The 230,686-nt window shown below is 28.0% G+C and carries 237 protein-coding genes, 5 tRNA genes, 1 other RNA gene and 1 CRISPR repeat array (2 of these 244 running past the window's edge); of the genes, 80 read left to right on the top strand and 163 right to left on the bottom strand.

The annotated features are described in order from the left end of the window. The 5 genes from polA to AC2TY9_RS11785 all read left to right on the top strand — a co-directional run. Positions 1 to 533: the end of a DNA polymerase I gene (polA, locus tag AC2TY9_RS11805; protein ID WP_489777695.1), read on the top strand. Its footprint begins 2,170 nt before the window's first position; the window shows 533 of its 2,703 coding nt (coding positions 2,171-2,703); the start codon falls outside the window, past its left edge; the stop codon is at positions 531 to 533. 99 nt (positions 534 to 632) lie between these two features. Continuing rightward, positions 633 to 1,328 carry a response regulator transcription factor gene (locus AC2TY9_RS11800; RefSeq protein ID WP_489777694.1) on the top strand — a complete coding sequence of 232 codons (696 nt, stop codon included), beginning with the start codon at positions 633 to 635 and terminating at the stop codon, positions 1,326 to 1,328. A gap of 42 nt (positions 1,329 to 1,370) precedes the next feature. Beyond that, positions 1,371 to 1,565 (top strand): hypothetical protein, encoded by a 195-nt coding sequence (locus AC2TY9_RS11795; RefSeq protein WP_489777693.1) that lies wholly within the window; start codon positions 1,371 to 1,373, stop codon positions 1,563 to 1,565. 39 nt (positions 1,566 to 1,604) lie between these two features. Next, positions 1,605 to 1,829 (top strand): hypothetical protein, encoded by a 225-nt coding sequence (locus tag AC2TY9_RS11790; protein WP_489777692.1) that lies wholly within the window; start codon positions 1,605 to 1,607, stop codon positions 1,827 to 1,829. Continuing rightward, a complete protein-coding gene (locus AC2TY9_RS11785; RefSeq protein WP_489777691.1) occupies positions 1,807 to 3,105 on the top strand; it encodes a response regulator in 1,299 nt (432 codons plus the stop codon). Before AC2TY9_RS11790 ends, AC2TY9_RS11785 begins: the two co-directional genes overlap by 23 nt. On the opposite strand, the gene lgt is transcribed toward AC2TY9_RS11785, so the two are convergent. The 8 genes from lgt to AC2TY9_RS11745 all read right to left on the bottom strand — a co-directional run bounded on the left by lgt (position 3,098) and on the right by AC2TY9_RS11745 (position 10,573). Next, a complete protein-coding gene (gene lgt / locus AC2TY9_RS11780; RefSeq protein WP_489777690.1) occupies positions 3,098 to 3,916 on the bottom strand; it encodes a prolipoprotein diacylglyceryl transferase in 819 nt (272 codons plus the stop codon). The two genes, AC2TY9_RS11785 and lgt, sit on opposite strands and share 8 nt — an antisense overlap. Continuing rightward, positions 3,917 to 5,218, bottom strand: coding sequence for a (Fe-S)-binding protein (locus AC2TY9_RS11775; protein ID WP_489777689.1), 1,302 nt, complete (start codon positions 5,216 to 5,218; stop codon positions 3,917 to 3,919). Continuing rightward, positions 5,218 to 6,585 (bottom strand): oxygen-independent coproporphyrinogen III oxidase, encoded by a 1,368-nt coding sequence (gene hemN, locus AC2TY9_RS11770; protein ID WP_489777688.1) that lies wholly within the window; start codon positions 6,583 to 6,585, stop codon positions 5,218 to 5,220. The genes AC2TY9_RS11775 and hemN overlap by 1 nt, the downstream gene beginning before the upstream one ends. 15 nt (positions 6,586 to 6,600) lie before the next feature. Then, positions 6,601 to 7,527: an ornithine carbamoyltransferase gene (argF, locus tag AC2TY9_RS11765; RefSeq protein ID WP_489777687.1), complete on the bottom strand. Its 927-nt coding sequence runs from the start codon at positions 7,525 to 7,527 to the stop codon at positions 6,601 to 6,603. A 69-nt stretch (positions 7,528 to 7,596) separates the two neighbouring features. Continuing rightward, the gene (gene purE, locus AC2TY9_RS11760) at positions 7,597 to 8,127 is read right to left on the bottom strand and encodes a 5-(carboxyamino)imidazole ribonucleotide mutase (protein ID WP_489777686.1); all 531 of its coding nucleotides are present in this window, start codon (positions 8,125 to 8,127) and stop codon (positions 7,597 to 7,599) included. Further along, the gene (locus AC2TY9_RS11755) at positions 8,120 to 9,277 is read right to left on the bottom strand and encodes a 5-(carboxyamino)imidazole ribonucleotide synthase (protein ID WP_489777684.1); all 1,158 of its coding nucleotides are present in this window, start codon (positions 9,275 to 9,277) and stop codon (positions 8,120 to 8,122) included. Before AC2TY9_RS11755 ends, purE begins: the two co-directional genes overlap by 8 nt. Before the next feature lie 18 nt (positions 9,278 to 9,295). Then, positions 9,296 to 9,577 carry a P-II family nitrogen regulator gene (locus AC2TY9_RS11750; protein WP_489777683.1) on the bottom strand — a complete coding sequence of 94 codons (282 nt, stop codon included), beginning with the start codon at positions 9,575 to 9,577 and terminating at the stop codon, positions 9,296 to 9,298. A 15-nt stretch (positions 9,578 to 9,592) separates the two neighbouring features. Beyond that, the gene (locus AC2TY9_RS11745; RefSeq protein WP_489777682.1) at positions 9,593 to 10,573 is read right to left on the bottom strand and encodes a sodium-dependent bicarbonate transport family permease; all 981 of its coding nucleotides are present in this window, start codon (positions 10,571 to 10,573) and stop codon (positions 9,593 to 9,595) included. Between the two features lie 201 nt (positions 10,574 to 10,774). Between AC2TY9_RS11745 and AC2TY9_RS11740 the strand changes: the two genes are divergently transcribed. From AC2TY9_RS11740 to AC2TY9_RS11730, 3 genes are read left to right on the top strand one after another with little or no spacing between them, the layout of a single operon-like run. After that, positions 10,775 to 12,886 carry a ribonucleoside triphosphate reductase gene (locus AC2TY9_RS11740; RefSeq protein ID WP_489777681.1) on the top strand — a complete coding sequence of 704 codons (2,112 nt, stop codon included), beginning with the start codon at positions 10,775 to 10,777 and terminating at the stop codon, positions 12,884 to 12,886. Continuing rightward, on the top strand, positions 12,867 to 13,025 hold the full coding sequence (gene nrdD, locus AC2TY9_RS11735) for an anaerobic ribonucleoside-triphosphate reductase (protein WP_489777680.1): 159 nt from the start codon (positions 12,867 to 12,869) through the stop codon (positions 13,023 to 13,025). Before AC2TY9_RS11740 ends, nrdD begins: the two co-directional genes overlap by 20 nt. Continuing rightward, positions 13,006 to 13,677 carry an anaerobic ribonucleoside-triphosphate reductase activating protein gene (locus AC2TY9_RS11730; RefSeq protein WP_489777679.1) on the top strand — a complete coding sequence of 224 codons (672 nt, stop codon included), beginning with the start codon at positions 13,006 to 13,008 and terminating at the stop codon, positions 13,675 to 13,677. Before nrdD ends, AC2TY9_RS11730 begins: the two co-directional genes overlap by 20 nt. 1 nt (position 13,678) lies before the next feature. Here the strand turns inward: AC2TY9_RS11730 and AC2TY9_RS11725 are convergent, their stop codons facing one another. Genes AC2TY9_RS11725 through hemB form a run of 3 tightly spaced genes read right to left on the bottom strand, consistent with a single transcriptional unit; the run spans position 13,679 to position 16,556 of the window. After that, positions 13,679 to 14,359 (bottom strand): response regulator transcription factor, encoded by a 681-nt coding sequence (locus tag AC2TY9_RS11725; RefSeq protein WP_489777678.1) that lies wholly within the window; start codon positions 14,357 to 14,359, stop codon positions 13,679 to 13,681. Further along, the gene (locus AC2TY9_RS11720; RefSeq protein WP_489777677.1) at positions 14,352 to 15,563 is read right to left on the bottom strand and encodes a PAS domain-containing sensor histidine kinase; all 1,212 of its coding nucleotides are present in this window, start codon (positions 15,561 to 15,563) and stop codon (positions 14,352 to 14,354) included. The genes AC2TY9_RS11725 and AC2TY9_RS11720 overlap by 8 nt, the downstream gene beginning before the upstream one ends. A gap of 21 nt (positions 15,564 to 15,584) precedes the next feature. Further along, on the bottom strand, positions 15,585 to 16,556 hold the full coding sequence (gene hemB, locus AC2TY9_RS11715) for a porphobilinogen synthase (protein WP_489777676.1): 972 nt from the start codon (positions 16,554 to 16,556) through the stop codon (positions 15,585 to 15,587). Positions 16,557 to 16,616: 60 nt separating this feature from the next. Here hemB and ribA point away from each other — a divergent pair, with 60 nt between their 5' ends. The 10 genes from ribA (at position 16,617) to AC2TY9_RS11665 (ending at position 24,475) form a co-directional block, all read left to right on the top strand. Then, the gene (gene ribA, locus AC2TY9_RS11710) at positions 16,617 to 17,192 is read left to right on the top strand and encodes a GTP cyclohydrolase II (protein ID WP_489777675.1); all 576 of its coding nucleotides are present in this window, start codon (positions 16,617 to 16,619) and stop codon (positions 17,190 to 17,192) included. Beyond that, positions 17,192 to 17,767, top strand: a complete 576-nt coding sequence (rsmG, locus tag AC2TY9_RS11705; RefSeq protein WP_489777674.1) for a 16S rRNA (guanine(527)-N(7))-methyltransferase RsmG — start codon at positions 17,192 to 17,194, stop codon at positions 17,765 to 17,767. The genes ribA and rsmG overlap by 1 nt, the downstream gene beginning before the upstream one ends. 4 nt (positions 17,768 to 17,771) lie before the next feature. Continuing rightward, on the top strand, positions 17,772 to 17,990 hold the full coding sequence (locus AC2TY9_RS11700) for a PP0621 family protein (RefSeq protein WP_489777673.1): 219 nt from the start codon (positions 17,772 to 17,774) through the stop codon (positions 17,988 to 17,990). A gap of 8 nt (positions 17,991 to 17,998) precedes the next feature. Then, positions 17,999 to 18,373 (top strand): hypothetical protein, encoded by a 375-nt coding sequence (locus tag AC2TY9_RS11695; RefSeq protein WP_489777672.1) that lies wholly within the window; start codon positions 17,999 to 18,001, stop codon positions 18,371 to 18,373. Between the two features lie 135 nt (positions 18,374 to 18,508). Further along, a complete protein-coding gene (locus AC2TY9_RS11690) occupies positions 18,509 to 19,846 on the top strand; it encodes a c-type cytochrome (RefSeq protein ID WP_489777670.1) in 1,338 nt (445 codons plus the stop codon). A gap of 10 nt (positions 19,847 to 19,856) precedes the next feature. Beyond that, positions 19,857 to 21,053, top strand: a complete 1,197-nt coding sequence (locus AC2TY9_RS11685) for a hypothetical protein (RefSeq protein ID WP_489777669.1) — start codon at positions 19,857 to 19,859, stop codon at positions 21,051 to 21,053. Between the two features lie 68 nt (positions 21,054 to 21,121). Next, positions 21,122 to 21,787: a response regulator transcription factor gene (locus tag AC2TY9_RS11680; RefSeq protein ID WP_489777668.1), complete on the top strand. Its 666-nt coding sequence runs from the start codon at positions 21,122 to 21,124 to the stop codon at positions 21,785 to 21,787. Positions 21,788 to 21,985: 198 nt separating this feature from the next. After that, positions 21,986 to 22,144 carry a hypothetical protein gene (locus AC2TY9_RS11675; protein ID WP_489777667.1) on the top strand — a complete coding sequence of 53 codons (159 nt, stop codon included), beginning with the start codon at positions 21,986 to 21,988 and terminating at the stop codon, positions 22,142 to 22,144. Then, positions 22,137 to 24,152 carry a glycine--tRNA ligase subunit beta gene (glyS, locus tag AC2TY9_RS11670; RefSeq protein ID WP_489777666.1) on the top strand — a complete coding sequence of 672 codons (2,016 nt, stop codon included), beginning with the start codon at positions 22,137 to 22,139 and terminating at the stop codon, positions 24,150 to 24,152. The genes AC2TY9_RS11675 and glyS overlap by 8 nt, the downstream gene beginning before the upstream one ends. Positions 24,153 to 24,259: 107 nt before the next feature. After that, positions 24,260 to 24,475, top strand: a complete 216-nt coding sequence (locus AC2TY9_RS11665; RefSeq protein WP_489777665.1) for a hypothetical protein — start codon at positions 24,260 to 24,262, stop codon at positions 24,473 to 24,475. A 13-nt stretch (positions 24,476 to 24,488) separates the two neighbouring features. On the opposite strand, the gene AC2TY9_RS11660 is transcribed toward AC2TY9_RS11665, so the two are convergent. The 4 genes from AC2TY9_RS11660 to AC2TY9_RS11645 all read right to left on the bottom strand — a co-directional run bounded on the left by AC2TY9_RS11660 (position 24,489) and on the right by AC2TY9_RS11645 (position 25,010). Further along, positions 24,489 to 24,565: transfer RNA gene (locus AC2TY9_RS11660), tRNA-Thr, on the bottom strand. Between the two features lie 177 nt (positions 24,566 to 24,742). After that, positions 24,743 to 24,819 (bottom strand) — tRNA-Met (locus AC2TY9_RS11655). A 20-nt stretch (positions 24,820 to 24,839) separates the two neighbouring features. Continuing rightward, a tRNA-Met gene (locus tag AC2TY9_RS11650) sits at positions 24,840 to 24,916 on the bottom strand. Between the two features lie 19 nt (positions 24,917 to 24,935). Next, positions 24,936 to 25,010 (bottom strand) — tRNA-Gln (locus tag AC2TY9_RS11645). A 109-nt stretch (positions 25,011 to 25,119) separates the two neighbouring features. Here AC2TY9_RS11645 and AC2TY9_RS11640 point away from each other — a divergent pair. Next, on the top strand, positions 25,120 to 26,151 hold the full coding sequence (locus AC2TY9_RS11640) for a bifunctional 3,4-dihydroxy-2-butanone 4-phosphate synthase/GTP cyclohydrolase II (RefSeq protein ID WP_489777664.1): 1,032 nt from the start codon (positions 25,120 to 25,122) through the stop codon (positions 26,149 to 26,151). Positions 26,152 to 26,220: 69 nt separating this feature from the next. On the opposite strand, the gene pckA is transcribed toward AC2TY9_RS11640, so the two are convergent. From pckA to AC2TY9_RS11620, 4 genes are read right to left on the bottom strand one after another with little or no spacing between them, the layout of a single operon-like run. Next, positions 26,221 to 27,807, bottom strand: a complete 1,587-nt coding sequence (gene pckA / locus AC2TY9_RS11635) for a phosphoenolpyruvate carboxykinase (ATP) (RefSeq protein ID WP_489777663.1) — start codon at positions 27,805 to 27,807, stop codon at positions 26,221 to 26,223. A gap of 19 nt (positions 27,808 to 27,826) precedes the next feature. Continuing rightward, positions 27,827 to 29,164, bottom strand: coding sequence for a sodium ion-translocating decarboxylase subunit beta (locus AC2TY9_RS11630; protein WP_489777662.1), 1,338 nt, complete (start codon positions 29,162 to 29,164; stop codon positions 27,827 to 27,829). 26 nt (positions 29,165 to 29,190) lie between these two features. Next, entirely contained in the window at positions 29,191 to 30,987 is a 1,797-nt protein-coding gene (locus AC2TY9_RS11625; RefSeq protein WP_489777661.1) for a biotin/lipoyl-containing protein, read from the bottom strand. Between the two features lie 6 nt (positions 30,988 to 30,993). After that, positions 30,994 to 31,233 (bottom strand): OadG family protein, encoded by a 240-nt coding sequence (locus tag AC2TY9_RS11620; protein WP_489777660.1) that lies wholly within the window; start codon positions 31,231 to 31,233, stop codon positions 30,994 to 30,996. 318 nt (positions 31,234 to 31,551) lie between these two features. Between AC2TY9_RS11620 and AC2TY9_RS11615 the strand changes: the two genes are divergently transcribed. Continuing rightward, positions 31,552 to 32,208 carry a S24 family peptidase gene (locus AC2TY9_RS11615; protein WP_489777659.1) on the top strand — a complete coding sequence of 219 codons (657 nt, stop codon included), beginning with the start codon at positions 31,552 to 31,554 and terminating at the stop codon, positions 32,206 to 32,208. Here the strand turns inward: AC2TY9_RS11615 and AC2TY9_RS11610 are convergent. Genes AC2TY9_RS11610 through mobB form a run of 5 tightly spaced genes read right to left on the bottom strand, consistent with a single transcriptional unit; the run spans position 32,205 to position 36,743 of the window. Next, positions 32,205 to 33,200: a peptidoglycan synthetase gene (locus AC2TY9_RS11610; RefSeq protein WP_489777658.1), complete on the bottom strand. Its 996-nt coding sequence runs from the start codon at positions 33,198 to 33,200 to the stop codon at positions 32,205 to 32,207. The two genes, AC2TY9_RS11615 and AC2TY9_RS11610, sit on opposite strands and share 4 nt — an antisense overlap. Further along, positions 33,200 to 35,170 carry a methionine--tRNA ligase gene (metG, locus tag AC2TY9_RS11605; RefSeq protein ID WP_489777657.1) on the bottom strand — a complete coding sequence of 657 codons (1,971 nt, stop codon included), beginning with the start codon at positions 35,168 to 35,170 and terminating at the stop codon, positions 33,200 to 33,202. The genes AC2TY9_RS11610 and metG overlap by 1 nt, the downstream gene beginning before the upstream one ends. A 28-nt stretch (positions 35,171 to 35,198) precedes the next feature. Beyond that, positions 35,199 to 35,402 carry a hypothetical protein gene (locus AC2TY9_RS11600; protein ID WP_489777656.1) on the bottom strand — a complete coding sequence of 68 codons (204 nt, stop codon included), beginning with the start codon at positions 35,400 to 35,402 and terminating at the stop codon, positions 35,199 to 35,201. After that, the gene (locus tag AC2TY9_RS11595) at positions 35,392 to 36,240 is read right to left on the bottom strand and encodes a class 1 fructose-bisphosphatase (RefSeq protein ID WP_489777655.1); all 849 of its coding nucleotides are present in this window, start codon (positions 36,238 to 36,240) and stop codon (positions 35,392 to 35,394) included. Before AC2TY9_RS11595 ends, AC2TY9_RS11600 begins: the two co-directional genes overlap by 11 nt. Continuing rightward, positions 36,240 to 36,743: a molybdopterin-guanine dinucleotide biosynthesis protein B gene (gene mobB / locus AC2TY9_RS11590; RefSeq protein WP_489777654.1), complete on the bottom strand. Its 504-nt coding sequence runs from the start codon at positions 36,741 to 36,743 to the stop codon at positions 36,240 to 36,242. Before mobB ends, AC2TY9_RS11595 begins: the two co-directional genes overlap by 1 nt. A gap of 80 nt (positions 36,744 to 36,823) precedes the next feature. On the opposite strand from mobB, the gene AC2TY9_RS11585 reads away from it, so the two are divergent. Then, the gene (locus tag AC2TY9_RS11585; protein WP_489777653.1) at positions 36,824 to 37,312 is read left to right on the top strand and encodes a hypothetical protein; all 489 of its coding nucleotides are present in this window, start codon (positions 36,824 to 36,826) and stop codon (positions 37,310 to 37,312) included. Here AC2TY9_RS11585 and AC2TY9_RS11580 read toward each other — a convergent pair. From AC2TY9_RS11580 to bamA, 6 genes are all read right to left on the bottom strand, one after another. Further along, complete coding sequence (locus AC2TY9_RS11580) at positions 37,266 to 38,705, bottom strand: transglycosylase SLT domain-containing protein (RefSeq protein WP_489777652.1); 1,440 nt, start codon at positions 38,703 to 38,705, stop codon at positions 37,266 to 37,268. The two genes, AC2TY9_RS11585 and AC2TY9_RS11580, sit on opposite strands and share 47 nt — an antisense overlap. Beyond that, a complete protein-coding gene (locus tag AC2TY9_RS11575; protein ID WP_489777651.1) occupies positions 38,705 to 38,983 on the bottom strand; it encodes a YggT family protein in 279 nt (92 codons plus the stop codon). Before AC2TY9_RS11575 ends, AC2TY9_RS11580 begins: the two co-directional genes overlap by 1 nt. After that, on the bottom strand, positions 38,980 to 40,254 hold the full coding sequence (locus tag AC2TY9_RS11570; RefSeq protein ID WP_489777650.1) for a glutamate--tRNA ligase family protein: 1,275 nt from the start codon (positions 40,252 to 40,254) through the stop codon (positions 38,980 to 38,982). Before AC2TY9_RS11570 ends, AC2TY9_RS11575 begins: the two co-directional genes overlap by 4 nt. A gap of 1 nt (position 40,255) precedes the next feature. After that, on the bottom strand, positions 40,256 to 41,491 hold the full coding sequence (locus tag AC2TY9_RS11565) for a M16 family metallopeptidase (RefSeq protein ID WP_489777649.1): 1,236 nt from the start codon (positions 41,489 to 41,491) through the stop codon (positions 40,256 to 40,258). A gap of 63 nt (positions 41,492 to 41,554) precedes the next feature. After that, positions 41,555 to 42,625 carry a dehypoxanthine futalosine cyclase gene (locus tag AC2TY9_RS11560; protein WP_489777648.1) on the bottom strand — a complete coding sequence of 357 codons (1,071 nt, stop codon included), beginning with the start codon at positions 42,623 to 42,625 and terminating at the stop codon, positions 41,555 to 41,557. Further along, the gene (gene bamA, locus AC2TY9_RS11555) at positions 42,625 to 44,886 is read right to left on the bottom strand and encodes an outer membrane protein assembly factor BamA (RefSeq protein ID WP_489777647.1); all 2,262 of its coding nucleotides are present in this window, start codon (positions 44,884 to 44,886) and stop codon (positions 42,625 to 42,627) included. The genes AC2TY9_RS11560 and bamA overlap by 1 nt, the downstream gene beginning before the upstream one ends. A gap of 111 nt (positions 44,887 to 44,997) precedes the next feature. Between bamA and AC2TY9_RS11550 the strand changes: the two genes are divergently transcribed. After that, a complete protein-coding gene (locus tag AC2TY9_RS11550) occupies positions 44,998 to 45,828 on the top strand; it encodes a prephenate dehydrogenase (protein WP_489777646.1) in 831 nt (276 codons plus the stop codon). A gap of 1 nt (position 45,829) precedes the next feature. Here the strand turns inward: AC2TY9_RS11550 and folP are convergent, their stop codons facing one another. Genes folP through AC2TY9_RS11525 form a run of 5 tightly spaced genes read right to left on the bottom strand, consistent with a single transcriptional unit; the run spans position 45,830 to position 49,558 of the window. Then, entirely contained in the window at positions 45,830 to 46,639 is an 810-nt protein-coding gene (gene folP, locus AC2TY9_RS11545) for a dihydropteroate synthase (RefSeq protein ID WP_489777645.1), read from the bottom strand. Further along, on the bottom strand, positions 46,636 to 47,271 hold the full coding sequence (locus tag AC2TY9_RS11540) for a DNA polymerase III subunit delta' (protein ID WP_489777644.1): 636 nt from the start codon (positions 47,269 to 47,271) through the stop codon (positions 46,636 to 46,638). The genes folP and AC2TY9_RS11540 overlap by 4 nt, the downstream gene beginning before the upstream one ends. Then, a complete protein-coding gene (locus AC2TY9_RS11535) occupies positions 47,271 to 47,822 on the bottom strand; it encodes a HobA family DNA replication regulator (RefSeq protein ID WP_489777643.1) in 552 nt (183 codons plus the stop codon). Before AC2TY9_RS11535 ends, AC2TY9_RS11540 begins: the two co-directional genes overlap by 1 nt. A gap of 10 nt (positions 47,823 to 47,832) precedes the next feature. Continuing rightward, the gene (locus tag AC2TY9_RS11530) at positions 47,833 to 49,044 is read right to left on the bottom strand and encodes an aspartate kinase (protein ID WP_489777642.1); all 1,212 of its coding nucleotides are present in this window, start codon (positions 49,042 to 49,044) and stop codon (positions 47,833 to 47,835) included. A gap of 16 nt (positions 49,045 to 49,060) precedes the next feature. Further along, positions 49,061 to 49,558 (bottom strand): RNA pyrophosphohydrolase, encoded by a 498-nt coding sequence (locus AC2TY9_RS11525; protein WP_489777641.1) that lies wholly within the window; start codon positions 49,556 to 49,558, stop codon positions 49,061 to 49,063. Positions 49,559 to 49,613: 55 nt separating this feature from the next. Between AC2TY9_RS11525 and hemW the strand changes: the two genes are divergently transcribed. Genes hemW through AC2TY9_RS11500 form a run of 5 tightly spaced genes read left to right on the top strand, consistent with a single transcriptional unit; the run spans position 49,614 to position 54,384 of the window. After that, positions 49,614 to 50,678: a radical SAM family heme chaperone HemW gene (hemW, locus tag AC2TY9_RS11520; RefSeq protein ID WP_489777640.1), complete on the top strand. Its 1,065-nt coding sequence runs from the start codon at positions 49,614 to 49,616 to the stop codon at positions 50,676 to 50,678. A gap of 45 nt (positions 50,679 to 50,723) precedes the next feature. Next, the gene (gene prmC, locus AC2TY9_RS11515; RefSeq protein WP_489777639.1) at positions 50,724 to 51,578 is read left to right on the top strand and encodes a peptide chain release factor N(5)-glutamine methyltransferase; all 855 of its coding nucleotides are present in this window, start codon (positions 50,724 to 50,726) and stop codon (positions 51,576 to 51,578) included. Continuing rightward, positions 51,571 to 53,538 (top strand): M3 family metallopeptidase, encoded by a 1,968-nt coding sequence (locus AC2TY9_RS11510; protein WP_489777638.1) that lies wholly within the window; start codon positions 51,571 to 51,573, stop codon positions 53,536 to 53,538. The genes prmC and AC2TY9_RS11510 overlap by 8 nt, the downstream gene beginning before the upstream one ends. 54 nt (positions 53,539 to 53,592) lie before the next feature. Further along, positions 53,593 to 54,102: a hypothetical protein gene (locus AC2TY9_RS11505; protein WP_489777637.1), complete on the top strand. Its 510-nt coding sequence runs from the start codon at positions 53,593 to 53,595 to the stop codon at positions 54,100 to 54,102. Positions 54,103 to 54,132: 30 nt separating this feature from the next. After that, positions 54,133 to 54,384, top strand: a complete 252-nt coding sequence (locus AC2TY9_RS11500; protein ID WP_489777636.1) for a hypothetical protein — start codon at positions 54,133 to 54,135, stop codon at positions 54,382 to 54,384. 8 nt (positions 54,385 to 54,392) lie between these two features. Here the strand turns inward: AC2TY9_RS11500 and AC2TY9_RS11495 are convergent, their stop codons facing one another. The 19 genes from AC2TY9_RS11495 to AC2TY9_RS11405 all read right to left on the bottom strand — a co-directional run bounded on the left by AC2TY9_RS11495 (position 54,393) and on the right by AC2TY9_RS11405 (position 77,641). Then, on the bottom strand, positions 54,393 to 55,445 hold the full coding sequence (locus AC2TY9_RS11495) for a tyrosine-type recombinase/integrase (RefSeq protein WP_489777635.1): 1,053 nt from the start codon (positions 55,443 to 55,445) through the stop codon (positions 54,393 to 54,395). A 74-nt stretch (positions 55,446 to 55,519) separates the two neighbouring features. Further along, the gene (gene cheB, locus AC2TY9_RS11490) at positions 55,520 to 56,605 is read right to left on the bottom strand and encodes a chemotaxis-specific protein-glutamate methyltransferase CheB (RefSeq protein WP_489777633.1); all 1,086 of its coding nucleotides are present in this window, start codon (positions 56,603 to 56,605) and stop codon (positions 55,520 to 55,522) included. An 18-nt stretch (positions 56,606 to 56,623) separates the two neighbouring features. After that, on the bottom strand, positions 56,624 to 57,304 hold the full coding sequence (locus tag AC2TY9_RS11485) for a chemotaxis protein CheD (protein ID WP_489777631.1): 681 nt from the start codon (positions 57,302 to 57,304) through the stop codon (positions 56,624 to 56,626). Further along, positions 57,301 to 58,146: a CheR family methyltransferase gene (locus AC2TY9_RS11480; protein ID WP_489777629.1), complete on the bottom strand. Its 846-nt coding sequence runs from the start codon at positions 58,144 to 58,146 to the stop codon at positions 57,301 to 57,303. The genes AC2TY9_RS11485 and AC2TY9_RS11480 overlap by 4 nt, the downstream gene beginning before the upstream one ends. A gap of 5 nt (positions 58,147 to 58,151) precedes the next feature. Then, positions 58,152 to 60,239 (bottom strand): chemotaxis protein CheA, encoded by a 2,088-nt coding sequence (locus AC2TY9_RS11475; protein WP_489777628.1) that lies wholly within the window; start codon positions 60,237 to 60,239, stop codon positions 58,152 to 58,154. 14 nt (positions 60,240 to 60,253) lie between these two features. After that, positions 60,254 to 60,622, bottom strand: a complete 369-nt coding sequence (locus AC2TY9_RS11470; RefSeq protein ID WP_489777626.1) for a response regulator — start codon at positions 60,620 to 60,622, stop codon at positions 60,254 to 60,256. A gap of 238 nt (positions 60,623 to 60,860) precedes the next feature. Continuing rightward, the gene (locus tag AC2TY9_RS11465) at positions 60,861 to 63,044 is read right to left on the bottom strand and encodes a polyribonucleotide nucleotidyltransferase (RefSeq protein WP_489777624.1); all 2,184 of its coding nucleotides are present in this window, start codon (positions 63,042 to 63,044) and stop codon (positions 60,861 to 60,863) included. After that, positions 63,045 to 63,701 carry a phosphoribosyltransferase gene (locus tag AC2TY9_RS11460; RefSeq protein ID WP_489777622.1) on the bottom strand — a complete coding sequence of 219 codons (657 nt, stop codon included), beginning with the start codon at positions 63,699 to 63,701 and terminating at the stop codon, positions 63,045 to 63,047. Between the two features lie 3 nt (positions 63,702 to 63,704). Continuing rightward, complete coding sequence (locus AC2TY9_RS11455; protein ID WP_489777620.1) at positions 63,705 to 65,804, bottom strand: LPS-assembly protein LptD; 2,100 nt, start codon at positions 65,802 to 65,804, stop codon at positions 63,705 to 63,707. Beyond that, positions 65,797 to 66,228, bottom strand: coding sequence for an RDD family protein (locus tag AC2TY9_RS11450; RefSeq protein WP_489777618.1), 432 nt, complete (start codon positions 66,226 to 66,228; stop codon positions 65,797 to 65,799). Before AC2TY9_RS11450 ends, AC2TY9_RS11455 begins: the two co-directional genes overlap by 8 nt. A gap of 14 nt (positions 66,229 to 66,242) precedes the next feature. Next, positions 66,243 to 67,511, bottom strand: a complete 1,269-nt coding sequence (gene purD / locus AC2TY9_RS11445) for a phosphoribosylamine--glycine ligase (RefSeq protein ID WP_489777616.1) — start codon at positions 67,509 to 67,511, stop codon at positions 66,243 to 66,245. A gap of 241 nt (positions 67,512 to 67,752) precedes the next feature. Continuing rightward, positions 67,753 to 68,388, bottom strand: coding sequence for a uroporphyrinogen-III synthase (locus AC2TY9_RS11440; protein WP_489777614.1), 636 nt, complete (start codon positions 68,386 to 68,388; stop codon positions 67,753 to 67,755). Further along, positions 68,381 to 69,970: a SulP family inorganic anion transporter gene (locus tag AC2TY9_RS11435; RefSeq protein ID WP_489777612.1), complete on the bottom strand. Its 1,590-nt coding sequence runs from the start codon at positions 69,968 to 69,970 to the stop codon at positions 68,381 to 68,383. The genes AC2TY9_RS11440 and AC2TY9_RS11435 overlap by 8 nt, the downstream gene beginning before the upstream one ends. Before the next feature lie 26 nt (positions 69,971 to 69,996). Then, the gene (gene der, locus AC2TY9_RS11430; protein ID WP_489777610.1) at positions 69,997 to 71,430 is read right to left on the bottom strand and encodes a ribosome biogenesis GTPase Der; all 1,434 of its coding nucleotides are present in this window, start codon (positions 71,428 to 71,430) and stop codon (positions 69,997 to 69,999) included. A gap of 74 nt (positions 71,431 to 71,504) precedes the next feature. Beyond that, positions 71,505 to 72,047, bottom strand: a complete 543-nt coding sequence (gene hpf, locus AC2TY9_RS11425; RefSeq protein WP_489777608.1) for a ribosome hibernation-promoting factor, HPF/YfiA family — start codon at positions 72,045 to 72,047, stop codon at positions 71,505 to 71,507. A 173-nt stretch (positions 72,048 to 72,220) separates the two neighbouring features. Continuing rightward, positions 72,221 to 74,467, bottom strand: a complete 2,247-nt coding sequence (locus AC2TY9_RS11420; RefSeq protein WP_489780432.1) for a DNA translocase FtsK — start codon at positions 74,465 to 74,467, stop codon at positions 72,221 to 72,223. Between the two features lie 10 nt (positions 74,468 to 74,477). Beyond that, entirely contained in the window at positions 74,478 to 75,425 is a 948-nt protein-coding gene (lpxD, locus tag AC2TY9_RS11415) for a UDP-3-O-(3-hydroxymyristoyl)glucosamine N-acyltransferase (protein WP_489777606.1), read from the bottom strand. Positions 75,426 to 75,456: 31 nt separating this feature from the next. Continuing rightward, positions 75,457 to 75,954, bottom strand: a complete 498-nt coding sequence (gene ilvN / locus AC2TY9_RS11410) for an acetolactate synthase small subunit (RefSeq protein WP_489777604.1) — start codon at positions 75,952 to 75,954, stop codon at positions 75,457 to 75,459. Then, a complete protein-coding gene (locus AC2TY9_RS11405; RefSeq protein WP_489777603.1) occupies positions 75,947 to 77,641 on the bottom strand; it encodes an acetolactate synthase large subunit in 1,695 nt (564 codons plus the stop codon). The genes ilvN and AC2TY9_RS11405 overlap by 8 nt, the downstream gene beginning before the upstream one ends. Positions 77,642 to 77,788: 147 nt before the next feature. Here AC2TY9_RS11405 and AC2TY9_RS11400 point away from each other — a divergent pair, with 147 nt between their 5' ends. Beyond that, the gene (locus AC2TY9_RS11400; protein ID WP_489777601.1) at positions 77,789 to 78,601 is read left to right on the top strand and encodes a flagellin N-terminal helical domain-containing protein; all 813 of its coding nucleotides are present in this window, start codon (positions 77,789 to 77,791) and stop codon (positions 78,599 to 78,601) included. Here the strand turns inward: AC2TY9_RS11400 and AC2TY9_RS11395 are convergent. Genes AC2TY9_RS11395 through AC2TY9_RS11385 form a run of 3 tightly spaced genes read right to left on the bottom strand, consistent with a single transcriptional unit; the run spans position 78,594 to position 81,198 of the window. Beyond that, positions 78,594 to 79,508, bottom strand: a complete 915-nt coding sequence (locus tag AC2TY9_RS11395; protein ID WP_489777600.1) for a Ppx/GppA phosphatase family protein — start codon at positions 79,506 to 79,508, stop codon at positions 78,594 to 78,596. The genes AC2TY9_RS11400 and AC2TY9_RS11395 overlap by 8 nt on opposite strands. A gap of 11 nt (positions 79,509 to 79,519) precedes the next feature. Then, positions 79,520 to 80,077 (bottom strand): CDP-alcohol phosphatidyltransferase family protein, encoded by a 558-nt coding sequence (locus AC2TY9_RS11390; RefSeq protein ID WP_489777598.1) that lies wholly within the window; start codon positions 80,075 to 80,077, stop codon positions 79,520 to 79,522. Beyond that, a complete protein-coding gene (locus tag AC2TY9_RS11385) occupies positions 80,077 to 81,198 on the bottom strand; it encodes a GGDEF domain-containing protein (RefSeq protein WP_489777596.1) in 1,122 nt (373 codons plus the stop codon). Before AC2TY9_RS11385 ends, AC2TY9_RS11390 begins: the two co-directional genes overlap by 1 nt. A gap of 103 nt (positions 81,199 to 81,301) precedes the next feature. Between AC2TY9_RS11385 and AC2TY9_RS11380 the strand changes: the two genes are divergently transcribed. The 4 genes from AC2TY9_RS11380 (at position 81,302) to trxC (ending at position 83,898) form a co-directional block, all read left to right on the top strand. After that, positions 81,302 to 82,846 (top strand): SulP family inorganic anion transporter, encoded by a 1,545-nt coding sequence (locus tag AC2TY9_RS11380; protein ID WP_489777594.1) that lies wholly within the window; start codon positions 81,302 to 81,304, stop codon positions 82,844 to 82,846. A gap of 90 nt (positions 82,847 to 82,936) precedes the next feature. Beyond that, complete coding sequence (locus AC2TY9_RS11375; protein WP_489777592.1) at positions 82,937 to 83,224, top strand: hypothetical protein; 288 nt, start codon at positions 82,937 to 82,939, stop codon at positions 83,222 to 83,224. Then, entirely contained in the window at positions 83,214 to 83,465 is a 252-nt protein-coding gene (locus AC2TY9_RS11370) for a flagellar basal body rod C-terminal domain-containing protein (protein WP_489777590.1), read from the top strand. The genes AC2TY9_RS11375 and AC2TY9_RS11370 overlap by 11 nt, the downstream gene beginning before the upstream one ends. 1 nt (position 83,466) lies before the next feature. After that, positions 83,467 to 83,898 (top strand): thioredoxin TrxC, encoded by a 432-nt coding sequence (trxC, locus tag AC2TY9_RS11365; RefSeq protein ID WP_489777588.1) that lies wholly within the window; start codon positions 83,467 to 83,469, stop codon positions 83,896 to 83,898. Positions 83,899 to 83,901: 3 nt separating this feature from the next. Here trxC and AC2TY9_RS11360 read toward each other — a convergent pair whose 3' ends face one another. Genes AC2TY9_RS11360 through AC2TY9_RS11350 form a run of 3 tightly spaced genes read right to left on the bottom strand, consistent with a single transcriptional unit; the run spans position 83,902 to position 85,890 of the window. Beyond that, the gene (locus tag AC2TY9_RS11360) at positions 83,902 to 84,636 is read right to left on the bottom strand and encodes an N-acetylmuramoyl-L-alanine amidase-like domain-containing protein (RefSeq protein WP_489777586.1); all 735 of its coding nucleotides are present in this window, start codon (positions 84,634 to 84,636) and stop codon (positions 83,902 to 83,904) included. Position 84,637: 1 nt separating this feature from the next. Continuing rightward, positions 84,638 to 85,132: a 2-thiouracil desulfurase family protein gene (locus AC2TY9_RS11355; protein ID WP_489777584.1), complete on the bottom strand. Its 495-nt coding sequence runs from the start codon at positions 85,130 to 85,132 to the stop codon at positions 84,638 to 84,640. Then, entirely contained in the window at positions 85,132 to 85,890 is a 759-nt protein-coding gene (locus AC2TY9_RS11350; RefSeq protein WP_489777582.1) for a PP-loop family protein, read from the bottom strand. Before AC2TY9_RS11350 ends, AC2TY9_RS11355 begins: the two co-directional genes overlap by 1 nt. A gap of 144 nt (positions 85,891 to 86,034) precedes the next feature. On the opposite strand from AC2TY9_RS11350, the gene AC2TY9_RS11345 reads away from it, so the two are divergent. Next, a complete protein-coding gene (locus AC2TY9_RS11345) occupies positions 86,035 to 86,235 on the top strand; it encodes a hypothetical protein (protein ID WP_489777580.1) in 201 nt (66 codons plus the stop codon). A 183-nt stretch (positions 86,236 to 86,418) separates the two neighbouring features. On the opposite strand, the gene AC2TY9_RS11340 is transcribed toward AC2TY9_RS11345, so the two are convergent. From AC2TY9_RS11340 to AC2TY9_RS11295, 10 genes are all read right to left on the bottom strand, one after another. Continuing rightward, on the bottom strand, positions 86,419 to 89,988 hold the full coding sequence (locus tag AC2TY9_RS11340; protein ID WP_489777578.1) for a proline dehydrogenase family protein: 3,570 nt from the start codon (positions 89,986 to 89,988) through the stop codon (positions 86,419 to 86,421). A 184-nt stretch (positions 89,989 to 90,172) separates the two neighbouring features. Continuing rightward, the gene (locus AC2TY9_RS11335) at positions 90,173 to 90,895 is read right to left on the bottom strand and encodes an ABC transporter ATP-binding protein (protein WP_489777576.1); all 723 of its coding nucleotides are present in this window, start codon (positions 90,893 to 90,895) and stop codon (positions 90,173 to 90,175) included. Then, entirely contained in the window at positions 90,895 to 91,674 is a 780-nt protein-coding gene (locus AC2TY9_RS11330; RefSeq protein WP_489777575.1) for an ABC transporter ATP-binding protein, read from the bottom strand. Before AC2TY9_RS11330 ends, AC2TY9_RS11335 begins: the two co-directional genes overlap by 1 nt. Next, entirely contained in the window at positions 91,674 to 92,627 is a 954-nt protein-coding gene (locus AC2TY9_RS11325) for a branched-chain amino acid ABC transporter permease (protein WP_489777573.1), read from the bottom strand. The genes AC2TY9_RS11330 and AC2TY9_RS11325 overlap by 1 nt, the downstream gene beginning before the upstream one ends. Beyond that, positions 92,627 to 93,529, bottom strand: coding sequence for a branched-chain amino acid ABC transporter permease (locus tag AC2TY9_RS11320; protein WP_489777572.1), 903 nt, complete (start codon positions 93,527 to 93,529; stop codon positions 92,627 to 92,629). Before AC2TY9_RS11320 ends, AC2TY9_RS11325 begins: the two co-directional genes overlap by 1 nt. An 18-nt stretch (positions 93,530 to 93,547) precedes the next feature. Beyond that, positions 93,548 to 94,675 carry a branched-chain amino acid ABC transporter substrate-binding protein gene (locus AC2TY9_RS11315; protein WP_489777570.1) on the bottom strand — a complete coding sequence of 376 codons (1,128 nt, stop codon included), beginning with the start codon at positions 94,673 to 94,675 and terminating at the stop codon, positions 93,548 to 93,550. A 23-nt stretch (positions 94,676 to 94,698) separates the two neighbouring features. Next, positions 94,699 to 95,361, bottom strand: a complete 663-nt coding sequence (locus tag AC2TY9_RS11310) for a hypothetical protein (protein ID WP_489777569.1) — start codon at positions 95,359 to 95,361, stop codon at positions 94,699 to 94,701. Continuing rightward, positions 95,358 to 95,591, bottom strand: coding sequence for a hypothetical protein (locus tag AC2TY9_RS11305; protein WP_489777568.1), 234 nt, complete (start codon positions 95,589 to 95,591; stop codon positions 95,358 to 95,360). The genes AC2TY9_RS11310 and AC2TY9_RS11305 overlap by 4 nt, the downstream gene beginning before the upstream one ends. Positions 95,592 to 95,784: 193 nt before the next feature. Beyond that, complete coding sequence (locus AC2TY9_RS11300) at positions 95,785 to 96,666, bottom strand: DMT family transporter (RefSeq protein ID WP_489777567.1); 882 nt, start codon at positions 96,664 to 96,666, stop codon at positions 95,785 to 95,787. Between the two features lie 38 nt (positions 96,667 to 96,704). Beyond that, positions 96,705 to 97,649: a hypothetical protein gene (locus AC2TY9_RS11295; RefSeq protein WP_489777566.1), complete on the bottom strand. Its 945-nt coding sequence runs from the start codon at positions 97,647 to 97,649 to the stop codon at positions 96,705 to 96,707. 120 nt (positions 97,650 to 97,769) lie between these two features. Between AC2TY9_RS11295 and AC2TY9_RS11290 the strand changes: the two genes are divergently transcribed. Then, a complete protein-coding gene (locus tag AC2TY9_RS11290) occupies positions 97,770 to 98,435 on the top strand; it encodes a rhodanese-like domain-containing protein (protein ID WP_489777565.1) in 666 nt (221 codons plus the stop codon). 6 nt (positions 98,436 to 98,441) lie between these two features. Here the strand turns inward: AC2TY9_RS11290 and AC2TY9_RS11285 are convergent, their stop codons facing one another. From AC2TY9_RS11285 to soxC, 14 genes are all read right to left on the bottom strand, one after another. Beyond that, entirely contained in the window at positions 98,442 to 99,599 is a 1,158-nt protein-coding gene (locus AC2TY9_RS11285) for an HD domain-containing phosphohydrolase (protein WP_489777564.1), read from the bottom strand. 70 nt (positions 99,600 to 99,669) lie between these two features. Further along, positions 99,670 to 100,458: an alpha/beta fold hydrolase gene (locus tag AC2TY9_RS11280; protein WP_489777563.1), complete on the bottom strand. Its 789-nt coding sequence runs from the start codon at positions 100,456 to 100,458 to the stop codon at positions 99,670 to 99,672. A gap of 195 nt (positions 100,459 to 100,653) precedes the next feature. Further along, positions 100,654 to 101,091 carry a DsrE family protein gene (locus AC2TY9_RS11275; RefSeq protein WP_489777562.1) on the bottom strand — a complete coding sequence of 146 codons (438 nt, stop codon included), beginning with the start codon at positions 101,089 to 101,091 and terminating at the stop codon, positions 100,654 to 100,656. A 13-nt stretch (positions 101,092 to 101,104) separates the two neighbouring features. Next, the gene (locus AC2TY9_RS11270; RefSeq protein ID WP_489777561.1) at positions 101,105 to 101,566 is read right to left on the bottom strand and encodes an MOSC domain-containing protein; all 462 of its coding nucleotides are present in this window, start codon (positions 101,564 to 101,566) and stop codon (positions 101,105 to 101,107) included. Continuing rightward, positions 101,563 to 102,366 (bottom strand): thioredoxin fold domain-containing protein, encoded by an 804-nt coding sequence (locus tag AC2TY9_RS11265; protein ID WP_489777560.1) that lies wholly within the window; start codon positions 102,364 to 102,366, stop codon positions 101,563 to 101,565. The genes AC2TY9_RS11270 and AC2TY9_RS11265 overlap by 4 nt, the downstream gene beginning before the upstream one ends. 94 nt (positions 102,367 to 102,460) lie before the next feature. Beyond that, complete coding sequence (soxB, locus tag AC2TY9_RS11260; RefSeq protein ID WP_489777559.1) at positions 102,461 to 104,239, bottom strand: thiosulfohydrolase SoxB; 1,779 nt, start codon at positions 104,237 to 104,239, stop codon at positions 102,461 to 102,463. Positions 104,240 to 104,273: 34 nt separating this feature from the next. Further along, positions 104,274 to 104,924 carry a rhodanese-like domain-containing protein gene (locus AC2TY9_RS11255; RefSeq protein WP_489777558.1) on the bottom strand — a complete coding sequence of 217 codons (651 nt, stop codon included), beginning with the start codon at positions 104,922 to 104,924 and terminating at the stop codon, positions 104,274 to 104,276. An 83-nt stretch (positions 104,925 to 105,007) separates the two neighbouring features. Further along, complete coding sequence (locus AC2TY9_RS11250; protein ID WP_489777557.1) at positions 105,008 to 105,427, bottom strand: hypothetical protein; 420 nt, start codon at positions 105,425 to 105,427, stop codon at positions 105,008 to 105,010. Positions 105,428 to 105,439: 12 nt separating this feature from the next. After that, on the bottom strand, positions 105,440 to 106,378 hold the full coding sequence (gene soxA, locus AC2TY9_RS11245; protein WP_489777556.1) for a sulfur oxidation c-type cytochrome SoxA: 939 nt from the start codon (positions 106,376 to 106,378) through the stop codon (positions 105,440 to 105,442). Positions 106,379 to 106,420: 42 nt separating this feature from the next. Next, positions 106,421 to 106,738, bottom strand: coding sequence for a thiosulfate oxidation carrier complex protein SoxZ (gene soxZ / locus AC2TY9_RS11240; protein WP_489777555.1), 318 nt, complete (start codon positions 106,736 to 106,738; stop codon positions 106,421 to 106,423). A gap of 66 nt (positions 106,739 to 106,804) precedes the next feature. Continuing rightward, the gene (gene soxY, locus AC2TY9_RS11235; RefSeq protein ID WP_489777554.1) at positions 106,805 to 107,254 is read right to left on the bottom strand and encodes a thiosulfate oxidation carrier protein SoxY; all 450 of its coding nucleotides are present in this window, start codon (positions 107,252 to 107,254) and stop codon (positions 106,805 to 106,807) included. 18 nt (positions 107,255 to 107,272) lie between these two features. Continuing rightward, positions 107,273 to 107,623, bottom strand: coding sequence for a sulfur oxidation c-type cytochrome SoxX (gene soxX / locus AC2TY9_RS11230; protein ID WP_489777553.1), 351 nt, complete (start codon positions 107,621 to 107,623; stop codon positions 107,273 to 107,275). Between the two features lie 11 nt (positions 107,624 to 107,634). Then, the gene (locus AC2TY9_RS11225; protein WP_489777552.1) at positions 107,635 to 108,846 is read right to left on the bottom strand and encodes a c-type cytochrome; all 1,212 of its coding nucleotides are present in this window, start codon (positions 108,844 to 108,846) and stop codon (positions 107,635 to 107,637) included. Then, entirely contained in the window at positions 108,815 to 110,158 is a 1,344-nt protein-coding gene (gene soxC / locus AC2TY9_RS11220) for a sulfite dehydrogenase (RefSeq protein ID WP_489777551.1), read from the bottom strand. Before soxC ends, AC2TY9_RS11225 begins: the two co-directional genes overlap by 32 nt. A gap of 360 nt (positions 110,159 to 110,518) precedes the next feature. Between soxC and AC2TY9_RS11215 the strand changes: the two genes are divergently transcribed. The 3 genes from AC2TY9_RS11215 to AC2TY9_RS11205 are packed head-to-tail and all read left to right on the top strand — an operon-like array spanning position 110,519 to position 113,523. After that, on the top strand, positions 110,519 to 111,739 hold the full coding sequence (locus tag AC2TY9_RS11215; protein WP_489777550.1) for a molybdopterin molybdotransferase MoeA: 1,221 nt from the start codon (positions 110,519 to 110,521) through the stop codon (positions 111,737 to 111,739). Continuing rightward, positions 111,740 to 112,639, top strand: a complete 900-nt coding sequence (locus AC2TY9_RS11210; protein WP_489777549.1) for a DMT family transporter — start codon at positions 111,740 to 111,742, stop codon at positions 112,637 to 112,639. It abuts the gene before it with no gap. After that, a complete protein-coding gene (locus AC2TY9_RS11205) occupies positions 112,636 to 113,523 on the top strand; it encodes a DMT family transporter (protein WP_489777548.1) in 888 nt (295 codons plus the stop codon). The genes AC2TY9_RS11210 and AC2TY9_RS11205 overlap by 4 nt, the downstream gene beginning before the upstream one ends. On the opposite strand, the gene AC2TY9_RS11200 is transcribed toward AC2TY9_RS11205, so the two are convergent. The 7 genes from AC2TY9_RS11200 to AC2TY9_RS11170 all read right to left on the bottom strand — a co-directional run bounded on the left by AC2TY9_RS11200 (position 113,524) and on the right by AC2TY9_RS11170 (position 120,434). Then, positions 113,524 to 114,096, bottom strand: coding sequence for a DUF922 domain-containing protein (locus tag AC2TY9_RS11200; protein WP_489777547.1), 573 nt, complete (start codon positions 114,094 to 114,096; stop codon positions 113,524 to 113,526). It abuts the gene before it with no gap. Then, positions 114,089 to 115,414 carry a DNA recombination protein RmuC gene (locus AC2TY9_RS11195; protein ID WP_489777546.1) on the bottom strand — a complete coding sequence of 442 codons (1,326 nt, stop codon included), beginning with the start codon at positions 115,412 to 115,414 and terminating at the stop codon, positions 114,089 to 114,091. The genes AC2TY9_RS11200 and AC2TY9_RS11195 overlap by 8 nt, the downstream gene beginning before the upstream one ends. After that, complete coding sequence (locus AC2TY9_RS11190; protein WP_489777545.1) at positions 115,407 to 116,666, bottom strand: M48 family metallopeptidase; 1,260 nt, start codon at positions 116,664 to 116,666, stop codon at positions 115,407 to 115,409. Before AC2TY9_RS11190 ends, AC2TY9_RS11195 begins: the two co-directional genes overlap by 8 nt. A gap of 70 nt (positions 116,667 to 116,736) precedes the next feature. Further along, positions 116,737 to 117,747: a GGDEF domain-containing protein gene (locus AC2TY9_RS11185; RefSeq protein ID WP_489777544.1), complete on the bottom strand. Its 1,011-nt coding sequence runs from the start codon at positions 117,745 to 117,747 to the stop codon at positions 116,737 to 116,739. 163 nt (positions 117,748 to 117,910) lie between these two features. Continuing rightward, positions 117,911 to 118,279, bottom strand: a complete 369-nt coding sequence (locus AC2TY9_RS11180; protein WP_489777543.1) for a YbgC/FadM family acyl-CoA thioesterase — start codon at positions 118,277 to 118,279, stop codon at positions 117,911 to 117,913. Between the two features lie 82 nt (positions 118,280 to 118,361). Continuing rightward, positions 118,362 to 119,381 carry an aldo/keto reductase gene (locus tag AC2TY9_RS11175; protein ID WP_489777542.1) on the bottom strand — a complete coding sequence of 340 codons (1,020 nt, stop codon included), beginning with the start codon at positions 119,379 to 119,381 and terminating at the stop codon, positions 118,362 to 118,364. A 75-nt stretch (positions 119,382 to 119,456) separates the two neighbouring features. Continuing rightward, the gene (locus AC2TY9_RS11170; RefSeq protein ID WP_489777541.1) at positions 119,457 to 120,434 is read right to left on the bottom strand and encodes an SLAC1 anion channel family protein; all 978 of its coding nucleotides are present in this window, start codon (positions 120,432 to 120,434) and stop codon (positions 119,457 to 119,459) included. Between the two features lie 55 nt (positions 120,435 to 120,489). Between AC2TY9_RS11170 and AC2TY9_RS11165 the strand changes: the two genes are divergently transcribed. Further along, entirely contained in the window at positions 120,490 to 120,693 is a 204-nt protein-coding gene (locus AC2TY9_RS11165) for a malate dehydrogenase (protein WP_489777540.1), read from the top strand. Between the two features lie 69 nt (positions 120,694 to 120,762). On the opposite strand, the gene AC2TY9_RS11160 is transcribed toward AC2TY9_RS11165, so the two are convergent. Next, a complete protein-coding gene (locus tag AC2TY9_RS11160; RefSeq protein WP_489777539.1) occupies positions 120,763 to 122,151 on the bottom strand; it encodes a cobyric acid synthase in 1,389 nt (462 codons plus the stop codon). 146 nt (positions 122,152 to 122,297) lie between these two features. Between AC2TY9_RS11160 and AC2TY9_RS11155 the strand changes: the two genes are divergently transcribed. Then, on the top strand, positions 122,298 to 122,903 hold the full coding sequence (locus AC2TY9_RS11155; protein ID WP_489777538.1) for an ACP phosphodiesterase: 606 nt from the start codon (positions 122,298 to 122,300) through the stop codon (positions 122,901 to 122,903). A 1-nt stretch (position 122,904) separates the two neighbouring features. Here AC2TY9_RS11155 and AC2TY9_RS11150 read toward each other — a convergent pair whose 3' ends face one another. The 7 genes from AC2TY9_RS11150 to AC2TY9_RS11120 all read right to left on the bottom strand — a co-directional run bounded on the left by AC2TY9_RS11150 (position 122,905) and on the right by AC2TY9_RS11120 (position 128,670). Continuing rightward, positions 122,905 to 123,864, bottom strand: coding sequence for a FecCD family ABC transporter permease (locus tag AC2TY9_RS11150; RefSeq protein ID WP_489777537.1), 960 nt, complete (start codon positions 123,862 to 123,864; stop codon positions 122,905 to 122,907). Next, positions 123,861 to 124,559 carry an ATP-binding cassette domain-containing protein gene (locus AC2TY9_RS11145; protein ID WP_489777536.1) on the bottom strand — a complete coding sequence of 233 codons (699 nt, stop codon included), beginning with the start codon at positions 124,557 to 124,559 and terminating at the stop codon, positions 123,861 to 123,863. The genes AC2TY9_RS11150 and AC2TY9_RS11145 overlap by 4 nt, the downstream gene beginning before the upstream one ends. Continuing rightward, positions 124,543 to 125,370, bottom strand: coding sequence for an ABC transporter substrate-binding protein (locus AC2TY9_RS11140; RefSeq protein WP_489777535.1), 828 nt, complete (start codon positions 125,368 to 125,370; stop codon positions 124,543 to 124,545). The genes AC2TY9_RS11145 and AC2TY9_RS11140 overlap by 17 nt, the downstream gene beginning before the upstream one ends. After that, positions 125,370 to 127,169: a TonB-dependent receptor plug domain-containing protein gene (locus AC2TY9_RS11135; protein ID WP_489777534.1), complete on the bottom strand. Its 1,800-nt coding sequence runs from the start codon at positions 127,167 to 127,169 to the stop codon at positions 125,370 to 125,372. Before AC2TY9_RS11135 ends, AC2TY9_RS11140 begins: the two co-directional genes overlap by 1 nt. A gap of 23 nt (positions 127,170 to 127,192) precedes the next feature. Beyond that, on the bottom strand, positions 127,193 to 127,378 hold the full coding sequence (locus tag AC2TY9_RS11130) for a hypothetical protein (protein WP_489777533.1): 186 nt from the start codon (positions 127,376 to 127,378) through the stop codon (positions 127,193 to 127,195). Positions 127,379 to 127,456: 78 nt separating this feature from the next. Then, the gene (locus tag AC2TY9_RS11125) at positions 127,457 to 128,167 is read right to left on the bottom strand and encodes a sulfite exporter TauE/SafE family protein (protein ID WP_489777532.1); all 711 of its coding nucleotides are present in this window, start codon (positions 128,165 to 128,167) and stop codon (positions 127,457 to 127,459) included. Next, positions 128,167 to 128,670, bottom strand: coding sequence for a hypothetical protein (locus tag AC2TY9_RS11120; RefSeq protein WP_489777531.1), 504 nt, complete (start codon positions 128,668 to 128,670; stop codon positions 128,167 to 128,169). The genes AC2TY9_RS11125 and AC2TY9_RS11120 overlap by 1 nt, the downstream gene beginning before the upstream one ends. Before the next feature lie 247 nt (positions 128,671 to 128,917). Here AC2TY9_RS11120 and AC2TY9_RS11115 point away from each other — a divergent pair, with 247 nt between their 5' ends. Beyond that, positions 128,918 to 129,550 carry an HAD family hydrolase gene (locus AC2TY9_RS11115; RefSeq protein ID WP_489777530.1) on the top strand — a complete coding sequence of 211 codons (633 nt, stop codon included), beginning with the start codon at positions 128,918 to 128,920 and terminating at the stop codon, positions 129,548 to 129,550. A 20-nt stretch (positions 129,551 to 129,570) separates the two neighbouring features. Here AC2TY9_RS11115 and dgt read toward each other — a convergent pair whose 3' ends face one another. Continuing rightward, positions 129,571 to 131,007, bottom strand: a complete 1,437-nt coding sequence (dgt, locus tag AC2TY9_RS11110) for a dGTPase (protein ID WP_489777529.1) — start codon at positions 131,005 to 131,007, stop codon at positions 129,571 to 129,573. Positions 131,008 to 131,078: 71 nt separating this feature from the next. Here dgt and AC2TY9_RS11105 point away from each other — a divergent pair, with 71 nt between their 5' ends. Further along, positions 131,079 to 131,249, top strand: a complete 171-nt coding sequence (locus AC2TY9_RS11105; RefSeq protein WP_489777528.1) for a hypothetical protein — start codon at positions 131,079 to 131,081, stop codon at positions 131,247 to 131,249. A 12-nt stretch (positions 131,250 to 131,261) separates the two neighbouring features. Here the strand turns inward: AC2TY9_RS11105 and AC2TY9_RS11100 are convergent, their stop codons facing one another. The 12 genes from AC2TY9_RS11100 to AC2TY9_RS11045 all read right to left on the bottom strand — a co-directional run bounded on the left by AC2TY9_RS11100 (position 131,262) and on the right by AC2TY9_RS11045 (position 143,578). Next, positions 131,262 to 131,657, bottom strand: a complete 396-nt coding sequence (locus AC2TY9_RS11100) for an EF-hand domain-containing protein (RefSeq protein ID WP_489777527.1) — start codon at positions 131,655 to 131,657, stop codon at positions 131,262 to 131,264. A gap of 96 nt (positions 131,658 to 131,753) precedes the next feature. Beyond that, a complete protein-coding gene (locus AC2TY9_RS11095; protein ID WP_489777526.1) occupies positions 131,754 to 132,488 on the bottom strand; it encodes an energy transducer TonB in 735 nt (244 codons plus the stop codon). Next, positions 132,485 to 132,868: an ExbD/TolR family protein gene (locus AC2TY9_RS11090; RefSeq protein ID WP_489777525.1), complete on the bottom strand. Its 384-nt coding sequence runs from the start codon at positions 132,866 to 132,868 to the stop codon at positions 132,485 to 132,487. Before AC2TY9_RS11090 ends, AC2TY9_RS11095 begins: the two co-directional genes overlap by 4 nt. Beyond that, positions 132,849 to 133,274, bottom strand: a complete 426-nt coding sequence (exbB, locus tag AC2TY9_RS11085) for a TonB-system energizer ExbB (protein WP_489777524.1) — start codon at positions 133,272 to 133,274, stop codon at positions 132,849 to 132,851. The genes AC2TY9_RS11090 and exbB overlap by 20 nt, the downstream gene beginning before the upstream one ends. A 55-nt stretch (positions 133,275 to 133,329) precedes the next feature. After that, a complete protein-coding gene (locus tag AC2TY9_RS11080; protein WP_489777523.1) occupies positions 133,330 to 134,130 on the bottom strand; it encodes an acyl-CoA dehydratase activase in 801 nt (266 codons plus the stop codon). Further along, on the bottom strand, positions 134,127 to 135,404 hold the full coding sequence (locus AC2TY9_RS11075; protein ID WP_489777522.1) for a 2-hydroxyacyl-CoA dehydratase subunit D: 1,278 nt from the start codon (positions 135,402 to 135,404) through the stop codon (positions 134,127 to 134,129). The genes AC2TY9_RS11080 and AC2TY9_RS11075 overlap by 4 nt, the downstream gene beginning before the upstream one ends. After that, the gene (locus AC2TY9_RS11070; protein WP_489777521.1) at positions 135,394 to 136,380 is read right to left on the bottom strand and encodes a 4Fe-4S binding protein; all 987 of its coding nucleotides are present in this window, start codon (positions 136,378 to 136,380) and stop codon (positions 135,394 to 135,396) included. The genes AC2TY9_RS11075 and AC2TY9_RS11070 overlap by 11 nt, the downstream gene beginning before the upstream one ends. Continuing rightward, complete coding sequence (locus AC2TY9_RS11065) at positions 136,370 to 139,093, bottom strand: nitrous oxide reductase accessory protein NosL (protein ID WP_489777520.1); 2,724 nt, start codon at positions 139,091 to 139,093, stop codon at positions 136,370 to 136,372. The genes AC2TY9_RS11070 and AC2TY9_RS11065 overlap by 11 nt, the downstream gene beginning before the upstream one ends. Before the next feature lie 9 nt (positions 139,094 to 139,102). Next, positions 139,103 to 139,759, bottom strand: coding sequence for an urease accessory protein UreH domain-containing protein (locus tag AC2TY9_RS11060; protein WP_489777519.1), 657 nt, complete (start codon positions 139,757 to 139,759; stop codon positions 139,103 to 139,105). A gap of 15 nt (positions 139,760 to 139,774) precedes the next feature. Beyond that, positions 139,775 to 141,868 carry a TonB-dependent receptor gene (locus AC2TY9_RS11055; RefSeq protein WP_489777518.1) on the bottom strand — a complete coding sequence of 698 codons (2,094 nt, stop codon included), beginning with the start codon at positions 141,866 to 141,868 and terminating at the stop codon, positions 139,775 to 139,777. A 209-nt stretch (positions 141,869 to 142,077) separates the two neighbouring features. Continuing rightward, positions 142,078 to 142,929: a sensor histidine kinase gene (locus tag AC2TY9_RS11050; protein WP_489777517.1), complete on the bottom strand. Its 852-nt coding sequence runs from the start codon at positions 142,927 to 142,929 to the stop codon at positions 142,078 to 142,080. Next, complete coding sequence (locus tag AC2TY9_RS11045) at positions 142,919 to 143,578, bottom strand: response regulator transcription factor (protein WP_489777516.1); 660 nt, start codon at positions 143,576 to 143,578, stop codon at positions 142,919 to 142,921. Before AC2TY9_RS11045 ends, AC2TY9_RS11050 begins: the two co-directional genes overlap by 11 nt. 131 nt (positions 143,579 to 143,709) lie before the next feature. Between AC2TY9_RS11045 and AC2TY9_RS11040 the strand changes: the two genes are divergently transcribed. Next, complete coding sequence (locus AC2TY9_RS11040) at positions 143,710 to 145,479, top strand: Na/Pi cotransporter family protein (protein ID WP_489777515.1); 1,770 nt, start codon at positions 143,710 to 143,712, stop codon at positions 145,477 to 145,479. Beyond that, positions 145,469 to 145,702: a hypothetical protein gene (locus AC2TY9_RS11035; RefSeq protein ID WP_489777514.1), complete on the top strand. Its 234-nt coding sequence runs from the start codon at positions 145,469 to 145,471 to the stop codon at positions 145,700 to 145,702. The genes AC2TY9_RS11040 and AC2TY9_RS11035 overlap by 11 nt, the downstream gene beginning before the upstream one ends. Positions 145,703 to 145,705: 3 nt before the next feature. Here the strand turns inward: AC2TY9_RS11035 and AC2TY9_RS11030 are convergent, their stop codons facing one another. The 4 genes from AC2TY9_RS11030 to pgeF all read right to left on the bottom strand — a co-directional run bounded on the left by AC2TY9_RS11030 (position 145,706) and on the right by pgeF (position 149,138). Continuing rightward, on the bottom strand, positions 145,706 to 146,170 hold the full coding sequence (locus tag AC2TY9_RS11030) for a tRNA (cytidine(34)-2'-O)-methyltransferase (protein WP_489777513.1): 465 nt from the start codon (positions 146,168 to 146,170) through the stop codon (positions 145,706 to 145,708). Further along, positions 146,170 to 147,003, bottom strand: coding sequence for a formyltetrahydrofolate deformylase (gene purU / locus AC2TY9_RS11025; protein ID WP_489777512.1), 834 nt, complete (start codon positions 147,001 to 147,003; stop codon positions 146,170 to 146,172). The genes AC2TY9_RS11030 and purU overlap by 1 nt, the downstream gene beginning before the upstream one ends. 50 nt (positions 147,004 to 147,053) lie before the next feature. Next, positions 147,054 to 148,316, bottom strand: a complete 1,263-nt coding sequence (locus tag AC2TY9_RS11020; protein WP_489777510.1) for a malic enzyme-like NAD(P)-binding protein — start codon at positions 148,314 to 148,316, stop codon at positions 147,054 to 147,056. 153 nt (positions 148,317 to 148,469) lie between these two features. Next, positions 148,470 to 149,138 carry a peptidoglycan editing factor PgeF gene (gene pgeF / locus AC2TY9_RS11015; protein ID WP_489777509.1) on the bottom strand — a complete coding sequence of 223 codons (669 nt, stop codon included), beginning with the start codon at positions 149,136 to 149,138 and terminating at the stop codon, positions 148,470 to 148,472. A 96-nt stretch (positions 149,139 to 149,234) separates the two neighbouring features. Between pgeF and AC2TY9_RS11010 the strand changes: the two genes are divergently transcribed. The 3 genes from AC2TY9_RS11010 to AC2TY9_RS11000 are packed head-to-tail and all read left to right on the top strand — an operon-like array spanning position 149,235 to position 151,865. Further along, positions 149,235 to 150,026: a shikimate dehydrogenase gene (locus tag AC2TY9_RS11010; RefSeq protein WP_489777508.1), complete on the top strand. Its 792-nt coding sequence runs from the start codon at positions 149,235 to 149,237 to the stop codon at positions 150,024 to 150,026. A gap of 11 nt (positions 150,027 to 150,037) precedes the next feature. Beyond that, positions 150,038 to 150,682 carry a UPF0323 family lipoprotein gene (locus tag AC2TY9_RS11005; RefSeq protein WP_489777507.1) on the top strand — a complete coding sequence of 215 codons (645 nt, stop codon included), beginning with the start codon at positions 150,038 to 150,040 and terminating at the stop codon, positions 150,680 to 150,682. A gap of 4 nt (positions 150,683 to 150,686) precedes the next feature. Beyond that, positions 150,687 to 151,865: a glutathionylspermidine synthase family protein gene (locus AC2TY9_RS11000; RefSeq protein ID WP_489777506.1), complete on the top strand. Its 1,179-nt coding sequence runs from the start codon at positions 150,687 to 150,689 to the stop codon at positions 151,863 to 151,865. 14 nt (positions 151,866 to 151,879) lie between these two features. Here the strand turns inward: AC2TY9_RS11000 and AC2TY9_RS10995 are convergent, their stop codons facing one another. From AC2TY9_RS10995 to AC2TY9_RS10965, 7 genes are all read right to left on the bottom strand, one after another. After that, the gene (locus AC2TY9_RS10995) at positions 151,880 to 152,794 is read right to left on the bottom strand and encodes a GGDEF domain-containing protein (RefSeq protein ID WP_489777505.1); all 915 of its coding nucleotides are present in this window, start codon (positions 152,792 to 152,794) and stop codon (positions 151,880 to 151,882) included. Between the two features lie 64 nt (positions 152,795 to 152,858). Continuing rightward, a complete protein-coding gene (locus AC2TY9_RS10990) occupies positions 152,859 to 153,809 on the bottom strand; it encodes a tetraacyldisaccharide 4'-kinase (protein ID WP_489777504.1) in 951 nt (316 codons plus the stop codon). A 4-nt stretch (positions 153,810 to 153,813) separates the two neighbouring features. Continuing rightward, positions 153,814 to 154,950, bottom strand: a complete 1,137-nt coding sequence (locus AC2TY9_RS10985) for a DegT/DnrJ/EryC1/StrS family aminotransferase (RefSeq protein ID WP_489777503.1) — start codon at positions 154,948 to 154,950, stop codon at positions 153,814 to 153,816. Positions 154,951 to 155,086: 136 nt separating this feature from the next. Continuing rightward, complete coding sequence (locus AC2TY9_RS10980; protein WP_489777502.1) at positions 155,087 to 155,296, bottom strand: hypothetical protein; 210 nt, start codon at positions 155,294 to 155,296, stop codon at positions 155,087 to 155,089. 1 nt (position 155,297) lies between these two features. Further along, on the bottom strand, positions 155,298 to 155,525 hold the full coding sequence (locus AC2TY9_RS10975) for a (2Fe-2S)-binding protein (protein ID WP_489777501.1): 228 nt from the start codon (positions 155,523 to 155,525) through the stop codon (positions 155,298 to 155,300). Beyond that, positions 155,518 to 155,748 (bottom strand): (2Fe-2S)-binding protein, encoded by a 231-nt coding sequence (locus AC2TY9_RS10970; protein WP_489777500.1) that lies wholly within the window; start codon positions 155,746 to 155,748, stop codon positions 155,518 to 155,520. Before AC2TY9_RS10970 ends, AC2TY9_RS10975 begins: the two co-directional genes overlap by 8 nt. Beyond that, positions 155,749 to 156,504, bottom strand: coding sequence for a TerB family tellurite resistance protein (locus AC2TY9_RS10965; RefSeq protein ID WP_489777499.1), 756 nt, complete (start codon positions 156,502 to 156,504; stop codon positions 155,749 to 155,751). A gap of 159 nt (positions 156,505 to 156,663) precedes the next feature. On the opposite strand from AC2TY9_RS10965, the gene AC2TY9_RS10960 reads away from it, so the two are divergent. The 7 genes from AC2TY9_RS10960 (at position 156,664) to AC2TY9_RS10930 (ending at position 164,808) form a co-directional block, all read left to right on the top strand. After that, positions 156,664 to 158,916, top strand: a complete 2,253-nt coding sequence (locus AC2TY9_RS10960; RefSeq protein WP_489777498.1) for a PAS domain-containing sensor histidine kinase — start codon at positions 156,664 to 156,666, stop codon at positions 158,914 to 158,916. 134 nt (positions 158,917 to 159,050) lie between these two features. Further along, positions 159,051 to 159,533, top strand: a complete 483-nt coding sequence (gene tatB / locus AC2TY9_RS10955; protein WP_489777497.1) for a Sec-independent protein translocase protein TatB — start codon at positions 159,051 to 159,053, stop codon at positions 159,531 to 159,533. Continuing rightward, on the top strand, positions 159,533 to 160,267 hold the full coding sequence (gene tatC, locus AC2TY9_RS10950; RefSeq protein WP_489777496.1) for a twin-arginine translocase subunit TatC: 735 nt from the start codon (positions 159,533 to 159,535) through the stop codon (positions 160,265 to 160,267). Before tatB ends, tatC begins: the two co-directional genes overlap by 1 nt. Then, positions 160,254 to 161,294 (top strand): tRNA preQ1(34) S-adenosylmethionine ribosyltransferase-isomerase QueA, encoded by a 1,041-nt coding sequence (gene queA / locus AC2TY9_RS10945; RefSeq protein WP_489777495.1) that lies wholly within the window; start codon positions 160,254 to 160,256, stop codon positions 161,292 to 161,294. Before tatC ends, queA begins: the two co-directional genes overlap by 14 nt. An 18-nt stretch (positions 161,295 to 161,312) precedes the next feature. Further along, positions 161,313 to 162,053 carry an exonuclease domain-containing protein gene (locus AC2TY9_RS10940; protein ID WP_489777494.1) on the top strand — a complete coding sequence of 247 codons (741 nt, stop codon included), beginning with the start codon at positions 161,313 to 161,315 and terminating at the stop codon, positions 162,051 to 162,053. A 76-nt stretch (positions 162,054 to 162,129) separates the two neighbouring features. Next, positions 162,130 to 163,464, top strand: coding sequence for a sodium-dependent transporter (locus AC2TY9_RS10935; RefSeq protein ID WP_489777493.1), 1,335 nt, complete (start codon positions 162,130 to 162,132; stop codon positions 163,462 to 163,464). Next, positions 163,465 to 164,808 carry a sodium-dependent transporter gene (locus tag AC2TY9_RS10930; RefSeq protein ID WP_489777492.1) on the top strand — a complete coding sequence of 448 codons (1,344 nt, stop codon included), beginning with the start codon at positions 163,465 to 163,467 and terminating at the stop codon, positions 164,806 to 164,808. A 52-nt stretch (positions 164,809 to 164,860) separates the two neighbouring features. Here AC2TY9_RS10930 and AC2TY9_RS10925 read toward each other — a convergent pair whose 3' ends face one another. Then, entirely contained in the window at positions 164,861 to 165,058 is a 198-nt protein-coding gene (locus AC2TY9_RS10925) for a hypothetical protein (protein ID WP_489777491.1), read from the bottom strand. A gap of 155 nt (positions 165,059 to 165,213) precedes the next feature. Here AC2TY9_RS10925 and AC2TY9_RS10920 point away from each other — a divergent pair, with 155 nt between their 5' ends. Then, positions 165,214 to 165,336: a hypothetical protein gene (locus AC2TY9_RS10920; RefSeq protein WP_489777490.1), complete on the top strand. Its 123-nt coding sequence runs from the start codon at positions 165,214 to 165,216 to the stop codon at positions 165,334 to 165,336. 189 nt (positions 165,337 to 165,525) lie between these two features. Here AC2TY9_RS10920 and AC2TY9_RS10915 read toward each other — a convergent pair whose 3' ends face one another. Beyond that, positions 165,526 to 166,209, bottom strand: a complete 684-nt coding sequence (locus AC2TY9_RS10915; protein ID WP_489777489.1) for a fused DSP-PTPase phosphatase/NAD kinase-like protein — start codon at positions 166,207 to 166,209, stop codon at positions 165,526 to 165,528. A gap of 121 nt (positions 166,210 to 166,330) precedes the next feature. Here AC2TY9_RS10915 and AC2TY9_RS10910 point away from each other — a divergent pair, with 121 nt between their 5' ends. Next, positions 166,331 to 167,878, top strand: coding sequence for an ArnT family glycosyltransferase (locus AC2TY9_RS10910; protein WP_489777488.1), 1,548 nt, complete (start codon positions 166,331 to 166,333; stop codon positions 167,876 to 167,878). Between the two features lie 100 nt (positions 167,879 to 167,978). Beyond that, positions 167,979 to 168,179, top strand: a complete 201-nt coding sequence (locus AC2TY9_RS10905) for a hypothetical protein (RefSeq protein ID WP_489777487.1) — start codon at positions 167,979 to 167,981, stop codon at positions 168,177 to 168,179. On the opposite strand, the gene AC2TY9_RS10900 is transcribed toward AC2TY9_RS10905, so the two are convergent. After that, positions 168,176 to 168,454 carry a hypothetical protein gene (locus tag AC2TY9_RS10900; RefSeq protein ID WP_489777486.1) on the bottom strand — a complete coding sequence of 93 codons (279 nt, stop codon included), beginning with the start codon at positions 168,452 to 168,454 and terminating at the stop codon, positions 168,176 to 168,178. The genes AC2TY9_RS10905 and AC2TY9_RS10900 overlap by 4 nt on opposite strands. A 125-nt stretch (positions 168,455 to 168,579) precedes the next feature. On the opposite strand from AC2TY9_RS10900, the gene AC2TY9_RS10895 reads away from it, so the two are divergent. Beyond that, positions 168,580 to 168,768: a hypothetical protein gene (locus tag AC2TY9_RS10895; protein ID WP_489777485.1), complete on the top strand. Its 189-nt coding sequence runs from the start codon at positions 168,580 to 168,582 to the stop codon at positions 168,766 to 168,768. A 95-nt stretch (positions 168,769 to 168,863) separates the two neighbouring features. Then, entirely contained in the window at positions 168,864 to 169,790 is a 927-nt protein-coding gene (locus tag AC2TY9_RS10890) for a helix-turn-helix transcriptional regulator (protein ID WP_489777484.1), read from the top strand. A 1-nt stretch (position 169,791) separates the two neighbouring features. Here AC2TY9_RS10890 and AC2TY9_RS10885 read toward each other — a convergent pair whose 3' ends face one another. Together AC2TY9_RS10885 and AC2TY9_RS10880 are read right to left on the bottom strand one after the other, a co-directional pair. Continuing rightward, positions 169,792 to 170,952 carry a DEAD/DEAH box helicase gene (locus AC2TY9_RS10885; protein ID WP_489780431.1) on the bottom strand — a complete coding sequence of 387 codons (1,161 nt, stop codon included), beginning with the start codon at positions 170,950 to 170,952 and terminating at the stop codon, positions 169,792 to 169,794. 146 nt (positions 170,953 to 171,098) lie between these two features. Next, complete coding sequence (locus tag AC2TY9_RS10880; RefSeq protein ID WP_489777483.1) at positions 171,099 to 171,425, bottom strand: hypothetical protein; 327 nt, start codon at positions 171,423 to 171,425, stop codon at positions 171,099 to 171,101. A 175-nt stretch (positions 171,426 to 171,600) separates the two neighbouring features. Between AC2TY9_RS10880 and AC2TY9_RS10875 the strand changes: the two genes are divergently transcribed. Then, on the top strand, positions 171,601 to 171,936 hold the full coding sequence (locus AC2TY9_RS10875) for a hypothetical protein (RefSeq protein WP_489777482.1): 336 nt from the start codon (positions 171,601 to 171,603) through the stop codon (positions 171,934 to 171,936). Between the two features lie 6 nt (positions 171,937 to 171,942). On the opposite strand, the gene AC2TY9_RS10870 is transcribed toward AC2TY9_RS10875, so the two are convergent. Next, positions 171,943 to 173,085 (bottom strand): ComEC/Rec2 family competence protein, encoded by a 1,143-nt coding sequence (locus tag AC2TY9_RS10870; protein WP_489777481.1) that lies wholly within the window; start codon positions 173,083 to 173,085, stop codon positions 171,943 to 171,945. A gap of 199 nt (positions 173,086 to 173,284) precedes the next feature. Here AC2TY9_RS10870 and AC2TY9_RS10865 point away from each other — a divergent pair, with 199 nt between their 5' ends. Then, entirely contained in the window at positions 173,285 to 174,508 is a 1,224-nt protein-coding gene (locus tag AC2TY9_RS10865; RefSeq protein WP_489777480.1) for an APC family permease, read from the top strand. Here AC2TY9_RS10865 and ovoA read toward each other — a convergent pair. The 4 genes from ovoA to rraA all read right to left on the bottom strand — a co-directional run bounded on the left by ovoA (position 174,505) and on the right by rraA (position 179,940). Further along, positions 174,505 to 176,631 (bottom strand): 5-histidylcysteine sulfoxide synthase, encoded by a 2,127-nt coding sequence (gene ovoA, locus AC2TY9_RS10860; RefSeq protein ID WP_489777479.1) that lies wholly within the window; start codon positions 176,629 to 176,631, stop codon positions 174,505 to 174,507. The genes AC2TY9_RS10865 and ovoA overlap by 4 nt on opposite strands. 71 nt (positions 176,632 to 176,702) lie before the next feature. After that, positions 176,703 to 178,904 (bottom strand): hypothetical protein, encoded by a 2,202-nt coding sequence (locus AC2TY9_RS10855; RefSeq protein WP_489777478.1) that lies wholly within the window; start codon positions 178,902 to 178,904, stop codon positions 176,703 to 176,705. After that, a complete protein-coding gene (locus AC2TY9_RS10850; RefSeq protein ID WP_489777476.1) occupies positions 178,894 to 179,460 on the bottom strand; it encodes a hypothetical protein in 567 nt (188 codons plus the stop codon). Before AC2TY9_RS10850 ends, AC2TY9_RS10855 begins: the two co-directional genes overlap by 11 nt. After that, on the bottom strand, positions 179,461 to 179,940 hold the full coding sequence (gene rraA / locus AC2TY9_RS10845) for a ribonuclease E activity regulator RraA (RefSeq protein WP_489777475.1): 480 nt from the start codon (positions 179,938 to 179,940) through the stop codon (positions 179,461 to 179,463). Between the two features lie 110 nt (positions 179,941 to 180,050). Here rraA and AC2TY9_RS10840 point away from each other — a divergent pair, with 110 nt between their 5' ends. Then, a complete protein-coding gene (locus tag AC2TY9_RS10840; protein ID WP_489777474.1) occupies positions 180,051 to 181,040 on the top strand; it encodes a hypothetical protein in 990 nt (329 codons plus the stop codon). Between the two features lie 71 nt (positions 181,041 to 181,111). After that, the gene (locus tag AC2TY9_RS10835) at positions 181,112 to 182,536 is read left to right on the top strand and encodes an SDR family oxidoreductase (RefSeq protein ID WP_489777473.1); all 1,425 of its coding nucleotides are present in this window, start codon (positions 181,112 to 181,114) and stop codon (positions 182,534 to 182,536) included. Here the strand turns inward: AC2TY9_RS10835 and AC2TY9_RS10830 are convergent. Genes AC2TY9_RS10830 through rsmH form a run of 4 tightly spaced genes read right to left on the bottom strand, consistent with a single transcriptional unit; the run spans position 182,508 to position 187,515 of the window. Continuing rightward, complete coding sequence (locus AC2TY9_RS10830) at positions 182,508 to 183,257, bottom strand: hypothetical protein (RefSeq protein ID WP_489777472.1); 750 nt, start codon at positions 183,255 to 183,257, stop codon at positions 182,508 to 182,510. The genes AC2TY9_RS10835 and AC2TY9_RS10830 overlap by 29 nt on opposite strands. A 4-nt stretch (positions 183,258 to 183,261) precedes the next feature. Continuing rightward, on the bottom strand, positions 183,262 to 186,354 hold the full coding sequence (locus tag AC2TY9_RS10825) for an efflux RND transporter permease subunit (RefSeq protein ID WP_489777471.1): 3,093 nt from the start codon (positions 186,352 to 186,354) through the stop codon (positions 183,262 to 183,264). Then, entirely contained in the window at positions 186,351 to 186,620 is a 270-nt protein-coding gene (locus AC2TY9_RS10820) for a hypothetical protein (protein WP_489777470.1), read from the bottom strand. Before AC2TY9_RS10820 ends, AC2TY9_RS10825 begins: the two co-directional genes overlap by 4 nt. Then, positions 186,613 to 187,515 (bottom strand): 16S rRNA (cytosine(1402)-N(4))-methyltransferase RsmH, encoded by a 903-nt coding sequence (rsmH, locus tag AC2TY9_RS10815; RefSeq protein WP_489777469.1) that lies wholly within the window; start codon positions 187,513 to 187,515, stop codon positions 186,613 to 186,615. The genes AC2TY9_RS10820 and rsmH overlap by 8 nt, the downstream gene beginning before the upstream one ends. Positions 187,516 to 187,601: 86 nt before the next feature. On the opposite strand from rsmH, the gene AC2TY9_RS10810 reads away from it, so the two are divergent. The 4 genes from AC2TY9_RS10810 to AC2TY9_RS10795 all read left to right on the top strand — a co-directional run bounded on the left by AC2TY9_RS10810 (position 187,602) and on the right by AC2TY9_RS10795 (position 189,070). Continuing rightward, positions 187,602 to 188,177: a class II aldolase and adducin N-terminal domain-containing protein gene (locus AC2TY9_RS10810; protein WP_489777468.1), complete on the top strand. Its 576-nt coding sequence runs from the start codon at positions 187,602 to 187,604 to the stop codon at positions 188,175 to 188,177. A 118-nt stretch (positions 188,178 to 188,295) separates the two neighbouring features. Continuing rightward, positions 188,296 to 188,571, top strand: a complete 276-nt coding sequence (locus tag AC2TY9_RS10805; protein WP_489777467.1) for an HU family DNA-binding protein — start codon at positions 188,296 to 188,298, stop codon at positions 188,569 to 188,571. Positions 188,572 to 188,711: 140 nt separating this feature from the next. After that, positions 188,712 to 188,796, top strand: a tRNA-Leu gene (locus tag AC2TY9_RS10800). A gap of 76 nt (positions 188,797 to 188,872) precedes the next feature. Further along, positions 188,873 to 189,070, top strand: a complete 198-nt coding sequence (locus AC2TY9_RS10795) for a hypothetical protein (RefSeq protein ID WP_489777466.1) — start codon at positions 188,873 to 188,875, stop codon at positions 189,068 to 189,070. 90 nt (positions 189,071 to 189,160) lie between these two features. Here the strand turns inward: AC2TY9_RS10795 and AC2TY9_RS10790 are convergent, their stop codons facing one another. Next, complete coding sequence (locus AC2TY9_RS10790) at positions 189,161 to 191,362, bottom strand: EAL domain-containing protein (RefSeq protein ID WP_489777465.1); 2,202 nt, start codon at positions 191,360 to 191,362, stop codon at positions 189,161 to 189,163. A 214-nt stretch (positions 191,363 to 191,576) separates the two neighbouring features. Here AC2TY9_RS10790 and AC2TY9_RS10785 point away from each other — a divergent pair, with 214 nt between their 5' ends. After that, entirely contained in the window at positions 191,577 to 192,407 is an 831-nt protein-coding gene (locus tag AC2TY9_RS10785; protein ID WP_489777464.1) for a flagellin N-terminal helical domain-containing protein, read from the top strand. Between the two features lie 28 nt (positions 192,408 to 192,435). Here the strand turns inward: AC2TY9_RS10785 and AC2TY9_RS10780 are convergent, their stop codons facing one another. From AC2TY9_RS10780 to ectA, 11 genes are all read right to left on the bottom strand, one after another. Then, positions 192,436 to 192,969: a glycine zipper 2TM domain-containing protein gene (locus AC2TY9_RS10780; RefSeq protein WP_489777463.1), complete on the bottom strand. Its 534-nt coding sequence runs from the start codon at positions 192,967 to 192,969 to the stop codon at positions 192,436 to 192,438. Between the two features lie 40 nt (positions 192,970 to 193,009). Next, positions 193,010 to 193,309 (bottom strand): c-type cytochrome, encoded by a 300-nt coding sequence (locus AC2TY9_RS10775; protein WP_489777462.1) that lies wholly within the window; start codon positions 193,307 to 193,309, stop codon positions 193,010 to 193,012. An 83-nt stretch (positions 193,310 to 193,392) separates the two neighbouring features. Continuing rightward, positions 193,393 to 193,722, bottom strand: coding sequence for a hypothetical protein (locus AC2TY9_RS10770; protein WP_489777461.1), 330 nt, complete (start codon positions 193,720 to 193,722; stop codon positions 193,393 to 193,395). Next, positions 193,710 to 194,735, bottom strand: coding sequence for a sensor histidine kinase (locus AC2TY9_RS10765; RefSeq protein ID WP_489777460.1), 1,026 nt, complete (start codon positions 194,733 to 194,735; stop codon positions 193,710 to 193,712). Before AC2TY9_RS10765 ends, AC2TY9_RS10770 begins: the two co-directional genes overlap by 13 nt. A gap of 124 nt (positions 194,736 to 194,859) precedes the next feature. Then, complete coding sequence (locus tag AC2TY9_RS10760) at positions 194,860 to 195,531, bottom strand: response regulator transcription factor (RefSeq protein ID WP_489777459.1); 672 nt, start codon at positions 195,529 to 195,531, stop codon at positions 194,860 to 194,862. Then, positions 195,528 to 195,755: a DUF1104 domain-containing protein gene (locus tag AC2TY9_RS10755; RefSeq protein WP_489777458.1), complete on the bottom strand. Its 228-nt coding sequence runs from the start codon at positions 195,753 to 195,755 to the stop codon at positions 195,528 to 195,530. Before AC2TY9_RS10755 ends, AC2TY9_RS10760 begins: the two co-directional genes overlap by 4 nt. Before the next feature lie 70 nt (positions 195,756 to 195,825). Next, complete coding sequence (locus AC2TY9_RS10750) at positions 195,826 to 196,686, bottom strand: tetratricopeptide repeat protein (protein WP_489777457.1); 861 nt, start codon at positions 196,684 to 196,686, stop codon at positions 195,826 to 195,828. 69 nt (positions 196,687 to 196,755) lie between these two features. Further along, positions 196,756 to 198,132 carry an aspartate kinase gene (locus tag AC2TY9_RS10745; protein ID WP_489777456.1) on the bottom strand — a complete coding sequence of 459 codons (1,377 nt, stop codon included), beginning with the start codon at positions 198,130 to 198,132 and terminating at the stop codon, positions 196,756 to 196,758. A 42-nt stretch (positions 198,133 to 198,174) separates the two neighbouring features. Then, positions 198,175 to 198,570, bottom strand: a complete 396-nt coding sequence (locus AC2TY9_RS10740; RefSeq protein WP_489777455.1) for an ectoine synthase — start codon at positions 198,568 to 198,570, stop codon at positions 198,175 to 198,177. Continuing rightward, positions 198,570 to 199,850: a diaminobutyrate--2-oxoglutarate transaminase gene (gene ectB, locus AC2TY9_RS10735; RefSeq protein WP_489777454.1), complete on the bottom strand. Its 1,281-nt coding sequence runs from the start codon at positions 199,848 to 199,850 to the stop codon at positions 198,570 to 198,572. Before ectB ends, AC2TY9_RS10740 begins: the two co-directional genes overlap by 1 nt. Next, on the bottom strand, positions 199,837 to 200,349 hold the full coding sequence (gene ectA, locus AC2TY9_RS10730; RefSeq protein ID WP_489777452.1) for a diaminobutyrate acetyltransferase: 513 nt from the start codon (positions 200,347 to 200,349) through the stop codon (positions 199,837 to 199,839). Before ectA ends, ectB begins: the two co-directional genes overlap by 14 nt. Before the next feature lie 266 nt (positions 200,350 to 200,615). On the opposite strand from ectA, the gene AC2TY9_RS10725 reads away from it, so the two are divergent. The 4 genes from AC2TY9_RS10725 to AC2TY9_RS10710 all read left to right on the top strand — a co-directional run bounded on the left by AC2TY9_RS10725 (position 200,616) and on the right by AC2TY9_RS10710 (position 203,932). After that, complete coding sequence (locus AC2TY9_RS10725) at positions 200,616 to 200,903, top strand: hypothetical protein (RefSeq protein ID WP_489777451.1); 288 nt, start codon at positions 200,616 to 200,618, stop codon at positions 200,901 to 200,903. 14 nt (positions 200,904 to 200,917) lie between these two features. Beyond that, entirely contained in the window at positions 200,918 to 202,684 is a 1,767-nt protein-coding gene (locus tag AC2TY9_RS10720) for an ABC transporter ATP-binding protein (RefSeq protein ID WP_489777450.1), read from the top strand. 9 nt (positions 202,685 to 202,693) lie between these two features. After that, complete coding sequence (locus AC2TY9_RS10715; RefSeq protein WP_489777449.1) at positions 202,694 to 203,389, top strand: hypothetical protein; 696 nt, start codon at positions 202,694 to 202,696, stop codon at positions 203,387 to 203,389. A 132-nt stretch (positions 203,390 to 203,521) separates the two neighbouring features. Further along, entirely contained in the window at positions 203,522 to 203,932 is a 411-nt protein-coding gene (locus AC2TY9_RS10710; protein WP_489777448.1) for a helix-turn-helix domain-containing protein, read from the top strand. Between the two features lie 32 nt (positions 203,933 to 203,964). On the opposite strand, the gene AC2TY9_RS10705 is transcribed toward AC2TY9_RS10710, so the two are convergent. The 6 genes from AC2TY9_RS10705 to lolA all read right to left on the bottom strand — a co-directional run bounded on the left by AC2TY9_RS10705 (position 203,965) and on the right by lolA (position 211,576). Then, entirely contained in the window at positions 203,965 to 204,429 is a 465-nt protein-coding gene (locus tag AC2TY9_RS10705; RefSeq protein WP_489777447.1) for a hypothetical protein, read from the bottom strand. 273 nt (positions 204,430 to 204,702) lie between these two features. Continuing rightward, a CRISPR array of direct repeats spans positions 204,703 to 205,661; the repeat unit is 36 nt; unit sequence GTTTTAACCTACTCTCAAATCCCCATTTGATATAAT. A 48-nt stretch (positions 205,662 to 205,709) separates the two neighbouring features. Beyond that, positions 205,710 to 206,060: a CRISPR-associated endonuclease Cas2 gene (gene cas2, locus AC2TY9_RS10700; RefSeq protein WP_489777446.1), complete on the bottom strand. Its 351-nt coding sequence runs from the start codon at positions 206,058 to 206,060 to the stop codon at positions 205,710 to 205,712. Further along, a complete protein-coding gene (gene cas1 / locus AC2TY9_RS10695) occupies positions 206,057 to 206,929 on the bottom strand; it encodes a type II CRISPR-associated endonuclease Cas1 (RefSeq protein WP_489777445.1) in 873 nt (290 codons plus the stop codon). Before cas1 ends, cas2 begins: the two co-directional genes overlap by 4 nt. Positions 206,930 to 207,041: 112 nt before the next feature. Continuing rightward, positions 207,042 to 210,551 carry a type II CRISPR RNA-guided endonuclease Cas9 gene (gene cas9, locus AC2TY9_RS10690; protein ID WP_489777444.1) on the bottom strand — a complete coding sequence of 1,170 codons (3,510 nt, stop codon included), beginning with the start codon at positions 210,549 to 210,551 and terminating at the stop codon, positions 207,042 to 207,044. A gap of 132 nt (positions 210,552 to 210,683) precedes the next feature. After that, positions 210,684 to 211,017: RNase P RNA component class A (gene rnpB / locus AC2TY9_RS10685), an RNA gene on the bottom strand. 31 nt (positions 211,018 to 211,048) lie between these two features. Continuing rightward, a complete protein-coding gene (gene lolA, locus AC2TY9_RS10680; protein WP_489777443.1) occupies positions 211,049 to 211,576 on the bottom strand; it encodes a LolA-like outer membrane lipoprotein chaperone in 528 nt (175 codons plus the stop codon). Between the two features lie 96 nt (positions 211,577 to 211,672). Between lolA and secA the strand changes: the two genes are divergently transcribed. After that, positions 211,673 to 214,291 carry a preprotein translocase subunit SecA gene (gene secA, locus AC2TY9_RS10675; RefSeq protein ID WP_489777442.1) on the top strand — a complete coding sequence of 873 codons (2,619 nt, stop codon included), beginning with the start codon at positions 211,673 to 211,675 and terminating at the stop codon, positions 214,289 to 214,291. A gap of 1 nt (position 214,292) precedes the next feature. Beyond that, positions 214,293 to 215,498 carry an ABC transporter permease gene (locus AC2TY9_RS10670; protein ID WP_489777440.1) on the top strand — a complete coding sequence of 402 codons (1,206 nt, stop codon included), beginning with the start codon at positions 214,293 to 214,295 and terminating at the stop codon, positions 215,496 to 215,498. 16 nt (positions 215,499 to 215,514) lie between these two features. Here the strand turns inward: AC2TY9_RS10670 and AC2TY9_RS10665 are convergent, their stop codons facing one another. Next, positions 215,515 to 218,463, bottom strand: a complete 2,949-nt coding sequence (locus AC2TY9_RS10665; RefSeq protein ID WP_489777439.1) for a YhdP family protein — start codon at positions 218,461 to 218,463, stop codon at positions 215,515 to 215,517. On the opposite strand from AC2TY9_RS10665, the gene mltG reads away from it, so the two are divergent. The 4 genes from mltG (at position 218,384) to AC2TY9_RS10645 (ending at position 223,278) form a co-directional block, all read left to right on the top strand. Next, on the top strand, positions 218,384 to 219,505 hold the full coding sequence (mltG, locus tag AC2TY9_RS10660) for an endolytic transglycosylase MltG (RefSeq protein ID WP_489777438.1): 1,122 nt from the start codon (positions 218,384 to 218,386) through the stop codon (positions 219,503 to 219,505). The genes AC2TY9_RS10665 and mltG overlap by 80 nt on opposite strands. A gap of 119 nt (positions 219,506 to 219,624) precedes the next feature. Further along, positions 219,625 to 221,817, top strand: coding sequence for an NADP-dependent isocitrate dehydrogenase (locus tag AC2TY9_RS10655; protein WP_489777437.1), 2,193 nt, complete (start codon positions 219,625 to 219,627; stop codon positions 221,815 to 221,817). Positions 221,818 to 221,981: 164 nt separating this feature from the next. Continuing rightward, positions 221,982 to 222,926 (top strand): malate dehydrogenase, encoded by a 945-nt coding sequence (locus tag AC2TY9_RS10650; RefSeq protein WP_489777436.1) that lies wholly within the window; start codon positions 221,982 to 221,984, stop codon positions 222,924 to 222,926. 61 nt (positions 222,927 to 222,987) lie between these two features. Next, complete coding sequence (locus AC2TY9_RS10645) at positions 222,988 to 223,278, top strand: heavy-metal-associated domain-containing protein (RefSeq protein WP_489777435.1); 291 nt, start codon at positions 222,988 to 222,990, stop codon at positions 223,276 to 223,278. Between the two features lie 35 nt (positions 223,279 to 223,313). On the opposite strand, the gene AC2TY9_RS10640 is transcribed toward AC2TY9_RS10645, so the two are convergent. Further along, the gene (locus tag AC2TY9_RS10640; RefSeq protein WP_489777434.1) at positions 223,314 to 224,375 is read right to left on the bottom strand and encodes an ADP-ribosylglycohydrolase family protein; all 1,062 of its coding nucleotides are present in this window, start codon (positions 224,373 to 224,375) and stop codon (positions 223,314 to 223,316) included. A gap of 180 nt (positions 224,376 to 224,555) precedes the next feature. Between AC2TY9_RS10640 and AC2TY9_RS10635 the strand changes: the two genes are divergently transcribed. Continuing rightward, positions 224,556 to 224,921 (top strand): YfiM family lipoprotein, encoded by a 366-nt coding sequence (locus tag AC2TY9_RS10635; RefSeq protein ID WP_489777433.1) that lies wholly within the window; start codon positions 224,556 to 224,558, stop codon positions 224,919 to 224,921. Between the two features lie 30 nt (positions 224,922 to 224,951). Here AC2TY9_RS10635 and AC2TY9_RS10630 read toward each other — a convergent pair whose 3' ends face one another. The 5 genes from AC2TY9_RS10630 to AC2TY9_RS10610 all read right to left on the bottom strand — a co-directional run bounded on the left by AC2TY9_RS10630 (position 224,952) and on the right by AC2TY9_RS10610 (position 228,480). Beyond that, positions 224,952 to 225,527 (bottom strand): superoxide dismutase, encoded by a 576-nt coding sequence (locus tag AC2TY9_RS10630; protein WP_489777432.1) that lies wholly within the window; start codon positions 225,525 to 225,527, stop codon positions 224,952 to 224,954. A 117-nt stretch (positions 225,528 to 225,644) separates the two neighbouring features. After that, a complete protein-coding gene (locus AC2TY9_RS10625; RefSeq protein ID WP_489777431.1) occupies positions 225,645 to 226,226 on the bottom strand; it encodes an ankyrin repeat domain-containing protein in 582 nt (193 codons plus the stop codon). 113 nt (positions 226,227 to 226,339) lie between these two features. Further along, positions 226,340 to 226,930 carry a hypothetical protein gene (locus AC2TY9_RS10620; protein WP_489777430.1) on the bottom strand — a complete coding sequence of 197 codons (591 nt, stop codon included), beginning with the start codon at positions 226,928 to 226,930 and terminating at the stop codon, positions 226,340 to 226,342. Between the two features lie 61 nt (positions 226,931 to 226,991). Continuing rightward, the gene (locus tag AC2TY9_RS10615) at positions 226,992 to 228,158 is read right to left on the bottom strand and encodes an NAD(P)/FAD-dependent oxidoreductase (protein WP_489777429.1); all 1,167 of its coding nucleotides are present in this window, start codon (positions 228,156 to 228,158) and stop codon (positions 226,992 to 226,994) included. Then, the gene (locus tag AC2TY9_RS10610; RefSeq protein WP_489780430.1) at positions 228,151 to 228,480 is read right to left on the bottom strand and encodes a hypothetical protein; all 330 of its coding nucleotides are present in this window, start codon (positions 228,478 to 228,480) and stop codon (positions 228,151 to 228,153) included. The genes AC2TY9_RS10615 and AC2TY9_RS10610 overlap by 8 nt, the downstream gene beginning before the upstream one ends. 230 nt (positions 228,481 to 228,710) lie before the next feature. On the opposite strand from AC2TY9_RS10610, the gene AC2TY9_RS10605 reads away from it, so the two are divergent. Together AC2TY9_RS10605 and AC2TY9_RS10600 are read left to right on the top strand one after the other, a co-directional pair. Beyond that, entirely contained in the window at positions 228,711 to 229,598 is an 888-nt protein-coding gene (locus tag AC2TY9_RS10605; protein ID WP_489777428.1) for a DnaJ C-terminal domain-containing protein, read from the top strand. A gap of 12 nt (positions 229,599 to 229,610) precedes the next feature. Beyond that, positions 229,611 to 229,991 carry a heat shock protein transcriptional repressor HspR gene (locus AC2TY9_RS10600; protein ID WP_489777427.1) on the top strand — a complete coding sequence of 127 codons (381 nt, stop codon included), beginning with the start codon at positions 229,611 to 229,613 and terminating at the stop codon, positions 229,989 to 229,991. A 15-nt stretch (positions 229,992 to 230,006) separates the two neighbouring features. On the opposite strand, the gene ftsZ is transcribed toward AC2TY9_RS10600, so the two are convergent. After that, on the bottom strand, positions 230,007 to 230,686 hold the 3' portion of the coding sequence (gene ftsZ, locus AC2TY9_RS10595) for a cell division protein FtsZ (protein WP_489777426.1). 472 nt of this gene lie beyond the right edge of the window; the window shows 680 of its 1,152 coding nt (coding positions 473-1,152); its start codon lies beyond the right edge, outside the window; its stop codon occupies positions 230,007 to 230,009.

Genomic DNA, 230,686 nt, shown 5'->3' with positions numbered 1-230,686 from the left:
CTGATTCAAAAAGATCAATTGCTAAATCAATAAATTTTGGTTTATTATACGGAATGGGAAGTAGAAAACTTGGAGATACATTAGGAATTCCAGCAAAAGAAGCAAAGAAATATATAGATGCATATTTTGAAAATTTTACTAGCGTAAAAGATTATTTAAAATCAATTGAAGATAAAGCTTTAGAAGATGGTTATGTGGAAACTTTGATTGGTAGAAGAAGATTATTTGATTTCGATTCAGCAAATGCAATGATGAGAGCAGCATTTTTAAGAGAATCTGTAAATACATTATTTCAAGGAAGTGCAGCAGATTTGATAAAACTTTCTATGATAAAAATTCATAATGAATATAAAAGTAATAAAAATGTAAAAATGTTACTTCAAATCCACGATGAATTAATTTTTGAAGTAAAAAATGAAGAAATAGATAAAATAACAAAAAATTTGGTTGATATTATGGAGAATATATATAAATTAAGAGTTCCATTAAAGGTATCAGAAACTCTTGGATTAAGTTGGCAAGAGTTGAAATAACAATTAAGATATAATTTTTTTTTATTTTTTAATAATTTTTTTTTGACATTTATATTTATTTCTGATAGAATTTTAAAAATTATTATGAGAGAGGGCATTATGATAAAGACCTTAAAAAACATAAGAAAACTTTACAATGCAAAATTACTATTCCTTAGTAATGATGATAATGTAAAAACGACAATTGAAAATGAATTTGATGAGTATTTTAAAGAATTAACTTTAGTTAAAAGTTATGACGAAGCGATTTCATTAATTAATGAAAATAGTTATGATATGGTTATTATTGATACTGATACAGCAGGAAAAGATTTTGAAGGAGTATGTTCTAATATTAGTGCTGCAGCACCAAATTTACCTAAAATAGTTATTTCAGGTGATGATAACAATGAAGATATTGTTACAGCAATAAATAATAGTGCATATACGTTTTTAACTAAACCTTTAAGACCAAAAGGTGTAAAACTAGCTGTAATTATGTGTTTAAATCAAACTAAAAGAGGTGACAAAATTGAATTCCAGAATGGAATCTATTTTGACGAATATAGAGATCAATTTTATAAAGCTGGTGGAGCACTTATTGATTTCACTAGACTTGAAAAAGGTTTCCTAAAACTACTAATTGCTAAAAAAGGTGAAATTGTTGATTATGATACAATTAAGAATGTAGTTTGGAAAGGGAAAAACATGTCAATTTATACTATGAGAAATATTGTAAATAAAATTAGACAAAAAACCTATTATGAGATTGTTAGAAATCACTCTAATAAAGGTTATGTAATTGATGAAGTTTAATTTTCACTTCATCTTTTTTTACTATAATATGTAAAGATTAGCATGGAAGAGATAATAGTATCTAAAGAAGAATTGATTGATATGTTTGAAAATCAAGAGATTACTGATACAGGAAGAGGCTGGATGAAGGGTGATGAAGAGATTGAAATAATTGCTCTTCATGATGTTGATCCAAAGTTTCTCCAAGACATTACTAATGCTAAATTTTACAAATTAATACCAAAAAAGGGGAAATAACTAATGTCACATTGCCCATACTGTGGAAAGAAGATCGCTATGAGTAAAGCCTTCTGTTCTAGAGGTTGTAAAGAAAACTATTTTCAACTAATTGCAATTCAAGTTCCAAAACCATTTCTAAAAAGAATTTTTGTTTTTAGTACACAAGAAGAAAGAGAAGCGGAAATTGAGAATTTTGCAAATAGACATGGTTGGAGAATTGATTTACTGCAAAAGAAAATTGATGAATTAGCAGTAGAATATGGCTACGTCGAATCAAACTAATACTAATTTTTCTGCTGAAGATTCTATACTTAAACGATCTACACTTTTATATTTAGAAGATGATGAAACCATAGGCCAAGAAACTTTTTCGATTTTTGAAAAGATATTTGGCAAAGTTTATTTTGGAAAAGATGGACAAGAGGGACTCAATCTTTATAATAATCATAAAAATGAAATTGATATAATTTTAACAGATATAAACATGCCAAATGTTAATGGTTTGGAGTTTATGAGTGAAGTTAGAAAAACAGATTATGAAATACCAATTTTAATAATTACTGCTTTTAATGATGTGAATATATTAACAAAAGCAATAAAACTAAATGTAGCTGATTATATTGTAAAACCAATGCAGTTAAACTCAACTTTAAAAATTTTAAATAAGATTTTAACAAATAGATTTAATCAAAAACTTGTTTTAAAACAACAAAATGAATTACAGATTTATAAAGAAATTCTTGATAGAGAAAATTTAGTTAGTGAAACAGATTTAAAAGGTTATATTACATATGCAAATGATATTTTTTGTAAAGTTTCTGGTTATACTAAAGAGGAATTAATAGGTGCAAATCACAATATAGTTAGACATCCTGATGTTTCACCAAAAGTATATGAACAAATGTGGGAAACTATTCAAAATGGTGATATATGGAAAGGTAAAATCAAAAACCTAGCAAAAGACGGTTCACCTTATTATGTTAAAGCAACAGTATTTCCTGTTTTAGACGAAGATGGAAATATTGAAAAGTATATGGCAAGTAGATTTGTTGTTACTGAAGATGAGGAAGAAAAACATAAACTTAAAAAGTTTATAATGAAGCAAAAATCTAATCAGATTAAACATGAAAAACAATTAAAAGAAGAGTTTGATGATGCAGTACATTTTGCAAAAATGCAAAATGATGAAAAAATGGCTAAATTTGTTCATGAGTTAAATGAACAGATAAAGAATTTAAGAGTAAAGAATTCAGACAGTAAAGGTAGAATTATATCTTTAGAAAAAAAATTAAAAGATTCTCTTGACAAAAATGATGACTTACAAAAAGGTTATCAAGGAAGAATTGAAAAACTTCATAAAACATCTGTATTTGCAGTTGAAAATTATCAAAAAATCAAAAAAAGAAGTGACATAATTAATGATAAATACGAAAAAGCTCAAGAGGGAATAAAAACTTTTCAAGGCTATATTGATGAATATAGAGAAAAAATAAAAAATCTAGAAGATGTAATAAATGCCTATGAAGATAAATTTGGAAAACTAGGTCGTCTTAAATAGTTTTCTTCTTTTTGTTTATTATAAAAAGAACTATAACACTTAAAATAGCAAAAATCCCAGATATTAACATCCCCATTGTTAGCCAACCATCATATAAAAATCCAAGTTGAATATCAGGTTGTCTAAAAAATTCAGCAACTATTCTTGCTATTGAATATAAAATCCCATACATAATGGCTAGTTGTCCATCAAATTTTTTTCTTTTTCTATAAATATAAAGTATAATAAATACTACAATACCTTCAAGAAAACCTTCATACAGCTGAGAAGGGTGTCTTAAAACGCCATCAACATAAATTCCCCATGGAACATCAGTTACTCTACCTACAATCTCTTTATTGACAAAGTTTCCAATTCTTCCAAGAACATATCCTGCACTAATACCTATAACAGCAATATCAGCTAAAAACCAAAAAGAAACTTTATGTTTTCTACAAAATAATAATGAAGCTATTAAAAACCCAATAAAAGCCCCATGGTAACTCATCCCTGAGATTCCAACAAATTCACCATTTAAAAAAGGATTAAATATTTGCCAAGGGTGGCTTAAGTAGTACATAGCTTGGGGATCATAGAATATTATGTAACCAAGTCTAGCACCTAGAATAACACCAATTTCTGCCCACCAAATATATGAGTCAAAAAGTTCATTTGAGATTGGAAGTTTATCTTTTTTTATTAGCCATTTTCCAACAAATATGGCAGAAAGTAGGGCAAGGGCATACATAATCCCATACCAGTGTACTGCAATTGACCCTAGTTTAAAAGCTACTGGGTCAAAGTTAGAGTAAATATTCTGCCAATATTCCATTTAGTCTTCTAGTGCGTCTGCAATAAGTTCAATTGGATTTTTAAATGTAACATCTACATTAGATACATGAAGTGAGTTAGATACTTGAATTCTACAGGCACTACATTCAGCACTTACAATCTCTGCTTTTGTTTCTTTAATCATTGCAGCTTTTGGTAAACCTGCTGCTCGTGCCAAGTCATATTTTTCAGATTGCATAGTAACTCCACCAAAACCACAACATCTGTTAGGATCACTCATTTCAGTCATTACATAATTTTGGCTTAATAAATCTCTTGGTTCTTGCCAAACACCTTGTACTTTTCTAGCATGACATGCATCATGGTAAGTTACAGTTGTATCAAATTTTTTACTTGATTGAGCAAGTAATTGTTTTAAATTTGTATTATCTTCAAGCCATTTTGTTGCCATAAAAACTTTTTTAGAGATTTTAGCAGCTCTTTCTTTCCATTGGGGTTGATCATGTAAAAAGTGTTCCCAATCTTGATTAATCATGGCACTACAGGTAGCTTCAGGAATAACAATAGCATCAACTTCATCTAACCATTGCTCAAAATATTCAATATTATGTTTTATTAAATAATCTACAGTATCAAAATCACCAGTAAAATAAGCTGGCGCTCCACAACACAATTGTTTTTTAGGTATAAAAATATCGACCCCAACTTTTTTAAGAATTTTAACTAAACCATCACCTGTTTGTGTATAGGCATAGTTACTCATACAACCAATAAAAATAGCAACTCTTTGTTTCTTTTCTTCTTTGTTTGTATCTTTTGTAACCTTAATATTTTCAGGGTATTTATTTAAAAAGCTTTTTCTATCTGCGTAAGTTAAAGCTCTCTCTTTTTTTATTAATGGAACTGAAAATCTTAAAAATGAAGTTTTCTTTTCAGTGTCTTTTTTTATGGCACATGATTGAAACACCCAACCTAAAGTTGCAAGTAAATCCATAGTTTTTCTATGTCTTAATAACCAAAAGAACGCTCTTTTATACCAAGCTATTCCATATTTTTTACCAATATCATATCTTACTTGCTCAATTATCATATCAGTAGGTAAATCATTTGGACATACATCAACACAGTTAGTACATAAGAAACACGATTCAAAGATATCTTTAGCATTTCTATCAAGTTCTAATTCATCTCTTTTATATGCACCTAATAAATCAATAAAACCCCTCGGACTTGTTGTTTCATCTTGATTAATATTAAAAATTGTACATACAGGCTTACATTTTCCACATTTTATACAGTCATCACTTACTTGTGTATAATCAAATTTTTGTAAATCACTCATTATATTGTTTTACTAAACCTTCTTTTATTTTCAGGAACTCTTTTTAAGTATGCATCAAAAGGCATACAAATATTTCTAATTAACATTGTTCCTGTAGGAGAAACTGTTATTTTTTCATCATTGATTGATACTAATTCAGCTTCTACAAACTCATCAAGTAATGGTAAATCATTTTTAAAATATTCATTAAAATCTATATTAAATTTTTCTTCAACTCTTTTTATATTTAAAGAGAAATTACTCATTAACTCCATGATAACAAATTGTCTTAATATATCATCTTCACTTAATCTATAACCTTTAAAAATAGGAAGCTCATCATTATCAATGGCTGTTTCATATTGTTTTAAATCTTTATAGTTTTGTGCATAGTAGTCAACTCCATTTCCTATGGAGGTAACACCAATACCTATTAAATCAGCTCCACCTTTAGTTGTATAACCCTGGAAGTTTCTATGAAGCTGACCTTTTTCAATTGCTTTAAATAGTTCATCTTCAGGTTTTGCAAAATGGTCCATCCCAACCATTTTATATCCATTAGTTGTAAAAAAATCAATAGTATCTTTTAGTATTTCAAGTTTTTCTGATGGTGGAGCAAAAGTCGTTTCATCAAATTTTCTCATAGTTTTCATAAGCCATGGAACATGGGCATAATTAAATACAGCTAATCTATCTGGATTAAGTTTTATAATCTCTTTTACAGTTTCATTAAATGTTTTTCTATTTTGATGTGGAAGACCATAAATTAAATCAATATTTATTGACTTAATACCTGCTTCTCTAGCTATATTCATAACATTTTGAGTTGTTTCATATGGTTGGATTCTATGAATTGTTTTTTGTACTTGTTCATTTAAGTCTTGAACACCAAATGAAAGTCTATTAAATCCACCTTCTTTTAGTACGTCCATATGCTCTTTTGTAAAATATCTTGGGTCAACTTCACATGAGATTTCAGCATCATCACTAAAATTTGGAAAAGTTTCTTTAAGCATATTAATTACATCATTTAATTGCTCTGGAGAAAAATATGTTGGAGTACCACCACCAAAATGCATTTGAGTAACTTTTCTATTTGTATTTAAATGGTTTTTTAAAATATTCAGCTCTTTTTGTAAGTACTCTAAATATCTAACTTTTTTATCCTCTTTTGAGGTAAATATTACATTACACCCACAAAAATAACAGGCGCTTCTACAAAACGGTAGATGTATATATAAAGATAAATCTCTATCATCACTTTGTTTGCTGTAATATTCTATTAAATCTTTTTTTGAAAACTCTTCAGTGAATTCTGGTGCAGTTGGATAAGACGTATATCTTGGACCAGGTTTTGAATATTTTTCAAATTTTTTAAAATCTATCATATCTACTTCTTATATTTATTTGTTTATTTGTCTACTTAACCAAACCATAACACCTTTTTGTGCATGTAATCTATTTTCAGCCTCTTCAAAAACTAAGCTTTCGACACCTTCTATAACATCTTCAGATACTTCATATCCTCTATATGCAGGAAGACAATGTAAAAATATTGCATTTGATGCACCTAATTTCATCATCTCTTTATCTACAATATATCCTTCAAAATCTTTTATTCTTTTTTCTTTTTCATCTTCTTGACCCATTGATACCCAAGTGTCAGTTGTGATAACAGTAGCATCTTTACAAGCTTCTTTAGGATCATTACTAATAATGATTTTTGCACCAGATTCTTTTGCAAAGTTTAATGCATCATCTAAAATATTTTGATTTACTTCATAACCTTTTGGTGTAGCAATTCTTAATTCAAAACCTAATTTTGAAGCTAACATTAGCCAAGAATGAGCAAGATTATTTCCATCACCAACATAAGAGACAACTAAATCTTTGTCTAAACCGGCTTCTTGAATAGTTAAATAATCAGCCATTAATTGTACAGGGTGATATTCATCTGTAAGTCCATTGATTACAGGCACTTTAGAGAATTTTGCAAACTCTTCAATTTTTGATTGTGCAAAGGTTCTAATCATTACCATATCAACCATGCTTGATACAACTCTTGAAGTATCACTCATAGGTTCACCTCGACCTAGTTGAATATCATTTGAAGATAAAAATAGACCAACTCCACCTAATTGATAAATACCAACTTCAAAACTTACTCTAGTTCTAGTACTACTTTTTTCAAAAATCATCCCAAGAGTATTTCTTGGCATGTAGTCTTTAAAATCTTTATTTTTAGTTTCTTTTTTAATCTTTGCAGCTAGCTCTAAAATCTCTAATATTTCTTCTTTAGTATAATCTCTAAGTGTTAAAAAATGTCTCATTTAAGTATCCTTCTTTTGTAAAAACGACCATTATATATTAAATCTGTTTACTTATAACTTAACGGTTATTTACTTTTTTTTAGGCATTTGTGCTAAATACTCTTTGTATTTTAAAGAATCAAGTTTTTCAACTTTATTCATAACTTCTTTGTTCATTTCCTCTTTGTATTTAGAGATTTTTTCTCTAACATTTGAATCATTAGAACCTATAATTTGAGATGCTAGAATCCCAGCATTTTTTGCTCCATTAATTGCTACAGTTGCAACAGGAACTCCTCCTGGCATTTGAACAATTGATAATAATGAATCCATACCTTCTAGGTTTGAACCTCTTACAGGAACTCCTATAACAGGAAGTGGTGTTAAAGCTGCAACCATACCTGGTAGGTGAGCTGCACCTCCTGCTCCTGCGATAATAACTTTTAATCCTCTTTCTACAGCACTTGTAGAATACTCAACTAATCTATCAGGAGTTCTGTGAGCTGATACAATACTTACTTCATATTCAATATCAAACTCTTCACACATTTGTACTGCTGCACTCATGACTGGCAAGTCTGAGTCACTTCCCATAATAATTCCAACTAATGGTTTAGACATATTTCTTACTTCCTTTAATTTTTAAAATCTCTTTAGCTTTCATAGCTTTTTCTAATGCTTTGTTTATATCGTCATCTAAAACTGTAACGTGCCCCATTTTTCTAAATGGTTTTGTATAAGATTTTCCATAAAAGTGAAATGATAATTCTGGAATTTCTAAAGCATCATGAATTCCATGGATAAAAGGTTCACCTTCATAGTGTTCTTCCCCTAAAAGATTTATCATAACTGCTGGAGAAATTAGTTTTGTAGAACCTAAAGGTAAATTTGTAACTGCTCTAATAATTTGCTCAAACTGTGAAGTTGCACAAGCTTCAACAGTATAGTGTCCAGAGTTATGAGGTCTAGGTGCTATTTCATTAACTAAAATCTTTCCATCTTTTGTTAAAAATAGTTCAACCCCAAAAATCCCAATTCCATTTAATGCTTCAATAGATTTTCTTGATATCTCAATAGCTTTTTGTTCAATTTCAAATGGGATTCTAGCAGGAGCTAATACACTATCACAAATATTAACCCTTTCATCAAATAGCATTTCAACAACAGGATAACATTTAATCTCACCTTCAAAATTTCTAGCAACAATAATTGCTAGCTCTTTATCAATGTTAACTAACTCCTCAATAAACGATTCATCTTTGATTGCTACAGTGTTAACCTCTTCTTGAGATTTAAGCAATTGAACACCTTTTCCATCATATCCACCAAGTTTAGCTTTTTGAATAACAGGAAAACCAAACGAGGCTAAATCTTGATCATCTCTAACATCTTTATACATAGGAACAGGAATACCTTTTTCATCAAGAAGTTTCTTCTGTTCATATTTATTTTGTATTAATTCCATAACATACGGTGATGGATGAATTTTATGTCCATGATTATATAATTCTTTTAAAATACTCATATCAACGTGTTCTAGCTCAAAGGTTGTAACATCATTTTCTTGAACTAATTGTTCAAGTTTTTCTTTATCATAAAATCCACCAATAATATGTTTGTCTGAAACTTGAGCAGCAGGGCAGTTAAATGTTGGGTCTAAAATAGTTACATGAAAGCCCATTTTTTTAGCTTTTTGAGACATGATTTTACCCAACTGTCCACCACCAATAATACCAACTTTTAAATTTGAATAATTAAAATCTTTGTTCATATATCTCTTCTTTATTTTTTAAATTAGTAACATCACGTCACTTACAATGCATTTACCACCATATCTTTTTATAAATTTACTAATAGAATCTTCAATATTTAAATACTTTGATTCTTCACATACTGTAAAAACATAATTATTACTAAATACATCAGTTATATCATCAGCAGTTTTAAGTCCATGACCACCTGCACCTTGAATATCTTTGATTATTGTATAACCATTAATATCATTACTTTTAAATAAATCAATCAATCTATTTACATAAACTGATTCAATTATTATTTCAACCTTTTTCATCTCCCTCATAAATCCTTACCCCCAAATTAAGTTTATAAAATAGTAATACAACGGAATACCAAGTGATATATTAAATGGAAAAGTTATAGCTAAACTTAATGGTAAATATATACCTGGATTTGCTTGAGGTACTGATAGTCTCATAGCAGCTGGAACTGCAATATAAGAAGCACTACCACTTAATAATGCTAGTAAAAAAGCATCACCTTTTGATAAAGAGAAATAATATCCAAGTGCTATAGAAACACTTGCATTTATAATTGGCATTAATAAAGCAAATATGATTAAGAACATACCAACTTTTTTAAGTTCATAAATCTTTCTTGCTGCAACTAATCCCATATCTAGTAGGAAGAATGCCAGAAACCCTTTAAATAAAGTTCCAAATAAAGGCTCCATTGAATGCCAACCTTTTTCTCCTGTAGAAATACCGATAATTAAAGCACCAATAAGTAAAAAAACTGATGGGTTCAAAAAAGATTCTTTTAAAATCTCTTTCCAATTTGTTTTTTCATCTTTATCTTCATCAGAACCTTTTGCAAATAAGGCTGCAAATACAAGTCCAATAACAATAGCAGGTGACTCCATTAATGTCATAGCAGCAACCATATGCCCACCATAATCTACACCAATAGTTTGTAAATATGTAATACCTGTAATAAAAGTAACAGCACTAATTGAACCATAAGTTGCGGCAATAGCAACAGAATTATAAGTATCAAGTTTTGTTCTTAATATGAAATAACTATAAACTGGCACAATTGATGCCATAAGCACTGCAAGCATCAAAGACTTAAAAACATATACGTTTAAACCACTTTTTGATAATTCGTAACCACCATGCAAACCTATTGCAATTAGTAGATAAAGAGAAAATAGTTTTGGAAGGGGTTGAGGAATTGTTAATTCCGATTTTAAAAATACTGCAAGCATCCCTAAAAAAAAGAATAAAATTGGTGGATTTAGTATATTTTGTAATATTAAATCAATATTCATAAATTAAATTCCTAATAAATTTGTCTTTTGTAAAATTGATATTATATCTCATTAAAGCTTTTTCCTGATTTAATATAATTATAAAAATTTAAAAAAATTATTTTTATCCCTAGAGTTTCGAATCTGTGACATTTTTGTGACTTTTTATATTATTATTTTTTAAGTAGAAAGGGTCTAAAATTTTGATTGTAAAGGATAGGAATGATAGAAAATATTTTAAAAAGAGATGGAAATTATGAGCCATTTGAAGAGTATAAAATAAAAGATGCCGTTAAAAAAGCATTTAAAAGTGTTCATACAACATATGATTCTATAATTTATTTAAACGTAATAGAACAATTAAGCAAAAAAAGAGTGATTGCAGTTGAAGATATTCAAGATTTAATTGAATCAGAACTTTTTAAGGCTAGATATTTTGAAGTATTAAAATCATTTATGCTTTATAGACATATGCACAAATTACAAAGAGAACAAGTTTTAGGATTAAATGAAGATACTACATATATCAATTCAACACAAACAATTGAAGAATATATTAATGGAACAGATTGGAGAATTAAAGCAAATTCAAATACAGGATATTCTCATGCAGGGCTTATAAACAATAGTGCAGGGAAGGTTATTGCAAACTATTGGTTAGATAAAATCTACTCAAAAGAGGAAGGATATGCCCATAGAAATGCAGATTATCATATCCATGATTTAGATTGTTTAAGTGGGTATTGTGCTGGTTGGAGTTTAAGAGTTTTATTAGATGAAGGTTTTAATGGAGTTAGAGGTAGGGTTGAGTCAAGAGCACCAAACCATTTTAGAGAAGCCTTAGGTCAAATGGCAAATTTTTTAGGAATTTTACAAAGTGAATGGGCTGGAGCTCAAGCCTTTTCATCATTTGACACTTATTTAGCACCTTATATATTTAAAGATAAATTATCATATAGTGATGTAAAAAAGAATATTAGAAGTTTTGTATATAATTTAAATGTTCCTGCACGTTGGGGACAAAGTCCATTTACTAATATTACAATTGACTGGACAGTTCCAAGAGATTTAAAAGATCAAATTCCAACTAGAAACCAAGTACACCTATTTAAAGATTTAGATGATGAAGAGTTACTACAAAAAGCTAAAGATAAAGGACATGAGTCTTTAACTGAATTAACATACAAAGATTTCCAAAAACAAATGGATATGATAAATAAAGCATATTATGAAGTTATGACTGAAGGAGATAAAACAGGACAACCTTTTACTTTTCCAATTCCTACTGTGAATATTACAGAAGATTTCGATTGGTATGGAGAAAATACTGATTTATTATTTGAAAATAGTGCAAAAATAGGAAGTTCATATTTTCAAAACTTTATTGGAAGTCAATACACTAAAGATGAAAATGGAAAATTAATACCAAATGATAATGCCTATAAGCCAGGACATGTTAGATCTATGTGTTGTAGATTACAACTTGATTTAAGAGAACTTTTAAAAAGAGGTGGTGGCTTATTTGGTAGTGCTGAGATGACAGGAAGTATTGGCGTTGTAACAATTAATATGGCAAGACTTGGATATCTGTTTAAAGGTGACAAAGATTCATTATTTGCTAGACTTGAAGAGTTAATGGATTTAGCTAAATCAACTTTAGAGAAAAAAAGAGTTTTTGTAAATGACTTATATGAAAGAGGTTTATTCCCTTATACAAAAAGATATTTGCCTGGATTTAATAATCATTTTTCTACTATTGGAGTAAATGGTGTTAATGAAATGATTATTAATTTTACAGAAAAAGAGTTTGATATTTCAAAAGATAAAGGTATTGAATTTGCCAATGAAATTTTAGATTTTATGAGAAATAAAATGGCAGATTATCAAGAACAAACTGGAAATCTATATAACCTTGAAGCAACACCAGCTGAAGGTACTACATACAGATTTGCAAAAGAGGATAAAAAAAGATACCAAGATATATTACAAGCTGGATTTGGTGAAAACATTTTCTATACAAACTCATCACAACTTCCTGTTGATTATACAGAGGATGTTTTTCAAGCTTTAGATCTACAAGATGATTTACAAGGAAAATATACAGGTGGAACAGTTCTTCATCTTTATATGAGAGAGAGAATTAGTTCAACTGAAGCTTGTAGAAAATTAATAAAGAATGTAATTTCAAACTACACTTTACCATATATTACTATTACTCCAGTTTTCTCTATTTGTCCTAAGCATGGATATATTAATGGTGAATATGAGTATTGTCCGATTTGTGACCAAGAAATTTTAGATAAGGAGTTAAATAATGAAAAGCTTAGAGCCTGAGAAGTTAAAAGAAAAAAGAACAAGATGTATAGTTTACACTAGAGTTATGGGGTATCATAGACCAGTAGAGAGTTTTAATATTGGCAAAAAAGGTGAACATTCTCAAAGAGTAAAGTTTATTGAAAAAGATAGTTTATAATATAACACCGTTCACAACGGTTGATTATAAAGACCATTTATCTTGTATTGTATGGTTTAATTCATGCAATATGAGATGCAAATATTGTTATAATCCTGATATTGTTAATTCTAAATCAGGATTATACACAATTGAAGACCTATTTGTTTTTCTAAATAAAAGAATGGGTTTATTAGATGGTGTGGTATTAAGTGGTGGAGAAGCAACACTACATGATTTGAATGATGTATGTCAAAGAATTAAAAAACTTGCTTATAAAATAAAACTTGATACTAATGGTTCAAATCCTAATATGCTTAAAACACTTTTAGAACAAGAGCTATTAGATTTTGTAGCAATTGATTTTAAATCAACAAAAGATAAATTTTATAATATCACAAAGTCCAATTATTACAATAATTTTTTAGAATCATTGCAATTACTTGAAAAATCAGGTATTGAATATGAAGTAAGAACAACTTTACATGAAGATTTGTTAGATGAAGAGGATATAAATGAGATGCAAACAGTTTTGATTGAAAATGGATATCATCAAAACTATTACATTCAAAATTTTTTAGAGACTGAAAATTTAAGTAATTTAAAATCATCTAAAAAATTATTTGATAAAAGTAAACTTCTTACTGATTTAAACATCGTTTGGAGAAATTAGTTTATTTATTTATAATATAACCTTGTCCTGAGATATTTTTTATTAACTCTTTATTTGTTTTAGCTCTTAGTCTTTTTACAAATGTTCTTAATCTTTCATCTGTAACACCATCTTCATCCCAAAGTGTAGTTTTAATACTGTCTGAAGAAGTGATATTATTTCTATCACCAAGAAGTAAAGATATAAATTTCTTTTCCCTTTTTGTGATATTTACTAGTTTTTCATTCTCAAAAAGATTATTTGTATTCGTATCAAAAGAAAAATCTTCATTTATACATACTATTCTATTTTTATTTAACTTATTTGCTATATAAATCAAATACTCTAAAACCTCTTCAGGGTCAAATGGTTTTATAAAATATTTTGTAATACCAATATCAATGGCTTTTAATAATTTCTCTTTATCAGAAAAGGCACTAAGAACAATAATAGGAATCTCTTCATTTATAGTTCTAATCTCTTTTGTCATTTCTAAACCATCAAGGTTTGGCATCATTATATCAGTTATTACAATATCAGGATTGATATTTTTAAACTTTTCAAGACCTTCAAGACCATCGTTTGCAACAGAAAAAGAATAAAAGTAATCTGCTAAGGCATCCTTTAAAAGTTTTGAGATGTTTACCTCATCTTCCACAAATAATATTTTTAATTCTTTTAGTACTGATTCATCACTACTCATTATTATCTCCTAAAGGTATTTTAATTGTAAATGTCAAGCCATTATCTATATTTTCAACTCTTATTGTACCATCTAAACTCTTTTCAATAATCATTTTTGACATGAATAAACCAAGTCCCGTTCCATTACTTTGATGTTTGGTTGTAAAATAAGGTTCAAATATTTTATCAAGTGAATTATCTTTGGCTCCACCAGCATTATCTTTAAATTGTAAGACTGCACAGTTTTCCTCTTTTTTTATTAAGATGTTTACTTTTTTATCTTTTATTTCATTTACTTTAAAAGCTTCAATTGAGTTTTGTATTAAGTTAATTATCACCTGTGATAGTTCATTTAATACCCCAAAAACTTCTATATCCTCAAAATCTGTTTGAATGTTTAAATTCTCTTTTTGAACAAGTTTTTTTGTGATAAGCAATGAGTCATTTATTGCATTTGTTAAGAAGAACTTCTCTTTTGTTTTATTTGGATTAAAAAAGTTAGAAAAATCATCAATTGTTTGTGACATATTTTCAATAATTCCAAGTGAATCTTTATAATACAAATCAAGTTTTTCTAAATCACCTTTTTTTGCAGTTCTTTTAATATTAAACATAGTAAGACTAAGTTCTGTCAATGGTTGCCTCCATTGATGGGCTATATTTGCAAGCATTTGCCCTAGACTTGCCATTCTTGATTGCCAAAAAAGCATTTTTTGTTTCTCTTTGTTTTTGGCAATCTCTTCATTTACTCTATGTTCTAATGTTTGATTTAATTCAATCAATTGTGCTGTTTGCTCTTTAACCCTTTGCTCTAGAGTCTTATTTAAAGTTAATAATTCTTTATCTTTTTTCTCTAAAGCTTTTTTTAATTCTACTTCTTTTGTAACATCATATCTAATAGCAATAAACTCTTTTATCTCATCTTTTTCATCAAGAATAGGTGTGATTGTTGTATTTAGATAAACAGTTGAACCATCTTTACATTTATTTTTAACTGTTGTTTTATATGAATTTTTATCTAAAATAGTAGTCCATAGTTTTTTAAAATCTTCTTCTGGAACTTCTGGATGTCTAACAATATTATGATTAGCTCCAAGAAGTTCTTCTTTTGAAAAGCCAGAGATTCTACAAAACTCGTCATTTACAAAGGTTATTACACCATTAATATCTGTTTTTGAAACTACATTTGAGTTTTCAATGGCTTCTTGATATGTTTGACCCATTATTTATTTTATACCTTAATACTATTTACTTAATATTTCACAAGCTTCTTTTGCATGGTAAGTGATAATTAAATCAGCACCAGCTCTTTTAAATCCAACTAATGTTTCTAACATAACTCTTTCATAATCAATAAGTCCAGCAGCACCTGCATGTTTTAACATTGCATATTCACCACTTACATTATATGCACAAATTGGAAGATTTGAGTTATTTCTAATATCTCTAATAACATCCATAAAAGCTAATGCTGGTTTAACCATTAAGATATCTGCACCTTGTTTTTCATCTTCAAGTGATTCTTCTAAAGCTTCAAGTCTATTAGCTGGATTCATTTGATAAGTTCTTCTATCCCCAAAACTTGGAGTTGATTCAGCAACATCTCTAAATGGACCATAATATGCACTTGCAAATTTTGTTGAATAAGCCATAATAGGTAAATCTTTAAATCCATTTTCATCTAGTGCTGTTCTTAAGCACTCAATAATACCATCCATCATACCTGAAGGCGCAATCATATCAGCTCCTGCTTTGGCATGAACAATTGCTTGTTGTGCTGATATCTCTAATGTTTTATCATTATCAACTGTCCCTGTTATAGGATCTAAAATACCACAATGTCCATGGTCTGTATATTCACAAAAACATAAATCTGTTACAATAAACATATCTGGAAATTTTCCCTTGATTGCTTTAATTGTTCTACTAATGATACTCTCTTCACATAAACATTCACTTCCTACAGAGTCTTTTACATCAGGAATAGCAAAAAGAATGATTGAATTTAAACCAATTGTTCTAATATATTCACACTCTTTTAAAATCTCATCAATACTCATTTGAAAAACACCAGGCATAGATGATACTTCTATCTTAATATTTTCTCCTTCTTTAACAAATAATGGATATATGAAATCATTTTTTGTTAATGTAGTTTCTTGTACTAAATTTCTTAGAGTTTCATTAATTCTAAGTCTTCTATATCTTTTAAACATTTTATTTACCTTTGTTCGCTATAATCTCGGGTATTTTAACAATTTAAGGTTTAAAAAGATATGAATATAGAAAAGTCAAATATTGCTAATTTACCTACTAAATATGGAAAATTTAAAATAAGAGCTTATAAACAAAATAATCAAGAACACTTAGCAATAATGAGCGAAAACTTCAATGAAATAGAAATCCCTTATGTAAGAATCCATTCAGAATGTTTAACTGGGGATACTTTGGGAAGTTTAAAATGTGATTGTCAAAATCAGTTAGACTTATCTTTGAAGTTTATTGCCCAAGAGGGTGGTTTAGTAATTTATCACCGACAAGAAGGAAGAAATATAGGTTTATTAAATAAAGTAAATGCATATGCACTTCAAGATCAAGGAAGAAATACTATAGAAGCTAATTTAGAATTAGGTTTTGGAGAAGATGATAGAGATTATTCAGTTGTAGAAGAGATATTTAAAGATTTAGATTTAAAAAATATTAAATTAATTACTAATAATCCTAAAAAAATTGACTATGTTGAATCTATTGGTGTAAAGATAGTTGATAGAATCCCTGCAATTACAAAATTAAATAAATTTAATGAACATTATGTAAACACAAAAAAAGAAAAAATGGGACATCTTTTTTAATGTTTGAGAAGAATCAACTAGTTGAGTTTAATCTTGATGATGAGTTTATAAAAAGGTGTGAAACCTTTACCTCCCTTTTAAAACAGTGGGGAAAGGTTCACAATTTAAGTGGAAGCTTAGATGATGAAAGTATAAAAGAGAATATTATTGATTCTATTTATCCTCTTTCATTTATTGATAGCTTTGATAGTTTTGCAGATATTGGAACAGGAGCAGGTTATCCAGGTTTAATTTTAGCTATGGCTAATTCAAAAGCTAAATGTTGCTTAATAGAACCAAGATTAAAAAGAGTTGCTTTTTTAAATTTTGTGAAAAATACTTTAAAATTAAAAAATGTTGAAGTTATAGCAAAAAGAGTTGAAGAAGTAGAAGGTGTAAGTGTTGATTTAATAACATCAAGAGCTGTAACAAATACTAAACTTTTAATGAATATTACAAAAACAATAAAAAAAGAGAATAGTAGTTTTCTTTTTTATAAAGGTTCTTTGTTAAATGATGAGTTAGAAGAAGCAAAAATCAATAATCAAAAAATAGTAAAAAGAAAAGATAGAAACTATTTGTATATAAAGAGGTAATAATATGATATTAAAATTTTTGGCTGTGGCTATAGTTCTTTTTTTAGTTTACATTGTTTTATTTAAAAAAAATAGAGAAAAAAGTGTAAAAAAAGAGGATGAAAAAATAGAAGATATTATGGTTGAGTGCCCAACATGCTCAACTTTTGTATCTAAAAAAGAAGCAATTCTTAGTAATGGACATTTTTATTGTTCAAAAGAATGCTTAATAAATAAAAAATAGGTGGTTATATGATACTAATAGGAGACAGACTTATTCCATATGAAACAATTTCATTTATAGATTCAATAGCAGATATTGATCATACTTTACCAAACTCAACTTTGGTTTTTAATTATGATGAAAATTTAGTTTTATTTACAAGGAAAAATCATGTAAATTGTGCAGTTATTGTTAAAAGTATAAAAGAAGCAATATATTGTAATGCACTAAATTCAAAATATATAATTTGTGATAAAAAATTAGCTAAGAGTGTTCAAAAGATTGCAGAGAATTATATGTTTGATTCTAAAATTCTTGCAATAATTGAAGATGATGATGAAATTGAAAAAATTGCCTTATCTGAAATTGATGGTATTATCTACTCATACTTACTAAATAAATAACTTCTTCTTATATAAGAAGAAGTTACCCCTCCATAAAAACTTTTTTATAACTTTAATTTATATTAAATATTAAACTAACAAAAAATTAACATATTACACTTATAATTTAATCTATATTTTAAATAAGGAGTTTCTATGGATTTAATAGGACAATTTCCGTTGTTTTATTTTCCTGATTATGGAAGTGCTTGGATGATGGGTGTTACAGGAACAATCCATATCTTAGCGTCACATACATCAGTTGGTGCTGCAATGTTATTTGCATTCTTAGCTTATAAAGCTAACAAAGAAAATCGTACTGATCTATACCCATATATGAAAAAGTATGGTATGTTTTTACTGATTTTCTCTTATGTTATTGGTTCAATAACAGGTCCAGGTATTTGGTATACAGCGACAGCTGCAAGTCCCCGTGGAATTAGTGCCCTCATACATAACTTTGTTTGGGTTTGGGCTACTGAATGGGTCTTTTTCGTATACGAAGTAATTGGTGTTTTTGTATTAGTTTATTTTATAGATAAAATAGATAGAAAAACTCATCTTAAATTAACCTATACTTTCGCTATAGCTTCAGTTGGTACTTTAGCCTTAATTATTGGTATTATAAGTTTTATGATGTGGCCTGGAACTGCAGCTTATTATGCAACAGGAAGTGCAAGTGATGCATTCTTTGGATTAAATACTTTCCCTCATATGTTCTTAAGAATTGGATTTATGATTATGCTCTCAGGTGTTATTGGTTTAGTTATTTCAAGTGCTATAAAAAAAGAAAATGAAGAATTATCTGCTGAACTTAGTAAAAAAATGGGTTATGTAAGTTTATTAGGTGGATTTCTTGTAATGTTCTTCTTCATGTGGTATATGGGTACTTTACCTGATAATGCACATGCTGTGTTTAATATAACTAAAGATTCAGTTATTCAAAGTAGAATTATTTTGACAATTATTTTCTCTATTTATTTTTTAATTGCTATTGTTAAACCAAGATTTATAAATACTCCATTGGCAGGAATAATGATATTTGTAATCTTAATCGGAGGAATCTGGCCAGGGGAAAAACTTAGAGAGTCTATGAGAAAACCATATGTTGCAGGTCAATATATCTATTCAAATCAAATTATTAGTAGAGATGTCCCAGGAAAAGGTATAAAAAGTGAGCTTCCAATAATAGCCGAAAAGGGACTTCTAAAAGTTAACCCATTTATACCAGATAATTTAAGAACAATTACAGCTGAAAATAAACTTCAAGTTGGAAAGTTATTAACTAAAATGTCATGTTCAAACTGTCACTCTTTGGAAATTACAGGTGTTTATAGACCATTAAGAGATAGATTAAAAGGTATGGATAAAGAGGCTATAAAATCTATACTTTATGCTATAGGAAGTGGTGGAATGCCGTATATGCCAACACTAAAACTACCAGATGATGAATATGATGCAATTGCTGAATATATTGCATCATTAAAATATTAAAGGAGGATTTATGGATGCATCTGCTTTATTAGCCCTTAGGGACCCAGCTGGGGTACCTTTTTATCCTATTGTATTTCAAGGTCTTTATGTATTAACTTGGGCTTTACATGCCGCATTTGTTTTATTGGCTTTAGGATCAATGGGATTATCGTTATATGGAACACTAAAACAAAAAAGTGATTCAAGTTGGAAAATTTTAACTCCTCATTTAATACAAACAGGAAAAATAAGTGTTTCAGTATTGATTGTACTTGGGGTAGCGCCTTTATTGTTTACTCAAGTAATTTATGATCCAAACTGGTATGTGGCTAACACTTTATCAGGTATGTGGGTATTTATTTTTATCTACACTTTAGTGATTGGTTATATCCTTTATTATTGGTATTATTATGCAAATAAAGCAAAAGAGGGGGGAGGAAAACTTGTAGGTATTATCTCTTTCTTTATTTTAGTATTTGCTGGTTTGTTGATGCACAACTTTGCAGTTACTTCAATTATGCCTAATGACTGGATGAATATGTATGCACCAAATGGTATTGTAGATACTAGCGGTTGGACTTTAAATATTAAACTTGTTAGATTATTATTCTTTGTGAGTTTATCTATACCAGTGGTAGGTATTTTTTTACAAAACTACAGTAGATTCTTAAGTACAAGAAATGATTTTAAAGCTGACTTTATTGAGTATACAGCATCATTAGGTACAAAACTTACAGTTGTTGGTCTACTAATTAGTGCTGTAGTTTTTGTTCTTTGGATGATTTCTATTGGTTATTTAATGCACCCTTTAAGTATATCAATTATTGTAGGTGTAGTAGCTTTATTAATTATATCTTATTCTAATTCAAATAGTTATATTACTACTGGTGTTTTAGTTGTTGTTGCTTTATTAATTTCTGCTCTTAGGGAGCTAATAAGATTTGATATTATGAATAACTTAGGATATAATATTTATGATTATCCAGTAAATTTAGAGATACCATCAATTGTAATGTTCTTGTTAACATTTCTAATTATGGGTGGTATTGGTGTTGCTTATCTTTTAACAATGGCTTGGAAAGTTGGAAAATCTCAAGAACCTGTATTTGATGGTTCAAAAGACAAGGCAGTTACAAAACTAGGTAACTACACTCTTACAATAATGATTACTTGGATGGCTGTTTACTTTGCTTGGGGTATGTTTATTTTATTCAAAAATATACTATAAATTTATAAAAATATATAAAGCTAAAAGGGGTTATTTATCCCTTTGGCTTTATCTTTAAAGATAGGGAAATGGGAACAAAAATACTTTTTTTAGAGGATGATATCCTTTATCAAGATACAATAAAAGATTTTTTAGAAGAAGATGGTTTTATTGTTGATACTTGTTCAAATGGTGAACAATTTTTAAATAAAATTTTTGATGATATTTATGATTTATATATTATTGATTTAAATGTACCAAAAATAAATGGTTTAGAAATTATGAAAATGCTTGCTGAATATAATGACTCAACAATGAAAATGGTTTTAACTTCTATAAAAGATAGTGTAAAAAAATCTTTTGAAATCGGATGCGATGATTACTTGAACAAAAATACAGATGTAGATGAACTTCTTTTAAGGGTAAAAAGCTTAATTAAAAGAGCCTATAACTCTCATTGTGACTATATAGAAATCGCTCAAGATATCAAATATGATCTGTTTAATAAAGAGGTTTATAAGAATAATGAAAATATTGAATTGGACTTAAAATCACATTTTATATTAGATTATTTAGTTAAAAGAAGAGGTCAATTTGTTTCAAGTTTTGAATTAGAAACAAGTAGCTACCCTTGCAATAGTAAATCTAAATCAAATGTAATAAGATATCATATTTGGAATCTTAGAAATAGAATTGGTAAAGATATAATAGAATCAAAGAAAAGTATTGGATATAGATTAAAGCCACTTTTTTAAGTGACTTTAATTAGTTGGTTAGTAGGAGGTGTTCAAACAATTTGTTATTTGTTTGAATCAATTAAATTATATATTCATAGTGTTAATTTTTTATTAGTTTTTTTAAAACTATATTCTTTATTTTTAAATCTTTCTTACCGAAAAATAAGTAATTATTAGTTATCATATTTGCCTTTAATAAATACCATTAGGATTAACTTGAAAGAGATTTTAGACGTAATTATACTTATATTATTTGCCTTTATGATTTTTATGTTTATAAAAGGATTTAATAAACAACAAATAGATAAGCATACAAAAAAAATAAATAAAAATGAGAAAACTGATAGCAAGAAGAAGGAACCTGTAAATGAATAAACCATTATTAATAGAGATTGGTGTTGAAGAATTACCAGCAATCCCATTCTTAAAAGAACTACCAAATATTGAAAAGAAATGGGCAAATATACTAGAAAACAATAGATTATTATGTGATTTTGATTTCTTTTATACACCAAGAAGATTAGTGTTATGGCATAGAGAATTTCAATTAAAACAAGAAGACTCAGTTGAAGAAATGTTTGGAGCACCTGTTAAAATTGCTTTTAAAAATGGTGAACCAACAAAAGCAGCAATTGGTTTTGCAAATAAATGTGGTGTAGATGTTTCAAAGCTAGATAGAATTGACCAAGGAAGAGGGGAAGTATTATATTTCAAAAAAGAAGTAGCAGGTACAGATTCTAAAGATTTATTAAATGATATGATTAATGAATTTATCTCTTCTTTAAATTTTGGTAAATCAATGAGATGGGCAAGTAGAACAGATAGTTTTATTAGACCTATAAGATCTTTATCTATTATGTTAGGTGAAGAGATTGTTGATGCTGAACTTTATGGTGTTAAATCTTCAAATTATTCTTTTGCCCATAGAATGGTTTCATATGAACCATTTACTTTTGACTTTGCAGGTGATTATTTCTGTAAGTTGGATAAAAATGGTGTAGTTTTATACCCAGATGATAGAAGAAAAACTATACTTGAACAAATGAAAAAAATTGAAGTAGAAAATGATATTAAAATCGAAATAGATACAGAATTACTTGAAGAAGTTGTTGCAATTACAGAATATCCAACTGCGTTATTGGGAAAATTTGATGAAGAATTTTTAGAGTTACCTGAAGAGGTTATTGTAACTTCAATGAAAGAGCACCAAAGATATTTTGCAGTTTATAAAGATGGTAAATTAACAAACAATTTTATTGTTGTGTCTAATTCAAAAACTGAAGATTTTTCACAAATTATTGCTGGGAATGAAAAGGTTTTAAGACCAAGACTTGCAGATGGGATGTTTTTTTGGAAAAATGATATAAAAAATGGTTTATCAAATGAAGGACTAAAAAAACTTGTTTTTGTTGAAGGTCTAGGTTCAATGTATGAAAAGGTTCAAAGGGAAGCTAAAATAGCTTCTTTTTTAGCTGATACTTTTAATATAAAAGAAAAAGAACTATTAGAAAAAGCTGTATATCTTGCAAAAGCAGACCTAATGTCTGAAATGGTTTATGAGTTTACTGAACTTCAAGGACTTATGGGATACTACTATGCAAGAATTGCAGGTGAAGATGAAAAAGTTTATACGGCAATAAAAGAGCAATATTTACCAGATGGTGAAGATTCAGAATTACCATCTACAAAGTTTTCATCAATTGTAGCTTTATCTTATAAACTAGATAACCTTTTAGGATTATTTTCAGTTGGAAAAATACCTAGTGGTTCGAAAGATCCATTTGGTTTAAGAAGAGCTGCTGCTGGTATTGTAAAAACTGCAATTGAGCACAATCTTCCAATTGATTTAGGTCAAATAATTGATAAATTAAGTTCTAACTATAAAGGCTTAGACAAAGCTCAATTAGTTGAATTTTTCAATGAAAGATTATTTAAAATCTTTGATGTCAATCCTTCTGTTATTAAAGCAGTTCTTGGAAGTGGAGAAACAGATATTTATGAAATATCTCAAAAACTTTGTGCTTTAAATCCTATTGTTCTAAGTGATAACTTTAAAGAATATACAGCAACATTTAAAAGGGTGGCAAACATCATTAAAGACTTAAATGTATCAAAAGAATTAACTATTAATGAATCTTTACTTGAGGATGATGCAGAAAAAGAACTTGTATCAAAATTTAATGAAGTTATCTCAAATGAGTACTCAAGTTATGAAGAGGAATTAGATGCTTTATTTGCTCTAAAACCACAACTTGATAATTTCTTCGATAATGTATATGTTAATCATGAAAATGAAGAGATAAAAATAAATAGAAAAAATACTATTGGAAAAGTATATCAAGCATTCAAAAAAATAGCAGATATCAAAGAAATAACTATATAAATTAAATTTAGAGCCTTTTTGGCTCTAAAATACACTTTTTTAATCTAAATCAACAATTCTTTAAACTTTAATTTTGTAAAATTTAAAAAAAAATTAAAGGTATTATAATGATTAAATCAATTACAACAATTTTAATTACAATATTTGTTCTTACTGGATGTGCAACATGGAAGGGTGTAAAAAAAGATTCTTCTACAGCTTGGGATGCTACAAAGAAAACATCAAAAAAAGCATGGAGTGCAACAAAAGAGGGTGCTAATGAAGCTTATGATTCTACAAAAGAAGTTATACATGAAGCTACAGCTGACAAAGAGGGTGAATAACTAAAATTAAAAGTGGAGCTGGTGAAGGGAGTCGAACCCCCGACCTGCTGATTACAAATCAGCTGCTCTAGCCAACTGAGCTACACCAGCACCATATAGAATTGTTACAACCCATCTAATTTATTTAATAAGGAAATTAAATTAACTATCTATTCAATAATTTTTTTCAGCATATAATATAAAAAAATGATTTCGATAGGTTGAAACTGAATTTAGAAGAACAAAAAAGAAAAGTCTGTCCAAACTTGACGATTACAAGCTTTTACATGGTGTCAAGAGAGAGACTTGAACTCTCGACCTCCGGCTTATGAGACCAGCGCTCTAGCCAGCTGAGCTACCTTGACCTAAGACTTCTTTTTTGAATTGGTTGCGGAAAGTGGATTTGAACCACTGACCTTCGGGTTATGAGCCCGACGAGCTACCTAGCTGCTCTATTCCGCGACCTAAAAACACTTAAAAGTGGATGGGGTAACAGGACTCGAACCTGTGAATGACGATACCAAAAACCGTTGCCTTACCACTTGGCTATACCCCAACTTTTTAAGTGACGAAATTATAGTAAAATTGTATATATTTGTCAAGGGTTTTTAGTGGAAATTTTAAAATTTTTGATATAATTTAAAAAAACAAAAAAAAGAAGTAAAATGGATGCAATACAAAGAGTAAAAGAAGCAATTGAAGAGATTCAAAAAGGTAACATGGTTATCATGTTAGATGATGAAGATAGAGAAAATGAGGGTGACTTAGTTTATGCTGCACCTTTAAGTAGCCATGAAAAGGTTAATTTTATGGCTACTTATGCAAAGGGTCTTATTTGCGTATCTGTAACTAAAGATACTGCTATTAGATTAGAACTTAACCCAATGGTAAATTCTAATACTTCATCTTATGAAACAGCTTTTACAGTTTCAGTTGATGCAGCTGATGCTGCAACAGGAATTAGTGCAGGGGAGAGGGATGATACTATCAAGATTCTAGCAAATCCTATCTCAAAAGCAACAGAACTAGTAAGACCAGGACATATCTTTCCTTTAATTGCAAAAGATGGTGGAGTTTTAGTAAGAACAGGTCATACAGAAGGAAGTGTTGATTTATGTAAACTAGCAGGATTAAGTGGTGAAGCAGTTATTTGTGAAATCATGAAAGAAGATGGAACTATGGCTAGACGAGATGACTTAGATATCTTTGCTCAAAAACATAATTTAAAACAAATATATATATCTGATTTAGTTGAGTATCGACTATCTCATGAAACTTTAGTTGAAAATATTTCAAGTGAAGAGATTCAGTTTTTTAATACAGAAGTAAATAAAAAAGACTTTAAAGATCATTTAGGACAAATACATACAGTAATTCAATTTGGTGAATTAACTGATATTACACATGTAAAGTTTCATACAGTAATTCCAGATATAAAACTTTTTTTAAATGATGAAAAACTTCATTCAATGTTAAAAACAATAAACTTTTTACAAGCTAAAGGTGGTTTATTGATATTTTTAAATGACGATATTGCAAACAAAGAGTCACAAAAAGATTATGGAATTGGTGCACAGATTTTAAATAGTTTAAATGTGAAGAAAATTAAACTAATGACAAGTGGAGGGAAACATTCTTTTGTTGGATTAAATGGATTTGGTTTAGAAATCAAAGAAGAGATACAAATAGAGTGTTAATAAATTTTTATATGTAATAAAAAAAGGGGTAGGAATCAAATCCTACCCCTTTTTTTATAATGTTTTTATTTAAACGTTAAGATTAGGTCCAGCAGAAGTGAAATCATAATCATTTTCTAGAGTTAAATACTTTTTAGAATAGTTTTCAATATACATTCCTGCAAGTTTTAATGCAGTTTCATCATAAGATTCTTTATCTTCCCAAGTATTTCTAGGGTTTAATACTCTTGTTTCAACACCATCAAGTGTTTTTGGGATTTTAAGATTAAAAATAGGTAATGTTTCAAAGTCTGAATTTTCAATTGAACCATCTAATATTCCATCAATACAAGCTCTAGTATTTTTAATGCTCATTCTAGAACCAATACCATAAGGACCACCAGTCCATCCTGTATTAACTAAATATACATTTACTCCATACTCATCAATTTTATCACCTAATAATTCTGCATAAACTGTAGGGTTTAGTGGTAAGAACGCTTCACCAAAGCAAGACGAGAATGTTGCAACAGGCTCAGTAATACCTCTTTCTGTACCAGCAACTTTTGCAGTATATCCACTTAAAAAGTAATACATTGCTTGTCTTTTATCAAGTTTAGCAACTGGTGGTAAAACACCAAATGCATCAGCACATAAGAAAATGATATTTTTTGGATGATCACCTCTCATATCTTTCTTATGATTATCAATATGATTAATTGGATATGAAACTCTTGTATTTTCAGTCTTACTTCCATCTGTATAATCTACAACACCATCTTCATCAGCTACAACATTTTCTAAAATTGCACCTTTTTTGATTGCTCCAAAAATTTCAGGCTCTGATTTCGCGTCAAGATTGATAACTTTTGCATAACAACCACCTTCGAAGTTAAATACACCATTATCATCCCAACCATGCTCATCATCACCAATTAATGCTCTATTTGGATCTGTAGATAAAGTTGTTTTACCAGTTCCCGAAAGTCCAAAGAATAAGGCAGTATCACCATCTTTACCAACATTAGCTGAACAATGCATAGGAAGTTTACCCTCTAAAGGTAGCCAATAATTCATCATTGAGAATACACCTTTTTTCATCTCACCAGCATACCAAGTACCACCAATAAGTGCAGTGTTTTCTTCAACATTGAATACTACAAAAACTTCTGAATTTAAACAATGACTTGCATAAGCCATATCAACAGTTTTGCATGAGTTATAAACTGTAAATTCAGGTTCAAAGTTTTCTAAATCCTCTTTTGGAGGCACAATAAACATATTTTGAACAAAATGAGCCTGCCAAGCAACCTCAGTAATAAATCTTACAGATTTTCTACTATCTAAAGAAGAACCACAATAAACATCAGTTACATAAAGGTCTTTGTTGCTTAATTGTTTTTTAGAAACTACTTCTAAATCTTCATATACTGCTTTTGTTACTTTAAAGTTAATATCACCCCAAGCTATATATTTATTTGAAGGATCTTGATTTACAAAAAACTTATCTCTAGGACTTCTTCCTGTAAAGATTCCAGTATCAATCATTAAAGCACCAGTTGAAGAGATTTTAGCCCCTTCATTTTCTACAGCATGTTGAATTAATGTATCAACATCAAGATTTCTATACACTGTTTCAACGTTCTCTAGCCCAAGTGTATTTTTGATTTCAGACATTTTTTTCCCTATTCTTTTTTTATTTAAATATTGATAAAAGTACACCAGCTGCAACAGCAGAACCAATTACACCGGCAACATTTGGCCCCATAGCATGCATCAATAATACATTTGACTTATCATACTCTTGTCCAACCTTACTTACAACTCTTGCTGCCATTGGTACCGCAGAAACACCAGCTGCACCAATTAATGGATTTACTTTTGTATCTTCAGAACTAAATTTATTCATAATTTTTGCCATAATAACACCTGCTGCTGTACCCGCAGAAAATGCAATTAAACCAATAACCATAATCCCTAATGTCTCTAATACTAAAAATTTATCAGCAGCTAATTTAGAACCAACTCCTAAACCTAAGAATATTGTTACAATATTTATTAATGAATTTTGCATTGTATCACTTAATCTCTCAACAACTCCTGATTGTTTTAAGAAATTTCCAAATGCAAATGCTCCAATTAGAGGTGTTGACTCAGGTAAAAATAAAATTGCTAAGAATAAAATTAAAATTGGTAAAAATAAATTCTCTAATTTATTTACTTTTCTTAATTTCGGCATTTTAATTTTTCTTTCTGCCTCAGTTGTTAAAGCTTTCATAATTGGTGGTTGAATTACAGGTACAAGTGCCATATATGAATATGCAGCAACTGCAATAGCACCAAGCATTTCAGGAGCTAATCTATTCGCAATAAAAATTGATGTTGGGCCATCAGCCCCACCAATAATTGAGATTGCAGATGCAGATTGTAAGTCAAAACCTAGTGCAACGGCACCAACTAATGATCCAAAAATACCAAATTGAGCAGCACCACCAAGGATTGCAGATTTTGGATTTGCAAGTAATGGAGTAAAGTCCGTCATTGCACCAACACCCATAAATATTAGAAGAGGGAAAAATTCATTTGCAATCCCCATATTATAAATAATTCCTAACATTCCATGAACACCACCCATATCTGCAAGTGGAACATTTGCTAATAGTCCACCAAAGGCAATAGGTAAAAGTAATAAAGGTTCAAACCCTTTTGCTATTGCAAGATAAAATAGAACAATCACAATTGCAAACATAATAAGTCTACCCCATGTTTGTTCAAATGTAGTCATAACTCTTACATCAGCAGGGTTAGGTTCAGAAGTCATTACATCATCACTTGGATTTATAATTGCATTAATCCCTGTCGTCTCATAAAATGATTTTGCTAACTCTGAAATTGATTTTGGCTTATATTCATGTTTTACTTCTTCTGTTCCATTTTCAGTAACTACATCATGTGCAGGTGCACTAGCTAATAGTGTTGAACTAAAAATAGAGATGAAAAATAAAAACATTATTGCCATTATTTTTTTATTCATATAAAATACTCCGCTTCCTAACATTATTAGCTAATTGTTGCTATTGCTTCACCCTCTTCAACAGCATCACTTGGGTTTTTAAGAACAGCAGAAACAGTTCCACCACAAGGAGCTTCAACTGGAATTTCCATTTTCATTGCTTCTAAGATAGCAATCTCTTGTCCTTGTTCAACTTTGTCTCCAACTTTTACATGTAATTTCCAAACATTTCCAGCTACAGTTGCAGGAACTTCTGCTCCACCAGCTGGTGCACTTGAAGCCACAGATGCATCTGATTGTGCAACAGGTGTTACTTGAATATCAGCATTACCTTCTGCAATACTTACATTGAATTTTTGTCCATCTACTACTACTGTATAGTTTCCAGTTGCGTTACTCATACTGTTATTATCTCCCACTTTCTTATCGTTTGAATTTTTATTTTTTCTAACACTTAAAGGACCATCACCTTTTAAGAATGCAATCCCTTTTTCATCACAAGCTGCTGCAATAAATATATTTTCTTCGCTTGTTTCGATACCTTCTTCTTTTAATCTACCTTCCCAATAAGACATTGTTTTTTTCTCATCTCTATCAGCAATATCTAATGGATTTTCAGAAGTTGGTTCAAGTTTTAGTTTTTCCGCTGCTAATGCAACTACTTCAGGATCAGGTTGTACTGGTGTTTTCCCAAAATATCCAAGAACCATTTTCCCGTATCCTGGTGCAATTTGCTTCCAAGGACCAAACATTACATTTGCATATGCCTGTTGCCAATAAAATTGAGAAACAGGTGTTACTGAAGTACCATATCCACCTTTTTCAACAACTTCTCTCATAGCTTTAATAACTTTCGGAAATTTATCTAAAGTTCCGTTATCTCTCATCATTTGTGTATTTGCAGTTAATGCTCCACCAGGCATCGGTGAGAAAGGAATTAAAGGTGAAACCTGAGTTGCTTCAGGTGGTATAAAATAATCTTTTAATTGATCATTTAAAACCTCTTGATATTTTAAGATTTTTTCAATTTCTAATCCACCTAAATCATAATTCATACCCTTAACGGCATGCATCATAGTAAGAATGTCAGGTTGTGATGTTCCACCTGAAACAGGGTTAGCAGCTAAATCAATTCCATCAGCACCTGCATCTAATGCAGCAAGATAACAAGCAACAGAAACTCCCGCTGTTTCATGTGTATGTAATCTTATATGTGTATCTTCTCCAACTAAACCTCTTGCCATCTTAATTGTATCAAATACTTTTTGTGGTGATGATGTTCCTGAAGCATCTTTGAAACAAATTGAATCAAAGGGAACACCGCTATCTAAGATATTTCTTAATGTCTTTTCATAAAAAGGTACATCATGTGCACCTTCACAGCCTGGAGGTAAATCCATAAGTGTCACAACAACTTCATGATTTAAGCCATATTTTTTAATACATTCAGCAGAATATTCTAAGTTTTGGACATCATTTAATGCATCAAAATTTCGAATTGTAGTTACACCATGCTTAGCAAACATTTTTGCGTGCATTTCAACTAATTCTCTAGAACCAGTATCAAGCATAACTGTATTAATACCTCTAGCTAATGTTTGTAAATTAGCATCAGGACCTACAATCTCTCTAAATCTGTCCATCATCTCAAAAGCATTTTCTTGTAAGTAGAAAAATAAAGATTGAAATCTTGCTCCTCCACCAAACTCAAAGTGTGTAATTCCCGCATCTTTCGCAGCTTCTACAGCCGGAAAGAAGTCATCCATTAAAACTCTACCCCCAAAGACAGATTGAAATCCATCTCTAAAAGTAGTATCCATGACATCGATATATTTTTTAGCCATATTAAGTTAACCTTTTAGATTTTTGTGATGTTGTACAGCAGCTACAATAGCAGCCATTTTTGCAGTGTTATTTGAAGTATTTGCAGCTTGTGGTTTTTTTGGCGCCGCTTTTTTTTCAGGAAAATATTTAGCAATAATTTTTGCCTGAAATTTTAATGCATATACCATGACTATTAAGAATGAGAATACAATCCCCATACCTAAAACCATAAACTTCAATGCCTCAGCAATTAAGTTAGTTTCCATATTACTCCCCGTGGTTACCATCGTGTAATTTAGTATTACTATTTTATATTAAATATGCTTTAGTAAAATTTATTTTCACCCCTAAATTAGAGAAATTTTGGAATTTTAGTCAATGAAAAAAATTATAAAATTTTGTTACCACATTTAAGTAAAAAATTATCAAAAGTATGAAGTATTTTTATAACATTGCTTGTTGCTTTTTCTATTTTTTGTGACATTTTCTATCCTTAATTAAATAATATGTCAAATTCTATACTTTTTTTTCAAATTACTTGAAAAATATTGCATTTTGTAATATAATATGAAAAAGGAGCAGATATGTTACAAGTTTTTGAGATAATTGAAAAGTTAAAAGACATTTTAAGTAAAGATGGAAAATGTGGGAAAGTATTTGATAAAGATGTTGCAAGTGCTCTTGATTTGAGTCAGGTTAATTTTGCAACTATGAAAAATCGTGGGAAAATACCATTTTCAAATATTTTAGATTTTTGTGCACAAAAGAAAATTTCAATAAACTGGTTACTTTACAATCAAAATCCTGGTTCATTAGTTGATTCAACAGATAAGTATTGGATTAGATATTATCCTGAAGTAAATGTTAGTGCAGGTGGTGGTGCCTATGAAAGTGATGATGCATATGAGAGTTTAGAAGTTCCTCCATATTTTATAAATATGTTAGGTGGAAAAGAAAATTTAAAAAACATCGATGCAATTAATGTAGTAGGGGATTCAATGGAGCCAACATTAAATAGTGATAACATTATATTTATTGATAAAACAAGAAATGATGTTTCTAGGGATGGTATTTATGCCTTTACTACAAATCATGGACTTTTTGTAAAAAGAATCCAAAGAAGAGTTGACGGAAAATTAGATGTAATTTCAGACAACAAAGATTATCCAACACAAATATTAGATAAAAATGAAGTCTTTATTGTGGGTAAAGTGGTTAGTAGTTTTGGTATGATTTATTAAAGTAGTGATGGTTCGTTAGCTTCTTTTGAAACTTGTTCATAAAGTTCATCGTAGCTAACACCAATAAAATAAACTGCATTAAAAGTATTTTTCTTTAAAAATTCTTTTAAATCACATAATGAATTAATAAAAGTATAGTCAATATCTCTATTATCATCAATCTCGTTAGTTGTTAAGTAGATAATTTTTGCATAATTGTATTTTTTTTCTAAATATTTAACTTCTCTTAAAACTAATTCATCATCATTTTGGGCAATTAAAAATTTATCACTTCTTCCATAATCTATAGGGCTTATTAATTTGTCAACAAATATAGGTTTTAAATTATGGAATTTTTTTAGTTTATTTAAATCTGCATCAAAACCTAAGTAACTATAAACATCTAAAAACTCTGTAACATATAAACTTGAAATTTTAATTTTTGAAAAATATCTTTCTTGAAAAGAGAAACTTGTTTCAAAAATTGAATGTTCAATTAAGTTTTTAATTTCATATTCTTTTGTATTGAAATTAAAATTAACAGGATAGATGTTATCAAGTATATTTTTATCTAAAGATATTATTGTATCATTTTCTTCTATTTCATCAATTAGTTTGAAAAATTTTGTCAAATCTTTAGGAACTATTTTTATATTTGTATGAACTGTAGATTTTAAAAGAATTTTAAATAAGTCGTAACTAACATTATTACAATAAAAAGCGTTTAATCTTTTATTTGATAATAAGTATCTTACAAGTTTTACAATTGCATTATTCATAGACTCAACAAAAATCCATGCAATTTCATTGTCGCTAATAGAAACTTCTTTATTAACTATAACTGCAAAGGCACCATTTTCTATGGCTAGTGGAATATCTTCATCATTTTTTACAATGAATAAGTCACCTTCTTTTACTTTTTTAGGATTGGTTTTAATTGAATATATAAATGAGATTGATGGATGATTTAATAATCTTCCATCAACTATATCTAAAATAGAGGTAATTTGCACTAGCTTATTTTAGTCCCAGATTTTTTTGGTGTTTCAGGTCTAACTAGAGATAAACCATTTTCATCACGTGCAGCCATTAACATACCTTCACTTATCATACCCATAAGTTTTGCAGGTTTTAGGTTTGCAACAACACATGCTTGAGTTCCAACTAAATCTTTTGCATCATAAAATTCTTTTATTCCAGCTAAGATTTGTCTGTTTTTCCCTTCACCTAAATCAACTTGTAGTTTTAAAAGTTTTTTAGATTTTGGCACTTCTTCTGCCTCTACAATTGTTCCAATTTTTAAACTTGTTTCAAAAAACTGATCGATAGTAATTAAGTTATCACTCTCTTCATTTGTATCATCTTTTTTTTGTTCTTTTTTAGCTTTTGATTTTTCTTCTGGTTCAGATTTTGAAACATCAGGATTACTTGCTTGCTCTAAAAGTACTTCTTCAATTCTTGGAAAAAGTTGTTCAACTTTTGTAATTGTAGTTTCAGATAAAAGCCCTTTATCTTTTATAAGTTTATTATAAGTTTCTGTATTGATTTCAATTCCTAAAGATTTAGAAATCTTTGAAATTTTTTCTGGCATTACTGAATCTAAAAGTAGGGCAACTTTAGCCATAATATTTGTAATTAATGCAACTAAAGCCATAGCTTCTTCAGTTTTACCTTCTTTCATTTTAGCCCATGGCTCATAATCACCAATAGCTTTATTCGCAATTGTTAATACTTTCCAAATATCTTCAAGATATCTATTTAGTTGCATATTAAATATATAACTTTCAACATTTTCTAAAATTTCATTAACTTCATCAAGCTCTTTTTTATGGAATTTTTCAACATCTACTGAATCTATTTTAAAATCAAAGTATTTTCCACTCATACCAGAAATTCTATTTAATAAATTTCCTAAATCATTTCCTAAATCTGAGTTAATTCTATCCATAAGTGCTTTTTGAGAAAAATCTCCATCTTGACCAAAAGGAACTTCTCTTAACATAAAATATCTAAATGCGTCTAAACCATATGCATCTGCTACTTCTTTAGGGTTTACAACATTACCTTTTGATTTAGACATTTTTTCACCATCTCTTGTCCACCATCCATGGGCAGCAATGTGAGTTGGAAGAGGTAAGTCTAAAGACATTAAAAATGCTGGCCAATAAATAGCATGGAATCTAAGAATATCTTTACCAACAAGTTGAACCTTTGCAGGCCAATAGTTCATATTCTCTTCTTTATCACCATATCCTAAGGCTGTAATATAGTTTAATAGTGCATCAAGCCAAACATACATAACATGTTTTGGTTCATTTATAGATTCTGGTAATTTTACACCCCAATCAAAAGATGTTCTTGAAATAGAAAGGTCTTTTAATCCACCTTTTACAAAGTTTACAATTTCATTCTTTTTAGATCTTGGTAAGATGCAATCTTCATTTTCTTCATACCACTTAATTAATTTATCTTCATATTTAGACAATTTAAAAAAGAAGCTTTCTTCTTTTACTATATTTGTAGGTTTACCACAATCAGGGCAAAACTGTTCATCAACTAATTGTTTTTCTGTAAAAAAAGTTTCACAAGATACACAATAAAAGCCTTCATATTCACCTTTATAAATGTCACCTTTATTGTACATTGTTTCAAATGCTTTTTGAACACCAATTTTATGCTCTGTATCAGTAGTTCTAATAAACTTATCATATGAAATATCAAAATCATCCCAAAGTGTTCTAAACTTTCCTGAAATCTCATCTGCATACTCTTGAGGAGTTCTCCCTCTTTGTTTTGCACTTTGTTCAATTTTTTGACCATGTTCATCAGTACCTGTAAGAAAATAAGTATCTAATCCAGTTAATCTTGAATATCTTGCAAGCATATCTGCAATTATAGTAGTATAAGCATGTCCGATGTGTGCAACATCATTTACATAATATATTGGAGTAGTAATATAAACATTTTTACAGCATTTTTCCATTAATTTACCTCTTTGTTATAATTATTAATTAAAATTCAAATCCACCGCCAGAGCCTTTATTCATAGACTCATAAACAGCAATAACATATTTTTTTCTAAGCTCACATTCAAAAAACTTACTACAAGGTGTACATGAGCTTAGATTATTAGATTTTTGACATTGATTAACTTCTTCAAACTTTAAATCAAGCTTTAAATCCCATTCATCTTTGTGGTTCTTTTCAGCTTGCATATTGCTTGTAAACTTCTTTTACTTTTTCTACTTCTGATTTAGAACCAAAAAAACATGGTGTAGTATCGTGAATATGAGTTGTTTCAACTTCTAAAACTCTTTTAAAACCATCTGTTGCAGCTCCACCAGCTAATTCATAAACAAGCGCAAAAGGGAATACTTCAAATAGTTGTCTTAATTTACCTTTTGGTCTATCAGTGGTTGCAGGATATGAGAATAATCCTCCACCTTTTAATAGTATTTGATGTAAGTCAGGAACCATACCACCTGAATATCTTAAATAATATCCTTCATCAAACATATCTTTTAAAAGTTTTTTATGTTCTGTTGGCCAAAACATTTGAGTTGAACCAGTAGCATTTAAATTACCTTTAAAATCAAGTTTTATATCTTGAACATAATGAAAAATACCACCATTTAATCTATACATTTTTACAGAATCTTCTGCTGCAACTACCATTTCTATTCTTGGTCCAAAAACAACATATATAGCTGCAATAATATTTTTTGATGTGAAGTCATTTTTATAAATACCATAAATTGAACCAACTGAAAGATTAACATCAACTAATGATGAACCATCTAGTGGATCATAAGCAATTAAATATTCACCATCTTCATGTAAAGGAACAATTGCTTCTTGCTCTTCACTAACAATCTCTTTAATAGAAGGAATTTCTTTGAAAAATTTTTCTATAATAATATCACTTGCAATATCAAGTTTTAATTGTGTGTCACCAGTAGAGTTTTCATTTTCACTTTTACCAGTATCTCCCTTATCAATAACTTTTTTTATTTCAATACTGGCTTTTTTTATTGCTTCAATTATATCGTTCATTATACCCTCTTTGCATTTTTTTCAATCCATGAGATAACCTCTTCTGGATTGTTTAAGTCTAGTTTCTCAATATTGTTAGGAATATCATTAGCACTTATTGTTGAATCATGAGCAATAGCATCGGTAACTGGGAAATAAGTCTCGTCAAGTTTATTTCTAAAGACTGAAATTCTTGGAAGAGGTAGAGTTTTTAAACCCTCAACCAATAGATAATCAAAATCACCAAAAAGTTCAATCATCTCATCAATAGTTGATGTTGTTTGTTTAAATAAAGTTGTTCTTGTGGGACTTACAACTGCAACATTTGCACCTGTTTTTGTGAACTTATCACTATCTTTCCCTTCTTTATCAAATATAGCTTTATCTTTTGGATCATGCTTTACAATACATACTTTATAACCATTTTGATTTAGTATATTTGAGACATTAACTACTAATGTAGTTTTACCACTATTTGAAGGCCCGCTAAATGCAACAGCTAGTTTCTTATAATTCTTATCCATGAGGCTGATTTTACCCAAACCATGGTTAAAGTAACTTTAGTGTAAAATTTCAATTATTAAATATTTGGAGATATACTTTAATGAGAAAAAATATATTAATTTTTACGTTAATAATTTCATTTGTTTTTATTGGATGTTCAAAAAGAAATGATTCATTGAAAGGTTTTAAGAACAGTAATCAAAGTCCTATGGCAATACAATATACTAAAAAAAGAGATTTGTCTTATAATGATTCATTAAAAGCGATGGTTTTTGCTACATACTTAAATAAAGCTTCTAAAAAATATGAAACTAATAAATTAGATAGTTTTGTTGTTGGAATTCATATTACAAACCAACAAAACCATGATTTAATAAAAAATAGATTTGAAGTTACTTTAAATAATGATAAGCCAAAAACAATGGTTAAACTTCCTAACGATTCAGATATAATTGAAATCATTCCTCTAAAAAACCAATGGGCAGAATATTATTTAATACATTTTGATAATAAAAAAGATATTACAAAACTAAATTTAAAAATTACTCATCCTGTTTATGGAGTGGTTTCATTAAATTTTCAAAAATAGAGTTTAAAGATATTTTATCTTTACTCTTTTTTGTTAAAGAATTATAGTATAAAACATAATACATTAAAAAGTTTTTCTTTTCTTCTAGATTATCTTTTAGTAATAATTCTAAAGATATGAAAGGTTCTAAATCCTTTGATTCAATTTTTTCAAAATCTATCTTTATCCCATCAAAAACAATAGATATAAGTAAAGGATTTTTGTATCTATTTTCAATATTTGAAATATAAATATTTGCAAATTTCAAGTTTTCATCAAGATTAAAATAGTCTATTTTTTTATTTTCACCTTCTAGAGCTAAAAGATTAGAAATTGAATTAATTAAATCAACTTTTAATTGGAATATTCCAATTTCGAAGTTTTTAGAAATCATGTTTGTATCAAAATTTGATTTAGTTTTAGCCAGTGAATAAAGTAGGGCAATTCTTTTTGTATCATAATCTTTTTTTTGCAAATCTATATTTTCAATTTTAGTTAATAATGTATCGAAATCAACACTTTTTTTAGCAATTTCAATTGCATTATATGAATAAAAGTTTAACTCATTACTATTTAAAAGATTATTTAAATAAATTTCATCTTTTGTAATTTTATATAGCCAAAAATTGATTTTATCTATCTCATATTGAGAATTTGTTTTTAAAAGTGCATTATTAAAATAAATAAATGCTTGGTTGAAATTATTTATTTTTATATTACTTAATCCAAGAAAAAAAGATGATGTAAAATTCAAGTCTTTATCATCAATTTCTAAAAGAGAATTATTTAAATTGTTTAATTTAGAATCAGTTAGAGAAACTTTCAAAAATTGATTAAATTTTTCTTTATCATTAAAAATCTTTTCAAAACTTCTTTTTGGTAATTTATAATTAAAATATTTCTGTCTAAATTCTTTATTAACATTTAAGAATATATCATATAAATTGTCTTTTTTCTGAATAATTAGTTTTGTAAAAGGGATAGCAGCAGAGACAACTTTTAATTTGTTTAAAAAATTAGGGTATTTGTCCTTGACTTTTTGTTTGATTAGATCAAACTCAATTGCAGACAATTTTGACAGTTTTCTTGTATCTAAGCCTAAAACAATACAATCTGCATAGGTATTTAATAAATCTTTTGTACTCATGTTCATACATTGTGCAACTGCAAAAGTTTCATCATGATTATACTTTTTAGCAAAATTAAAAAACAATTCATTATTCATATTATCAAGTAAAGATAAACTTTCATAAGCTATTTCTGAAGTGATATCTTTTTTTAATAATTCATTTATATAAAAATCTCTTTTTATACCTTTTTGAATCGATTTAATCTCTTCAAACTCTTTTGAAAAGTCATTATTGTTTGCGTAAGAAAGTATTGAAAAGAAACATAAAAAAAGAATGTATCTCATTAGATTCCCATAAATAGTCTACCAAGGAATGTTTCTAGAAAAAGCAATACTAAAATTACAATTAATGGAGCTAAATCCATTCCACCAAATACTGTGGGAATAAATCTTCTAACCAATGCATATGCAGGTTCTGTTAGCCTGTAAAGCATTTGAACAATAGGGTTGTATGGATCAGGTCTTACCCAAGATATTAAAGCTGAAATAATAATAACCCATTTGTAAAGTGTAATAACAGATAGTATTACTGTAAAAACCGATCCTAAAAATGCATCCATCATTTTATAATTTCTCCAATATAGTTTTTAATTAATGGGTAAATATCATTTATATCTGGCCCATTTTCACTCCCTAAAATTAAATAAGAGATTGTTTTCTTAATCTCATTTTCTTTTAGACTAGTGTTGTTTTCAATATATTTTTTTAATTCATTAAAATCATTGAAAAAAGGTGCACTTTTCATGCAATTTTTTATCTCTAAAATTTCATTTTTTAGAGCATTATTCTCTTTTTTATTTTGAAAAATTAAAGTTACTTTATCTTTTAGGTCTTTTATTGTGCTAACTTCATTTAAGAATAGCTTTGCAAGACTTCCTATATCAGAATCAGCATAAGATAAGATTTTTGATAATCTTAAGTTATCCATTAGCTCAATATGTTTTTTGTTTATCTCTTTTAATTCATCAATATCAAAAACAATATTATCGTTAATGATATTTTTTACATCAAAAGATTTTATAATATCTTCTAAAGAAACTATTTGATTATTAATTTTTAAACTTATGATCATTAAATAGTTTGCAATAGCACTTGGTAAATATCCTTCATCAATAAACCACTTAAGATTATTTAAAGACTGATTGTTTGATATCATTGGTAAATGTAAATAATCTATTTTGGTATCATATGACAATAAAGCTCTTGTATAAGTTTCTCTTGCAGAGTTTATTGACTCTTCATCTCTTAAAACAACAGTTGAGATATTATATAACATATCATCAATTGCACTTGCATAAACTTTTTTAGGCATTTTATCATGCGCTAAAGCAATATATGAATCAATTTCATAAGGTTCAAAAACAAGTTCACCTTTTAATAGATCATTGATAGTTACTTTATTTTTTGGTTCTTTAATTCTAACTGTAAAAGGTGCATTACAATTTAAAACAGTCTCATCAGATAAAGTTGAACAAAAACCATCATATCTATCAGGTTTATTTTCTTTTTTTGCTTCCTCTTTTAGCTCATTTAGTTTTTCATCAGAACAAAAACATGCAAATGCTTCTTTTTTAGCCATTAACTGCATAATGATTTTTTGATGGTATTTCAAATTTTCACTTTGATAAACTACTCTTTCATGGTCAATTGAAAATAGATTTAAAAGTTCAAGTATCTCTTTTTCTATATTTTCAATATTGTTTTGTTTATCTGTATCATCAATGCTAATTAATAAAGGTTTGTCTAATTTTTTTGATAAAATATAATTAAATATCCCAATTCTCAAAGTTTCAATATCTAAATGTTTAGTTGCGCTAACTCTAAATCTTACCAAACTATTTCCTTATAATAGAAAAAGATAATTTGTTAATCTCTTTGTGAGATTTAATATATTGATTTAAATCTTCAAGTTTTAAAGATTCTATTTCTTCAAGTTCTTTTTGAGAATGATCTTGTTCTAATCCTCTATAATAGTTTGTAAAGGCTCTATTTAACCTACTTGATAAAGTTTCAGTTCGTAATGGCTCACTACCCAATAAAAACTTTTTTGCAGACTCTAGTTCATCTTTAGTAACACCATTTTTAACAAAATCTTTAACTAGCTCTTTTACTAGTTTAACAGCTTCATTTGCACTTTCATTTTTTGTTTGTAAGTATCCTGTAAAATAAGAGTGTGATTTATTTTGAGATACGTAACCATAGGCTGAATAAGCAAGTCCTCGTTTTACTCTAATTTCTTCCATAAGTCTAGAACCAAAACCACTTCCACCTAAAATAAAAGAAGCAACTTTTGCCATATATGAATTTTCATCTTTAACATCAACATTAAATGGACTACCAAAATAGATATATGCTTGTTGGGTCTCTTTTTTTACAGTTTTAGTTTCTGGTTCTTCATTTACTTTTATTTTAGTTAATTTATTTTTATTCTTATTCTTTAGTGTTTTAATAACTTTTTTGATTTTAACTTCAATCTCATCATAAGTAAAATCTCCACCAACAACAACAATAAGATTGTTTAAATCTAAGGCTTTATCTAAAAAGTTTTCTATATCATTTAATTTTATATTTGATATTGAATCAATCGTTCCTGATGAAGGATTAGCCAAAGGAGTATCTTTAAAGATGATTTTCTTTAAGTTTTTACTAGCTTGGTAATCGTAATCATTTTCTTTTCTTTTTAAAGAACCACTTGTAATTGTTTTGATTTTCTCCAAAACCTTTTCATCATAATTAGGATCTTCTAAGAGGTTTTTTAAAAGCTTTAAAGCTTTTTCATGAACATCTTTAATAGAAGATAATTCAATAACAAAAGTTTCAAAACCATTTGAAGCACTTAGTGATATTGCCGAGTTTTCTAACTTCTCTGCAAATTTCGTACTACCTAGTTTTTTCGTACCTTCATTTAAAAGTTTAGCTGAAGTTGAAGCCAGGCCACTTATATTATCTTGAATATATCCAGAGTTTTTAAATACTAATTGTAAGTTTAATATTGGAAGGTTTTTATTCTCTTCAAATACTACTGGAACACTTACTCCTTTTATATTTATATGCTTTATAGTAGCAGCCATTAAAAATCCTTGTAAAAATAAAAATGTTAATAAAATTTTTGAAAAATGTGTTTTCATAAAAGGTTAAAACCTCTCTAATATCTCATATGCAGTGTTTCTTTTTGCTGGATTTTCTCCAACATCTCTAATAAGTTGTATCATCTCATCTTGATTCATACAATTACTTGCACCTGCTGCTGCAACTACGTTTTCTTCCATCATAGTTGAACCTAAGTCATTTGCTCCAAATTTTAAAGCCATTTGACCTATATAACTTCCTTGTGTAACCCATGAACTTTGCATATTAGGGAAATTATCTAAATAAAGTCTTGCTACTGCAAGCAATCTTAAATATCTATTTGATGATTGAGGTTTCAAATCAGGAATCTCTTCTTTTAATTGTGTATTATCACTTTGAAAAGACCACATAATAAAAGCTCTAAATCCAGCACTTTCATCTTGAAGCTTTCTTATCATTTCCCAATGTTCAATAATCTCTTCATCAGTTTCAACTGTACCAAACATCATTGTTGCAGTTGTTTTCATACCAATAGAATGAGCAAGTCTATGAACTTCTAACCATTGTTCAGCATCGATTTTTTTAGGTGCAATAATATCTCTTACTCTATCACTTAAAATCTCAGCACCAGCTCCTGGAATTGAACTTAAGCCTTTTGCTTGTAATCTTTTTAATACTTCTAAAATACTAATTTTAGAAATTTTTGCAATAAATACAATTTCAATTGCAGAAAAAGAGTGAAGGGTGATTTGTGGAAATTTAGTATGAATATGTTCAACTAAATCTTCATAGTAATCAATTTTTAAATTTGGATGAACTCCACCTTGCATAAGAATTTGAGTACCACCAATTTCTAGTAGCTCTTCAATCTTCTTATCTATTTCATCATGTGATAAAACATATGAATCATCATCTTTTTTATGTCTATAAAAAGCACAAAATTTACAATCTACCCAGCAAACATTTGTGTAATTAATATTTCTATCAACTACAAATGTTGTTACTTTTTTTGGATGTAATTGTTCTTTTCTTTGTGTTGCTAATTTTCCCAACTCAACCAAAGAAGCATTTTTGATTAAATCTAATGCTTCTTCATTGCTTAATCTTTTGTTTGTATAATCTATTTTTTTAACCATTAGAATGTTGACCCCAGTGAAAATTCGAAGTTTGATATATCATCAGTATCTTCATTATCAATTGGTTGGGCGAATATTAAAGTAAGTGGTCCAAAAGGAGATACCCATTCAAATAATCCACCAACTGAAGATCGTTGAATTTCATCAAAACTGTCTTCTCCAATCATACCATAATCATAAAATAATCCCCATCTCATTTTCATATCATCAATTAAAGGAAAACTAACTTCAAATGAGTTTGCTGCCATCATTTTATATGGATCTTCTTTGTATCCATCTTCGTGAGAAGGGAATGAATAAGACTTATACCCCCTTAATGATTTAGTTCCACCTAAATACAGTGAATCCCCTTGATTTATTTGTCCATTATCAATTAAAAGCTTTGCTTGTATTTTGTACCTAAATATCCAATCTAAATCAAATCTATCCTCTAAAGAATAAAATGTTTTTAAATAAGATGAAGATTTAATATATTTTGAATCACCACCAAGTCCAGCATACTCTAAAGATGAACCAGCTTTAAATCCACTAGTTGGAAAATAGTAATCATTTGTATTATCAAAACTAATATATGGTGTTAGTGAACTTGTAGTATATTCTTCATCTGTAAATCTATTTGCAATAAAATCTGGACTTGTAGAGTCTGTATATTTAGACTCATAAGTATAATCTTCTGTAATTGAGTCAAATCTATATGTTAATCCAGCTCTTAGATTTCTAATAATCTCTCTACCAACTGTCACGCTAAATCCATTAGTTTGTTTATCTAAATCATAAACATCATTATCTATTTCTGTAGTTTGAGCATGAATATCAATCTTCCCACTATATTTACTATCTCTAATTGCTGGATTAGTAAGTGCCATTGAAAAGTCTTGTGTTTTTTCAGAGATATCTCCAGAAAATGAAAAACCAATACCTGAACCAAAAAGATTTTTCTCATTTAATGAACCACTAACCATTGCTCCATCATATGAACCATATCCACCACCAATAATGATATTACCTGTTGGAGCCTCTTTGACTTTTACTATAATATCCATTGTATCTGCTGAAACTCTTTTTTGTTCAATTGATACATCATCAAAGAATCCACTTCTTTTTAATTTATTAATTGAGTCATTATAATCAGTTTGATTGTATAAGTCTCCAGGAGCTAAATAAACATTTCTTCTAATAACTCTATCTAAAGTTCTACTGTTTCCAGAAATTTTTACATCTCTAATTGAAACAATTTCTCCTGGTACTACATTAAAAATAATATCTGCTGTACCATTTTTTTCATCTTTTTTTATGTCGTAGTTAACTTGTGTAAATGCATACCCTAAATCAGCAACCATATTTTTAATATAATTTGCATCACGTCTTAACATCTTTACATTGAAAACTTTGTCTTTTTTAAGTTTTAATTCCGGATAGATATCTTTTGGGTCTAAAATCTCTTGATTTAGATAAATTGTAATTGAATTAGTTTTATATTGAATACCTTCATCTATATAAAAGTCTAAATCAGCTTGGTTTGAAGCAAAATCAACTTCTAAAAATGGATTTTGAACTTTTGCATCAAGATAACCATTTTCAAAATATAGTTCTTGAATCCTTCTACTATCATATTTTAACTCTTCAGCTTTTAATTCACCATCATTAAATATTGGTAGCCAAGAAAGCATCTCTTGTTCTTTATTTGCAGTAACTTTTTCAAACTGACTTGATTCAAGGTTTTGAGAACCGAAATAATTAACTTTCTTAATAACTATTTCATCACCTTTATTTACATTAAAAGTAACAGAAACAGCATCTTCACTCAAGTTTTCTATATCAACTTCAACAACTGAGTTGATATATCCTTCTTTCTCTAATTCTTTTAAAAGGGCTTCTTTAGAGTCTTTTATTAGTTTTGTAGAATACATTCTACCTTTTTTAATACCAATTTGATTCTTTAGTACCTCAATATCATCTTCTCTTTGTTTATATCCTGTTATATCTACATTAGCAATGGAAGGTTTTTCTTTGAAAAGGATTTTAAGTTTTCCATTATCAATTGATGCAGTAATATCATCAAAGTAGTTGTATTTATAAAACTCTTTTATTGCCTTATTAACCTTGTTTGGGTCAAGTTCTTCACCAATTCTAATTCCTAAAGTGTCATTTGCAATACTAGTAGAGATTTTTGTTAAGTTTACATATTCGATTGAAGTAATTTGCTCAGCTTGAAGCAATGTAGCTAAAGCCATTGAAAATAAGATACTTTTTCTTTTCACAGTTATCCTTATTATGCTATATATTTTAAGCATAAATGTATCTAAATAAACTTTATAGGATGGTTAAGATATAATCACATCTTAAAAAAAATTATTTATAAGGTATGAAATTTGAATATTGGTATAATAGGTTTAGGTTTAATGGGAGGTTCATTAGCAAAAGCATTGAAAAAATATTCTATAAGTGATAAGGTATATGGATACGCAAGAACACCAAAAACAAAAGAAAAAATTTTAGAATTGGATTTAGTAGATAGATTATTACCCCTTGATGAATTAAAAAAAGAGTGTGATATTATTGTTTTAGCAATCCCTGTTGATTCAATAATTGATTTAATGGATGATTTAAAAGATATTGATAAGAATACTACAATTATAGATATGGGTTCAACAAAAGAGATTATTGTGAAAAATATACCTCAAGAAATAAGAAAAAACTTTGTTGCTGCTCATCCCATGACAGGAACAGAGAAATTTGGTCCTGAAGCTGCAATAGATTATTTATATGAAGGTAAAGCAGTCGTTTTATGTGATTTAGAGGAAAATAATGAATTACATAAACAAAGGGCAATAAATATATTTCAACAAATTGGAATGAGAATTATATACATGAATTCAAAAGATCATGATATTCATGCTTGTTATATGTCTCATCTTCCCCATGCAATTTCATATTCTCTTGCAAATACTGTTATGAATCATGAAGACCCAAGGTCAATTATTGCATTAGCTGCTGGTGGATTTAAGGATATGAGTAGAATTGCAAAATCAAGTCCAGATATGTGGACTGATATTTTTAGACAAAACAGAAATAATCTTTTGAAATCAATTGATTTATTTGAAGATAATATGAAAAATGTTAGGCAAATGATTGAAAAAGAGGATTATGATAATTTAAAAGAATGGATGATAAAAGCCAATACTTTGCACGAGATACTGTAATTTACAGTATCTTAGCACTATTTATAGCTTCAAAAACCTTTATTGCTTGGTAGTGTTCTTTTACATCATGGCATCTGATAATAGAAGCTTCATTTTTAATAGACTCTAGATGAATTGCCAAAGTACCAGGTAATCTTTCCTGTGTTTCAGAGGGACAAATCATATTAATCATAGATTTTCTACTTGCTCCAACTAATAATTCATAACCAAAATGTTTGAAATTCTTTAGATTTTTTATTAGCTGCAGATTATGATCAAGAGTTTTTCCAAAACCGATTCCAACATCAAGAATAATATCTTTTATCCCAAAATATTTTGCTTTTTCAATTCTTTGTTTAAAAAAATTATCAATATCTAAAACAACATTTTTATATTCAGGATTGTTTTGCATATTTAAAGGGTCTTTTTGCATATGCATTATCACTGCACTAGCATTGTATTTTGCAGTTATTTTACAAACTTCATCATTTTGAAGCCCAGTTATATCATTTACAATTTTAAAACCTCTATCTAAAGCATATTCTAGAACTTTTGGTTCATATGAATCTAGAGAAAATAAAGCTTTTTCATAAAGTTTTTGTTCATAGATTAAATCAATTATTGGCTTTACCCTTGATAGTTCTTCATCTACAGATACTGCGATTGAGCCAGGTTTACTAGAAACTCCACCTAAGTCTATTATTCTTGCCTTATCTTCGATCATCTGTTCCATTTTTACAATGGCATTTTTACCTTCAAATCTACTATTTTGAAAAAATGAGTCTTCGTTTGAATTAACCACACCCATTATTTTTGTTTTTGTAAAATTCATCTAAAATCTTTTTCTCTATTTAAAAGCATTAAAAGTAAAGTTGTTAAAACATTTATCGGTCTTGAATTTAAATCTAATAATTTAATTGATTTAGAAAATAATTCAAGCTCTTTTTGGCTTAATTTAATTTTTTGAGAATTAACTTTAAATAAGATTGTTTCAACTATCTTTTTTGCATCATTTTTATTTATTCTTTGATTCTCTTTTAAGAATACATATAATTCTTTTAAGTCTAATCTAGAAATATCCATATCAATTTCATTTCTTGAGATACTTCTTTTTAAAAACTTATGGGGGATCCTTGAAAAAATAGTTGGCAGAATAGAAGATTTTGAATTTGTAATGATTATAAATACAATATTCGCAGGTGGTTCTTCTAGCACTTTTAATAAAGAGTTTTGAGCTTCACTTCTAAAAGTTTTTCCACATAGAATTATATACTTCTTTTCATTTGATGAGATATAGGCTTCTTTAACAGCTAAGTTTGCTTGAGCCAATAGAAACTCATCTTTTTCTTCATTTCTAATAACTCTAATTTGATGTTTAGAATAATGACTAACTAAAGAGTTTAAAGTATAATCAATATCGTTAACAATTAAAATATGTGGAGTTTCAATTCTATTTTCTATCATTAATGCTCTACGTTAATTTCTGCAAAAAGTGCAGCATTTAAAGTTTTGTCATATAATCTGAACATCTGTAATAGTTTCATATCTAAAGCCTCATCACTTGTTTTTAAATTAAAAGCATCTTGTATCTCTTCATCAAAAATCCATAGAAATGAATTTTTTGAAAATTTTGGTAAATTGGCTCTAATATCATTACTTTTACCAATATACCAAAAACAATAGCCATTTGGGAAAGAGATATTTAACATATCTTTTATAAAACTAATATCATCTTCAGTTTTCAAATCATCTAAATCTTTATAAAAGGATTTAAAATTATAAAAGGGTAGAAAGGGTCTATTTTTTCTATTTGAATTTAGATTAGTTAAAATATATTTCAAAAACCAATCTCTCTCACTATCTGTGATAATAAGTACAGAAGATCCTTTTTCAAATATATTTACTATTGATTTAGAAACTAAAGGAACCCATTCATACTTTTTTTCCTCTAGCCAAGGGGAGATAAGTCTATCTTCCCTAATAGTATCTACTGTCCAATTTAAAAATTCTTGCACTATATTCTACCTATTTATCTAAATTATATGCATCGTGGAGAACTCTAACAGCTAACTCTGCATATTTTTCCTCAATAATTACAGAAATTTTAATTTCAGAAGTAGAGATTATTCTGATGTTAATATTTTCATTTGCAAGTGCAGTAAAAGCTTTTGATGCAACACCAGTGTGTGATTTCATCCCAACACCAACAATTGAAACTTTACAAATCTTGTCATTGTAGTCAATATTTCCAACTTCATCTTTAAAAGTTTCCATAACATCTTTACAAATTTCCCAATCAGTAGTAGGAATAGTGAAATCTAAATCAGTTTTACCGTCAACACCAACTGTTTGCACAATCATATCAACGTTGATTTTTGCATCCGCAAGAGCAGTAAAGATTGTTGAAGCGATACCTGGTCTATCTGTTACACCATACATTCCAACTCTTATTTGGTTTCTATCCAATGCAATACCACTTACTACTGGTTTTTCCATAATATTCTCTTCCTTCGTTATTAATGTTCCTTCAACCTCAGGCGTGAAGCTACTCCTTGAAACTAAATTTACATTTAGTTTTTTTGCCATTTCAACAGATCTATTTTGTAAAACTTTTGCACCAGCACTTGCTAACTCTAACATCTCATCATAAGAGATTTCTTCAAGCTTTTTTGCCTTTGGTTCTATTCTAGGATCTGTTGTATATATCCCATCAACATCAGTATAAATTTCACAAACATCTGCTTCTATTGCTCCAGCAATTGCAACAGCAGTTAAATCGCTTCCACCTCGACCTAGGGTTGATACTCTATTTGTATCCATTGCAATACCTTGAAAACCTGCAACAATAATGATTTTACCATCATTAATAGCTTTTTTCATATTTGAAGTATCAATTGATTCAATTCTAGCTTTCATGTGAGCATTATCTGTAACAATACCAGCTTCTCTTCCACTCATAGAAGTGGTCTTGTAACCTTGTTCATTTAATGCAATTGAAAGTAAAGCAGAAGTAACTCTTTCCCCTGAACTTAAAAGCATATCAACTTCGTCAGCCTTAGGAGTTTTTGAATAGTATTCTGCATATTCAATTAACTTATTTGTTTCACCACTCATTGCAGACACTACTGCAATAACATCATCACCTTCATCTCTGATTTTTTTGATTATCTCAGCAACATTTTGAATTCTTTCTAATGTTCCTACACTTGTTCCACCAAATTTTAAAACTTTTAACATCTAATTTTACTAACCTTTAAATATAACCTTCTTTTTTAAAGTACTTTAAAACTTGTTTGTATACAGTTCTTTTAAAAAAAGTTATGTAATTATATATATTTTTTGTAGGTACAAATTTATATTCACTAAACTCAGGGATATGGGTATTAATGTTTATTTTTGCGCCTTTTTTTAATTTTACTAAATAATACTTCTGAATTTGTCCATCAAATGGGTACATTTTCTTTGCAATTGAAGAAGGGAAGTCATAACTAACCCATTGGGGGTATTCTGCAATTATTTCAATCTCCCTTGTTCCAATTTCTTCTTCAAGCTCTCGAAATAAAGCCTGCTTTGGTGATTCTCCATCATCAATTCCACCTTGTGGGAATTGCCATGCATTATCTACATCAGTTCTTGAAGCGATAAAAACTTCACATTTTTCAGGGTATTTTGCTGATAGTACTATTGCCGCTACATTTGGTCTATATTTTTTCTTTTCTTTACTTAATTCGTCATTTTTTTTATCAGTCATAAATAATATTTCCCTTATAATTAGCCGCATATTATAATAAAACTAGGATTAAAAATTGCTTTTATACATACACATACCATTTTGCGATTCTAAATGCCACTATTGCGCATTTAACTCATATACAGATAGATTTCATCTAAAAAAAGAGTATATGAAGGCATTAGAAAAACAACTAAAATTTGAACTTGAAAAAAATATGAGTAAAAATCAATTTTTACAAACAGTTTTTATTGGAGGGGGTACTCCAAGTACTGTAAAAATAGAAGATTATGAAAATATTTTTAAATTGATAAATAAATACAAAACAGAAAATACAGAGATTACAACAGAGTGCAATCCAAACTCTGCTACAAAAAAATGGCTTCAAGGAATGAAGGATTATGGAGTCAATAGAATAAGTTTTGGAGTGCAAAGTTTTGATGATGAAAAGTTAAAAAAATTAAATCGTGCGCATAATGCAAAAGGAGCAATAACAGCTATACAAAATGCTTCTTGTATAGGTTTTAATAGAATTAACTGTGATATAATCTATGGAGTTCAAGGTGATAGTTTTGCTTCTTTAAAAAATGATTTTGATACAATTTTTTCATTACCTATTGATCATATAAGTGCTTATTCTTTAACTTTAGAAGAGGGTACAAAATTTTTTAATAAATCTGAAATAAAGATTGATGATGAAGAGTTATCATATAAAATATTTAAATATTTAGAGAACAATGGCTTTAATCAATATGAAATTTCTAATTTTTCTAAAACAAAGGATAATGAATCAAAACACAATTATGGTTATTGGCAACATAAAAATTATTTAGGAGTTGGTGCAGGAGCTGTAGGTTGTGTTGATAAGCTTAGGTATTATCCAAATAAGCTTATAGAAAAGTATATCTCAAATCCTTGTGAATATGAGATTGAACAATTAAGTGAAGAGGATGTTATTATTGAGAAAGTATTATTGGGTCTTAGATGCTCAAATGGATTTAATATTAATATATTAGATGATAATCAAAAAATAAAAACTAAAGAATTGATAGATAATCAAAAACTAACATTAATAGAAGATAACATTTACAACAAAAACTTTCTTTTGGCTGACGAATTAGCACTTTATATCCTAGAGTAATCTTTTTTTGACTATAATTGCATCTTTTATAAAAGGTAATTATATATGACAATAAAAGATTGTGTAAGAAAATATTCTAAAGAATTGAAACTTGTAACTCATATTCCAGCAAAGGAGGTTGAGATATTAATTGGATATCTACTTGAGAAAAATCCAATTTGGCTACATCTTAACTACAATAAAGAGTTTGAAAAAGAAAAAGAACTAAAAAAACTTGTATCAAAAAGAGCAACAAACTATCCTTTGGAGTATTTAATAAGAAAAGCTTCATTTTATGGAGAGAGTTTTGTTGTTAGAGAAAACGTTTTAATCCCTAGACCAGAAACTGAACTTTTAGTAGACAATGCTATTGAGATATTAAAAAATCAAAAATCAAAAATCAAAGTATTAGAAATAGGGACTGGTTCTGGAATTATTTCTGTAATGTTAGCAAAACTAATAGAAAATATTGAAATTATAGCAGTTGATATAAATGAAGATGCATTAACTCTAGCAAAAGAGAATGCAAAAAAACACAATGTTGAAGAAAAAATAGATTTTAGATTGAGCAATCTATATGAGAATGTAGCTGAAGATGATATTTTTATGACAATTTCAAACCCTCCTTATATATCAGATGATTATAAACTTCCTAAAAATGTAAAGTATGAACCCAAAAATGCACTTTTTGGTGGAAAAGTTGGAGATGAACTTTTAAAAAAGATTATAGATGAAACCTATAATAAAAATATTCTTTATCTTTTATGCGAAATGGGTTATGATCAAAAAGAGCCTTTAAGTAAATATCTGAAATCGTTAAAGCTAAATGACTTTAATTTCTACAAAGATTATGAAGAGTTTGATAGAGGTTTCACTTTAAAATTAAAACAAATTAAAAAAATAGGAGTAATAAATGTTTAATGAATTCAATATAAGTAATTTAGAAAATGCAAAAAGTAATTTAGAAGTATTGTTAACAACAAGTAAAAATGAAATTGATGAACTTTTAAAAATTGAAAATAAAACATATGAAAATTTTGTAAAACCATATGAAGAAATAGGGGAGAGGGTAAATGAATTTCTAACTCCAATTTTTCATATTGATTCAGTTAAAAATTCAGAAATAACGACAAAAGTGTATGAAGAGTGCCTTCCTTTAATCTCAGATTATGAGACTGTGATATCTCAAAATGATAATATTTATAGATCTTTAAAAGATATACAAGATAACAATAGAAGCACATTAAATGATATACAAAAAAAAGTACTAGAAAATGAAATTAGAGATTTTAAATTAAGTGGATGTCATTTAAATAATGAAAAGAAAGATAGACTTAAAGAGCTGAATTTAAAACTTAGTGAACTATCTCATAAGTTTTCACAAAACCTTTTAAATGCAACTAATAGTTATGAGATGATTATTGATAATTTTGAAGATGTAAAAGAGTTACCAAAATCAGATTTAGCTTTAGCTAAGTTTGAAGAAGATGGAAAAACTAAATATAAGTTTACACTTCAAATGCCATCTTATTTAGCATATATTACATATGGTTCAAATAGAGAAAAAAGAGAAGAGATTTATAAAGCTTATTGTACTAGAGCACCACAAAATGGAAAAATTATTGAAGAGATATTAAAATTAAAATATGAAAAAGTAAATATTTTAGGTTTTGATAATTATGCACAATATTCACTTTCTACAAAAATGGCTAAAACAGAAGATGAAGTTGTTGGATTTTTAGAAGAATTGGCTTTAAAAGGAAAAGACAAAGCAAAAGAAGAATTAAAAGAATTAGAAGAGTATGCAAAAGAAGATGATATTACAAATCTTAAAAGTTATGATTTAGCATACTATAGTGAAAAACTGAAAAAAGCTAAATATGATATTGACCAAGAGTATTATAGACCATTTTTTGAGCAAAACTCTGTATTGAATGGATTTTTTAATTTCTTAAATGAAGTATTTAATATAAAATTTACACTTACAGATGCAAATGCATGGGATAGTACAGTTAATGTATATGATATAAGTGAAGATGGTAAAGTTATTGCTAGAATCTATATTGACTTACAAGCTAGAAAAGACAAAAGAGGTGGTGCATGGATGAATAATTGGCACTCTTACTATATAAATTCAAATGGTAAAGAACAACTTCCAACAGCATACATTGTTGGTAATTTTCCACCTGCAAAAGATGATACTCCATCACTACTAAGACATGATGATGTTGTTACGCTATTTCATGAAATGGGACATGCCCTACACCATCTTTTAAGTAAAGTTCCTGAAGCACTTGTTAGTGGTATTTCTGGTGTAGCATGGGATGTTGTAGAGTTTCCTTCACAATTTTTAGAATATTTTGCTTATGATAAAGAGGTTTTAAAACTATTTGCAAAACATTTTGAAACAGGAGAAGTTTTAAGTGATGAAGCAATTGATAGAATTATAAATGCAAAGAATTTTCAATCATCATTAGGTATGCTAAGACAAGCTGAATTTGCTTTATTTGATTTTAAATTACATCAAAAATTATATGAAACAGAAGATGAAGTTCAACAAGTATTAGATAATGTAAGAAAGAAAGTATCAATAATAACTCCGCCAGAATATAATAAATTCCAAAATGGTTTTAGTCATATATTTGCAGGGGGCTATGCAGCAGGTTATTATTCTTATAAATGGGCTGAAGTATTAAGCGCTGACGCTTTTTTCATGTTTATTGATTCAGGAAAAGTATTAAATAAAGACTTGGCTGTTAAGTATAAAAATACAATTTTAAAAAATGGAGGTTCAAAAGATATGGACAAACTATTCTTTGAACTTACAAATAGAGAACCAAGTGTTGATTCTTTATTAAAAATTGATGGAATTATTAGTTAATTTTTGTAATAATAAGGCTTTTAAATCATATGAAAAATTATAAGGAATATGTAAATGACAAATGCTGAAACTATCGCTAAATTAAATGATGCTTTGGAGAAACTAATTAAAGGCTATGAAGAGTTACAAAACTCTTACGAACAATTACAAGATGAGAATAATAAATTAAATAGTGAAGTTAGCAATTTGAAAGATAAAATAGCAGATCTTGAAGAAAATAAAAGAACATTAGAAGATAATGTAAATGAACTTCAAGATAATACAGAAAAAGATTCATCAAATATCAGCTCTATGCTAGATAAAATTGAAGGTTTATTAAGTAAAAAAAATCATCCTGCTGCTCCAAATTATACCAATAAAGAAGAAGAGAGTAACAAATACCCTTCTTCTTTAGAAAAAGAACACTCTGATAGTATTTTAGATATTGATGCTTCTGAAGCTCCTAAAAAAGATATTAAAGATTCTTTTGGAGAAATAATAGAAGAAGATAAAAAACAAGAAGAGTCATCTGATAAGATAGACTTAAATAGAATGGCATCACTTCTTAATGGTTTTAATAAATAGTATATGATTTTACTTTTAAATAAAATTTCTTTGTTTTCAACCTTTGGTGTTGATTCTTTTGATTCATTAGATGCTAGTATTAATACAATGGCACCTTCAATGGTTGAATACTATTTATCTGATCTTTCTACCGAAAATGATGATACTTATTTGAATAAAAGAAATATACAAGATAGTATAAACATTGGTGAATATTCTATTTATTTAGATTATGATGACGAAATATATTTAGAAATAGAAGATAGTCAGGAAGATGACTATGAAACAGCTTCTCTCTGGTAGAGAACTGTTTAAAAAATATCTGTAGTTTTTTTCAACTTATCTTTATCAAAGTGTGTATAAATTCTGGATGTATTTATATCTGCATGACCTAATGATTCTTGAACGAGTATCAGGTCTTTACTCTTTTGATAAAGTAGGGTGGCAAAAGTATGCCTTAACATATGAGCACCATTTTTTTCTTTTCTAATACCAACACTTAAAAGTATTTTTTCGACTATACTACTAATATATGCTTGACTTAAAGGTTTACCTTTTTGATTGCAAAAAAGTAAGTTATTATCGCAACATTTAATATCTAACCAAGCCATCAAATCATTTTTTATTATAGATTCTTTTATCATGACAACTCTAGGTTTATTACCTTTACCACGAACTTGGATAATATAAGCATCTTCATCTTTATTAAAATCTTTTAAATCAATATTAATTGCCTCGCTAACCCTTATACCTGTATATAGTATTATTTTTATTATAAGTCTATTTCTATCAGCTATCTTAGTACTAAAAGGATATAAATCAATACCTTCAATAAATCTTTGAACTTCTTCTTTTTGCATAAAAGAGGGCAGTTTTGTACCACTTTTCCCAGATAGACCACCCCAGTTTTTTAATTCAATTCCATATCTATATACAAATCCATTAGATTCTTCATTTTGTTTATCTATGTAACCAAAAAAAGTTGTCAAAGCAATTCTATAGTTCTTTTTAGTAGCATCTGATAAAGTACTTGTTTCAGTTGCAAGAAAATCACTTAAAAGCTCTTCATCAATCTCTTTCATAGAAGAAGCTCCATAATTGTCTAAGAAATTAAAGAGTTTTGAAAGTGGGATAAAATAAACATGAATACTATTAATTCCAATATTTCTAACTTCTTTTACAATATCTTTTAATAGTTCAATTGAGTCAAAACCTTTAACTAACTGTTGTAGAATTTTTGCTAAACGCTCTTTATCTTTTACTTGTCGGTTTGACAATGAAGTGATTTTATTTCTAATAAATCTTGACAACCAGAATAAATAGGTTTTGTTAAAAGATGATTCAAAGTCTAGTGGATATTTCAATATAAGCCTTTATAATATATTTTACTTTTGGAAACTATAATTTCCAAATTATATTAAATATTACCTTAAGACTCCTATCTCTTTTTCCCAGAACTAAAATCTATTATATATTGTGCAATATCATCTAAATGTATAATATCTTTTACAGCACCTTTTTGTATAGCTTTTGCAGGCATACCGAAGACAACGCAACTCTCTTCATTTTGCGCAACTGTATATGCACCATTGTCGTATAAGTCTTTCATTGCAATTGATCCATCATCCCCCATACCTGTCATCATGATAGCCATAGTTGATCCACCACCTACAACATTATTGATTGATCTAAACATAACATCTACGCTAGGTCTATGATGACTTACTTTTACGGTATCAAGTAGTTTAGTCTTATAAACACTTCCAACTTTTTCAATTGTTAAGTGCATATTACCAGGAGACAAATAAGCATGACCCTCTTCTAATACCATTCCATCAGTTGCTTCGTGAACTACTAAATTGGAGTTGTCATTTAATCTATCGGCAAATGATTTTGAAAATCCATAAGGTATATGTTGTGTAATTAAAATTGGAGGAAGGTTATTTGTTAAATTCTTAAAGACCTTTAACAATGATTCAACTCCACCTGTTGATGAACCAATTCCAACAATTTTTTTAGCTCCAAAAGTGTTTTTTGCAGGTATTGATCTGATAACTTCATCGGGGTGTATTTTTCTTTCTATATCAATATGCTTTTTCGATATTACTTTCTTTTTAGGAGTTGGTTTTTTCAAGGTATATCGTTTAAGAAGAAAAGTTAAGTTTAATAAGCTCTCTTTTATTCTTTTGGCAAATGCTGCCATAGATTCTCCTGAATCAGGCTTTGGTATAAATCCAACTGCACCATCATCAAAAATATCATTTCCCCTAACACCCTCACCTGATATAACGACAGCTGGCATTGGGTGTAAACGCATAAGGTTCCTTAAGAATGTAACACCATTCATTTTGGGCATATTTATGTCAATTGTTACTAAATCTGGTTCATACTCTTTAATCTTTTCTCTTGCATCATATGCATCATATGCATCAGCAATTACTTCAAACTCATCAATACTATTAATCATATCTTTTATAATTCTTCTCATTGATGGAGAATCATCTATAACCAAAACTGTATACATACTTACCCTATCCTCTTATTAGAATAATTCTATTTCCATCTCAGGTTCAGCTTTTGTAGTTGTATCATTGCCAAACAAGTCAACCGCTCCAACATACTCTTTGATAACTGGTGCTTTTGTAATTTCTGTTTGAAGAGCTTTTTCTTCATTAAGAATTTTATTATCTGTTTCACTTTTTTGAGTAACTTTAATAAATGTTTGAAAGGTATCAGTTAAAAGAATTAATCTACCATGTTCACCTCTAGTATGCTGACTTATTAGTTTAAAACCTTCTGATTTACAAAAATCTTTTGCAAATTCAACATTTCTATGCCCTATTGATATATTACTAACATTTATTTGCATAATATCTGCTCCACCAGATATTTTTGCAGTCATATTTTGTTTATTACATCCAAGTTTATACATCTCATTAAGCATTGCTTCAACAGAATAAAGTCCATATTTCATATCATCATTGGTACTGTTTGTTGTTGGTAATAAAAAATGATTCATACCTTTTATTTTTTGTACAGTATCATAAAACATAATTGCAACACATGAACCAAGAAGTGTTTTAAATGCAATATTATCTGCATCCCTACCAACTGCAAACTCACCTCCAATAATTGTATGAGTTAAGAAACCTTTTGTTTGTTGAGTAAATCTTGCATTAGAAGCTTTTTCAATACTTCCATCTTTATGTCCGATTATAATCAAGTTAATTCCTTTGTCTTAATGAAAATATTTTGCCCTATTCTTTGAACAAAATTTATTAAATCATGGGGATTTTCAGAATGTCCTAAATATAAAGTCCCCCCTATTTTTAAATGACTAAACAATTTTCTCAATATTTTATTTTGATCAACTGTAGAAAAATAAATCAATACATTTCTACAGAATATTACATCAAATTGGTTTTTTTCATAAGGATAAGATGAATCACTTAAATTCATCACTTGAAAGGTGCACATATTTTGTAATTCAGGTTTTACTTTTATTAAAACCTCTTCTGATGCTAAATTCTTTTGAACTCTTTTTTTAAAATATTTTTGGGGTTTAATCCAAGAAGGGAACTCTTTAGAAGATTTTGAATATCTATAAACACCATTTGCTGCATATTGAAGCACATTTGTATCAATGTCTGTTGCTAAAATAGTTGCTTTTATATTTTTATTCAATTCCTCAGATGTTTCAAGAACTGTCATTGCCATAGAATAAGGCTCTTCACCAGTAGAAGAGGCAGAACAATACATCTTTACAGTCTCTCCACTTTTTACAAATTGTGGCAAAACCCTTTCTTTTAAATCTGTAAAATGGAAATCTTCTCTGAAAAAATGTGTTTTATTTGTAGTAAAAGAGTTAATAAATTCTTTTTGATAATTACCTTCAGTTTCAATAGTATTTAATAACTCTTCGATATCACCAGTATATTTTGTATCTCTTTTTAATTTATGAAGTCTATTTGCAATCATAATATCTTTATTCTCTGATAGGGTAATCCCTGTCAAAGAATAAAGTATCTTTTTTACTCTATCATGTAAAGCATTATTATCTAACATACTTGTTAAGATGCTCTTTGAGCGACATTCATGTCTTTTTCAACTTTTATTTGAGCATTAATTATTCCTAATACATCTAGAATTAATCCAATACTTCCATCACCTCTAACCGTTGCAGCTCCAATACCCTCAACACTTCTAAAGTTTTTATCAAGTGGTTTTACAACAACTTGGTGTTGATTTAGGAACTCATCAATTGAAATCGCAACTTTTTGATTTCCTGATTTAACAACAATTAACATCCCATCTTCTAAATTATCAAATGTTGGTTCTACTCCAAATAGATTATGTAATCTTACAACAGGGATAAACTCTTCTCTAAGCATTAATAAATCTTGTGAACCATCTCCGATTTTTTTGATCATATCTGGAGTTGGTTGTAATGATTCTACAATTGAACTTAAAGGTAAAATATATTTTTGATCTCCAACAGCAATATCCAATCCATCAAGAATTGCAAGGGTAAGTGGTAGCATAATTGTAATCACAGTACCTTTTCCAAGCTCTGTATCTAATTTAATTGCTCCACCAAGTTTTTGAATATTTGTTTTCACAACATCCATACCAACACCACGACCAGAAATATCAGTTACTTCATCTGCAGTTGAAACTCCAGCTCCAAATACTAACATTGCTTTTTCATTATCGTTCATAGATTTGTATTGGTTTTCATCAATCTGACCTTGATCTAAAGCTTTTTTTGCAACTCTTTCAATGTCAATACCTTTACCATTGTCTGCAATTGTAATAATCATCTGACCATTAGCTTGTTCTGCAGAAATAGTAATTGCACCAACTTCTTCTTTATCATTTGCAACTCTTACATCAGGAGTTTCTAAACCATGATCAAGTGAATTTCTAATAATATGCATTAATGGATCAGTCAATCCTTCAATCATAGCCTTATCAATTTCAACACCATCACCATAATGTTTAAATTCAACTTTTTTACCAAGTTTTTTAGAAATATCCCTAACAACTTTTGGGAATTTTGAATAGATTGATTCCATTGGAACCATTCTGATACTCATAATTGAATCTTGCATATCCCTAATATGTCTTTCAAGAAGTTCAAGTCTTTCTAGTACAGCATTTCTTGTTTTAGTTTCTTCAATCGATGTAGAAAATTGAGTTAACATTGCATTAGTAATAACTAAATCTCCAACATTATTCATAAGTAAATCAATCTTATCAAGATTTACTCTAATATTTGAAGATGAAGATTTTTTTGTTGATTCTCTTTCAACGTCTTTAGAAGGTCTTGCTTTTCTTTCTGCTTTTGCAGTAGGGGTAGCTGCTTTTGCAGGCATAGATTTTTTAATTTCTGGAGTTGCAACTTTAGATACCTCTTCACTATTGGTAATTTCAGCTGGTTTCCCTAACTCTTCTTTCTGATCTTCATTATTAGCTTCAATTTCAGAATCAGGAGAAATGTCCGGCATATCATCAAAGAATCCAAAGTCATCGTTATCATCATGAACAATTTCAGGTGCTACATAATTTTCAGATTTTTTATCTAATTCCTCATCAAAGAAACCATATTTTCCATCTTCTGTTTCAAAATCTTCTTCTTTGAAAAATCCATATGAAACATTAAACTTATCATCATTAACTTCTTGCTCATAAAAACCAAAGTTTTCATTTTTTTCAGTTTTCTCAACATCATTAGAAGAAACAGAACCTGGAATCTCTCCATTAATATATGCTCTAATATCTTCAAGTAATGAAACTGTCATATCTTCAAAAGTTGCTCTATCAAGTGTACCTGATACTTCTAAATCTAAAAGTTCTTTCATTACATCTAAACCATCAATTAAAGTTCCAGCCATTTCAGGTATAAACTCAATCTCATGGTTTCTTAATTTATCCATCATATTTTCAACATCATGGGTAAATTCAGCGAATAAAGTCAATTCAACAGACGCACCACTTCCTTTTAATGTGTGTACATCTCTAAAAAGTTGACTCATCTCTTCGTCAGTTAGAGTTCCGTTGTTTTCTGCTTCTAATAGTACATTATCAGCAGATTCAAAAAGCTCTTCAGCCTCTTCAACAAACATCTCTCTGTATTTAGAAATATCAAATCCAGACATAATATAACCTTTTTTTATCTACTTAGTACAATATTAACTGCTTTTAACAATTGTTCTGGAACGAAAGGTTTAACAATCCAACCAGTTGCTCCTGCAGCTTTACCTTTTGCTTTCATCTCATCACTTCTTTCAGTTGTTAAAACTAAAATTGGCTTACTTGAATAAGCAGAAAGCTTTCTTAATTCTCCTATAAGTGTTAACCCATCCATATTCGGCATATTTACATCTGTAATTATAAGGTCAAACGTTTGAGCCTTAGCCTTTTCTAATCCATCAACACCATCAACTGCCTCTACAACATCGGTGTAACCACCTTCATTTAATGCATAATTTAGCATATCTCTCAACATTGTAGAATCATCAACAATTAAAAGCTTAGCCATAAAAACCCCTTGTTTTTTAATGAAAAAATATTATTTTTAATATATTAACTAAAGAAATATTAATTTAAGTTTAGTAATTCAATCTATTTATAATGAATTGATAATTGTTGAGATAATAGGAGTTATGGGTATTTTTTAATTAATAATAATCAAAAAAAGAAATAAGTTTTAATAAATATATTAAAATTATTAGTGGGAGGGAATAAAAGCTGAATATGTAATTCAGCTTTTATTCTTGCTATAAAGAACTAGATGCTAATTCTATTCTATCTTTTTTTACTTTTAATACTTTTATTTCCACAGAGTCATCAACGTTTAAAACATCTTCAACTTTTTTAACTCTTTGTTTAGAAATTTTAGAAATATGTAGTAATCCTTCTCCACCTTTTGGTAGTTCAACAAAGGCACCAAAGTCTGCAAGTCTAACTACCTTACCAGTTAAAACTTCATCTACTTGATATAATTTTTCAAAATCTATATTTTTCTTTGGATTATCTCTTCTTGAACTTGCATTATTTGAAATAGTTTTAATATGTTCGCAAGCATCTAAAACATTTTGTTTATTATCACCACTTACTTTTACATTACCTGTATCTCTATCTAAATCGATTGATACAGAGAATTTTTCAATTATCTCTTTTATTGTTGCACCAGCTTTTCCAATAACTACCATAAATTTACTTGGGTCAATTGCAAATTGCTCAATTAATGGTAACGCTTGACTTGGTACAATTTCTAAAGAAGCTTCTTCCATTAATCCTAAGATATGTTTTCTTCCCTCTTTAGCTTGTAATAATGCCTCTTTTAAAACTGATAATTCAATTCCACCAAGTTTAATATCCATTTGTAAAGCAGTAATTCCATCTTTTGTTCCAGCAACTTTAAAGTCCATATCTCCATCATGGTCTTCTAATCCCATAATATCTGTTAAAACTGAGTAGTCATCACCTTCAACAACCATACCCATAGCTACACCAGCTACTAAATTAGAGATAGGAACACCCGCAGCTTTAAGTGCTAAAGAACCACCACAAACAGTTGCCATAGATGAAGAACCATTAGATTCTAAAATTTCAGAAACAAGTCTTACTGTTTCATCATAATCTTTATCAATAGTTGCTTCTAAAGCTTTTTTTGCTAAGTTCCCATGACCTAATTCACGTCTTCCTACACCAAACATAGGTTTCGCTTCACCAACTGAAAAACCTGGAAAGTTGTAATGAACCATGAATCTATCTACATTTGTAGATTTTTCCGTTAATACCTCATACATTTGGCCATCTTTTGGACCAGCTAAAGTACCAACTACTAAAGCTTGAGTTTCACCTCTTGTAAATAAACAAGATGAATGAGTTGATGGTAAGATATTTGTATCAATTGTAATAGGTCTTACATCTCTTAATCCTCTTCCATCTGCTCTAACTTTATCATTTACAATCATTGATCTAACTGCTTCTCTTTTTACAATAGAAACAGCCTCATAAACAGTTGCAAATTCAATTTCATTTGAAACACAATATTCATCTTTTGAAATTAATTTTGCAACATCTTTAAGTTCTGTAGCTCTTTCACTTTTTGCTAATCTTTTTAATGCTTCTTTAACATTAGAATTGTAGTTATCTTTTACATAATTAATTATTTTTTCATCAATTGTAAACTCAACTAATTCAACTTCACAAGGCTCTTTACATACTGATTCAAAAGCTTTTTCATAAGTTTCATTAGATTCTTTTAAAGCTTCTTGTGCTACTGAAATTGCTTCAACTAATTGATCTTCACTCATTTCATTTGTTTTGTGAAGTTTAGAAAATGCTTCAATATCAACTTCAACCATCTCTTCAGATGAGACAGCTTTCATCTCAATCATTAATAGCTCTTCTTTAGATCCAGCAACATAAAGGTCTAAAGTTGACTCCTCTAATTGAGAGCATGATGGATTAACAACATATTCACCCTCAATTTTAGCAACCCTAACACCTGAGATTGATTTTTTAATTGGAAGGTTAGATGTATAAAGTGCAGCACTTGCAGCATTTAAAGCTAAAGCTTGTAAATCAACATCTTTATCTGCACTTAATACAATTACAGTAATAGTTGTAGGGTATACATATCCTTTAGGGAAAAGTGGTCTTAAACTTCTATCTATAACCCTTGAAGTTAAAGTTTCAAACTCACTTGGTTTTGCTTCTCTTTTTATAAATCCACCTGGCAGTTTTGCAGCAGCATATGTTTTTTCTACATACTGAACAGTTAAAGGAGTAAAGTCTTCTTCAACTGGGTTATCAAATTCACTTACAACCGTAGCTAGAACAACAGCATTTCCTAATCTTGCTAATACAGACCCATTAGCTTGTTTGGCAACCTTCCCAAACTCAAATATTTCTTGTTTCCCATTCAACTCAAATTCACACACTGTTGACATCTAATTTCCTTTTTCTCTATATTTTTTTACATCATCGTAAGTTAACATTTCCAACTCATCATAATAAAAATCGATACTAATAAAATGATCAAGATTTTTTACATAATAAAGGTCATCTGCAATTGATTCTATTGTAGAAATACTTGCAGTTGGTAAAATTGGTATTGCCACTGAAACTGACTTTGCTCCAAGATGAATTGCTGTTTTAATACAAGCCATCATTGTTAAACTTGTATTTAAGCCTTCATCAATAAGTAAAACATTTTTGTTTTCCAAATCTTTTAATTTTGTACCTTTTCTAAACTTGTTTACACAAGAAGAGAGTTCATTATCAAAAATATATCTAGATTTTGAGAAAACAAAATCTAAACTAATTTCAAAAGCTTTAGCTAACTCTTCATGAATTACAACTTCTTCAGTTTCAGTCACAATAGCAATTTCACACTCATCGTTATTAGGTGAAAATATTTTCCTTGAAAACATTATATCAAGTTTTGCATTTAATTCATTGGCAATTATCTCTGCAATTGGGTATCCATTGTATGAACTTGCAATAACTGTCCAGTCTTCTAGTTTCATTTTATTAATAGGAAGAATATCAATAAGTCTATATGCGGCCACATCTCTATTTTTAAAATATATTTTGTCTGGCGTCATATTCTATTTATCCTTATTTATTTCATACTCTTGCATCACACCACCTAAAGGTTTTAAGAATAGTTCTATGTAGACAATATCCTGCTCAATTGGATCTGAGGTAGTAGTAGAAGCTGCAGTAATCTCATTTTCATATTTTACATTTAAATCCCAACAACTATCATTTATTGAAAATTTAAATGATTGCCTTGTTCTTAAATTTTCTTCTAAATTGTATTTTGTACTATATCCAATAGAATATCTATTTGATAGTTTATATTTAGAATCAAATGTATATGATTCTAAATCTTCATCGAATCCTGCATTAGCTGATTTTCTAGCTAAATAATGACCAAGTTTTAAATAAAGATTATTATAATCTAATGAAAAAGAAGTTGAACTTTCTACAAACTTTTTATCTTGTTGATTATATATAAACTTGTTTTTCATAGAACCAAGAATATAATTATATACAATCTCATTTTCAAGGTTTTGTAACTTTGGATTATCTTCTTCATATAAAATAGTTTGTTTGATTTTATGTTTTACAATCTCTTTTAAACTATCTTTATCATAAAAAGTATGATTTAAACCAAAAGCTATAGTATCTTCTGTTTTTGCAACAGGAAAAGAATTTAAATCAGAAAATGAAATATCACTGTTATAATATAAATCCCCGTTTTCTTTTATTGTATTAGCTTTATTGAAATCTGTAAATAGGTTTATAGAATGGATATATTCATCATATGGTTTTATCAAATCACTATTTAAAGATAATGTTGTATTACTCTCAGCAAAAGTTCCATCTTCATAATTAGTTGTCGAAAAATTACTGTAATTGAATCTATTTACAGAAAAAGAATGCTTAAATTCAAAATTTAAATAATCATCAAATAATGAAAGTGAATATGATAAAGGAACACTAAGTTCATATTGATTTGCACTTATACCATCACGTCTATGATGATTTGTAACTTTTAAATCTGCTGAATACAATAGTTTATCTAAAAATAAAGGTTTTGAATAACCATGTAACTGAACCTTTGGTAACTCTTGTAAAGTAGTTGCATTTGAATCTTTTGTAGTATCAATATAATATCTAAAATAAGAACCTAAGAAATAATTTGGTGTATTGTAAACATAATTGATTCTAGATTCAATTTTACTTTCAATATCATCTTTATACTTTTCATCCTCTAAGGTTTTATATTCAATATCATTTAAATAGTTTAAATCTACATAAATACCATCAGTTGTATCAAGTTTTTTACCATTGAATAGATTATATTTTTCATATTTTAAATCAAAACCATAGTGATTTGAATTTCTTAAATTATACTCTTCAACGTAGTCACTTTTCTCTTTAAAGTATCCACCACTTAACTCAAAAATTGAATCAGCAGAATCTGCATATCTAAAATATGTATATAAACCTAATCCTCTAGCAGATCTAATTTGAGGTATAAATTCAATATCATAATTTTTTTCTGGAGCAAAATATATTGGTTGAGAGAAAAAAGTTCCTTCTGAAGAAGATAACCCAAAACTAGGCATTAATAATCCTGTTCTTCTAGATTTATCAGTAGAAAAACCTAAATAAGGAGCATAAAATAAAGGGATGTTTTTCATATATATTCTTGGATTATAAATATTAATCCATTTATCTTCAGTATCATAATCTGCACTAGAAGATCTGATACTCCAATCAGGATCAACACAATCACAACTTGAAACAATAGAATCTTCTATATAAATTTTTTCTTGTCTTTTATCAGACTCATTTGAACTAATCCAAACAGAAGTAGTTTCATCATAATACATTGTTGGTTTCTGATAAATTCCATCGTTTTTCATATCTAAAAAAGCATAGTCACTCTTTGATTGAACGTTATTATTTCTTAAAATCATAACATCATCAAATAACTCAAAAGTTTCTTTTTCTTTGTCATAAATTATTTTTTGAGCAGTAATATAATAGGTTTTAGAATAAATTACTACATTACCAGCTGCAACAACTATATTGTTCTTTTTTGTTTTTACATCATTAGCAATAATTTCAAATTTTTCATTTTGTGCATGTAAAGAAACAACTAAAATAATTGTAGCAATAAAATTTCTAAGCATTAACGACTAAAGTCCTTCCAATTTTGTCATGAAGTGTTTGTCTTCCATCATTGAAAAAAGCAAAAATAAATCCAATATAAAAGAACATCTCACTAATAATTCTAAGAATAGATCTAGTCATTGCTGTAACTATTGAGACTCTTCCAAAATGATTATAATCAATAACTTTAATTTTAGTTACTATCTTACCTATAGTTGCCCCATAATACCACACAAAAAAAGTTTGATATATAAATTTTAAAAATAAAACTTGCCATACAAATTGATTCATTATGGCTAAAAGTGTCACTAAATCATCACCTGTACTTGATATACTTCCCCAATACATTGCAATAACGATAAATGTAATAAGAAAATCGTCAATAACAAAAGCTAAAGTTCTTGAACGTATTGTTGCTAATTCTAAATTATTAGTGTTATTCATTTATAACAAATCTCTTATTTAAGTGCTTGATATGCAATATCAGTTCTACATTTTTTACCAGCAAAATGAACTTGCCCACAAAGTTTATATGCCCTATCTCTTGCTAGTTTGATTGTTTCCCCAAAACCAACACAAAGAAGAACTCTTCCACCTGTTGCAAAAAGTTTATCATCCTCTTTGCTAACCCCTGCATATGAGATATGTGTATTATTTAAAATCTCTTCATCAACTATCTTATCAACTATAATTTCAGCAGCAGGGCTAGAACCATATGGATAGTTTGAACTTGCCATTACAACAGCAACTCCATATTCATTTTTTATTTTTATATCTAATTTATCAAGCTGTTTAGTTGCACCTTTATAGAATAAATCAGATACTGGTGTTTCTAATAAAGGCATTAAAATCTCACACTCTGGATCACCAAATCTTACATTATATTCTAAAATAATTGGCTCACCATTTACAACCATTACACCAATAAATAGAACACCTTCAAAAGGAGCCCCCTCTTTTTTCATACCCTCTAAAGTTGGCTTAATTACTCTCTCTTCAACTTTTTTATAAATATCATTATTTACTAAAGGAGTTGGGGCATACGCTCCCATCCCTCCAGTATTTGGTCCAGTATCACCATCCCCTACTCTTTTATGATCTTGAGCAGCTGGTAATACTTTGTAGTTTTCACCATCACAAATAGCAAAAATAGATAATTCATATCCATCTAAATACTCTTCAACAACAATTGAAGTTCCAGCATCTCCAAAAGATTCTCCACTTAACATATCAGATGCAGCTTGCTTCGCTTCTTCTTTGCTTTGAGCTATAATCACACCCTTCCCTGCACATAAACCATCAGCTTTTACAACAATTGGTTCATTCATAGTATCAATAAAATTATGAGCTTCTTTTACAGAGGTAGTTTCTATAAACGCTGCTGTTGGTATGTTATACTTTTTAAGAATATTTTTCATATATACCTTTGAACCTTCAAGCTGTGCTGCAGCTTTACTTGGACCAAATACTGTTAAACCATTTTCTTTAAATATATCAACAACACCATCTACTAATGGAGCTTCAGGACCTACTATTGTTAAATCAATATTGTTTTCTTTTGCCCATTGTGCTAATTCATTATAATCTTTAATATTTATATTAGTACCTAAATTGTCAGTTGCACCATTTCCTGGCATAAAAAATAAGTTATGATTTTCCTCTTCTTTAGAAATAGCTAGTCCAATAGAGTATTCTCTACCACCAGAACCAAGTATTAAAATGTTCACTAGATTGTCCTTAATAATGAGTAATAAAATTAATCCAAGCAGCCGTTAACCATCAAAATGGCCCACAAAAGCCAACGTTAGCAGATAAGAATTATACTTCAGGAACAGAATTACAAAAGTAAACGTTCAACACCATATAAATTACAATTATCCACAAAAATATAGTAACGGACCCTCAACGATGGAAATCCCGCACTACTTAGATTATAATAATTCTAGCCAATTTCGTTTAAATAAAAGATTAAAAAGTAACCATTTGCGATAGTTTTATACACTCTTCAACTGATGTAACAGGGCTTATTTTAAAATTGACATAATTAGGTAAATATTTTGAAGTGGTTTTACCTATTACAATTGCTTTAAAACTTTTATCCCAAGAATAGTTTTTAAAAAAACAATTAACGCATGATGGGGAAGTAAATATTATAGTCGAGTCTTTTTCTATGTCTACTTTTAATCTATCATTACAAATAGTTTTATAGCTTATTAGTTCATCTATATCTATATTTGATTCTTTTAATATATCTACTAAATTTGAAGCAACTTTTTTTGCTCTTATGTAAAGAGTTTTTTTATTTTTTAGTCTATCTTTTAATTCATTTGCAAAATCATTACCATGTCCACTTGAACCTGTATATTCTACCAATCCACCACTTTCAGATATTACATCAGCTGTTTTTTTAGCTATGGCATAACAAGGTATTTTTACCCAATCTTCATTGAAACTCTTTAAAGAATAAATTGCATTTTTTGAAGTAATAATTAAAGCATCATATTTTTTTAAATCTACATTAGATGGGATATACTCTATTTTAAAAACTTCTAAATTTATAACTCCATCAAATTTTTGATTATTTAAAAGGTATGTTTTAGCCATTTACAATCTGTCTGTGTTGTACATAATTTACAGCATCATCAATGTTAGTAAATATTTTTATTTTTTTAAATATATCTTCTCCATCTAATTCCATTATAGTTTTTCTATGTCTGTATTTTGAGATGAAAATTACATTTATCCCTCTTTTATTCAATTTGTCAATTATATTTTCTAAAATAAAAATTGCCGATAAATCCAATGAAAATGCATTTTTAAAATCAATTATAATTGTTTTGATATTATCGTCAATTTTATCAATTTTTTCATCTAATGTTGATGCTGTACCAAAAAACAGTTCACCATTTATCTTAATAATATGAATAGTGTTATTATTAATATCAATATCAAAAGATGATTGTTTTATATTTCTAACTGTTTTTATTTGAGTACCTTTTGATACTTTATAAATAGCCATTATTGAAGCAATTGTTATACCAACTCCAACTGCCATAATTAAATCTACAAAAATTGTTAGAAGTAATACTGTAACCATTACTAATAAATCTCTTTTATTTACTTTTTTTATAATCTTAATAAATTTATAGTCAAGTATATCAACCCCAACTTTTATTAAGATACCTGAAAGTACAGCCAATGGTATTTGAGATGCTAATGGAGCTAGAAATAAAACAATGAGTAGTAGTGTTAAAGCATGAACCATTCCTGAAATTTTTGTAGTTCCACCACTATTGATATTTATAACTGTTCTCATGGTAGCCCCAGCTCCAGGAATTGCTCCAAAGAGTGAGCATATAGAATTTCCAATACCTTGTCCAATTAATTCTTGATTTGGTCTATGTTTTGTTTTTGTCATATTATCAGCAACTAAAGAAGTTAACAATGAATCAATAGAACCTAATAAAGCTAAAGTAATAGATAGTGTAATTATCTCTTTTAAATTTACAAAACTAAAACTTACAGGTAATGCAAGTTCTGGTAATCCAGTGGGAATTTCACCAATTTTAGGTACATCTAAATTTAAATAAAAAGATAAATATGTTACAGCAATTAACGCAATTAATGCTGGTGGAACTATCTGTCTAACTTTCTTAGGGGTTAAAAACATTATCCCTAATGTAATAGAAGCAATTATTAGTGCATCTTTATTAGTTTGAGATATTGAATTCATTAAATTTAACACAGTTAATAGTATGGAAGGTTGTGAATCTACCCCTAAAAAAGGATTTAATTGTAAGATTATAATAATTATACCCACCCCACTCATAAAACCTGAGATAACGGGATAAGGAATAAACTGAATCCATTTACCAATTTTTATAACTGCAAATGAAATCTGAATTAAGCCAGAAAGAAATATTATTGTCATAACAGTATTAATATCACCAGGAAAAGCAGCTATAGCAGTAGCTGTTACAACTGTCATGGGTCCAGTTGGTCCTGATATTTGTGTTGAAGTACCACCAAAAAGCGCAGCAAAAAAACCTAAGATGATAGCACCATATATTCCTGCAATTGCTCCTGCACCACTTGCAACACCAAAGGCTAAAGCCAAAGGTAATGCAACAACGGCTGCTGTAACTCCACCAAGTACATCATTTTTAAAATTGTTAATACTAATCATCTAAAACTCTCCCACTTAATGAGTTTTTAAAAGTCTTCTATATCTTCCTCATTCTCTTCTCTTTGGCCTTTTCCTCTAGCTACAACATGTATAGGTGTACCTTCAAAGTTTATATTGTCCCTTAAGAAGTTTATTAAATATCTTTTATAAGAAAAGTGTAAAAGCTTTGGTTTATTCATGATAAGTGCAATTCTTGGAGGTTTTGTCTCAAATTGCGTAGAATAATAAATTCTAAGATAGTTACCTGCTGGACTTGGAAGTGAATGTCTAATTACAGCAGTCTCAATTGCTTTATTTAGTGTTGAGGTAGGAATTCTTTGGCTATAGTTTTCATAAATTTCAACTAATTTATCTTTCAATCTATCTATACTTCTACCTGTTTTTGCTGAGACTGCAATAATTGGTGCATAATATAAAAACTTAAATTTTCTTCGCACCTTTTCTTCAAACTCTTTAAAATCTTCTCTATTTTTATCCCATTTGTTTAAAACGATAATAGTCCCTAATCCGTATTCATCTACCAAACCAGCAATTTTCTCATCTAAATCATATAACTCTTCAGATGCATCTAAAACAACTAAAGCAAGATTTGCAACTTCAAGCATCTCTTTCGTTCTCATTAAAGCAAATTTTTCAATCCCTTCAATTTTACCTCTTCTTCTTAAACCTGCTGTATCAACAAAAGTAATATTTTTGTCTTTATACTCAAAAGATTCATCCACAGGATCAATAGTTGTACCTGCAATTGGAGAAACAACTGATCTTTCTGCTCCAACAAGTGCATTTAAAATTGAAGATTTTCCAACATTTGTTCTACCTATGATAGCAACTTTTATCTCACCATCATCTTGGAAATCAGCTGACTCATTTATATCTTCAACTGGGTCTAAAAACTCTTCTAAATAATCATCATCATCTACTTCGTAGTTAATAATTTCCTCTTCAACTCTTGGAGGTAATTTTTCCCAAATCCATTCAACTAAAGTTTTTGTACCTCTATTGTGTGAAACAGATATACCAAAAAGATTATCTTCATCAATTCCAAATTCAAAGAAAGCCCAAAGTCTTTCATCTTTTTCTTTGTCATTATCTATTTTATTTACTACTAAAGCTAATTTTTTACCTAGAGTTTGAAGCTCATAAAATAATTCTTTATCCTTTTCATCTGGTATCTTTTTACCATCGACCATAAAAAGTATTATATCAGCCTCTTTAGCACACTCTACTGCTTTTCTTTTTACATTTGAGAAGATTGCATCATTTGTCTCATCTATTCCCCCTGTATCAAGCATAAGGGCATCTCTATCAAGTATTTCAACTTCATGTTTTCTAATATCCCTTGTTGTTCCTGCCATATCAGAAACAATAGCAATTCTTTTCTTTGCAATTCTATTAAATAGTGATGATTTTCCAACATTAGGTTGTCCAATCAATGCAATTTTTTTTAGTTCGTTTGTCATGTAAACTTTTTTCCTTTAAAATAAAAAAGGTATTAGCATTAAGCTAATACCTTTGAGAAACATCAAATTATATCTTAATATAATCCAAATTTTCCTTCGTCTTTTGATTTATATAATACTCTCATATTATCATCTTTGTCAAAGAATACTTTAAATTGAGCATCAGAACCTTTTAAATCATCTAATGCCTCTTGAATATCCATTGGTTTATAAGAAGTAAGTCTTACCGGGAAGATTTCATCTTCAAATTTCTCTAGCTCGTTAGCTATTTGATCTTCAATCTCTGAAGCCGTAACTTCTGTTAATTTTGTAGCTTTATGACCCGTGATTTTATCATGGTGTCTTCTTAAAACTTTTGAAACTCTATCTACAGCGATATCAATTGCTGAATATAAATCTTTATCTTTTTGTTTTACAACAACAGTATCTAAATGTGCGATATTTAACGTAAATTCAAAAGTAAATGCTTTTCTTCCATTTTTTTCTTCTTGGTCAATAATTGCGTTTACAGATATAATATCTAAATTATATTTTTTGAAAATCTCAATTGAACTATTAACATAATCTTTAATAGGTTCAGTTAATTCTATGTGTCTTCCTACAATACTTGTATTCATAACATACTCCTTTTGCTTATATAGTAATATTATTTTAACATAGTAATTATTAATTATAACTACTATTTTGCGAAAAGCTTTAATAATACCTAGAAATTGGAGAAAGTTGTATGTTTAAATCAGTAATTTTTAATTTTAGTCGGGAAAATTAATTTTATAAAATAACAAAAGGCTTAAAGAAGTATTTCTCTGTTACCTTTTGTATTAGCTTCACTTAAAACTCCAGTTTGTTCTAATTGTTCAACAATTGTAGCAGCTCTATTATAGCCTATTCTAAGTTTTCTTTGAATATAAGAGATTGAGGTTTTTTTATCTGTTAATACAACCTCTTTTGCATCTTCATATAGCTCATCTAAGTCACCTAAATCTAAAGAATCACCTGAACCTGAAAGATTAGAATTTTCTTTATTTTTTACAAAATTCATATCATATTCAACTTCTCTTTGATCTTTTAAGAAATCAACAACACTTTCAATTTCAGTTTCAAGTGACCATGGAGCATGAAGTCTAACAAGTCCTGACATTCCAGGAGGTGTAAATAACATATCTCCTCTACCCAATAATGATTCTGCACCCATTGAATCTAAAATAATTTTAGAGTCAACTTTTTGCCCTACTTTATATGAAAGTCTACTTGGTAAATTTGCTTTAATAAGTCCTGTAACAACATCAACTGATGGTCTTTGAGTAGCAACTATTAAGTGTATACCTGAAGCCCTTGCCATTTGAGCAAGTCTTGCAATTGAATATTCTACATCTTTACCACTAGTCATCATTAAGTCAGCTAACTCATCAATTACTACAACTATATAAGGGATAGTTTCATATCCATCTCTTTTTGCTTTATCATTATAGCTTTCAATGTTTTTTGTTTTTGTTTGAGACATTAAAGTATATCTTCTCTCCATTTCAGAAACCATATTTGATAAGGCATTAATAGCATCAGTTGGTTTTGTTATAACTGGAGTTAATAAATGTGGTATTTCGTTATACATTGAAAACTCAAGCATCTTTGGATCTATCATCACAAGTCTTAAATTATCTGGTGAATTCTTGTATAATAAAGAAAGAATCATAGCATTTATACCAACAGATTTACCAGAACCTGTTGTTCCGGCAATTAGTAAATGTGGAAGCTTTTTAAGATCTGTAACAAAAGGTTTTCCAACAATATCTTTTCCTAAAATCATTGTTAGTGGAGACTTTGCATTCTGATAGATTTCACTTTCAAGTAATTCTCTAATATAAATAGTTTGCATATCATCATTTGGAACCTCTATACCAACAACATCTTTACCAGGAATTGGTGCTTGAATTCTAATGGTTTGAGCTTTTAAAGCCATTGCTAAATCATCTTGTAAATTTAGTATTTTAGAAACTTTTACATTTGGTGCAGGCTTAAATTCAAAGGTTGTAACAACAGGTCCTGTATATGTTCTAACAACGTCACCTTCAATTTTAAACATTAAAAGTTTTTCAAGTAAATCTTCAATTTTCTGATCAATTTGTGCTTCAGAAATTCTTGATTTTTTATCTTTTGGTGCTTCTTGAAAAAACTTAGTTGATGGTAATTCAAAATCTTTAGGTTTTTCAGTACCTCCTAGCTCAATTTCTTCTTGAAGTTTCTTATTTTCTTCTAATTCATCAACAATAACTGCATGTGGATGTTCATCTTCAGAAGTTATTTTTATTTCATCTATATTTATCTGATCTTCAAAAAGTGAAGTTTCTTTTGCTTTAAGATTCTCTTGATGTTCATCAAGTGGAATAATATTCAAATCATCTGTTTTAATTCCAGAAACACTTTCATCAAGCTCTTCTATTACTATTTGAGCGACATCACCCTCTTCTTTAATTGAAACATTTTCTTTTGTAACAGGAGTTGTTTTTACTCTTTTTTCCCTTTTTTTACTTTCTAATCTTTTAGGTTTAACAGTTGTGTTAACTCTATTAAAAGTTGGCATTTTTGGAATTATTTTTTTTGGATTTATATTTATTTCAGTATCATCTAGTAAAATCAAACAAGAGATAATAAACGAAATCAAGACAAAAAACCAAAGTCCTGCAAGACCTATAAATGGAAACATTGAATCAATTATATAATTACCAATATCTCCACTATAAATCCCTTTTTCCATCACTAAAGATTGAAATGTAAGTAAAGAGATTAGTAGCAAAACTACAGAAGAAACTTTGATGGAAAACTCTTGCCAATCAAAATTCTCTTTAAAATTTATTATATATAATGGATATAAAAATAGTAGTAAATAGATATATGATAAGAATCCAAAATATCTATGGGAAAAATCAGAAAATACAGTTCCAACAGTCCCTACACTAGTTTTATCTCCAATAAAAGTAGCATATTCAAAATAAACAATAATAAAAAGGAAAATTAGTGATAAAATTTTTTTAACTATTTTGAAGCCTTTATTTTAATAACTTTGCAATTTTTCCTTGAAGTCTAAGCCAAGATCTATGTTCCATAATTGGAAAGCCTGCCCATTGTTTCTTAGGTACAGTAATAGATTTTGTAACTCCACCACGGGCAGATATTGTTGTAAAAGGCGCGACTTCTAAATGCCCAGTTGTAGCACTTTGACCACCCATTACAACATATTCATTTAATATAGTTGAACCAGAGAGACCAACTTGAGTAACCAAAATTGAACCTTGACCAACTTTACAATTATGTGCAATATGAACCAAATTATCAATTCTTACACCATCTTCTACAATAGTTGATTGGAAAACGGCCCTATCAATTGTACAATTTGCACCTATTTCGACATCATTTCCAATAATAACATTTCCATTTTGGTAAATTTTAATATATTTTCCATCTTTTCTATTCGCAAAACCAAATCCATCGCTTCCTACAACAGTTCCAGCATGGATTATTGAATCACTGCCAACTTTACAGTCTCTGTAAATTGTTACATTTGGATAAATAATAGTATTGTCCCCAATAGTTACATTATCACCAATAAAAGCACCTGCCATAATAGTAGAATTTGATCCTATAATTGAACCTTTTCCTAAATACACATTTGGCATTATAGTTGTGTCTTCACCAATAATACAATCTTCACCATTTGTTTCAACAATCTTTGGAGCAAAAAGTTTTGAAATATAAGCTAAAGATAAATATGGCTCATCACAAACTAAGGCAATTGTATTTTCTGGAACTTTTGAAACAAATTCCTCTTTTACTAAAACCGCAGCTGCTTTTGTTTTTTCTAAATCGTTTATATATTTTTTATTTTCTAAGAAAGTTAATTGATTTTCATTTGAATCAAGAAGTGTGTTAAGACCTAAGATTTCAATATCATTATCACATTTTATATTTAAAGTTTTAGCTATTTTATTTAGTTTCATTTAAATCCTTAAAAAAGATAAGAGAAAACTCTTATCTTTCCATTGCTACTACACCACTTTTTACTACTTCAAGTGGTCTAAATTTATTCATTATATTTGTAAAGTTTGCAATTCTATGTGGTTCATCAGTTGCTGAAATCACAATAGCTTCATCGGTAACATTTTGAATATGACCGTTATAAGCCCTTGCAATAACTTCAATATCACTTAGTGGTTGATCAATTGGTATTTTAATCAATACAGTTTCTTTTTCTATAACATTTTGATGTTCGTTAACTTTTAATACTGGTATTAACTTATTCAATTGCTTAACAATTTGATCAATAACTCTTTTGTCTCCAGTTGTAACAATAGTCATTCTAGAGTATTCACTTCCTGTGATTGGTGCTACAGTTAAAGAATCAATATTATATCCCCTTGCAGAAAATAGTCCAACAATTCTAGATAAAACATTGTGTTCATTCATCACAATTACTGAAATAACTTGTCTTATTGTAGTTGAGTCATAATAGTGGTTGAAATTATTCATTGCTATCTCCTATAAGTGTCATTTCATTTAATGCATGTCCATTTGGTACCATGGGCAATACAATCTCATCTCTTGCTACTACTACATCAATCATTGCAGGTTTTTTCTTTTCAATTGCATCTTTTAATGCCTCATCAAACTCTTTTTTAGTCGTAACTCTATAACCAACTCCTCCAAATGATTCAACAAGCATTTTAAAATCTGGTTGTACAGAAAGATCTGTTTCAGATATTCTATTTTCATAAAATAATGTTTGCCATTGTCTAACCATACCAAGATAATTATTATTTAAAATAATATTTATAACTGGTAAATCATATTCAACACAAGTCATTAACTCTTGGATATTCATTAAAATTGAACCATCTCCCGTGAAGTTAATAGATACCTTGTCTTTATTTCCTCTAGCAACACCCATAGCTCCTGGAAGACCAAATCCCATTGTTCCTAAGCCACCAGAAGTATTCCATTGTCTTGGATAGTTAAATGGATAAAATTGTGCAGCCCACATTTGATGTTGTCCAACATCAGTAGAGATTATTGCCTTATCCCCTAAAACTTCTCCAACTCTTTGGATTACCCACTGAGGTTTAACTACAGAATCAGAATCATTAAATCTTAAAGGTTCTTTTTCTCTATACTCTTTTAAAAGTGCAACCCAATTATCATATTTATTAAATTCCATCTCTTTTACAGCATCTATCATACCTTGAACTGTAACTTTTAAATCACCAACAATTGGATAATTTGTATCTACAAGTTTTGCAATTGAAGCTGGGTCAATATCAACATGAATAACCTTTGCTTTTTTGGCAAATTCATCAAGTCTTCCTGTTACCCTATCATCAAATCTTGCCCCAAGAGATATAATACAGTCTGTATCATGAGCCGCCATATTTGCAGCAAACTCACCATGCATTCCAAGCATACCAATTAATAAATCGTGGTGATGCCCCATAACTCCTCTAGCCATCAAAGTTTCAACTACAGGGATATTAGCAAGTTCTGCAAACTCTCTAATCTCGTAAGAACAATTTGATAAAATTGCACCACCACCTACATAAAGTAATGGCTTTTTAGATTTTGCAATTGCGTCCATTGCTTTTTTTAACTGTCTTTTATTGTAATTAACAGTTGGTTTATATGTAGGTAAATTAACACTCTTTGGAAATTTAAACTCTGCAACTTCAGCTGTGATATCCTTTGGAATATCAACGTGTACAGGTCCTGGTCTTCCTGTATTTGCTATATGAAATGCCTCTTTAATAATTCTAGGTAAATCTTTAATATCATTAACTAAATAATTATGCTTAGTACAAGGTCTACTTATACCAACTGCATCAATCTCTTGAAATCCATCAGTACCTATAATTGTAGTAGGAACCTGCCCAGAAATAACAACTAATGGAATTGAATCCATGTAAGCATCAGCTAGACCTGTGACTGCATTGGTAAAACCTGGTCCAGAAGTAACGATTGCAACACCAACTTTCCCAGTTGATTTTGCATACCCTTCTGCAGCATGTATAGCAGCTTGTTCGTGTCTAGTTAAAATGTGTTGAAAAAAACTCTGTTTGTAAATTTCATCATAGACATTCATAATAGCGCCACCAGGGTAACCAAAAACTACATCTACCCCTTCTTCTTTTAATGATTCCGTAACCATTTTTGCGCCAGTTATTCTCATTGTCTCTCCTGTCATAAATTAGTCAGATATTCTACAAAAATAATTATTAATAAACTCTTTAATGCCCTTAATATAAACATTCAAGTTAATATTAAATTAATCTTAAGTTTAGTAAAATGAAGTAATAATATTAAAAAAGGAGACAGTATGGATATAAATAGTATTAATAATAATGTAGCAAACTCCTTAAACAATGTGCCAAATCAACAAATTGGTGCTTCAAACAAAACAGAAAACATTAGTAGAAATGAAGACTCTTTTTCCCTTTCAATCAATGAATATAACAAAAAAAGAGATGAATTATCTGCTTCTTTACAGACTTTCAATGAAGGTATTGGTGTTGCAGTTACTGCCCAAAGTGGTATCGAAAAACAAAAAGAAACCTTAGAAAAAATAAATGAAAAGCTAACTTTTAGAGAAGAAGATTTACAGAATAATATTGATAAAAATCAAGTTAAAAATGAAATAAATCAAGAGCTTCTAAATTTTAGAGAAATTGCATTTGAAACAACCTATAAAAGAGAAAACTTATTATATGTTGATCAATATGATGAAACAACTTCAATTGATATTTCTACAAAAGAAGCATATTTTTCAATGGATAAACCAAATACTCCTGAAGTAGCTATTGCAGTTGGAAATGCTGTAAATAAAAACGATTTAAATAATCAAGAGCAGTTAAATGAAACAATTGAGACTGTAAAAGAAGCTATTAAAGTACTTGATAATGTTCAATCACAGTTTCAAGATTTAAGAACTAATCTTGTAGAAAGTGCGAGAGAATCAATTCAAGAACAAAAAGATTTAACTAATCAAAATAGAATTACAAAACAATATGACTTCCCAAAAGAAGTTACAGATTTTACTAAATCAAATGTTATTGCAAATGCTGGATATTTAGCTGCGTCACAAGCAAATATTGTTCAAGAGCAAAGTGTAAAACTAGTTGGTGTTAGATAGATTTATTTAAACAATAATCTATTGCAACACCTTCTCTTAAACCATCATCTAAAACAATCGATTCTTTTTTTTCTAAAACTTCAAAAATTGCCTTGTAAATATAAATACCAACTTCAATAAATTCAACTCTGCCACGTCCAACTAATTTTGTTATTGTTTCATTACTTGAGTCTTTAAAGATCTCTAAGGATTCATCTAAATCTTTTATATTTACTATTGTTCCATTAACTTCATCTTTATCATAATGGAAAAAATCTTGCCCAAGTTTTATTGCAGCAATCGTTGTAGGTGTTCCAGCTGTTGCTACAAAAGTAAAATCTTTTAAATTAATATCCAATTCATTCAAAAAAAGATTAATCTCTTTTTTCCAATTTTCTAATTCATCAATTAACTTATCATTAGTTAGATATTTTTGTGTAAGTGTTACAATGCCAAAATTAAAACTTTTTGACTTAAAACTATCAATATCATTTAGAATAATCTCTGTTGAACCACCACCAATATCTAAAAGAACAAATTTAGAAGAGTTTATTTTTTCTCTTTTTAACGCATATTTAACAGCTAAAAGTGTTAATCTAGCTTCCTCTTTCCCATCTATTATCTTAAACCTTGCACCAGTAGTTTTTTCAAAATGTTTTAATACATCATCTCTATTTGAAGCTAATCTCATTGCTGCGGTTGTTACACATACTGCTATTTTTGGATCATACTCTAACTTTTTAGATGAACGTATAATTGCATCAATTACTCTTTCTTGGGCATCAATAGAGATATTACCAGTTTCATTTAAACCATCAGCCATACCAACAACTTCATTATATTCGTCAATAATTTTGTGATTTAAACAATCGTAAATCAAGACTCTAAAAGAATTAGAGCCTAAATCAATAGTCGTTACTTTATTCATATAACAATTTTCTATGGGTGTGGAATTTTCATTTTTGAATTAAGTGAATATCCAATTAATATCATTAAAATAAGTACTACATTTTCATTCATAATTCCAGTTAACCACACAAGATACACTACCCATAGTAAAATTGCACCTAACGGTGTTGGAACACCTGTGAAGTATTTTTCTACTGAGCCCTCTTCGGCATTTATATTAAACTGAATTAATCTTCTTAGCCCTGAAATCACATAATAAATAAAAGCAAATGCAACAAGTGGTGTAAATAGCATAAGTTCTTTTGTATCAATTATCGCAAAGTAGATAAACATAGTTGGAACTATAACAAAAGATAAAAAATCAGCAAAAGAGTCTAGTTGAATACCAAATTCTGTTGAAAGATTATATTTTCTTGCAATTTTTCCATCAACAATATCAAATCCTCCTGCTAACCATGCAAAAAGTGCTGCGGCAAAAAACTCATTATGGGTTAAAAAATATATAGCCATAATACCTGCAGAGATGTTAAAAAAAGTTACCAAATTAGCTAAGTTAAAATGGCTATTTTTATTAAAAAGAAATGTCATTAGTTCCCTTCGTTTTCATAAATTGTATACTGATTTCTACCGTTTTGTTTTGACAGATAAAGCGATTCATCAGCAATCTTGTATAATCTATTACAAGATACATAAGAATTTGCATTATAAATAATAGCTCCTATAGAAATTGTAACAATGTTTGATATTTTACTATTTTTATGCTCAATATTTAATGATTCGATATTTTTGTTAACATCTTTTAAGCATTCTTCTAAGGTTTCTTTATCAATATCAAATAAAATTACGCCAAACTCTTCACCACCTAATCTAAAAACATACTCATAGTCTTTATTGAAATATGTTTTTAAAGAATTAGCTACAGCTTTTAATGTTATATCACCCATATCATGCCCATAAGTGTCATTATACTGCTTGAAAAAATCAATATCTAACATTACAAATGCAGTATTCCATTTATTTGCATTAGAGATAAATGGCATATTGTCAAATATTTGATCAAAGTACTTTCTGTTATAAAGAGATGTCATGGCATCTGTAATTGATTCCATTTTATATTTTTTTGTAAGAATTTTTAATTGATTATCTTTTTTTACAATAGAATAAATAATTAATGCAATAAATAAAAATGATATAAATACTAAAATAACCATATTATAAAAAAGGTAATCTTTCATTGAAGAATACTCTTTTAAAAATGCTTTACGTTTTTTATAAGCTACATTCTTTTCATGTTTTTTTAAAAAATTTATTTTTTTTATAACATCTTTATATTGAAATATTTTTGTCTTATAGTTTAAAGAATTATTTACATCTATACTTATTTTATCAACTACTATTCTTTCTTCATCACCTTTAAAAGCATTGTCATAATAGTTCCACTCTTTTTTTATCTCTTTAAAAAATGGTTCTCTATCACATTTTTTATGTGTTCTCATACAAATAATTAGATTTTCAAAATTATCTTCTATCGTGTGAAGTTTTAATACTGGAATATAGTTACCAAAATAGATATAGTCTATTCTTTTTTTTAATTTATCAATCTGAGAATTGAACATAAAACTAGAAGTAAGTAATGAAATCAAGATTATAAAACTTAAAATAGCTAGTTTAAAAATAGTACTTTTATAAAATTCTTTATTAATTTTCATGGGTGAATTATATCAAATAATTTATTATAAGTGATTATTTTTAACTTAACTTGTGCTTAATAATCTATTGGATATAATCGCGACTTTTAAGAAAGGTATTAATTTGTTAAATATTAAAAATACATTTATAGGTCAATCTGTAAGAAGTGATGTTCTATCTGGAATTGTTGTTGCAATTGCTTTAGTCCCTGAAGCTATTGCATTTTCAATCATAGCTGGAGTTTCCCCATTAGTTGGTTTGTATACTGCTTTTATTTTAGGTTTAATTACAGCTTTAGTTGGTGGTAAAGCTGGGATGATCAGTGGAGCAACAGGAGCTATTGCAGTTGTTCTTGTAGGACTTGGGGTAAAAGTTAAAGAATCTTTGTCCCCTGAAATGTTACAACAACTAAGTGCAAATGGTGAATTATCAACTTATATCTTACAATATATTCTTGTGGCAACAATAATAGCTGGAATAATTCAAGTTTCAATTGGTGCTTTTAGGTTAGGTAAATTAATTAGACTAGTACCACAACCAGCTATGTATGGTTTTGTAAATGGTCTGGCAATTGTAATTGCAATGGCTCAATTTCCACTATTTGAAGGTGAAAATTGGATTATGTATGTACTTGTAGCCTCAACAATGATTATAGTTAAATTTTTTCCAAAAATTTCAACAGCTATTCCTTCAGGATTAGTTGCAATTGTTGTAATTTCTGCAGTAGTTATTGGTATGGATTTAGATACAAAAAGAGTTGGTGATTTAGCAAATATTTCAGGGAATCTTCCAAGTTTTGGAATACCAACTTTACACATAACGATGGAGTCTATAATTACTGTATTGCCATACTCAATTTTAGTCGCTTTAGTTGGATTAATTGAATCATTACTAACACTTTCTGTTTTAGATGAAATGGGTGGAAAAAGAGGAAGTGGAAATCAAGAATGTATTGCTCAAGGAAGTGGAAATATTGTTTGTGGTTTCTTTGGAGGAATGGCAGGTTGTGCCATGATTGGGCAATCTATTATTAACTTTTCAAATGGTGGATGGGGAAGATTATCAGGTCTAACTGCTGCAATCCTTTTAATCTCTTTTGTTGTTTCTTTTTCTTCTTATATTGCTATGATTCCAGTTGCAGTTTTAGTTGGAATTATGTTTATGGTTTCAATTGGTACTTTTGAATGGGAGAGTGGAAATAGAATTAGATTTATGCCAAACTCAGATAAATTTGTTTTAGTTGCAGTTACTGTAATTACAATCTTTGCAGATTTAGCAATTGCTGTAATTACTGGTATTATAATCTCGGCACTTGTATTTGCATGGAATCATTCTAAAGTTAGATCAAGAACATATAGAGAAAATGAGAATACAAAAGTTTATGAATTTGATGGACCTTTATTTTTTGGTTCAACAACTTCATTTTTTGAACTTTTTGATACAAAACATGATCCAGAGAACATTGTATTAGACTTTAAAAATGCAAGAGTTATGGATATTTCAGGTGTTGAAGCTATTGATAACATAACAAAAAAATATGCCGATATGGGCAAAAAACTTGTTGTTAGGCACCTAAGTAAAGATTGTAAACAAATTCTTAAAAATGCTGGTCCATTTTGTACTTACGAAGAGGATGATCCAAACTATAAAGTTGCTATTGACTACTAAAATTTAAGGGATAAAATTAGTTCTATCCCTTTCTTTACTTTTATTTTTTTCTTTGATATAATCCTATAAATATACAAAAATGAGTTCGTTATGGAAATAAATAATAATTTATCAAGTTCTTCTTCAATATACATGCAATTGGCTCAAAATAGAGCACAATTAGCTAGTATTGATAGGCAAGAGATAAGTAAATCAACCCAAGATTCCTATGATAAATTAAATGAATCTAACTCTAGCTATGATAAACAAGAGTATCAAGGAAGCCTAGATGTATCTACTTCTGAAAATGAATTAAGCTCTGTAGATGCGCAAATATCTAGAAGTGCAAATTTAAATAAAATGTTACTTCAAAGTATGGGAGGGAATTATGAGAATTGATAATAATTTAAATGGTATGTTAGCAGCTCAAATGCAAGTAAATCAAAATGCACAAACAATAGCAAGTACAACAAAAAGCTCAACAGATATTGAAAATCAAGAAACTTCAGTTTCAAGTAGTCAAGATTTTACAAACGCTATGGTTGATATGATTCCTCAAACAATAGCTTATGAAGCAAATGCAAACGGGATTAAAACAAAAGATGAGATGATGTCTACAATCCTAGATATAAAGGCTTAAAATGGATAAAATTAATATAGTTTGTCCCCACTGCAAAAAAATAAATTCTATACCAAAAAAAGATTCATATTTAAAAGCAAATTGTGGATCTTGTAAAAATTCACTTCTTGATACAACACCAATTGAATTAGATGATAGTAACTTTGACCATGTTATAGTTAACTCAGAAATTCCAGTTATAGTTGATTTTTGGGCACCTTGGTGTGGTCCTTGTAAAATGTTTGCTCCAATATATAATGAAACATCACAAAAATATCCTTTAAAAGCATTATTTACAAAAGTAAATACAGAAGAACAGCAAAATTTAGGTGCTAAATATGGTATTAGATCAATTCCTACATTAGTTGTTTATAAAAATGGTGTTGAAGTTAAAAGAGTAAGTGGAGCACTTGACCCACTAAGATTAGCTAATTTAGTTAATGAATTTATATAAAGTTTACTTTCTTAAAACTAAAATACCAGGAGTTTTTTTAATATAATCAACAAAAAGTTCATCAACAACTTTTCTGTTAGATTTTTTACTTGAAGCATGTCTAAAATAGATATTGTTATCTTTTTTTATTATCATTCCAGTATGAGTAACATCAAGACCATTTAAGCTACTATAAATACCTATATAATCACCACTTTTTAATTTTTGTAAAAAGTATTTATCTACAAACTGTGGTTCAAGATATTTTATTTCTCTTTTTTTTATATCAATACCTTTTAGATATAAATCTTTATCATTTTTTTTATTTAGATATTTTATTTGTTTTTTTGTATTTTTTGATAGTTTTGAAATGATATTTTTAAAACCATTTTGAGTTATCCAGTCTGTAAAAAAATGGTTTCTATTTTGAAAAGAAATTGTAGAGTTTTTATATCTGAGAGCAATTAGATTTTTTTTAAAGCTTTCAAAATCATTTGAATTTTTAATAGCCTCAATATAATCAACATAGGTAAAGCAGTCAAGATTAGCTAAGTTAATTACTAGCTGTTCTTTTTTTGATGATGAGCCAATTAAAACATTCGCCTTATAAGAAGTGCCAAGAAAAGAACTTGATACTTCATCTATTGATTTTTCTTTTTCTAAAAACTTATTGAAGCTATTTTTATCCCAAATGCCAAGATTTAGCTCTTGTGCAAATAAGGAAAAAACTAAAATAGAAAAAAGAAAAATAAATTTCATATCATCTATTTTCTTTTATAAATTTAAAAAAATCATTCATTTGAGTCTCATTAAAAATAGTTATGCCATTTTCACTAAGAAGTTTTGCTGTTAAGCCTTGTCCATCCATAAGGTTTCCATTAAAGCTTCCATCATATATTTGAGTATTTCCACAAGATGGAGAATTAGATTTTAAAAGTGCAAGTTTTATATCTTCACTTTGACACAACTCAAGGGTGTTTTTAGCACCTAATAAAAAGTTTATAGTTACATCTTTCCCTTCTTTATTTTTTACGATAAAAGGCTTTTGTCTTGAAACTATTTCTGATGGAACTCTAGGAATTGATAATCCCCCACTAACTTCAGGGCAAAATGAGTAAATCTCATTAGAACAAAGTATATCCATAAAACGCTCTTTTTGAGAAAACGTAAAAGAAGAGTTATATGCAATTGATGAATTATCACCATCATATCTAACATTTTCACCTAAAAGGCAAGAAGAAATTAAGATTTTCATTAATCTCTATCCAATAACTCTTTATCAAAAAAAGTTGATGTTTGAATATTGTTAAATGCTGATTTCATTGAGATAAACATTTGAGGATTGTCTTCTTCCATTTTTTCTAAAAGCTCTTTTGTTTTAGCTCTTGCATGTGGCATTTTAATATCAAATCTCATAGCAGGACATGCTTCATCTCCAATAACCATAATCTCATTTGTTTGGGCAAAAGCTCTCAATTGTCTTTCTCTGCAAAAGATAAGTGGTCTAATAACTTCTAAACCATTTTCAGCTTTATAAGCTGGAGGCATAGATCTTAAAGCACCATTATATAAGAAATTCATAAAAAATGATTCCATCGCATCATCAAGGTGATGTCCAAGAGCAAGTTTATTATATCCTTGTTCTAATGCAGTTGAATATAAATACCCTCTTCTCATTCTAGAAAAAAATGAACAAAATGAAGAATTTTTTCTAATTTTCTCTTTTGATAACTCAAAGATTTCAGTATCAATTATCTCATGTTCAATCCCATATTCTTTGCAATGATCAGCTAAAAATTGAACCTGTTCACCCATACCATAAGTAACCGTCACAGCTTTAAACTCAAAATTAAATGGAGTTACTCTTTTTAAATGATTTAAAGCATGAATAAGAGTTGTTGAATCTTTTCCACCTGAAAATCCAACTAATACTTTATCGCCCTCTTTTATAAGTCCATACTCTGCATTTGTCTTACCTACTACTTTTGAAATTTTTTTACTTAACTCTACCAAAATAAATATTTCCTATAATTTTTTCGCGATTATAACATAATTTACTCAAATTTCAATTATGTTAAAAACTAGCAGATGGATTAACTATTATTTTAGGTAATCTTATTATAATTTGAGTCCAAGTTTAAAAAAAAGAATTAATATATGACTCAAGAAGAGATACAAGAATTTAAAGAAACAATCGCTAAGAATATTATGCCACTAGTTCAGAATATGACTGAAGAACAAATCAAAAATACTATTGCAAATGTTGAAAAAAGTAATCCGGATTTACCTAAGGGATTTGGGAGTATGCTTTTCGAGCAGATAATGATTTTAAAATTTATTAGAAAAAGTCAACAATAGATAGAAAGATTAACATTAAAGAAGCAGACAAAAATAATCTATTAAGGAGTGGGAGTAGGAATATAAAGTTTATAGATGCCTGTTCTTTATTGTTAAAGAATGATAACAATAAAAAGTGTCTAAAAAGTAGTGAAATGAGATTTTTTTCAAAAAATGCTATGATTTTCATCATAGCATTTTAGTTTATTCAATTCCTCTTGCTCCAATATTTCCATATCTATGGTATGAATGTGATATTGATTGCTCTATGAAGTAGTTTAATAGTTCTAATCTCCCTTCCATCATAGGTTTAGCTCGTACTATAAATGTAGCAGTTTTTGAGGCTTCTTTAAATACAGATCCTGGTACTTTGTTTATATCAGAATATATAACTCTATCATATTGTGCTAAACCTTCAGCAAATGAGTTATCATCTTGTACAATCATTGAATCTCTAGCTGTTAATAATATATCTTTTGCTTGTTCTAAAAAGTTTTTTACTTCATCATTATTATTTATTGAAACTTTAAAATGAACTCCAGATACTCTAGCAGCTAAAATTCTTGAAACAGCTTCAAAAATAGTATCATCATTTGACACTCTGATTAATACATTTTTTAGTGGTATATATCTAAAATGGTTATCTTCACCTCTAACATTACAATAATCTTTCTCTTGAGAGAATTCATTTTCATAATTTTCATAATATGATTGTAAAGCAACAGATAACTTTTCAATATCCTCTTTATTTGCACTTTTACAAGAATCAATAAATCTTGTAAGATCAGTATTATATTTTTTTGAAACTTTTGGTTTTGAAGTTTCTGTAAAGTCTACGAACTGAGTAATATAATTGAAAATACCTACTTTTCTACCTGCACCAATAGCAGATTTACCCATTCCACCAAATGGTTGTCTAAGTACAATTGCTCCTGTTGTTCCTCTATTTACATAAAGATTTCCAGCTTTAAGATTTGATTTCCAGTATTTAATTTCTCTTTCATCAAGTGATTCAATTCCAGAAGTTAATCCATATCCAGTTGAGTTTACAATTTCAACAGCATGTTTTAAATCTCTTGCTTTTATAACAGCAAGTACAGGTCCAAATAACTCATTCATATGAATAAAGTTACCCTCATCAACTCCCCACTTAATAGAAGGTTTTAGCATATATTCATTATCATCTACATATGAAGGTTTTAATGCCCATTCTTCGTTACCTTCTAAAGATTCAAGTGCTTTTTTAAGATTTCCAGAAACTGGATTTGCTAATGTACCAATTCTATTTCCAAAATCCCAAACAGAGCCTACATTCATAGATTTTGCTGTATCAACTAATGCCTTTTTAAATGCCGGATCATTATAAACTTCCTCTTCAAGTACTAAAAGTGAAGTAGCTGAACATTTTTGACCTGAGTTATTAAATGCACTTAAACATACATTTTTAATAGCTTGTTCTCTATCAGCCATACTTGTTACGATAGTTGCATCTTTCCCACCTGTCTCAGCAGTTAATAATAAATCTGATCTTGTTTCCAACATTTTATATGCAGTATCTTCACCACCAGTTAAAATAACATAGTCAACATCTTTATTTGCTATTAAGTGCTCACCTGCAAGTGCTCCAGGACAAGGTACAAATTGAAGTACATTTTTTGAAATTCCAGCATCCCAGAAACATTTACACATTTCATAAGCAGTAAGTGCTGCTACAGATGCAGGTTTAATAATTACAGTGTTACCAGCAGCTAAAGTTGAAGCTACTCCACCTAAAGGGATGGCAACAGGAAAGTTCCAAGGTGGTACAACTACACCTACACCTTTTCCACTAAACTCTAAGTTTCCAAAATTCCCCCAGTAATCATCAGCTGAGTGTGCATAAAACTCGATAAAATCAACTGCTTCAGATACTTCAACATCCGTCTCAGTAAAGATTTTACCAACTTCAGCAGCTGCAACACCAATAAGGTCATCTCTTCTTTCTCGCACTTTTATAGCTGCTTGCTTTAATAGTGCATGTCTCTCTTTATGAGTTTTTGATCTCCAGCCATCAACATCAGCTTTTGCAACTTCCACAGCTTTTTTGATATCCTCAGCAGTTGCATTTGCAAATTTACCAGCAAGTACACCATCTTTAACTTGAGACTTGTCAATAGCTTCTATTACTTTTCTATCTCCAACTAAATCTTCTCCACCAATTACGACAGGTGTAACTTGATGCTCAGTATCTTTTGAGAATTTCCATTTTTCAATAATACCTCTTGCCCACTCTTGGTTTTGTGGAAGTATAAAATCTGTATCAGCTTCTGCGTGATACTCACCTAAATCATAAGATGAACCATTGAAATTATCCCATTTTTCAGTAAGTCTATTTTGTATTCTTTTTGCACCTACAAATGAAGTTTTTTCATTCTCAAAAGATTTTAAGAATAAATCTTTTTGCATATTCCAATCTTTAGACCCAACTGTAAGACCAAATGAATACCTAATAAAATTATTTACACCAGTATTTTCATCTAATCTTCTAACTAAGTATGCAATAGCATTTGTAAATTGCTCTTTTGAAGCTGTTGGAGCATAAAGAATAGGATTTTTAGTACTCTCTTTAATTGCAAGCCTTGCAGATTCACTCATACCTTCAAGCATCTCCATAGTATGGTAGTTACTTGTACCGTTCTGTTTAGCTAGTTCAATTGCAAATGCTTGTTCAAATAAGTTGTGTGAACCTGTTCCCACATGCATATATGGTGCATTTTCTGGCTCTAATGCATATCTTACCATTCTTTTGTAATTTGAGTCAGTATCACTCTTTTCAGTATAAGTTACCATCTCCCAGTGTTTTTGAGATGCTTCTGTCTCTTCCATCTCCATATTAGCACCTTTTACAAGTCTAAACTTGATAGGAGTTCCACCAGATTCAACTCTATTTTTTGCCCATTGACATAAATCTTTTTGAACTAGGAATGAATCAGGAATATAAGCTTGAAGTACAATTCCCGCATAGAAGTCTTTAAACTGTGGCAAGTCTAAAGTTCTTTTAAATACTTCAACTGTGATATCTAAATCTCTATACTCTTCCATATCAAGGTTGATAAATTTATTTGATTTAGTACCATCTGGTGCAATATATGGATATTTTTGCGCTTGCTCATAAATTCTAGTTAATTTTTTAACTAATGTTTGAATAGTTCCTTCAAAATTTAATGGATTAATTTGAGAATAGATAGTTGAAATCTTAATAGAAATATAATCAATATTTGGATTTTCTAAAGCTTTAAGATATTTTTCAATTCTCTCTTCTGCTTCTTCTTCTCCTAGAACTACTTCTCCAATTAGGTTAATATTAACTCTAGTTCCCTCATTTTTTCTCATCACCAGGTGTTCATTAAATGGCTTATCCTCACCTTTAAGAACTACTGTTCTTGAATCTTCTCTAATTTGGTTAACAAACATTGGAACAGATAATGCTGGGAAATATTTTCCGATATTTTGGAACATCCATAATAGCATTCTATCTTTTGTTGTAAAGAAATGAGCCATTCCATGTTTTTCTAATAAAAAGCAAATTTGATCTGCCACCCTAGCTAGATTTTCCACTCTAAATGATTGATCCATTAACTCAATTAAAAGAGCTTTATCTTTTGGGTGATCTAACATTTTATTCATTTTTACATAGAATTCTCTATCAAAATCACTTACTAGTTGTGTTGCTCTATTTTGCCATTTTTCTGCTAACTTTATTGATGAATCTATTATTATTTGTTCATTTTTCATTTATTGTCCTTAAAAATTTATTGTTTTTTTAAATTAGTTTTAAGCAGCTTTAGAACACACATTTAAAATGTGCTCAAAAGACTAGTGACTGCTAAACATAGTCACTTTCCTGCTTTAATTAAGGATTTTCTGGCCTTTATGTAAATCTTGCACTTTTGATTGTAATCTACGTTTATGTCTCATATTAATGTTTTTTACCCAAATATGCTTCTTGAATTGTCTCAGAGTTTAATAACTCTTCAGAAGTTCCTTCATGTGTGATTTTTCCTACTTCAAGAACATACGCTCTATCAGCAAGTTTAAGTGCTGCTTTTGCATTTTGCTCAACTAATAAAACAGTTACTCCACTTTGAGCAATCTCTTTTACAGCTTTGAAAATTGCTTTTATTAAAATAGGTGCAAGACCCAATGATGGCTCATCCAAAATCAAAAGTTTTGGTTTGGACATAATTGCTCTTCCAATTGCTAGCATCTGTTGCTCACCACCTGAAAGAGTTCCTGCTAATTGTTTTCTTCTCTCTTTTAATCTTGGTAGAATGTCATAAATCCATTGCAATGTCTCTTTATCGTGACCTTTTAATGTATATGCACCCATCATAAGATTTTCTTCTACTGTTAAAGTACCAAATACCCTTCTTCCTTCTGGAGAATGAGACATACCAAGGCTAACTATATCATGGGCTTCAGATTTTGTAATATCATTTTTATCAAAGATGATATGTCCTGATTTTGCCTTTAAAAGTCCTGATATAGTTCTTAGTGTTGTAGTTTTTCCTGCACCATTTGCACCTAAGATTGTTACAACTTCGCCTCTTCTTACATTTAAAGATATCCCTTTAATTGCTGAAATGGCACCATAACTTACCTCTAAGTCTTTAATATCTAATAATATTTCATGATCTACCATTACAACTCCTCATCTTCATCATCGCTACCAATGTAAGCTTCAATAACCCTTGGGTCATCTTGAACAAAACTAGGTTCACCTTGAGAAATCTCTTTACCAAAGTTAATTACTGTGATATAGTCAGTTAAGTTCATAACCATCTCCATATCATGCTCAATCATCATAATTCCAATGTCTAGTTTAGAAATACTTCTAATGATTTCAGTTAACTCTTTAGTTTCATTTTCATTAAGACCTGCAGCTGGTTCATCTAAAATAAGTAACTCAGGGTTTGCTGCTAAAGCTCTTGCCATCTCAACTTTTCTTTGGTTACCGTATGATAAATCACCTGTTGGAGTAGTTGAATATTTTGAAAGATTAAAAAATTCCATTAACTCACCAACTTTTTCCCAAGCTTGTTTTTCATCTTTTTTATAAAAAGGTGTGTGAATAATTGCGTGATACCATTTTTGTTTTGACTTTGTATGATATCCAGCCATAATATTTTCAGCTACACTCATCTCTTTAAAAAGTCTAATATTTTGAAATGTTCTTAAAACTCCCATTTGGGCTATTTTATGTGGTTGCATTCCCGTAATATTTTTACCTTTGTACTTAATAGTTCCCTCTTCAGGGGTATAAATACCAGTAACACAGTTAAATAAAGTTGTTTTACCTGCTCCATTGGGACCTATTATTCCATATATTTGTCCAGGTTTTACCTTGATAGTTAAATCATCAATTGCAACTAAACCATGGAAAAATTTAGATACATTTTCTATTTCTAAAACATAGTCCATTATTTAGCCTCCTTATTTGGTCTTAAGAATTTTGGGATATTCCCAAAAGTTGCTGGCCAAACTCCATTTGGTCTAAGTACCATAGTTAAAACCATCGCTGCACCAAAAATTAAATATCTTGATTCTTTAAACTCTGTAAATAACTCTGGTAATACAAACATTACAAATGTACCAATTATTACACCTGGAAGTGATGCTGAACCACCAACAAGTACAATAGCAAAGAACATTACTGATTGCATAAAACTGAATGATTCAGGTGATACTGCTGAATATTGAATTGCAAATACAGAACCTGCAACACCTGCAATAGCTGCACCTAAAGCAAAAGCAAATAATTTATAATATGGAACGTTTATTCCCATAGATTTTGCTGCAATTTCATCTTTATTTATGTAATATAAGGCTCTACCGTATCTTGATGTATCAAGATTTCTAATAATTAAAAGCGTTAAAATCAATAAACCAAATGCCATATAATATATTGCAGTATCAGAAAATAGTTCATATCCGAAGATTCTAACTACGTCAATCCCAAAAATACCATTTGGACCACCAGTTAATCCACCAGGATCATTTGATAATACTTGCTCAAAAATGATATTAAATCCAATTGTTGCAACTAAAAGATAATCTCCCCTTAAGTGAATAATAGGACCTGCTAATAAAATAGCAACAATAGCTGGTACTATAATAGCAAAGGGAATAGTTGCAATAATCTCAAATCCAAAATGAATGTTTAAAATGGCTGTCGTATAAGCTCCAATACCAAAGAAAATAGCATGACCCATATTAAATACACCAGCACGACCAAGAATAATATCTTGTGAAAATGCAACAATTGCAAATACTAGAAATGTAATACCAATTGATAACCATGCTGAATCAACTAAAAACGGAAAAATAGCCATTACTGCTATAAAAATACCAGCGATTAATGTTGTTTTATTCATTATACTTTCTCCGCCGTTTTTTCACCAAGAATACCTGTTGGTCTTACAATTAAAATTACAATAAGTAGAATAAAAGTAAAAGTCTCAGCCCATTCTGAAGAGATATACCCAGCAATAAGGGCATTAAACAATCCTAGTAAAAGGCCACCAATCATTGCTCCTGGAATATTTCCAATACCACCAATAATAGCTGCAATAAATGCATTTAAACCATAAAGCCATCCCATATCAAAGGTTAATGCTCTATAATAAAGTCCAATAAAAAGACCACCTATTGCTCCAAGCATAGAACCAATTATAAAAATAGTCATAACTACTCTATTTACATTGATACCCATTAATTTAGCTGCATCTTGATCAATTGAGGTTGCACGAATTGCAGTACCTATCTTTGTTTTATTGATAAAGAAATATAAAGCTACCATTAAAACTGCTGATAAAACTAAAATACAAACTTGAGTAAATGTAATAATAACACCACCGATATCCCAAGTTGTACTTGGTAATAAATCAGCTGGAAAAATCTGCATATTTGGTCCCCAAATTAGCATAATACCATTTTGAATAACCAATGCTGCACCTAAAGCTGAAACCACAGCACTTAATCTTGGTGCCGTTCTTAAAGGCCTGTAAGCTAGACGCTCAAGAAGAACACCTACAAAAGCCACTATAATTGCTGTTAGTAAAAAGATTATAATCACATTTATAAAAGAAGCAGCACTTGCTCCAAATAGTTGTGAAAAAATAGTAAGCCCAACATAAGCAGAAAAGGCAACAAGGTCACCGTGTGCGAAGTTAATTAACTTCATCACACCGTAAACCATTGTATAACCTAAAGCTACCAATGCATATAAACTTCCTATAGTTAACCCATTAATTAGCTGTTGAAGAAAAATATCCATCTAGTCTCTCTTTATTTATTATTTGTTATAAGATACTTTATAACTTCCGTCTTCTTGAATCTCATACACCATTAACGATGCTCCAACTCTTTCTCCATCTTCTCTAATATTAAATGGTCCAGTAATACCTGGGAAATCTTTCATAGATCTAACATAATCTGAGATTTTTTTAGTATCAAAAGAGTTTGTTTTTTCAACACCTTCAATAACTGCTCTTAATCCATCTGCATTAACAACTGCCCAAATTGAAGGTGGTTTCATGTTGAATCTATCTTCATAAGCTTTTAAATACTTTTTAGCAGTTTCATATGGTAATAACTCTGGAGTTGGTACATTTACTAAATATACACCCTCAGCTGATTTACCAGCAAGTTTTAAGAAGTCTGGGTTGTCATTTGAATCCCCACCAACAAAATCAGCTTTAATTCCTAATTGTTGTTGCTGAACTCTAATAAGTCCACCATCAGTATAATATCCTGAATAATAAATTACATCTGGCTTTAAAGCTTTGATTTTAGTCAAAATAGCTGTAAAGTTTTGAGAACCAGATTTAACTTTTCCTCTAAATGCAACTTTTGCACCAATTTTTTCAATTGAATCAACAACAGAGTTTGCTAAACCATCTGAATATGAAGAGTAATCAGAAAGAACTACAATATTTTTATACTTTTTAACATTTACAAAATAATCAGCAGTGAATTCACCTTGAGCTGAATTTGGAAATGAATTTCTAAAGAAAGTCCAATATTTTCTTTTAATTAAAGAATCACTTGTACCATCAGAAGTTTGTAGTACTTTATTTCTATAATAAGTCGTTTGTGCAGCTTCAGTAGCTCCTGAAGTATAAGAACCAATTACAGCAAATACACCTTCATTTACTAATTTTTTAGCACATACTGCTGCTTTTTGAGCTTTTGCTTCATCATCACAAGTAACAACTTCTATTTGTTTACCTAAAAGTCCACCCTCTTTGTTTTTTTCGTCAACAATAAGTCTAACAAAGTTATCAATTCCTTGACCTTCATTTGCATATTTACCTGTAATAGGTGCTTGTACACCTATTTTAACTGTATCTGCTGCTACCATTGATGTTGCAACTGCTGCGCTAAGTGCTAATGCACTAGCAAGTTTTTTTATCTCAATCATTTATACTCCTTAAAATAATAAATCTAATTAAAAGTAGGTTCTATAATATAACAACCCACACACCACTCACCGATGTTTTCTATTGTATTTATATTTCCTCCTTTAAAATTAGATTTTAAATTTTTATATTGTGATACTATTTCATCAAAAGATTCAATAATCTCATCTACTCTTTTAATTGCCTTTTTTCTAGCGCTACTTGATATATCTAAATAAAATGCAAATACGCCATAATCTAAAGTTGAGTCCTCTTTTTTAGTACGGTTTATCATTTTACATATTTTATCCACTTCATTTTTATACTCTTCCGAAGCATTTCTAACACCATTATTTAAACTCAAAATAACTCTTGAAATTGAATCATTGTCAGTTTTATGCTCAAACCTCTCATCTAAAGTTAAACTTATTACATCTTGAGTTAAACCTTTTTCATTCATAAAAGATTTAAAAGCTGTTCGATCTGGTAATGAACATCTTAAAATATCTGCAACTGAGGCATCAATAAAAATCTCAGGTGCATTGTCTAATTTCCCAATCTCTTGTGCAACATGAATTGTTAAAAACTTTGGTGGAGCATATGATAAAAACAATTCATCAGTTGTCCAAAAACCATAGTTTTTTCTTGCTTCTTTTATCCCTAAAAGTATACAATCAATTATATTTTCTTTTGATGGAAAGATATTCATTTTGATCCTATATAGTTTTCATCAACTTCTTCTAATATACCACTTTCAAAAAGTATATCTTCTATAAGTCTATTTTTTGAAATATTTATTTGCTCAGATAAAATAATTAATGCATCATCGAGTTTTTTATCGATTTTAATTGTCAATTGAGAAATTTCTTTTTTCTCTTTTTTTGCATGTCTAGATATAACATTTTTTATTACTGTTCTACTATTTTTTATTTTTGCCAAACTAAAATTCCTATAATAAATTTTTAGTATTACTAAAAGTAGTACTAAATTTTCATTATCTATTATTTCACAGTGAATTTTAAATGAAACTTAAAAAAAATGCTATTTTTGTGTAATTTTTAATCATTTTTATAAGAATTTTACTAAATGCTATGCTGTTGCTATTTTGAATAATTATTCATAAAAATAATGATTAATTAGGACTTTTCTTTTTAGTTTGAATTATTAGTCCAAAAATTATAAAGCAAAGTCCAAAAAGAGTAGAAATATAAATTTGCTCATCTAAAATAAAGTAAATAAAAATTAAAGATATAAATGGAGATATAAAAATCAAATTTGCTATTTTTGATGTATTATTTGTTGTTTGCATTGCTTTTAACCAAAACAAAAAGGTAATACCCATTTCAAATAAGCCTACATAAATAGCACCAAATAATCCATTTATATTTGTAATTTCAAAACTATCAGTTAAAAGTACATAAATAAATATCATTGGCAAGGCAAATAAAAAGTTACAAAATAAGCTTACTAGAGGATCTGCTTTAGATTTTGTATTAAAAATCCAATATAAAGACCAAAGAATTGTACTTAATAATGCTAAAAATACACCATCTAAATTTGAAAAATTTAAAGAAAAAGGTTCCCCTTTTGTGGAGATAATCAATACTCCAAAATAACAAATTATTCCTGCAATTATATCACTAAGTTTTAATTTTTGTTTTAAAAATGGTACAGAAAGAAAAGCTAACATTAAGGCCCAAGTGTAATTTATAGCTTGAGCTTCTTGAGCAGGTAATAAGTCATAGGCTTTAAATAAAACAAGATAATATAAAAATGGATTTATAGCACCTAATATCAAAACAAGTAAAGTATTGTTTTTAATATAATCAAAGATTAAATAAAGTTTTTTTTGTATTAATAAAACAAATAGCAAAATAAGTAGTGAGGACAATGATGCAAAAAAGACAAGTTGTTCAGGACTTAAATACTTTAATGAGTATTTAAATGCAGTTGCAACAGTTGACCATAGAAAAACAGAAATTAATGCATATTTATACGCAACATCTTTTATCATATATAATTTCCTCTAAAAAAGAGAAAATTGTATCATAATTAAATTATGTGAATTTGAATTCTACCTTTTTTATCTTCATCAAATATGATTCCCATTTCATTGTAAAAGTTATCAATTAAAAAAGCTAGATTCCTATATATGTTTAAATTGATGAATCCATGGGGATAAACTTGATGTATACTAGCTAATTCATGTTTTAATAATGACCAAAACTCTTTAAAGTGTGATGACTCTATTTTTAGATCAATCTCATCATCAAGTTCTGCTAATGTAATTTGCATTCCATTTAAATAACCAATTAAATATGAGGCTGTTTTTAAAAGTGTTTCAATTTGTGCAATAGAGTTTTCAACTAGGTCTTCTCTTTTGTTATTTATTTTATATGCCATTAAAGATGTTTTTATATCTTGCTGCGATAAATAAATTTTTTCAAGTAAAGTAATAGCAAGCAATTTTGGATATTGAGTAACTAAGGCACTTTGTGAAGAGATAAAATTTGCAATATATTCACTCCAACAAGTCTCTGCTATTGGAAATATGATTGAGTCTTTACCTTTGTAGGTTTTAGTTTTCATTAATTGTTTGAAAACATCAATTTTTTTATTGTTATCATGAATATGTGCAAACTCATGATTTAAGACATGCAAGGCATTTTTATACACTTGTTCATCTTTTTTATAGGTAATACTTTTTGCAAAATTAGATTTCATTACTAATACTAATTCAAAATCGTCATCTTTTGGAACTGTTAAAACAACCGCATAAGTGTCTTTATTTGCTCTATAGTTGTTTTCAAAACCCTTTTTACTTGATTGAGTAATGCTATCAACATCCCTTTGAAAATTAGAAGTTATAACAATTTTTGATAATCTTCTAAAATCTAGATAAGAAAATTGTTTAATTATATCTTTTAATGAATCTACAACTTTTAATGAAGTATTATCATTTAAACCGTTAATTTTTATATTTATATTATTGTACATAATGGTCACCTCTAATATAATTATAAAATAGTTTTTTATTTTCTTCTTAATGAAGTAGTTTTATATAAGAAGTTTAAGTTATTTTATATAAACTTAAAGTTTAGTTAAAAAGGAGTAATTATGAAAATTTTTTTATTTATAATTTTATTGTTTAGTTTTTCATTTTCTTATGCTTATGATTTAAAAAATGTAGGTGTTGAGATTGAGAGTAATGAAAAAACTATTACAATCAAAAGAATAGAGAATGAGGAGTGCCTTTTAGTAAATGGAGGCGACCCTGAAAACTTATTTTCTGGGAACTATGCAAAAGAGGGTTTACCTGAAGCTTGTGTTAAAAAGTTTCTTACAACAATGGGGAAAATAACTCCAATGAAAATCAATGACAAAATTGAAACTATTGGGGAACTTGAGGTTATAAAGTTTATCGAAAAGTCACAAACAAACAAACATATGCTTTTGATCGATTCAAGATTACCTGATTGGTTTTTACAATTTACAATTCCAACTGCTGAAAATATCCCATTTATATATTTTGATAAAAGTCAATATCCAGATGCCTTTTATGATGCATTAGAGATGATTGGAGTAAAAGAGATTTCAGAAAATAAATATGATTTTTCAAAGGCTAAGGAGTTAGTTCTATTTTGTAATGGTGCTTGGTGTCCACAATCAAGTTTTGCAATTGAAAACTTAATAAAACTTGGGTTTCCTCAAGAAAAGATTAAATGGTACAGAGGTGGAATATATTCTTGGAAACTTTTAAATTTAACAACAGTTGCGGAGTAATTTAATTTACCCCAGCTGTTTATTTACATCTTGAACAATAGTTTTATCTAAAGTGCCCTCTTCTGCTAAGTCTATCATGATAGTAATAGCTTCTTGGTGATTATGTTTATCACGATAAGACTTTTTTGTTGTAAGTGCTTGATAAACGTTTAAAACAGCCATAAGTCTGTCTTTTAAACTTAAATCTTTACCTGAAAGTTTGTATGGGTAACCTTGTCCATCAACTCTTTCTTGAGCTCTTGATGCCCAATTTGAAATATCATTAAAACCCATTAGATTTGCTAAAATCTTTTTTGTATAATAAGGGTAAGTTTTCATAATCTCAAACTCGTTTTCATTTAGATTCCCAGGTTTTGTCAAGATTCTACTTGGAATTGCTAATTTTCCAATATTATATAATGATGCTGCAATTAAAAATGTTTGTTTATCTTTATGTTCAAAATTATAAAAATCTGCCATTTTTGAACATTTATCTAGTATATTTTCATTCTCTTCATTTAAAATTGTAAAAATAGAAGTGATTTCTAAAACCTCTTCGAATGTTGGTTCTATTGTAAAATCATATAAAGTAGAAAAGATATGAAAAAGTATATCGTTTTCATTTTGAATATCAATCCAAAAATCAACTGTTGATGATACATCTAAAAACATATCAGAGATATCTTTTGAAAAAAGCTTATCTTCATTTTTTTCAATAAAACTTTTGATATTTTTCTTTAATTGAACATTTTCATCTAAAAAATCAAAATTAGTATCTACAATATGCGCAAATGAGATAATTTGTGATAAAAATGGGATTTCATTTTCTTCTAAACCAAAAAAAGAGGAACCATCGTAGTGTTCTTGATGATATTTTAATACATCATCGTACTTACATAAAAATGGTAATTTTTCAGCTAAGTTCTGTGCTAATTCAAAATACTCTTTATTATATTCATTAATCTTTTTTAATGCTACATTATGAAGTAAACAATAAGCACATAAATCTGCCATTTCTCGTGGGCTCAATTGAAATTTTTCACCTAATTTTAAAGAAATAAAAGCAATTCTTCTGGAGTGATTCTTTTTTGTATTTTTTAAATCTTTTTCAACTAAATCTAAGACCAAAGATATTGATAATAAAAAATTATTTAAATTAAACTGTAACTGTTTTTTCTTGTTCATAAATTATCCGTAATTATTTTATAGACACAATGCTACAATATAAACCATTAAAAGTTGAAGAGAAGTAGTTTTACTCTTCTTCAACCATTTCAACTATAGCTTCAATAGATCTATCTGTCATATCTAAATCCAAATGTGCTGCACCCTCAACCTTTACAAGTTTTGCATTTAAACCATTCTTTTTAGCAACTTCAAAAAAATCAGTAGTTACTTTTGGTTTTGAGATTTTATCTTCTGTTCCATAGATAAATAGATATTTTGTATTTTTATCTGCATTTTCAATTACATCATTGAAAGATACTAGATTTTTCCCTTTATTTTCAGTTTTTGTAACATAACCTCCACCTGCTAATGCTATATTTTGAATCAGTCCAGGTTTTAATCCAGTTAAAGTTGCTCCCATTCTTGCACCTGCACTATGACCAACATATGTTACAGTTATAGCTTCATACTTTTGTTTTAAGGCATCTACTAATTTACCTAAAAATAAAATATACTCTTTATTTGAAGAAAGATTCTTTACTCCCTCATGGGCTAAAGCTTGAAAATTGTTTGTTGATGAATTTGAATATCCAGGAAGAGCTACAGCTATTGTAGTTAAATCTGTAATCATATTCATATTTTCTGCAAAGGGTGCATATCTACCTAGTGTGTTTGTCCCCTCATCCCAAGTTCCATGAACAATAATCATAATATGATCATTTGAATCTCCTTCAAAGGTTCTTGTTTCAATACATTCCCCACCTGCAAAGATGAAATCTTCGCCTAATGAATCACAATTATCTTGAGAGATTTTTTTTGCGTTTAAACTTAATGAAACTAAAAAAATAGACATAAAAATTAACACTTTTTTTAACATAATATACTCCTTTTTGTAATTATAATAATTTATTAGATTTTACTTATTTATACAATAAAGAAATGATGCTAAAACATAAAAGTAAGTTATAGTGAAGTTATGTTCAAATGTAATATTTAATTGAATTTTTAAAAGTAGAAATAAATTGAGTTTTTAATCTTTTAAAGTAAAAAAAAAGAGGGTTATCCCTCTTTTTTAATAGGCGATTATTCCTACATAACCACCAATTTGTCTTTCAATAACTTCTACTATTCCTGCTTGAACATAAGAAACATCTTCAATAAAATCATCTTCAGTCCATTTCATAGTTTCCATAGTATTTCTACATACAATAAATTCTACGTCATATTCCATTAAAGACTTTATTCTTGTTAATGCTTTTTCATCATAATCTTTCATTAATGCTCTAACACCATTCCCATAAGCAATTACGACTACCTTTAGACTCTCTTCTGGGTATTCTTTTAAAATATTATAAATTGTACTTAAATTATGATCTACTTTTTTTAAATCTGAATCATACAATTGTATTGCTACTTTTCTCGGGCTGTCAAATGTTGGTTGTGGGTCGTTAAAAGTTGATTCGGCAAAACTAAATACAGTTAATAATATAACTATTAAAAAACTTTTCATCTATATCCTTTTTTTATGCAACATTATGTTGCTTTTCTATAATTTTTACTGTTGAACCTTTTTTTACTTCACCAGATTTTAAAATCTTACAATATATTCCCCTACAATCTTGAACGATAATTGGTAAATCATCATCAAAAACTGCTAAATGGTTACAAATAGTACAGTTTTCAGTAATTTGTATTTGTGCTTCACCAATTTCAAATATAGTTCCAACATGATAATTATGTGGATTAAAATCAAATAGTATATTTTCTCCTAAACTTCCATACTCAATACTAATATCATTTTCCTTAGCTAAATCATATGTAGTTTTACCAACTATCATAACAGCTTTATCTATATCTTTACCAGCAAATTTATCATCTTTTATTCCAAAATCAAATATTAATTCTAATCTATCAGCTTTTGGTCTAGGCAAACCACTTTGACCTTTTTTTGCACTAAAAGTGTCTAAAACCTTATGTTTTATCATAAATTTTCCTTCAATATTCCTAAAAAGTCTTTTCTATCCCATGCTCCAGGATAAGTATTAATTAATTGCCCAGCACTAGTTAAAATAAAAAATGTTGGTGTCATACCTTTAAATCTTTCGTTTAAACCAAAAGGTAAGGCAACATAATCAACATCAACCTCTACAAAAATATAATCTTCACCTATTGCTTCTTGAACTTCAGTTAAATCAAGAACATCATGTTTCATTTTTTTACAAAAGTAACAACTTTGAGCAGTAGCAAAAACTATAATTTGTTTATTTTTTTCTAAAGCTTCTTTAATGATTTTATCATCGTCATTGTTATCTTTTAAAACTTTAACTGGCTTAGGAAACCTTTTTAGTCTATCCTCTTTATAACCCATAAAAAATTCAGCTAACAATGTTGCTTCATCTTCAGTTATTTCCATTGGTTCTTTTTCTTTATAGTATTTAACAACATGACTATCACAAACAGTGTTATTAATATCTGGATTTGCTAAATATTCTTTTAAATACTCTTCTATCTCAACAATTCTCATTTCAGGATCATTTGGATCACCTATTTTTTTACTACTTTCCATAATAGCCCATGCTAACATGTTTTGTGTTGGAATAGTTAAATTCAATAAAGTATTGTTTCTTTCAAAAAAATTCTCTTTTAATTTTTTAAATGAGATATACTCTTCATGGCAAGATGCACATTTATCTTCAAATAAAACTTTACCCTCTTTAAAATCTGCCTTTAAATTCACAAAAAAAGCTAAGATTGTAAATAAAAAAATCGTCCTTCTAATAATCATTTTCTTCCTTCTTTCAACTTATTAAAAAACTAAAAAAGTATTTTAATAAACTGAAAAGGCATAGAGATAACACTCTATACCTTTATACAAGGAATTAAACGATTCCTGGGTTTCCTTTGATACCAACGATATCTGGAGTATCAACTTTTAAATCTGCAATATGTTTCACATTTTGTAAATAAGTTTCACATGTTTCCCATACTGGCTCTCCTGGAGATTTTGAACCAACAGTAGACCAACCAGCAACCTTGTAAGATTTATTAGCTTCAAGTCTTTTACCAGTTTTAGTAAGTGTAATTTCAGAAATTCTTTCTCCCATTTTTGCAGTAGGATTGATTTTATATGAAATTCCACCTGTTCTAACCATATCTCCACCTTGTTGGTAGAATGGATCTTCATTAAATAAGTTATCAGCAACATCTTCTAATATTAACTTGATATCTTTACCTGAAATATCTCTAGCATAAGTTTCTGGATATGTCATGGCTGTTTGTGTAGCTAAATCATCAAATGTAATATCTTGTCCAGGCATAACTGATGTTCCCCATCTAAATCCAGGAGAAAGTGAAATATCTGCACCTTTAACATCAATTAATGCATCACAAATGATTTGATCCCAAGAACCATTAAAGTTACCTCTTCTAAATAAAGTTTGCTCTGTTGTAGCAATAACTCTATCAAGGTCTTTTTTAAATGGAGCTCTAACATCTTCGATATATTTTTTCATTGTTGGATCTTCAGGAATTAAATCAGAGAAGATTGGAAGTAAAGTAAATTTGTGACCTACTATTTTTCCATCTTTTACATCTAAATCTAATACATTTAAGAATTTACCATTTGAACCTGCATTACATACATATGTAACACCATTTTCATTTTTAACAGGATAAGCTTCAGGAACACCATCATGTGTGTGTCCACCCATAATAAAGTCAATTCCAGTTACAACTTCTGCCATTTTTTTGTCAGTGTCATAACCATTATGAGAAAGAACAATAACAGCATCTGGTTTTTCTTCTTCTCGAACCATATCAACTACTTCTTGCATACCTTCATCATTAATAGAGAAAGACCAATCTTCAATAAATCTTTGAGGGTTTGCAATTGTTGTATAAGGGAAAGCTTGACCAATAATAGCAATTCTAGCTCCACCAATCTCTTTCATAGTATATGGTTTAAAAGCATAACCCTCATCCATATCATAAGCTTGTTGCGCTATCTCAGTTTCTTCAAATAATGCATCTTCTTTAACTTTTACATTTTGCGCTAAGAATTCAGCATCTAACAATTTAACATTATCTAATACTTCTTGTGCATTATAAGTAAATTCCCAGTGACCAACAGCAACATCAACACCAAGTAAATTCATAGCTCCAACCATATCTTTACCTCTAGTTTGTAATGCAGTCCATGACCCTTGCCATGTATCCCCACCATCTAAAAGTAAAGTTTTATCTTCACCAAATGAATTTTTTAAAAAATCTACAACAGTTTTGATTTGAGCAAAACCACCAGTTCTCCCCATTGCTTTTGCATGCTTTTCAAAATCAACACATGAATATGCATACTCAAGTCTTTTATTACCTTTAATTCCGTAATAGTCTAATAATTTGTCACCAACAATATGTGGTGGTTTACCATAATTTCCGTAGAAACCTAAATTAACACTAGGCTCTCTAAAATATACTGGTAATAATTGAGCGTGTGAATCTGTCATATGCATAAGTCTTACATTACCATAAGGTTTTAATTTATAGTAATCTTCTAAATTCTTTGTTGTTTCAACCATTCTTGTATGTGAATTAGCAAAAACAGGAGCAGAACCTAGTACTGCCATCATATAAACAAATTCTCTTCTACTTAATTTACTCATTTACTTTCCTCTAATTAAATTTAAAACTTTTAAATTATTTACCGCTACCAACTACTGTAAATCCAAGTGAAGTCCAAGCTTGCATACCACCTCTGTAGTATTTAATTTTAGAAGCTGGATATCCCATTTTTAAAAGTGCATATTCAGCTTTTTTAACCATTCCTGGTGTTTGACCACACCAATAACCGTTACAATATAAAGCTAAAGTTTTTGCATTTGAAAAATCTAAAGTACCATCATCATTTTGAACTACACCCATTTCATCTTCCATCATCTCAATAGCTGTATCTTTTTCATTAAAATTTGTATAAGGAACATTAACTGCTCCTGGAATTCTAAGTTTTGCATACCAACCTGGCTTTCTTGAATCAATAATTGCAATATTTTCATCAGTTTGAGCTTTTTTCATATATTCTATAAACTCTAACTCACCTAATGTTTCAACACCTTTAGCTAAAACTATAGGCTGAGGAGTTCCTCTATCTGTTGTATCATATAGAGATGATATTTTATTACCTCTTGTTTGATTTCTCATTAAAATGAACTTTTCATCGTTTAAATTCATTTCAATAGATTTAACACCTGAAGATATAGCAACAAACTTATCATTACCCTCTGCAAATGCAGAACTTGAACAAATTCCAATAATAGAACCCATAACAAGTAAATTTTTAAAAAACTTCATTTTATTTTCCTAATTTCATACATACTTTCTAAATAAAAAAAGCCAAGATTAAAAATCTTGACTTTTAACAACTAAATTTTGATTTAGTATTTATATCCATCACCTGGAACTGCAAGTCTCCAAGTTTTTTTACCTTCTTCACCTTGGTTTAAAGCGGTTATTGCAAATTTACAAGCTCTTACAGCTGCATAATTAGTTTCTAAAACTGTTTTAGATTTTTTACCTTTAAAAGTTTTAGGATTAACCTCTTTTGCACCTGTTTTAATAGCTTCCTCTACAGAAATGATTAAATCTGTATTGTTAACACCAAGTCTTCTAAACTCAAGACCTTTTTCTTTTGCAATTTCATTGTATTTTTTAGCTGTAGCAATTACTTTTTCAATACCATTTGCTTTAAGATCACACATTGCTTTTTCATCCATCATATGACCATCAGCATAAAGAGATGAAGATAAAGTGAATGCTGCCATAGCTGCAATTGTTAAATTTGTTAATTTTTTCATAATCTTCTCTCCTTATTTTCTGAAATCTGGACCATCGAATTTCATACCATTATTCATGTAAGCCATAAAGAATAGTAGTTCTTTCATCTCATTACTTGTATTACCTGGAGGAACTTGTCCTTGATCTTTAATACAACCTGACATTCTTCTTTCTAAAGTACCTAGACCATCATTGTTTGAAGTTGCTGCTGCCCATTTTAATCTATAAACTGGGAAGTGTGTTGTTTGCCCTAAAAATTGAGATAATGATTCATTTCTAACTCTTTGACCTGCACCTGTAACGTGACAATTAGCACAGTTAAGTTTTAAATATCCTCTTTGAGTATAATAATACTCTTTTCCTCTTTCGTAAGCTTCTGCTGCAGCTTTACTTTTAATTTCTACATTAATCTCTTTTTCTTCATCAGTAGCAGCTTGTGCAAAAAATGCTTCTAAATGAGCTAATTTACCTTTTGTTGTTTTCCATTTCTTCTCACCATTAGCTTCTAAACATTCATTGATGTGTTGAGTTAAAGTTTGTACTTCACCTCTTTTCTCGTCAAAGTATGGATACATTGATCCAGTTTCTACAGGATTTGGGAAACACGATGCAAAAGATTTACCATTTGCAAACTTTTTATTATAAAGTTCTTCACCAACTTCTACCCACTCTTCTGTTGGAGGGAATTCTTTAATTTCATAATATGAAGCTTGACCATTTTTAGAAAAGGCATAATTTCCTTTTGAAAAGTCATCTTTTTTTAATCCACCAAGAATATTGTTTTTTAACTCATCATCAGTTGAATATGGAAAAAAAGTATTCCTATTTTTTAATGGATCTTCAAATTTTGCTTCAAAATATTTTATTAAAGCAATTCTATCTTTTTCTGCTTGTGCATTGAAATCTGCAGCATGTAATGCAACAGTAGTTAGTGCAACTAAAGCAGTAGTTTTAGCAATTTTTAACAACATACATATCTCCTATAGTATAAGTTTTTTAATCAATGTGATTGATTATTTAATTTTTCTTGTATCAGACTGTGTGTTACCTTTTAAGTCAACCCATGAAAATGATAATTTGTCACCTTTTTTAATTCCAAGTTCATCTGCTTTAAATGCAAATTTAAAGTAAGGGTTCTTTGATAAAAATTGTGAAGTTGAAACTTCATATACTATAGTATCACCAACTTTTGCTACGATATATGTAATCCAGTTTGCTTCTTTTTTTGCTCTTTTTGCTTCTTGATTAGAAAGCATTTCATGTTTAGCTAAAACTTTTACAGTTGCCACACCTTTTTTAATTTTTGCTTTAATTCTTGATTTTCCAGCCATTATTAATTCCTTTTATTTTTATTCTATATTTTATTAATTTTTTGAGTCAATATGAGTTGAATTAAATCAACCACCACATCCACCAATAGTTACTTTAACTTGCTTAGATGCTTTTAAAAGCTTTCCACCATCTTCAATTACTGCAAAAACATTTCCAGTTTTAGCCATTTTAATTCTTACACTATACTCTGCAATTCCACCCTTTGGAACATCAAATACCGCAACTAAAGCTTCTGGGTTTGCATCTTGAAAAATTGCTACTCTTGTTGCAGATTTTGCTTCAACTGTTACAGGAATAACTGCACCATTTTCAGCAATATCTGGAGCTTTTAATTTAACTTTTGTACTCTCTTTTGCATCAGCACCAAAAATCTCTTTAATTGCTGCGTCTACTTTTGTAGCTTCCCAAGCTTTTGGCTTAGTTTCTCTGTAATTAGCTGCACTTAATGCAACTGGTGCAACTGAAGCTGCTAATGCTCCTAAACCTAAACCTAAAAAATTTCTTCTATTTATCATTTTTTTATCCTTTTTATATTATTGAATTGTTTTTAAATAAGCAACTACTGCTTTAATCTCACCATCACTTAACCAACCAGATTTTCCAAATGCAGGCATTTGTGAAATAGGATTACTTGTATAAGGGTCATAAACTTTTTTATAAAGTTCTTCCTCTGGCCAATATTGTAATGCAGTTAACTTTGGTCCCATACTTCCAGGTCCGTCAATATTTTTACCATTTGCATCATGGCATGCAATACAGTTACCTAAATTTTTAGTTGTAAAAATTTTCTCACCTTGCTTAACTAAATCGTCATTTGCGAAAGATCCAGTTATAGCCAAACTACTAACTGCAGCTGCTAAAAACAAATTTTTAATTAATTTCATACTTTAACTCCTTATTTACTTTGATCAATAATATAATCAACGATTTTTTTGAACTCATCATCAGATAAATTCATTGCCGTTCCCTTAGGAGGCATTGCATTAATACCATTAATTGCATTATCATATACTTCATCAATACCTTTTTCTAAAACCTCTGCCCATGCAGCTTTGTCACCTAATACTGGTGCACCAATTGCTTTATTAGCATGGCATGCAGAACAATAAGTTGCATAATTTTCTGCTACAACAGGATCAACTCCACTTGCAACTTCTTTTTTAGGTTCTTTCCAAGTTCTTTCAACAGAAATTGGTTGATTAACAGTTGGAGCTAAATCAACTTTTATTTTTAATAAAAGATCATCAACAGTTTTACCTTTACCATACTGTTTTTCAATACAATTACTCATACATCTTGTTCCCTTACCATAAATAGTTGGGTCAGATAAAAGTTTTTGTATATTTTTAGGCCCTTGATGAGGGTCTTTTGTATCTACTTTTGGGTAAAAACCATTTTCATTTGGCATTTTTATTTGATCAAAATTATCTTTGTTTAAAACAAATTCATAATCCATCTCTTCACCATTTACTTTAATTCCATTTGAATAAAGTAAAAAGGCTGTAATAGCATAAGTTTCACTATGACTTAATGTTTTTGGTGCTGTAAAAGGCATAGAGTCCTTAATATACCACCATAAAGTACTCGCATATGGCCAATATGAACCAATAGTTTTAAGTGCAACATCTGGATTAGGATTTTCATCAGCTGGATTAAGTCTTTGAATAACTAAATCTGCAGTTTTCCCACCCGCTAATGTTGGATAACCTTTACCACCTGCACCAAACTCACCGTGACACATAGCACATTGTGCATCGTATAATTCTTCACCCCACTCTACTGAACCTTCAGCAATAGCAGGTTTTCCATTTTCATTTAAAATTGGCTCACCAAGTTTCTCATCATATTTAGGTAGTCCTGTTCCATCTGGTCTTACATCAACATTCCATCTTTCGATTTCGTTATGTGTAGCTTTTCTACCATTGTTGTATTTAACTTTTTGATCATTAACATAATATGGTCCGTATTTACCATCTTTTGTAGGGTATTTTACAGCGCCATCAACAGACATGTCACTACTTGCAACTAAAGAAGTAGCTAAAAGTGCAGATAATCCAAATCCTAGAATAATAGAACTAAGCTTTTTTGTGTTTTCTAATTTGAACATTATTACACTCTCCTTTTTCAGTTATTTCCCAAGTTACAATTGCATTTCTATGGTATACAGATTCAACACCAACAGCAGAAGTTTCTTCATCAATTGTTGGTTGAATATTACCAAAGTCATCTCTTGCTCTAGAAGCCATCAATAATGGTTTTCCATCCCACTTCATAACATATGAGAATCTTGTCCATGATTTAGGTAAAACAAGACCTTTAAGTTTTGCTTCAACCCAATTATCACCACCATCTAAAGAGATATCAACTCCTGTAATAGTTCCGTGTCCTGTCCAAGCAATACCTTCAACTTCTATCATATCACCTTTTTTCATGTGAGTCCATGGTTTTTCTGGACATGGAGAAGTAATAACTGAGTTAACTTCATTTACCCAGAAGAATCTAATTGCTTTTCCACCTGGTTGAACCATAGTATATTTAGAAGTTTCTTCTTTAGAATGCCATGGTTTATCAGAAATCTCAAGTCTTCTTAACCATTTAGTATTTAAGTTCCCTTCCCATCCTGGAACGATAAGTCTTACAGGATAACCTTGTTCAGCTCTTAAAGCTTCTCCATTTTGTCCCCATACTACCATAACATCATCTAATGCCTTTTCAACTGGAATAGTTCTAGGGTTTGAAGCATTATCACTACCTTCAGCAAGCATCCATACAGCATCTTTTTTAAGACCAACATCTTCTAAAATTGTCTTAAGCATTACACCTGTCCACTCTGCAGCACTCATTAAACCTTTTTGAAATTGCAATGAGTTAAATTGAGGACCTCTCCATTCTGGTGCTCCATTTGCTGGACACTCAATAAAGTAAATTCTACTTTCACTTGGATATTTTTTTAGATCATCTAAAGTTAATACAATTTCTCTTTCAACTTGATCACCATGAATCATAAGTCTCCACTCTTTAGGATCCACGTGTGCAGTTCCTCCATGATCTCTTACAAAGAACAGACCATTAGGTGTTACAATACCTTCAGATTCATGAATTGGACACATCGCAACAGATGCATAATAATCTCCAGAAGAAAATAAAGAGTGTGTTCTTCTAATATTATTATGTTCATATGGTGATGGTAATCCATATAAATTATGGTCAACTGGATCACCTAGTTTTGTTCCCCATGGTGCTTCATTCATGATCAAAGGATCATCAGCAGCTTTTAACTCAACAGGTGATAACACATTTGCTGCTGCAATTGCACCAACAGAATATGCTGCAGTTTTTCTAAAAAAATCTCTTCTACTTAATTTATCATCAGAAATAGTAGATAACTCTTTTTCAGAAGTCTTTGTTACTTTCGTCATTATTCCTCCTTAGAAATTGGTTATGTAAGCTTAAGAAAAGTTAATTAAGTAAAAGTTATTTTAATTATAAGATTCGATATATACGATGTTCTTAAATAGTTGTTAACTTTTCCTTATGCAAAACATAACAGCCAATTATATAAGATTTTCTTATACATTGATGTTTTCATTATCGCCACTTTTTTGTCACTTGTCAATTATTTTAAATTAAAAAAGAATAAATCGTTTAGTTTTGTAACAATATAATCATAATTATAACGTTTATGTTATTTTTTTGTCAAAAAACTTAAAATAATCTTGCTAAAGTTACTTTTTTTATACCCTATGCTACTATAGCGCTACTATTACATGGAGATTTATATGAAAAGATTTATAAGTTATGATAACTCATTAACAATTTTAAATAATATAATTTTTAAAGCTAAAACAAAGGAAAAACTTTTTCTAACTAATTCTGTTGGTAGAGTGCTTGCTTGTGATATTTCAGCGAATGAAAATTCACCAGAATACCCTACTTCAGCAATGGATGGATATGCAATAAAATTTGAAGATCAAAAAAATGATTTTATTGAAATAATTGATAAAAACCCAGCTGGATGTGTTGTTGAATCTGAAGTATCAAATGGTGTTTGTATTAAAACTTTTACGGGTTCTTTAATTCCAAATGGTGCCGATACTTTAATACCAATAGAGAATGTTGAAGTAAAAGATAATAAAATAAAAATTATTAAAGAGGTACCTAAAGGTTTTTCAATCAGAGAGATTGGAGAAAACTATAAAAAGGATGAAGTTTTAATTAAAGAAGGAACAATTATTGGTTTCGCTGAGATTGGGGTGCTTGCTTCTTTAAATATTTCACAAGTTCCTGTTTATTGTATGCCTGCCGTTGCAATTGCTAGTACAGGTAGTGAAATACTTGATTTAGGTGAAGAGCAAATAAATGAATCTCAAATTAGAAGTTCTAACCATTTAACAATTGAGGCTTTAGCAAAGAAAGCTGGTGCAGAGACTATTCAAATGGGTGTAGTAAAAGATGATATTGATTCTATTACAAAACTTTTAGAAAGTGGACTTGAGAAAGCTGATATAGTTGTTACAACTGGGGGTGTTTCTGTTGGTGATTACGATTTTGTTCAAGATGTTATAAAAGAGAAATTAAATGCAGAAGTTCTTTTTCATGGTGTAACAGTAAAACCTGGTATGCATATACTTTTAGCTAAAAAAGATGACAAGATTATATTAGCTTTACCTGGTTTTGCATACTCATCTACTGTTTGTGCAATCTTATATTTATTACCACTTATTTATAAATATGAAGGAGCTAATAAAAAACTTCCAATAGTTAAAGCTAGAATAAATCAAGACTTCCCATTAAAGATGAAAAAAACAATCTTTACAGCTTGTAATGTAAAATATGAGAATAATGAATATTCAATAGATTTCGAAGGGAAAAAACAAGGTACCAGTGCAATATTAACTAATATGCTAGGGAATCCTGCATTATTAATCCAAAAAGAAGATAGTAAAGATATAAAAGCAGGAGAATTAGTTGATATTCTTTTGTTAAATGAACTAAAATAAATGACTACTCAAAGAGTTTATATTTTATTAGCACTTTGTGTTTTATTTTGGTCAGGAAATTTTATTTTAGGAAGATTTGTTAGTTCTAATATTCAACCATTAGAACTAGCTTTCTTTAGATGGCTTTTTGTTTTAGTATTAACAACTCCTTTGCTGATATTTCTTGATTTAAAAAAAATCATTAAAGTATACAAAGAAAACTTTTTCTTTCTAACTTTATGCTCATTTTTAGGGATTACTTTATTTAATACCTTTTTATATATTGCTTTAAATTACACTACAGCAACTAATGCCCTGTTGATTAATTCGATTATTCCAATTTTAATTTTGGTATTTTCTTTTCTAATTTTAAAAACTAGAATATCAAAAGTTCAATTATTTGGAATATTATTATCAACTTTTGGAGTAATATTTTTGGTATTAAAAGGAGATATCTCTTCAATCTTAAGTTTAAGCTTTTCTAAGGGAGATTTGTGGGTTATTGCTAGTTCTATTGTTTGGGCTACTTACTCTACAATAATAAAATTAAAACCAAAAGAGTTGAATCATCTTGAGCTATTCCTTACAATAATTTATGTTGGTTTTGCCCTTTTACTTCCTTGGTATTTATACCAAGGTTATACGATAGAAAGAGAGATAATAATATTAAAAGAAAATTGGTATTTCTTTTTATATGTCTCAGTTTTTGCTTCTTTATTATCTTTTTATTTTTGGCACACAGGAATTGATACTATTGGAGCTGAAAAAACAGGTCAATTTACACACCTAATGCCAATTTTTGGTGCAACTTTAGCATTTATTTTTTTAGGCGAAAGATTAGAGTCTTTTCATTTTGTTGGAGCTATATTTATAGCTATAGGTATTTATTTATCTTTATTTTTAAAAAAGAAGAAACTGTGAATAAAAGATTTTTTTATATTATGATGATTTTCTCAATGATATTTTGGGGCGCTTCTTGGGTAAATGTTAAGTTTTTAACAAATTATATTAATGCATATGAGGTAGTGTTTTTCAGAATGGGAATCTCAATTTTAGCAATGATTCCTGTAATGGTTTACTTGAAACAAGATTTTAGAGTAAATCTAAAATCTGTTGGATTGATTCTTTTAGCTTCATTTATACTGCTTTTATACTCAATTATGTTTTTTCTTGGTGTAAAAAATGGTACAGCTGGACTTGGAGGAGCATTAGTTACAACATTAATCCCAATCAATACCTTTGTTATATTAGCTCTTTGGCATAAAAAAACAATATCATTAAAGCATTCCTTTGCTCTTATTCTTGGTGGCTTTGGAGTAATAACTATGTTAAATATTTGGCAATTTAATATAAATGAAATTTTTTCAATACAAAATATATATTTTCTTTTAGCTTCTATACTTTGGCCTTTGCTAACAATTACAAGTTCAAAAGCAAGTAAAATTTCACCCTTTGTATTTACCTTCTATGTTTATACAATCACAACAATTGTGGTATGTGGTTTTTTTATTGATTTTAATGTATTTACTAAAATAGTAAGTTTTGATTATATATTTTGGATTAATATAATTAGTATTAGTTTACTTTCAACAACTTTTGCTACATCTTTTTATTTTGTTGGCACTGAAAAACTTGGAACAAAGAAAGTTAGTTCATTTATATTTTTAGTACCCTCTTCTGCACTAATTTTAAGTGCAATCTTTTTAAATGAAAAAATTAGCTTCAATACATTAATTGGAACAATTTGTGCTGTTGTAGCTATTTATATATTAAATGATTTAAAAATAAAAACCTTCTTTAAGTAATTAGAGAAGGTTTTCTTTTCTCACACCTTCAAGGAACCCTTCATAAGTTCTTATCTCAAAGTTTTTATTTTTCTTTTTGTACTTCTTTAAAATTGATTTTGCAAGATTTTTTGCATTTTGTTTTACTATATTGCAATCACTTCTAACTTTTTCTATTTTGGGTAATTGTTTTTCTATTTCTAACGCAGCATCAACTGCAAAAGAGGTATTCTTATCTAGATATTTTTTTAAGATTTTATAATACCTTTGAAAAACAGCCCTTGTTCCTTCAGGTGCTTTATAGTTACTTGCAAGTTTTGGGACATAATATGTTATATCAACTTTTGTTTTAGCTTGAGATATAGAACAAATACCATTTTTCCTAACTGTTTTATAAAAATATTTAATTTTCCAATTAACTGTACCATGTCTTACATTTCCATTATTATAAAGAGGAGAAGTTTCATCCATACTATCTTCAAGTTTATGTTTATTTAATGGATAAATATCATAATAACTAAAATGTTTTTTAACAATTGGTTTTGCATCTAAAATGGTGCAAAATAATAGGATTAAGAAAATAAACCTACTCATCTAACAACTTTGTTGTATCAATTTTCTTTTTTGCTTTTACTCCAAGTTCAATAAACTCTTCACTTCGTCTAAGAAGATTTCCTTTTCCTAAACTTAGTTTCTTCATAGCTTCATCGTAAGCTTTTTGCGTTCTATTTATATTTACTCCAATAGCTTCAATATCATTTACAAAACTTGCAAACTTGTCATATAAATCTGCAGCTTTTTTTGAAATTATTAATGCATTTTCATTTTGATGTTCATATCTCCAAATATTTTCAACTGTTCTAAGTGTTGCAAAAAGTGTTGAGGGAGAAACTAGCATAATATTGTTTTCAAAGGCTGTTTTAAAAAGATTATTATCTTTTGATGCAGCAAGCATAAAAGCACCTTCAATTGGAATAAACATAAGAACAAAATCTAATGTATTAACAGCATCGATATTTTCATAACTTTTTACACTAAGACCTTTAATATGTGTATAAATAGATTTTATTAACTCTTTTGTAGCAAGTTCTTTTTCAATCTCATCATTTGATTCTGTAAACTTCAAATAAGCATTTAAACTAACCTTTGAATCAATAACTATATCTTTATTTGCTGGCAAATGAACAATAACATCAGGTCTCAATCTTTTACCTTCATTATCTGTAAAAGAGCCTTGCGTAGTGTATTCAATACCTTCTCTAAGTCCTGTTTGTTCAAGTATCTTAGAAAGAATCAACTCCCCCCAATCACCTTGAGTTTTATTCTCACCTTTTAAAGCTTTTGTTAAGTTAATAGCATCTTGTGAGATTTGGTTGTTTAAATCTTTTAAGTTTTTGATTTCAGTTAAAAGTGAAGTTCGTTGTTTCGTTTCCTCACTATATATATCGTTTACTCTTTTCCCAAACATATTTAACTGCTCTTTAAAAGGTGTTAACATTTGATTTAAATTAGTATTTGATTTTTTTGTATTATCTTCAAATAGTTTGTTTGCTAAGTTTTCAAATTCTTGTTTTAAAATCTCTTTAGAATTTTCCAAAAGTTCAATTTTTTCTTTTAGATTTTCCTCTTTTATAGCAAATTCATTTTTCAGTTGTTCTTTTTGAAGATTTGCTTTACTTCTTTCAAATTCTAGATTATCTAAAAATTTAGATTCAAGTAGTTCTGCTTTTTCAATATTAGAATCTTTTTGAAATATTAAATCGTTTTCTAATTTTAAAATTGAGTTTTCACTAGAATTGAGTTTTTCTTCTAAAAAATTGATTTTTTGTCTTAGAATTAACCAAATAATAAATCCACCAAGAATCAGCCCTAAAAGAGCTGAAACTATAGCTAATATATCAAAGTTACCCATTAGTTTTTAAATTAAAAATACTATCTTTTAAAGCTTCGTCATCATTGTTTTGATGTACATCATATCCTAACTCTTTAAATCTTTCCACTAAAGGTGGATGTGAGTAATAAAAGAATATATAAAGAGGGTGAGAAAGTGGAAATGATTTATTTTCATTAGCAAGTTTTAAAAGTGCACTTATTAAATCTTCTCTTGATTGCATATTAGATCCGAATTCATCTGCTGCATATTCATTGTGTCTACTAATAAGTGAGATTAAAGGCATCAGGAAAAATGATAAAATTGGAGAAAAAATCAAAAATACTGTAATTATTGCATATGATTCATTTTGAAGATTTAATCCTAAGAATATCTCTTCACTTAAATTTCCAAAAATTGCAAAAAATACAAACATCACAAAGCCCATAATCCCTATATTTTTAAGAATATCACCATTTTTAAAGTGTCCTAATTCATGACCTAGAACAGCAAGTAATTCATTATGAGAAAGTTTTTCAATTAAAGTATCAAATAAAACTACTCTTTTTGTACTTCCTAGACCTCCAAAATAAGCATTTAATCTATTGTCTCTTTTACTTGCATCAACAGAAAATACTCCAGAACTTTTGAAACCAACACCATCTAAAAGATTTTCAATTTTTCCTTCTAATTCTTTATCTTTTAAAGGTTCAAACTTATCAAACATCTTATCTCTAATAACAGGATATAACATATTTATTGTAATAATAACTGCAAAAATAAAAATAAATCCCCAAATCCACCATGAATTTAAACTACTAATAATCCATGAGATAACAGCAATAACAGCAGAACCAAACACCAAAAATAAAACCCCTGTTTTTATCGTATCTTTAATAAATAAAGCTGGCGTCATATTAGAAAAACCATATTTCTTATCAAGTTTAAAAGTTGAATATAAATCAAAAGGTAGTCCTAGAATCCAATTGATTATAATAAATAAGTTTACAAATACTACTGCTTTTAAAATAGTTGACTCAAAATTAACTAAAGAATCTAATATATTTAGACCTGAACCAATCCAAAATATGAAAATCAAAAAACTATAAAAAGATGAAACTATTGCAATCTTTTCTTTTTCAATTGTGTAGTTTCCAGCAACTTCGTATTTTTCATTATCTAATATAATTGGTTGAAGTTTCTTTGCATTTTTAACAAATCCTATTTGCATAAATGATGTGTATATTGTTAGAAAAAAATATAGGCAATAGCCCAAAACAAATATTTCTAGCACAGAATAATCCTTTAACTATTATTTTTGGGTATTTTATCGTATTAAACTTGTTGTAAATTAAATTGTATAATTAGTTTTCTTGTTCAGAAGATTCTTTGAATAAAACAACTTTATTTCTTCCACTTCTTTTTGCTTCATAAAGTGCTAAATCTGCTCTGTGTAGTATTGATTCTAAATCTAAATCATCAGAATTTAGTATTGCAACTCCAATACTTACAGTAAATCTAATCTTTTCATTTTTTTGTGTAGTATATTCAGAATTTTCAATTTCAAATCTAATGTTTTCTGCTGCTTTTAAAGCACCTCTTTCTGAAGTATTAGGTAATACAGCAGCAAACTCTTCTCCACCTAATCTTCCAAAAATATCAGACTTTCTTAATGTATTTTCTGTTTTTGATGCCATAAGTTTGATAACTTCATCACCAATAGAGTGTCCATAAATATCGTTTATCATTTTAAACTTATCAATATCAATCATTAAAACTGCTAATTTTTTGCCTTCTCTTCTTGTGTATTTAATCATAGGAGCTGATGATTCATAAAAAGCTCTTCTGTTATTTACTCCACATAATGAGTCAGTTGTAGCTAAAATTTCAAGTTTTACATTTATATCATTAAGTTCTCTAGTTCTTTTTTCAACTGCACTTTCTAAAACTTTTTGATAATCTTTAAGTCTTCTATCTTGGGCATTTTGTTTAATTGCTTCTAAAATTATAAGTTCAAAGTCGATTCTTTCAAATCTTCTTGGGATCATTTGATAAATTGTAGCTTCATTGATGATTCTTTCCAAAGATGCGACATTACAAACATCTTTAAAAAGTATATTTTTTGTATTAGGAGAGTTTTTATGTAATTCAATAATAAAATCATCCAAAGTCATATCAGATCTATTATCGCCTACTATTGAAATTAATATTTCGTTACCTGCAATGATATAATTATAACAGCTTATTAATGCCTGCTCTGCATTTACGTAACTTTCAATTATATAATCACTATCGACAATTCTTGAAATTTTGTTATATAAAGAGTCTAAAATCTCAACATCACTTTCAATACATGCTATTACAAATTTACCCATTTTAAAATTTTTCCTAATAAAGTTTAAAGATTTTAGCTTTTTTTATATTAAAACTAAAGTAAACAATTATTAATAAATATACACAAAATTTATTTTTTTATTATAAAATATTCTTATTTTAAATAAATGTTGATAGGTTCGCGTATGATAATAAAATATTTTATTATATTGTATTAAAAATTTCTAAAATTTCTTTAGATATTTTTGTAGGTTTGTAATTTTTTAGAAATGCAAGTTTGATTTTTGCAGTAAAAAGCAATTCATCATCTCTAAATATTTCATGAAAAATTTCAATTGAAGCATTTTTTTTAGATACTAGTTTTGTAGTAACATTTAGAACATCTGCAAATGTTGCAGACTTTATGTAATCTGCTTCAACTTTTTTTACAACAAAAAATTCATCGTCATTATGAGGAGATAAACCTTTTTCAAAAAACACATTACTTCTAGCTCGTTCACAAAATTTTAGATAATTTGCATAATATACAACACCACCAATATCTGTGTCTTCATAATAAACTCTAATCTTCATATCAATACTTTAAATAATTTTTAAAATCTTACCTACTTAAACTTAAGAAACTTAGATAGTACAGGGAGATCCCTATACTAAATTATCCCATAGGATATAAAATCTCTTTTTGTACCTCTTCAATTTTTGCCATTAACTCATTATCAATTTCAAAATCTAAAGCAGCTAAAGATTCATCAAGTTGAGATAATTTTCTAGCACCTATTATTGTTGAAGCTACAAAATCAAAGTGTTTAGAGTATGCAACAGCCAAAGTTACAGGCGAAACTCCATATTCCTTTGCAAGTTCCATATATCTTTTGGTTGTTTCTAAAGATTTCTCATTTACAAATCTGTTTGCCATAGCTTGAACTCTTGGGTTTTTATTAGCCATATAAATACCAAATCTAGAATCAGGTGGATAAAGTCCTCCATTATATTTACCAGATAAGACCCCTCCTCCTATTGGAGAATAAGGAAGCAACGAAATATTTTCTCTTCTACAAACATTTGCTAATTCATCTAGAAATCTTGGATTATTTAATGAGAAGTTATTTTGAATAGACTCAAACCTAGCTAATTTTTCATATTTAGATATCTCATTTGCTTTTGTAAGTCCATAGGCAGTATCGTTTGAAGTTCCTAAATACCTAACTTTACCCTCTTTAACTAAGTCATCAAAAGCTCTCATACTCTCTTCAACTGGAACAACAGTATCAGGCCAATGCATTTGGTAAAGGTCAATATAATCTGTATCTAATCTTTTTAAACTCTCTTCAACAGCTTTTTTAATGTGGAAGGAATCAATTGCAGTAAGTCCATGTCTAATTGGTGGTACAAACCATCCTGATGCAGCTCCTGCTACTTTTGTTGCTAAGATTACAGAATCTCTAGGTTTTGTTTTAAGCCATTCACCAACTATTTTTTCAGTATTTCCAGCTAAGTCTGCTCTTGGAGGAACAGGATAAAGTTCCGCAGTATCATAAAAATTTATACCTCTATCATAAGCTTTATCCATAATTTCAAAAGCTTCTTTCTTATCTGTAGTTGATCCAAAAGTCATAGTTCCTAAACATATAGGAGTTACTCTAAGCCCACTTTTCCCAATATAATTATATTTCAATTTAACTCCTTTTAAATATAAATTAAAAGGAAAATTATATCTGTTTGTATTTTAATAAAAGATATGTATTTAGATTTATTCTAAAATACATATCTCTTTTTTAAACATATGAACTATTGTCTCTTTTGCTACTAAAAAAACAATAATTATAGTAACTGTTGCTAAGAAATAAGACATCATTGCATATATCCAATTATGAGTAAGTTCAAACATTAAAATTGTAGCCAATGAGATTGCTGCCATAGGAAAGGTAAAAGCCCACCAAGAGATAAAAAATTTGATTTTGATATAGTTTTTATACATAACAAAAACCAAGATAGTAAAGAACAATCCTAAGCTATAAAGTATATGTGCAAAAAAGTCTAAATTCCCTTCAAGTTTTATATATGAGATAAAACCAATAGCAGGTGGAGCAATCAAAATAAACAATGTTGGCATAAATTTTGGTGCGAATTGTTTATGAAAAATAATTCTGTTTAAAATAATTGCAAATAAAACAATCCAAAAGAAAATACCAATTGAAAAGAAAAAATATAAAATAGAATCACCTACAAAACCCTTTCCAACAATAGGAACAATAATATTACCAACAATAGGTATAAACCAAGCAGGATTAGAATGTTGCATCTCAAGGTTATTATTAATCCAATACTTAATTGTATAAAAGGTTAAAAATAGATGTAAAGCTGCACCTAAAATAAAAAATATGTGAGATAATTCAGTAATTGAATTTTTATAAATAAGTCCCAATAATAGCATTGATATTGATATAGCTGCAAAGAAATTAATTCTAATTGGGTGTGTAAACTCTTTTTGAACCTCTTCTTTAAACACAATAAGTTTTTTTAAATAAAAAAAAGTAATTACAAAAAATAAAGCTGTTGTAAAATATGTAAAAAATGAAACTACAAAACCTGGGAAGAAAAGTTCATGGTGTAACTTTCCAAGAACTAAGGTTAAACCTGAAAACCCCATAACTATTGCAAACATCATAACTGGGAAGTACTGTAATCTATCTGAGGGTATTGCTGTGATATGTTCTTTTTGACCCATCATAAAATCCTTTAAGAAATCTTTTTTTATAATGGTTTGATCAAGAAGGAGACTTATGGCTAAAAAACCTATTATTGACTTAAAATTTAAAAATTTCTCATTTGAACAAAACAATCAAACAATTAAGCTACTATCTTTTAATAAATCAAATATGACTTTGGACGTTAGTATATATGAAAATGGTGAACATTTAAAAAATAGTAAAATTGTATTTGCTCACTTGCCAAAAAGTTTAAAAGCAAAAATCAAACCATTATAATGTTGAATTATAATTCAATTAAGTTTAAATTATTATTAAGTCAACTTATTTTATATTCATAAGATTTACTTATGTTTTAAATAGCATATTAATATTGATTTTTTCTTTCATAATATTGATAAACTTATTTATATGATTTTCTTTGTACTTTTTAAAATTGAAATTTTTATAATTTTTATTAATTTTTTTAAAAATAAATTCTCTAAATATATCATCGTCAAAGACACCATGTACAAAGGTTCCTTTTATATTTTCACTATCATAAAATAAAGGATGTTTTTTACTTTGTCCATGGTGTATTTCAAATCCTTTGATATTTAAAGAAAATAGTTTGTATTCTGATTTAACAAGTGTTTTCTTTGAATCAAATACTATCACATCGTCAATAAAACCAAATCCATCTTCTTGTGTTATATTTTCATTTTCTATAAGTTTTTTATCGAGAAGTTTTTTAAACATCATCTCATACCCACCACATAAACCAAAAATAGTTTTATTAAACTTTTTTAAACTATTAAATAAGCCATTTGATTTCATCCATAATAGATCTTTAATTACAAGCTTTGAACCAGGTAATATAATGATATCAAAGTTATCTAATAAAACATTTGTTTCAATAAACTGTAAGTTTACTGACTCATCAACAATTAGAGGTTCAAAATCATTGTAATTGCTCAGATGAGGATATGAGATAACACCCACATTTATAATTGGATTTTTCTTTACTTGTGTATAATTTTTTAAACTTTGAGAATCTTCAAACCCTAAATTAAATGGTATATATGGTAAAACTCCCAAAACAGGAATTTTAAAATCATTTTCAATAATCTTAATGCCTTCATCAAAAAGTGTAATATCACCACGAAACTTATTTATTATAACACCTATTACATTTTCTCTAAGCTTCTTAGGAAGAAGATTATAAACGCCATAAACAGAGGCAAAAACTCCACCTTTTTCTATATCTGCTACTAAAATTATTTTCGTATTGTATTCATCTGCGATAAAAATATTCGATAAATCTTTATCCATTAGATTTAATTCAACTGGACTTCCCGCACCTTCACAAACTACAACATCATACTTTTTATCTAAATAGTCAAAACATCTCTTTACAGCAGGTTTAAGTAAATCCAAGTCTTTATAATATGCTCTTACGTCCTTTGAATCAATTACTTTCCCCTCAACTATAACACTAGCACTATTACCTCTTCCTGATTTCAGTAAAATTGGATTTAAATGGTATGAAGTGTCTATTCCTAATACATCTGCTTGGAAATATTGTGCAACTGCTATTTCACTACCATCATCACAAACGTGAGCATTATTTGAGACATTTTGAGCTTTAAAAGGAACTACTGAATATCCTAAATCTTGTAAAATCTTTGCGATTATGAAAGTTATGGTTGATTTTCCAGCATCAGAACTTGTACCAAAAATGGAGATATTATTTGTCATTAAGTTTCCTATACTTGTTATTTTTATTTTAAACTTTTACTAAAAAAAGGGTTTTTATAGTAATATTTATAAAATTTTGAGAAATTATATCTCAAAGATATACAAGGATTATTAAATTTTATGAAACTTACAATAGAAAGTTTAAAATGAATTGGCTAGCACATCTATTTTTATCTGAACAAAATATTGATTTTCAAGTTGGCAATATACTTGCTGATCCATTAAAAGCAAAACCATGGGAAAATTCTAGTGAAAATATTAAAAAAGGTATGAAAATCCATTTATTAATAGATTCTTTTTCTGATAAAGATGAGCATTTTAAAATAAGCAAAAATAGATTAAAAGAAAAAGGTTTATTAAGAGGTATTGTTATTGATTTTACCTATGATTATCTTTTAACAAAGAATTGGGATACCTTCTGCAAAATAGAACTTAAAGATTTTAAAAGTGAGTTTTATAAAACTAGTTTAAACCAAAACTATCCAAGTTGGCCAAAGCAGATTTTGAGCAATATCAAAAATAAAGAATTATTAAAATTTAATACCTATAATGATTTGGAAAATGCACTAAAAAGAGTTGATATGAGAGTGTCATCACGGATTTCTAAAAGAGATTCTGCTATAAGTTATTTAACACTCATTGAAAATAACATAGATGGATTGGAAAAAGATTTTTTAGTCTTTTTCCCAAAACTTTGTAAAATAGTAAAAAATAATACAAATAAATCAAAACTAAATCATTGGAAATTATAATCTATCTTTTTGTGTTTCTTTTTATAAGTAAATAAACAAAAAATGGTGCTCCAATAAATGAAGTTACAACACCAATTGGTAAAGATGATGCTGTATTTAAGTTTCTTGAAATAAAATCTGCTAGTACTAGGAAAAAACCACCATAAAAGAAGACTGGAATGATTAATTTATGGGCACTTTGTTTATAAAGTATTTTCACCATATGTGGTATTACAAGTCCTACAAATCCAATAGGTCCAACAAAACTAATACTAATACCAACAGCTAATGAAATTACAATTAGAAGTGTTAAATTGATTTTATTTACATTTAAACCCTTTAAAAATGCCATATCATTAGATATCAAAAGAAGTTTAATTTTCTCTTTAAAAAAAAGTACTGTTGATAATAAAATAACTGAAATTAAAAAAACTATAATAGAACTGCTAAAGCCAACAACATCCAAACTACCTAAAGTAAATCTAACGATTGAATAATTTTCTTGTAGATCACTCATATAAAAAACCATCATCAAACCAGATGAATAGAAAAATGATAAAGCGATACCTATTAGAAGTATTGAGTTTGTAGAGACTACAATTGAAGCTTTATTTATCCTTTGTGATATTAAATATAAGATTATAATAGTGATAAAAGAGCCTAGAATCCCAGATATAACTAGCATGACTGTAGGAAAAAATACAATTGAAATAGCTGTAAATAGTGTAGTACCACTTGCAATCCCTAGAGTATAAGGAGTTATAAGTGCATTTTTGAATATTGTTTGAAATATAAGTCCAGAGAGACTTAAAATAGCTCCAACAAAGAAAGCTAAGATTATTCGTGGAACCCTTAAATCCCAAAATATAGTATAACTTGTTGTATTAGAATTAAAAATATCGTTATAGTTTATAGAAGTATCACCTATAAAAGGTGCAAGTATAATTATAAAAAAACTCAATATATAGACAATTTTTTTCATAATTTTACCACTAAATGATTATTGATAATTTTTACACTATTGTTATAAAGTCTATCGAGATTTTCAAGTTTAAAGAACTCTTCACTTGAACCAAAAAACTTCACACTACCCTCTTCTAAAAAAAGAATCTTATATTTTAGATTAAAGGCTAAATCTAAATTATGAGTTATGATGATTTTTTGACTAAGCTTTGTTGATTTAAATATATCAAAAACCTCTTTTATTCTTGAGATATCTAGATTTGCAGTTAGTTCATCAAAAATTGTTATCTTTGCATTATGAATTAAACTTGAACCTAATAACAAAAGTTGTTGTTCCCCTGAGCTTAAGTTTATGCAATATCTATTTTTAACACTATCAAGTTTTAATAATAAGATAATATTTTCAATATCTTCTTTTTTGATCTCTTTAATCGCAGACATTTGAAGATATTCAAAAACTGTTATATATTCATCAAAGATTTCAAATTTTGGAGGAATGTAATTAATTAGTTGGGTTCTTTTTGATTCATCTAATATAGAAATAGTTTCATCAAAAAGCTTTACTTTATCATTTGTAATTAAATTGCATAAAACCTTTGCTAAAGTAGATTTTCCAGCTCCATTTTTGCCTAAAACTATTAAATTCTCATTTTCTTCTAAAGAAAAAGATATATTATTCAATATTAGATTTGAAAAATTATTTATCTCTAACATTTTCTAAAATACCTTTAAAATCATCTATAAAATAGACTACTCTATTACTTGGAATTCCTGCATACTCTTTATCAATAATATAAACATTTTTTGATTTTGCAGCGCTTATTGGTAATTCTAACCAAGACTTTTTAAGTTCATCTTTAGAAATATCTCTATCTTTTATATATGGAGCTAATAATACTATAATCTCTGGATTCATTTTTATAATTTTCTCAACATTTACAATTGGTTGAGATAAAGAAGATGATTGATAAGCATTTTTATTTCCACTTATTTCAATGATATCATTAAAATAAAGATAGTTTCCAGCAACATAAATGGTTTTATTTAAATCTTTTCTTGGACTAATGACTATTAAAACTTTTTTATTAGTTTTAATATTTTTTATATCTTCTAAATTATTGTTTATATCATTTACTAAAAATTTTGCACTTTTTTCTTTGTCTAGAAGCTTACCAATGGTCAAAATTGTACTTTTTATTGACTCTAAATTATTTGTCTTAAAAGTTTTTATATTTAGATTTAGCTTTTTTATATTTGCAATTAAATTTTTATCATACTCTTGAGAAAGTATTAATGATGGTTTTGCAACGAGCAATTTTTCTAAAGATACACTTGCATATCCTCCAACTTTTGGAATTTTTTTTGATTCTTCTGGGAAATTACAATATTGAGTATTTGCAACTATATCTTTCCCTTTGCCTAAGGCAAAGACAATTTCATTTATTGAAGGAGAGAGGGTTATTATTCTCTCTCCTGCAAATAAGTTTAGACTAATAAATAAAAGAATTAATAATTTTTTTTTCATTAGAAATTATACTTTAATCCTACATAAAAACTTCTAGGAGCACTTGAATAATCATTAACTGTTTGGTAATACTTATCAAAAATATTGTCAACCTTTAAATACACACTTGTATCTTTGTTAATTTCATAATTTGCAACTGAGTTCCAAACTGTATAATTACCTGTTTGAGTACTACTTAAATCTAATCTTTCTCCAACATAATTACCATTTAAATTAAGATGAAGATTTTTAAATCCATAATAATCAAGACTAACTTTTAAAGTTTCTCTTGGAACTCTTAATAATTTAACACCATCTTCATCCTTAGCAATTAAATTAGTATAAGTCAAAGATAATAAAGTGTGTTTTGCTATATCATTATTGTAGCTAATCTCGTAACCACTTAACTTTGAAGTCCCTTCAATATTTGAATAATAATCGTCTGAATAATCAGTAGGAGTCCCATTATAGTTGTAATCAATTAAATCTGTTATTCTATTCCTAAAATATTTTATTTCAATATCTTTATATTGTAAAGCAATGTCAAAAGATTTATTATATTCAGGTTTTAAGTCATTTCCACCATCATGACTTAATTCATATAATGTTGGAGCTTTATATCCTGTTCCAAAATTAGAAGAAAAAATAAAATCTTCAAATGAGTGTTTAAAACCTATTTTTCCCGTTATTTTATTTTTGAAACTTGTATATGTATCATATCTTAAAGATTGGGTAAAAACAGTTGTATTATTATTAAGGAAATTACTGTTTGTCAAATAAAATCCATTATTTTGATAATCAAAAGAATATGCTTTTTTCTGATTAAAATCTTTTCTATCAATTCCTAAAATTAAAAAATCTTTTTCTCTATATTTAATATTTGATTTAACTCCATACTCTTTTACATCAGACTCAAATTCTTTGGTAAAACCTGTTGGATCTTTTCTATCAAACTTGGATTTTGAAAAGTAAATATCAACTACACCAATTTTATTTACATTGTTAAAGTTTATTTTTGAAAAATTACTTTTTGATTTTGATTCGTCATCTGAATCATTAGGTCCACTTCCATCATATTCTGTTTTTGAATCTATATATGTGTGAGTAAAATCTAATTTATTACTATCATTAAGATTTACTCCAGTTTTCAAAGATAATGTAGTGTTTTCATAAGAATCATCTTCAAAACTATCTAAATCAATACCTCTTGTTGCTTGTGCTGAATATCCATCACTTGTAAGTCTTTGAGCATTTAACTTTACATAAGCTTTTTCATTTTTATATGAAAGATTAAGACCATATTTTTGTGTATTAAAACTTCCATACTCTAAATTTATACCACCATTTAATCCATTTTCTGGTTTTTTTGTTATTATATTAATAACTCCCCCACTAGCATCTGCACCCCAAACACCAGATTGAGCACCTTTTATTATTTCAATTCTTTCAACATCAGTTATTAAAATATTTCCTGGAAAGGCAGAGCCATTTGTAATATCGTTATATCTAATACCATCAATTAGTACTAATGTATTAGTATAATGCATTCCATTAATTCTCACAAAAGAAGTTTGACCTAATCCTCCATTTGAGGTAATATCAATACCTTGAACACTATTTAAAGCTTGTGTTAAATTCGTATAGTTTTTTTCTTCCAATTCTTCTTTTGTAATAACTTCCACGTTAGATGTAACATCTTTGATTGATTGCTCTGATTTAGTGGCTGAATAAACTGTGATTTCTGATAGTTTGTTTGAGTAAAGGTTTGTTGCTATAAGTAAGCTTGCAACTAAGCTTGTCGTTAATTTTTTGTTTTCCATGTGTTTTATTTGTCCTATGTTTTTTATAAATTGTTTGTTGAATACTGTTTAGCTGGTTTTAATTGCGATGATAATAACAGCTTAATGATTTTTGGTGTATTTTGATTAATAATAGTTTCTATTGAACTAAATTGAGAGTGCATTTTTCCATTTACAGTTGCACATAAAATACCAAAAAATGAGAAGTAGTTTTTCTTTTTAGTAGTCATATTTTTATCCTCCTTTACAAAATTTTTTGCGATTATACTAAAAAAGGGATAAAAATATGAAATTAAAAATTTTTTAAATTATATATGGCAGCTTAATATTGATTTATTAGGGTCAATAATATATTCATATCCTTGGTACATAATATAAAATCCAAATAAAATTACAAGAATTGAAGCTATATTTATAAATAGACTACGCAAGGCCATTTGTTTAAATACTCCAACAAAGAAACCTAAAGAAAACATAGCAGGTAATGTACTTAGACCAAAAATAAGCATTACAAAAGCTCCCCAAAGTGGACTTCCTGTACTAGCTGCTGTTATTGCAAACACATATACAAAGCCACAAGGAAGTAGACCATTAAGCATCCCTAGTAGATAAAAACTAGTCAAAGTATTTGAACCAATTAAAGACCTGAATGTTTGTTGATAAATAGTAGATTTAGATACAGAATGCTCTAAGGAAGTTAAAAACTTTAGTTTACCACTTAAAGATAAACCAACAAGTATCATTAAAACACCTGTTGTTAAAAGCAAGATACCACTTGTCATATTATCAAAAGTAACAACTCCACCTACAAAACCAAATATGAATCCAAGTATTACATAAGTAGTTATCCTACCAAAAGAGTATAAAATATGGGAGATTGACTGTTTGGTTTTACTCCACGATGAATCAATTTTTGTACTTGAATAAGCTACGACAATTCCTCCACACATACCGATACAGTGACCAAAAGAGCCTAAAAAAGCAATTGATATTATTGTTAGTATACTTACACTTTCCATTATTTACCTAATAGTTTATTTCTAATTAAAGGGTTTGTTAAATTTTCACCCCTATACATTTTGATTATCATTTCATCAAAGCTAATCATACCCTCTTTTTTATTTTTATAAGCACCAAATCCATATTCCATTGGAGTATTTGAAGTTTTATCATACCAAGCTTTTTTACCATCTATATATTCATTTGTATCATTTGAAAAAACCCAGATAATAGCATTTTCTTGAAACTCTATATTTTTATACCATAAAGCTAAACAACCTGGATCATCAAAAAACCATGTTCTTCCATCAGGAGCAATTGCTTGTGCTGAATGTTTGTTTGAAGTAATTGTCATACCACATTGAGTATCTTGGAAATGATTTAGTGTTATGTCTACTGGTTTGTGTTCATGATTTCCCTCATGTATAACAACCATTTGTTTTTGATTTGACATTGATAAAAAAATACCAACAATAATAAATATTAATACAAAAATAGTAATAATAGGTAAAAACTTCTTCATTAAAATTCCTAAAAAATAATTGAAATGATATATAAAGCCTCTTGATAACTAGCTAAAATTAAAAAAGCCCCATAAAAAATGGGGCTTCGAACACAAAGACTTTGAGAAAATTAAGTTTAGAGTAGGAGATTAATTTTCTAATATCTAATAATAACTCCAAAATGTTAATTATTTGTTAATTCATATACATCTAAACACTGCTTTTTAATGATAAAAAAAATATAATGTCATCTTTAAAAGGATTTTAATGGCATTACTTATTTTTGATATGGATGGTACGATTTTAGATAGTGGAACTACAATTGTAAACACTATAAATCATGTTAGAGAAGAATTAGGTTTTGAAAAATTAGAAAAGAACTATGCCCTTGAAAAAGTAAATGATCCAAATATAAATGCTTCAAAATTTTTCTATGGTACAGATGATTTCACACTACAACAAAAAGAATTATTTGAAGAACACTACAATGCAAATTGTTTAAATGGTTTAGAGTTATATGATGGAATGGCAAAACTAATTGATGATTTAAATCAAGAGTTTACTTTAACTGTTGCAACAAATGCAAATTCTACTTTTGCAAGAAAAATGCTTGATCATCTTGAAGTTGGTAAGTATTTTGAAACTATCTTAGGTTTTGATTCTGTAAAGCAAGCGAAACCTCACCCTGAAATGGTTTATAAAATCCTTGATACTCACAATATACAAAAAGATAGGACTCAATTAATTGGAGATTCACACAAAGATATTATGGCTGCTAATAATGCAGGAATTGATTCAGTTCTAGTAAACTGGGGATTTTCAAATCATGATAAAGATGCAATTTCAAGTATTGAAGAATTAGAAATAAAGATTTTTGAAAAATTTAATAAACTTAACTAGTTCAAAAATCTTTAAATCTTTTAAATCAATGCTTGTAAAGTTTTATACTCATTTAAAGCAAAATCATCAGTCATACCTGAAATATAATCAAATATCAATCTAGCTCTATAATACCACTCTTCAAGTTTGTATTTAACCATATCATCTTTTGAAAGTTTTTCAATACTATCTTTATAGGCAACTATATGTTTTGAAGATAATCTCCTAATCAATCTTTGAGAGATAAAACAAGAGATTCTTTCCCCATGAACAAGCTTTTCAAACTCTTCACTCTCAAGTTCTAAAAGTGGTTTATAATTTTCACATAAAGTGCTTAATATTTTTTGTCCCTTTAATTCCAGCGTTTGAATATCTTTATTATTATAAATATGTTCTATTGAAATATTTTGTAAGACTTTTACAGCTTTAGTATATTTACTATTTTCATCATATTCTAAAAGTGCGGCATCAAATCTTCCATTGAAAATATCTTCATGATTATCAATAAAAACTTGCGAGACATGCTCAACTAAAGCATGAGTTAGTTTAGCCCTTGTAAGAGTTAAAAATAAATTAAACTGATATGGTTCACTCTCATTTTTTTTTGCTTTTTGATAATAGTCCTCCACAAGTTCCAAAAGATAAGTTTCATTCATCTTTTCGCACTCTTGTTTTATAAGTGAATACACCTTTTCAAAACTTAAAATCTTTTTATCAACTGCATCTTCCATATCAGCATTTAAGTAACTAATATCATCTGCAGCTTCCATTATATAAGTGATTGGAAATCTACATCCATCTTCAATATGTAAAGACTCTTTGATTTTTGAGACAATATCCCTTTCAGAATAATAATAACCTGGTTTTTTTCTCATATAAGAGTATTTTTCACTTTTTGAGGGTTTAGGCTCAAAGGCTCCTCTTGTATATTTAAGCATTGAAACAATTTGTGAATAAGAAAGGTTAAGTCTTTGAAGTTTTGTAATAATTCTAATCCCTTGAGCATTCCCATCAAAATTACAAAGGTCATTAATCAAAAGATTTTTTAACTCTAAGTTTTTTTCATCAACACAAATTAGATTGTTGAATATTTTTATACCCTTATTTTTCATCCAAGAATTTAATGCAACTTCTGCAAAATGGCCAAATGGTGGGTTCCCAATATCGTGTATTAAACTTGTCATTTCAGATGTTGAGATAAAAGCATCCTTTACATCATCTAAATAAAATTTACCTTCACATTTTTTTAAAATGGTTTTAGCAATAAACCTTGCTGTTTGGGATACTTCTAAAGAGTGAGTTAATCTACTTCTAACAGCTGCATTTAATTCTAAAGGGAATACTTGAGTTTTCTTTTGTAAACGTCTTAAAGATGGAGCAGAAAGAATTCTTCCTCTATCACTTTCAACTGAGATATCTAAATCACTTATTGGATAAAATTCTCTATTTGTAGTTATTTTTTTTCTATAGTCACACATTTTTATTCTTTTATAAATTTTTTTTGTTATTGTATTGAAAGTAATATAAAATACGAAATTAAAGGCTTGAAATGTTTGATAAAATCAAAAATATTTTCAAAAAAGAAAAAACCTATGAATGTATAGTATTTGACGGTAAAAAAATGAGTTATCCTAGTCTAACAAAAAAACAAATTGAAGAGATTGAAAATGACCCTAAATATAAAGCTTGGAGTGTAACACTAAAAAGAGAAGAGAGTTAACTCTTCTCTTTTTTACCAGTTTCGACCTTTTCCAGGAGACATTCCTTGTCCCATACCTTTTCCCATTCCTTGTCCATTCATCATATTATTTCTTTGATTTACTCTATTTTTAAATCTAGCTTGTTGATGAATTTGAAGTTCATTTTGTGAAATGATGCCATCACCATTTTTATCAACATCAGAAAATAAAGGTGAATTTTTTGCATTCATCATAAGTCTACCTTGTCCAGCTTTTTGAGTCATTCTTCTTTCTTTTACTGAATTGAATTCAGCAGGACTAATTTGACCATCTTTATTTGTATCATAAACTGAAAAAGCAACAGGACCAAAACTTGGTAAAGTTTCAGCAAACATAAATGTTGCACCAAATACCAATAAACCACTTAGAATAATTCTTGAAGTTTTCATAACATCCTCCTTCTAATAGATATTTTACAAGCCATCCTTTAATGTAATTATATAACTGATCTTTTAACCTAGTATTAATATAAACTTTTTAAAAACTTAAATTAATCTATATTCAATAGGAACTCTTATTGTGATTGTTCTTTGAACTTTTGGAAAATTTACTGAGGCACTATAGATTGCTTCTATTGTGGACTTTTGCAGTAGTTTATGTCCTTTTAGTGTTTTCACTCTTTTTATTTCACCAGATTTAGTTAAACAAAATTCCACAAGAACTTTACCTTGTATTTTAAGTTTTCTAGCTCTTTTTGAGTACATTATATTTTTTTGTATTTCTTTTTTTATCATATGTAAATGATTTGCTAAAAAATCTTCTTTATAATTAACTACTTTTTTTACAGGAGTAGGATTAATTGGTTCTTTTATTTCTTTAGTTACCACTTTCTCAATAGGCTTACTTTTAGGCTTAATTAGTTTTTTAGGTGTATTTTTTACAATCTCTTTTTTTGGTTTTTTAACAATTTTTTTCTTTTCTACTTTTTTTACTATTTTCTTTTTTACTTTTGCCTTTACGATTTTTTTGGGTTCAATTTTCTTAGGCTTTGTTATAACTTTTTTAACTTTTTTTTCAACTACTAGTTCTTTTGCTTTTGTCTGATTTTTTTGAACATTTTTTTCAGGTTTTGGTTTAACTATTTGAACATAGTTTAATTTAATTTTCTTTTCCTGTTTTTTTTCAGAGTGTAATTTCTCAAAAGGATTTGCAAATAAAAAAAGTGTAGCTATACTTATATAAATCAAAACTGTAAGAAAAAAAGAGTTTAAATATCTCATTGTTGTTTTACCGTCACTATTGATATATTTTCAAAATCATTTGATTTTAAAGCATCTAAAATAGATACAAAAACTTCAAACTTAGCGTCTTTATCACTATTTATTAAAATTGGTCTATCTTTTTCTTCTTGTGAAATTTTACTTAATAGCTCTTCAACTATTAACTCTTCTTTATCAAGATAAATTTGTCCAGAATCTTTTATATAAATGCTCAACTCTTTTTTTATTTTTTTATTATCAGATGAAGTTGATTTTGGAAGAGATACAGGTATAACACCTTTAGCAATAAAAGTAGATGTCATCAAAACTATTGCTAAAAGTACTAAAAGAACATCAATAAAAGGTATTACATTTATTGAATCATATTTCTTGATTTTCATATCTGCTTTCCAAAACTTCTGCGTATCGACTTAAGATATTATAAAAAACCATTGATACAATTGCCACAACTAAACCAACTGCCGTGGCCTTAAGTGCAAGGGCTAATGAACTCATAATTTTAGTTGCAACTATATCACCCTCACTCATTGTCATAAAAGTTAGCATTATGGCTAATACAGTACCAAGAAGTCCTATATAAGGTGAGTTAGAGGCAATAGTTCCAATAAAAGTTAAGTTTTTTGTAAGTGCCACATCAAGTTGTTTTTTGTTTTTATACTTATTTACATCTAGTTTTCTATAAAAAAAGAGTCTTTCTATAAAAAACATTACAGCTATAAAACTCATAAATATAAGTAATGCAATCACACCATAATCAACTAGGTGTTTTAGTAATTCAATATTCATCTTCTTCTCCTGTACAGCATTTTATTTTATGATAGAAGTGTTAATTTTGAGTTAATTACTCTGAATAAAAGTAAGAATCTACTCCCATTATTGCAGCCCCATATGAAGTTGTAATTTGTGGATGTTTTGGAATAAAAATTCTTTTTCCTAATTCATTTTCTATTGCGTTTACTAAACCTTCATTTAAAGCAGGACCTCCATCAAAATAAACACCCTCTTTTACACCAACTCTTTTTACTAATTTAACAATCCTTTTGGCAATAGAGTAATGAACCCCACATACAATATCTTCAACACTATGATTATTTCCAAGTAGTCCAATAATTTCACTTTCTGCAAAAACCGCACATGTACTACTTACACTTAAGGGTGTACCTTTTGCTTTGAAGTGCATTTGACCAAGTTTATCAACATCAATTTCAAGCTTTAAGGCTACTACATCTAAAAACTTTCCTGTTCCAGCAGCACATCTATCATTCATAGCAAAATTTGTAACATTTCCATCATTATCCAAAGAGATTGCTTTACTATCTTGTCCACCAATATTTATAATAGTTTTTATCTCTCCATACTCTTTCCCTGCAGCTCTAGCTCCTATTGCATTTGCTGTTATCTCACTAATATTTTCATCTGCTTCTTTATAAAGTTTTCTTCCATAACCAGTAGAAACAGTATAAACAACATCTTCATATGATATTTCAAGTTCTTTTATTAAAAGCTCTAAAGTTTCTTGAGCATATTTATAAAACATACTTCCACTAGCACTAGTTTTTGAACCTATTAAATTTTTATTTTCATCAATTATAGAAATTTTTATTGATGTTGAACCTATGTCAATCCCTACAAAATATTTCACTTTTTTACCCTTTTTCTTGTTTTTAAAGACTCTATAAAGGCTTCAATTCTTGTTGTTAATTGACCACCTTGACTTGGACTGTAATCACTTTCGATATATAAAATAGGAATACCCTCTTTTTCCATAGCTTCTAAAACACTTCTTTGCTCAGCTTCATAAACAGTACAACCAGCAAATGCTTGATATACAACACCATCTGCACTATATGTTTTAACTAAGTCTATAATACGTCTTATTCTGTCATCATTTTTTGTAAATATTGGACATGTACAAGCTTTTAAATACTTATCAGCCATAGAATCAAGCATATCATTAACAAACCACTCATCAACGGCAACTCTATCATTAAACATTCTATTTGAACTACAAGTCTCATCTGCAACAATTATCCCATCTGACTCTTCAATTACTATTGGAACTTTATAATTTGGAAAAATAGGAGGTGAGCCTGTATAAACTATTCTTGGACTAATTTTTCCATTAACAAAAAGATTTTCGTCTTCTCTTTGTTTACACTCTTTCAAAAGATTTTCAACGGTATTAATCCATGAATCAATTTTGTCAAAAAAGAAAGCATTTGTAACAAAAAACATATCATTTCCACTTATTACAATATTTTTCTTTTTTCTATATTCACAAAGTTTATGATAAAGAGATTGTGAATAACCAATCTTTGCAATACTTTGTTTTAAACTCTTTTTATTTAGCTTTTTACCAGTTCGTTTTGATAAATCAATTGCAAATTCTCTAATACTTCTTCTAAAATATTCTCTACTGATTTCACTCTCTTTAACTCTAGGGAAATCAACATCTACAACATCATAACCAAAGCTTTCTATTGTAACTCCCGCTTTTGTTTTTTGGTCACAAGTTGTTGGAGAATATATTAAATGAGGTTTATCAGAAAAATTCCCAGAAGCAAAATGTCCTACTGTTGCACGTACCAAAGGGCAAGATTTTTGTGGCATGTAATCACTTCCTATCTCATCATCGGTGTAGAAACCATTGCATAATCTAATAGGAACAGCATCTAAAGCATATATAATCTCACTTGGAATTTGAATACACATGGTGCCTACTTTTAATTTTCCTTCATGAATTGACTTTTGTTTACAAAATACATCTTCGAATAACTTATAAAAATAATCCATAGCTTTAATAGGGTTTTTAAAATCATCTTTTAGAGTATTTATAATTTTTATTGCTTCCATTGCCTTGTGTCTATTTTGTTTTTCAAGTGGAGATTCAATTTCATGTTTTAATTTACTTGTCATTACTTTCCTTTATATTGGCAATACCCATTCTTTTTTCAAAACCTTCTTTTGTAGACGTAAAAGCTTTTATATTTAAAATATCAAAGTGTAAAACATCATCTTCAGGACATGCAGCAACACATTTTAGGCATAAAATACAATCATCCCTTAATATATTTGTATCTGTTACATTATCTGCAATATCTTTTATTTGCATATCACAAACAGTATAACAATCACCACATCTAGTACATTTACTACCATCTTTTCTAAACTGTACAATTGAGATTTTTGAAAAGATATAATGTAAAGCACTCATAGGACAGAAGAAGCAAAAAAATCTTTTTTTAATAAAACTTCCAACAAAAAATAATCCAGCAAAAAAAACCCCTAATGATGTTAAAAGTATTGCTGTTTTACTTGAAAAGTCAATTACCCATTGGGAAAAATCGCCACTAAACATAGGTGTAATTATTCTTGCTGGACATATTTTACAAAAAGCTGCTGACCATTGTGAACCCATTAAGCCCACACCCATAAGTAAAGGAAAAACTAAAACTATAAACAAAAATATATATTTTATTTTTGATAATTTTTCAAATTGATTTTGTGAATAGCTTGAATACCTAATACCAATTGATTTTCTAAGTTTTGTCATCCAATCTTGTAGTGTTCCAAAAGGACAAACATATCCACACCAAGCCTTATTTAAAAAAATAAACCAAAATAAAAAAACAAGAATTCCACTAATTACTCCAATTGAAGCACCACCAAGCAATACTTGAGTTGGCATTGATAATTGATGCTGCAAAGGGATTAAATAACAAGCTCCAGCAGTTGTATCATTATAAGGACATGCAAAAATAGGTAATTTTGAACCAAAATCTATTGCAAAATAACCACCATAAATAAATAAAACAAAAGTAAATATTTGAATAATATTTCTAAATCTTATTAGATTTACATTGTAAACTGTTTTTTTTAACCTACTCAACATATCTTGGCTCTTTAAAAGGAAGTGTACGATTTTTTCTAAATCTATATATTATAAATCCTGCTAATATCATTGTTAAAATTAAAATTGTCAAAGCAAATGAGTAAGATTCATAATCATTTTTATTTGGATAATAGTATGCTGGATAAGTTAAAATATATTTTTCATTTTCAACTTCATGCTCTAAAGTTAGCATTAACTCCTGCTTAAATCTTTTATTATACTCCTCCCAATTTGGAAAATAATCTCTTACAAGAGTTATTTTTGTTATTCCACTTTCATCGGTTTTAAAACTTTTTATCCAACCACTTTGTAGTTTTATTTTTAATGTAGCATCTTTTAATGGCTCACCATTAAATAAAGCTTTGAAAGTTAAAGTATCTCCCATACTAAGCCTATGGAAAAAACTATCTTCATCTTCACTTTTTATTCTAATTAAATCTATTTTTGATACATTTTGATTTAACTCTTTTTTTATTTCTTTAGTGTAAATATCATCACTTCCATGCTTACCTTGTAGATGCTCTAACTTTGCAACCTTATAATATGATTTATCATTAACTTTTGTTTTTTCAATTGCAAAGATATTATAATATCCATTGTCAGGAACTTCAAACCTATAAACTTTTTTACCCCTTGATTTTTCTTCAATAATTGATTTTAGAGTTTGATTTTTATCAAATACAAAAAAATTAATATTTTTTGTAGGATAAAGAGATTTTTTACCTCTGTTTTCATAGGCTAAATATAATTTTTTTGTTGGGATAACTTTTTTTGCTGATGGCTTACCTCCACCACCATGCATATGTCCACCATATGATTTCTTTTTTGCAGTTGGATCTGTTAGAGACAAGTAAAACTCTTGCTTTGGATTTATAGAAGCTTTTTTACCCCAAGATTTTTTTGGTTTAAAATCTTCCATAGCTTTTTCCATAGCTTTTTGGAAATCAACAACTTCACCACCATATTTTTTACTAAAAACGAAGGCATCTTTTTTGTTTGCAAAGGCATATTTACTAACCCTTGACATAGTACCTTTTTGTCTACTTCCAACTACATAAAGAGCACTTTTTGCATCAATAAACTTTAAAGTAGTTACATCGACTACTTTTATATCTTTTAAAGCTAGTTTTTTAATCTTTAAATCTTCAGTTAAACAGTGAATAGAACAATATTGTCTTGGTTTTCCATCAAGTGTAGCACTATGATTTGTTTTATAAAACATAGGTAAATTCATACCACAAACAACACCGCTAGTTTTATCTTTCCCTTCTTGAACCAAAGTTGCCTTTTTAAAAGGAACACTTTGAAACATTTTCCCCGATGAAGAAGAACCATGTGAGTGCCCTCCTCTTTGTTTTGCTCCATATTTTGAAAATACGTATCCAGTATAAATATTAAGTCCAATATAAAATAAAATTGCTGATGAAGCAAAGAAAAATCCAAATAGCTTTCTTAACTTTGTGCTATCAATAAGTTTTATTCTTTTGTAAAGAATAATAAATGCCCAAATAATACCAATCCATTTAAACAACTTAAAGTAATGAAGCCATGCATCACCCCTTTTAGCTAATGATTCAACATTAATACTCATTCCAAAACCTTGAGCAAAACCTTCAACAATTTTTTCATAATCTTTAATAAAAAACATCTCTAAAGTATGTCCTAAAGATGCAAAAATAAAAAGTGGTATTAGTGCAACACCAAGACTTGTAAAAATTGAATTAAATTCTTTTTTCAAAACCTTTGAAGCTAAAAAAAGTCCTAAAAATGAAAAGAAGACTGTAAATATAACAGCATAAATAAAAGCAAAACCACCTGCATATTCTGAAAGATTAAAAAACTCTGCTGTTCTATTCCAAATAAATTCATCAGCAATATTGCTTCTATTTAAACCATGGGCAAATCCCATAGATACAGGAATAGACGCAAGAATTAAAATATATGTCCAAATTTCTGCATTTAAAAGCTTTAGCTTAGAGCCTAACTGTTCGGCAGATTTAGTAAACTTAAATTTTACAGCTTCACAAGAAGTCGCACAATCCATACATAAAGTACAATCATCTGTTTGATTTTTTTTAGCAAAAGTAAAAGGTTTTAGATTATACTCACATGCACTTGCACACTCAAAAGTTTTACAATCTTTACAATGGTCTGTATATGTTTCTAATTTTGTAAAAGATAATTTATCATATGCCCTTGTAAGTGTTCCAATAGGACAAATGTATTTACAATAACTCATTTCTTTATAAATATAATACACTATAAAAGAAAGTAGTGTTAGCACTGAAAACATCAAAGCTGTATTAAAAGGAGACTTCCAAAAACCATCAAAAGTGTAATAAACTCCCCACCAACCAATTACTAAAATAAAAATGCCGATATATCTATTTTGCATCCATTTTGGCATCTTCTTTTTTAAACCTAATTTTGTAATATATTTTCCCATAAAACCATGGGGACAAACGCCACAAAAAATTCTTCCAAAAGAAGGTAAAGTAACAACCATAAATAAAGCCCAAAAAAGACCCCAAAAAAAAGCACCAGTAAATATATTATCTCTACTAGGATGAACAAATCCAAAATAAATAGCATAAAAAAATAGTGCTGTAACAGTTAATCTAAGAATTAATAAAAAACTCTTATTTTTAAATAAAAAACCTAATATTGGTTTACCATAAATATCATTTTTATCACGTTTGATAAAATCTATCATCTATATACCTTATAATGAAATTTTTCCAGCAACAACCATTGAACCAACAAAAATCAGTAATAGCGAAGCAAAAATCTGAATATACTTTGTGTATACCTTAAATTGTTCTATTAATCCTTGAAATATTCTTCCAACAATTAATGTATAAAAAATAAAAGGAACTAACACGGCACCTAAGCCAAATAAAAGACCATTTAAAAATGAAAATAAATATGTTGTAGTGTTTGCACTTATTGTAATCAAAGTTAAGACTGGAACACATGGATTTAAAGAAACTAATGCCCCTATCCCAAAAATTCCTAGAGTTCCCTTTGGCTTTTTAGAAGTTGATACTTTTGATTTGCATCTTGCATCTACAATTAATGTTGTATAAAGCAATCCTAGTCCAATAAGAATAGTAAAACTTCCTAAAATCAATTGAAAAATAGTGTTATCATTAAGAATTGATTTTATAAATAATGAACTAGAAGAAGCAATTAAAGATATAAAAATATAAGTAACTACTCTTCCTACACTAAATGGCAATACTACTTTTAAAGATGAAACACTTTTTGTAGAATTGGATATTAAAAGTGGAGCTAAAAAAGGCATACATGAAAACATGCATGCAGTAGCTCCATATGATAATCCTATTAAAAAAAGTGAGAAAAAAGTTAAACTTTCCACTATCTTTTTTCTTTATTAAAATTTATATCTAAGGCCTGCATAAAATGCTCTTGGAGGAGCAACTCTTATTGTTGCATCGTTCATATCTTTTCCATAAGATACATTTACAAATTGATAATAGTTTTTATTAAATAAATTTGTAATTTTTCCAAATAATTCTAAATTATTAGAGATTTTATATTTACTTCTTAAATTAACCACTGCATAACCTGATTGTTTGTATAAGTTAGCTTCATCAGCATAATAACTACTTTTAGCAGTTATTTCTGGAGATAATACGAACTTTTGATTAACATTCCAATCTAATCCAATATTTATTGTGTGTTTTGAAGTTCTAGGTACAATATTACCATCTAACTCAATTTCAGGTGCGCCACCATCATTTGGATTAATTGAATAATCTATTAATTTAGCCATTAAATACGTATATGCAATATTGTATGAAAAGGCATCATTTACTTTAGTATTAACTGCTAATTCAATACCCCTACTTCTCATATCTCCAACATTATCTATTGCTAAATATTCATCATCATCTGTTGACCATAAATAACTTCCAGCTTTTTTACCTATATAATCAACTCTATCTAATTGATAAATTGATAAATCATAGTTTGTATTGTTAAATCTACCTTTTATTCCAATCTCATAATTGTACGTTTTTTCACTATCTAATTCTGTTGGAATATCAAGACTTGGATCATCTTGTAAGATACTTAGATTTCCACTAATTTGACCAGCAGTAGGTGCTCTAAAACCACTTGAGTAACTAGTATATAAATAATGCTCATCAGCAAAGTTATAATTTAGACCTAGATTAAATGAACTTTCATTATAGCTTGGATCTACATTTAAAGAACTATCCATATGATTCTTATAATCATATGTCAAGTGATCGTATCTATAATTCCCTACAATATTAAGTTTTTCTGTTAATTTTGACTGTAGTTCTAAATAAACAGCTGCAATATTTTCATCTGTATTACTATCTGATAAAAGAGTCCCTGCAGTAGTAATTCCTGTCCATGGCGATCCATAGGTAACCCTTTGTACAGATTCATTATCCTGTGAGTTTTTTTCTAAATTTATACCCACCATTGCAGCTATACTTCCAAAAGATTTTCTATATTCTGATTTAAATGTATTTTGAATCCATTTTTCATCATTATTTTTTAAATGAAAAGTATCAGTACTATCTCTAGATGATCTATTTTTTGTATCATCTTGATATCTAGAAACAGTTGCCATAAAATTTGAAGTATCATCAATATCATTTGAATAAGTTAAAAATGTTTTAATTAATGTTGTATCATAATATCCAGAATAAGATACCTCATTAAAACTTTTAGGATCATTTATAGCTGCATCAATCCCATGAACACTAGTTCCATCTCCAGATTTTCTTTTTGTATAATCAAGTCCAAATGTTAAGTCGCTATTATCATTTAAATAATATTGATATTTTCCATTAACTGACTTGTGATTTAAGTATGCTTCATCCCAATAACCATCTGTATCTCTATATGTAGCTTGTAGTTGAAGTGAACTATCATCAAAACTTTGATTCGTTCCAATTAAAAATCTGTTAAATCCAAAACTACCTAATTCAGTTTCAAGTTTTGATTCACTAAGACCTTTTGGTCTTTTTGTTGTAATTACTATAGCACCAGAAATTGCATCATTCCCATAAAGATAACTAGCACTACCTTTAATAACTTTTATTGATTCAATATTGTCTAAATCAAGATTTGCCTTTCCAGTAGTTTCTTGAACAGGTACACCATCAATAACAATTGCAACACCAGGTCTTTCACCCATATACATTTGATTATCAATACCTCTGATATGTATTTTCACTTTATCATTACCCACATTTGAGGCAGTAATTCCAGGAATCGTATTCAAAATATCTTCAACATTAGTTGGATCAATTTTTTCTATTTGTTTATTATCAATAATAAAAGTGTTAGATGAACTATTCAGCTTTTCTTCATATTTATCGTCAATTGTTGAGGATACAACACTTATAGACTCTAGTTCAACAGCATTCAAACTATTAATCAATACTAATGAAGCTACTAGACTCATAGATATTCTTACTTTAGGCATTTTTTCTCCATATTTTAATTACCACTTTAAAATATGAAAGAATATTTCAGTATAATAGAAGTGGTGTTAATTCACTATCTTCCATCTATCTAGGTCGCCAAACTTTATTTAGATGGGAGATTTATTGTTGTAATATTAATTAGAGTCTGTTAATTAAGTGTTAATCTTTTGCTAAGTCTTATATTTTTTTTAAGTATTTAAGTTAATTATTAGTTTATGATGTTTTTAAAGTTTAGAATAAATTTATTTCCATTGCTTAATGGCTCAATTTTTATGGCAATTTTATTTTTGTCACAAAACTCTTTTACCATAGAAAGTCCTAATCCAAATCCATGTTTAGAAGAATCTTCTTGAAAAAATTTATCAAAAATGATAAATAAATTCTTTGTATCAATCTCTTTTCCTGTGTTATAAATAGATAAAAGATTATTACTATATGTAATTTGTATTAAACCATTTTCTTCAAGATTATATTTTAAAGCATTTGAGATAAGATTATCAAGCATTTTAGAAAAACCATTTAAATCAGTTTTTAATTGACAATCTTCAATTTCAACTTCGATTTTTATATCTTTTTTTAAATCTTCAAACTTATCTAAACTTTTAAAAGTAATCTCTTTTAAATTAAAAGTAGAAACATCAACCTTATCAATCTCTTTTTTTATTTGATATTCCATATCCTCATAAAGTCTTAATAATTCATTTGAGGCTTTTTTTATTCTACTTAATCTTTTTAAGGCTTTTTCATCTGTAATTTTTTTCTCTAACATTTGAGTATTCAAATTAATTGTTGAAACAGGGATGTTTAGTTCATGTAATGTCTGTTTTACTGTCTTTTGTAGGTTTTCATCACTTTTAAAAAGTGGTTCAAAAATTGATTTACTTAATAAAAGATATAAACCTAAACCAAAAAATAATACCGTTAAGGTAATAAGCATAAATGTGTCTTGATTAAAACCAATATATGAGTTTAAATAAAAGTTTAAAAGCAATGATAAAAGTAAGACAAATACAACTATTATTGAATTAGTGATTAAAAAGTTTCTTTTTTTATAATTCAATTTTATATCCAATACCTTTTATATTTTTAATTGAATCTTTTCCAAGAAGTTTTTTTATGTTGTTAATATAAACTCTAATTGAACCTTCACTATAACCTTCTGAACAACCCCAAAGTCTATCAATAATCATATCTTTAGTAATAATTTTTTCTTTTTGTTCTAAAAATAGTTCCAGCAAATCAATTACCTTGCCTGCAATATTAATATCAGTACCATTGGATAAAACTCTTCTATTCATTGGATCAAAAATTAAATCTTCAGTTAATTTTATATCTTCAAATGCTTTACCGCTTCTTTTTAATAAAGATTGAATCCTAAGAAGAAGTTCATCAAGATCAATTGGTTTTTTTAAATAATCATCACAACCAGTTAAAAAGCCTTGAGTTAACTTCTCTTTATCTTTATATGAAGTCAGGTAAATTGCAGGTGTATTATCGCCAGAGTTTCTTAACTCTTTTAATAAACTAATTCCATCTATTATCGGAACATTGATATCAAAAAGGTATAAATCAAAATTATTTTCATATGTAATACTTAAAACTTCTTCGCCATTTGATGCAGTTTTTATTTCAAAACCTTCATCTTCTAAGAAATCTTCAAGTGTTTCGAGAAATAATTCATCATCTTCTAAAACAAGTATTTTATACAAGGATTCTCCCAAAAGTATTTATTTTATTATATTGTTACTAAGTTAAAATATTATTAATTTGTGGTTTAAGTTGATTTTTTACTTTATTTATTTATCATTAGTATAAAAAGTAATAAAATATAGGGAAAGAGATGATAAAAAGAATTTTAATATTTTTTGTACTAATAATCACAGCATTTTATGTTATATCCGAAGATAATATAAAAATAATTTTAGCTGGGATTGCAGTTTTTCTAATTGGAATGCACTTTATGGAGGATGGCTTTAAACTTTTTTCAGGGGGAACATTAGAAAAAGTCTTAAAAAAATTCACATCCACTTCATATACATCTATTCTCACAGGTTTTATAACAACATCAATTGTACAAAGCTCTTCTTTAATATCTGTAATAGTAATCTCATTTTTGTCTGTTGAATTAATTTCTCTGGCTAAAGCAATGGCAATAGTTTTTGGTGCAAATTTAGGAAGTACTACAACAGCGTGGATTGTTTCGGCCTTTGGATTAAAGTTAAAAATAGCAATATACGCAATGCCAATGATTATCTTTGGTGTAATTTTTAGATTTTCTAAATCCAATACTTATGTTGGATTAGGAAATATTTTATTAGGTTTAGGTTTTATCTTTTTAGGAATCTCTTATATGAAAGAGGGATTTGATACTCTAAGCGCTTCAATTGACTTGGCAAAATACTCTGTAGATGGATACTTAGGAGTTTTTATTTATATTGCTATTGGAGCTATTTCAACTGTAATTATTCAATCTAGTAGTGCAACAATGGCAATTATAATTACAGCACTTGCAGGGGGTAATATTTTATATATAGATGCCCTAGCCCTTGCAATAGGAGCAAATATAGGTACAACTGTTACAGCTATTCTTGGTTCACTAACTTCCAATCAAAATGGTAAACGTCTTGCATTTGGACACTTTGTATTTAATATTTCAACAGGATTAATTGCAGTTCTATTGATATATAAATTAAAAGATTTAGTAGATTTTTTATCTATTTATATAGGGATAGGAGGAGAAGATTATACTATGAAACTTGCATTATTTCATACTATATTTAACCTTTTAGGGATAATAATTCTTTTTCCATTTATACAAATAATTGTAAATCTTTCAAAAAAATTCATAAGTGACGAAAAATATAAAAAACCTTCAAAACCAATCTATCTTGATAAAGCAAATATCAAAATACCATACAATGCAATGGTTTCAATTCAAAAAGAGCTTATTCATTTATATGAAAATGCCCAAAAAGCAATACTTCATGCTATTTCTATTCATTCAAGTGAACTAAAAACAGAAAATGATATTAATAGAATTATAAATTCTGAAGTTAAGAAAATAGATACTGATTTAGATTCATTTTATCAAAACAATTTAAAGCTTCTTTATAGTGAAATTATTGAATTTACATTACTTTCTCAACAAAACATGAATAAGGAACAAAATGAATATGTAGCCCAATTGAAACTTGCTTCAAATATAATTGTGAAAATATTAAAAGATACAAGAGATATACAGAAGAATATGAACTTTTATTTAAATAGTAAAAATGAGTATATAAAAAAAGAATACCTTGAGATAAAAAAACAATTGGCTTTAACTATTCTTTTAGTAAATAACATAAAAGATTCCAATAGTGATGAATTAGAAACTTCTATATTAATTCAAGAACAAAAAGACAAAAATGAAACATATAATACTTCAATAAACAATCAACTTGATGAACTTATTAGAAGTGAAAAAATTACTTCAAAAATGGCAACTTCATTGATAAATGATTCAACTACAACTTATAATATTTGTACAAACTTGCTAAGAATTGCTAATATTATATTAATAAAAGATGAAAGTTTAAGAAAGCTAGGAGAGATGGAAAATGAAGATTAATGAACTATTTGAAAACTTTGATAATATCTTTACATGGAATAAAAATGAGATAAAAGAAAATAAAAGTGAAATCGATGATTTGATGAAAAAACTTTTAGAAAAAAGAAAGAAATTAGAAAAGAAAATAAAAAAAGAGGAAAGACTAGAAGAAAAAGCAATCTTAAATAAAAAATTAAAAGCTATAAAAAAGCTAATGAAAAAAGCTAAAAAGAGTTTATACTAATAGTTAGTTAAACTCTTTAAAATTTTGCCTTAAAGCTTCATATGCAACAATTGATACAGAGTTTGCAATATTTAAACTTCTTGCATCATTTGTCATTGGAATTGTAATATGTCCTTCTTTATTTTTATCCATTATTGACTCAGGAAGTCCTGCATCTTCTCTTCCAAAATAGAAAAAATCTCCAGCTTTATATTCCATATCAAAATAAACTTTTTTTGTTTTTGTAGTTGCAAAGAAATGTCTATTGGTCAATGGATTCTTTTCCCAAAAATCTTCAATATTTTCATATTCTCTAACATCTAAATCAAACCAATAATCAAGTCCAGCTCGTCTAACCTCTTTTTCTGTAATCTCACCAAATCCATAGGGTTTGATTAAATGAAGTGTACAGTCAAGTGCAAAAGCTAATCTTCCTATAGTCCCAACGTTTCCAGGGATTCTTGGTTCATGAAGTACTAAATTAAACATTATAAGACTACCGTTTTATTTCCATATACAAATACTTTATCTTCTAAAAGAAGTTGTAAAGCATTTGATAAAACAACTTTTTCAACATTTCTACCTGCTCTTCTCATATCTTGCCAAGAGTAAGTATGGTCAACTCTAACTACATCTTGAAAAATAATTGGACCTTCATCTAAGTCATCAGTTACATAGTGAGCTGTTGCACCAATAATCTTTACACCTCTATGGTGTGCTTGCTTATATGGATTGGCTCCAATAAAAGCTGGCAAGAAAGAGTGGTGAATATTTAAAACTTTTTTAGGGTAAGTTTCAATAAATTTTGGAGTTAAAATTCTCATATATTTAGCTAAAACTATTAATTCTGGGTTATATTCATTAATTTTTTCAATAACCATATCTTCATGGTCTTCTCTTGTTATATCTTCAGCACTTATACAATGAAAAGGTATATTGAATTTTTCAACTAAATCTTGAAGATAATCATGGTTTGCAATAACTGCTTGAATATTAGCATCAAGTTCACCATCAATATATCTAATTAATAAGTCACCTAAAACATGAGATTCTTTTGTAGCTAAAATTACAATGTTTTTCTTTGATTTTTTGTTTAGTTTTACTGTAGATTCTTTTGGTAAAACCTCTGTTAGTTCTTTGAGTAAAATATTTTCATTTAATTCACCAGAGATAACTGTTCTCATAAAAAATTTGTTAGTTTCTTTATCAACATATTCAGCATTTTGTTCTATATTTAAATTGTTTGCAAAAAGAATTTTTGAGACATTGTAAACAAGCCCTTTTGCATCAAAAGTATCAATTAAAAGTATATATTCTTTCATAGTGTTATTCCATCCTAAAATTAAGAATGGAATAATACCAAAATAAAGATTTAAATCATTTTAGATAGCTGTTCTCTATATGCTTCATGATCATAATTTTTCTCTCTAGCAACTCCAGAGTCTACTGCTGCTTTTGCAACTGCACTTGAAATTTCAACAATAAGTCTTTTATCAAATGGTTTTGGGATGATATATTCTTTTGAATAAGCAATATGATCTCCAAAAATAGCTTTAATCTCATCAGTAACTGGTTTTTTTGCTAAATCTGCAATTGCATATGCTGCAGCTTTTTTCATAGCCATGTTTATTTTTTTTGCTTGTACATCTAATGCACCTCTAAAAATAAAAGGAAATCCAATTACATTATTAACTTGGTTATTAAAATCACTTCTTCCTGTACCAATTAAAGCTTTATCTCTAATTGCCAAAATCTCATCTGGGAATAATTCAGGAGTTGGATTAGCCAATGTAAATATGATTGGTTCATCTGCCATAACAGCAATATGTTCTTGTGTAAAAGTTCCAGGTCTAGATAATCCAAGAACCATATCTGCTTCCCTAAAGGCATCAATTTTTGTCATTGGTTCTTTTGCTGAAAACTCTTTTTTAAATTCATTTAAATCATCTCTACCATCATGACAAACACCTTTTGAGTCAATCATAATAATATTTTTAATTCCGATAGCTTTATACATTCTTGAACAAGAAATCGCTGCTGCACCTGCCCCAACAACAACTACCTTCAATGTTTCAAGATTTTTTCCTAAAATATCACATGCATTAATTACACCAGCAGATGTAATAATTGCTGTTCCATGTTGGTCATCATGCATAACTGGTATGTCAAGCTCTTCAATTAATCTTTTTTCAATTTCAAAACACTCAGGTGATTTAATATCTTCAAGGTTGATACCACCAAATGTTGGAGCAATAGCCTTACATACATCAATAAATTTTTCTGGATTCTCTTCATCTACTTCAATATCAAAAGAATCAATAGCTGAAAACTTTTTAAATAATACTGATTTCCCTTCCATTACTGGTTTAGCAGCTAATGCTCCAATATTACCAAGTCCTAATACAGCTGTACCATTTGTAATTACTGCAACAAGGTTTCTTTTTGCAGTGTATTTAAATGCATTTTCTGGGTTTTCTTCAATTTCTAAGCATGGAAATGCAACACCTGGAGTGTATGCTTTTGATAAATCATCTTGAGTTTCTAATTTAGTTGTAGTTTCAATAGCTAATTTTCCAGCTTTTGGATATTGGTGATAATCCAATGCTTCTTCTCTAGTAACAGGTTGTTTACTCATTTTCTATCCTCTCTCTTTGTTTAGGGGTTACCGAATTGTAACTCATTAAAACTTACAAAAAAGAAGAAAATCATAATTTAAGCTTATGAACTTTAATATTTCTTTAAGAGACATAATATTTACATGAAATATACATAATTTTTACATAAGTGCCTATATTGTGACAATTCCAGCAAATCTACCACACTTATTATCTATCCTATACGAGAAATATGGCTCATTTGAGCACTTAGTACAAGTATTAGATATAGTTATATTACTGATATTTAAGCTCTTGAGTAAACTCTCATTTATACCTTGAAGGTCAATAAATTTTCCATTTATAAACTCTTTTCCAAAACTTTTTTCAACTATGGTAACCAGTTCATCATTTACTTCATAACAACATTTTTGAATTGACGGCCCCATATGTACTTCTATATCAGAATAGTTACAATTAAATTCATTAACCATTTTTTTTACTGTAAGTTCTGAAATCTTTAAAAAAGTAGAATTTCTACCTGCATGAACAGCAGCTACTACACCTTTTTTTCTATCAATAAAAATTATTGGTATACAATCTGCTACCATAACCATTAAAACAACATTATCATCGTTTGTAATTACACCATCACAATCATCTATTATATTTTGGGAGTGTTTATCTACAACTTTAACATTATTACCATGAACCTGATTCATCGAAATAAGTTTTTTATCTTCTAAATTATATTTTTTTAGAAGTTTTTTTCTGTTTTTATCAACATTTTCTTTAATATCAGGAACATGGAAAGCAAAATTTCCATCATCAATATTTGTAAAAGTAAAGAATATTTTATTCATTTGAAATCCAATTAATTTTTATACCTATTGTACTTATTATAATTTAATATACTCTTATTGTTTTTTTGATAAAATCGCCACAATTAAAGGATTATAATGACAAACAAATTTGCAATTTTTGGAAACCCAGTAGCACATTCAAAATCACCACAAATGCATAATGCAGGATTTAAACAACTAAATTTCGACGGTGAATATGTAAAGCATTTAATAGAAGATCCAAGTACTCTTAAAAATACTTTTTCACAAGAAAAATACTTAGGTGCAAATATTACAGTTCCCCATAAAGAAGTAGCTTTTAAAGATGCTGATGAAGTTAGAGGTATTGCAAATAAGATTAAAGCAGTAAATACTTATATAAATGAAAATGGTAAAATTGTTGCATACAATACTGATGCACCAGGATTTTTAAAAGCAATTGAGACCTTTGGAGAAATAAAAAAAGTACTTCTTCTTGGTGCAGGAGGAACAGCAAAGGCTATTAGTCTTGCTTTAAAAGAAAAGAACATTGATGTAACTGTATTAAATAGAAGTGAAGGAAAACTTGACTTTTTCAAACAATACAACATAAAATGCACTACTTGGGAGAACTTTGAAGGAAATGATTTTGACCTAATTGTAAACTCTACAAGTGCTGGGTTAAAAGATGATTATCTACCTTGTCCAAAAGAGATTTTAGAAGAGGTTTTAAAAAATGCTTCATTTGCTTTTGATTGTGTTTATGGGAAAGAAACACCTTTCTTAGCACTAGCAAAAGAAAAAGGTTTAGAGATAAAAGATGGAGAAGATATGCTTTTATATCAAGGGGTGTTAGCATTTGAGCTATTTACTAATACAAAAGCCGATGGAAAACTTATTGAAACTATGAGAAACGCATTAAAAAAATAAAAGGAAGAATATTGAAGAAAAAAAATCATATTAAAAAGATATCAAATTATACTATGGTGGGTGGTCTTGGAGCAATTTTAATTGCAGGACTAGCAGGATGTGAAGATAAATCTGCGAATAACCAAAATCAAAATCAAAACAATGCTTTTTCAAATGCTTCTCAAAAACAAGAAGCCTTTGTAGTTATTGAAAAACTTCAAGGTGGAGGATACACTATTGCTGATGAGTTTCCTGCTTCTAAAACTACAATTGTTTTAAGGGAATTAGATGGAAGTGAAAGAATTCTTTCACAAGCAGAAATTGATGCTTTAATCAAAGAAGAAGCTGTTAAAATTGATAATGGTACCTCAGGGCTTACAAACCCAGAGATGTCAAATGGAATGGGCCTTGGTGGGATTTTATTATCTTCTATAGCAGGTGCTATGCTTGGATCTTGGATTGGTAATAAACTATTTAACAATCAAAACTATCAAAATCAAAGAAAAGCTCAATATAAATCTCCTCAAACATATAGTAGATCAAAAAGTTCATTTACAAAAGCTGCAAAGTCTAGTACTTCAAGTAGTAGTTCTAAAAAGAGTGGATTTTTTGGGAGTAGATCAGGTAGTTCAAAATCTGGTTCATTCTTTGGTAAAAGTTCAGGGTTTGGTGGATAATAAAATGAATTTAGAAAAACTTCAACCTTTAACAGACGAATATCTAGAATCAATAGGCTTTGTTTGGCATACTGATGAAGATGATTCTTCATATGTAGCAGACGAGATTGTACAAATTACAGAAGATGAGGCAAATGCTTTTTATGAGGCTACAAATGAGCTTTATGATATGTTTTGTGAGGCAGGTGAATATGTAATAGAGAATAACCTATTTCATGAAATCAATATCCCTTTCAACCTTGTAGAATTAATAAAAGAATCATGGGAAAATGATGTTCACTGGCATCTTTATTCAAGATTTGATTTAGCAGGTGGAATTGATGAAAAACCTATAAAATTAATTGAATTTAATGCAGATACACCAACTTCATTATTTGAAACAGCAATAATTCAATGGGCACTTTTAAAGAAAAATGGACTTGATGATGCTAGTCAGTTTAATAATCTTACCGAAGCAATAAAAGATAATTTTAAAAGAATTATTACTTTAGATTCAGATATTGAAAAGTTTGATGAATATTACTCAAAACTTGGTTGGAAGATACTATTTTCTTCAATTTCTAGTTCTAGTGAAGATATAAATACAACTAAACTTCTTCAACATTTAGCAAGTGAAGCTGGTTTTAATACTGATTTTGAATATATTGAAAATATTCAATTCAATGATGAAGGTATCTACAAAGAAGATGAGCTTTTCGAATTTTGGTTTAAACTTATTCCATGGGAAGATATTGCAATTGAAGAGAGTGAACTTGCACTAATGTTAACACAAATAGTAAAAGAAAAAAAAGCTATTATTTTTAATCCTGCTTATACTTTGATGTTTCAATCAAAAGGTTTTATGAAAATTCTTTGGGATTTATATCCAAATCACCCTCTTCTTTTAGAGACTTCTTTTGAGCCACTAGTTGGTAAAAAGCAAGTTGAAAAAAGATGTTTTGGAAGAGAAGGCGCAAATACAAAAATCATAAATGAAGATGGTTCAATTGATTGTGAGATTCATGGTGAATATGAAGGTCACAAAGCAATATTTCAAGAGTATGTAGAACTTCCTACAGATAAGAACGGAAACTCTTACCAAGCTGGAGTATTTTATGCTTATGAAGCATCAGCTTTAGGCTTTAGAAGAGGTGAAAAAATTTTAGATAATATGTCAAAATTTGTAGGTCATATAATAAGATAAGCTTTTAATTAAGCTTATCTTCTTGAGTGGTGATTTTTTTTCTCTTCATACATTCTAAAATCTGCAGCTGATATTAATTTTTCAATATCCTTTCCATCTTCAGGAAAAATAGAGATACCAATACTACATTTTACAAAAAAGCTATCATACTTAAATTCGATTCTTTTTGAAATTATTTGTATTATTTCATTTTTTATAGTTTCATGAATTTGTTCTTTATTTTGGGAGATAGTAAAGATTAAAAACTCATCTCCTCCAAATCGACTAATTACATCCGATGATCTAAAATTTTCTTTCAATCTATTTGCAATAGTTTTTAAAACTTCATCACCTGCATCATGTCCATAATTGTCATTTATGCCTTTAAAATTATCTAAATCAATAAAATATAAAACTGCTTCTTTACACTCTCTTTTACAAAGTTCAAGCATTTTTTTTGATTGTTCAAAGAACATTCTTCTATTGTAAAGTTTCGTTAGGGTATCAAAGTCAGCATGTTTTTGTAACTCTTCTTCTATTTTTTTTCTTTTTGATATATCTCTACATATTGCAAAAACACCCACAATATTACCATTTTCATCTAAAATTGGTCTTTTTGTTGTACTTATATAACATACTTTTCCGTCTTTCATATAGGGTTCTTCTTTTGAAGTTATGTTTTTTCCTTTTTCTAAAACTTTTTTTTCTTCTTCATAATAGATTTTTGCAAACTTTTCTGGAAATAATTCAAAATCTGTTTTACCTGATAGTTCAGAACCCTCTTCAAAACCACAATTTTTTGCAATTGTATCACTGGCATATAAAAATTTATGTTCTTTATCTTTTATAAAAATATAATCGGGAGTAGTTTTAAGTAAATAGAAAAAAAGAGACTCAATTTCTTTTAATTTTTCTATCTTATTTAATGATAGTTCTTCAAAAAACTTCATTGTATGTTCCTTTTATACTAGAACTAGTACATATATAAAATTATAACACAATATTATTAATGTTTTAAATTTTATTTAATTCTATATACTTGTCTAATGAAGAAAGTTTGTCTTTATTTATAAACTCTAAATCAAGCTTCGCAAGGTAGATATCATCAAAGTTAAAGTTTTGTAATTTTACAAAATCTTTTTCAGTTGAGATAAAGCTGTAGTCTTTATAATTTAATTTTATATCATTAATTTCATTATCAGTAAAATTATGATGATCTTCAAAGGCTATCATTTTTGTATTTTCAGGTAGAAATTCTAAAACTCTTTTTGGCTTAGAAATTGCAGTTAAAAGTATCGGTTTACTTGGTAATTTATTTATAATTTTATTATCTTTATAAATAGTTACAACTCTTTTAAAATCAATGCCTTCTTGAAGTTCTAAATTTGCTAAAGAGTATGCCATCTTAGGTTCTCTATAACCACCACTAGGAAGACACAAAAGGTTTGTTGGTTCGTCTTTAGGTCTTATTAAAATATCAAATTTGTTAATATCATATTTAGAGAAACCATCATCTAAAAATATTAACTTGCAATTTAGTTCTTTTGCTTTTAAAATAGCTTTTTTTCTATCCTCACTAACAATTATTGTAGCATTTGGTAATGATTTAGCTAAAAGCATTGCTTCATCTCCACTTGTGTTAGTATCAGTTATTATTTTTCCTTTTTTTGAAACTACAAATAAACCTTTTGATTTTCTTCCATAGCCTCTTAAAATAACTGCTACATCTTTATAATTTTTTGCAAGTTTTATAGTTAGTGGTGTTTTCCCACTTCCACCAACAATAATATTTCCAATAGAAATAATTGGAATCTTAAAATCAATAGGAGTTGACTTTGCTCTTTTAAAAGCAATAATTAACATATAAACTAAAGTAAAAGGGAGTAAAAGTATTGAGATAAATCTTTGAAAAAGGTTTGGGAAGAAGAGATAGTCTTCCACCCATAAGAAAAGCTTTTGCTTCAAATATTTATACCCATTCAGAAGCTATTTCTATAATCTGATCACAAATATAATTTGCATCTTCATCCGTCATACCTGGATACATTGGAATTGATAAAATTTGTTGATATGAAGTTAAAGCTGAACTAAATGTTGTAATTTTAATAGAATATTTATTTTTATAATATGTTAACAGATGTAAAGGAATATAGTTAAGTCCTGTTGATACACCTCTTTCTTTTAAAGCTCTGGCAAAAGCATCTCTATTTCTTGAAATCTTAATAATAAATTGTGTAAAGATATGCTCTTCTTTATGATTAGGTATTGTAACATGTCTAATACCACTTAATCTATCTTTATATATCTTTGCAATCTCTTTTCTTCTTTTAATAAATTTATTAGTTTTTTTCAATTGTGCTAAAGAAAAGGCGGCATCTAACTCAGACATATCATATTTGTGTCCAATATCAACAACATCATAAATATAATCTAAGTTTCCAAAATCATCATATGTAGTCGTAATTGCGTGAGTTCTTAATAGTTTTGCACGTTCTGCTATCTCTTCGTTATTTGTAACAATAACACCTGCTCTACTCACTGAGTATTTACCATTTGATGGATTTGTTGAAAAAATTGTCATATCAGCTCTTAAGCTTCCAACAGTTTCATCATTGTATGTTACACCTAAAGCTGATGTTGCATCTTCAATTAAAATAATTCCATATTTCTCCGCAATATCATAAAGTCTGTCTAAATCAGGAGTTTGTCCAGCAACAAAAGTTATAATTGCCCCTCTTAATTTTTTTGATTTATTCTCTTCTAATGCTTTTTCAAATTTATTTAAATCAATATTCATATCCTCAGAATTAATATCAATAAAAATTGGCTCAGCATCAAAGTGCCTTACAACTTCAGGAACATTAACAAAAGAGTTAACTGACATTAAAATTTTGTCACCTCTTTTTAATTTTATTGCACTTAATGCAAGGTGAATTGCCCCTGTTGCATTACAAGTTGCGATTGCATGTTTTGCTCCAACAAAATTTGCTATATTTTCTTCAAATTCTAAAACTTTGTTTTCATCTCTATTCATTTCAAGAACATCTTTTAATTGTCCTAATTCTTCATCTCCCAATGATGTTTGATAAAAAGGTATTTCTTTCATTCTTTGCTCCATTTAGTTTTTGCTAGGCTAAGTATTTTCCTTTGCCTCTTTTAAAAATAATTTATTGTAAAGTACACGATTATGTAACAATGTATTTATTTCTTCTTCCTAGTTGCCCTAATAATTTTATTATAAATTAATTTTCCTTTGTTTTTTCATAAATCTCATCTAAATAATCAAAAGTAGTTTCTCTTATTTGGCTTTTTTTAAAAATCAAGTCATTTTTTATAGCTTCTAATTCATATTCTTGAAAATATGCTAAAAAATTTGGATTAATATCAATTGTGTCATTTTTATTTGTTGCAATTAGCTTTTTTATATCTTCTATTAATTCTTCTTTTTTCATTTTAACCTACAAATTTATTTAATATTTGAGTTAAGTATAGTTCCATTTTTTCTGAGCCTATATCTTTCTCTTCACTTTGACAACATTGGCAACAAGTACCTGCATCAGTAAATTCACCAAGTTTATCTAAAGTTAAAGCATCTCTTTCTTTAATTGCATGCATAATTTCACCCAAAGTAACATGTTTACATTTACACACTTCATATGAATGATGAAATTTTCTAGCCATTTAAAACCTCTTTTAAAATATCTTTACAATAAATCTTTTTCTTTATTTTCCCAAAATCACCTTCAGGGAAAATACAATGTCTACAATCCGTACCAGCTGTTGTAATATCTTGAATATCACCTAATGTCCTAGCATCTTTTTTTAAGATTGCATCTTTTATTGTTTCTAAAGAAACCTTTCTACAATTACAAACTTCATATCTTTCATCAAACTCTTCAAGCAATTATATCTTTCTCTCTTTCTTTATTAATTCATAAGCTTCATTAATCTCTTGAAGTTTTTTTGTAGCTTGGTCTATAATATCTTGCCCTGCACCACTTCCTGAAACAATATCTGGGTGATGTTTTTTCACAAGAGTTCTATAGTTTTTCTTCAATGTTGCATTATCATCATTTGAATTTGATTCTAAAACTTCATATGCTTTTTCTAAAGATAAAGCTTGATTTGCCTTTTGATTTGCATAAAAGTTTTCAAATTTTTTAACAAGGTTTTCAAAATCTTGTTTTTTAATCTTTAAAGCATTTGAAATATCTTCACAAATCATCAATTCTGTTTTAGAAAATTCTTTATCAATAAATGCAATATTTAATAAGTATTCTATAATTCCTAATCTTTTTTCGTAGTGGTTTTTTGTTATTTTGTAAAGTTTTTCAGAGATTTCTATTGTATTTTCAAAACTTTCTTTCTCTTTTTTGTAAATATCTTTTAATTTTTCTCTAATCTCATTTTGATTTTCAAAATGTCTTGAAATATCAGAAAAAGTGTGTTTGAGCATCTCTGCTTCTAGCTCACAAACTTGTCCATCTGCCTTTGCAACTTTTGCCATTAAAGCAACAAGAAGACCTGCCTCATGATTTAATAAATCACCATTAAATCTCTCTTTTATATCAAGTTTAATGCTTTCAAACTTTTCAGTTTTATAACCTCTTGCAATAAAATATAAAATAATTCCAACAACAAGTAAAACTATAATCTTCATTTTTATCCTTTGTTTATATTACATATAAATTCTGGCAAATTTTAACAAAAAACAATTGAATTTTTGGATTAGATTATTTTTTGTATTATTTAAGTAGATTTTGTCTAAAATATAATCAAAAATAATATACCATACTTAACTTTACAATAGGTTTCATTGATGATTCAATCCAAAAAAATAAAAAAACTTAGATTTTTATTTGCATTTCTACTTTTAATTTTTCTAGTTTTATCTTATGTTGTTACAAACTATTCAATTAATAAATTTATAAATAATGAGTTAAATAATAAAAGCAATTCATATTTAAAAGTTTATAAAACTGTTTATAATCAATATAAAGAGATGTCAGAAATTTTTTTTAGTGGCTTAGTTACAACTAATCAATTAGATGAAAAACTATTAATCTATCAACAAAGTACGAAAGATGCTCAAAAAATTATTAGAGATACTCTATATAAAAATATACAAAAAAGATACAAGACTTTAAAAGAAAAACACATTACAAGCATTAATATAATTTTGCCAGATAACACCTTCTTACTAGTAATGAAAAATCCAAAAAGATACAATTTTCAAGCAAGCCAATTAAGAACAGACATTAGATATGTAAATGAGACCCATAAACCTTTAGATAGCTTTAATATTGGGGAAGGTGGCAGTGGATTTAGATTTTTATATCCGATTTTTCACAAAGAAAAATATATTGGATTAATCTCTTTTACCTTTGATGCTTCAGCAATAACTTCTAGTATAATGAAACAGTATTATGTTTTAAGTAATTTTTTTACTAATGAAAATGATTTTAAAAATGGTTTTTTAGATAAATCAAAGCTATATAAATCATCGCATTTTAAAGGCTATTTATATAATACAAAAGTTTTAAAAGAACTAGAAAAGAGTACAAGAAAAGACATAAATAATTTAATCTCAACTAAGTCTAGTCAAGAAAAAATTTATAAAAATTTTTCATCTTTTAAAGTAGAAACAATTTTTGATAAAGAAGCAAATCTTACTATTACTACTATTCCTGTAATAAACAAAATCGATAAAACTATTCAAGGTATTCTTACTATTAGAGCAAAAGCAGATAATATAAGCTCATATCTTGGGATAATGTATTTAATAAATATTTTAATAATCTTAATAATATCTTTACTTTTATACTTGTTTTATAAAATTATTAGTGAAAAAGAAGCATTAAAATTTGAAGTTAAGAAAAAAACTAATCAATTACAAGAGATAAATGATAATTTAGAGCATAAGATAGAAAAAAACACGCAAGAATTAAAAGAAAGAAATAATGAACTTCTTCAACAAAAAAACTTTTTAAATGCTTTAATTGAAACATCACCCGTACCATTTTTTATTAAAAACATTGAAGGAAATTATATAAATGTAAATAAAGTTTGGTGCGAATTTACAGGTTTTACAAAAGAAGAGATTTTAAATAAAAATGTTTATGATGTTGCGCCAAAAGAGATTGCTGACATTTATTACAATCAAGATTTAAAAGTATTTAATTTAGAAGAAAACCCTCAGGTTTATGAATCGAAGGTTGTAAATAAGCTAACTAAGAATGTATATGATGTAGTTTTTTATAAATCAGCATTTTTCAATGAAGAAGGTGAAGTTGCTGGATTAATTGGAACACTACTTGATTTAACAAAAATTAAATCCTTAGAAGAAGAAAAAAGAAAAAAAGAAAAATTAATTTTAGAGCAAAGTAAATTTGTACAAATGGGGGAGATGCTAGGAAATATTGCCCATCAATGGAGACAACCATTAAGTTTAATTTCTACTGTTACTTCAGGTTTGAAACTTGATTTTGAACTTAATAAAATAGAAGAAGAAAACTCAATAAAAAACTTGCAAACAGTATTAGATACAGTCGTTTATTTATCAGATACTATAAATCAATTTAGTAATTTTATAAAAGAGGATAGAATATTAACAAAAGTGAATGTACAAGATAGAATTCTAGAGGTTCTTAAAATACTTGAAGCTGCACTAAAAAACAATCATATTAACATAGATTTACAATTAAATGAAGAAACACCTTTATATGTTGAATTAGTAATAGGAGAATTATCTCAAGTTTTAATTAATATAATTACAAATAGTAAAGATGCTTATATAATCAATAAAATCAATACAAATAAAAAGATTAATATTAAAAGTTTCAAAAAAGATAGTTTTGTTTATATTACAATTGAAGATTATGCTGGTGGTATAAATGAAGACATTTTATCACAAATATTTGATCCATATTTTACAACCAAACATCAATACCATGGAACGGGTTTAGGACTTTATATCTGTAAGGATATTATAGAAAAACATTTAAATGGTGAAATTTACGCCAAAAATACAAAAAAAGGTGTTGAATTTACAATTAAATTGCACTTAGCTTAATAATAACTTAAAATTTATTAATAATTTTGATTAATTGCTTTATAGGTCAAAATCTCAATCATCTTTTAACAAAGTTTTGGTAAAATCTTTCCTTATTAATATAATGGAGAAGTATAATGTTCGGAATGGGCTTTATGGAAATATTTTTAATTGCCATTGTTGCAATTATAGCACTAGGACCAGAGAAATTACCAACAGCTATGGTAGATATAGCTAAATTTTTAAAAAAATTTAAATCAGGATTAGATGATGCAAAATCAACTTTAGACAATGAACTTAATATTTCTGAAATGAAAGAGGAAGCTGCAAAATATAAAGCACAAATTGAAGAAGCAAAAAATACTCTAAATGTAAAAGAAAATCTTAGTCTAGGTCTAAATGATATTATCAATGAAGATGAAATGCCTTCAAAAGATAATGATTCAAAAAAAGATAAAAGTAAGAAAGAGGAAAAAGTTTCTTTAAAAGAACCAAAAAATAAAACGCAATCATCAAAAAAAGAAGAACCAAAAAAGAAGAAAAAAGAAGAAGTTGAAAAAACTGCTTCAAATGATGAGTCAACAGATAAATTCAAAGTAGAACTTGAAGATTTTGATGGAACTGAGGAATTTAAATAATGTTAGAAGACTTAAAACCACATATAGCTGACCTTAGAAAAAGGTTAGTATACTCAGCGATATCATTAGGTATTGCCTTTTTTGCATGTTTTTTCTTTTATGAGCCAATTTTAGAATGGATGATGGTTCCTGTAGAAGCAGCCCTTCCATCAAACTCTCAAATGGTTGCAGTAGAGATTCAAGAGACTTTCTTTACGGCTTTAAAAGTAGCCTTCTTTTCTGGATTTATTCTTTCATTGCCAGTTATATTTTGGCAAATGTGGCTATTTTTAGCCCCAGGATTATATGACCATGAGAAGAAATTAGTATTTCCATTTGTTTTCTTTGCAACATTGATGTTTTTAACGGGTGCGGCCTTTGCATACTATGTTGTTGTTCCATATGGATTTGAGTTTTTAATTAACTTTGGTTCTGCAGTTGTTACAATACTTCCAAGTATTGGTAAATATGTAGGATTTTTTACTAAATTACTATTTGGATTTGGGGTAGCCTTTGAGTTACCAGTTATCACTTTCTTTTTAGCAAAGATTGGTATAGTTGATGACCAAATGTTAAAAGACTATTTTAAATATGCTGTTGTAATTATATTTATTATGGCATCTTTACTAACTCCACCAGATGTTATTACTCAATTTTTAATGGCTGGACCATTAATTTTCCTTTATATTGTATCTATTTATATTGCAAAAGTTTTCAACCCAGCAGTAAAAGTTGATGAAGATGAAGAGGAATAACAGTATTTTAGACCCATTAAAAACTTCAAGCTATGATTACTCTTTACCAAAAGAGCTCATAGCTACACACCCTGTCCATCCTGCTGATAATGCTAGACTTTTGGTCTACAACAGAAAAACAGATTCTATAACCCATACAACTTTTAAAAACCTTATGGAATATTTACCTGAAGATATTTCTATTTTCTTAAATGATACAAAAGTTATAAAAGCAAGAATTTATGGTTCAAAAGAATCAGGTGGGAAAGTCGAACTACTATTTAATAAACCTTTGTTTATGGATAGATATTTAGTTATGATTAGGGGAAAAGTAAAAGTTGGAAATAAACTATTTTTTGATAAAAATCTATATGCTAAAGTTTTAGAAATAAATGATGATGGAAGTAGAGTTGTAAACTTTTTTCAAGGCGAAGATAAATTAGATTTTCTTTCTTTAGTAGCAATTTTAAATGAGATTGGTCACTTGCCCCTTCCTCCTTATATGAATAGAGAAGAGGAAGAGGAAGATAACCAAGATTACCAAACACTATTTGCCAAAAACTATGGAGCAGTTGCAGCTCCTACTGCATCTTTACATTTTACCCAGGAATTATTAGAAAAAATCAATAATAAATATCCAGTTAACTATTTAACACTTCATGTTGGAGCTGGCACTTTTAAACCTGTTGATGCAGAAGATATCTTATCCCATCCAATGCATAGTGAATATTTTGAGATAGGTATTGAAGCAAAAAAAGCTTTAGATGAAGCAAAAAAAACTTTAGCAGTGGGAACAACGGTTACAAGAACTGTTGAATACTATGCTCGAACAAATAAAATTCAAGGTGAATGTGATTTATTTTTGAATCCATTAAATACACCTATTAAAGTTGATCATTTACTTACAAATTTTCACTTACCAAAATCAACTTTAATTATGTTAATTGCATCATTTATAGGTTTAGAAAAAACCCTTGAAGTTTATAAAGAAGCCATTAAAGAGAAATATAGATTTTATTCATATGGCGATGGAATGTTAATAATTTAATTTTGGAGATATAATAAAATGCCATTTTATGTACTATTTGATACGGAAACAACAGGAAATAAAGAAGAAGATAGAGTTATTCAATTTGGAGCTATGATTTTCAATCACAAAGGTGAGATTGAATGTTATGATGAACTATGCTCAAGTGAGGTAGAGATTAAAATTGAAGCTATGGAGGTTCACAATATTACTCCAGATTTAATTGAAAATAAGCCAAAAGCTACAGAAACTTCTTTTTATAAAAGATTAGAAGAGTTAAATTCTTCAGAAAATTATATAATTGCACACAATATAAATTTTGATATGGGAATGATTGAAAAAGAGGGTTTTTTAAACTCTTATCAAACCATTGATACCCTAAGATGTGCAAAACATCTTTTCCATGAAATGCCTTACCATAGATTACAATATCTTAGATATGCCCTAGAATTATATAAACAAGAGCAAGAAGAAGCTTTAAAACACAATATTACTATAAAAGCACATGATGCCATAGGTGATGTTTTGGTTATGAAACTATTTTTATCAAAATTAGTTGCAAAATGTAGAGAGATTTACCCTGATTATAATCCAATGGAAAAACTTGTTGATCTTACAAAAACGCCAGTTATGGTAAAAACTTTTAGATTTGGTAAATATAGAGGTAAAGATATTGCTGAAGTAGCTCTAGAAGATCCTAGTTATTTAAATTGGATGAGAAGCTCAATGGAAAACCTTGATGAAGATTTAAAATATACACTTGATAAAGTTTTAGGTTAATAACAGGTTTTATTCATATAAATTTCATTTTTATTTCACTATAATTACATATAAATTTTTTAGATGAGGATTAGTAGTGAATAAATTTTCACGTATAGGTTTTATTCTCACAGCTGCTGGTTCAGCTGTTGGGTTGGGTAATATATGGAGATTTCCCTATATTACAGGAGAATATGGTGGTGGGGCTTTTATCTTAGTCTATTTACTTGCCATATTATTTATTGGTTTAACTGTTTTTCTTGCAGAAGCAGTTATTGGACAAAATGGACAATCAGATGTTTCTACATCTTTTGTTGCACTTTCAAAAACAAAAAATAAGAACTGGAAATTTGCCGGTTTTATGGTTGCTACGGGATTAATAATTTTATCTTTTTATTCTGTTGTTTTAGGTTGGATTTTAGATTATGTGATTAAATCTTTTACTTCACTTCCAACTGAAGCTAAAATTGCAGGGGCAAACTTTGAAAATCTAATTTCAAACGATATTGGCTCTTTACTTTTTTACCATACACTTATAGCATCAATTGTTGTCTTTATAGTTTTAAAAGGTATAAAAGATGGAATTGAAAAAATAAATCTTATTTTAATGCCATTACTAGGTCTAATTTTATTTGGTTTATTGATTTATGCATTTACACTAGATTCTTTTTCTCAAGCAGTATCTTTTATGTTTAGTCCAGATTTTTCAAAAATTGATAGTAATGCCCTACTTGCAGCTTTAGGACAAGCATTTTTTACATTATCACTTGGAGTTGGAACAATTTTAACTTATTCTGCTTCTTTACCTAAAGATGCAAATATTGTTAAATCATCATTTATTGTAGCTTCAGTTGATACAATAATTGCTTTAATCGCAGGGCTAATAATCTTCACATTTCTTTTTACAGCAGGAGCAAAAAGTGCAGCAGGACCTGGACTTGTATTTATTTCCCTTCCTGTGATTTTTTCATCTTGGGGAATATTGGGAAATATTATTGCAGTATCATTTTTTGTTGCTTTAGTATTTGCAGGTATTACTTCTGCTGTTTCAATGATAGAGCCATCTTTAAGATTCTTTATTGAAAGATTTAATATATCAAGAAAAAAAGCAACTTTGATTTGTGGATCAATTTTTTATCTTTTAGGTATTGTTGCCTTACTTTCAATGTCAAAATCATTTGGACAAGAGCTTACTTTCTTTGGAAAAAATGCCTTTGATATTATGGACTTTGCAAGTTCTTCAATTATGATGCCTATTGCTGCAATAATGATTTGTATCTTCTTAGGTTATTTTGTTAAAAAAGAGATTTTAGAAGAAAAATTCACAAAGCATGCAAACCACACGATATTTAGTATCTGGTACTTTCTTATAAGATATATAGTTCCCGTTGCAATTATCATTTTATTCTTAAACAAATTAGGAGCTATTTAAATGAAAACAAACAGTTTTTCTAGAATTGGATTTATCTTAGCAGCAGCTGGTTCTGCTGTAGGACTTGGTAACATATGGAAATTTCCATATGTTACAGGAGAAAACGGTGGAGGTGCCTTTGTAATTTTATATATAATTGCAATTACATTTATTGGACTTTCAATTTTTATTGCAGAATCATATATTGGAAAAGAAGCAAAAGCAAATGCTGCATCTTCATATGAAGCTATCTCTAAAACAAAGAATAAAAATTGGGGATGGGCAGGTTTCCAAATCTTTGCAGGTATTATAATCTTATCTTTTTATGCATTTATTATTGGATGGATTATTGATTATCTAATAATAAGTGTTAGTGGGCTTCCAACTACGATAAAAGAAGCAGAAGATACTTTTACAAATCTTATTACACAAAAAATTGGAACTCAAATACTATTTCATACCTTAGTTGTTGCAACTATGGTTTTTATAGCTTTAAAAGGTATTAAAGCTGGTATTGAAAAACTTAACCTAATACTTATGCCTTTACTTGCATTAATTTTATTTGGATTATTAATCTATGCTATGAGTCTTGATTCATTTGGTAAAGCAATAAACTTTATGTTTATGCCTGATTGGTCAAAAGTTACAGTTGATTCTATTTTAGCAGCTATTGGACAAGCATTTTTCACCCTATCTCTTGGTATGGGTATTATAATAACTTATTCTGCATCAATGGGGAAAGATACAAATTTTATTAAGTCATCTGTTTTTGTAGCTATGGTTGATACTGCTGTTGCTTTAATTGCAGGGATTATAATATTCTCATTTTTATTTGCTGCTGGAGCAAAAAGTACAGCTGGTCCAGGACTTGTATTTATCTCTTTACCTTTAATTTTTTCTGAATGGGGAGTATTTGGACAAGTTATTGCAGTAGCTTTCTTCTGTGCCTTGTTATTTGCAGGGATTACATCTGCTGTTTCTTTACTTGAACCATCAGTAAGATATCTAATAGAAAAATTTCAAATGAGTAGAATCAAAGCTATTTACTTGACAGCTACTTTTCTTTGGATTCTAGGAATTTTTGCATTATTATCTATGAGTGCTGATTATGGTGAGATGTTAAGCTTCTTTGGTAAAAGTTTATTTGATCATATGGATTATTTAACCTCTTCTGTTGCACTACCTATTTCTGGTTTTATAACTTGTATCTTCTTAGGATACTTTGTTGATAAAAATATTTTAAAAACTAAATTTACTTCAGTTACTAGTATAGCAGTATTTAATATCTGGTATGCATTAATCAGATATATAGTACCAATTGCAATTGCTTTACTATTCTTTAATAAACTAGGATTAATTGGCTAATATAAAACCATTATCAACTGTAAACGTTAAAGTTTACAGTTGATAGAAATATTTAAAATAGAGCTTTATCTAATCTATAAACAAACTTATTCGACTTCTTTTTAATATTTTCTTCTGTATCTTTTATATCAATAAACATCAAAGCTATAAATAAAACTGCTAATGCACTACCAAGAGACCAAAAAACTAAACTACCATATAAAAAGTAAAGAATAGTACCTAAAGTTATTGTAAATATAAAGTTTCCCATGATGTTTCCTTTTTTTAATTTTAAACATTATGAAGTATAAAATAGACAAGGTAATGTCCGGAAATTTATAAATTTTATTTTTTTTCTTTACATTTGATTAATTTTATGTTACTATAAATTAATAAAAGTAATAAAATATAGTGAAAGGATAGAAAATGAACTATTATTCAATACAACTAAATGGCAATTATATTACTAGTAAAAAAGACTCTAGTAAAATTCTTATTAGTTCAATAGCAATAATAAGTGCTATTGTTTTAGTAGTGTCAATATTCTAAGAAATATAAGAGGAGCCGAAGGGAAAGATGAAGCTCCTCCTATAAGTAAAGTAAGTATTGTCTGACGCGAATCACACTGAGTATTGCTTAGTTCAATAGGAAATATTGGGATAAGAAATAAACAAATACTTCAGCATCAAAATAGTATTTAATCTTGGTGACTACTTAGTTACAAAAAGACAATACAAATTACTCTCTTCTTAAAATTTTTTCATTTAGAAAACTAGCTAAGAAATTAACCTTGAACTCCTCTTTCATTTTTGTTAAATTTGCTACTTCCTTTGACCAGGTAATTAAATCTATGTTAGGGTTTTCTTCTTGATATAAGGCAAATTGTTTAAAAAAATAATCGCTTCTACCTGCTTTTGAGTACTTAACATGTCCAAATGGTAAAAGTTTTAATTGATTAGTATCTTTAATATCTCTTTTTTCAATAAAATATTGATACAAAGTACAAAAAATCCCTGTTCTATCTGCACCTGCTTTACAATGAATCAAAGTAGGATTATTCATCTCTTCTTCCATAATTCTTTTATATTCTAAAAGTTCTTTAGTTGAAGGCATTTCCCTTGAACGTATATTTACATTTATAAGTTTTAAGCCAAGTTCTCTACACTTTTCCTCTTCAAATAAAAAATATGCACTTTTTCTATTTTCTGATTTTAGATTAATAATAGTTTTTATTCCATAATTATTTTTTAACTCTTCAAGTTTCTTCATAGTTGGTTGACTTGAACGATATACTCCATTAGAAACTTCATGAAAATTAAACCTAAAGTAGTTTGTAAAGTTATGGTCTTCAAAAAACATTGAATAAAACCATGCTACTTTTCTATCAAACCTATCTTCTAAATCAAATCTAAGAGTTTGCATATACTTCCTTATTTATTAAATCTTTATATTCTAAATTTATATGATTTCATTTTAGTGACATTAATTAGGAATCTCTAAAAGTCTATATTAGTTAAACTTTTAAAAAATAAATAGGTTTAACTTGGATCAGAATTTAAAATATAAATATTATGACGTTATAGTTCTTTTGATTTTTTCTTTTTTTGCCCTTCTTTTACCAATTGCAAATATTCCTTTATTTGATTTAGATGAGGGAGCTTTTAGTGAAGCTACTAGAGAGATGCTATTAAATAAAAACTTCCTGACAACATATTTAAATGGTGAATTAAGATTTGATAAACCAATACTTATATATTGGTTTCAAGCAGCAAGTGTTTCAATTTTTGGTTTAAATGAATTTGCATTAAGAGTTCCAAGCATAACATCCTCATTTATATGGTTAAGTGCCATATATTTATTTACTAATAAGTATTTTAATGAAAAAATTGCATTATTTACTAGCATAATTTTCTTATCTTCTCTACAAATAAATATTATTGCAAAAGCAGCAACTGCTGATGCTTTATTAAATATGTTTATAGTTTTAAGTATGTTTAGTTTTTATACCTATTTTAAAACAAAAAAAATCTACTATTTATACTTTAGTTTCATCTTTATAGGATTTGGGGTTTTAACAAAAGGTCCAGTTGCAATACTAATTCCACTTGCAGCAACTCTTATTTTCTCTTTAATTAAAAAAGAACTTTTATTTTGGATAAAATCTGTATTTAATTTAAAAGGAATATTAATCTTCTTAATTATTGCTATACCTTGGTATATCCTAGAGTACCTTGAACAAGGGCAACTTTTTATTGATGGATTTTTTCTGAAACATAATATTTCTAGATTTAACTCTACTTTTGAAGGCCATTCAGGCTCATATTTTTATTTTATTCCTATATTGATTTTTGGATTATTACCATTTTCCAGTTTAGTTATAAAAACACTTACAAAAATTAAAACTTTTTTCAGTAATGATTTAAATCTTTTTCTTTTTCTTTGGTTTATTTTTGTTTTTATATTCTTTTCATTTTCAAACACTAAACTTCCACACTATATAGTTTATGGTTATACGCCACTTTTTATTTTAATGGGAATGATATTTAATAAATATTTAGAACAACAAGACAAAAAAGTTTTTCTAGTACTATTTTTACCACTTTTATTTTTCTTAATGCTTTTTCTGTTTTTACCTAACTTATTACAAATAATTCCAATAAAAGATAAATTTGTAAATTCAATTAAAGATGAAATTATTGAAGTTTTAGATATGTACTTTCAAATAAAACTATTCTTACTAATTATTCTAACTTTACTTATTTACAAAATAAAACTTTTTAAACTTGAACATAAATTTTTATTAATAAGTTTTATTTTTGTGATTTCAGTAAATTATATAGTTATACCAGTCGTTGCAAAAGTTCAGCAAGAACCTATTAAGAATATAGCTTTATATGCAAAAGAAAATAAACTAAAAATCAATATGTATAAAATGAATAATCCAAGTTTTAATGTTTATTCCCAAAGTTTAGTAAGAAAAGGTGCCCCTAAAAAAGGTGAATATATTTTAACCAAAGGAATTTTTTTAAAAGATTTTAATAATTATACAGTTATAAAAGAAGAAATGGGGATCGTACTGATTAAATATTAGTACAACTTTTGTACATAATTGTATATATTATGATTTTATAAATATTTCTAAAGTAAAATTATATGAATGTATGTTCAATACAAATATTTGGAGATTTAAAATGCCATATGTAACGTTACTAAAAGAACTTAATGTCAGATGTTTTTCATACGATGAAAAAGAAAAAACTATTAAAAGAATATCAACTGAAAGAAGATCTTACACATCTACCGCAGAAAATATAAAACTAATTAGAAGATTAAATGAAAATAATCTGAATTTTAGAGAGACAAAAGAAGGTAATATAAAAATAGAAGATTAAACCTCTTCTATTTTTTCAAACTCTTTTCTCTTAGCAAAACCAACTCCAGGCTTAGATTTTATAGCTAAACCAAGTTGATCTATAAATAACTTATAATCCATACCTACCACATTCATTTTTGCAAAGCAAGTAGCAACTACTGCTATTGCATTGGGAATTTGATCTTTTTTCTTATAAGTTTGAACATTTTTTTCACTAACTTTAATTAACTTACAAAACATGGGAATAGAAATCTCTGCATCAAGCAAACTCTTTTTAAATTCTATAAATGTCATAAAAATCCTTCATTTATTACAAAATAATTATAATTTTAACATTATTTTATTTATAATTAAGTTAAAAAATATATAATAGTCATATTATATTACTTTATGTAATAAAAATAAAAAAAGGAAGCTAAATGGCAAAAGAATTAAAGAAAAAAGTGATTGCAAAAGTTGCAAAGAAAGCAGTTAAAAAAGCTGATATCAAAAAGAAAAATGCACCTGCAGCAGTTAAAGCAGTTAAGAAAGCAGTAGCTAAAAAAGCACCAACTAAAGTAAAAGATGCAAAGAAATTAGCAAAAAAAGCAGTTAAAAAAGCTGCATAATCAAAATATAGGAAGTTAAAACTTCCTATATTTATCCTTACTTTCAAATTTCTCGAACTAACCATCATTTCAATTTAAATACAATAAACTTTCATATGAAAAAACATGACTACGATAAAATACTTTTTAGGCTAAATAGTATTTGGCAAAGACTAAGAGAAGGTGAAGTTCTCTCTGTAAAAGATTTAGCCCATGAGTTTAATGTATCCACAAAAACAATTCAAAGAGATTTTAACGAGCGACTTATTCAAAAACTTCCAATAGAGAAAATTGGCCATAAATGGAAAGTAAAAGATGGTCATAGTATAGATAAAAACCTTTCTTTTGAAGAAGACTTGGTTTTAGATGTATTAAAAGAATTTGCAAGTTCTATGGGAAGTGGATTTGGAAGTAAAGCTAACTCACTATTTTCAAAGTTGCAAAATACCCATGAAAACCCAATCTATAGTAAAATAGAGATAGAGGATATCTCTGAAAAAACTCAACTTATAAAACAGCTTCAAGAAGCAATAATCTTTTTGAAACAAATAAATTTTAAATTTAAAAATAAATATAGAACTTTAGAACCATATAAAATCACAACCTTTGATGGATACTGGTATCTTTTTGGAAAAGATTTAAAAGACAATAAACTTAAAACTTTTTATATAAAAGATATAAATAATTTAGTTGTAGAAGATATTAGTTTCAAAAAAAATCTTCATGCACTTAAAAAACTTGATTCGGCAATTAATATTTGGTTTGAACCTAATAATGACATTTTTGAAGTAAGATTGCTTGCAAAAGTAGATATTGCAAAATACTTTAAGAGAAGACCCCTTTCAAAATCTCAATTGATTTTAAAAGAGAATAAAGATAAATCAATAGAGATTTTACTAACTGCTACATCGAAAAAAGAGTTGATTTATGAAGTAAAAAAGTGGCAACCAAATTTGTTAGTTATTGAACCAACAAATTTAGCTAAAGAGATGTTAGAGATTTCAAAAAGCTATTATGATGAACAATTAGCTTTAATAGATTAGATTAACCTCTTCTAAAACTTCTATTAGAATCTCTTTTTGTGGTTTTTTTAGACTTAGTATTAGTTCTAGTTGGTTCTTTATTTGAAGGTGTTCTTTTACCTTTTTTCTCACTAAGTTTTTTCTTGGTTTGAACTTTTTGTCTTGGTTGTCTATCTTTTAATGGGAAGTTTTCATGAACTTCTCTTTTAACACTTAATTTTAAATCCCTTTCAATTTTTGTAAAGGCATTATAATCGTCAACTGTAAGAATAGTAATAACTTCTCCAGTATTTCCAGCACGAGCAGTTCTTCCAACTCTGTGAGTAAAATCATCTGTTGTTTCAGGTAAAGTATAATTTATAACTAAAGGAAGTTTTTCAATATCAAGTCCACGTCCAGCGATATCAGTAGCAACTAAAACTTTTACCTTTTTATTTCTAAAATCCTTGATTGCTTGAACTCTATCTTTATATTCAATTCCACCATGAACTGTTGCTACTTTTACACCTTGTTCTTTGAAGTATTCTAAAGCAGCGTCAACACCATCTTTTTTATTTACAAAAAGAAGAATTTGTTCATATTTAGATTCTTTTATAAGTGCTGTAACTAACTCTTTTTTCTTTTTCTTATCTATCTTATAAGCTTTATGAGAGATTAAACTTACAGTATCTCTTCTATCATGAACTTGAACTGTTACAGGATCTTTTAAAAACTCTTTTGCAAGTTTTCTAATATTTTGAGAAATAGTCGCTGAACACATAATAATTTGTCTGTGTGGTGAGCATGAAGAAAAAATAGTTTCAATCTCATCTAAAAAGCCCATCTCAAGCATAGTATCTGCTTCATCTAAAACTATAAAGTTTACAGAGCTTAAATCTATTATCCCCTCTTTTGACAAATCAAGTAATCTTCCAGATGTCGCTACAACAATATCAATTCCACCTTCTAAAATCTCTGTTTGTTTAACTCTACTTGTACCACCCATGATTTTAGTGTGTTTTACTTTTAGAAACTGTCCATAATCACTTAAAGCCTTTGAAACTTGTTCAACTAACTCTCTAGTTGGAACCACTATTAAACCTCTTAATACCCTATTTTGTAAGCTTAAATTATTGTTTATTCTTTCAAGCATAGGAAGTACATAAGCAGCAGTTTTTCCTGTTCCTGATTTAGAAGCTGCTATTACATCAATCTTTTTATTTACGATTGGTATTATTTTCTTTTGAACTTTTGTAGGATTTTTGTATCCTTTTTTTTCTATTGCTTTTAAAATAGAATCATTTAGTTTTAACTCTTTAAACCCTTGTATAACAAATCCTTTTTATTTTGTTAGTAAACACTTGACATAATTTCATCGTCAAGATATTCATCTATTTTTTTGATTAAATCATCATAAGAGATATGACCATCTTTATTGAAAACAACAATCTCTTCTCCAAAATCATCTTTAATAAAATGCTCACCTTTTTTAACTTTTTTGTATAAAGATTTTATCTCACTTGGTGACTCTGCATCATTGTATAAAAACCAGTTAGCACTTGTTTTTTCAAGTCGGATCAAACCATAAGTTTGTTCATCGTCTATATAATCTTGAATTGTTCCATTCTCAAATTTTGCACCAACAACCATATCAAATTCGTTTAAAATCATCTCCATAAAAAAAACCTTCAAATATTTTATAATTTCGCAATAATACCTAGATTTTCATTAAAATTGTTGTAGGTTAAGTATCAAGCTTAATCTTAACTGAAATAATTAGATTCATATTATAAATATTACTTTATCACTATTCGTTAGAATAATAATTATAACTTATAAAAAGGAGTCAGTTATGAAACTTTTTGGAGTAAAAATGGACTTTGATAACATTAAATCGTGTGGTATTCTTCCAGATATGTGTGTAGATTTTGATCATAGATTTGATGAGCTATCTGAAAATGAAAAACTACTTTCATATTGGAATAATCACATAAATGATTTACTTAATGAAACAAAAAATTTAGTTGTTATTAATGACGAAAGTATGTCAATGGTATATTCAGCCGATAACAATGCAATAGAGCTAATAAAAAAACATTTTAAAGAGATGCAGTTAGAGACAATAGAGTATGAAAATATTAATAAATGTGACTATTGTGTACAACATGATTATTTACAAAACTCATAAAGGTGTTTATAAATATAAATAGATATTAAATAATACCATTAAAATATTCAACACAATAAAGGCTCTATTATTAAAAATAGAGCCAATTGATAAAAAGATATAAAATAAGAAAAACCATAATGGTGTTACAACATCAAATACAAAAACCTTATACTCCAAGAAATATAAAATAAAACTATCTAAAAAACTTCCGTAACCCAATATATGAGATATTAATTCTAAAGGATAAAAAATAGTGAACCCTAAGGTTATTAGAGGTGATAAAAGTTGTTCATAAGATGTATTAAAAAAGAAGAAATGAATAATAGGATTAAAAACAAGAAAAATCCAAATATTAAAGAACAAAAAACTAAAGATTTTTGGTAACTCTTTAAAATATTCAAGATACAAAAAGATATAAAATACACCAATTATTGAGAACCAAAATGATATAGAAAATAAAAACTGGGGGAATAAAGAGATAATTATAAGAAAAGTCAATACTAAAGTTTGAAAAGAAAGAATTTTCAAATTTGCACGAAGAAATAAAAAAGCTAAAACAAACATAACAAAACTTCTTAATAAAGAAGGTACCATATTTGATAAAAGCAAATATAAAAAAAGAATACAAATTGTTAGTTTAATTACATCAGCTGTTTTATTCCTAAAAATAAAATATTTTTTATGCAAAAAACCATAAGGAAAATAGATTAACCAATAAACTAAAAAAGAAAGTATAGCTAAATGAAATCCTGATATTGCGATTAAATGACTAATGCTAAAGTTTGTATAAACTTCTCTATTTTCTTTTGAAATTGGAATTGCTAAAAATAATGCAGAAAATAGTTCTTGCAATTTTGTATTATTATGTTGTTTTTTTATTTCAAAAAAGAATTTTTCCCTTAAGGTGTTATTTGAATAAATTTCATCATAATAAAGTGATTTTGTGTAAAATCCTTTTAAAAACTCATAAAAACTTATATTAGTGCTTAATATAGCGATATTTATATTACTAAGCTTTTTTATTGAAGTATTTTTTTCAATGGAAGTATATAAAACTAGGTTCTTTTCTTGAAGCTTCAATACATAGAAGTCTTCTTTATCATAAATATTTTGTATCTTAAAGTTTGAGTAATAAACTTCTTGGGAAGTAAAATCTTTGTATTTCATATACTCGTGGATCATATTAAACAAAAATACAAGTAAGAAAAATAAAATTAGCGAAAAAAAATCTTTTCTCGAAGAGATTACCTGTAAGCTATCCATATGAAAAGTCTACAATAATATAACTATAATAATTATTAATTTGTATAAAAGATATAAAATCAGCTATATTATTATGTTATAATCTTGTTACAAAGGATACGAAATGACAAGATTAAGAAAAACTCTTCTAAAAAGAGATATTTCTTTAATTATGTTAGTATTTTATGGATTAGGAAATATTTTAGGTGCAGGAATATACGTACTCATTGGCAAAATTTCTGGTATTGCAGATATTTATACTCCATTTTCTTTTATAGTTGCTGCAATTGTTGTTCTTTTTACAGCATTAACTTATGCTGAACTATCTTCAAGATTTCCATATAGTGCAGGAGAAGCTCTCTATGCAAAAAAAGCTTTTAACTCGAGATATTTATCAATTATAATAGGCTTTATGATAGCTTTAAGTGGTATATTATCAAGTGCAACAATACTACATGGTTTTTATGGATATCTTTCAACATTTATAAATATTTCAAAAACATTATCATCAATTATATTAATTATCCTACTTTGTTTTATAGCTATTTTAGGTATAGCAAAATCAGTTAAATTTGCAGCAATATTAACTTGTATTGAGATCTTTGGTTTATTGTTTATTTTATTTATTGGTTTTGAAAATATCAATTTCAATGAAGTATCAATGGTAAAATTCATTCCTGATTTTAAGATTTCTATTTGGTATACAATTTCAATAGGTGCTTTTTTAGCATTCTATGCTTTTATTGGATTTGAAGATATGGTGAATATTGCAGAAGAGGTAAAAGAGCCTACAAAAACTATGCCAAAGGCTATAATTATTGCATTAATTGTTTCGACTCTACTTTATATACTAGTTGCTATAGTTTCTATACTAGCAATAAATCCAAGTGACCTTTCTAAAAGTACAGCTCCACTTGCAGACGTTTATACAAAATTGACAAATAAAGAACCTATTTTATTGAGTTTTATTGGGATGTTTGCAGTTATAAATGGAGCATTAATTCAAATTATTATGGTATCAAGACTATTTTATGGAATGGGAGAAAATAATTGGCTTCCTAAAATTTTTTCTAAAGTAAATGAAAAAACAAGAACTCCAATATTCTCAACTATTGTTGCATCTTTTTTGGTTTTAATATTTACATTGTGGCTTCCAATAATAACATTAGCTTCTCTTACTAGTTTTTTTATATTTATTATATTCACCTTAATGAACTTGGCCTTAATAAAAATTAAAAGAGAAGTGCCTAATCCAGAAGGGGTATTAGTTTACCCTCTCTGGATACCAATGGTAGGAGTTATTGTAAATGTATGTTTATTAGTTATTCAACTATTTTCTATAATCTAAATCTTTTTCCAAATACTCATTTGAGAAAGTGTATGTTGGTGTTTTCTAGCTGTTTCTCTAATAACAAAAGGTACATCGTTAGTTTCAAGTAATTCAAATCTATCTTTTAAATTCTCTTTTAAAGTATCTAAAGTTTGTACTTCTTTGTTGTCTTTTATATATCCTCCAAGCCAATTTTCTTTTGGTGTATAATCTTCTAACCAAGTGTAAGGACTTAGAAGTACTAATAAACCATCTTTATTTACCCTATTTGGAACATCATCTAAGAATTTTTGAGGATAATATAATCTATCAATTAGATTTGAACAAAAAATCAAATCATATCCAGTATATAAATCTTTTAAATTACAAGCATCACCTTGCATAAAACTTACTTTGTTTTTAATCTCATCAAGGGAAAAGTCTTTTAAAGATACAGTCCTTTCTTCAAAAAGTTCTCCTTGTGTAGCCATTTTAAAAGTCAAGGAATCATATTTTTTTAGCTTTACACCTACATTGATAAAGTTTGCAGAAAAATCAATTCCTAAAACTTCATCAAAATATTTTGCTAGTTCAAAAGTACTTCTTCCAACAGAGCATCCTAAATCCATAGCCTTTTTGGTTTGTATATCTTTTAAATATGGTTTTAATATCTCCACACTAGTTTTTGGAAAGTTTTTTACCCCAAAATACTCATTACCATAGTGAAATTCACAATACTGAGAAATTTGCTCATCTGTTTCATAAACGTTATTATTTAGTTTTGTTCTATAATCATTTGAAGACTGCACGTATCTAAAACCAGCGTGTTGGAAAAAGTGTTTTCTAAAGGCATATCTTGCACTTCTTAAAATTTCATTACCTAAAGATATAAATGAACCACCTTTTATTAAAGCATGTCTATCATCAAAAGTTGGAGTAGTAAAGTCATCATATATAGGATGTGTTTTAAAGCCATCAAAAGGATATGTAGGAGTTATACTCCATTGCCATACATTTCCAACTACATCAAAGAACTCATCAAAATTGTATTTATCAACAGGTGTTTGATTAAAGAAATTTAATCCTAAGTTTGCTTCACCATTTTTAACCTTATCTTGAGCATTTACATAATCGTTTAATCTATAAAACTCATCTTCACTTGGAAGTCTAACTTCAAAACCTAACTTTTCACTCTTATATTTACAAAATGCTTCAGCTTCATAAATATTGATATCTACTGGATAGTTTAAAGGAAGAGGAACAATTCTATTTATCTCTCTTAAAAAATATTCTCCATCTTGTTTTAACCAAAATGTTGGCATTTTAGCTTGCTTAAAATCTAACCATTTTATACCATCTTCACTAAAGTAATGAAGTTTTGAATATCCTCCATCTTTAACAAACTCTAAAAATTCTCCATTTGAAACAAGATATTTACTTGCTTTAAAATCTTTTATATAAGATTGATGAAAGGCAAACTCATTATCCCATCCATAAAAAACTGGATTTTCATAATCTTTTTCTAATAAAACTTCACCACCTTTTACATCAATAAGTTCATTTTGTGGGTATTTTTCTGAAAACTCATTACAATATTGAAAAGTTTCATCTTTAATTAAATATTTAATATCTAATTCTCTTAAAAGTACTGATGATGTTTCAATATGGATATTTTCATGTTCAATTCCCATAAGAATAATCCACATTGGTGATTCCCAGTCGATTGGAATAGTAAACTCTATATTATCAATTATCTCTAAAACCAATGCTTTTACTTCATCTCTGTATTGTTTTACCTCTTGAAAACTAGGCCAATCATAGTTTTCATTATTTAAATCATCCCAACTCATTTCATCAACGCCAATAGCAAAAATAGATTCAAATTTTTTATTGATTCTTTTTTTTGTGATATTTGAAATATTTAACTTATTCATAAAAAAAGTAGCAGTATGACCATAATAAAAAATAAGTGGTTGTCTTAATTTATTTGGTTGTTGATAAAAATATTTTTTATCTTCAAGTAAATCGTATAATTTTTCATCTAATTCATATGTTTGAAGAAAGTATTTTCTAATCTCAGCTCTTTTTTCTTCTACCGTGCCCTCGTCTAACCTAATTGTATCTTTTCTATAACTTTCCATAACTTCTTTTCTATAATTCATTATTAGCCCCTTTATATATGAGGGGTATTTTAGTAACTTTAAATTACAACTTGTATTCATTAAATGTTAATTTATAAATTTATATTTTGAATTTTACCTTTTTTAACAAACTTTTCAATTAAACAATCTATTTGATTTTTTTCGTAAGTATCTACTAAATTTATATGTTTTTTCAATCTAATCATTAAATTTTCAGTTGGTTTTTCTAATAATATATTAGCAATAATATTTTCACAAAGTAAAATACCTAATCTTTTTATTGAATTTGTAGTATCTAAAATTTCAATTGCTTCCAAAGTTAGTTTATCAACTGTTTCCAAACACTTTTTCTCATCAACAACTAAAGATTTATATAAGATATTCAATGCTTGGTTATGAAGAACAACTGGCATTTCATCTCTATCTCCAACTGAAGTTTTTAATAATAGCCCAATATTTCCCATATGTATAGATTTATCTATTGTTTGAATATTTATTAAATTTTCAAAAATAAATTTTAACCTATAAGAAATAGACATATTAATAAAAGTTCCACCATACTCAAAATCTCCAAGATTTGGTATTGCTAAGCACTTTTTATAGTTTTCTATTGCATTTTCATAATCTTCATTCCATTCACAATAGTTGGCTTTAATATTATAATAATGCCATAACCAAATAGGTTCATTATCATAATTATGAGAATACAATAAACTTTCTAACTCTTTTAATAGTTTTAATCCCTCTTGTTTTTTCTCTTCATCTCTTTTTGAAACAATAATCCAAGATTTTCTTTGTAGAAATTTTACTTCTATCTCTTCTATTTTATTATCTCTTTTTGAAACAATATTTTCTGGTAAAGTTTCATATGCTTTATTAAAATCTCCCATTCTTTCATATAAAGAACTAATATCAACAGCGTATTTATTTGGGTTTATTTCAAAAAGGTATTGAGAGATCAATAATGCTTGTTGGAAGTAACCATTTCTTTCAAATAAAAATTTTAAATCAGCTAAAGATTTAATTGATAATTTTCTATATATGGAATTGTTTGTTAATTCAAAGTTTTCAATCTGCTGTGGATCAAACATTTCACCAGCTATATCAAACCAATAATTATCAATCAATGAGTATTGTTGTTTATTCTTTATTGCAAGAATAAGTTTTTGTAAAATTGCTATGGTTCTTTTATCATCTAAAACTACATCTTTTACATAATAATATAAAATAAGTAAAGAGATAGGATTATCAAAATACTCTAAGCACTCTTCTATATGGTTTCTTAGATAGTAAGATAGTCTTCTTTTTTCATCCTCTAAATCTTTAGTTTTTACAATATTTAAAAAATATATTTGTGCAGATTTTTCCTGCTTTACAAATTTAAAATCATCAAAACTTCTATTTATAAAATTTTGAAAACCTGAAATTAAAATATTTGAATCATTTTTATTATCAAAAAAGTTTCTACCACAATATTCAAATAACTCCAAAGAGATAAAAGTTTTTTGACATTTACTATTTGTAATAAACTTAGTTGAGCTTAAATGCATCAAAGAATAAAGGTTTTTTTCCTTTGAAGATAACAAGAGTTCAATATCACAATCAAATTTTCCATTTTTTATATTTTCAAATTTTATCTCATCTACACCAAGTTTTTTTAGTCTACTTGCAAGAACTTTTTTTAAATCATTTCTAACATAGAAATTGACTTCATCAAAGTTTTTTAGTAAAGTTGGAATAATTAAACGGTTCATCCAATGGTTTTTTTCAAGAATATCAATATTATAAATATTTACTGAAGTTTTTCTATTTAGTTCTAGTAAAGCAACTTGAAGCCGTTTTAATCTTCTTGTATCTTTATTAAACCATGATTGTAAACCATCTTTTAATTGACTGCTTTCACCTTCTAATATTGAAGGCATCATTAAAAGACCAAAAAAGAAAATTAAAACAAAAAAAAGTGAGATATAATCATCAAAACCCATATTAAATGGTGTTTCAAATAAGATTTTTTTGAACATGTCTTCATATAAAGAAGAAGAGATTAAAGCAAAAAGGATAATAATAACAGAAATAACACTTAAAAAAAGTGTTGATATTTTTTTTCTAAACCTATAAAAAGATGATGAATTTCCACACACACTATTTAAAGAGGATTCAAAATCATCTAAACTATCTGTATCAAAATATGTAATTTCAATGCCATTTTCATTTTTTTTGATTACTGAATTATCTTTAGTTTTTCTACTAAACTTATTTAAATCTCCACTTATAATAGTCGATTTACTTTTCATCTTTTAAACCATCTTTTGCAAATTTATTTTGAATAGGATCACTAAAAATATAGTTTCCATCTTTTATTGAAAAAGGGAAATTTGAATATGATTTTATAAATTCTTCTTTAAACTCTTTCGAGTATGGTTCTAAACCATCTTCCAAAAGTTTAATATACTTTTTAGGGATAAAAGCTTTTTGATTTGAACTATGCGCTACTTTTTCAGGGTTTGTAGTCATAAAAGTAAAAATCTTTTCATCTGTTTTAAAACCTTTAATAGAATCAATTTGTATACATGAATAATTCTTTTCCCTAAGCTTTAAAAACTCAAACTCTTCACCTGTAATTTTAAGTAAAACACCATTAGTTGACTCATTTGTATCTTTTTCTAAGTTTAAAAAAACTGCATCAGTAATCTTTTCTTCACCTTCAAAAATCACATGTTCAATAGAGTTCCAAACCTTTTTAAAACCCTTTACTTCAACTGGAATAAAATCACTATTTTTCAGTTTTCTTTTAAAAGATTTTTGAGCACTATTTATGTTTACTAAAGAACCAAAGCCAAAGATATACATTTAAACAATTTTTTCTTTTGAAAGGATAATTCCATCTGTGTCAGCATAGATATAATCACCATCATTAAACTGTACACCACAAAAAGATAATTCAATATTTCTTTGACCTTCAGTTACAGGTATATATTTTCTTGGACAAGTTCCTCTAGCAAATAGTGCAACAGGAATATCTTTTATTTGAAAGGTATCTCTTATATAACCATTTACAATTATCCCTTCAAAGTTATTATTGTGAGCAAACTTCATCAAGTTATCACCTACAACAGCATAATACTCCTCTTCAACATCAACAACAACAATTTTTCCTGTTCCATCTTCATCTCTTAAAAGTTTAATCAACTCACTATTATTTTTATCAAGCTTTAGAGTTACTACTGTTCCACAAATTTTATCTTTAGCACCATAATTTTTAAATTCATTGTCTAAGACATGAACTTTATCTGCATGTTCATCACAAATATCAGCTGTAAAAAATTCCATATAATATATCCTTATTTATTTTTTAAGCTTCAATTATCTCTAAAATGTTATTAAAATCACTTTTTCTATACAATAAACTTTTAAAATATAAAAAAACAAAAGAGAGAAAGATGAAAATATATTTTATTTTATTTCTAACACTATTTTTATTAGGCTGTTCTAATAAAACAGTTACTATAAAGTCTTTACAGCCATCGCAAATCTCTAACATCAGAGTCCATGATGTGATTCTAGAAGATTTTACAAACGATAATATTAATCAAACAAATTATTTGGAAGAGCAACTTGTCAATAAAATAGTTGAAAATAAAAGAGTTTTTACTCTTAGCCCGACATATGAAAATATTGACGCAATAATTACAGGAGAGGTTTTAAATTCATCTATACATTTTAGTTATTATTATGAAGATGATGTAGATTACTCTAGATGTGTTAGATTTGAATACAAAGATGGGAAAAGAACAAATAAATGTTTAGCATATAAAAGAATTAAAATCCCATGTGAAAGAAAAGACTATTATGTGCAAACTAAAATTGATGTTTTAGATTATAATGAGACTACTCTTTTTTCTAAAATATATAAAGGACATAGACAAAATATAGATTGTAACTATAAAAGAAGATTTTTTACTCAATATTTTTTAAATGTAGATAGAGTGAAAAATAACTCAACTAACCCTATGAACCTTGAAATAGCAAAACAGATAGCATCAAGGGCTATTAATGATATATCACCCCATTATTCATATACAAAGATTGAATTCTTTTCAAAACTTAATAATGACAACTATCCAGAGAGAATTCATAAAAGTTTTGAAAATATTGTAGAATCATTAGAAAAAAACCTTACCAATATTGCGCAAGAAAAGCTTATTATTTTAAATGAACAATTAAATTCAAACTCTTATGAGGTTTTATATAATTTGGCTTTAACTTACGAAAATCAAAGTTTATTTATAAAAGCTAGAAAATATTATTTAGAAGCAAAAGATATTTGTTCTAATAGTGAGGATTTAATCTTGATTAATAAAGCTATTGAAAGAGTATCTGTAAATTCATATAATAACTCAAAAGCAAAATCTCAATTGATTAAAAACTAGTATTAAAGTACAAAAAGTAGATACCAAGATATTACTACTAATGGTAAACTTAAAAAAAATAAGGATTTATCATGAAAGTTTTGTTAACAGGTTCAACAGGATATATTGGAAGAAGATTAAAACAAAGACTATCAAATAGAGATGATATAGACTTAAAAATTTTTGTACGAAATAAAAAATCACACTCAAACTTAACTTTAAATAGTTTTGAAATTTTTGAGGGGGATACCTTTGATAAAGAAAAACTTGAAACTGCTTTGCAAGGGGTAGATACGGCCTTTTATCTAATTCATTCACTAAATAATAAAAACTATAAAGATTTAGACAAAATCTCTGCTAAAAACTTTATTGAAGCAGCAGAAAAATGCGGGGTAAAAAGAGTAATATACCTTGGAGGATTAGGTGTAAAAAATGAAAATACCAGTGAGCATCTTTTAAGTAGAATTGAAACAGGTGAAGTTCTTAGCTTATCTAAAAAAGTGCAAACTATTTGGATAAGAGCTGGTGTTATAATTGGTTCTGGAAGTACTAGCTTTGAGATTATTAGGAATTTAACAGAAAAACTTCCTATTATGACTACACCAAAATGGGTTTATACAAAAACACAAGCAATAGGTGTGGATGATGTATTAAACTATTTAGAACAATCAATAGATTTAGAATCAAAAGAAAATTTAATCGTAGATATTGGAAGTGAACAATTAACCTATAAAGATATGATGATTCAAACTGCCCAAGCACTTGACTTGAAAAGAATTATAATCCCCTTACCTTTTTTATCAATTACACTTTCATCTTACTGGTTAAACCTTTTTACTCCTGTTCAATTTACCGTTGCGAAAGCTTTAATTGAGGGCTTAAAATCTGAAGTTGTAATTCAAAATGACAATGCCAAAAAATATTTTCCAAATATAAAGCCAATAAGTTATAAAGAAGCTGTAAAAAAAGCGATTAAAGAGATAAAATCAAATCAAGTTATTAGTAGATGGAGTGATACAGGTGGAAGAATCTGGGAGAAAAATCATACTCAAGAGATAGCTGATGCAATTTTTGTAGATAGAAAAGAAAGAATAATAAATAATATCAACAAAGAAGCTATATACAAAAGTTTTATTTCAGTAGGTGGTAAAAATGGTTGGTTTGCCTATGATTTTCTTTGGGAGATTAGAGGTGTTCTAGATAAGTTAATTGGTGGAGTTGGATTAAAAAGGGGAAGACGAAGCCAAAATGATCTAAGAATTGGTGAATCATTAGACTTTTGGAAAGTTGTTGATATTAAAGAGAATGAAAGACTTTTACTTTTTGCTCAAATGAAACTTCCAGGTCTTGCTTGGTTAGAGTTTAAAATTGAAGATAATAAATTAATTCAATCAGCTTATTATTATCCAAAAGGTGTTTTTGGTAGATTGTATTGGTATAGTTTAATTCCAATTCATTATTTAGTTTTTAATAATATGATAGATTCCATTATAAAAAAATCTGCCAATGATGACTAAAGTTTTTATGAAATTCCCAAAGGGCATTTTTAGAAAAATAGTGAATATACTTATCTTTTAAAATAAAAAAATAAACCCTTGGAGAATATGGTTTATGTTTTATGGCAATAACTTTAAAAAACTTATTTTCAAGCTTTTCTTTTATAATTTTAATTTGATTATCGTGGGACATTGAACGGTTTAAATGATGATAAACAACAACTGATCTTCCAACACTATATAACTGTTCTATCTCATCAAGAAAAATATACTTTCCTGCTTTTGCCTTTTTTGAAAAATTATCAAAACCTAATAGGTCTATATCCTTTTCTTCTTTTTTTACCTTTGTTGCAATACCATTATCTGGGTCAACAAAGATGAAATCAGCATTTTTCGAGAACCTTAGTACCTCTAAAAACCACTCTTTTCTAAAATCTAATCTATCTTTTCCATTCTCATTTACATACTTTGAAAAATATTCGCAGTTAGGTAAAAGGTTTAAGTTCTCCAAGGCTTTTACACTTCTTTTACCACTAACAAGCTCTTTAAAAGAGCCCTCTAAATTTAAATCACTGCCTTTTACTTTATCAAAATAATTGATATACATACCATCACTATTGTGTGATTCATCTGGATACATATACCAAATTTGTTTTAGTTTATAACTATTATGATTAAATAATGTTCTTAATAAATGAAACTTACCAAAATCTCCTATATCAGCGGCATATCTATCTTGCATAAGATCAACTTTTTCTTAAATAAATAAGTCTATATACCATTGGTACATAATAAAGATTTAAAATTGTTGCCCATAATATTCCATATCCCAATGATAAAGCCATAGGTTGTAAAATCAAAGCTTGACCTGAAGCAAAAAATATCAAAGTACTTAAACCTAAAACCGTAGTAATAGAAGTTAATAAAATAGGTCTAAGTCTTAATACAGCATAATCTTTTAACTCTTCTAGGTTTTTGGCTCTTTTAATGAAGTCCATCATAATAATACCATCATTAACAATTACACCTGCAAGTCCAACCATACCAATTAAACTTGGCATTGTAATATTTACACCCATAATAAAATGTCCAAAATAAACACCTAGAATAGATAAAGGGATAGTACTAATTATAATAAGTGGTTTAATCATAGAATCAAACATCCATACTAAAGCAATAAAGATTAAAATGATAGCCATTAAAGCAGCTTGAAGCATCTCTTTTTTTACTTTTTCATTCTCTTCTTGCTCACCTTTTATATCAATATTTACACTTGTTTTAGTTTTTAATTCTTCTAATACAGGATTTAATTTTTCAAAAACATCACTAGAAGTTGTATCCGTAAAAGATGCTGTTACACTTGTAATTCTTTTATTGTTTTCTTTAAAAATTTGTGAGTAAGCAGGTACTTTAATAAAATCAGCAACTTGAGATAATAATACTTTTTGATTAGTGCCAGGAACTGTAACCTCAAAAGAATTTAAAGATTTTAATTCATCTTTATTTTTACTTTTAAATACAATATCAATAATACCTTTATCATCAAACATTTTTGAATAAGTACCTTTAAAATATAAAGGTCTAAGTTCATTTAATATTGATTCTTCTGAGAAACCTAGTTCATAACCATATGCATTTACTTTAAATTTCAGTTCATAATTTCCAGTTAACGAATCATCAGCAATATTGGAAATACCTTTTATCTTAGATAATTCATTTTCAAGTATTTGTGCGATTTTTTTAACCTCTTTATCATCACCTGAAACTGCTAACTCTAAGTCATTTTTTACAATTCCTGCCTTTGGTACAAACACTTTTAACTCATCAAAATCATCTGAATTTATATATTTTTGTAATTTCTCTTTAACCATTTTTTCAATATCTTGAGCACTATTACTTCTAATCATATCTTTATCATCATATTTAGGTGAAAGATATGGATTAATATATTTTTCAAAACTATTTTGTGGTGCTCTTTCATACAAATTAACAAATATCTGAAAATAAAATTCTTCATACTGTGGCTGATTTTGTCCATCAAGCTTCATACCTGTAACAGAACTAATTGATTGAATCTCTGTTTTAAAATCAAGTGTATTTAAAAGTTGTTTTTCCAATTTGAAAACTGTTTGCTCAGTTTGTTCAATCTTTTTACCAACGCCAACAGAACCAGTTATATAAATCTGTGTAGAATCAAAATCTGGTAAAAATTGAAATTTTGAAGATTTAATAAGTATAAAAGTTGATGCGAATATTAAAAATACAAAAATTATCAATGCAAAGAATCTACCTTTTAATAAATAAGATAAAATATTTCTATATAGGTTTTTATTAAAATCCCAAACCTTATGGGATTTTCTATCTTCATGACTAACAGTTAAAAGCTGATTTGCATGTAAAGGTAAAAAGAAAAATGCTTCAATAAGAGAACTTAGTAATAATATTGATATCATTATTGGCAAGATTTGCATAAATTTACCAGTTTGACCTGTCATAAGTAAGATTGGTAAAAATGCAAATATTGTTGTAGCAGTTGCTGTTAAAACAGCTGGATACATCTCCATTGCACCATCACGTGCAGCCTCATATTTATCTTTACCCATCTCCATATGTCTATAAATATTTTCTCCAACAACAATCGCTTCATCAACTAACATCCCTAACGCAATTAGTGCTCCAAGGAGGGATAACATATTTAAACTATATCCTAGTGCATCTGCAGAAATAAGTCCTATCATAAAGGAGGTTGGAATACCTATTGCAATTACTAAGGCAATCCTTATATTAATAAATAACAATAATGCAATAAATAAAAGCATAAGACCAAATAAGATATTTGAAACTACTGTATTAAGCCTATTTTTAACCCAAATAGAAGTATCAATATATGTATCAAATTGTACATTTGTATATTGCTTTTCAAACTCTTTAGTAATCTCTTTGATTTGTTTTACTAAATCAATTGCATCACCCTCTTCACTTTTACTAATACTAACAGCGACATTTCTTTCACCATTAAAGTGAGACTTATCTTGAACATCCCCATATGTATAAGTAATATCTGCAATATCTTTTATCCTAAGTTTTGTATCTCCTACTTTTATTATTGTATTTTTAATATTTTTAACATCTTTTTCACCATTAAAAGTACTTAAATAATAGTGTTTTGAAGTATCTTTAATAATTCCAACAGGAAATATTGTACTTAATGATTGAACTGCACTTATAACAGCTGTATTAGATAGATTAAAAGCTTCAATTTTAGCTTCATTAAATATAATATGTAGTTCTTTGTCACTTTTCCCTAATACACTTACATTTTCTAAATCTTTTAATTGTTGTATTTTTGATTTCACATCATCAGCAATATCTAATAATTCTTCTTTTGATGCATTATTCTTTGAATAAACAGCCACAGTAATCAAAGGAAAATTATGAACCAACGTTTTAACTGTTGGCTCATCCATATCTGAGGGCAAGTTAGTTTTAACTTTAGTAACAATATCTTTTATATCATCTACAACTAAATTTGAATCTTCCCCCTGCTTTAATTCAGCAGTTATAGTAAAATATCCATTTTTAATAACAGATGTGATTTTATCTACTTCACTTACACTTAAAAGTTCATCTTCAATATCCTCAACTGCAATTTTGTCAAGTAAATCAGAACTTGCTCCTGAGTAAGTTCCAGTTATTGTAACCGCATCCATATTTGATGGTGGGAATATCTCCTTTGGGATTTGAAAATATGCGAATACCGATAATATAAAAATAAAAAAAAGTAAAAAATGGTTTAGTATTGGCTTTCTTAGTCCAAACTCTATTATTGTCTTTATCATTTGATTTTTGTTCCGTTTGCTTCTTCAATAGAATAAATTAAAAGTGAATCTTCAACTTGGTTTTTAAATTTCATATCCTCTAATTGCTGAGCAAGGAATTTGTTTTCCTCTTTTAATGAAATATAATGGGCATATAATTTGTTTATATCCTTACTTTTATAATATATATTATTCATAATATATAATTTAGGTATAAATAGAATCAAAGCAATTAATAAAATACCTAAAACAATAAGTATTGAATTTTTTGCATTTAATCTAGTCAAATTTAAAAACCCTTAATTTTGAGCTTCTACTTCTTGGGTTTTGCTTTATCTCTTCTTTTGTAGGAACTATTGGTTTTTTTGTTATGATTTTTCCCAAAGAGTGATTATTTCCACAAGTACATTTAAAAGCATCTTTTGGGCAGATACAAGATTTGCTCCATTTTTTAAAATAGTTTTTTACAATCCTATCTTCTAAAGAGTGGAAAGAAATAATTGCAATAATACAATCTTTTGGTTTATTCGTCTCGATAGAATCGAAAAGTCTTTCTAATACTCCAAGTTCATCATTAACTTCAATTCTTATACCTTGAAAAGGCAATGTAGCTGGATGAATTTTACCCTTAGACATTTTTTTTGCTAAAAAATCTGCAAGCTCTCTAGCTGAAGAAAATGGTCTATTATTAACAATTAAAGAAGCAACTTTTTTATATTCTCTTACTTCTCCTAAATCATGAAAAACCCTTTCTAATTCATGTTGAGAGTAAGTATTTACCACAACTGAAGCATCCAAGGGTTTTGTTTGATCCATTCTCATATCAAGGGTATCACTATCAAAGCCAAAACCCCTTTCATTTTTATCAAGTTGTAAAGATGATACACCAATATCTGCTAAAATTCCTTTTATATTAAAGCCTCTAAAGGTTTCAATTACGTGTTCAAAGTTTCCTTGATTGAATAAAACTCTTTTTTTATAAGGTTCTAATCTATTTTTAGAAAATAATAATGCCTCTTCATCTTGATCATTACAAATTAGTTGAATATTTTCATTTTGCTCTATCAAACCGATACTATGCCCCGCATAACCAGTTGTACAGTCTATAATATATCCTTCATTAGTTTCACTAAAAGTTTCCAGAACTTCATTAAAGAGTACTGGAATATGTGGTATTTCCATTCATTAAGCCTTTTAAAGCAATTTAGTATTTTAATTGCTATTTGATATAATATTCTACCCAAAATTTTATTTAAGGTTTTTTAATAATGATTGATCCAAATACTGTAAAACTTCTTTCCAATTTATCTCTAACTATGTTTAGAAAAAATTTCTTTGGAATATATCATGGTGCAATATCTGCAAAAGTTGACCATAACTCATTTGTAATAAATACATCAGATGCAATTTTTGATGAAATGGATGAAAGATCATTTTGTAAACTAACCATGAATAAAAAAGATTATAGATGGAATATTGCAAGTATTGAATCAGATATACATTCAACTATTTATACTAATATTCACGAAGCAAAATATATTGCCTTTGGAGTTCCTATTTATACAACAGCTTATACCTTTGATCACGATGAAATTATATTTGAAGATTATTTTGGAAAAACTACCTTTGGGAAAATCAATATTTATAATCCTGGTAACTTTGATAATTGGTATGATAGAAATGCTTTAGAGATTACTAAATACCTTAAAGAAACAAACAATCATGTTATGATAATCAGAGGAATTGGAACATATGTATATGATAGAGACATTAACAATTTAGTTAAAAGAGTAGCAATTTTAGAGAACTCTTGCAGACTTTTAAGTATAAAATCTTCTTATTAATAACAAATTTCTCTATATTTACAGAAAATAAGTTATGCAAGCCCCTAGTTTTAGCTATTTCAAAGGAAATATACTATAAAGTTTACTGATATTTTAATCTTACACAAGGAGTTCTTCTATGAACAAAGCTGAATTTATTGATGCAGTTGCAGCAAAGGCTGGTTTATCTAAAAAAGATGCTAAAGGTGCAGTTGACGCTGTATTAGATACTATTACTGAGACTTTAGTAAAAAGAGAAACTGTTAGTTTCATCGGGTTTGGTACTTTTAGTACTGCTGATAGAGCTGAGAGAACTGCAAAAGTTCCGGGAACTGACAAAACTGTTAGTGTACCAGCAACAACTGTAGCAAAATTCAAAGTTGGTAAAGCTTTAAAAGAAGCAGTAGCTAAGTAATTACTTACTTCTTCATATAAACATAAAAAAGGGTCTATCTTTTGATAGGCCCTTTTTTAATCTCTAATTTGTTTAATTTTTAGAAATTAAACATAAATTAATTAAATAACGGATAAAATTTCATCCTTAATTTATTAGGTGCCGCTATGGTGAAATTGGTAAACACGCCGGATTCAAAATCCGGTGACTTAGGTCTTGTCGGTTCAAGTCCGACTAGCGGTACCACAACTAATAAACACAATTCTTATAATTAAAAGTAAATATTTGTTATAATCAATTACTTTTTTTGAGGTTAATTAACATGAAAATCATTAATTTATTTTTTATTATTTTACTTAGTTTTATTCTTTCTGGATGTGTTACAGCACTATTAGTAACGGGGACTGTTGTTGGTGGAGTATATGTAGCTGATGAGATTGAAAATGATTACAATGGTGATGCTGGAGAGTTTATTGAAGATAAAACTAATAAAGCTTATCGAGCAATAACTACAGATTAATTAAAACTTGATATTGAAACAGCAATTGCTTGAATTGCTAGTAGAATCCATATAATTCTACTCATATTTGCATCAAACCATTTATTAAAATCATCCATTATTTACCTCTTTTAATTTATCTTGAGGTTCACCAACATAATAGCCTTGGGAGTATGTAATGCCCATGCTATCTATGTATTCAAAGGTTTCTTTATCTTCTATAAATTCAGCAATTACCTTAATTGATAAAGTATCGCATAAAAACTTTATTGTTCCAACAAGTAATTGGGTTTTTGCATTCTTACTTATACCTTTTATCAATGAACCATCAATTTTAATATAATCAATATAATCACTCATTTTAATAATATAATCAAAATTTGAATACCCACTACCAAAATCATCAATAGCTATTTTACAACCATATTCTCTAACTTTTTCCAAGAAACTAATAAACTCCGCGTAGTTTGCAATGCCCTCTTGCTCAACTATTTCGATAACTAATCTATCTTTTATATCAAATTCTTCAATTTTTTCAAACAAATATTTCTGTAAATCCATATTTGTAATATCCAATATACTTAGATTTATAGAAAACTCAATATTTTTATCTTTAAAATAATCAAAAGCCTTGTCAATTATTAAAAAAGATAAATTATTGTATTTATTTATTTGTTTAGATATTGGTAAAAATGTATCTGGATAAATTAATTCATCTTTATCTTTAATTCTTGCTAAGCACTCATATTTATCTATTTTTTTACTTAGATTATTAAAAATTGGTTGATAATGAAGAACTAAGCCATCATCTTCTATTGCATTTTTAATTTTTCTTGCTAATTGAATATTATCTTTATTTGTTTTTATACTTTCATTATGTTCTGCGTTAAAAATACTATATGGTTTATTTTTACTTAATGCTATTTCTAAAGCATTTTCTGCTTCATTTAATTCCTCAATGTCATAATTTAATTTATGAGGATTACTAATACCTAAGGTGATATCTAAAAGGAAATCAAATTCTTCATTATTTAAGCTAAAAGAACAACTTTCAAGATTATCTGTTAAAAAATTAATAAAATCTTTAAAAGAACCATAATCTGTATATTGCAAATTTATTGTAAATGTATTGTAATTATTAGAGTATATCTTTAAAATATTTTCTTCATTTAATGACTTTAACATTTTATGAAAATTTTTCACCACTTCATCTGAAATTTTGTATCCATAAGTACTTTGTATCTTAAGTAAATTATTGATTGATATTAATATTACAATTGTGGAACTAGGAAATTTTTTATTTATTAGATCATTTACTAAGGCAACTCTATTTGGTAAACCTGTTAATTTGTCATGTTCTTGATCCTTATTTGCTTTATCTCTCAAAAAATCAGGTAATTTTGCAAAATAAATTATTATAGGTAAAAGTAAAATACTAAATAATATACTTAACCATAAAAAATAGTTTTGTGTTTTTTTTGTATTTTTTACCTCTTTTAAAAACTTTGGTTCTAAAACCAACTTAATATTTTGTCCATTGTTAAAATTACGTATTTTAAAAGAATAAAAATTTTTTAAATAATAATTATCACTTGATAAAGCTTTATTAGCATTTTTTGGAAATTCATTATGCAATGTATAATTCATATTTTTACCAATAAGTCCATAACCTGGCATATGATGACTTAAAAAAGAACCATTTTTATCAACTAAATGTGTATGATATAAAACTGTTTCATCTAAATTTTTAAATAATCCTCTTAAACAAATAGTATAAATAAGAATACCTTTTTTATTATTATCCTTATCAGTTAAAATCATAGCAAATCTAATTACTGGTTGCTTTGGCAAGGTTATTTTGCCAAACTCTTTGTTTAATTCAATTTTTGAAATACCAACATCATCTTTATTTAGCTTTACAAACTTTTTAAAGTATTGAGTTTTATTGTTATTTTGCAACTTATTTTGAGGAACTTTATCAATTATCTTATTTAAGCTATCATTAGAATTTAAAACAGAAGAGTCTACTCGAATAATCTCATTTCCATCAAAATCTAAGTACTTAACTTGTCTAAGTGCACTTAGTGATTCTTGAATACTAATAAAATAATTTTGAATATAAGTATAGTCTAAATCATGACTAAGAGAATTTTTTAAATTTTGATTTCTAGTAACTGCTCTTATTGAACTAAAATATGGTTTAAAAAAACTATGAAAATACTTTTCTCTTTCTAATGCTTTATTATGCATATTTTTCTGTGATATATTTCCAACATCAGATGAGTCTGTTACGATAAACAAATTAATTAGCAAAAAAAGAACTATTAAAATTATAAAAAAATAACTAATTAAAATTTTTATTTTATATGAAAAATTATACATAACTTTATTTTATATTAAAATGAGTTTAAAGTCAAATCTATAAGAGATAATCTAGCTATAGATTAAAACAATGTAGTTTTTATAATTAATAATTTTTTAATTAAATAAGTATTAAGATTAATTAAAGATTGTAAAGGAGGATATTTTGGAAATAAACAACAATATTCAGAATAATCAAACCCCTTATTTAAATGCAAATCAAGCTTTAAATAGAATTACAACTGGTATAGAATTAAATAGTGCTTCTGATGATGCTTCAGCCTTATCAATTGTACAAAACCTACAAGTGCAATCAAGTGGAATTTCGCAATCAATAGATAATGTTAATAGTGGTTTAGCAGCACTACAAATTTCTGATGGAGCATTAACAAATCAATCTGAAATCTTGGATGAAGTAAAACAAAAGCTTCTACAAGCATCTACAGATACTACTTCTCAAGAAGGTAGAGAATCATTACTAAATGACATACAAGGACTTTTGGAAAACTTCAATAACATTGCTAGTAGTACAAACTATAATGGTGAAACACTTTTACAGAATAGTTCAAGTGATACAAGTGCATCATCAAGTTTACAAATTCAAGCAGGTGAGGATTCTGATAGTTTAATTGATACACAATCAATTCAGTCTAATACTACTGGTGTAGGACTAGATGAATTGTTAAATCAAGACCCAACTACATTTACATCTCAAACAGCAAGGGATTTTTTAGAAAACTTAGATAATGCAATTGATAATGTAGGTTCATTTAGAAATGATATAGGTTCAGTACAAAATCAGCTTCAAAGTACATCAAGAAATTTAATTTCTGAGTTTACACAAACAAGTGCTGCTTCATCAATAATTCAAGATATTGATTACGCGCAAGAGGTTTCTAACTTTAGTAAACAAAATATTTTAGCTCAAATTGGAGCTTATGGGATGGCGCAATCAAACAATATCAATCAAGCTATGGTAACAAGATTATTATCATAAAATTAAACCTAAGTTTACAAACTTAGGTTTAAAAATTGATTGTGTGGGTAACTTTAACTTTTCTCATTGGTCTATTTGAAATTTTATAATGTTCTACTCCATTATAAACAAAATAGTTTTTATATCCTGTGATAGTTTTTCTTTTAGCCCTTGATGGTTTATCATAACACTCAGTTCTTGTTTCATATCTGTAATTATCATCATATCTATCATTTGGTCTATAATTATTTCTAATTTCATGGGCAACTTTTGCACCTAATAATCCACCAACAATTTGTGCAGCAACTCTACCATTACCTTTCCCAATTTGGCTTCCTATTACTGCACCTGCAGCTGTTCCTATAAGTGTATCTACACCTAAATTATCATCATAATCTGAATAATATCTATCATCTCTAACTTTATAACTTACTTCTTTACATTCTCTGTGAGATTTTCTATCATAAACATAATCATAAATTGGTTCAGAGTATGAAACCTTTGCAAAATCATGAAATCTATCACTTCCTGCATATAAAGATGATATGAAAAGTAATCCAGTTAAAACTATTTTTTTCAACATAATAAATCCTTTGAGAGGTTCCTATTTAAAGGAACCTTTTTTACATTTTTGATATATAAGCAGCTAATGCTTTAATGTCATCATCTGAAAGTCTTGCAACTTGACCTTTCATAACACCTTTCATTGCTCCACCATAAGATCCATCTTTGTATCCTTTTAATGCTGTTTCAATTTTTGATGCATCCCAACCTTTTATAACTTGAGATTTACCTAAAGCTGCTTTTTCAGCATTTAATCCATGACATGCTGCACATGATTGATATAATCCTGCTCCATCATTTGCAAAAAGTGAAGTTAAACCTAAAAGTGCAATTCCTGCTAAAATTCTTGTTGTTTTCATTTTGTACTCCTATATTTTATTTATAGGAGAAGTATAAAAATTAATTGTGAATCGATTGTGAATGATTTAAAAGTTTAATCTATTTATTGTAGTTTTCCAAATACTTTGTATTTTTCCCAATAGATATCTAAAGCCTCTTTTAGCTCTTTTTCTGTTAATTTTGTTTTCTTCTTTATTCCAAATCTTTCTATAAAGGCCTCTGGCATAATAGTCGTGTTTTTATTAGGATTCTTTAAAAAACTAGTCATCGCTTCTTTTACACTTCTTTGACTGCTATATTTTAAAAGATATCTATAAAAGTATTTATCAATTGAAACAGGTTGTTTTTTATGACAAGATACACAATTATTTTCATAAACATCAGAAAAACCTATTCCTAAAAAAAGAAAAAATACTAAAATTAATTTTCCCATATTAGCTCCATTTTGGTACCAATTTTAATCTTTGATTCTACATTGATTTTAAAGTTATACTCTTTTGCAATCATAGAAACAATATTTAAACCTATTCCAAAGCCACCTACACTTTTATCAAATCTCATATATCTTTCAAAAAGTTGTTCAACTTGGCTCTCAGTCATACCCTTTCCACTATCTTCTACAATCAAAGATTTTTTTGTAAGTGTTACTTTTATGAAGCCTTTTACCTTATTGTATTTAATAGCGTTTGACAAAAGATTATCGATAAGTTTAGAGATTTTTTTGATATCACAAAAAATGATTACATCATCTTCAATATTTTCAATAAGTTCTATTTTTTTAACATCTGCAAGAGTTTTAAAGTATTCTAACCTTTGATGAACTATTTTGCTTAAATCTAAATTTTCATTTTGTGAAATAATCTTATTATCCAAAGTTAAATATGTCAAATCTTCATATATATTTGATATTGTTTTTGCTCCAATATCAATTCGTTTTATTTTTTTTGATAGTTTTTCATCTAAATTATTAGTATTAATCATCTCTACATTTGTAATAATTGCAGAAATAGGAGTATTTAGCTCATGGGTTGTGTCTTTGATAAATCTATCTAAAAGGTGTAAAGCATCCCTCATTGGCTTTAGAAAAACCCTAAGTAAAAAATATCCAAGTACAGTCATAAAGAAAAATGCAACGACCACAAAAATAAATATCTCTTTTTTTAATACTTCAAGCCAAAGTCCATCATCAGGAATTTCCAAAACAACATATTTTGCTCCTAAATAGTAAGATTCAGGTTCTTCTATAAAATGTATTTTTTTATTGCTAATATAGCTTATCTCATCAAGATGAACATCTTTTGACTTTAAGGTTGAAAATATCAAGGTTCTATCACTATCATAAATAGCAGAATTGTATCTTTCATCTCTAGGATAAAATTTATATTTATCAAAATTAATATGTAAATCTTTTAATCTAAAGATAAAATCGTTTGAATACTCCTGCATCAAAACTCTTTTTTCCTGAAGCATTAAATTTTTTTGAAATGAAAAATATAAGAATGATATAAAGAATAAAATTACAATTGTGAAAAATGAATATAAAGATAAAAAGCTAAGAAGAGTTTTCTTCTCACTTTGAGTTAAATCTATATCCAAGCTTTTTAAGACTAACAATTTTATCTTTTCCTAACACTTTTCTCAAGTTTTTAATATAGGTTCTTAGGGAGTTATCACTTGGCTCTTCATCATAATCCCAAACAAAATCATATATTCTATCGTGAACCAATAACTCATCTTGGTTTTGAAGAAAAAACTTCAAAAGCTTTAATTCTTTAAAGTTTAAAGCTACAACTTCCCCATCTTTTTTCACTTCATTAGTATTTGTATCAAAAGTAACTGATTCACTAAGATTTATAATTGTTTCTTTATTTTTAGAAAACTCTCTTTTTATAATAGTTTGTACCCTAAGTAAAAGTTCTTTTAACTCAAAGGGCTTTCTAATATAATCATCACAACCACTTTTAAAGCCCTCTTCTAAAGAGTTCATTGAGTTTAATGAGGTTATAAATATAGCTGGAGTTGTATTACCCTGTTCTCGAACTGATTTTAGTAGTTCAAAACCATTTAAAGATGGAACATTAACATCAAGTAAAAATATATCAAATTTCTCTTCATAGATAACATCGTTTGCTTCATCGCCATCATATACAGCAGTTACGTCAAAGCCTTGTTCTTCGAAATAATCAACTACAGTTTCACTTAATGTTAAATCATCTTCAAGGAGTAATAATCTAGTTTTCATTTTTTACTTTTCAATTTTTTTAGATTTTCTTGATATTTTGCCTTTTCTTTGGCATTCATAGTGGGAACTCTTTCTTTAAGTTCTTTTTTAAATTTATCTTCATTTTGTTTTTTTACATATCCCATAATTACTATTAACTCTTGAGTACTCATTTCTGAATAATCAACTGCATAAAGGGGAGATAAAAAAACTGATATTAAAATTGTTACTAAAATTTTTTTCATAGTCTACTCTAAAATATTATTTTTGTAATGATACCATATTAATTGTAGAAGAATCGTAAATTCTAAAGATTTATACAATCATTTCTTTTACTCTTTCATTATTTAAAAGACCTATAAACTCCTCTTCAGTTTCTATTTTAGTTGCATACTCTTCATTTAATTCAATCGCTTTTTGCAAGTCATCAATTGCATTATCTTCATACTCTAAAACTGAATATGCTTTTGCCCTTTGGAAATATGCACTTGGATAGTTTTTATCTATAAGTAAGGCTTGATTTGCAAGATTTAAAGACCAGTTTGCTTCGCCTATATCTAATACAGCATCAGCTTTATAAATTAAAGCTTCAACCTCATTTGGTCTAATATCTAAAATCTCATCGTAGGCTTCAATCTTACCAGTAGGCGTAGTTTCTTGTGAAGCTCTAAGCCATAAAGAGTGAATAGAATTCATAATCTTGATTTCATTTTCATTGTGTTTAACTTGTCTTGCTCTTTTTGCTAGGTCTTGCTCAAAACCTGCCATTTTTTCTTCATATTTTTGGATTGTTTTTGAAGTTTTTTCATCAACCATATTTCTAATTTTTTCATTAATATCTTTAATTGAACTCCATCCAATAATCACTAAAATAGAACTGGCAGCTGCAATAATATAAAACATATTATTTATAGTAGATGTTGCATAGTTAATTACATTTGTAGACATCTCAATCTCTTTTTTAGCCAAGGTTTTATGCATATCAACTTTTAAGTTTCTATTCTCTTCCCGTAATTGTTTAATCTCATTTAAAATATAATTTTCTACAAAAGGCGTATATAGAGGTTTTTCGATGGTATTTATTTTTTCTTTTAGATTTTCTTCATTTTCAACATTTTTTATATTAGCGAACAAATAAAGTGAACTAACAAGAACTAAAAGTAGTAATTTTTTCATTTCTTTCCTTATTTTTTAAAACAATTGAAATGGAATAATACTAATATTCTCATTAGTTCAAAGTAATATCTAGCCTATTTTAAGAAGTTTTTTGTGTAAACATTCCAAAGCTGCATCAGCAACATTTTGTGCAACACCAATATGAAATGAGATTTTAGACGGACTCATATCAAACATATCAAAATATATGTTGTTTTCTTTAAGTGCAGTTATAGCATCAACAATAGAAAAAGCATTTTCTTTTAATCTAATACCTACTAATGTAATTATAGAGATATTATATTTTACATAAATACAACTTGTCTTTAATCTTTTTTCTATTTGTCTTCTTAAATTATTTATATTTCCCTCTAAATCTTTTTGTTCAACTAATATAGATATATCATCTTTGTCAGTTGGGTAGTGATGGGTGTTTATATTAAACTCACCAAAGATTTTTAAAAGTTCAGCTGTAAAGCCAATCTCATCACCCAACATATCTTTTTGAATGTGGATTGCTGCCATATTATCAAGTTTTGCAATACCAACTAAATCCTCCATAGGAACTCTTTCACTTAAAATCAAAGTACCTTCATTTTCAGGATTGTTTGTATTCCTAATATTAATTGGAATCTTACTTTTTTTACAATTTAACATTGCATTAAAATGAAAAACATTAAAACCCTTTGAACTTAAAAGTCTTAATTCTTTAAATGTAAGTCTAGGTATTACATTTGCCCCTTTAATTATTCTAGGGTCAACTTCATAAACACCATCTGTATCTGTCCAATTTTCATAAATATCAGCATCTAATGCGTAAGCTAGTTCTCCACCTGTTAAATCAGAACCTCCCCTACTCATAACTGCTATTTCATTTTCATTAGTTATTCCATAAAAACCTGGGACAATAAAAATCTCACCATTATCAAGGATAAATTTCTCTTCTATATTTTGGTACGTTTGAGGTAAAACTTTTCCATCACAATAATTATCATCTAAAATAAAACCAAAATCTTCAGGTAACATTAGTTTAATATTTAGTCCACTATTTTTCATAAAAGTAGAGATTATCTTTGCATTATAGTGTTCTCCACGTGATAAGAAAAAAGCCTCTTTTTTTAAACCTTCAAAAGTTTTGTTTTCTAAATCCTTTTTTAAATCATCAATTATTAGTTTTTTATCAATATTTAAATCAATACATAATTTTTCAAATTTTTCAATAATAACTTGATGACTTTGTTTTACTGTAATAGCAATTTTACTTGAAAAAAAATGTTCACCATCAGTTGCAATATTTAGTAAATGATCAGTGATTTTTTCATCATATTTTTCATCTCTACCTGGGGCGGAGACAACTATTACTTTTCTTCTTTCATCAGAGTTTATAATATCTAGCACTTTTTTAATCTGTATAGCATTTTTTACAGAACTTCCGCCAAATTTACAAACTTTTATATCAATATTCATTTGAATCCTATTATTTATTTTTATAACTTAATTTTTTCTCAATTAGTTTTCTAAAGGATAAACTCCATTTTCATCATGGTGCTCAGTTCCCTTAATTGGAGGGTTAAAGACACAAATAAGTCTCATATCTTCACTTCCACCATAAAGGTTATGATCATCATGATTATTAAGTGCATACATAACACCATCATAAATTTCGTGAGTCTTTCCTGTTCCTAAATCTTCAATTTTTCCGTTCCCAGAAACACAATAAACTGCTTCTAAGTGATTTTGGTAGTGGATATGAGTTTTTGTATTTGCTTTTATAATAGTCTCATGAAATGAAAATCCCATACCCTCATCTTTTAAAAGCATTCTTCTACTAATCCATTGTCCACCCTCGGCAAATACTTCTTTATCTGTTCCTATTACATCTTTGTTAATATCTTTTACAATCATTAAAACTCTCCAGTTAATTTTTCTTTTTTATCTGCTACTAATTTTGCAATTGCAGTATCTAATCTTTTTAAACCTTCTAATAAAGTCTCTTCATCAATAATTAATGGAGGTAAAAATTTAACAATTTGATCTTCACTACCACAAGTTTCAACAATTAATTTTTCTTCAAAGGCATAACTTGATATCTCACCAGCAACAGAATTGTCACCTTTGATTTCAAATCCATATGCCATTCCTCTACCTCTTACTTCAACTTCGAAAGTGTCTTTATATTTATCTGCAATTTTTTGTAAATTATCTTTTAAAAGTTTCTCTTTATATTTAACTGCATTTGATAAATCATCATTTTGCCAATATTGTTCAATTGCAACTCTTGCTGCAACGAAAGCTAAGTTATTTCCTCTAAATGTACCTGTATGTTCACCTGGTTTCCACTGGTCTAAATCTGGCTTTAATAATACAAGCGCCATTGGCAAACCACCACCAATAGATTTTGAGATAGTTACAATGTCAGGATTTATTCCAGCAAATTCAAATGAGAAAAACTCTCCAGTTCTTCCATTACCTACTTGAATATCATCAATAATTAATAAAATATCATACTCTCTACAAATAGATTCAAGTTCTTGTAACCAATCTTTTGAAGCAACATTAATACCACCTTCACCTTGAATTGTTTCAACTATAACAGCTGCTGGGATATCTAAACCACTACTACTATCTTCTAAAAATTTTCTAAAAATAGCCATAGTATTCATATCACCAAAATAACCATCAAAAGGCATAAAAGATACATTTGATCTACTAATATAACTCTCATCTCTATAATCATTGTTTCCAGTCACAGAAGATGAACCTTGAGTTAAACCATGGAAACCATTTGTAAATGAAACTACATTTGATCTTCCTTTTACTAATCTAGCTAGTTTAAGTGCCGTTTCAACTGCATTTGTTCCTGTTGGTCCAGTAAATTGAAGTTTATAATCAAGATTTCTAGGTATTAAGATTGTGTCTTGAAAAGTTTGTAAAAACTCTTTTTTTGCACTTGTAGCCATATCAAGCCCATGAACTACTCCATTCCCTTGTAAATATTCTATTAAAGCTTTTGAAATATGTTCATTATTATGTCCATAATTTAAAGTACCCGCTCCTGCAAAAAAGTCAATAAAATCTTCACCTTGTTCATTAGTTAAAATAGCTCCTTTTGAAGTTTCAAATATTGTTGGGAAACTTCTAATATAACCCCTTACTTCTGACTCAAGATTTTCAAATATTCTCATTTTTTTCCTTTATTTTAAATGGTCCTATTTCATATAGAACCTCTTCTTCATGTTGATCAATAAAATCTTCTTTTTCAAAAAAGCTTTTAGAAACCATTTTTGTTTTTAAATCACCTGAAAGTTTTTCAAAAGCTCTAATTGAAGCTTTATTACTTGGTGAAACCGTAGTATGTATGTAGTTCAAGTCATGATTTTCTTTTCTTTTTAAAATATTCATCATCATTTTTTTTGCTAGATTCTGACCTCTTAAGTTACTATCTACTGCAACTTGCCAAATAAAAAGAGTATTTGGTTTATCAGGTAATCTGTATCCTGATACAAAACCAACAACTTTTTCATCTAAAATCGCAACAGAACAAGTTTTCGCAAAATGTGTAGTTTGAAGTAGATATAGATATTCAGAATTTACATCTAAAACCTGAGTACTTTTAACAAGATTGAAAATCATCTTTGAAAAACTTTTTTTTGGTTTTTTCAAACATATTTCTAATTTTTCCAATAAAAACCCTTATTTTTTTTGACATAAAAGATGTAATATTTTTACATTTAAAATGTAATATTTTTACATAATTTATGTTTTCTAAAGATTTGTATATTAACAAGCGTAACTTAAAATAAAATAAAATTAGTCAAATATAGTGTAAAAAATAGACATTTATTGTGTGAAAATTAATTTTATTTTATGGTATGTAAATATATTCTTTTTTTTTATGTTTTTTTAAATGAAAGTTATAATACAATCTTTGAAAAATTTAAAGTAGGATTATGAAGAAAACAATTATATTGGCTGCTACAGCAGTATTTATATTTACTGGATGTTTAGGTGGAGCAAATGACAAAGAGGAATGGACTGCATTAATCTTCCCTGACAAACAAAATAGTAAAAGAAGTAAAAAGCTTGCTGTTTATAAAACTTTAGAAGAATGTAGAGAAGGTTCTAAAAATGAGCTTTCAAAACTTGGATTATCAGATAGAGGTGACTACAAATGCGGATTAAATTGTGAATATCATGAGGGTATGAAACTTGATATTTGTGAGAAACTAGTTCAATAGTTTCTTTTTAGTTTATGGAAAAAATAGATTTAAAATACTTATGGAATCTTTTACTAGATAAGAAAAAAACACTTATTTTAGGTCAAATTGTAACTATTATTGCAATTTTAATAAGTGTTCCTATCCCATTAATGCTTCCTGCACTAGTAGATGAAGTCCTTTTAAAAAAACCAGACTTTTTTGTAAATAGTATAGATTCTTTATTTGGTAGTGGTAATGGCTTTTATTACATTGCAATAATTACTGTTGTGGTGATTTTATTAAGATTCATTTACTTTGTATTTACTGTCATAATTACAAAGATCTTTACAGCAATTGCTAAATATGTAACTTTTAAAATAAGAGAAAAACTACTTAACTATTTAAAAAAAGTATCAATGAATGAATATGAAAGTTTAGGAAATGGTGCTATTTCAGCAAACCTAATCACAGATGTAAATACTTTAGATGACTTTATTATAAAAAGTGCAAGTAAATTTATCTCTTCAGTATTAACTTTACTAGCAGTTTCAATTGTAATGATTGCGATTCATCCAATTTTAGGTTTAATGATTCTTTTAATACAACCTATTATTATACTTATGTCAAAAAAAATCTCTAAACAAGTTGGTGTTTTAAAAAAAGATGAAAACCAGGCAATTGAAGAGTTTCAAGATAATATTGGTGAATCTTTAGAACTTTTTGGACAAATAAAAGCTAGTAATAAAGAAAGCTATTTTATAAATGAATCTATAAAAAAAGCAAATAAAATCCAACAAACTTCAAATGAATATAATTATAAAAGTGTAGCCTATGAAAGATTTTCATTTACTATATTTTTAATAGCCTTTGAGATTTTAAGAGCAAGTGGCTTGCTTATGGTTGTTTATAGTGACTTAAGTATTGGTATGATGTTTGCTATGTTTGGTTATATTTGGTTTATTATGACACCTGTTCAAGATATACTTTCAATGCAATATGCTTATACAACCGCAACTGCAGCTTTAAAAAGAATAAATAAAATTCTAAGTCTTCAATGTGAAGATACTGGAAAAGAAAAATTATCAAATAATGAAGGTGTTCATATAAAATTAAAAAATATGTTCTTTTCATATAATATTGAAAAGCCTCTATTAGAAGATATTTCAATAAATATTAAACCTAAAGAAAAAGTTGCTTTAATTGGTGCAAGTGGAAGTGGTAAAACTACACTTGCTCAAGTTATTGCAGGTTTTTATTCAAAAACAAAAGGCGATATTAAATATAATAATATAAGTATTGACGTTTTAGATAGAAACTCTTTAAGAAATGAGATATTCTTAGTGCTTCAAATGCCTATTTTATTTAACAATACGCTTAGGTTTAATATCACTATGGGAGATGAATCCATAAGTGATGAAGAGATTTTTAGAGCCTTAGAGATAGCTCAATTAAAAGATACTGTATTACAGATGAGTGATAAACTTGATACATTAGTTGGTAAACATGGTATTAGATTAAGTGGTGGTCAAAGACAAAGATTATCAATAGCTAGAATGATTATATCTAATCCTTCAGTTGTAATCTTTGATGAATCTACATCTGCTTTGGATGTTCATACAGAAGCGAAGCTTTTTAGTGCTCTTATACCTATACTTGAAAGTAAAACCGTTATAACAATTGCTCATAGGTTAAGTACAGTTAAAAATGCAAATAAGATTTATGTCTTAGATAATGGGAAAATTGTTCAAAATGGAACTCACGAAGAGCTAGAAGAAGAAGAGGGACACTATTTAGAGTTTGTAAAAAATCAATTAGTGTAAAGGATTTCAATGATTTATTATATTACACTTGATGATTTAAATAATGAAGAAACCTTATTTGAGTATATTTATCCAAATATGCAAGAGAACTATTACTGGAGTGATGATTACACTCCAGAGTTTTATATTAAGGCTGCCCAATGTGGTTTTATTACTACTTCAATGTATAGAGAAGAAAAACTAATACTACTTCCTGAAATACAATTTGAATATGCATTAATGAAATTTGATGAGATAAAAGTCTCAAAAAAAGTAAAAAAACTCATAGATGAAGAAAAATATGAACTGACAATAAATCAAAGAACCCAAGAAGTGTATGAAAAAATTATCAATTATCATAAAAATTCTTGGTTGAATAATGACTATATAAATATACTTAATTTAATAAATCATAAAAATAATCAAGTTCCGAACTTTAAGTTTTTTAGTGTCGAATTAGTAGAAAAAGAAACAAATTTGCTTATTTCTGGTGAGATTGGTTACCAAACAGGTAATATTTATACTTCACTAACAGGCTTTACAACAAGACAAAAGAAATATAATAATTGCGGTAAACTTCAACTTGTATTATTAAACTATTACCTGAGAGACAAAGGCTTAAGGCTCTGGAATTTAGGGCATCCCCAACTTCAATACAAAATAGATTTAGGTGCAAAAATATATAACCGAGGCGATTTTTTAAAGCTTTGGTATGGAAATACTTAAATAACAATTGAGTCATTTTTTTGTTATTTATTAAAATTTGATAAGAATTGTCTCATAATTGACTCAATTTAAGGTTTATCATAACATAGTGTGTTATAATTCAAATAAATTTATAAAAAGCGAGAAAAAATTATGAGTAATAATATTTCTATAGATTTAACAAAAGACATGGAAAGATTTTTAAAAAGTAAATCAAAAGAGTTTAATTTAAGTATTGAAGATACTTTAAAAGAGATTTTAAGTCAACAAATTGATAGTAGACTTGATTTAGGAAAAGGGTTTTACTATGACAAAGTAGTAAAAAAAGTATTCGATAAAAAGAATAATGATGTAGGTTTAACAAAAACTCAAATGTCAATTTTTCATACACTATTAAAAAATAGAGATAACATTGTTGATGTTGAAATAATTAAAAAAAATGCATGGAAAGATAAAAATACATCAATCTTTACACTTAGAAACATGATTAAACAAATTAGAGATAAAACTTTTTATGGACTTATTAAGAGTCACTCAAGTAGAGGTTACTCTGCAGGTTTCTAGAAATCACCTTTTAAATAAGCATCTTTTGATGCTTATTTAATTCTATATAATACTTGCCCTACCCAATTTGATAACCTTACACTTATAATAGTTAAGTAACTAAAAAAAGTTTTAGGTTTACTTTCATGTTCTTTTTGATAATAATGAACTTTAATCCACTTTTTCACTAAATAATAAATAATACCATCAAAAAAAGAAAAATTTTTAATTGTTTTTATTACAGGGGCTAAAATAAACAAATAACCATCAAAAGTCAGTTCATCATACCAAGAAGCAACTTCTACTGTTTCAAACTCATATTGATCTTTACTCAAAAGATTCTTTTCATACAAAACACTACAAATAGTATCTCTTTTTCTAACTCTTTGTAAATCAATTTGAATTTTCTTATTAATAAAAAGTGCCCCTAAAATTGCAATTAGAAGACAAAATAATAACCAGATAAAAAGTAAAGGGATAAATAATATATTGGCAATAATTTTAGATATAAGTTTCATACTTTTATCTTATAATTTTTTAATTAATTTTACTTAATAAGTCAGTGAAAGGCATTTTCTTTTTTTCTTGAGCTTTTTCTGTTAAATATAAAAAAGATGTAAGTGTTAAGATTGCTAAAACTAAGTATTCCAAAAGTGTTCCTATTTTTATTTATGGAAATATAACTTTTCATTTCTTAATTATAGATTAATAAAATAAATATTTAGCTCCTAGCGAACAAAACAACGCTAATTTGGTAAAATGTAGGACAGCTACGTTTAATGAATCTGCATGTTTTAACCTACTCTCAAATCCCCATTTGATATAATGAGAAGCTTAAGGAAGATTATCCTGACATAGTTTTAACCTACTCTCAAATCCCCATTTGATATAATTAGCTTCTTGTGAACCATATGTTAGTTGTTGTTTTAACCTACTCTCAAATCCCCATTTGATATAATTAAGTCAAATGGAGAGTATAATAGTGGTTAGTTTTAACCTACTCTCAAATCCCCATTTGATATAATATTGGTAATGAAACAAAAGTAACAGATTGGGTTTTAACCTACTCTCAAATCCCCATTTGATATAATCATTGTTTGGAATAAGTTTTTTATGCTTTAGTTTTAACCTACTCTCAAATCCCCATTTGATATAATTACTTTATCTATGGCACTTTATGCAGGCTGTTTTAACCTACTCTCAAATCCCCATTTGATATAATCAAGGCAAGAGTGAAACCATTGTAGGCCGGGTTTTAACCTACTCTCAAATCCCCATTTGATATAATATTTATTAAGTAGACAAAGAGACAAAGAAGGTTTTAACCTACTCTCAAATCCCCATTTGATATAATCAACAAGTAATTTATAATTATTCATAGTGTGTTTTAACCTACTCTCAAATCCCCATTTGATATAATAAAGAGCTATTGAAACTAAAGCTCAATTATGTTTTAACCTACTCTCAAATCCCCATTTGATATAATAATTAATGATTAAACAAAAAAGAAAAGATGGTTTTAACCTACTCTCAAATCCCCATTTGATATAATACCCATCATGCATATTGCTTACAGAATAAAGTTTTAACCTACTCTCAAATCCCCATTTGATATAATATAAAAGCTTAGGCTTGTTTCGTCAGCTAAGTTTTAACCTACTCTCAAATCCCCATTTGATATAATAATCTTCATTAGCATATTGTGATTGTTGGTGTTTTAACCTACTCTCAAATCCCCATTTGATATAATAGAGTAGCTTAGAACCTCAATTTTATAGGCTTTTCAAGTCTATAGATACTAGAAAACAAGTACAGATTGTACTTGTTTTTTTACTTTTTCTTCAGGTTTTTCTCTGTAGTTTTCTATTACTAACATATTTTTATATTGAGCTTCAGTAACTTTTACTACTCTTATAGAGCCATTTAGTGGTGAAACTAGTTCAATCTTTTTTTCATATTTTTGAGCAATTGCTAAACTTTTGCAAAATCTTATATAAACTGAATATTGAAACATTATAAAACCCATTTCTAAAAGTTTATTTCTAAATTTTGTATATTTTTTTATATCTCTTTTTGTGTTTGTTGGCATATCAAACATTGCAAATAAAACCATCTTTCTATACCTGCTTTCTTCTGATATATTTTTCATAATTCAAACAGAGTTAAATCTTCACACTTTGACAAACAAATTGATTGATAATTTGCAACCATCAGTTTCATACAATTTGATACAGTCATATTTCTATCATCATAAATGACAGTTTCATCTAATAGTTTTAATAAAGCTATTTTAATAGAAGAGTTTAACTCCATATCTTCTTTTATAAATCTTGCAACATAGTTATCGACTAATGGTCTAAATGGTTCTATTAAATCATCTGCTAGATTAAAAGAGTTTAGCTCACTGCTATGGTGTATTCCAAAAGCTGGATTTAAACCATAGGCTATTAAATATCTACAAATAGAACTTCTAAATATTGCATAACCAAAGTTTAGTAATGCATTATTTATATTCTCAGGATTATTTCGTGAAAAATCTTTTCCAAATAATTCTTTGAAATAATATGCTGCAACAGTTGCTTCAATATTTTCTTTATCATTTGATTTTATTCTAGGAACTAATAAATCAATATATTCATAGTTTTTATTTAGTTTTTTTAATATTTTGGATTGATTTTTCACTTTTGAAGCGACTATATCTTTCCATATTTGATTTAGTTTTGGTTTTGAAACTAGGATTTGAGACTTTTGTATTTTTGTTGTTCTACTGTTTTTATTTATTCCAAGTAGTATGGAACTAGGCATAAATTTTTCATCACAAAAGATTACATTGATATTTGATTTAGTTAATTGAGATAAAAGTGCAGAGGTGATAGTAGTTTGCTGATTTTCTATAACTATCGTATCAATATCATCAAAACAGACTGTTGTTTCAAAGTTATCAATTTTTACAGATATTAGATTATTTTTATAACTTAAATATGATTTATTTTTTATATATAGTTTTTGAAGAGACATTTATAAACTCCTCAAAAAGAAGAGCTTATAAAAAAACTTTTGCGGGACTAAATCGTCCCTTGTTTTAACCAGACTATCAAATCCCCATTTGATATAAGAATATTTTATTATATTATTTCTTAAACTCTTCATAGGAAATATCTCCTTGATAATTTATAAATACTTTTCTTGCAATTGTGTCTTTATTTAAAGTGATAAAAATTCTCTTTGTTTCTTTTTTATTTATAGATTTTAACTCTATTTTATTATTACCACCTGATATCTTCCCTCCACCATTAAAAATAAAATACTCTTTAGTAGATTCTTTTAAATTTTCAATTTCCAAAACATCACCTTTTTGAATAGTGATTTTGTCTTCATAATCTTTTATAAGTTCTATTTTCTTTTCATAAATTTTTGGTGGAATATTATTCTTTATAGAAGAAAAATAGTTTAGTCCTATAACTTGTCCTTTTGAAGTATTAAATAAATCTACATTTAATGTAGTGTCATTTAGTTTTGCTACAAAAGGAATATTTTTTTCTTTTAATTCTTTATAAACATCAAGGGATAATCTTTGTAATCTATTTTTTTGTGTTTTATCTGTGATTATTATGCTATCTGCTTTTGAAGCACTTTTAGTTTTTATTTTTATATTTCTAACTATTTGTTTTAGCCCTTTTTTTGTAATAAAAAAGCAAGGTTCATTTTTTAAAGACTCTTCATCTTTTTTCTGTTCATCTAATCTAGATATTTTATCTTTTATAGCTATTGTTTGCTCTGTATCTTCATAGTTTTTTTTGTTTGGTAGTTCACCTTCTAATTCATATATCTCTTTTTTAATATTTGAAATATTTTCTCTTGTAGTTAAAAGTTTATTTTTATATTCTGATAATGCCTTTTTAATATTTTCTTGTTTTGGTAAATCTAAATGAGAAATCAAATCTTCTACTTTTTTATTTACCTCTTTATCACTTATATCTTTTCCATAGTTATCAAATAAAAGATTTTTATCAATAGCTTTTTTATCAATTTGATAAAATTCTTCTTTATTTTTATCTAAATATAGTTTTACATTTCCGTCTTTAAAGCCTACTACATTATCTCTTTTTTTAATTACTGGGCAAATATATAATTCATTATTTTCATATTTTTTTACTTTTTGTTTTACGAACTCTACTAAGTTAGTTCCCTCACTTGTGATTGGAAATCTTGTTTTAATATTATCAATTATATTTTTTGTTTTAAATCCATTTTCATTTTGCTTGAAAAAATCATTTAAAGCTTTTTTTGCTGATTCATTTAAAAGAGAAATTACTATTGCATCAATTGTATGATGATAGTTTGTTTGTCTATCTTTTTTATCTTCTTCATTTTTTGGTTGTACTTTATCAACACCCCAAAGTCTTTTTAATTCACTTATTGCTTTTCCAGTAACTCTTATTACACTTTGATTTGTTTCACCTTTTCCATATTCATTTTGTTTAGGATATAAATAGTGTTCTAAATAATTAGCAATAATTTTTGTAGCACTTCTAGTATCATTTAAAAATCTATCTTCAAGATTTTCTTTTTCCCAATTTTTATTAATATTTTCTTCATTAGTAAGCCAAAAAACTTTACTATCGTTTGTTAATTCTTTTTTAACTCTTGAAGTAAACTCCTCCCAAATATTTTTTGATTTTAAATAAGTGATTGGATGTATATTTGATTTATCCTGATTATGTTTTTTTAAAACTAATATTTTGTTTTTATATGAATTTATCCATATTTTACTTCTTGGAATAAAATGTTCTACTTCTGTTTTTTGTTCATCAAGGGCATCTTCTAAAGTTAAAGGTTCTCCACTATAAAGACATTTTGATTTTTGTTCAATTAATAGTCTTGCTCTTTCGATATTTTTTCTACTTAATTCACAGTTATCTGATAGAAGTAGTTTTTCAGCAGCTTTTATCTCTTTTCTACTATTTGCTTGAGCTTCTTTGATTTGCTCTTCTTCTTTTTTTGAGTTTAACTCTCTAGCAGTTTCAATAATTATCTTATCTATTTTTCCATGTTGAGATATTAAATCATTTACTAATCTTCTTAAAATTGAAATTACTCTTTTTACATTTGGAGAAACTAAAGGCTGATAAAATATATGCTCTCCTTTGAAGTTCTCAATATTTTTTTCAAGCCAAAGTAAATCTTTTTCTGATGGATTTAATGGTGGTAAATAAGAATAAGGTTTCATATCTAAATATTTTCTAAAATATCCTAATTCAACAAGAATATCGTGATATGACTTTTCAAATCTCATTTTTTCTAAAACCTCTTCAATGAAACATAACGAAAAAGAAGCATATGTGTCTTTTGTTCCTTTTGAAACTTTTGATAATTCTTTGATTATTTCATTACTTAAAAGATTTTCTTTATCAACTTTTTTAATCTCTTTAAAAATTTGTTCTTTATTTACATAATAAAATATTTTCTTTAGAACTTCAGTATATAAGTCTTTATGTGTTTTAAAAATATCAAAATCAGTCTTTTTAAATATCTCTAATATTTGTGTATGGATTCCAATATCAAGTACAGTTTCATCTTGTTTATTTGAAGTTTTAATTTTTATATTTTTTAGTCCAGCTTTATCAAAAATGTTTTTAGTATTTATTGTTTTTGTTGGTGATTTTTTTAACCATAACTCTACTGTATTATCAATTTGTTCTTTTGTTGGAGTAAACAATTCTCCAGTTTTATCATTAAAAATTAAATTACCTAAAATAGAATTTTCAATTCTTTGTCTAATGGTTAACTCAATACTAGAAATATGAGATTTTGGAATTCTTTTTTTAGGCTTTTCATGGAATTTATTATAAAAACTACAGAAACCTACCATATCTTCCATACTTTTTAATGCTCTTTGTTCAAAAATACCTATTGAGTTTTCATTTACACCATTAATAAGCTTATTCTTAAAATTATCATATATTTCAACAGTTTTAAAAAGCTCTTTATTTTCTTTTTGTGATTCTAATAATATTTCTAATTCTTCTTGCCATAAATCTCTATCAAGTGAATTATTATAATTATCTTTTTTATTTCTAACTGCAATATTTGTAAAACCATTATTTTCTAAATTTAACTTTTTATTTAGCAAAACAGATGAAGGAAGAGATAAATCATTTTTTACATATAGTTCTTTATTGTTAGATATAGCTTCATTTATCACTCCATCATCTTTTGAATCTTCTGTTTTAAATTGATTAGAATATCCCCTTCTTGTAATGATAGAATAAAGTGAAAAGGTAAAATCATCTTTTGATAAATTTTTACCATTAACAGCTTCTTGCCTTAAAATATATGGATTTTTATTTTTTGATAGTTTATTAAAATATTTTATTGGATTAGTAAGAATGGATTTTTCTGCTAGTTCAAAACTACTCAATAGTTTTCTAACTATTTCATTTCTTCTACTTTTTCTTTCATTTCTTCTTCTACTGCTTCTAAAACTTCTTCTATCTTCTGCTTTTATATATTCACTAAAGATTATACTGTTTGAAGTAAGTTCTTTAAAAATAGTCTGACCATTTTTGATATTTATTTCATTTAGTGAAAAACCTATGCTATTAGTACCAATATCTAATCCTAAAACTTTCTTTGTCATAACAATCCTTAAATAATAATTTTAACAAATATTTATAAAATATTTTATTATAACAAATATTTAATCTAAGGATTTTTATATGCGAATTTGAAACATCAAAAATTTGAAATAAGAATTAAGTGGTGCTTATAGTATTTAGGTACATCTATAAGCTGAGTTATGTAGTTGACAATAATTTATCTAGTTGTTAAATCACTTTAACAATCATGCGAGAAACAATATTTGTGAAGCTTATTACCACGCTTCTCTTGCTGCTGGTTGGGTTTACATAGCTCTATGAATTGCTCCAAAGACTGGTGGGCTCTTACTCCACCGTTTCACCCTTACCCAAATTGGGCGGTATACTTTCTGTTGCACTGTCCCTTAGGTTACCCTAGCCATCCGTTAGATGGAACCATGCTTCACTGCAGCCCAGACTTTCCTCTTAAAAAATATAAATTTTTCAAGCTATTATCCAATGTACCTAAATAAGATTGGAATTTTATCTAAAAAGCTCTTTATTTTTCTATAATATCATAATAATCAGGGGGTAAAAATTGAAAAATACTATCTTTTATTTCTATATTTTGTTTATTGTTTAAAAATTTTATCTCTATAGAGTTTGCTAATTCATCTTTATATGAGAGTGATGAGATTTTATCATCTTTAATTTTTATAAGATATTTTACATTATATAAAGAAGATTCAAAAAGATTTTCTTCAATCTTTTTTGACTCTTTTAAAAGTTTTATCATATCAATACTTTTTTCCAATTTTGTATAAATCGCTTGTTCTAATTCTGGTTCATCTATTATTACTAAATCATCTATTAAAAATACATTTTTTTCAACTGGTTCAAAGTATTTCCATAAAACTTTACCATTATTTTTAATAAAAACTTTTCCTTTATACTCAATTGTTTTACCAGACTCATTTTTAACTGTTTGCACAAAATCTGCTTCAAAACTTTTAATATTTTCTTTATCAAAAGAAGCGAATGAAAAAGAAATAAACAACCCTATTACTAAAAAAATTCTATAAACCATTTTTTAACCTTATTTTATATATAATCTTGCGATTATAACTAATACCAAATTAAAGTAGATAGATTGTGAAGAGTTTGGTAAAAAGGAACATTTTTTATGGTTAATATTTTTTCAAGTATATTTGGGACATCAAATGATAGAGAAGTAAAAAAATACAAAAAAAGAGCAAATGCTATTACAGCACTTGAGAGTAAATACGAGAGTTTAAGTGATGAAGAACTTAAAGGTGCATTTAATGAGTTAAAAGAACAAGTTAAAAGTGAAGAAAAAACGTTAGATGAAGTGTTAAATGATTCATTTGCCATTACAAGAGAAGTTAGTAAAAGAACATTAAATATGAGACATTACGATGTACAGCTAATTGGTGGTATGGTTTTACATGATGGAAGAATTGCAGAGATGAAAACAGGTGAAGGTAAAACTTTAGTTGCTACACTTCCTGTTGCATTAAATGCCTTGACAGGAAAAGGTGTTCATGTTGTTACTGTAAATGATTACCTAGCTTCAAGAGATGCTGTAGAGTTAGAACCTCTTTATAACTTTTTAGGGTATACAGTTGGTGCTATTGTTGGAAATATAAGAGATGAAGCACAAAGAAAAGAGCAATATGCTTCAGATATCACTTATGGTACAAACAATGAATTTGGTTTTGATTATCTAAGAGATAATATGAACTATGATTTGGAAGAAAAAGTTCAAAGAGATCACCACTTTGTTATTGTCGATGAAGTTGACTCAATTTTAATCGATGAAGCAAGAACTCCACTGATTATTAGTGGTCCTACAAACCATAAAAGTGCAGACTATGCAAAATCAAATGAGATTGCTCTTAAACTGGAAAAAGGTGAATTGATTGAACCTAAATCTGCTGATGAAAAACCTTATTCTACTGGAGATTTTACAGTTGATGAAAAGAACAAATCTATTTTAATCACAGAAAAAGGTATTGAAAAAGCCGAAAAGTTATATGAGGTTGATAACCTATATTCACTTGAAAATGCAATTTTATCTCACCACTTAGATCAAGCACTTAAAGCTAATTATGTATTTGTAAAAGATGTTGATTATGTTGTAAAAGATAATGAAGTTATTATTGTAGATGAATTCACAGGAAGATTAAGTGAAGGAAGAAGATTCTCTGAAGGTTTACACCAAGCACTTGAGGCAAAAGAAAGTGTTGTTATTCAAGATGAGTCACAAACACTAGCAGATATCACTTTCCAAAATTACTTTAGAATGTATGATAAATTAGCTGGTATGACGGGTACTGCACAAACAGAAGCTACAGAGTTTGCTGAAATTTATAATTTAGATGTAGTATCTATTCCAACTAACGTTCCCGTTCAAAGAGATGATAAAAACGATTTAATTTATAAAAGTGAAAGAGAAAAATTTGAAGCTGTAAGTAAAAAAATTAAAGAGTACCATGAAAAAGGTCAACCTGTTCTTGTTGGTACTGCTTCAATCGAGAAATCAGAGCATCTACACAATCTTTTAACAAAACAAAAAGTTCCCCATACAGTATTAAACGCTAAACAACATGAAAAAGAGGGAAAAATCATTGAAGATGCTGGTCAAAAAGGTGCTGTAACAATTGCTACAAATATGGCTGGTCGTGGTGTTGATATTAAATTACCAAAAGAGTGTTTAGAACTTGGTGGTTTAGCGATTATAGGGACTGAAAGACATGAATCAAGAAGAATTGATAACCAATTAAGAGGTAGAGCTGGACGTCAAGGTGATGTTGGTGAATCTCAATTTTATCTATCTTTAGAAGATAACCTACTAAGAATCTTTGGAAGTGATAAAATCAAAGGTATCATGGAAAGAATTGGTATTGAAGAAGGTGAGCATATTGAATCTAAGATGGTAACAAGAGCCGTAGAAAATGCTCAGAAAAAAGTTGAAACAATGCACTTTGAAGCAAGAAAGCATATCTTAGAATATGATGATGTTGCAAATAAACAAAGAAAAGTTATATATGCATTTAGAAATGACCTTTTAAATCCAGATTATGATATCACTTCTAAACTTGAGGAAAATAGACTTGAATATGTTCAAGATTTATTAACTAATGCTGAGATTATAGAAGGTATGCCTTCAGAAGATTTCAACTATGAATTTGTAATCGCTAAGCTAAAAGAGGAATTAAACCTAGTAGTAGAACAAGAACATATCGAAGCAAAAGATTACTTAGAATTAGAGCAAAAACTTTTAAATGTTATCACTGAAGTTTATAACCAAAAAATGAGTATAGCTGCACCAGAACAAAGACATGAGATTGAAAGAATTCTTTACTTACAGATCCTTGATAAAGCTTGGAGAGAACATTTATACTCAATGGACACATTAAAAACAGGTATTGGACTTAGAGGATATAACCAAAAAGATCCACTTGTTGAGTATAAAAAAGAATCTTATAATATGTTTGTTGAGTTAATTGGAAGTATTAAAAATGAAGTAATCAAAGTATTATTTACAGTTCAATTACAAAGTAATGAAGATGCACAAAAAGAGCAAGAAGCATTGGAAAAGATGAAAGAGCAAATGGAAGAATCAATTGAAGATATTGTAACTAATATTGATCAAGAAGCATTAACTTCAAGTGAAAAGAAAATTGCTAGAAATGAACCTTGCCCATGTGGATCTGGGAAAAAATATAAACAATGTTGTGGTAAAAGTGGACCTAAAAGAGGTTTAGTAGCAGGAAGCTAATTTGAATAAAAAGTTAGTAAATTTTATTGTCAAAAAATATTTAAAATTTGACAAGAAAAATCCATTTATTTCAATAAGTGCCATTTTGGCATTTGTTGGAGTTGCCATTGGTGTTATGGTATTAATGATCTCTATGGCTATAATGAATGGTACCGCAAAAGAGTTTGAGAGTAAACTTTTTACAATGAACTATCCTTTGTCTATTTATCCTAAATTTTCTAATAGTGTTAATAAAGATTTATTAAAAGACTTAGAAAAAGAATACCCAAACCTGAAATTTTCACCATATTTAAGTGCACAAGTTATTATTCAAAATGGTGATAATATGAATGGTGGTATGATTTTTGGAGTTGATTCAAAAAAAGAATCACAAATTAACTCTATTTATGAAAAAGCTGCAAAAGACTTAAATCTATCAAAATACGACATAATCGTTGGGGATGGGATTAGAGAAAATCTGTTTTTATCTCCTGGTGAAAAGGCAACTTTATATTTTACATCATTAAATCCAACAGGTCTTTCAATGATGCCAAAACTAAAAAGATTCACCTATGAAAATTCATTTAAATCTGGTCTACATGCATACGATAAAGCTTATATGTACACTACTATTGAAGCCTTACAAACTTTAACAAAAAAAGGTGAAGGAAATTTTGATGGAATTCATGTATATAGTGATGATGCAATGAAAGATATTGTTCCATTAAAAGAATTTTTAAGAGACTATGGAGCTGGAGTTATTGGATGGTGGCAACAAAATGGTAACTTCTTTGCAGCAATGCAAATGGAAAAAAAGGCTTTATTTATTGTCTTAATGCTAATTATTCTTGTAGCATCACTAAATATCATCTCTTCACTTCTTATGACAGTTATGAGCAGAAGAAAAGAGATTGCCCTACTTTTATCTATGGGGGCGTCATATAAAGAGATTAAACAAATATTTTTAAGACTTGGTACTATAATTGGATTCTCGGGGATTGTTATAGGGGTTTTATTAGGCTTTAGTGGGATGTGGATACTTGATACCTTTGAGATAATCTCACTTCCAGCAGATGTTTATGGAACTTCAAAATTACCTTTAGATTTATCATCAGTTGACTTTATTTCAATCATAATTGGAGCTTCGATAATTGTACTTTTATCTTCATATTATCCAGCAAAAAAAGCAACAAATATTGATGTAATTGATGTATTAAGAAATGAGTAGAAAAGGTATAGTTTTTCTACTCTTTCTTTTCATCAGGACTAACACTATCACCAATCGATTTTAATAATTTAATTGGTGAATTTATAACTCTTTTTAAAAAATTTACTGGTGCGGAAACACCTTCCTCTAGTAGTTTTGTTTTATATTTTGGTTCCTCTAAAGTTCCAAAAATTTCAACTTCAGTATCAACTCTATTTTTATCCCCTAATAGTACATAATTTAATACAGGGATTGAACCAACAATTTTTGAATAATCTTTTAAGAATACTAAATGAAGTTTTGAATCAATCTTTGAATTATCAAAATCAATAGTTGCGTATCCATCAAAATCGATACCATTACCTTTTGTAGTGATTTTTTCCATATTTAGAAACTTCGAATTAAAATCATAAGTAAAGTCTACTCTTCCTTCAATTACTCTATATCCATTTAGGTTAAAACCATCATTTGTAGCCATTCCAACAACAGAAGGAATTGCTAGGAATGGATTTATAATAGCTGGTGATGTATTTATTAAAATCAATAAATTGTTTAAAATTGCCAAATCAAGAATTCTATTTTTTTCTAAAAAAGCTGTTCCATATATTTTTCCATCTTTCCCTGATGCACTAATATTTATAGTTCCACTTTTTACTAAGTTTTTTCCTAAAATTGAATTCAAGAACTCATCATTCATATTTTTAGCATCAATATTTAATACACCCTTAAAATCTTTATGATAAACAAAAGTTGTGTCTTTATATTTTAAATCAATGTCAGTTTTATAGTTTTCAAATATAAAATTATAATTATCAGCTTTTGCTATATATTTTTTATTAATTATAATATTTGAATTTTTTCCATTAATATAATATGAGGTTTTAGAAGAATCATCAGATTCTTGGTCAGTATTATAAATAACATCAAACCCTTCTAAATCCATTGTAATTTTTTCTTTGTCAATCTCATATTTTAGTTTTAGTTTTTTATCTTTTGTAATTAAATCAACAATTCTATTGTTATAATCACCATTTAACTCTAGATTTCTAACTTGTTTTCCATCTTTTGATATTGGTAATTCTAAATAAAGTGCTTCCCCTTCAAATTTTACATCATTGTTTTTTATATATATATTTGCCCATGAGGTTTTGTATTTATGCTCTTCATCTAAAATTAAAAAAGAGTTTTTAAGCTTTAAATCTATATTTGGTAAAGCTTGATTTTTTGAATCTTTCTTTGTATTATTTGATAAATCTAAATCTATATTATTAAGTTTTATAAGTGGGTTTTTATCCTTTTCTAATACTATTTGTATATCGTTGTCATTTGTTTTAATAAGAATCAAATCATTTTTAATAGAACCATTAGCACTCAATTTATCTATTTTTTTACCATCTTTACTAAATGGATAATCTAATTTTTTTGCATTTATTGTAAACTCTATATTATTTTCATCAAAAATTTTTACTTGTAGATCACCCTCTTTTATCCCTGCATTATCCAATAACTTCGAGTGGGGGTAAATTTTTTTCAAATCTTTTATGTCGATATCTACAGATTTATCTTTTATATCAATTTTTGTTTCTAAATCTTTTATATCAATTCTTGCTGTTTCTTTAAAATCTATATCAAGTTTAGTACTAATATCCTTTGCATCAATAATAGATTCTTTATCACTTTGAATTTTGAAACTATTTATTTTTGCTTCACCCTTAGCAGTTGAAGTTTTTGTATCAATAACCAAAGATAAATCACTCTCTAACATCTCTTTGTGCTTAATATGTGAGCTTTTAATATCAACAATATTGTCTTTCAGTTCAACATCTGCTTCAAAAGCTTTAAACTCAAAATCATTTAGTTTTAATAATGCATCTTTTAATTTAAACTCACCCAAAACCTCCATTTTTCTAGAAGCTAGATATGGAACTTTTAGATAAACCCTTGATTTTAATTCTCCACTTAATTGTCTTAATGGAAGATTTATTTCATAAGCTTTTAAAATACCTAAAATATCATCGTTTAACATGGATTCTGATTTTAAATCAACATGAACAACACCCTTTTGTAAACTTGTTAAATCTGTTATATAAACTTTACTTCCATAAAGTTTACTTTTATCATATATTGGATCATCTAAATCAAAAAATAAAGTATCATTTTTATAATTAATTGTTAAAAGCTTAGTATCAACAGTTTTTGCTTTTTTATTGAATCTAATTTTTGCATCTTTTATAAAAGCTCTTCCTCTTATAGAATCCATTATTACTTGTTTTTTCTCAACATCAATCTTACCATATAGGTATTCTAGATTAATATCTCCTTCAACATTATCATACATCCAAGCTTCTGCAACACTATCAATTCTAAATAGCTGTTTTAAAAACTTCATAGATTTAAATGATTTTTGTGAATTTACATAAAAATCAAAAATATTATTGGCTAATTGTGTATTTATTTCTCCATAAATATCTTCATAGTAGTAGTTACCAAAAAAATTAAATATATTTTTTGATAAATCTAGTTTTGACTTACCAATTAATGTTAAACCACTTTGTTTATGGTAAATTGAATAAAAATTCAAAAATACTTGTGTAGAATTAATATCTAAATCAGCAGAAAGATTTATATCTTTGTTATCTAGATAAAGAAGCTTTTCATTTAAAGTAAGAGTGAACTCATTATCTGCAATTTTTATTCTTTCAACATCAATTTTTTTAAAAAAACTTAATACATTTTTTACATTTGATAAAATATTCAAAATATCTGTTTGTGAGGTTTTATCTTCCTTCGAAGCTAATAGTTTACTGTTAATTTTCAATTCATCAATTTCTAAAATGAGTTTTTTATCATATTTTAAATAGAATTGCGACACTGAAAAATTATTAAAAGAGAATGAATCAATTTTTATGCCTGAAAATAACGAAACGCCAAGACCTAAAAAAAGAACAAGTAAAACTATTATAATTAGTTTAATAAGCTTTAACATTATTGAGATGTTCCTTATAGCAACTATTGCTGTGCTTTTTTATCTTAACATACCAATAAGCTCAACTAAAGTATTGTATATACCTAAAGGTAGTACGAGTTCTATTATATCTTATTTGAACAAAAATGGTTATGAAATGAATCAGATTGATAACATAGTTATAAGACAATTTGGTTACCCTCAAAGTGGTTGGATAGACTTAAAATCACAATATATGAAAAAAGCAGATTTTTTATATAAATTAACAAAATCAAAGGCTGCTTTAAAAAATATAACATTGATCCCAGGGGAAACTTCTTTTGTATTTTTAAAAGAAATTGCAAAAAAATTTAATCTCTCTGAAGAAAAATTAAAAATCACATATGATAACTATGCATATAAAAAAGATGGAAATATCTTAGCTGAAACCTACTCATTACCATATGGCATGAAAGAGGATCATCTATTATTTTATCTATTTTCTAATACCAATAAACAATATCAAGAGTTCTCACAAAAAGTATTTGGTTATTATGATAAGAAAAAATGGTATTACTATATAACAATGGCATCAATTATCCAAAAAGAAGCTGCTACAATTGATGAGATGCCTTTAGTTTCATCTGTAATCTATAATAGATTAAAAAAAGGTATGGCCTTACAAATGGATGGAACTTTAAATTATGGAAAATATTCCCATGTTAAAGTTACAGCTAAAAGAATCAAAGAAGATTATAGTTCATATAATACATATAAAAATAAAGGTCTACCTGCAAACCCAATTTGTGCAGTTAGTTTAGATGCTATAAAAGCTGCCCTTTTCCCTGTAAGAAGTAATTATCTTTATTTTGTTAAAGATAATAAAACTGGTTTACATAAATTCGCTTCAAGTTATAAAGAACATGTTAACAATATTAATGCAAATAGAGGTGTTAAAAAAAGTTACACTAAAGTAAAAGAAAAAGAGACAAAAATCGATAAAGAAGCTAAAAAAATCATGAAAACTGATGTTTCTAAGCAAAAACCCTCAACAATTAAAGATTTATGGAGCAATGTTAAATAAAATTTGTGAATAATTGAAACAGTCATTTTTTTGTAACTAATCAAATGATTAAATTCAATTAGCATAAAATTAAATGTGGCTATTATATCAATACTCAAAATATCAAACTAGGAATTAACATGTCAAAAATCATTTATACAAAAGTTGATGAAGCTCCAGCTTTAGCAACTTATTCTTTTTTACCAATTATTAAAGCTTTTACAAAAAGCTCTGGTATTGAAATGGTATCAAAAGATATTTCATTAGCAGGAAGAATTATTGCGAACTTCCCTGAAAATCTGACAGAAGACCAAAAAATTGGTGATACATTAGCAGAACTTGGTGAGATGACACAAGATGCAAGTACTAATATTGTAAAACTACCAAATATTTCTGCTTCTATTCCACAATTAAAAGCTGCAATCGCAGAGTTACAAGAAAAAGGTTACAATGTACCTAACTATGACGAATCAGAAGAAATCTCTGCTAGATACTCTAAGATTTTAGGAAGTGCTGTTAATCCAGTACTTAGAGAAGGTAACTCAGACAGAAGAGCTCCAGGTGCAGTTAAAAACTACGCTAAAAACAACCCTCATAGAATGGGAGAGTGGAAAAAAGATTCAAAAACTGATGTTGCTCATATGACTGAAAATGATTTCTATGGTGCAGAATTATCAACAACTTTAGAAAAAGAAGATGATTTCCAAATTGCTTTTGTTAATAAAGCAGGTGATAAAAAAGTATTAAAAGAGTCTCTACCATTAGAAGCTGGTGAGATTGTAGATGCTACTTGTATGAGTGCAAAATCTTTACAAGAATTTTACCAAGATGCAATTGATGAAGCTAAAAAAAGAGGAGTACTATTATCTCTTCACCTAAAAGCTACAATGATGAAAGTATCTGATCCAATCATGTTTGGATTTGCAGTTAAAGTATATTTCAAAGATTTAATTGCAAAACATAGTGAATTATTTGATTCACTTGGTGTTAACTTCAACAATGGTTTAGGTGATTTATACTCTAAATTAGATCAAGTTGATTCTGCAAAAAAAGATGAAATCTTAGCTGATATTGATGCAGTATATGCTAAACAACCAAAACTAGCAATGGTAAACTCTGCAAAAGGGATTACAAACCTACATGTACCTTCTGATGTTATTGTTGATGCTTCTATGCCAGCAATGATTAAAGGTGGTGGTAAAATGTGGAATGCTGAAGATAAAGAAGAAGATACTTTAGCAATGATTCCAGATAGATGTTATGCACAATCATTCCAAGCTGTTATTGAAGATTGTAAAGAAAATGGTAAATTAGACCCAACAACTATGGGTACAGTTCCAAATGTTGGTTTAATGGCTAAAAAAGCTGAAGAATATGGATCACATGATAAAACTTTCCAAGCTAATGAAGATGGACAATTTGTTGTTACAAATAGTGCTGGTGAGACTGTATTTACTTTTGATGCAGATGCTGGTGATATTTTCAGAATGTGTCAAGCAAAAGATGCTCCAATTCAAGATTGGATTAAATTAGCAGTTAGTAGAGCTAGATTATCTAATACTCCAGCAATCTTCTGGTTAGATGAAAATAGAGCACACGATGCCCAAATGATTAAAAAAGTCAACAAATACTTACCTGATCATGATACAAGTGGTTTAGATATTTCTATTATGGCTCCTGTTGAAGCTACTAAAAAATCTCTTGAGAGAATGAGAAAAGGTGAAGATACTATTTCTGTTACAGGTAATGTATTAAGAGATTATAATACAGACCTTTTCCCAATTTTAGAGCTTGGAACATCTGCAAAAATGTTATCAATCGTTCCATTAATGCAAGGTGGAGGATTATTTGAAACTGGTGCTGGTGGATCTGCTCCTAAACACGTACAACAATTTGTTGAAGAATCTTACTTAAGATGGGATTCATTAGGTGAATTTATGGCATTAGCTGCTTCATTTGAACATTTAGCAAATACTCAAGATAATGCAAAAGCACAAGTTTTAGCTACTACTTTAGATAAAGCTACAGGAACATTTTTACTAAATGATAAATCTCCAGCAAGAAAATTAGGTTCAATTGATAATAGAGGTTCACACTTCTACTTAACAATGTATTGGGCACAAGAGTTAGCTGCACAAAATGATGATGCAGAACTTAAAGCTGAGTTTGAACCTATTGCAAAAGCATTAACTGAAAACGAAGATAAAATCGTTGCAGAATTAGTTGCTGATCATGGTAAAGTGGCTGATATTGGTGGATATTATTTACCAAATGAAGAAAAAGCTTCTAAAGCGATGAGACCATCAGAAACATTAAACTCAATTATTGGATAAAGTAACCAAAAAATTTATCTAAATTTGTTAGAATAAAGGCAAGGCTTCGGTCTTGCCTTTTTTTATATAAAATATACAATTAGTTTAATTATATTAAATATTAATTCGATATAATTAAACTAATTTAATAAATATGAATGTATTTAATTTGAATAAGGATAATTATGGATAATAAAAAAGTTGGAATTATTGGAGTTGGAAATGTAGGGTCTACTCTTGCATATACATTAGCTCATAAAGGTATTTGTTCTAAAATAGTTTTAAAAGATATTAGAGAAAATATAGTTCAAGCAATGGCTTTAGATATTTCTCAAAGTGCAAATGCTGCTAAATCACATACTATTGTAACTGCCGCTAAATCTGGTGTTGACTTAAAAGGTTGTGATATTATTGTTATAACTGCTGGAATCCCGCGAAAACCAGGTATGAGTAGAGATGATTTACTATTAACAAATGCAAAAATAGTTTCTAGTGTTATAGAAGATATTAAAATTTATGCCCCAAAAAGTAAATTAATAATTGTTTCAAACCCCCTTGATGCTATGGTTTACACAGCAATTAAAGCATCAGGAATGCCTCGAAACCAAGTAATGGGAATGGCTGGGATTTTAGATAGTGCAAGGATGTCTCACTTTATACTAGAGAAAGTTGGATATGGTGCAGGACAAATTGAATCTTCGGTTATGGGTGGGCATGGAGATGATATGGTTCCACTTCCAAACTATTCAACAGTCGCAGGTGTTTCATTACCTGAAATTTTAAGTAAAAATGACATAGATGATATTGTTGAAAAGACAAAAAATGGTGGACTTCAAATTGTAAAACTTCTTGAAACTGGTTCAGCGTATTATGCACCTGCCCATGCAACATCATTGATGGTTGAAGCTATATTAGATAATAAAAGAAAAATCTATCCTTGTGCAGTGATGCTAGATGGCGAATATTGCTATGAAAATATAGTAGGTGGAGTTCCTGTTATGCTAGGAAGTAATGGTATAGAAAAAATTATAGAGTTAAATTTAAATGATGAACAAAAAAAATTATTTGAAAAATCTATAAATTCAGTGAAAGAGCTTGCTAGTACACTTGAAGAAAGATTTTTTAATTAATCAATACTAACTACACACTAAAATGGTATTATAAATAAATTTTTCAAATGAAGGATTAAAAATGACAAAAACATATGAAGTACTAAATGTAAAATGTGGAGGGTGTGCAAATACTTTAATCAATGGATTAAAAGATGAATTTGGTGAAGTAGAAGTTGACTTAGAAGTACATCCTAGAAAAATCACATTAGACATTCAAGAGAATCAAGAGGAGAGCCTAAAAACGAAACTAAGAAGTTTAGGATATCCATTAACAACTGATGAATTAAGTGGTTTTGATAAAGCAGCAACAACTGCAAAAAGTTTTGTATCTTGTGCAGTTGGTAAATTTAATGTAGCAACTTCAAAATAATACAATTAAAAAACGTGAATCACACGTTTTTTAATCTACTGCAAAAGTGGTAATTTATTTAAAAGATTTTCACAATATTCCCATTGATCAAGAGTCTCTTTCCATTCATTTGGAATAACATCTATTCCAAAATATGCTCCTAAAACCATCCCTATCATAATACCCCTTGAAGCATTGTCTCCGCCAACCATTGCATTTGCCTGCAATGCTTTTTTTAGTCCATCTTCTTTATCTTGATATTTTAATATAAGATACACACTTCCAGGTAATGTTCCTTCAGTGGGACTTGCTTTTCCAACTTTAATTGGTTCACTTCTCCCAACATCCCATAATCTTGCCATCGAAGTTAATGCCAAGTCATCACTAAATTGTTCTTTTGATAAATCAGATTCTGGATTTTTTTCCTCTTCATATTTTGCAATTGCTTGTTTTATTTTATCTTCAAAAAAACCACCCATTTCAACCGAAACTTCTTTAATTGCATCATTTGGTTTCATACCATTTATTACTCTATTTGTAACTCTTGCAAAAAACTCTGCTCCACCAAGGGCATGTTTTTCTCTATGAGTAAACATAACTTTTTTAGCTACATCAACTAATATATCCTCATCATCATAATATGCATGAGCAGCAACATGTCTTATGGCTGTTGCATTTGAGAAACCACCTAAGTTCTCTATAGGCACTCCTTGTTTCACTTGAGAATAAGTTTCCCTTGTCATAGTACATATCCATGAACCCCAACTGTTTTCTAGTCTATTCATCCAATGTGGTATAATATTTTGAACTTTAAATTCTCTTGGAGGATTTGATATACTTGCTAAGTGTTCTAAAACAAGGATATTATAATCTCCATAATCAGTTGTTCCTCCAGCCTTTTTACCTGGATGATAATTTTGTTCACCCCAACCTATTCCATGTGTCATACCACCCATCATTTCTCCTGGGCTCATAAATTTTTCAATAGGCTTTTCTCCATATGCTTTAAATATTTTTTTTGCATCATATTCATAATGACTACCTAAACATAAAGCATCTGCAACAATAGAGCTAAAAAATGCTCCTCTGATTGAATCTTCTTTTGATATATTTCTCATGGTTTTTTCACCTATTTTTATTTATTTGATTATAACTTGAAAAAATTGATTTAATCTGTAAATTTTTATTAAAACCAATTATTTAGTCTTTTATTATTTAGAAGAAACATTTCATAATTAATTAACATTCCTATAATATATTATATTATAAAATGCTCATTATTTTAAAAGGACAATTTTATGAAAAAAATCTTATTTTCACTTGTTTTAGTAGGCTTTACTTCTTTATTTGCAGCAGATAGTAATTCTATCAAACACTTTGGTTTTTCTGGAATTTTTGGATATGCAGGAGAAACTATAATTCATGATTACGAATCATTAAGTCAAACAGAAAAAGTTTTATATGGAACAGCTATTGGATCAATTCCAGGTCTTACAAAAGAATTAACAGATAAAAAATTTGATAATGAAGATATGGCATTTAATGTATTAGGTGCATTAACAGGAAGTTTATTAAGTAACTATTTAAATAATAATGTTTTTATTACGATGGAGCATAATTCAAAGAAAAAAAGTAATAAACTTTTAGTTTCTATGAAATTTTAATAAAAGAGGAAAACCTCTTTTATTATTGTATTATTTTAGATTTTCAGCTACAAAATCCCAATTAACTAAAGCCCAAAAGTTCTCTAAATATGCTGGTCTAGCATTTCTTGTATCAATGTAGTATGCATGTTCCCAAACATCAACAGTTAAAACTGGAGTTAAACCATCAGTAATTGGAGTTCCAGCATTTGATGTTGAAACAATTTTTAAAGCTCCACTTGAATCTTTAACTAACCAAGTCCATCCTGAACCAAAATTATTAACAGCAGCATTTGTAAAATCTTCTTTAAATTTATCAACTGAACCAAAAGTTTCAGTTAAAGCACTTGCAACTTCATCACTAATAGTAGAACCACCTGGAGTTAAACCATTCCAGAAAAAGTCATGGTTAAATACTTGAGCTGCATTATTAAAAACCCCACCTTCACTACTTTTAATAATCTCTTCTAATGTTTTATCAGCAAACTGCGTACCTTCAATTAAACCGTTTAGTTTAGTTACATATGTTTGGTGGTGTTTTCCATAGTGAAATTCTAAAGTCTCTTTAGACATTTGTGGTTCAAGTGCATCTAATTCATATGGTAGTTTCATTAATTCGTGTTTCATTTAAAATCCTTTTATAAAATATTATTACTGTTATTTTACTACTATAACTTAAATTAAAATTAATAAATTTATAGTAAATTTATTAATTAAGACAGCTTTTGTCCTATTTAGCCGTAGCTACCTTATTAAAAGGCTTTCTAACTGATTTTCCCTTGCAAAGCTCAATGCACTATTACCATATTTATCTTTTTCATTTATATTTGCATTATTTTGTATTAAATAATTTATTAATTTTTTTTGCTTGTAAAAAAGTGCATAAAATATTGCATTTGCACCTAGTTGATCTTTTAAATTAATATCTATACCAAAAGCAATTAATTCTTTTATAAAAGTTAAATTTCCCTTATAAACCACATAAAATAGTGCATGAAGTTTTTTATTCAAATGCACCATTAAATCAATTTCTTTTTTTAATAAAGTTTTAAAAGCCACTATATTATCAACTTGAATTGCCCAAAAAAGTGCATTTCTTCCATCATTATCTCGTAAGTTTATATCTACACCTAGTTTGATAATATCTTCAAATCTCTGGTTGTTTTTTTTAACAATTGATTCAAAAAAAGCAGACCATCCAAAATTATTTTGATAATTTATATCAGCCCCATTAAAAATTAATTGCTTAAAAGTTTTTTCATCTTCTATATTTGTTAAGAGCAAATCAGAAAGTTCATTTTTATCGATTAAATGATTATTACTCATTGTTTTTCCTTTTATAAATGATAATATTTATCAAGGAAAGTATATAAGTTTATATTTAAAGGTTATTTAGAGTATCAGTTAGTTAGTGTTTTTAAGTAAAGAGAAAATTCTCTTTACTTTTTTATTAATTCATAAAGTGGTTTAAGAGCTGTTTTCATCTCTTCTTTTGTCATAGAACCATCTAAAGCTCCCTCTTTAACATTACCTTCATAAATCTTTGTAATAGTTCCTTCTTTACTTAAAAGAAATGCAGCATATTTTGTTTTAGCATTATCAGTTATATAAAGTGCATTTACCATATCTCCATCAAAATCGTAAATCATAGGAATATTAGTTCCTTCATTTAGATCTTCAAGTTTTCCTGGAATAAACATTTTTTTAACAAACCAAGGAGCACTTGAAATATTTGCAACCATTACATATGGTAAATCAATATTGAACATACTTGGTAACTCTTTAACAACTGCTAAAGAATCGTGATTCCCAACAACAATTAAAGTATCTTGGTCTTTTTTGAAAAGAGTTTCTCTTTTTACTTTATCATCTTTACCAACAAGTTCATATTCACTTGGAATAGAATCATATTTTGAAATTTTAACAACATTATCATTTGCTAAGATCTGTTTTGGTTTTTCTGCTGTTAAAAAAACTAATAAAGCAAAACCCGCTACTCCTAAAAAAACAACTTTTAAAAGATTTCCCATTTTTGTCCTTCTTTTTTTTAAATTTGAACTAAGATTGTATCAACAATATATTAATTATTTATTAATGATTTCTTTTAACCCAACGTTTAAACAATCTATGAGTTAAAACTTCATCTTGTATATCTTTCTGGTTTATAATATTCTCAACTAGAAGATTTGCTAAATAAGGAGATAAAACAAATCCCCTACCCCCAACACCGTTTATTACATATAAATCATCTTTTGTTATTAACATATTATTTTTAATATGTGAACCATTTTTTAAATGGGGATATTTTTCTATAGTTTTTTCTGAGTCTATTATTTTTCCAAGCATTGGGAAGTAATCAAGACTAGATGCTCTTGCACCAACTTTTAAACTTTTAACTTCAATATCTTCAAGTTTTAATATATCACTTGCTTTTTCTAATAACTCTTTTGTATCATTTTCACATCTTTCAAGACTATAGTTATGGGATGTTAATTTATTTATATTAACACCTTTAATGCAAAGATTACAATCTTTTACACTACACTCAAGTCTATGATGGGTAGCCCCAATTGAAACAATATTTTTCTTTTTTTCTTCATCATATTTAGAAAAAGATATAGAACATGCTTTATGGTAGTTTTTTAAAACTTCTGTAGAGGTAAATACATCAATTTTTTGTCCCCAAACTGCTCTTATGTTAAAATACTCTTCTTCAATTAATTCAATATCTGCACCAGTTGTTAAAATAACTTTTTTCCCTTTTAACTTCCCATTTAGAAGCCAAAAGTCTTCATCTTTTTTTAATCTATAAACTTCAAAATCTAAAAGTTTTTCAACGTCTTTGACTAGGAGTTCACAGATTTTCTGAGAATTTACATGGGACCCAATATCAAAAAAATAGCCCTCACCCTCTTCTTTAAAAGGAAAATCCATATAAGGGATATAACTTTTGAATTTTTCCCTATCCTCTTCATTTTTAGGGATTCTAACAACTCCGCAGTTATTTATCTCTTCAGGGAAGTTTTCTTTATAAAAAGAAATAGAAAATTTTAATGCATTAGTTACTAAATTTTTAAATTTATTAGGTTTTCCAAGAAGTGGAGATAAAAAAGCTCCAGCTGCACCACTTGCACAAAAGCCAACTTCTGGATTTTTATCTATTAGTAAAATAGAATCTGAATATTTAGATAAAAAATGAGCAACACTACATCCTGCAATACCAGCTCCAATAATAATAAAATCGTACTCTTTAGACATTTTTATGAATCTCTTCTAAGATTTGAAAGTTTGGTCGCCAATAACCTCTTCCTCCTCTTAAACTAAAACATTTATGGTTTGGAAGTTTTTTTCTATAAAAATTCAATCTTTCTTTTGTAGTTTTTCCAGTATCACAATAAAAAACAAAAATAGTTTTTTCATCCATTAAGACCATTTCATATGGATTATAAGTTATGGTTTCAATATTATTTGATAGAGGTTTTAATATAGTATCTACTAGTACTATCTTATAGCCTTGTTTTTCTAATTCAATAGCATTTTTAAGTAACTCTTCTTGAGTCCATTCATCTTTTTCAAACATAATCATATGATTACTAAAAAGGGTTTAAAAAGTGTTAAAGTATAAATTTTAGTTTAGCTATTAAGACTCAACTATGCTAGTTAAAATTTTTAACTTGATTGACAGAGACTCAAGTTTATGCTATAATATCTATTATAATTAAATAAATTTTGTGTTCTATATTGTAAAAGGATAAAAGAAGTCTTATTTGAATAAGTCCTTTTTAATTGGAACAATTAAAAGGTTAAAAAATGGCAAAAAGTTTATATGAAACATTAGAAATCAATGATAATGCATCTGCTGATGAAATAAAAAAAGCATATAGAAAATTAGCAAGAAAATACCATCCTGATGTAAACAAAGATAAAGATGCAGAAGAAAAGTTTAAAGAGATAAATGCTGCATATGAGGTCTTAAGTGACAAAGAAAAGAAACAACAATATGACCAATATGGTGATTCAATGTTTGGTGGTCAAAACTTCCATGATTTTGCTAGAGGTCAAGGACAAAATGTTGATTTAGATGATATTTTAAGACAAATGTTTGGTGGAGGTTCAGGATTTGGTTCTTCAGGCTTTTCACAAAGTGGATTTAGTGGGTTTGGAGGTTTTGGAGACTCAGGCTACGCCGAACCAAACTTAGATACGCAAGCACAAATTACAATTCCATTTGATGTATCCATCCTAGGTGGGAAACAACATATTTCATTAAATAATGACTCCTTTGATATTAAGATACCAGAAGGTATTAAAAATGGACAAAAAATAAGGGCAAAAGGAAAAGGAAAGTCACATAATGGACAAAGGGGTGATTTAATTATAAAAATAAATGTCGCATCAAGTCCAGATTATGAAAGAGATGAAAGTACATTAACTAAATCATTTGACTTGCCACTAAAAACAGCATTATTTGGTGGAAAAATTTTAATAAAAACTATCCATAAAGATATTACACTTAAAGTTCCACAAAACACTAAACAAAACCAAAAGTTTAGAGTAAAAGAACTTGGAGTATTAGATAGAGTTGCTGGTTCAAAAGGTGACTTATATTTAAAAGCAAATATTGTTTTACCTAAACTTGAAGATTTAGATGAAGAATTGGTAAAATCACTGGAAGAGAAATTACCAGAAACAGTTTAAGGAATATATATCATGGATAACAATGCTTACAATGAACCCGTATATTTAATCTCTGCTGTGGCTGAAATTTTGAGTATTCATCCACAAACTTTAAGGCAATATGAAAGAGAGGGCTTAATTAAGCCCTCAAGAACTAATGGAAAAATTAGATTATATTCCCAAAAAGATATTGATCATATTAGATATGTATTAACTCTAACAAGAGAGTTAGGAATCAACCTTGCAGGAGTAGACCTAATACTTCAATTAAATCAAAAAATAGAATCTTTAGAAATTGAAGTTAAAAATTATAAAAGCAAATTAAAAGATGTGAATAAATTTGGTATTGTTCCAAATTCAAAAGCTTTAGTTATTAAAAAAAGTTCTTATGATGTTGTGATTTTTGAAGAATAAAGAGTAAAGTTTAATTTACTCTTTATTTATTTGAAATTGTACTTTATAATCCCTCATTAATGGTGGAATATCTAAATAGTTTTCATTGTTAGCACTATTTTGTTTAGATGCATTTTCTTCAGAAGTTTCTGGAACACTTGTTTCATAGGGAGAATCATTTTTAGATTCAAAACCAGTTGCTACAATAGTAATTTTAACTTCATCTGGTTCTAAAGTATTATCAGATGTTGTACCAAAGATAATCTCAGCATTTGAATCAATTGTTTCATGAATTCTTGACATTACATCATTAATTGCAAATAAAGATACTTGAGGATGAGTATTAAAATGGATTAAAATACCCTTAGCTCCACCAAGTGAAACTTTATCAAGTAGAGGTGAATCAATAGCATCCTCTAAAGCTCTTTGAGCAGCTTGGTCACCTTTGGCTTTTCCTATACCCATTAAAGCCATACCTTTATGTTGCATAATTGTTTGAACATCAGCAAAGTCGGTATTAATATCAGAATTTCCTGGATTTAAGATAACCTCTGTCATACCATTTACAGCTTGGTATAAAATATTATCAATGATTTTAAAGGCATCTTTCATACCAACATTTTCATCAATAATCTCTAAAAGTCTATCATTAGGTACAACAATAATAGAATCAGATACTTTTTTAATCTCTTCTAATCCAAGATTTGCAAGCCCTG

This window comes from Arcobacter sp. ISO1, assembly GCF_058105185.1.
Note: the sequence above shows the minus strand (reverse complement) of the source record. Positions and strands in the feature narration are given on the sequence as shown.

What these genes read in the sequence shown, in the direction of transcription:
- AC2TY9_RS11800 (WP_489777694.1), top strand. Translation starts at nt 633, where the DNA reads ATGATAAAGACCTTAAAAAACATAAGAAAACTTTACAATGCAAAATTA.
- AC2TY9_RS11795 (WP_489777693.1), top strand. Translation starts at nt 1,371, where the DNA reads ATGGAAGAGATAATAGTATCTAAAGAAGAATTGATTGATATGTTTGAA.
- AC2TY9_RS11790 (WP_489777692.1), top strand. Translation starts at nt 1,605, where the DNA reads ATGAGTAAAGCCTTCTGTTCTAGAGGTTGTAAAGAAAACTATTTTCAA.
- AC2TY9_RS11785 (WP_489777691.1), top strand. Translation starts at nt 1,807, where the DNA reads ATGGCTACGTCGAATCAAACTAATACTAATTTTTCTGCTGAAGATTCT.
- lgt (WP_489777690.1), bottom strand. Translation starts at nt 3,916, where the DNA reads ATGGAATATTGGCAGAATATTTACTCTAACTTTGACCCAGTAGCTTTT.
- AC2TY9_RS11775 (WP_489777689.1), bottom strand. Translation starts at nt 5,218, where the DNA reads ATGAGTGATTTACAAAAATTTGATTATACACAAGTAAGTGATGACTGT.
- hemN (WP_489777688.1), bottom strand. Translation starts at nt 6,585, where the DNA reads ATGATAGATTTTAAAAAATTTGAAAAATATTCAAAACCTGGTCCAAGA.
- argF (WP_489777687.1), bottom strand. Translation starts at nt 7,527, where the DNA reads ATGAGACATTTTTTAACACTTAGAGATTATACTAAAGAAGAAATATTA.
- purE (WP_489777686.1), bottom strand. Translation starts at nt 8,127, where the DNA reads ATGTCTAAACCATTAGTTGGAATTATTATGGGAAGTGACTCAGACTTG.
- AC2TY9_RS11755 (WP_489777684.1), bottom strand. Translation starts at nt 9,277, where the DNA reads ATGAACAAAGATTTTAATTATTCAAATTTAAAAGTTGGTATTATTGGT.
- AC2TY9_RS11750 (WP_489777683.1), bottom strand. Translation starts at nt 9,577, where the DNA reads ATGAAAAAGGTTGAAATAATAATTGAATCAGTTTATGTAAATAGATTG.
- AC2TY9_RS11745 (WP_489777682.1), bottom strand. Translation starts at nt 10,573, where the DNA reads ATGAATATTGATTTAATATTACAAAATATACTAAATCCACCAATTTTA.
- AC2TY9_RS11740 (WP_489777681.1), top strand. Translation starts at nt 10,775, where the DNA reads ATGATAGAAAATATTTTAAAAAGAGATGGAAATTATGAGCCATTTGAA.
- nrdD (WP_489777680.1), top strand. Translation starts at nt 12,867, where the DNA reads ATGAAAAGCTTAGAGCCTGAGAAGTTAAAAGAAAAAAGAACAAGATGT.
- AC2TY9_RS11725 (WP_489777678.1), bottom strand. Translation starts at nt 14,359, where the DNA reads ATGAGTAGTGATGAATCAGTACTAAAAGAATTAAAAATATTATTTGTG.
- AC2TY9_RS11720 (WP_489777677.1), bottom strand. Translation starts at nt 15,563, where the DNA reads ATGGGTCAAACATATCAAGAAGCCATTGAAAACTCAAATGTAGTTTCA.
- hemB (WP_489777676.1), bottom strand. Translation starts at nt 16,556, where the DNA reads ATGTTTAAAAGATATAGAAGACTTAGAATTAATGAAACTCTAAGAAAT.
- ribA (WP_489777675.1), top strand. Translation starts at nt 16,617, where the DNA reads ATGAATATAGAAAAGTCAAATATTGCTAATTTACCTACTAAATATGGA.
- rsmG (WP_489777674.1), top strand. Translation starts at nt 17,192, where the DNA reads ATGTTTGAGAAGAATCAACTAGTTGAGTTTAATCTTGATGATGAGTTT.
- AC2TY9_RS11700 (WP_489777673.1), top strand. Translation starts at nt 17,772, where the DNA reads ATGATATTAAAATTTTTGGCTGTGGCTATAGTTCTTTTTTTAGTTTAC.
- AC2TY9_RS11695 (WP_489777672.1), top strand. Translation starts at nt 17,999, where the DNA reads ATGATACTAATAGGAGACAGACTTATTCCATATGAAACAATTTCATTT.
- AC2TY9_RS11690 (WP_489777670.1), top strand. Translation starts at nt 18,509, where the DNA reads ATGGATTTAATAGGACAATTTCCGTTGTTTTATTTTCCTGATTATGGA.
- AC2TY9_RS11685 (WP_489777669.1), top strand. Translation starts at nt 19,857, where the DNA reads ATGGATGCATCTGCTTTATTAGCCCTTAGGGACCCAGCTGGGGTACCT.
- AC2TY9_RS11680 (WP_489777668.1), top strand. Translation starts at nt 21,122, where the DNA reads ATGGGAACAAAAATACTTTTTTTAGAGGATGATATCCTTTATCAAGAT.
- glyS (WP_489777666.1), top strand. Translation starts at nt 22,137, where the DNA reads ATGAATAAACCATTATTAATAGAGATTGGTGTTGAAGAATTACCAGCA.
- AC2TY9_RS11665 (WP_489777665.1), top strand. Translation starts at nt 24,260, where the DNA reads ATGATTAAATCAATTACAACAATTTTAATTACAATATTTGTTCTTACT.
- AC2TY9_RS11640 (WP_489777664.1), top strand. Translation starts at nt 25,120, where the DNA reads ATGGATGCAATACAAAGAGTAAAAGAAGCAATTGAAGAGATTCAAAAA.
- pckA (WP_489777663.1), bottom strand. Translation starts at nt 27,807, where the DNA reads ATGTCTGAAATCAAAAATACACTTGGGCTAGAGAACGTTGAAACAGTG.
- AC2TY9_RS11630 (WP_489777662.1), bottom strand. Translation starts at nt 29,164, where the DNA reads ATGAATAAAAAAATAATGGCAATAATGTTTTTATTTTTCATCTCTATT.
- AC2TY9_RS11625 (WP_489777661.1), bottom strand. Translation starts at nt 30,987, where the DNA reads ATGGCTAAAAAATATATCGATGTCATGGATACTACTTTTAGAGATGGA.
- AC2TY9_RS11620 (WP_489777660.1), bottom strand. Translation starts at nt 31,233, where the DNA reads ATGGAAACTAACTTAATTGCTGAGGCATTGAAGTTTATGGTTTTAGGT.
- AC2TY9_RS11615 (WP_489777659.1), top strand. Translation starts at nt 31,552, where the DNA reads ATGTTACAAGTTTTTGAGATAATTGAAAAGTTAAAAGACATTTTAAGT.
- metG (WP_489777657.1), bottom strand. Translation starts at nt 35,170, where the DNA reads ATGGAAAAATGCTGTAAAAATGTTTATATTACTACTCCAATATATTAT.
- AC2TY9_RS11600 (WP_489777656.1), bottom strand. Translation starts at nt 35,402, where the DNA reads ATGCAAGCTGAAAAGAACCACAAAGATGAATGGGATTTAAAGCTTGAT.
- AC2TY9_RS11595 (WP_489777655.1), bottom strand. Translation starts at nt 36,240, where the DNA reads ATGAACGATATAATTGAAGCAATAAAAAAAGCCAGTATTGAAATAAAA.
- mobB (WP_489777654.1), bottom strand. Translation starts at nt 36,743, where the DNA reads ATGGATAAGAATTATAAGAAACTAGCTGTTGCATTTAGCGGGCCTTCA.
- AC2TY9_RS11585 (WP_489777653.1), top strand. Translation starts at nt 36,824, where the DNA reads ATGAGAAAAAATATATTAATTTTTACGTTAATAATTTCATTTGTTTTT.
- AC2TY9_RS11580 (WP_489777652.1), bottom strand. Translation starts at nt 38,705, where the DNA reads ATGAGATACATTCTTTTTTTATGTTTCTTTTCAATACTTTCTTACGCA.
- AC2TY9_RS11575 (WP_489777651.1), bottom strand. Translation starts at nt 38,983, where the DNA reads ATGATGGATGCATTTTTAGGATCGGTTTTTACAGTAATACTATCTGTT.
- AC2TY9_RS11565 (WP_489777649.1), bottom strand. Translation starts at nt 41,491, where the DNA reads ATGGCTGCTACTATAAAGCATATAAATATAAAAGGAGTAAGTGTTCCA.
- AC2TY9_RS11560 (WP_489777648.1), bottom strand. Translation starts at nt 42,625, where the DNA reads ATGGTTAAAAAAATAGATTATACAAACAAAAGATTAAGCAATGAAGAA.
- folP (WP_489777645.1), bottom strand. Translation starts at nt 46,639, where the DNA reads ATGAATTTTACAAAAACAAAAATAATGGGTGTGGTTAATTCAAACGAA.
- AC2TY9_RS11540 (WP_489777644.1), bottom strand. Translation starts at nt 47,271, where the DNA reads ATGATAGAAAATAGAATTGAAACTCCACATATTTTAATTGTTAACGAT.
- AC2TY9_RS11530 (WP_489777642.1), bottom strand. Translation starts at nt 49,044, where the DNA reads ATGTTAAAAGTTTTAAAATTTGGTGGAACAAGTGTAGGAACATTAGAA.
- AC2TY9_RS11525 (WP_489777641.1), bottom strand. Translation starts at nt 49,558, where the DNA reads ATGACTGATAAAAAAAATGACGAATTAAGTAAAGAAAAGAAAAAATAT.
- prmC (WP_489777639.1), top strand. Translation starts at nt 50,724, where the DNA reads ATGACAATAAAAGATTGTGTAAGAAAATATTCTAAAGAATTGAAACTT.
- AC2TY9_RS11510 (WP_489777638.1), top strand. Translation starts at nt 51,571, where the DNA reads ATGTTTAATGAATTCAATATAAGTAATTTAGAAAATGCAAAAAGTAAT.
- AC2TY9_RS11505 (WP_489777637.1), top strand. Translation starts at nt 53,593, where the DNA reads ATGACAAATGCTGAAACTATCGCTAAATTAAATGATGCTTTGGAGAAA.
- cheB (WP_489777633.1), bottom strand. Translation starts at nt 56,605, where the DNA reads ATGTATACAGTTTTGGTTATAGATGATTCTCCATCAATGAGAAGAATT.
- AC2TY9_RS11480 (WP_489777629.1), bottom strand. Translation starts at nt 58,146, where the DNA reads ATGTTAGATAATAATGCTTTACATGATAGAGTAAAAAAGATACTTTAT.
- AC2TY9_RS11475 (WP_489777628.1), bottom strand. Translation starts at nt 60,239, where the DNA reads ATGTCTGGATTTGATATTTCTAAATACAGAGAGATGTTTGTTGAAGAG.
- AC2TY9_RS11470 (WP_489777626.1), bottom strand. Translation starts at nt 60,622, where the DNA reads ATGGCTAAGCTTTTAATTGTTGATGATTCTACAATGTTGAGAGATATG.
- AC2TY9_RS11465 (WP_489777624.1), bottom strand. Translation starts at nt 63,044, where the DNA reads ATGTCAACAGTGTGTGAATTTGAGTTGAATGGGAAACAAGAAATATTT.
- AC2TY9_RS11460 (WP_489777622.1), bottom strand. Translation starts at nt 63,701, where the DNA reads ATGACGCCAGACAAAATATATTTTAAAAATAGAGATGTGGCCGCATAT.
- AC2TY9_RS11455 (WP_489777620.1), bottom strand. Translation starts at nt 65,804, where the DNA reads ATGCTTAGAAATTTTATTGCTACAATTATTTTAGTTGTTTCTTTACAT.
- AC2TY9_RS11450 (WP_489777618.1), bottom strand. Translation starts at nt 66,228, where the DNA reads ATGAATAACACTAATAATTTAGAATTAGCAACAATACGTTCAAGAACT.
- AC2TY9_RS11440 (WP_489777614.1), bottom strand. Translation starts at nt 68,388, where the DNA reads ATGGCTAAAACATACCTTTTAAATAATCAAAAATTTGATGGAGTTATA.
- AC2TY9_RS11435 (WP_489777612.1), bottom strand. Translation starts at nt 69,970, where the DNA reads ATGATTAGTATTAACAATTTTAAAAATGATGTACTTGGTGGAGTTACA.
- der (WP_489777610.1), bottom strand. Translation starts at nt 71,430, where the DNA reads ATGACAAACGAACTAAAAAAAATTGCATTGATTGGACAACCTAATGTT.
- hpf (WP_489777608.1), bottom strand. Translation starts at nt 72,047, where the DNA reads ATGAATACAAGTATTGTAGGAAGACACATAGAATTAACTGAACCTATT.
- lpxD (WP_489777606.1), bottom strand. Translation starts at nt 75,425, where the DNA reads ATGAAACTAAATAAAATAGCTAAAACTTTAAATATAAAATGTGATAAT.
- ilvN (WP_489777604.1), bottom strand. Translation starts at nt 75,954, where the DNA reads ATGAATAATTTCAACCACTATTATGACTCAACTACAATAAGACAAGTT.
- AC2TY9_RS11405 (WP_489777603.1), bottom strand. Translation starts at nt 77,641, where the DNA reads ATGAGAATAACTGGCGCAAAAATGGTTACGGAATCATTAAAAGAAGAA.
- AC2TY9_RS11400 (WP_489777601.1), top strand. Translation starts at nt 77,789, where the DNA reads ATGGATATAAATAGTATTAATAATAATGTAGCAAACTCCTTAAACAAT.
- AC2TY9_RS11395 (WP_489777600.1), bottom strand. Translation starts at nt 79,508, where the DNA reads ATGAATAAAGTAACGACTATTGATTTAGGCTCTAATTCTTTTAGAGTC.
- AC2TY9_RS11390 (WP_489777598.1), bottom strand. Translation starts at nt 80,077, where the DNA reads ATGACATTTCTTTTTAATAAAAATAGCCATTTTAACTTAGCTAATTTG.
- AC2TY9_RS11385 (WP_489777596.1), bottom strand. Translation starts at nt 81,198, where the DNA reads ATGAAAATTAATAAAGAATTTTATAAAAGTACTATTTTTAAACTAGCT.
- AC2TY9_RS11375 (WP_489777592.1), top strand. Translation starts at nt 82,937, where the DNA reads ATGGAAATAAATAATAATTTATCAAGTTCTTCTTCAATATACATGCAA.
- AC2TY9_RS11370 (WP_489777590.1), top strand. Translation starts at nt 83,214, where the DNA reads ATGAGAATTGATAATAATTTAAATGGTATGTTAGCAGCTCAAATGCAA.
- trxC (WP_489777588.1), top strand. Translation starts at nt 83,467, where the DNA reads ATGGATAAAATTAATATAGTTTGTCCCCACTGCAAAAAAATAAATTCT.
- AC2TY9_RS11360 (WP_489777586.1), bottom strand. Translation starts at nt 84,636, where the DNA reads ATGAAATTTATTTTTCTTTTTTCTATTTTAGTTTTTTCCTTATTTGCA.
- AC2TY9_RS11355 (WP_489777584.1), bottom strand. Translation starts at nt 85,132, where the DNA reads ATGAAAATCTTAATTTCTTCTTGCCTTTTAGGTGAAAATGTTAGATAT.
- AC2TY9_RS11345 (WP_489777580.1), top strand. Translation starts at nt 86,035, where the DNA reads ATGACTCAAGAAGAGATACAAGAATTTAAAGAAACAATCGCTAAGAAT.
- AC2TY9_RS11340 (WP_489777578.1), bottom strand. Translation starts at nt 89,988, where the DNA reads ATGAAAAATGAACAAATAATAATAGATTCATCAATAAAGTTAGCAGAA.
- AC2TY9_RS11335 (WP_489777576.1), bottom strand. Translation starts at nt 90,895, where the DNA reads ATGGTAGATCATGAAATATTATTAGATATTAAAGACTTAGAGGTAAGT.
- AC2TY9_RS11330 (WP_489777575.1), bottom strand. Translation starts at nt 91,674, where the DNA reads ATGGACTATGTTTTAGAAATAGAAAATGTATCTAAATTTTTCCATGGT.
- AC2TY9_RS11325 (WP_489777573.1), bottom strand. Translation starts at nt 92,627, where the DNA reads ATGAATAAAACAACATTAATCGCTGGTATTTTTATAGCAGTAATGGCT.
- AC2TY9_RS11320 (WP_489777572.1), bottom strand. Translation starts at nt 93,529, where the DNA reads ATGGATATTTTTCTTCAACAGCTAATTAATGGGTTAACTATAGGAAGT.
- AC2TY9_RS11315 (WP_489777570.1), bottom strand. Translation starts at nt 94,675, where the DNA reads ATGATTGAGATAAAAAAACTTGCTAGTGCATTAGCACTTAGCGCAGCA.
- AC2TY9_RS11310 (WP_489777569.1), bottom strand. Translation starts at nt 95,361, where the DNA reads ATGAATATCTTTCCATCAAAAGAAAATATAATTGATTGTATACTTTTA.
- AC2TY9_RS11300 (WP_489777567.1), bottom strand. Translation starts at nt 96,666, where the DNA reads ATGATAAAAGATGTTGCGTATAAATATGCATTAATTTCTGTTTTTCTA.
- AC2TY9_RS11295 (WP_489777566.1), bottom strand. Translation starts at nt 97,649, where the DNA reads ATGTACAATAATATAAATATAAAAATTAACGGTTTAAATGATAATACT.
- AC2TY9_RS11290 (WP_489777565.1), top strand. Translation starts at nt 97,770, where the DNA reads ATGAAAATTTTTTTATTTATAATTTTATTGTTTAGTTTTTCATTTTCT.
- AC2TY9_RS11285 (WP_489777564.1), bottom strand. Translation starts at nt 99,599, where the DNA reads ATGAACAAGAAAAAACAGTTACAGTTTAATTTAAATAATTTTTTATTA.
- AC2TY9_RS11280 (WP_489777563.1), bottom strand. Translation starts at nt 100,458, where the DNA reads ATGTTAAAAAAAGTGTTAATTTTTATGTCTATTTTTTTAGTTTCATTA.
- AC2TY9_RS11275 (WP_489777562.1), bottom strand. Translation starts at nt 101,091, where the DNA reads ATGAAAAGTTTTTTAATAGTTATATTATTAACTGTATTTAGTTTTGCC.
- AC2TY9_RS11270 (WP_489777561.1), bottom strand. Translation starts at nt 101,566, where the DNA reads ATGATAAAACATAAGGTTTTAGACACTTTTAGTGCAAAAAAAGGTCAA.
- AC2TY9_RS11265 (WP_489777560.1), bottom strand. Translation starts at nt 102,366, where the DNA reads ATGATTATTAGAAGGACGATTTTTTTATTTACAATCTTAGCTTTTTTT.
- soxB (WP_489777559.1), bottom strand. Translation starts at nt 104,239, where the DNA reads ATGAGTAAATTAAGTAGAAGAGAATTTGTTTATATGATGGCAGTACTA.
- AC2TY9_RS11255 (WP_489777558.1), bottom strand. Translation starts at nt 104,924, where the DNA reads ATGAAGTTTTTTAAAAATTTACTTGTTATGGGTTCTATTATTGGAATT.
- AC2TY9_RS11250 (WP_489777557.1), bottom strand. Translation starts at nt 105,427, where the DNA reads ATGAAAAAATTAACAAATTTAACAATTGCAGCTATGGCAGCATTCACT.
- soxA (WP_489777556.1), bottom strand. Translation starts at nt 106,378, where the DNA reads ATGTTGTTAAAAATTGCTAAAACTACTGCTTTAGTTGCACTAACTACT.
- soxZ (WP_489777555.1), bottom strand. Translation starts at nt 106,738, where the DNA reads ATGGCTGGAAAATCAAGAATTAAAGCAAAAATTAAAAAAGGTGTGGCA.
- soxY (WP_489777554.1), bottom strand. Translation starts at nt 107,254, where the DNA reads ATGATAAATAGAAGAAATTTTTTAGGTTTAGGTTTAGGAGCATTAGCA.
- soxX (WP_489777553.1), bottom strand. Translation starts at nt 107,623, where the DNA reads ATGAAATTAATTAAAAATTTGTTTTTAGCAGCTGCAGTTAGTAGTTTG.
- AC2TY9_RS11225 (WP_489777552.1), bottom strand. Translation starts at nt 108,846, where the DNA reads ATGTTCAAATTAGAAAACACAAAAAAGCTTAGTTCTATTATTCTAGGA.
- soxC (WP_489777551.1), bottom strand. Translation starts at nt 110,158, where the DNA reads ATGACGAAAGTAACAAAGACTTCTGAAAAAGAGTTATCTACTATTTCT.
- AC2TY9_RS11215 (WP_489777550.1), top strand. Translation starts at nt 110,519, where the DNA reads ATGAAAAGATTTATAAGTTATGATAACTCATTAACAATTTTAAATAAT.
- AC2TY9_RS11210 (WP_489777549.1), top strand. Translation starts at nt 111,740, where the DNA reads ATGACTACTCAAAGAGTTTATATTTTATTAGCACTTTGTGTTTTATTT.
- AC2TY9_RS11200 (WP_489777547.1), bottom strand. Translation starts at nt 114,096, where the DNA reads ATGAGTAGGTTTATTTTCTTAATCCTATTATTTTGCACCATTTTAGAT.
- AC2TY9_RS11195 (WP_489777546.1), bottom strand. Translation starts at nt 115,414, where the DNA reads ATGGGTAACTTTGATATATTAGCTATAGTTTCAGCTCTTTTAGGGCTG.
- AC2TY9_RS11185 (WP_489777544.1), bottom strand. Translation starts at nt 117,747, where the DNA reads ATGGGTAAATTTGTAATAGCATGTATTGAAAGTGATGTTGAGATTTTA.
- AC2TY9_RS11180 (WP_489777543.1), bottom strand. Translation starts at nt 118,279, where the DNA reads ATGAAGATTAGAGTTTATTATGAAGACACAGATATTGGTGGTGTTGTA.
- AC2TY9_RS11170 (WP_489777541.1), bottom strand. Translation starts at nt 120,434, where the DNA reads ATGGGTCAAAAAGAACATATCACAGCAATACCCTCAGATAGATTACAG.
- AC2TY9_RS11165 (WP_489777540.1), top strand. Translation starts at nt 120,490, where the DNA reads ATGGCTAAAAAACCTATTATTGACTTAAAATTTAAAAATTTCTCATTT.
- AC2TY9_RS11160 (WP_489777539.1), bottom strand. Translation starts at nt 122,151, where the DNA reads ATGACAAATAATATCTCCATTTTTGGTACAAGTTCTGATGCTGGAAAA.
- AC2TY9_RS11155 (WP_489777538.1), top strand. Translation starts at nt 122,298, where the DNA reads ATGAATTGGCTAGCACATCTATTTTTATCTGAACAAAATATTGATTTT.
- AC2TY9_RS11150 (WP_489777537.1), bottom strand. Translation starts at nt 123,864, where the DNA reads ATGAAAAAAATTGTCTATATATTGAGTTTTTTTATAATTATACTTGCA.
- AC2TY9_RS11145 (WP_489777536.1), bottom strand. Translation starts at nt 124,559, where the DNA reads ATGTTAGAGATAAATAATTTTTCAAATCTAATATTGAATAATATATCT.
- AC2TY9_RS11140 (WP_489777535.1), bottom strand. Translation starts at nt 125,370, where the DNA reads ATGAAAAAAAAATTATTAATTCTTTTATTTATTAGTCTAAACTTATTT.
- AC2TY9_RS11135 (WP_489777534.1), bottom strand. Translation starts at nt 127,169, where the DNA reads ATGGAAAACAAAAAATTAACGACAAGCTTAGTTGCAAGCTTACTTATA.
- AC2TY9_RS11130 (WP_489777533.1), bottom strand. Translation starts at nt 127,378, where the DNA reads ATGACTACTAAAAAGAAAAACTACTTCTCATTTTTTGGTATTTTATGT.
- AC2TY9_RS11125 (WP_489777532.1), bottom strand. Translation starts at nt 128,167, where the DNA reads ATGGAAAGTGTAAGTATACTAACAATAATATCAATTGCTTTTTTAGGC.
- AC2TY9_RS11120 (WP_489777531.1), bottom strand. Translation starts at nt 128,670, where the DNA reads ATGAAGAAGTTTTTACCTATTATTACTATTTTTGTATTAATATTTATT.
- AC2TY9_RS11115 (WP_489777530.1), top strand. Translation starts at nt 128,918, where the DNA reads ATGGCATTACTTATTTTTGATATGGATGGTACGATTTTAGATAGTGGA.
- dgt (WP_489777529.1), bottom strand. Translation starts at nt 131,007, where the DNA reads ATGTGTGACTATAGAAAAAAAATAACTACAAATAGAGAATTTTATCCA.
- AC2TY9_RS11105 (WP_489777528.1), top strand. Translation starts at nt 131,079, where the DNA reads ATGTTTGATAAAATCAAAAATATTTTCAAAAAAGAAAAAACCTATGAA.
- AC2TY9_RS11100 (WP_489777527.1), bottom strand. Translation starts at nt 131,657, where the DNA reads ATGAAAACTTCAAGAATTATTCTAAGTGGTTTATTGGTATTTGGTGCA.
- AC2TY9_RS11095 (WP_489777526.1), bottom strand. Translation starts at nt 132,488, where the DNA reads ATGAGATATTTAAACTCTTTTTTTCTTACAGTTTTGATTTATATAAGT.
- AC2TY9_RS11090 (WP_489777525.1), bottom strand. Translation starts at nt 132,868, where the DNA reads ATGAAAATCAAGAAATATGATTCAATAAATGTAATACCTTTTATTGAT.
- exbB (WP_489777524.1), bottom strand. Translation starts at nt 133,274, where the DNA reads ATGAATATTGAATTACTAAAACACCTAGTTGATTATGGTGTGATTGCA.
- AC2TY9_RS11075 (WP_489777522.1), bottom strand. Translation starts at nt 135,404, where the DNA reads ATGACAAGTAAATTAAAACATGAAATTGAATCTCCACTTGAAAAACAA.
- AC2TY9_RS11070 (WP_489777521.1), bottom strand. Translation starts at nt 136,380, where the DNA reads ATGTTGAGTAGGTTAAAAAAAACAGTTTACAATGTAAATCTAATAAGA.
- AC2TY9_RS11065 (WP_489777520.1), bottom strand. Translation starts at nt 139,093, where the DNA reads ATGATAGATTTTATCAAACGTGATAAAAATGATATTTATGGTAAACCA.
- AC2TY9_RS11055 (WP_489777518.1), bottom strand. Translation starts at nt 141,868, where the DNA reads ATGCCTAAAGTAAGAATATCTATGAGTCTAGTAGCTTCATTAGTATTG.
- AC2TY9_RS11040 (WP_489777515.1), top strand. Translation starts at nt 143,710, where the DNA reads ATGATAAAAAGAATTTTAATATTTTTTGTACTAATAATCACAGCATTT.
- AC2TY9_RS11035 (WP_489777514.1), top strand. Translation starts at nt 145,469, where the DNA reads ATGAAGATTAATGAACTATTTGAAAACTTTGATAATATCTTTACATGG.
- AC2TY9_RS11030 (WP_489777513.1), bottom strand. Translation starts at nt 146,170, where the DNA reads ATGTTTAATTTAGTACTTCATGAACCAAGAATCCCTGGAAACGTTGGG.
- purU (WP_489777512.1), bottom strand. Translation starts at nt 147,003, where the DNA reads ATGAAAGAATATATACTTTTAATTGATACTTTTGATGCAAAAGGGCTT.
- AC2TY9_RS11020 (WP_489777510.1), bottom strand. Translation starts at nt 148,316, where the DNA reads ATGAGTAAACAACCTGTTACTAGAGAAGAAGCATTGGATTATCACCAA.
- pgeF (WP_489777509.1), bottom strand. Translation starts at nt 149,138, where the DNA reads ATGAATAAAATATTCTTTACTTTTACAAATATTGATGATGGAAATTTT.
- AC2TY9_RS11010 (WP_489777508.1), top strand. Translation starts at nt 149,235, where the DNA reads ATGACAAACAAATTTGCAATTTTTGGAAACCCAGTAGCACATTCAAAA.
- AC2TY9_RS11000 (WP_489777506.1), top strand. Translation starts at nt 150,687, where the DNA reads ATGAATTTAGAAAAACTTCAACCTTTAACAGACGAATATCTAGAATCA.
- AC2TY9_RS10995 (WP_489777505.1), bottom strand. Translation starts at nt 152,794, where the DNA reads ATGAAGTTTTTTGAAGAACTATCATTAAATAAGATAGAAAAATTAAAA.
- AC2TY9_RS10985 (WP_489777503.1), bottom strand. Translation starts at nt 154,950, where the DNA reads ATGAAAGAAATACCTTTTTATCAAACATCATTGGGAGATGAAGAATTA.
- AC2TY9_RS10980 (WP_489777502.1), bottom strand. Translation starts at nt 155,296, where the DNA reads ATGAAAAAAGAAGAATTAATAGAAGATATAAAAAAGCTAATTGCAACA.
- AC2TY9_RS10975 (WP_489777501.1), bottom strand. Translation starts at nt 155,525, where the DNA reads ATGGCTAGAAAATTTCATCATTCATATGAAGTGTGTAAATGTAAACAT.
- AC2TY9_RS10965 (WP_489777499.1), bottom strand. Translation starts at nt 156,504, where the DNA reads ATGAAGATTATAGTTTTACTTGTTGTTGGAATTATTTTATATTTTATT.
- AC2TY9_RS10960 (WP_489777498.1), top strand. Translation starts at nt 156,664, where the DNA reads ATGATTCAATCCAAAAAAATAAAAAAACTTAGATTTTTATTTGCATTT.
- tatB (WP_489777497.1), top strand. Translation starts at nt 159,051, where the DNA reads ATGGAAATATTTTTAATTGCCATTGTTGCAATTATAGCACTAGGACCA.
- tatC (WP_489777496.1), top strand. Translation starts at nt 159,533, where the DNA reads ATGTTAGAAGACTTAAAACCACATATAGCTGACCTTAGAAAAAGGTTA.
- queA (WP_489777495.1), top strand. Translation starts at nt 160,254, where the DNA reads ATGAAGAGGAATAACAGTATTTTAGACCCATTAAAAACTTCAAGCTAT.
- AC2TY9_RS10940 (WP_489777494.1), top strand. Translation starts at nt 161,313, where the DNA reads ATGCCATTTTATGTACTATTTGATACGGAAACAACAGGAAATAAAGAA.
- AC2TY9_RS10930 (WP_489777492.1), top strand. Translation starts at nt 163,465, where the DNA reads ATGAAAACAAACAGTTTTTCTAGAATTGGATTTATCTTAGCAGCAGCT.
- AC2TY9_RS10925 (WP_489777491.1), bottom strand. Translation starts at nt 165,058, where the DNA reads ATGGGAAACTTTATATTTACAATAACTTTAGGTACTATTCTTTACTTT.
- AC2TY9_RS10920 (WP_489777490.1), top strand. Translation starts at nt 165,214, where the DNA reads ATGAACTATTATTCAATACAACTAAATGGCAATTATATTACTAGTAAA.
- AC2TY9_RS10915 (WP_489777489.1), bottom strand. Translation starts at nt 166,209, where the DNA reads ATGCAAACTCTTAGATTTGATTTAGAAGATAGGTTTGATAGAAAAGTA.
- AC2TY9_RS10905 (WP_489777487.1), top strand. Translation starts at nt 167,979, where the DNA reads ATGCCATATGTAACGTTACTAAAAGAACTTAATGTCAGATGTTTTTCA.
- AC2TY9_RS10900 (WP_489777486.1), bottom strand. Translation starts at nt 168,454, where the DNA reads ATGACATTTATAGAATTTAAAAAGAGTTTGCTTGATGCAGAGATTTCT.
- AC2TY9_RS10895 (WP_489777485.1), top strand. Translation starts at nt 168,580, where the DNA reads ATGGCAAAAGAATTAAAGAAAAAAGTGATTGCAAAAGTTGCAAAGAAA.
- AC2TY9_RS10890 (WP_489777484.1), top strand. Translation starts at nt 168,864, where the DNA reads ATGAAAAAACATGACTACGATAAAATACTTTTTAGGCTAAATAGTATT.
- AC2TY9_RS10880 (WP_489777483.1), bottom strand. Translation starts at nt 171,425, where the DNA reads ATGGAGATGATTTTAAACGAATTTGATATGGTTGTTGGTGCAAAATTT.
- AC2TY9_RS10875 (WP_489777482.1), top strand. Translation starts at nt 171,601, where the DNA reads ATGAAACTTTTTGGAGTAAAAATGGACTTTGATAACATTAAATCGTGT.
- AC2TY9_RS10870 (WP_489777481.1), bottom strand. Translation starts at nt 173,085, where the DNA reads ATGAAATACAAAGATTTTACTTCCCAAGAAGTTTATTACTCAAACTTT.
- AC2TY9_RS10865 (WP_489777480.1), top strand. Translation starts at nt 173,285, where the DNA reads ATGACAAGATTAAGAAAAACTCTTCTAAAAAGAGATATTTCTTTAATT.
- ovoA (WP_489777479.1), bottom strand. Translation starts at nt 176,631, where the DNA reads ATGAATTATAGAAAAGAAGTTATGGAAAGTTATAGAAAAGATACAATT.
- AC2TY9_RS10855 (WP_489777478.1), bottom strand. Translation starts at nt 178,904, where the DNA reads ATGAAAAGTAAATCGACTATTATAAGTGGAGATTTAAATAAGTTTAGT.
- AC2TY9_RS10850 (WP_489777476.1), bottom strand. Translation starts at nt 179,460, where the DNA reads ATGTATATCTTTGGCTTTGGTTCTTTAGTAAACATAAATAGTGCTCAA.
- rraA (WP_489777475.1), bottom strand. Translation starts at nt 179,940, where the DNA reads ATGGAATTTTTTACAGCTGATATTTGTGATGAACATGCAGATAAAGTT.
- AC2TY9_RS10840 (WP_489777474.1), top strand. Translation starts at nt 180,051, where the DNA reads ATGAAAATATATTTTATTTTATTTCTAACACTATTTTTATTAGGCTGT.
- AC2TY9_RS10835 (WP_489777473.1), top strand. Translation starts at nt 181,112, where the DNA reads ATGAAAGTTTTGTTAACAGGTTCAACAGGATATATTGGAAGAAGATTA.
- AC2TY9_RS10830 (WP_489777472.1), bottom strand. Translation starts at nt 183,257, where the DNA reads ATGCAAGATAGATATGCCGCTGATATAGGAGATTTTGGTAAGTTTCAT.
- AC2TY9_RS10825 (WP_489777471.1), bottom strand. Translation starts at nt 186,354, where the DNA reads ATGATAAAGACAATAATAGAGTTTGGACTAAGAAAGCCAATACTAAAC.
- rsmH (WP_489777469.1), bottom strand. Translation starts at nt 187,515, where the DNA reads ATGGAAATACCACATATTCCAGTACTCTTTAATGAAGTTCTGGAAACT.
- AC2TY9_RS10810 (WP_489777468.1), top strand. Translation starts at nt 187,602, where the DNA reads ATGATTGATCCAAATACTGTAAAACTTCTTTCCAATTTATCTCTAACT.
- AC2TY9_RS10805 (WP_489777467.1), top strand. Translation starts at nt 188,296, where the DNA reads ATGAACAAAGCTGAATTTATTGATGCAGTTGCAGCAAAGGCTGGTTTA.
- AC2TY9_RS10795 (WP_489777466.1), top strand. Translation starts at nt 188,873, where the DNA reads ATGAAAATCATTAATTTATTTTTTATTATTTTACTTAGTTTTATTCTT.
- AC2TY9_RS10780 (WP_489777463.1), bottom strand. Translation starts at nt 192,969, where the DNA reads ATGTTGAAAAAAATAGTTTTAACTGGATTACTTTTCATATCATCTTTA.
- AC2TY9_RS10775 (WP_489777462.1), bottom strand. Translation starts at nt 193,309, where the DNA reads ATGAAAACAACAAGAATTTTAGCAGGAATTGCACTTTTAGGTTTAACT.
- AC2TY9_RS10770 (WP_489777461.1), bottom strand. Translation starts at nt 193,722, where the DNA reads ATGGGAAAATTAATTTTAGTATTTTTTCTTTTTTTAGGAATAGGTTTT.
- AC2TY9_RS10765 (WP_489777460.1), bottom strand. Translation starts at nt 194,735, where the DNA reads ATGCAGGAGTATTCAAACGATTTTATCTTTAGATTAAAAGATTTACAT.
- AC2TY9_RS10760 (WP_489777459.1), bottom strand. Translation starts at nt 195,531, where the DNA reads ATGAAAACTAGATTATTACTCCTTGAAGATGATTTAACATTAAGTGAA.
- AC2TY9_RS10755 (WP_489777458.1), bottom strand. Translation starts at nt 195,755, where the DNA reads ATGAAAAAAATTTTAGTAACAATTTTAATATCAGTTTTTTTATCTCCC.
- AC2TY9_RS10750 (WP_489777457.1), bottom strand. Translation starts at nt 196,686, where the DNA reads ATGAAAAAATTACTACTTTTAGTTCTTGTTAGTTCACTTTATTTGTTC.
- AC2TY9_RS10745 (WP_489777456.1), bottom strand. Translation starts at nt 198,132, where the DNA reads ATGAATATTGATATAAAAGTTTGTAAATTTGGCGGAAGTTCTGTAAAA.
- AC2TY9_RS10740 (WP_489777455.1), bottom strand. Translation starts at nt 198,570, where the DNA reads ATGATTGTAAAAGATATTAACAAAGATGTAATAGGAACAGATAAAGAA.
- ectB (WP_489777454.1), bottom strand. Translation starts at nt 199,850, where the DNA reads ATGAGAATATTTGAAAATCTTGAGTCAGAAGTAAGGGGTTATATTAGA.
- AC2TY9_RS10725 (WP_489777451.1), top strand. Translation starts at nt 200,616, where the DNA reads ATGAAGAAAACAATTATATTGGCTGCTACAGCAGTATTTATATTTACT.
- AC2TY9_RS10720 (WP_489777450.1), top strand. Translation starts at nt 200,918, where the DNA reads ATGGAAAAAATAGATTTAAAATACTTATGGAATCTTTTACTAGATAAG.
- AC2TY9_RS10715 (WP_489777449.1), top strand. Translation starts at nt 202,694, where the DNA reads ATGATTTATTATATTACACTTGATGATTTAAATAATGAAGAAACCTTA.
- AC2TY9_RS10710 (WP_489777448.1), top strand. Translation starts at nt 203,522, where the DNA reads ATGAGTAATAATATTTCTATAGATTTAACAAAAGACATGGAAAGATTT.
- AC2TY9_RS10705 (WP_489777447.1), bottom strand. Translation starts at nt 204,429, where the DNA reads ATGAAACTTATATCTAAAATTATTGCCAATATATTATTTATCCCTTTA.
- cas2 (WP_489777446.1), bottom strand. Translation starts at nt 206,060, where the DNA reads ATGAAAAATATATCAGAAGAAAGCAGGTATAGAAAGATGGTTTTATTT.
- cas1 (WP_489777445.1), bottom strand. Translation starts at nt 206,929, where the DNA reads ATGTCTCTTCAAAAACTATATATAAAAAATAAATCATATTTAAGTTAT.
- cas9 (WP_489777444.1), bottom strand. Translation starts at nt 210,551, where the DNA reads ATGACAAAGAAAGTTTTAGGATTAGATATTGGTACTAATAGCATAGGT.
- lolA (WP_489777443.1), bottom strand. Translation starts at nt 211,576, where the DNA reads ATGGTTTATAGAATTTTTTTAGTAATAGGGTTGTTTATTTCTTTTTCA.
- secA (WP_489777442.1), top strand. Translation starts at nt 211,673, where the DNA reads ATGGTTAATATTTTTTCAAGTATATTTGGGACATCAAATGATAGAGAA.
- mltG (WP_489777438.1), top strand. Translation starts at nt 218,384, where the DNA reads ATGCCTGAAAATAACGAAACGCCAAGACCTAAAAAAAGAACAAGTAAA.
- AC2TY9_RS10665 (WP_489777439.1), bottom strand. Translation starts at nt 218,463, where the DNA reads ATGTTAAAGCTTATTAAACTAATTATAATAGTTTTACTTGTTCTTTTT.
- AC2TY9_RS10655 (WP_489777437.1), top strand. Translation starts at nt 219,625, where the DNA reads ATGTCAAAAATCATTTATACAAAAGTTGATGAAGCTCCAGCTTTAGCA.
- AC2TY9_RS10650 (WP_489777436.1), top strand. Translation starts at nt 221,982, where the DNA reads ATGGATAATAAAAAAGTTGGAATTATTGGAGTTGGAAATGTAGGGTCT.
- AC2TY9_RS10645 (WP_489777435.1), top strand. Translation starts at nt 222,988, where the DNA reads ATGACAAAAACATATGAAGTACTAAATGTAAAATGTGGAGGGTGTGCA.
- AC2TY9_RS10640 (WP_489777434.1), bottom strand. Translation starts at nt 224,375, where the DNA reads ATGAGAAATATATCAAAAGAAGATTCAATCAGAGGAGCATTTTTTAGC.
- AC2TY9_RS10635 (WP_489777433.1), top strand. Translation starts at nt 224,556, where the DNA reads ATGAAAAAAATCTTATTTTCACTTGTTTTAGTAGGCTTTACTTCTTTA.
- AC2TY9_RS10630 (WP_489777432.1), bottom strand. Translation starts at nt 225,527, where the DNA reads ATGAAACACGAATTAATGAAACTACCATATGAATTAGATGCACTTGAA.
- AC2TY9_RS10625 (WP_489777431.1), bottom strand. Translation starts at nt 226,226, where the DNA reads ATGAGTAATAATCATTTAATCGATAAAAATGAACTTTCTGATTTGCTC.
- AC2TY9_RS10620 (WP_489777430.1), bottom strand. Translation starts at nt 226,930, where the DNA reads ATGGGAAATCTTTTAAAAGTTGTTTTTTTAGGAGTAGCGGGTTTTGCT.
- AC2TY9_RS10615 (WP_489777429.1), bottom strand. Translation starts at nt 228,158, where the DNA reads ATGTCTAAAGAGTACGATTTTATTATTATTGGAGCTGGTATTGCAGGA.
- AC2TY9_RS10610 (WP_489780430.1), bottom strand. Translation starts at nt 228,480, where the DNA reads ATGTTTGAAAAAGATGAATGGACTCAAGAAGAGTTACTTAAAAATGCT.
- AC2TY9_RS10605 (WP_489777428.1), top strand. Translation starts at nt 228,711, where the DNA reads ATGGCAAAAAGTTTATATGAAACATTAGAAATCAATGATAATGCATCT.
- AC2TY9_RS10600 (WP_489777427.1), top strand. Translation starts at nt 229,611, where the DNA reads ATGGATAACAATGCTTACAATGAACCCGTATATTTAATCTCTGCTGTG.